Source organism: Streptomyces sp. NPDC015127 (assembly GCF_043080095.1).
Lineage (GTDB): Bacteria > Actinomycetota > Actinomycetes > Streptomycetales > Streptomycetaceae > Streptomyces.
Map to the genome: position 1 here is coordinate 108,595 of NZ_JBIBVE010000006.1, position 223,125 is coordinate 331,719.

Consider the following 223,125-nt stretch of genomic DNA (forward strand, 5'->3'; position numbering starts at 1 on the left):
GTACGTGCCCGCACACCGACCCCACGCCGGCGAGGCCGGAGTTGCCCGGACGCCGAACGAGGCCGGAGTGGGCCCCCACGGCGACCAGCTGAAGTTGCCCGCACACCGACCCCACGCCGGCGAGGCCGGAGTTGCCCGGACGCCGAACGAGGCCGGAGTGGGCCCCCACGGCGACCAGCTGAAGTTGCCCGCGCGCCGGCCGCGCGCCGGCCAGGGTGCGTATGCAGCCCGTCCGGCGATTGAGGACGCCGTGCGGAGCGCGGTGCCGGGGACAGGGGAAGGGCGGGGTGGGGAAACGGTACTGTTCGGCGAATGAGCAGGCTGAATCTCGACGACTTCTCCGATCTGATCGAGCGCCCCGACAGCGGCATCCGCCGCGACGCCGAGGAACGGCGTGAGCGGCTGATCGTGCCGCCCGGTTCGCTCGGGCGGCTCGACGAGCTGGGTGAGTGGCTCGCGGCCGCGCAGGCCGCCGTCCCGGTCAGGGCCATCGAGCAGCCGCGTGTCGTGCTGTTCGCCGGTGACCACGGCGTCGCCGAACTCGGCGTGTCCGGGCGGGAGTCCGGGACCGCGCACGAGCTGGTACGGGCCGTGCTGGACGGCGCGAGCCCCGTCGCCGTGCTGGCCCGCCGGTCCGGGGTGCGGGTGCGGATCGTGGACGCCGGTCTGGACTGCGATCCGGGGCTGCTTCCCGAGGACGTCGTGAAGCACCGGGTGCGGCGCGGCAGCGGACGTATCGACATCGAGGACGCGCTGACCGTCGAGGAGGCCGAGCAGGCCGTACGCCTCGGCATGGCGATCGCCGACGAGGAGGCCGACTCCGGCACCGATCTGATCGTCCTCGGCGACCTCAGCGTCGGCGGCACCACCGCCGCCGCCACTTTGATCGCCGCCCTGTGCGGCACGGACGCGTCCGTGGTCACCGGTCGCGGCGGGGCCGGGATCGACGACCTGGCCTGGATGCGCAAGTGCGCGGCGATCCGCGACGCGCTGCGCCGCGCGCGGCCGGTGCTGGGTGACCAGTTGGAGCTGCTCGCGACCGTCGGCGGCGCCGACCTGGCCGCGATGACCGGGTTCCTGCTGCAGTGCGCGGTGCGCCGGATGCCGGTCGTCCTCGACGGTGTCGTGGCGGCGGCGTGCGGTCTGGTGGGCCAGCGCGCGGCGTTCCGTGCGCCGGACTGGTGGCTCGCGGGTCAGCTCAGCGGTGAGCCGGCGCAGGCGAAGGCGCTGGACCGCCTGGCGCTCAACCCGCTGCTCGACCACGGCGTCACCGTCGGCGAGGGAACGGGGGCACTGCTCGCGCTCCCCTTCGTCCAGGCGGCCGCCGCGCTCGCGGCGGAGCTGCCCGAGCGGGGGCCGCAGCCGGGCAGCACCGACACGGGGACAGACACAGCGATAACCGACTGACGGACCGACGGGCGCGGCCGCCGCCGACCGGACGGCGGCCGCAGCGCAGCACCACATGATCCGCTATGCCCCATATGATCCTGTTTCATGGGAGAAGTCCGTTCGTCCGGTGAAGAGTCCCGCCGCAGTACCCCGCGTACGCGGCGCAGCGCGGCTTTCGCCGTCTGGTACCTGCGGGTCGTGACGTTCATCAATTTCCTGAGTGCCGTCTGGGTCTCTTTCGGCCAGGACCTGCGGCGCCACAACACCGACAACTACTTCACGCCCTATCTGCTCACCGCGGGCTTCGCCTCCGGCGTCTTCACGCTCTTCCTCGCCATCACGATGCGCCGCCGCAAACGGGCCGCCTGGATCCTCAACATGGTTCTGTGCGGCCTGTTCCTGCTGCTGTTCGCCTTCGCGATGGTCTTCCCCGAGATCCGTCAGCACGCCCAGAACTGGATCTCCTTCGTGCTCAGCGCGGCCTTCATGGCCGCCCTGCTGCTCGGCCGCCGCGAGTTCTACGCGAAGGGCGACCGCTCCAACCCCCGACTCGCCACGGCCGTCGCCGTCGGCGGACTGCTGGTCACCTCCCTGCTCGCCACCGGGCTCGTCACCGTCACCAACACCTCGTCCGCCGGCTCGACCTTCCTGGAACGCTGGCGCTACGGCGCGATGCGGCTCGTGTCCGTCGCCGTCGACGACTCCCGCTTCCCGGAGATCACCACGCCGGACTGGGTGGACGTCGTCATCAACATCATGTCCACGCTGCTGCTGCTCGCCGTGCTGTACGCGGCCTTCCGTTCGCGCCGTGCCGTCGACCCCCTCACGCCGGACGACGAGGCGAGGCTGCGCACGCTGTTGGAGCGGCACGGCGAGCGGGACTCGCTGGGCTACTTCGCGCTGCGCCGCGAGAAGAGCGTGGTGTGGTCGCCGACCGGCAAGGCGGCCGTGACGTACCGGGTGGTGAGCGGGGTCTCGCTCGCGTCGGGCGATCCGATCGGCGATCCCGAGGCGTGGCCGGGCGCGATCGAGCCCTGGCTGGCCGAGGCCCGCGAGCACGGCTGGATCCCGGCGGTGATGGGGGCCGGCGAGGAGGCGGGCACGGTGTACGCCCGGCACGGCATGGACGCGCTCGAACTCGGCGACGAGGCGATCGTCGACACGGGCGAGTTCACGCTGGAGGGCCGGGCGATGCGGACGGTGCGTCAGGCGTACAACCGGATCAGGCGGGCCGGGTACCGGGTGCGGATCCGCCGCCACGAGGAGATCCCGGCCGAGGAGATGCACGAGCTGCTGCGGCGCGCCGACGACTGGCGCGACGGCGCCACCGAGCGCGGCTTCTCGATGGCGCTGGGGCGGCTCGGCGATCCGGCGGACGGGCGCTGCGTGATGCTCGAGTGCACCGACGGCGAGGGCGAGCTCAAGGCGGTGCTGAGCTTCGTGCCGTGGGGGCCGAAGGGGCTGTCGCTCGATCTCATGCGGCGCGACCGCGAGGCGGAGAACGGACTGATGGAGTTCATGGTCATCGAACTCCTCCAGCGCGCCGAAGAGATCGGGATCACCCAGGTCTCACTCAACTTCGCGATGTTCAGGTCGGTCTTCGAACGTGGCTCGAGGCTCGGCGCGGGACCGGTGCTGAGGCTGTGGCGCTCACTGCTCGGCTTCCTCTCCCGCTGGTGGCAGATCGAGTCCCTCTACCGGGCCAACGCCAAGTACCGACCGATCTGGGAGCCGCGATTCATGCTCTTCGAGAAGAGCGCCGACCTGCTGCGCATCGGCGTCGCGGCCGCCCGCGCCGAGGGGTTCCTGGAGGCCCCGGGGCTCCCCAAGTGGCTGCACCGCCGGCATCTGGAGAGCGGCCGGTGAGCGCAGCGGCGGTGTCCGCGTTCGCGCGTCGCGAGTGGGGTGCCCTGTACGGGGCGGTCCGCTCGGCGCTCACCGCGAACCGGTGGCGGGCACTCCCGCTCACCCTCCTCTCCGTGGCGCTCACCGCCTTCTTCTACGTGCTCCAGCACCACCCCCGGGGCCTGCGGGTTGTCCACGACATCGGCTTCGTCAGGGCGGAGGACCCGCTGTGGCTCGCCCTGCTGCGTACGCCCCTGTCGCTGTTCGTACCGGCTCTGGACCTGCCGGTGTGGGGTGCGCTGGCGCAGATCCTGCTCGTGTTCGGCATCGCGGAGCTCGCGCTGGGGCGCGGGCGCACGCTGGCGATCGCGTACGCGTCGACGCTGGCCGGGACGACGTACGCGCGGGTCGGTGTCGCGGTGGGTCCGGACGGGCCGTTCGGGCTGCCCGCGTCGGACGCGCGGATCGTGGACACGGGGCCGTCGGCGGCGGTGGTCGGGCTCGCGGTGTACGTCTGCTACCGCTACCGGGCGTGGGTCACGGCGGGTCTGGTGCTCGTGGCGATGATCGTCGAGGTGGTGGTCAAGCCGAACCTGGCGGGCAAGGAGCACCTGGCGGCGATCGGGGCGGTGCTGGTGGTGTGCGGGGCGGACGCGCTGCTGCGGCGCCGCGGTCACTCCTTGCGGGACGGCAGCCGGTCGGGCGCGCCGCCGATCAGGTCCTGAAACTTCCGGCGCAGCCCGCCCCAGCGCCGGTCGTGCCGGGCGGCGCGCAGGAGGGACCTGGCGCGGGCGCGGGGTCTCGCGCGGTAGAAGCGGCGGGCCCACGGTGATCCGGGCCGGGCGAGCCGTACGGCGCCGACCAGGGCGATGAGGGGCACGAGGGTGCCGATGAGGGCCATGCGGAGCTTGCCCTTGACCAGGGCGAGGACCACGAAGAGGAAGTTGCCGACCAGGGTGAGGATCAGCGCGGCGCGGTCCTGCCGTTCGTCGGGCGTGAGTTCGTCGACGCCGAGGGGGGACGAGCCGCCGAGTACGAGGAGGGCGAGGGCCGCGGCGAGCACGACGACCTCGACGCTCTGGCGGCCCTGTTCGGTCCAGTAGACGTCGTCGAGGTGGAGGATCAGCGCGAACTCGTCGAGGACGAGACCCACGCCCATCCCGAAGACGACGGCGCCGACGCAGGCGGTGACGCTGCGGCGGTCACCGCCGAGGGACGCGAACCCGCCGACCACGGCGAGGACGACACCCGGCACCACGTGGTGGATGTGCAGGCCTCCCGGAGTGACGTTCCGGAAGGGGCCGCGGCCCGCGCGGATCATCCGGGTCACGGTGCGCGTGACGAGGAACGTGAGGACGAAGGAGGCCAGTGCGAGCAGCATCGGGAGCTTTCCCGGCTCGACGATGTTGCGATACAACCAGTGACCCATGCCACCTGCTCCCGGTTCGCACGCTATGCGCCATTCACCTTCGCAGGCGGCGGGCTACTCTCGCGCGGTGACTGCTCTGCATGGCGTGCGTTTCGCCTTCGGCACGCTGACCGTGCTCCCGGTGCGGGTGACCCGCTGGGACCGGGCCGCCGCCCGCGCCGGAATGCTGTGCGCGCCGCTCGCCGGCCTGGTCGTCGGCCTGTCCGCCGCCGCGCTCGGCGGTGTGCTGCTCCTGCTGGGCGCGGGCCCGCTGCTCGCCGCTGTCGCCACCGCCGCGGTACCGGCCGTGCTCACGCGCGGGCTGCACCTGGACGGGCTGGCCGACACGGCGGACGGCCTGGGCAGTGGAAAGCCCGCCGAGGACGCGCTGCGGATCATGAAGCAGTCGGACGTCGGCCCGTTCGGTGTCATCATGCTGCTGTTCGTGCTGCTGGCGCAGGTCGCGGCACTGAGTGCGCTGTACGAGCGGGGCTGGGCGCTCGGGGCGTCGGCGGCGGCCCTGTCGGCGGTCGCGGCCCGCCTGGCCCTGACCCTCGCATCCCGCCCCGGCGTCCCGGCCGCGCGGCCGGAGGGCCTCGGAGCGGCGGTCGCGGAGTGCGTCCCCGTACCGCTCGCGCTCACGGCGGCGGCGCTGGTGACGGGGTGCGCGGCGGGCGCGGGCGCACTGACCGGCCCGTACGGTGCCCTGCACGCGGCACTCGCGGTCTTCGCGGCCGTCACCGTGGCGGAGCTGCTGCTGCGTCACTGCGTGCGCCGCTTCGGCGGGGTGACGGGCGACGTGTTCGGCGCACTGGCGGAGACCGCGGGGACGGCGGCGCTCGTCGTGCTGGCGCTCGGTCAGTAGCCGGACCGCGCCAGCGCATGCGGCAGGGTGCCCCACGGGTGCGCTCCCGTGCCCGGGACCACGCAGTGGACCGCGGCGCCCGCGTGGGCGTCGGGCGGGGCCGCGTAGACCAGGTGGCAGAACCTCTCCGGCGGGTGCGCGGACGTCCAGGACGGAACGCCCGCCCTGCGGTAGGCGTCCCAGGGTCCCTCGAAGGTGACGAGCAGGTCGGCCAGTTCGGCGTAGGCGGGGTCGGGGTGGACGCCGTGGTTGAGCACGACGGTCGTGGCCCCCGCCGCGCGTGCGGCCACGGCGAGGCGCGCGTAGTTGGGCAGGGCGTCCGGGCCGGAGGAGACCTGGTCGAGGAAGACGCCGTCCGTGGCGTACCAGTCGCGGTGGCGCAGCAGGTCGCCGAGGACGGCGGCGTGCGGGCGGCGGCCGTAGTCGGTGTCCACGTACCCGACGACCCGCACCCCGGCGTCCCGCAACCGGGCCGCGACCACGGCGAACTCCGGGTCGGGCGCGGCACCCGGCCCGCTGGCCGGGTTGAGGACGACCCCGTAGAGGCGTGGCGCGGCCGCGACGACGGCGTCCCAGGCGGCGGGGCGGTCGGCGGGGTGCTCGTAGTACGGCACCAGGAGTCTGCTCATACGCGGTGTGCCGTGGCGCGGCCCAGGAGGGCGCAGACGATCCCGGCGAGGACGGCCGCCGCCGTCGCCGCGACGGCGAGCCCCGCCGTCCGGGGGGTCCCGGCGCCGGTGACGAGCGCCGCGGTCTGGACGAGCGCCGCCGCGCAGCAGACGCCGGCCGCGACGGTGACGGCCCCGAACGACTGGAGCAGGAGCCCGGTCCACAGCACCGTGCCGATGAGGAGCAGCGTGGCCAGCCGTACGCCGCCGAGCGCGGGCGCGCCGGGCCACAGCAACGTCCCCGTGAGCGCCAGCGCGAACAGGACGGCGAGGTAGCCGGCGAGGCACTCGGCGAGCACGGCGGCTGCTGTGCGCCAGAAGGCGCGGGCCGTGGTGCTGGCCCGCAGACCGGCGAGGGTCTCGCTGCGGAAGCGGTGCAGCAGCCACTCGGCGGGCCCCATGCTGAGCGTGAGCGCGACGGCGGACGGCGCGGCGACGACGGCGCCGGTCGTCCCGCCGAGCACGTCACCGAGGGCGGTGTACAGCACGAGCACCCCGACGCCGAGCCCGAACAGCCCGTGCGGCACGGACGCGACGAGCCGCGGCGCGGCCCGGCGTCGCGGATCCCCGCCGAGGACTCCGCGCAGCCGGGAGCGATCTGCGCCCGCCCCGTCGCGGGTCGAGACTGCGCCGAGCACCACGACCGGGCGCCGCCGCCCGGGGCCACGTTCGGACCGGCCTGCCGGTCCGGTGCGCCCGGAGACGGACACCGCCCCCAGGACCGGCCCGGGCCGGCCCCGGCGGCCCCGGAGCACGCCGCGCAGGCGGAGACGGCCGGTGCGCCGAGGCCGCGGGGCCGGGCGGGCAGCCGCATGCGCGTCCAGGACGGCGCCCGCCCCGGTACGGACTCGGCCGACGGGCCGGCCGCTCCCCGAAGGCGGTGGCTCCGCGCCTCGAAGCCGCGCCGCCACCTCGCGGTCATCGGCGGACGCCCGTCGCAGCCGACCGCCCGCGTCGGCGACCGGCACACCGGCCCGACGCGCGGGACCGCCTCGCACAAGAAGGCGCAGCCCGCGGAAGCCACTTCGAAGCCCCGCACTCCCCGCCTCGCTCTCATCGGCCGACGCACCGGCCGTCGGCCGCAGCCGACCGCCCGCCTCGGCGACCCGGACACGCCGTAGCCCGCCGTGCGCCGGCCGCCCGGCCGAGGCGGTCGGGCGCAGCGACGCCGCCGATGTCGTCAGGCTCGCCGTCAGGGACGCCAGCAGCAGGCCCGTGCGTGCCCACTGCGGCAGGTCCTCGTGGAGCAGGACCAGGAGCGTGCCCGCAGGGAGCGGCAACAGGCAGTACAGCAGGGGCCGTTCGCGGCCCAGGACCAGTAGCGGTGTCGCCGCCGCAAGGTAGACCGACTGGGCCGCCGCGAAGACCGCCGACGGCCACTGGCCCGCTCCCGTGCACAGCAGCGCCGCCGCCGTGCCGAGCGCGGCCCCCGCCGGGGCGCCGGCGCGCAGGCAGCGGACGGCGGCGGCCCGGTCGCCGAGACCCAGCCACGCGTAGGCCCGGTGGGACAGCGCCTGGTTCCACATCCAGCCCGTCAGCGCGCCCGCGAGCAGCGGTGCCAGGGCCGCTCCCGCGAGCAGCGGCGCGGCCAGGACGTAGGCGAGGCCGGGCAGGGCGAACACGAGGCCGCGCAGCAGGCAGCCGAGCAGGCCCACCCGCCACGGGTCGGCGGGCGGGCCGGGCGGTTCGGGGTGGGCGCGGGGAACCCTGGCGTACAGCTCCTCGGCCAGCGTGAAGGAGTCCGGGCGGCCGTAGACGAGCCGGATGTGGTCGTCCGTCATGCCGTCGGACTCCAGCACCGCCGCGATCTCGTCGGGGTGCACGGCCGCGGCGATCACGTCGTGCAGCCGGTCGGCGAGCGCGTCCTCCGGTGCAAGCACCGGCTCCACTGGAGCGGCTGGCGCCGCGCCCCCTGCTGCGGCCGCCGTGCCGGAGCCGAAGGCGCGCTGCCGCGGCAGGACGGGCAGGGTGTCGACCCATGGCCCCGGCCCCTGCCACAGGGGACCGCTCACCCGGCCACCGCCTCGGCGTACCGCGGCTGCGCCACCGTCTCCGGGAAGCCGGCCAGTTCGCGGTAGATGCGGCGGAAGCCCTCGACGGAACGGGTCAGCGTGAACCGGTCGACGACCCGCTGCCGGGCCCGCCGTCCCAGCTCCGCCCGCCGCCCGGCGTCCCGCAGAAGGCCGACGGTCGCCTCGGCCATCAGTGCCGGTTCGCGCGGCGGTACGACGAGGCCGGTGTCGCCGACCGCCTCCCGCACGCCGCCGACGTCCGTGGACACGGTGGCCCGCCCGCACGACATCGCCTCGATGAGTGAGAAGGGGAACCCCTCGCTGATCGAGGAGAGCAGCACCACGCTGCCCGCGGCGTACGCGCGGGCCACGTCGCTGACGCGTCCCTCCCACGCGATGCCGTCCACGACGCCGAGTTCGGCGGCGAGCTTCTCCAGCCGGACGCGGTACGCCTCGCCGCCCGCGGGGACACCGCCGAACAACCGCAGCCGTACGGCGGGCAGTTCGGCTCGGACCATCGCGTACGCGCGGATCAGCGTCTCCAGGTCCTTGATCGGGTCGATCCGCCCCGCCCAGGAGAGGGTGGGCACGTCGGGTTCGGGTCCGGCGGCGGGGAAGGCGTGCGGGTCGACGCCGTTGTAGACGGTGCGGATGCGTTCCGCGGGTGCGCCGCCCCGCTCCTCCCACCGCCGGTTGTAGCGGTTGCAGGGGGTGATCAGGTCGGCCCGCCGGTAGCCCAGCGTGTTCAGCTCCCGGTAGAAGCTCAGCATCAGTGTCTTCACGGGCGCGCGCTGTGCCTGGGCGCGGTAGCCGAGGTAGCGCTCGCGCAGGTAGATGCCGTGTTCGGTGAGCAGGAAGGGCACGCCGTCGACGTGCTGGGCGGCGAGCGCGGGCAGGGTGGCGAGCCCGGCGCTGACGGCGTGCGCGATCGCGTCGTCGGGGATCCGCGCCGCCAGCGGACGCAGCGCGTGCTCCAGCAGGTCGTTGGCGGTCAGCGCGTCGTGCACGGTGGGCCGGGCGGCGGATATCTCCAGATGCGGCATGGTCCAGATCCACATCAGGGACCGCAGCACGGACTCGGAGCGCAGCGCCGCCGTCAGCCGGCCCTCGCGTGCGTAGCCGGTGAGTTCGTCCAGCGCCGCGCCGAAGTCGCAGTCGGCGGCGGGGTCGAGCAGCGACAGCAGGAAGCGCTCGTAGAGGTCGAGGAAGCGGCGGCGTTCTCGCCGTGGGAGCCGCCGGCGGGCGGGCTCGGGGCCCCACAGCGGGAAGGAGGTGTGCCGGTAGACGTTCGGCGGCAGTTCCCAGGTGACCGGCTCGCGCCCGCTGCCGGTGAGGGCGACGACCTGGAAGTCGACCTCCGGCATTCCGCGTACGAGCTGGTCGCACCAGGTGGACACGCCCCCGTGGACGTGCGGATAGGTGCCTTCGGTGAGCATGGTGACATGGCGGCCACAGCTCGGCATGGTTCTTCCCCCCCAGGACAGCGGTCGGCGAGCGGTCGATACGTCGAGGCTCGGCGGGCTCAGGACGGGAGCCTCAGCGTGATCGCCGACTGGAGCATTTCGGGCGTGGTCCAGGCGGACCGCGTCCCGGCGTAGGCGGTGCCGAACGCCGTGGTGGTCAGCAGATGTTGTTTTCGGGTGCCCTCCGGCGCAGTGACCGGAGCGGCCACACCCGACGGCGCCTTGACGGTGACGGTGTCGCCGATGCGGTACGCGGTGACCCTGCCCGCGGCGAGGGCCCCGCTCCAGGCGGCGCGCCGCGCGAGCTCGGTTCCGGTGTCCCGCTGGCGCGGGTTGACGAGCGGGGTGTTGTCCGCGAACAGGGCGCGGTAGTCGGCGAGCACTCTGTCGAGCACCGGGTAGAGGAGGCGTTCCTCTGCGAGGTTGGACTGGTGGACGTAGTGCGGGCGGGGGTCGCCCGCGACGACGTGGCCGAGGGCGGTGCGGGCCTCCTGCGGCACGATGTACGAGGCGTAGCCGGTGGCGGTGTCGAGCGGCTCGGGCAGGCAGGTGGAGGCCGGGTTGGTCTCGCAGACCCCGCTGCCGCCGTCGGCCGCCGAGGTGTAGATCCAGTTGTACTCGTCCGTCATCTCGGCCGCGGTGCCCACGTTGTAGTACACGTTCATCGGGTGGCGGGGCACGGTGCGGGCGGTGCCCACGGGGCGCTGCTGCGGTTCACGGGAGTTGTCGCTCGCGATCCACTTGACGCCGTTGTCGGCGAGGGCGCCCGCGAGGTTCGGGTTGTCCACTGGCTGCTGCGGAAGGGTCTTCAGACCGGAGTGCTCGCCGGTGACGAGTTCGGCGCGGTCGACGGAGAGTCCCTTGCGGACGGCCCAGTCGTGGTTGTCGCGGATCTGCGCCGAGATCTCGGCGCGGCTGGTCCAGCGCGTCGCGCCCGCGGCGTCCTCGGCGCACTGCCAGGGCACGACCGACACGTCCTGGACGCAGCCGAGGAAGGGGTGCGTGTAGGTGTGGTTGATCCAGCGGTACTGCGCCTTGTCGGCGAGGAGCCGGTCGGTGAGCGGGTCGCTGCCGCCGTGCTCGGCCTTCCACTCCTCACCCGCGCCCGCGTTGTGCACCATGTCGAGGGTGAAGCCGGCGGTGCGCTGCCAGGCCGCGGCGTACGCGGCGTCGGCCGCGGTCATGCGGATGGGGGCGGTCTCCTCGCCGGCGCCGGTGCAGTCGAAGTCGCCGGGCGTGCAGTTGCGTGCGGTGTCCCAGCGGGCGTCGGGGGCGAAGACGTCGTCGACGTGCACGGAGAAGTACTGACGGCTCTGCCCGAGGTGGACGCCCTGGGTGAGCCATTCGACGATGCCGCGGGCCAGGACCCGGAACTGCCGCTGGTGCCGGTTGTAGGCGAAGGTCACCACCAGCTCGCGGCGCCCGTCGTGGGCGTACTCGCCGATCAGGCTGCCGCGCGCGGTGCCGTCGCCGACGGGCGTGTCGAGGTAGCTGGTGAAGCCCTCCCGGGGCCGGCCCGCGAAGCCGTAGCTCTCCGTCACGAGCGGCGAGTTGTCCTCGAAGGCGACAGGCCCGTCGAGGTAGCCGAACGGACCGGAGCGGCCGGCCGCGGTGAGCGCGCTCGGGGCGCCGTCGAGGGCGCCCGCGTATCCCCCGTTGTCGACGTACTCCAGCCCGACCCCCGGATGTGACCAGGTATAGGCGTCGACCTGACGAATCCCGAACGTCTTCTCGTACGCGAAAAGGGCCGCGTTCTCGGCCGCGCCCCGGGCGGTGTCCGCGCCGAACGGGTCCTCGTCCGGGACGACCACGCCCTGGTACCTGGCCCGCGGCCGGCCGTCGACGGTGTCGCTGAGGAACGCGGCGTCGACGACGGGCCGGCCGGGGTCGGTCAGGTCGACCTTCCGGTACGGCACCCCGGTGCTCCGCAGTTCCGAGACGATCGCGTCGACCGCTCCGCCGCCGTCGTCGACGACGAGGACGGTCAGATCGATGCGCGGCAGCGGTGCCGCGGCGGCCGAGGCCGCCGGGACCGCCGTCGCCAGTGCGGCCGCGGCGACCACCGAGGCGGCGGCTCTGCGCATGCGTGGTCCGTGCAGCTCCATGATTTCCCCCCTTGCACGCCCTCCCGGGCACGGTCGGCCGCGCGGAGGATCTGTGGAGATGATGCAAAGGAGCGCGGTGCCCCCTTGCCTGAACGGGGTGAGTGTGGCCGACCTCTCACCACCTTTGGCTCAAACATGAAAGAGACACCACGGACGAGTGAACCGCCGCCGCCGTGAGCGGGACAGACCAGCGCGCGTAGGCTCTTCCCCGGCGTGGGGATGCCGATCCATCCCCCGGTACGGCCCGCTGCGGCCTCGGAACTCAACGGAAGCGAGATTTCACCACCGTGACTGCTCTCACTCTCAGCACTGCCGGCGCGGCGACGCTGCGCGCCGACGCCGTCGTCGTCGGTGTCGCCAAGGGGGCCAAGGGCCCGGTGGTCGCACCGGGCGCGGAGGCCGTGGACAAGGCGTTCGCCGGAAAGCTCGCCACGGTCCTCCAGACCCTCGGCGCGAGTGGTGCCGAGGGCGAGGTGACCAAGCTCCCCGCCCCCGACGGCATCAAGTCGCCGGTCGTCCTGGCGGTCGGCCTCGGCGCCGCGCCGGAGCAGGACGAGGCGTACGACACCGAGGCCCTGCGCCGTGCGGCCGGCAGCGCGGCCCGCGCGCTGACCGGTTCGAAGAAGGCGGCCTTCGCGCTGCCCATAGAGGCCGTCGAGGACGCGGAGGCCATCGCGGAGGGCGCGCTGCTGGGCGCCTACGCGTTCACCGCGTACCAGGGGAAGGCCGACGAGAACGGCGGGAAGAAGCCGCTGGCCGAGGTGGCGCTGCTCGGTGCCAAGCCGCGCGACAAGGCGTTCAAGGCCGCCGCCGAGCGCGCGATCGCCCTCACCGAGGAGATCAACCGCGCCCGGGACCTGATCAACACCCCGCCGAACGACCTCACCCCCGAGTCCTTCGCCGCGATCACCGCCGCCGCCGGCAAGGAGCACGGCATCAAGGTGCAGGTGCTGGACGAGAAAGCGCTGGCCAAGGGCGGCTTCGGCGGCATCCTCGGCGTCGGCCAGGGCTCGCAGAACCCGCCGCGCCTGGTGAAGCTGGCCTACACGCACTCCAAGGGCGCCAAGCACCTGGCCCTGGTCGGCAAGGGCATCACCTACGACTCGGGCGGCATCTCCCTGAAGCCGGCCGGCCACAACGAGACGATGAAGTGCGACATGAGCGGCGCCGCCGCCGTGTTCGCCGCCGTCGTCGCCGCCGCCCGCCTGGGCATCGCGGTCAACGTCACCGGCTGGCTGGCGCTCGCCGAGAACATGCCGTCCGGTTCGGCCACCCGCCCCGGTGACGTGCTGCGCATGTACAGCGGCAAGACGGTCGAGGTGCTGAACACCGACGCCGAGGGCCGCCTGGTGCTCGCCGACGCGCTGACGAAGGCGTCGGAGGAGAACCCGGACGCGATCGTCGACGTGGCGACCCTGACCGGCGCGATGGTCCTCGCGCTCGGCAACCGCACGTTCGGGATCATGTCGAACGACGACGCGTTCCGTACCTCGATCCACGAGATCGCCGAGGAGGTCGGCGAGGCGTCCTGGCCGATGCCGCTCCCCGCCGACCTGCGCAAGGGCATGGACTCGCCGACCGCCGACATCGCCAACATGGGCGAGCGGATGGGCGGAGGCCTGGTGGCGGGCCTGTTCCTGAAGGAGTTCGTCGGCGAGGGCATCACCTGGGCCCACCTGGACATCGCGGGCCCGGCGTTCCACGAGGGCGCGCCGTACGGCTACACGCCCAAGGGCGGCACGGGCTCGGCGGTGCGCACGCTGGTCAGGCTGGCGGAGCGCACGGCCTCCGGCGACCTGGGCTGACGCGGCGGGTACGGGGGCGGTCATCGGGGGCTCCGCCCCCAGGCCCCCGTACCCCCCGGTAACCGCAGAACGCGTTCAAGCTCACCATCTCAAGCTCCGGCCCCGCGTCCCGCCGTCCGTCGACAAGTGCAAAGATGGGTTCTCGGCAGGACAGGGCCCCCACCACAGGGCCGAAGACTAAGCGGCCGAACACCAGCCGCCGCCCGTCATCGACGACGGCGAACGGCGCACATGCATGGAGGACGTGACGTGGCGAACGACGCCAGCACCGTTTTCGACCTAGTGATCCTCGGCGGCGGTAGCGGCGGTTACGCTGCGGCGCTGCGCGGAGCTCAGCTGGGCCTGGACGTCGCACTGATCGAAAAGAACAAGCTCGGCGGCACCTGCCTGCACAACGGATGCATTCCCACCAAGGCTCTGCTGCACGCCGGCGAGATCGCCGACCAGGCTCGCGAGGCCGAGCAGTTCGGTGTCAAGACCTCGTTCGAGGGCATCGACATCGCCGGTGTCCACAAGTACAAGGACGACGTGATCTCCGGCCTGTACAAGGGCCTGCAGGGTCTCGTCGCCTCCCGCAAGGTGACCTACATCGAGGGTGAGGGCCGCCTGTCCTCCCCCACCTCCGTCGACGTGAACGGCCAGCGCATCCAGGGCCGCCACGTCCTGCTGGCGACCGGCTCCGTGCCGAAGTCGCTGCCGGGTCTGGACATCGACGGCAACCGCATCATCTCCTCGGACCACGCCCTCAAGCTGGACCGCGTCCCGCAGTCGGCGATCATCCTGGGCGGCGGCGTCATCGGCGTCGAGTTCGCCTCGGCGTGGAAGTCCTTCGGCACCGACGTCACCGTCATCGAGGGCCTCAAGCACCTGGTGCCGGTCGAGGACGAGAACTCTTCGAAGCTTCTTGAGCGCGCGTTCCGCAAGCGCGGCATCAAGTTCAACCTGGGCACCTTCTTCGAGAAGGCCGAGTACACCGAGACCGGTGTGCGCGTCACCCTCGCGGACGGCAAGACCTTCGAGGCGGAGGTGCTGCTGGTCGCCATCGGCCGCGGCCCGGTCTCGGCCGGTCTCGGCTACGAGGAGCAGGGCGTCGCGATGGACCGCGGCTACGTCCTGGTCGACGAGTACATGCAGACCAACGTGCCCACCGTCTCCGCGGTAGGCGACCTGGTCCCGACCCTCCAGCTCGCGCACGTCGGCTTCGCCGAGGGCATCCTGGTGGCGGAGCGGCTGGCCGGTCTCAAGACTGTCCCGATCGACTACGACGGCGTGCCGCGGGTGACGTACTGCCACCCCGAGGTCGCCTCCGTCGGCATCACCGAGGCGAAGGCCAAGGAGATCTACGGTGCGGACAAGGTCGTCGCCCTGAAGTACAACCTCGCGGGCAACGGCAAGAGCAAGATCCTCAAGACCGCGGGCGAGATCAAGCTCGTCCAGGTCAAGGACGGTGCCGTGGTCGGCGTCCACATGGTCGGTGACCGTATGGGCGAGCAGGTCGGCGAAGCGCAGCTGATCTACAACTGGGAGGCACTGCCGGCCGAGGTCGCGCAGCTCATCCACGCGCACCCGACGCAGAACGAGGCTCTCGGCGAGGCCCACCTGGCCCTGGCCGGCAAGCCGCTGCACTCCCACGACTGATCAGTCCGGGCGCGACGACCACTTCCGCACCCTCCCCTCGCTGGTGCTTCGCACGAGCCGGGGAGACACCACCGTAAGGAGCAACTGAAACCATGGCGGTTTCCGTAACCCTTCCGGCGCTCGGCGAGAGCGTCACCGAGGGCACTGTCACCCGCTGGCTGAAGGCCGAGGGCGAGCGTGTCGAGGCCGACGAGCCGCTGCTCGAGGTCTCCACCGACAAGGTCGACACCGAGATCCCGGCCCCGGCCGCCGGTGTCCTGGCCTCCATCAAGGTCGCCGAGGACGAGACCGTCGAGGTCGGCGCCGAGCTGGCCGTCATCGACGACGGCACGGGCGCGCCCGCTGCCGCCCCGGCCCCCGCCGCTGCCGAGGCTCCTGCCCCGGCGCCGGCCCCCGCCCAGGAGGCCCCGCAGGCCGCCCCGTCCACCGAGGCCGCCGCTCCGGCTCCGGCCCCGACGGCCGAGGCCGCGTCCGGCGGCGGTTCCGCCGCCGGCACCGACGTCGTCCTCCCCGCGCTCGGCGAGAGCGTCACCGAGGGCACCGTCACCCGCTGGCTGAAGGAGGTCGGCGAGGAGGTCTCGGAGGACGAGCCCCTGCTCGAGGTCTCCACCGACAAGGTCGACACCGAGATCCCGGCCCCGGCTTCCGGTGTGCTGCTGGAGATCGTGGTCGGCGAGGACGAGACCGCCGAGGTCGGCGCCAAGCTGGCCGTCATCGGCGCTCCGGGTGCGGCTCCGGCCGCTGCCCCGGCTCCCGCCGCCCCGGCCCCGGCGCCTGCCGCCGAGGCCCCGGCCGCCCCCGCGGCTCCGGCTCCGGCTCCCGCGCCGGCCCCGGCTCCGGCTCCCGCCGCTCCGGCTCCGGCTCCGGCCGCCGCTGCCCCGGCCGCCCCTGCGGCTCCGGCTCCGGCTCCCGCGCCCGCTGCCCCGGTCGCGCCCGCCGCGCCCGTCTCCATCGAGGCGAGCGACGCGTACGTCACGCCGCTGGTCCGCAAGCTCGCCGCCGAGAACGGCGTCGACCTCGGCACCGTCAAGGGCACCGGCGTCGGCGGCCGTATCCGCAAGCAGGACGTCATCGCAGCCGCGGAGGCCGCCAAGGCCGCCGTCCCGGCGCCCGCCGCCGCTGCCGCTCCGGCCGCGCCGCAGGCTCCGAAGCTGGAGGCGTCCCCGCTGCGCGGTCAGACCGTCAAGATGACCCGCATGCGCAAGGTCATCGGCGACAACATGATGAAGGCGCTGCACAGCCAGGCCCAGCTGACCTCGGTCGTCGAGGTCGACATCACCAAGCTGATGAAGCTGCGCGCCCGTGCCAAGGACGCGTTCGCGGCTCGTGAGGGCGTCAAGCTCTCCCCGATGCCGTTCTTCGTCAAGGCCGCGGCCCAGGCGCTGAAGGCCCACCCGGTCATCAACGCCCGGATCAACGAGGACGAGGGCACCATCACGTACTTCGACTCGGAGAACATCGGCATCGCCGTCGACTCCGAGAAGGGTCTGATGACGCCGGTCATCAAGGGTGCGGGCGACCTGAACATCGCCGGCATCGCGAAGAAGACCGCCGAGCTCGCCGGCGCCGTGCGCGCCAGCAAGATCACGCCGGACGACCTCGCCGGCGCGACCTTCACCATCAGCAACACCGGCTCGCGCGGTGCGCTGTTCGACACGATCATCGTGCCGCCGAACCAGGTCGCCATCCTGGGCATCGGTGCCACGGTCCGCCGTCCGGTGGTCGTGAACCACCCGGACCTGGGCGAGACGATCGCCGTCCGCGACATGACGTACGTCGCGCTCTCCTACGACCACCGTCTGGTGGACGGCGCCGACGCGGCCCGCTACCTGACGGCCGTCAAGGCGATCCTGGAGGCCGGCGAGTTCGAGGTCGAACTCGGTCTGTAACCAGCCTCACGAACGGCGCCCCCGCTGGGAGTACATTCCGGCGGGGGCGCCGCCGTATTGTCTAGGGGTCACAGGTCGACGCGGCTTTGAAGGAGCGCTCCATGACCGTCCCCGTCGTCCACTCGCTGCGCGATCAGATCCGCGAGCACATCGTGGAGGGGATCGTCAGCGGCCGCTGGAAGCCCGGGGAACGCATCGTCGAGCGCCGTATCGCGACCGAACTGGAGGTCTCCCAGACCCCGGTGCGCGAGGCGCTGCGCGAGCTGGAGTCGCTGCGGCTGATCGAGTCGGCGCCCAACAAGGGTGTGCGCGTAAGGAATCTGACGGCCGCAGACCTGGAGGAGAGCTACCCGGTCCGGGCCGGCCTGGAGCAGATCGCGGCCGAACTGGCCGCGCAGCGGCTGGCGGACGACTGCTCGGCGCTGGAGCCGCATGTCGCGGCGCTGTACGAGGCGGACCGGACGGGCGACTCGGCGGCGCAGGTGCGCCACACGGTGGCGTTCCACCGTGAGCTGGTGCGCGCCGCGTCCAACAAGGTCCTGCTGCACACCTGGGAAGGGCTCGGGATCGAGGTCTTCACGGCGCTGTCGATCCGGTGGCTGGGGACGGTGCAGAAGTCGTACGCGGAGGAGCACCAGGAGCTGGTGGAGGCGTTCCGCAGGCGGGACCCGTCGATCGGCACGCTGGTCAAGTCCCACGTCCTCGGCTGCGCGCCCCGCGCGTAGCCCTCGGTCTCGGACTTGGCCCGGTCCATGACCGCGGCGTTCCTCGGGGCGCGGCCCGGCCCGGGCGGGTGACGGCCACACCCTCGAGACAGGAACGCGTGCCCGGAAACGACCCATTCGTCGCGGCACAGCGTGCCCACTTTTGCGGCACCGGATGCCAATTTCTCCCCAGGCTTTGATCGATCATCGATCAGAGACTTACAGTCGACGACGGGTTCACCAACCCATCGCCCTGTCCTGCCAGGCACGGCACCCCCTTATCTCCACCCCCCTCCTGTCCGGAAGGCGGCGATCATGACCGACCCCGTAGGCAAGCTTCCGAGCGAGCTCGACCAGCTCCCGGACCGTGACGCCGAGGAAACCGCCGAATGGGCGGCCTCCCTCGCCGCCGTCGCGGAGCATGCCGGCCCGCACCGCGCCGCGTACCTGATGCGCCGCACCCTCCAGCACGCCGAGAAGGCGGGCGTCGCCCTGCCCCGGCTCCTGGAGACGGACTACGTCAACACCATCCCCACCTCCGCCGAGCCGGCGTTCGACGGCGACGAGGAGATGGAGGCGCGCATCACCGCCTGGAACCGCTGGAACGCGGCCGCCATGGTGACGCGCGGCAGCAAGCACGGCGTCGGAGGGCACATCGCCACCTTCGCCTCCGCGGCCTGGCTCTACGAGACCGGCTTCAACCACTTCTTCCGCGGCAAGGAGGGGGACGGCTCCGGCGACCAGCTCTACATCCAGGGCCACGCCTCCCCCGGCATCTACGCCCGCGCATTCCTCGACGGACGGCTGAGCGAGCAGCAGCTCGACCACTTCCGCCAGGAGGCCGGCGGCAACGGCCTGCCGTCCTATCCGCACCCGCGCCGCCTCCCCTGGCTGTGGGAGTTCCCGACCGTCTCCATGGGCCTCGGCCCGCTCTCCGCGATCTACCAGGCGCGCTTCAACCGCTACCTGCACAACCGCGGGATCAAGGACACGGCCAACTCCCACGTCTGGGCGTTCCTGGGCGACGGCGAGATGGACGAGCCCGAGTCGACCGCGGCGCTCGCCCTCGCCTCCCGCGAGCGGCTCGACAACCTGACCTTCGTCATCAACTGCAACCTGCAGCGTCTCGACGGTCCGGTCCGCGCCAACTTCAAGATCGTGCAGGAGCTGGAGGCCCAGTTCCGCGGCGCCGGCTGGAACGTCGTCAAATCGCTGTGGGGCTCGGCCTGGGACGAGCTGCTCCAGCTCGACACCACGGGCGCGCTCGTCCGCCGCCTCCGCGAGGTGCCGGACGCGCAGTTCCAGACGTACGCCACCCGCGATGTCGCGTACATCCGTGAGCACTTCTTCGGCGCCGAGCCCGCGCTCGTCGAGCTGGCCAAGCTGCTCACCGACGCGAAGATCGCCGAGTGTTTCTACACCTCCCGCGGCGGCCACGAGGCCCGCAAGGTGTACGCGGCGTACAAGGCGGCCGTCGAGCACAAGGGCGCGCCGACCGTGATCCTCGCGCAGACGGTGAAGGGCTACACGCTCGGCAAGGGCTTCGAGTCCAAGAACGCCAACCACCAGATGAAGAAGCTGACGATCGACGAGTTCAAGGGCATGCGTGACCTGCTCGGGCTCCCGATCGCCGACAGCGCCTTCGCCGACGGCGTCGTGCCGTACGGCCACCCGGGCGCCGACTCCGCCGAGGTCCGCTACCTGCAGGAGCGCCGCGCCGCCCTCGGCGGCCCCGCCCCGGCCCGCCGGGTGCACGCGGTGGCGCTGCCGCAGCCGGAGGAGCGCGCCTTCAAGGCCCTGTACAAGGGGTCCGGCAAGCAGGAGATGGCCACGACCATGGCCTTCGTCCGGCTGATGAAGGACCTGATGCGGGACAAGGAGACCGGCAGGCGCTGGGTGCCGATCGTCCCGGACGAGGCCCGCACCTTCGGCATGGAGTCGCTGTTCCCGTCCGCGGGCATCTACTCGCCGCTGGGCCAGACGTACGAGCCGGTCGACCGCGACCAGCTGATGTACTACAAGGAGGCCAAGGACGGCCAGATCCTCAACGAGGGGATCACCGAGGCCGGCGCCATGGCCGACTTCATCGCCGCCGCGACGTCGTACGCGACGCACGGCGAGACGATGATCCCGTTCTACATCTTCTACTCGATGTTCGGCTGGCAGCGGACCGGCGACCAGATGTGGCAGCTCGCCGACCAGCTCGGCAAGGGCTTCATCGTGGGCGCGACGGCGGGCCGTACGACCCTGACCGGTGAGGGTCTCCAGCACGCCGACGGCCACTCGCACCTCATCGCCGCCACGAACCCGGCGTCGCTGAACTACGACCCGGCCTTCGCGTACGAGGTGGCGGTGATCGTCAAGGACGGTCTGCGCCGGATGTACGGCCCGGACGCGGAAGACGTCTTCTACTACCTGACGGTCTACAACGAGCCCAAGCCGCAGCCCGCCATGCCGGAGGGCGTCGAGGAGGGCATCGTCAAGGGCCTGTACCGGTTCAAGGAGGGCTCGGCGGGCGCCGACGCGCCGCGGCTCCAGCTGCTCGCCTCCGGTACGGCCATCCACTGGGCGCTGGAGGCCCAGGAGCTGCTGGCCGCCGACTGGAACGTGGCCGCCGACGTGTGGTCCGCGACCTCGTGGGGCGAGCTGCGCCGTGACGCGCTGGAGGCCGACGAGGCCCTGCTCCGCGGCGAGCAGCGCACGCCGTACGTCACCCAGGCGCTGGAGGGCGCGCCGGGTCCGGTGCTGGCCGTCTCCGACTGGATGCGGCAGGTGCCCGACCAGATCAGCCAGTGGGTCGAGCAGGACTACTCGTCCCTCGGCACGGACGGCTTCGGCCTGTCGGACACCCGTGAGGCGGCCCGCCGCCACTTCGGTGTCGACGCGCAGTCGATCACGGTCGCGGCGCTGGCCCAGCTGGCCCGGCGCGGCGAGGTCCCGGCCTCGGCCGTGAAGGAGGCGCGCGAGCGCTACGGCCTGTAGGGACCCGTTCCGTTCACGAGGCCCCCAGAGGCAACCGCCTCCGGGGGCCTCGTGTGTTCCGGGGGGCCGTTCGTCCGTGATGCTTGACCTTGACACCGTGTGAAGCCGTGCAGTGGGAGACGTCATGTTCACCATCGGAGACTTCGCCCGCCACGGCCGGGTGTCGGCCCGCATGCTGCGTCACTACGACGCCATCGGACTGCTGCGGCCGGACCACACCGACCCTTTCACCGGCTACCGCCACTACTCCGCGGCCCAGCTCGCCCGGCTCAACCGGATCATCGCCCTGAAGGATCTCGGCTTCACGCTGGAACAGGTGCGCCGCATCCTGGAGGAGCGGGTGACCACGGACGAGCTGCGCGGAATGCTCAAGCTGCGGCAGGCGGAGCTGGAAGAGGCGAGGGCCACGGCGGCCGCCCGGCTGGCGCAGGTCGAGGCGAGGCTCCGGTCGATCGAGAGCGAGGGCCGCATGCCCACCCAGGACGTCATGATCAAGAGCACCCCGGCGGTGCGGGTCGCCGAACTGACCGCCGTCGCCGCCGGTTACGGCCCCGAGCACATCGGGCCGGTGATCAGCCCGCTGTACGAGGAGCTCTTCCGCCGCCTGACGGCGGCGGGAGTCACGCCGACAGGGCCCGGCATCGCCTACTACGAGGACGCGCCGGAGGGCGACGGCGCGATCCTGGTGCACGCCGGGTGCACTGTCTCGACCGGCCCGGCGCCCGGCCAGGACTTCGCGATCGTCGATCTGCCGGCGGTCGACCGGGCGGCGACGATCGTGCACCGCGGTCCCATGGACACGATCGTGTCCACCGCGCAGAACCTGGCCCGGTGGATCGAGGCGGGCGGGCACCGCTCGGCGGGCTACGCCCGTGAGGTCTACCTGGAGTGCCCGCCGGACAAGGAGCAGTGGGTCACCGAGGTCCAGGAGCCGCTGCGCTGATCCGCGCTCCGGAAGCCGCTGGGCGGGTCCGCACCCCGGAAGCCGCTGGGCGGGTCCGCACCCCGGGAGCCGCCGGCCTGAGCTGCGCGACAATGCCTCCATGCGCGCTGCCCGGCTGATCAAGATGGTGCTGCTGCTCCAGGCGAGGTCCGCCATGACCGGGGCCGAGCTGGCACGGGAGCTGGAGGTGTCCGAGCGGACCGTGACCCGGGACGCGCTCGCGCTCTCCGAGGCCGGGGTGCCGGTCTACGCGGACCGGGGGCGGAGCGGCGGGTACCGGCTGATCGGCGGGTACCGCACCGGGCTGACCGGACTCGGGCGCGACGAGGCCGAGGCCCTGTTCCTGTCCGGACTGCCGGGCGCGCTGCGGGACATGGGCCTGGAGGACGTGGCGTCCGCGGCGCGCCTGAAGGTGTCCGCGGCGCTGCTCCCGGCGCTGCGGGACGCCCCGCGGTCGGCGGCGCAGCGGTTCCATCTGGACGCGCCCGGGTGGTACCAGGAGCCCGTGACGCCGGAGCTGCTGCCGCTGGTCGCGGAGGCGGTGTGGGGGGACCGCCGGATCCGGGCGTCCTACCGCCGCCGGGACGCCGAGGTGGAGCGGGAGCTGGAGCCGTACGGCCTCGTGCTCAAGGCGGGCATCTGGTACCTGTGCGCCCGCGCGGAGGGCACGTTCCGGGTGTACCGGATCGACCGGTTCTCGGCGGCGGAGGTGTGCGAGGAGGTCTTTGATCGGGACGAGGACTTCGACCTGCCGGGCTTCTGGGCGGAGCGCGCGGCCCAGTTCGCGCGCTCCATCCTCCGCGCGGAGGTGGTGGTGCGGGTGACGGAGGCGGGCGCGCGCCGCCTGCCCCACGTGACGGACCGCGCGGCGGCGGAGGAGGCGCTCGCCTCCGCGACCCCGCCGGACCCCACGGGCCGCGTGACGCTCACGCTCCCGGTGGAGTCGCTGGACGTGGCGTACTCCCAACTGCTCGCCCTGGGCGCGGACGCGGAAGTGCTGCAACCGGCCGCGCTGCGGGACCGCTTCGCGACGACGACGGCACGGATGCGGGACCTGTACGCCTGACGGCCCCGCCCCGCCGCCGCGGAAACGCCTCAGCGGTAGGCCTCCACCCGTGGGGTCTCGCCCGCCTTCTCCGCGAGCATGTACCCCCACACGTCCGGGCGGCTGCCGTCCGTGTCCGTGACGCCGTACTCGCGGGCCAGCCGGCCGCTGTCCAGCGACTGGCCGTTCCAGCGGGCGCGGTCCGGGTCGGCGGCCAGGGCCGCCACGCCGCGGGCCAGGTACGCCGGGGATTCGGACAGCGCCCAGTGGCGCTGCTTGGCGATGCCGTCGCGCCACGTCTCCTCGGTGAGCCCGAAGATGTCCAGCATCTCCTCCGAGCGGAGGAACCCGGGCGTGACCGCCACCGCTGTGGCGCCGACGCCCTTGAGCTCCTCGCCCAGGGTGTACGCCATCCGGATCGGCATGTTCTTGGCCAGGTCGTAGTAGAAGTTCTCGCGGAAGTCCTTGTTCGTCTCGGCGGTGCCGTCCGTGACCTCGAGGACCAGGCCGCCCGGCTCCCGTACCAGCAGGGGCAGCGCGATGCTGCTCGTGATGATGTGTGTCCGTACCCCCAGGTCGATCATGCGCAGGCCGCGCTCCAGGTCGACGTCCCACATCCTGGTGTCGAAGTCGAGCAGGAAGTTCCCGCCCCAGACGTCGTTGACCAGGATGTCCAGGCGGCCGTGGTCGCGGTCGATGCGGTCGACCAGCGACCGGACCTGGTCCGCCTCCAAGTGGTCTGTGGGGACGGCGATGCCCGTCCCGCCCGCGGCGGTGACCAGTTCGGCGGTCTCCTCGATCGTCTCCCCCGCACGGCCCACCTCGCTGACGTGCTCCCGGGTGGTGCGGCCGGTCACGTAGACGGTCGCGCCCGCGGCGCCGAGTTCCACGGCGATGGCGCGGCCCGCGCCCCGGGTGGCGCCCGCGACCAGGGCGATCCGGCCGTGCAGCGGCGGCTCGTACGGGGACGTGTCCACGGATCCGTTCAACGGCTCGTTCGTCGTCATGGACCGACCGTCGCACGGAATCCCGACATCCTCTGTCCGACTTCTTTCTCCGGCTTCTCTGTCCGACATCGGAGCCCATCGCCGGTCATCACCGCCATGGGCCGCTGATCTCGATACGGCCGCTTTTTCCGGCTCCGCGTGCGCCGCCCTCCCCCAGCCACGATGCTTGTCCCGTGATGGACGAGACGGAGTTCTGGGAGATCGTCGACAGCACTCGTGAGGCCGCCGAGGGCGACCCCGAGGATCATGCCGAGCTGCTCGTCGAGCGGCTGCTGCAGCTCGATCCGGACTCCGTACTGGACTTCGCCCGGCACTTCGAGGCCCGCTACAACCGCGCCTACACGTGGGACCTGTGGGGCGCGGCGGCCGTGCTGCTCGGCGGCGCGAGCGACGACGCGTTCGACTACTTCCGCTGCTGGCTCATCGGCCAGGGCCGGGAGGTCTTCGAGGGTGCGGTGCACGACCCGGACTCGCTGGCGGAACTGCTGGACGACTTCGACGAGGACATCGACGGGGACGGCGAGGAGCTGGGGTACGCGGCGGACGAGGCGTACGAGCAGCTGACCGGCGTGGACGCGCCGGACCTCGGCATCCCGGTGCAGTCGACCGAGCCGGCGGGCGTCCCGTTCGCCTTCGACGACGACGCGGCGCTGGCGCGGCGCTTCCCGCGCCTGTGGGAACGTTTCGGCCGCTGACCGCACACAGGGGGCTCCCGCGCGTCATTCCGTGAGGGAACGCCCCATCAGGACGTCGTCCACGTAACGCCCCTCCAGCAGGAACTCGCCCGGCAGCACGCCCTCGACCGCGAAGCCCTCCGCCTCGTACAGCGCCCGCGCGGGTGCGTTGTGGCCGAGGACGCGCAGCGTGATGCGGATCGCGCCCTGGCGGAGGGCCTCGTCGAACGCCGCGCGCAGCAGCGCCCGGCCGATGCCGCGGCCTCGTGCCCGGCCGGACACGGCGAGCCCCTGGATCTGGCGCACATGCCGGTTGCAGGCGAGGGGCGTCGGCGGCACGAGGCGTATGTAGCCGAGGAGCGTGCCGTCCGTTTCCTCGGCGACGAGGAAGTCCTCGGGCCGGTGGGTGGGGTCGAAGAACGGCCCGTACGGCGGCTCGGGCCGCGGTTGCACGGCGTGCAGGGGCGACCAGGTCGCCCGGTCGAGTTCGCCGAGGGCCGTGCCGTCGGCGGCTCGTGCGGGACGTATCGCCGGGGGTACCGCGGGACGGGGATGCGACTCGGGCATGAGCCCCACTGTGCCATGCGGTGCGGCCGGGGCAGGATGGGCGCATGCACCGATCGCGTATCGCCGTCACCGGCGCATCCGGGCTCATCGGCAAGGCCCTCGTGCGCTCCCTGCGCGCGGACGGGCACGACGTGGTGCGTCTGGTGCGGCACCCGTCCCGCGCGGGGGACGAGGTCGAGTGGGACCCGCGGCGGCAGTACGTCGACGCCGCCGGTCTCGTGGGCTGCGACGCGGTCGTGCACCTCGCCGGGGCAGGGGTGGGCGACCGCCGCTGGACGCCGTCGTACCGCAGGGAGATCCGTGACAGCCGGGTGCTCGGCACGGCGGCGATCGCGGAGGCGCTGGCCTCGCTGGACACCCCGCCGAAGGTACTGATCAGCGGCAGCGCGGTCGGTTTCTACGGGGACACCGGGGACCGCCCGGTGGACGAGGACGCGCCGCCCGGGGACGGCTTCCTGCCGCGCGTGTGCGTGGAGTGGGAGGAGGCAGCGGCCCCGGCGCAGGAGGCGGGAGTCCGCACGGCGTTCGCCCGCACCGGCCTGGTGGTGGCGCGGCACGGCGGCGCGTGGGGCCGGATGTTCCCGTTGTTCAGGGCGGGACTCGGGGGGCGGCTGGGCAGCGGGCGCCAGTACTGGAGCTTCATCGCGCTGCACGACGAGGTGGCGGCGCTGCGGCACATCCTGGACACGGAGACGCTGTCGGGCCCGGTGAACCTGACGGCGCCTGAGCCGGTGACCAACCGTGAGGTGACGGAGGCGATGAGCCGGGTCCTGCGCCGCCCTGCGCTCTTCGCGGTACCGACGCCGGCACTGCGGCTGGCGCTGGGCGAGATGGCGTCGGACGTCCTGAGCAGCCAACGGGCGCTGCCGGTACGCCTGTTGGAGTCGGGCTTCTCGTTCGCGTTCCCCAGCATCGACGACGCGATCCGCGCGGCGCTCCGCTAACCCCCCGGAATGCGCCCAGGTGGCGGCGGGGGCGTGCGCCCCCGCGCTACGGTGCTCCGCCCTGTGCGCGACGCCAGGTCGCGGTCACGGTTCCTAGTCTCGGTGCGAACTCGGGTATTCCCCGGGCCTGATGGGGGCATGAGCTCCCCACCAGCCGCGCCGACCTCGGGGAGGGGCACGTGCTCAGCACCGCTCAGCATGCGGATCACGCGGACGTCGTCATCGTCGGGGCCGGGATCGCCGGGCTCTCGGCGGCTCATCGGCTGACCAGTGCGGGGGTGACGGTCAGGGTCCTGGAGGCCGGCCCGGTGGTGGGCGGGCGGATGGCCACCGAGTGGGTCGACGGTTTCCGGCTCGACCGCGCAGGTCAGTTGCTCAGTACCGCGTTCCCGGAGCTGCGGCGCATCGCCGCGTTGCGCGACGCCGAACTGCGGTTGTTCTCGCCCGGTGTGCTCGTGCACGCCGAGGGGCGGCTCCAGCGGACCGGTGAGGTCGGGGCGTCGCCGCACGCCACCCGGGGCGTAGGGGTCGCATTCACCGTCGCGCGCGCCCTCGCGAGCGCCCCCCGGCCGCGGCACCTCGACCAGGCCAGGCTGGGGGCGTCACTGGCACGGCTCGCGGGCACCCCGGTACGGCGGGTGCTGGCCCGGCCCGAGCGGGCCGCGGCCGACGCGCTCCACGGTCGCGGGCTGCCCGCCCGCACGGTGCACGGCTTTCTGCGCCCCCTGTTGTCCGCGCTGCTGTGCGACCCGGAGCTGACCACCTCCAGCCGGTGCGCCGACCTGGTGCTGCGGGGTTACGCGCGCGGCCGGCTGTGCGTCCCGGCCGGCGGGGCGGCCGCGCTGCCCGAGCTGCTGGCGGCCGCGCTGCCGGAGGGCACCGTCCGGACGGGCACACGGGTCACCGACATCGCGATCAACCGGGTCACGACCGAGGAGCACGGCGAGTTCCGCTGCCGTTCCGTCGTGGTCGCCACGGACGCGCGGACGGCGGCGGAGCTGCTGCCGGGGCTGCGGGTGCCCTCGTTCCGGCCCGTGACGGTGGTGCACCACACCGCGCCGGAGCCTCCTCTGCCCGATCCGTCACTGGTGCTGGACGCGGACCGCGGCGGCCCCGTCTCGCACACGGCGGTGATGAGCGAGGTCGACCCGTCCCGGGCGCCCGAGGGCAGGGCGCTGATCTCCTCCACGGTGGTGGGGGGCCTGCCGGACGACGTGGACCGGCGGGTGCGGCGGCACCTGGCGACGCTGTACGGCACTCCGACGGACGACTGGGAGCTCCTGGCGGTTCACCACGACGCGTCGGCCGTCCCGGCGATGACGCCCCCGCACGATCTGCGCCGCCCCGTGCGCATGCTCGCGGGCCTGTACGTCTGCGGCGACCACCGGGACACGGCGACGGTCCAGGGTGCCCTGTTCTCGGGCCGCCGGGCCGCACACGCGCTCCTGTCGGACCTCGGCATCCGCCCGGGCTGCGGCACGGCCGCGCTGAAGGCCGCGGCGTGAGTTCCGCGGGGGCGGCCGCCACCGCCCCCGCGGCCGGCCTCCCGGTCCGTGCGCGTACGCCCCACCGCCCGCACCGCCGACCAAGTGCTCCTCAGTTCCGGGGCAGGGGCGCTCAAGCTCATGCAGTACGGCACCGGGCGGGTCGGCATCACCCGGTACGGCAGCGCCGACCGCTCCTTCCCGTACACGCTCCCGCTCGACCGCTGGACCACGGTGACGTGGGTGGCCGAGCCGGGCCGCACCACGCTGTACGCCGACGGCGAGCACGTCGGCACCGTCGAGGCGTCGGTGCCGCTACCGCTGCGGTCCATCGGCACCGAGAAGGCGGGCCTGCGCGACGATCTCGACGAACTCCTCACCTGGGACGAGGCCCTGAGCGCCGATCAGGTCCGCGACCTCTTCCGAAGGGACGCACAGTGAGACGCACCGCGACAGCGGCGGGCACTTGCCGCCTGCGCTGCCCTGCTCCTGGCGGCCGGAATGTTCTTCGCCGCGTTCACGCCCCGGTCATGGGTCATGCCGCAGCCATCTCATCTGTGAGCAGTCAACTCACCGTCAGAACAAGGCAGAAGGGAGATCGGCCGCTCGGTGACGCACACCGCGGAGCCGTCGAACCAGGCGTGGTGGCAGGTGGACCTGGGCACGAACGCGTGCGTGGACCAGGTGCAGGTCTGGGACCGCACGGACTGCTGCGCGGACCGGTTGACGGACTTCTGGGTGCTGACCTCGGCGCACCCGATCACGGCGGACGGCCTGGACGCGGCCGCTCCGCCTCCGGCGTCACGGCGGTCCACGTCACGACCCGGGCGGGCCGCCCGACCACGGTGACGCTGCCACCGGGCACGGACGCGCGCCATGTGCGGGTACAGCTGACGTCACCCACGAACCCGCTGCCGCTGGCCGGAGGTCCAGGTGCGGGGCGCGCGTCCGTAAACGGGGGTGCGCGGCGCGCTCGCTGGGGCTCCGCCCCAGACCCCGCGCCTCAATCGCCGGCAGGGCTGCAATGCAGCCCGTCCGGGGTACTCCCCCTACGCCTGGCGGCGTGGAGGTACCCCACCCACGGCCGCCAGGCCGTAGCGGCCCCGCGCAGCGGCCCCGCCCCCCTCACCCCAGCGCCGCCACCCGGTCGCGGTACGTGCGGACCGGGCTCGCGTCCCGGTACGGCTCCAGGCGGCGCTCGAACTCCCGCACGTACTCCGACGCCCTCGCCGACCGCATCTCCGATGCCTGCAGCGCCGCCTCCGCTCCCAGCACGCACGCCTGCTCCAACTCGCCGAGGCCGAGGCGCGCCGTCGCGAGGACCACGCGGCAGAACAGCCGGCTGCGGGCGAAGGCCGGCGCTCGCAGCTGGAGCGAGCGCTCCGCGTACTGGACCGCCGAGCGGTACTGCTGAAGGTCCCGGTGGCAGTGCCCGATCTCGTCCGCGAGCTGCGCCTCGTCGAAGAAGCGCGCCCAGTGCGGCACCTCGTCACCCGGCCGGGCCGACTCCAGCGCGCGCTCCGCGCGGGCGAGCGCCGCGTTGCACGCCCGCGCCTCGCCGAGCACCCCGTGGCCGCGCGCCTCGGCGGCGTGCAGCAGGGCCTGCACCAGCGGCGGCGCCGAGGAGCCCACGCCCTGCTGGGCGACCCTGGTCAGCTGGACCGCCTCCCGGCCGTGCCCGAGGTAGACGGCCTGGCGGCTCATGGTGACCAGGACGTACGAGCCGTACCCCCGGTCCCCCGCCGCCTGCGAGAGCCGCAGCGCCTGGACGAAGTACCGCTGGGCGAGCCCGTGGGCCGCTATGTCGTACGAGGTCCAGCCCGCCAGCCGGGTCAGGTCGGCGGCCGCGGCGAAGAGGCGGCGGCCCAGTGCCTCGCCGTACGTGCCGCGCAGCATCGGCTCGGCCTCGTGCTCCAGGTAGCGCACGAGGGCCTGTCGCGCGTGGCCGCCGCCGTAGGCGTGGTCGAGGGCGCGGAACAGTTCGCCGACGGAGCGCAGGGCGGAGATGTCGCCGCCGGAGACCTTCTGGCCCGGCCCGCGGTCGGTGCCCCGCTGCCGGGGCACGGTGACTCGGGCGCCCTGGTGCGGGACCCGGCCCGAGCCGCTGTGCGCCGCCTCGCCCCGGCCGACGCGCTCGTCGGCGCGGCCGATCAGCCAGTCCCGGCTCGGCACGACCAGACCGGCCGGGGTGAACGCGATCTTCCGCAGTTCGGCGTGGCTGCCGGAGTCCTTGCGCCACAGGCCGCTGACGATGTCGACGGCCTCCTCGGGCGTGGCCGCGAACTCCAGGCCCGCGTAGACCGGTGCGCAGGCGTCCAGGCCGAGGTCCTGGGCGGACAGCCGTCTCCCGAGCCGCCGGGTGAACACCTCCGCGATCAGCGCGGGGGTCGTGCCGCGTGGCTGCTGCCCGCGCAGCCAGCGCGTGACGGAGGTCTTGTCGTACCGCAGGTCGAGGCCGTGCTCGAGGCCGAGCTGGTCGACTCTGCGGGCGAGCCCGGCATGGGAGAAGCCCGCCTCCGCGATGAGCGCGGCGAGCTGCCGGTTGGGGGTGCGCTGTGGGGCTCGTTCCGTCATCTGCTGTCGGGTCTCCTGCCTTCCGGGCCGGGAGCAGCCCATGGGGGTACCTCCTGGGGGTCCCAGGCGTAGCTCTGGGGGAGAAGCCCTGGGGGAGGAACGGCGCGAATTTAGCGGCCCTCCCGGTGCATTCCGCCACCTTCGCCCCACATTCATCCGATCGTGTGAGGATTGGCGGCGGCACTGACGGCTGTGCTGACGAAAGCCGGGCCGGAGCCACCTGCCCGGTGACCGGTTCGCGGGCCGCCGTACAGTGGCATGGGCCTGGATTACTGCTGGGCGAAGGTTCGAGGGAGGCACAGCCGTGAGTGAGCTGCGGTTCGTCCGTCTGGGGTTCGGCGAGGACGCCGTCGAGTACCAGGAGGCATGGCAGAAGCAGCGCGAGGTCCACGCCGCCCGCTTCGCGGACGAGATCCCGGACACCTGTCTGCTCCTGGAACACCCGCCGGTCTACACGGCCGGCCGGCGCACGGCGGACAGCGAGCGCCCCCTGGACGGTACGCCGGTCATCGACGTGGACCGCGGCGGGAAGATCACCTGGCACGGGCCGGGCCAGCTGGTGGGCTACCCGATCCTGAAGCTGCCGCGCCCGGTGGACGTCGTCGCACACGTCCGCCGCCTGGAGGACGCGCTGATCCGCACCTGTGCGGAGTTCGGCGTCGAGACGAGCCGGGTGGAGGGCCGCAGCGGGGTGTGGGTGCTGGGCGATCCCGTCGAGGAGCGTCCCTCGCTGGGCGGACTCTCGCTCGACTTCGACCCGCGGCTGCAGGACGAGGAGTTCGACCCGCGCCTGAACGGGCCGGAGTACGCCCCCTCCAACGCCGGCCAGCGCCGCGAGGACCGCAAGCTCGCCGCCATCGGCATCCGGATCGCGAAGGGCGTGTCGATGCACGGCTTCGCCCTGAACGTGAACCCGGACAACACCTGGTTCGACCGGATCGTGCCGTGCGGCATCCGCGACGCGGGCGTGGCCTCGCTCGCGAACGAGCTGGGCCGTGACATCACGATCGAGGAGGTGCTCCCGGTGGTGGAGAAGCATCTGCACGACGTCCTGGAGAACGCGGAGCTCGCGCCCCGCGTGATCGAGAAGGCATCCGCCTGACGGCTGCCGGCGGCCCTGGGGAATGCGTCCCTCTGGCCACGGGTTGGCCACACGTAAGGCCGCACTTTTAACGGGCGTACCCTGGTGTTCGCCGAAGAATCGAAGCTGTAGGGAGCCGGTCGTGTCCGCAGTCGCACCCGACGGACGCAAGATGCTGCGCCTGGAGGTCCGGAACAGCCAGACCCCCATCGAGCGCAAGCCCGAGTGGATCAAGACCCGGGCGAAGATGGGTCCCGAGTACAACCAGCTGCAGAAACTGGTCAAGAGCGAGGGTCTGCACACGGTCTGCCAGGAGGCGGGCTGTCCCAACATCTTCGAGTGCTGGGAGGACCGCGAGGCCACCTTCCTCATCGGTGGCGACCAGTGCACCCGCCGCTGCGACTTCTGCCAGATCGACACCGGCAAGCCGCAGGCCCTCGACCGCGACGAGCCCCGCCGCGTCGGCGAGTCCGTCGTCACCATGGACCTGAACTACGCCACCATCACCGGCGTCGCCCGCGACGACCTGGAGGACGGCGGCGCCTGGCTGTACGCCGAGACCGTCCGCCAGATCCACGCGCAGACCGCGGACCGCGAGGCGGGCCGCACCAAGGTCGAGCTGCTGATCCCCGACTTCAACGCGGACCCCGACCAGCTGGCCGAGGTCTTCTCCTCCCGCCCCGAGGTGCTCGCCCACAACGTCGAGACGGTCCCGCGGATCTTCAAGCGCATCCGCCCCGGCTTCCGTTACGAGCGCTCGCTGAAGGTGATCACCGAGGCCCGTGCGGCCGGCCTGGTCACCAAGTCGAACCTGATCCTCGGCATGGGCGAGACCCGCGAGGAGGTCAGCGAGGCGCTGCAGCACCTGCACGACGCCGGCTGCGAGCTCATCACGATCACCCAGTACCTGCGCCCCTCCGTGCGCCACCACCCGGTCGAGCGCTGGGTCAAGCCGCAGGAGTTCGTCGAGCTGAAGGAGGAGGCCGACGAGATCGGCTTCTCCGGCGTGATGTCCGGTCCGCTGGTCCGTTCGTCGTACCGGGCCGGCCGCCTGTTCCAGCAGGCGATGGAGGCCCGGGGGACGGCGACGGCCACCGGGTCCTCGCAGGCCGCGCAGGCCGTGTGAATTCGGGCACAAGCAACTACCGGCCGGTAACGGCCCGTTGGGCGCGGCCCGCACCCTCCCCGCAGGTCGGGGACATGGTGCGGGCCGCGTCCGCGTTCACGGCGGCTTCGCAGGGCGCCCATCGGTGTTTCATCGTCGTTTGACCGGCCGGTCATGCCCTGGTAACACCGAACAGTGACGCTGAATGCACGCACAGCTCCCACTCATCGACGCCCGCCCCGAGGGGGAACTTCCACCATGCCGACCTCCAGCCTGCAGGCCGCTCCGGTTCGTCCCGTGATCGCCACGGCCATCCCTTCCGTCACCGACGCCCTGCGCGCCATGGAGTCCCTGCTGCTCGGCGGCGGTCAGCGCACCGCCCGGCGCAACGCCTGGACCGCGGTGCTCGAGGACCGGCGCCGGGCCAAGGACCGTGTCGAGGCGCAGCACGTTCTGGAGGCCGTGGCTGCCCGCACTTCTTAGGCCACGTAAACTTCAGATATGGCGAGGAAGGCAAACTCAGACAGCGCTGACGCTGCTGCGAACCCCGGGCGACTGAAGCAGATCGCCCTGACGTACAAGATGACCCGTAAGGCCGACCCCAAGGTCGGTCTTGTCGTCGCGGCTGTGGGAATCGTCACCTTCGGTGTCTTCCTCGCGATCGGTTTCTTGATCGACCACCCCATCTATCTGGGCATCCTGGGCTTCCTGCTGGCCTTCCTGGCGATGGCGATCATCTTCGGGCGCCGGGCCGAGCGGGCGGCCTTCGGGCAGATGGAGGGCCAGCCGGGCGCTGCCGCGGCGGTCCTACAGAACGTGGGACGCGGCTGGACCACGACTCCCGCGGTGGCGATGAACCGCAACCAGGACGTGGTGCACCGTGCGGTCGGCAAGGCCGGCATCGTGCTGGTCGCCGAGGGCAACCCGAACCGGCTCAAGACGCTGATCGCGGCCGAGAAGAAGAAGATGAACCGGATCGTCGTGGACGTCCCCGTGCACGACATCCTGGTGGGCAACGGCGAGGGCCAGGTGCCGCTGAAGAAGGTGCGCACCACGATGCTCAAGCTCCCGCGCGTGCTCAGCGGCCCGCAGGTCACCTCAACCAACGACCGGCTGCGCGCGATGGGCGACCTGATGAGCAACATGCCGCTGCCGAAGGGCCCGATGCCGAAGGGCATGCGGATGCCGCGCGGCGGAAAGATGCGCTGACGCACACAGGACATGAGAGAGGCGGGGGGGGGCCCCCCCCCCCCCCCCCCCCCCCCCCGGGGGGGGGGGGCGGGCGCCCCCCCCCCCCCCCCGCCTCTCTCATGTCGTGTTTCCCGTGGGCTCAGATCCTGATCTGGACCGCGCGGCCGAGACGGTCGTGCAGGCCGCGGCCGTCGCGGTCCCAGACGAGCGCGGGGATCGCGAGGCAGAGCAGCACGCTGCGGACGACGACCCAGCCGAAGCCGAGGCGGCCGCCCCGCTCGGAGACGACCCGCAGGCCGAGGAGCCGCTTGCCGGGGGTGAACCCGACGGTGCCGACCGTGAGCACGCTCATGACGAGGAAGACGATCAGGGCGCGGTTGGACGTCGCCTGCTGGTTACTGCCCGCGAACAGTCCGTATGCGATCAGGAAACACAGTCCCCAGTCGATGAACAGTGCTCCGAAGCGCCGTCCGAGGGGCGCCACGGACCCTGGTCCGCTCTCGGGCAGCCCGAGCCGCTGGCCCCGGTACCCGAAGTCGACACCCATGTCCTCGGCCGCCGCGCGGGGCCCGGAAAGCCACGATCCGATTGCTTGCCTGTTGTCCACCCGACCACGGTACTGCGCCCGCTTTGGATCACTTCGGCCCGGGTCCCCGGCCCGCCCCGGGGTGCCTCCGGCCCCCGCGCCGGTTAACTTCGTCGAAACAAATGGGTCATGCTTGAGAAATCCGGTCTGCCTAAGGTCGGGACCAGCGTGTGCCACCGCACTGGCCGCACGGACGAGCTGCAACCCCGCCCCTCCCCGGGTGGGAGTAGGAGGAGTTGGATGTTCCAGAACGCCGACGAGGCCAAGAAGTACATCGCTGACAACGACGTAAAGATGGTTGACGTCCGGTTCTGCGACCTTCCTGGCGTCATGCAGCACTTCACCATCCCGGCGACGGCCTTCGACCCCTCGGAAGAGCTGGCGTTCGACGGTTCGTCGATCCGTGGCTTCCAGGCGATCCACGAGTCCGACATGGCGCTGCGTGCGGACCTGTCGACGGCCCGCCTGGACCCGTTCCGCCGCGACAAGACGCTGAACATCAACTTCTTCATCCACGACCCGATCACGGGCGAGCAGTACAGCCGTGACCCGCGCAACATCGCCAAGAAGGCGGAGGCGTACCTGGCCTCCACCGGCATCGCGGACACCGCGTACTTCGGCCCGGAGGCCGAGTTCTACGTCTTCGACTCGGTGCGCTTCAACACCGCCGCGAACGAGGGCTTCTACCACATCGACTCCGAGGCCGGCGCCTGGAACACGGGCGCGGTCGAGGACAACCGCGGCTACAAGGTCCGCTACAAGGGCGGTTACTTCCCGGCCCCGCCGGTCGACCACTTCGCCGACCTGCGCGCGGAGATCTCCCTGGAGCTGGAGAACGTGGGCCTCCAGGTCGAGCGCCAGCACCACGAGGTCGGCACCGCCGGCCAGGCGGAGATCAACTACAAGTTCAACACGCTGCTCGCCGCGGCCGACGACCTGATGCTCTTCAAGTACATCGTGAAGAACGTCGCCTGGCGCAACGGCAAGACCGCGACCTTCATGCCGAAGCCGATCTTCGGCGACAACGGCTCGGGCATGCACGTCCACCAGTCGCTGTGGCAGGGCGGCTCCCCGCTCTTCTACGACGAGGCCGGTTACGCGGGCCTGTCGGACACCGCCCGCTACTACATCGGCGGCATCCTCAAGCACGCCCCGTCGCTGCTGGCCTTCACCAACCCGACGGTGAACTCGTACCACCGCCTGGTCCCCGGCTTCGAGGCCCCGGTCAACCTGGTGTACTCGCAGCGCAACCGCTCGGCGGCGATGCGTATCCCGATCACCGGCTCGAACCCGAAGGCCAAGCGCGTCGAGTTCCGTGCCCCGGACCCGTCGTCGAACCCGTACCTGGCGTTCTCGGCGCTCCTCCTGGCGGGCCTGGACGGCGTGAAGAACAAGATCGAGCCGGCCGAGCCGATCGACAAGGACCTCTACGAGCTCGCCCCCGACGAGCACGCGAACGTCCCCCAGGTCCCGACCTCCCTCCCGGCGGTCCTCGACGCCCTGGAGCAGGACAACGAGTACCTGCAGGCGGGCGGCGTGTTCACGTCGGACCTGATCGAGACGTGGATCGACTACAAGCGGACGAACGAGATCGCCCCGATCCAGCTGCGTCCGCACCCGCACGAGTTCGAGCTGTACTTCGACATTTAAGAACGTCGCAGGTCAGAGCGGGTTTTCGCTCGCCTGGGCCGTCTGTGGGCCGTCGGCCGTGCTTTTCCGCTCTCGGAAGGCACGGCCGGCGGCCCTTTATGCGAACCCGCTTCGCTCTCTGTGTCGGGCCAGTAGCCTCGCTGCATGACGAACGTGGGGGCGTGGGGAGCACCAATACCGCCGATGCTGAGCGACTGTCCATCCTGCGATAAGCCCGTGCTCGCTCACGTGCAGGGGACGTACGTCGAGCCAGACGAAGACGGCCCGCAGATTCTCCACTCCCTCGCCTGCTGCGGCGATTGTGGCTCAGCCCTGCTCCTGGGGCAGCAGGAAGAGGAGGCTGGGTGGTCGACTCCCGTACGCCTGTACCCGCAGGGCAACGAGCGGCCTCTGAGTATCTCCGTCCCCACGGAGCTGCGGAGAGAGCATGAGGAAGCATGGGCTTGCTTCAAGGCCCGTGCATACACCGCCACAGCGGTGATGGTCCGGCGCACTCTCGAAGGGGTCTGCCAAGACCAGGGCATCGCCAAGAAGCAGCCCCTAGCGGCTTCGCTCAAGCAGCTCGCGAGTGACGGCAGGATTGAAGGTCGCCTCCTTGAATGGGCTGAGGCCCTGCGGTTCCTCGGCAACCAGGGAGCCCACTACACGGGCACCCCCGTCAGTCGCGAAGACGCTGCAGACGCATTGGCTCTGGCGGAAGCGCTCTTGGACTACATGTATGTGCTCACCGCTCAATACGAGAAGTTCCAGCAGCGTCGGGCGGTCGGGCGGACAGAGACGTCCAATGAAGCGCGGGGAGCCACCACCGTGCAGCCTCAGGCATAAATGCTCATCTACCGCTGCGGTCGTGCTGTCCTGGACACAGCACGACCCGCGGCGGGTGTACGGCGAGTCAAGCGACTGCCGCGTCCTCGTCGTTTCCTCGATCTGACCGGAACGCCGTATCGATGGCCTTTCGGGCCCGATCCTGGCTGTTCGGCATCAGGTGGGTGTACGTCCGAAGCGTGAAGCCGGGGTCCGAGTGACCGAGGTATTCGGCGAGGGCCTTGATGTTCTCGCCTGCGTCCAGCAGCACCGAGGCGTAGTAGTGCCGGAGGGCATGCATGCCGTGCTCACGCGACTCCTTGAACCGCTCCCCCGGCAGACGCTCAGGGATGACGCCGGCGGACACCAGGGCGGGCTTCCACAGGTACATGTTGAAGTAGTTCCGGTTCAGCGCCTTCCGCTCTCGCGAGTAGAACAGGAGCGTGGCCGTGACCGGCGGGCCGTCCGGCGTCTTCCACGGCAGAGTGACCTCCCTGGGCGGTCGCTGGGTGATGTGCGCGGCCAGCGCGTACGACACGACGTCTGGCAAGGGCACGTCTCGAAGCTTGCCGCCCTTGGGCGGGGCGAAGACCAGGTGCGAGCCGACCATCTTGACCTGCCGGACGACGTGGACGACGCCCCCGAGGAAGTCCACCTCGTCAATGGCAAGCCCGAAGATCTCACCCTGCCGGAGCCCGCATCCGGCACCCACGTCCACGCTTGTGGCGTATTGCTCGGGCAGGCCATCGCGGACCGCGAGCACCCGCTCATGGGTCCAAGGCTTGAGCTTCCTGGGGTCCAGCTTGGGCGCCTTCACCGAGCCCGCGCGGCAGGGATTGCGGGCAAGGATGCCGTCGTCGACAGCGGCCGCGAAAACAGCGGAGACGTTGGCGAAGATGACTCGCTGGTACGAGGACGCGATGCCGGAGTCTTTCAGCGCACGAGCCCAAGTTCGGATGTGGCCCGGCTGGAAGGCACTGAGGGAGCGTGACCCGATGTGCGGGAAGGCGTGCAGCCGGAACCGCAGCTCCATGGCCACGATGGTGGCGGCGTCCGTCGTCTGCGACGCGAGCCACTGCGTGGCGAACTGCTGGAATGTGACTTTCCCCGCCGATGGGTCGACGTACTGCCCTCGCGTCATGTCGGCTGCGATCTGTGTCAGCCACGACTCTGCCAAGCGCTTCTGCTTGTCGGGGAAAGACCGGCTGCGCTCGGTCCCATCGGGCGCCACGTAGCGAGCGCGGTAGCGCATGCCAGTGCCGTAGCGGTCTGTCTTGACGCGGTGCGACTTGCCGTCGGAGCTGGTCTCGGTCTTGTACCAGCGGTCTTGGATGTGGCCAGCCATGAGGTTCCGGATTCCTTCCGAACAAAGCAGCAGGGAGGGCCGGTGAAGGCCCTCCCTGCTGGGACTTTCGTTTGATTGGTGATCAGGCAGCCAGGTCGGCGGACATCCGCTCGGCGGTCCATGCCTTCACAGCAGCGGGGTCGTAGCGGAGGTGCTTTCCCACCCGGAATCCAGGCGGTCCAGTCCGCTTCTTGCGCCACTGGTACACGGTCTCCAGTGGGACGCCGAACAGGTCAGCAATGTCGTCAGGGGTGAGGTAGCGGTCCGGGAGTCCGGCCCGCAGCGTGGTCGTCGCGGATGGCATACAGGGTCCCTCCTCGGTGAGCGGCGCGGCTGGGTGAGGACTACCGCCCTCTCCTCTCAGATCCGCTACATCCGCTACATCCGCTACACCGCAGGTCAGGGACCTGTTTTGTGTAGCGGATGCGCGAGATGTAGCGGATAGGTGCCGCTACAGGGCGACTGCGGACGGCTCGGGTGTAGCGGTTTCGAGGGTGGTGTAGCGGATGCCGGGAAGCTCATCCGCTACAGACTCACCACCGTTGACCTGGGATGTAGCGGATGTAGCGGATGTAGCGGACCTGGGAAGAGGCGGAGGGCAGTAGCGGGCCCACGCGTCGGCCAAGTCTTCGGCGTAGTAGCCGCGCGGCACGGCCCCTCCTGGCGTACGGATGGGCCGGGGCTTGATGGGCTTGTTCGCCGCGGTGACGTAGCCACTCAGCATTCGAGCCAGTCCCCGGGAGGTGAGGGGCTTGCCACCGATGTCCACCCAGGGGGCATCGTCCATGGCGAGCAGGCATTCGAGGATGGCCACGGTAGGCATGCGGTCGATGCCGCAGAACACAGTGTCGCGCAGGTCGGTCAACAGCCGGATTCCGAGGGAGGCTTCGTCGTCCTCGGTGGCGGCCGTGACCAGTTCCACGCACGCGGCGCGCGCCCGCTCGGGCCATTGGCCCCCGGCAGCGTCCGCGACGGCGAGCAGCGGCTCCCACACGTCGGCCGGCCGGTCCGTGATGCCTTCGGGCATGGCGGGCCATGAGCCTTCCACGCTGCTACGGACGCCGTCGGCCCATCGGACGAGCCGGTCACGCAGCTTGTGGCCTTCCTTCTCGTGGATCCGCTGCCGGAACGGCTCCACCCGCTCGTTCCTGGCCCGGCGCCGCATGCGGATGATGACGGAGCGGGTCAGGATCGTGTCCGGCAGGGAGCCGAGTCCGGCCATGGCCACGGCGCAGTAGGACGGGAAGGGCTGCACCGTCTGGTTGGAGCCGTCCCCGACGCACCGGTAGGTGACACCCGACCTGCGGTGCCCTGCGTTCAGGAAGCCGCGCAGCTCTTCGTTGTCCCCGGCCTTCGGGCCAAACACGGTGTCGATCTCGTCGAAGAGGATCGTCGGCCGTCCGTCGGTCCCGGATACGGCCCGGAACAGGGCGGCGGCGGACGCGTTGACCGCGACCATCGGGTGCGGCACGAGGGTTTCCACGATCTCCAGCGCGCGGGACTTTCCGGACCCCGGTTCCGGGGAGAGAAAGGCGAGCCGGGGGGTGGAGTCGAAGCAGTCGAGCAGGTGCGCGTGAGCGTCCCACAGGGCGACGGCGACGTACGCGGCCTGGGTGGGGAAGACGTTGAAGCGCCGGTGGAAGGCTTCCACCTCGTCGAGCAGGGCGGCCCCGTCGATGGACGGCGCGGGCGGGTTGGTGCTGGTCATGCGGCGGTCCTCCCTTCCTGGGAAGCGGTGCGGAGCGGGCAAAGGTCGCGGTGGGCGGTGTGGTCGGCGATCAGGGCGTGAACCTGGCGGTGGCCGACCGCGCTGCGGTCCCGGCCGCAGGTGCACCGGGAGGTGGCGGTGGGGATTGCGCCGCGGCCGGGTGCGCTGATGTGGAGCCAGGCGACGGGGTACCGGCCGTCTCCCGGCTGCTGGTCAGGGCGAACAGCAGATAGGACGCCCTGACGGGCGACGACCTTCGGCGCACCACCACCGGACGCGGGGGCGGCCGGTTCGGCGGCTGCCGTGCCGGTGGGCTGACCGGTCGGGCTTTTCAGGGGGGCGTTGGCCGGGGTGGTCATGCCGTCTCCCGCGGTCGGGCGGTGCGGATGGACCAGTTCAGGGCGCTGCGGATGGTGGCGCGGCACTCGGCCGGCGGGAGTCCCGCAGACTCGCCCGCCCCCTGAAAAGCCTCCTCGACCACGTGCCGGGGAAGGTCACCCCATGCGACAAAGCGGCCCACGGCGCGCGTGCTCACGAGCAGTTGCTTGTTCCGCCCGCCCTCGGCAGTTCCCGCGACGGCGGCGGTCTCGCGCTCGAGCACAGCGTCCGCGAGCCGGTTCCCGCAGCGCGGCGCGGCCAGCCGCACCGGCCGGGCCGGTGCGGGCGTGAGCGCGGCGAGCAGCCATGCGGGCAGCGAGGCGACGGGTGCGTCGGTGGTGAGTTCGTACGTTCCTTCCGGGGTGATGCTGCCGGGGGCGACGACGTAGCCGCCCCACGCGCGCGTGTCGATGTTCGGCCCGAGCGCATTCTGCGTGTTGTGCAGCCGGACACCCTCGGGGGCGAGGAAGTACAGGTGCAGCCCGCCGCGCGCGGTCCGGATCGTGCGGGTGGTGGGGACGGACTGTCCGGCGCGCTCGCAGAGCGCCTCAAAGGTCGTCACGCCGCTAGGCGTGTCCGAACTGCCCTTGTCCTTCTGCTTGGGCATGTCGAGGTCGACGACGACCAGCCCCGCCGGGCCGGTGGCGATGCCGACGTTGAAGGCTGCCACGGCCCAACAGCGCTCGATGCGCTCGCGGTCGGTGGTGGCGCGCTGCTCCCACTTCACGTGCCCACTCGCGCAGGGGCCGCGGCCGGTGCAGGCAGTTTCGCCGTGCAGGGCGGGGCGCTTGCCGTGCGGTCGGAGGGGGTGGACGGGCCAGCCGCGTGCGGCGGCATCCAGCGCTGCGGGCAGCAGCGCGGATCGGGGGTCATGGGTCATGCTGGATGTCTCCAGTTCTCGTGAGTGCTGGGAGACGAGAGCGGCCCCGGTTCTTGGCGGAATGGGGGGCCGCTCTCGGCGTTGTCAGCGCTTGGCGCCGTGCCGGGTGTGGTCGGTGGCCAGCTCGGTGAGCCGGGCGGCTTCGTCGGATGTGACGGCGCGGAAGCGGATGCGCACGCCGCAGCCGAGGACCGGGCAGCGCACGGTGCGTGTTCCGGTGAGCAGGGCGACGGCGTCGCTGACGCGGTCGCTCAGGGAGTCGTTCATACGTCTCCTCAGTGGTGGTTGATGGTGCCGGTGGCCTTGCCGAAGAGGCCGGTGGCGGTGATGTTCTGGGTGATCTGTGTGGGGGCGGCCTGGCCAGCGCTGCGGCGGCCGATGCCGAGCAGCAGGGGCAGGGCGATGGCTCCGGCGGCAATGAGGGCGACGGTGGCCCACAGGGCTTGGCTCATGGCGATCAGTCCCGGTGCGGCGTAGGAGAGGCCGATGCCGGCGGCGGCGACGCCCCCGCCGATCGTCGGCGTGAGGAGTGCGGTGGTCTTGGCCCAGGTCGGAATCGGGGCCGCGACGGGCACCGAGTGCGGCGCGGGCGCGGCGGGCGGCTGGGTGTAGGCGAGGGTGCGCACGCCGCCGGGCAGAGTGACGATCTGGACGCCGGGCGGGATCTCGTGCGGCAGCATCTCCCCGTGCGTCCCGGTCTCCTGGAGGGGCAGGGTGGTGATCTCGTACGCGGTCTGGGAGTGCACAACGGGGTCCCTTCAACGACGGCGGGCAGCACCCGTGATGCGGGGTGCTGCCCGGTGCCTTGCTTGTCGTGTCGCTTGTCGTCTGGCTTGTCGTGCGGCTTGTCGCTTGTCTTGTCTTGTCGCTTGTCGTCTTGCAGGTCACAAGCCGTTTCCGGCCCTCACAGAGCCGCCCAGGGCCCTTCTCGCGGGCGGCGCGACAAGCGACAAGGCTCAGCCCTCGGCGGGGCTTTCGGGGGCGTGGCGGTGGTGGACGTAGCGGGCTTTGGTGCCGGTCCCGACCCGCACCGCCGTGCCGTCGTCGGTCCATGTCTTGAGCCAGCCGACGACGGTCTGCCGGGTGGTGCCGTGCTCGTCCGCGAGAGCGCGGGCGATCGCGGACGCCCCGGTTCCCTCCGGTCCGGCGGCGAGCAGCAGCGCGAGCGCGGCGTCGCGTGCGGCGTTCTCCTCGCCCCGGAGCGCGGACAGGTTCAACCCGCCAGCCGCGGGCGGCTGCTCGCCCTCGCCCGGTTCGGGGGCGGTGGCGAACTGGGCGTCGATCTGCTCCCGGAACTTCCGTGCGAGCGCGTCCGCGTCCGACTCTGCGGCGGGCGGCTGCTCGCGCAGGGCGGACAGGTTCAGCCCGGTGCCTGCGGTGCCGGTCTCCCGCTGCTGGGTGCCGGGCTGGTCGTCGCGCATCCATGCAGTGCGGGCGCTGTCCCAGCGCCGCGCGTAGTCCGGTCCGGCGGCCTTGGCCGACGTGGCATCGAGCTGCGGGTGCCGGTCGCTGGTGGCGGCGACGATGTCGCGGATCTGGTTGGGCAGGATCCGCCACGACTTGAACAGTGCCGCCGGGGATTCGGGGGTGCCCATGAAACCGGCACCCTTGTACGGGGCCTGGTCAACCCGCAGGCCGCGGGAGCCGGGGAACTGCTTGCCCAGGTCCATGCCCTCCGTTTCCCCGCCGGTCAGCGCGACACGCACCTTGGCCTCGCGGCGGATCATCAGGTTCCCGAGCACCGCGCCGGTGGCTCCGAGGGCGGTCAGGACGGTGCGGATGCCCATGGCGCGGGCGATCCGGATCACTTCGAGGATCTTCTCCGCCAGCTTGCGGGCCTGCTTGTCGCTGCTGGCCAGGATCTCCGCACCCTCGTCGATCACGATCATGATCTGGGGAATGCGGTCGCTGATCGGCAGCAGGTCCGTGTTCGCCTTGGACATGAGGTCCTGGTAGGCCATCTTCCGGTGCTTCGCGATCCGTACTGCGGCGTCGAGCATGAGCATCGCCTCGTCGTGCGAGGCGGCGAGCCAGTCCACGCCCGGCCGCATGCCCTCGGTGCTCTGCCCGTCGCCGTCGAGGGTGGGGCGTACCCAGGGCAGGCCGGCCGATCCGGCGTTGAGGTCGATCACCCAGGTGAGGACGTCGGTGGCGCGGGCGAACCCGGCGAGGATCGTGTGGACCATGTTCGTCTTGCCCGACCCGGTCGGCCCCACCACAAGCGCGCATTGCTCGCGCAGGTAGGCGCGGATCTCGTCCGCGTTTGTCCTCAGCCCCCAGGGGATCCCGGTGTGCAGGGACAGCGGGCCGTAGTCGGTGGGGTAAGTGACCTCAGCGGCGAGCACGTTGACGGTGGTCACGTCGATGAGGACACGGCCTTGGTCGATGCCCTGCGAGGCGACCGCGGTGCAGCCGTGCGGCAGTCGCGCATCCGCGGAGAGCTGCGCGGCGTACTGGGCGATCTTGTCGTAGGTGGTGCCGCCGGGCGGGAGTTCGGCATCGATGGTGAAGCCGGTGCCGGTGGGCCACATCTCGACCGCGAGCACGCGCACGGTGATGTTGCAGACGCGCTGGATCCGGTCGACCCATTCCGCGGCGATCGCCCGCCGCTCCGCGGACAGTTCGCGGGCGATCTGCCGCTCATGGGCGGCGATGGCCTCCAGCTCCCGCGCCTCCTCGTAGAGGAGGGTGGAGCGGGCGGCGGCGCCCATGCCCACGCCGATGGTGGCGAGGGAGCCGAGCGCGGCCCAGGTGAGGGGGCCGGTGGTCATGGCCCACGTGGTCCACCCCGCGCCCACGAGCCAGGAGGCGGCGCGCATGCCGATGGTGCGTGCGGCGAGCCGCTCGCGCAGGGAGGTCACGGTGTGGCCGATCGCGCCGGCCGCGCCCACGGCGAGTGCCCAGCCGGGGGGCATGCCGGTGGCGGCTCCGGTGGTGGCGACGGCGAGGCATCCGGTGGTGGCGGACAGAGCACCGGTCACGGGTCCGTGACCGGCCGCCCAGTCCCACACCGGCCCCGACTTGGCCTGTGTGGTGGCACTCATGTCAGACGTTCCATCCCTTCTCGGCCTCGGGCCCGTTGCGCGGGTCCTCGTGGCGGGCGATGTCCTGCTCGTGGGCCTGGCGGAACAGCGGACCCATGTCCTCCGCCACCGCGACCGCGGACATGACGGCGCCGAAGATGTCGTTGAAGCCGTCCGCGACTTCCTTCTCCAGCGGGAACTCGGAGTCCGCGCGCTCCGCCAGGATCCGCATCACGTTCGCCACGCTGGTCAGCGCGGCCGGGAGCCCTTCGACCATGGCCAGGATCTCCATGGCGCTCTCGGGGTCGTACTGCTGAGCGGCGGATTCCATCTCCGCCGCGTAGTCCTCGAACCGGAAACCGGACACGATCTCTCCCTCACTCGTCGTCGTGCTGGGTGTGGCGGGGACGACACCGGCCGGGCGCTCGACCATGTCCCCGATCTCCTCGGTGCCGTCGCTGTTCGCCTCGGCGTCGGCAGCGGCCTCTTCCACCTGCTGCGCCGCGCGGATCTCCTCATCCCGCGCCGCCCGCTGCTCCGCCGCGGTCCGCATCAGCCGCGCGTACAGGCGGCGGCCGGGCTGCTGCAGAAACCCGATGCGGAGCTTCCGGCCGATCGGCGTGGTGACCATGCCGACGATGCCGAGGGCCCCGGCGAGCAGCGCCGCCAGGAGTCGGCGGCCCTGGAACCGGGCAGCGGACCGCCACAGGGCCTTACGCGCCCGCTTGCGGGCCGGTGCCTTGCGCACGGATGCGCGCTGCTGGTCGACCTTCCCGGCCACCTTCCGGTCCCGCGCGGTGCGGGCCCGGTCAACCGCCTTGCTGCGGACCGTGCTCGCCTTGCCCAGACCCCCGGCGGCCGCACGCCCCATCGGGCCCTTGCGGGCCAGGGACGCGTTCCGGGCCTGGGACTTGGCAGCGCGGCGAGCATCGGCGGCGGAACGCCGGGCGCCGGTCGTCTCCGCGCGCCGCGCGGCCCGCGACTGCGCCGACTGACGGGCCGACTCCCGCAGCGCCCTGACCTGCCCGACCCGTCCCCGCCCCTTGGCTCCTGCACCCGGCAGGGATGCCCCGGTGGGACGGGAGGCAGCGCCGCGCCCTCGGTGGGCGGCACCGGCGCCGCTGGGTGAACTGGCGGCCGTGCGAGCCGACTTGCTGCGGCTGCGACCAGCGGCCTTAGTGGTGCCGGCGTTCCCGTTACGGGACTGCTTCGGCACCCCTCCAGCCGTGATGGTGCGGGCGCTCCTCGCGCCGTTCGCTGCCTTGGCAGCCCGCTGGTTGCTGGCGGTTCGCCGCTGGTCGCGGCGGTTGCGGGTGGCAGCGGTGGCACCGAGGACGACCGCGCCGGTGGCGGCGACTGCGAGCGCGGCCGGGCCGCCGACCAGCGCAGCGGCCGCGAGGAGCGATGTGGTGGCGTTGGTACCGGTCACCGCAAGCGGGACGACCGGCCACCCGCCCGGCGTGTGGTCCACCTCGGCGGCCGGAGCGGGCTTGGCGTCGGGCGGCTGCTGCGGCGGGGTCTCAGTCGCGGCCTCAGGGGCCGCTACCGGAGTGATGGTGGTGTCGGTCATGCTGAGAGCACTCCTTGCTGGAGTAGGGGCCCGGCCGGATCTGTGGTGGAGAAGGGCCGGGCCCTGCGGGTTTCAGGCGGCGCGCTGTTCCTCGGGGTAGGCGCAGGTCACGCACATGCCGAGCGATGTCGGGATGACGTATCCGGCGTCGAGACGGCAGGTGGGGCAGGTGCGGCGGGCGAGCATCGCCAGCGCGAGGGCACCCCACTTGCGTGACGTCATCGGCCGCACGGGCTTGGCCAGGTCGAGCCGGTACAGGTAGGCGACCTGGACGCCGCCGCGGCGCCGGTTGCGGCGCATGAGCTGAGCGGCGATCGGCTGCCCGCCGGGCCGTAGCCCGCGGGCCCGTAACTGCCGGCGGGTCGCATGGCCGTCGGGGGCGAGGCGCCAGGGGTAGGTCGGTATCCCGTAGCGGGCGCCGGTCGGGTCGTAGCACTTGCCGAAGGCGGGAGACATTTGGCCTCACCCCATCAAGGTGGCCAGCTCGGGCTCACCCTGCGGAGGGTTGGCGAGGCGGCCGTAGACCTTGTGGACGTAGGAGGTGGACCGGGTGGATTTCACCGCAGCCTCCGCGATCGTGTCGCCCTCCACGTAGCACCTGCGGATGACCTCGGCGGCCTCTTCGGTGCTCAGTCGGTGCCCGTTCTGCTGCTCGTCGTCTCCATGGGTGGACGCCGGGGGGACAGCGAGGGGATACACCCGCCGTGCACCGCAGATGACCAGCCGCTTCACGGCCGGGGCGGGCACGGGGGCCGGTCGCGGCTGCTCGATCGGTGCCGGGGTGGAGACCGGGGTGGACGGACGGTGGACAGGACGGGCGTTCACCTCGTCCACCTCGGCCCGCAGTTCGGCGATCCGAGCGAGGATCGAGCGCCGGTAGTGCGTGATCGCCTCGGCGAGAACGATCAGCAGCACCGGGGGAATCGAGTGGAGGACCAGCCCGGCCGGGTCCACCTCGCGCGGCACGCCGAACGGTGAACCGGCCGGCCACAGGGACGACCAGCAGTTCATCAACCAGGTGCCGAGACCGGCGAACCAGCGCAGCGCGCTCGCCCAGCCGGAGGGGTTGATGCCGTGCTCGGACAGGCGCCCGTCGACGATCAGCACCGTGCCGAGCGCGACCGCGACCATCGGGTCCAGCAGCCACGCGATCCATCCGGACACGTGATGGTTGATCGCGAACAGCGTCACGTTCGTCGCCGTGAACGCGAGGGCGACCAGCCCCACACAGACCAGCACCTTGGTCAGCGTTGACTGGAGCCCTTGCAGCGCGGCGATCTGCTCCGCCGGGGGCGTCGGCCTCTTCATGCCATGCCCCCGATCGGGCGGACGTCGACCGCCGCCAGAAGCCGCACCCGTTCCGCGTGGCCGCTGGGCAGCTCCTGCCACTCCCACAGGGCCCCGTCCGCGATCAGATAGCCGAGGGAGGCCAGGGCCTCAACGCGTTCGAGCAGCGTCGGGACCGGAACACTGCGACCGAAGTCGTGATCGGGCCAGTCACGCGAGTTAAGGCTGTCCGTGACGACGTACAGCTCCCACTCGCCCTCGTAGCTGTTGGACAGGCGCGCACTGTGCGTCATGCCGCACCGCCCGCCAGCGCCGCACCGGCGCGGTTGGTCAGGTCCCGCCGCGCGGCCAGCACCCGGTTCCGGGCCCGACGCATGCGCCGCTCGTCCAGCTCGTTGGCCGGCCGGTCCAGCAACGTGATCTGCGCGTCCAGCAGCTCGACCTCCGCCACGATGACGGGCATCTCGCGCTCGATCGCGTCCAGCTCCGCGGCCGTAGGCTCGCGGTCGTACGAGGCGGCCGTAACAACCGCCTGAACAGCACCGATGTGCTTCATGAGTCGTGTTCCTCCCAGGGTAGGAACGGCTCAAACAGCGGCCCCGGTGTTCCCGCACCGGGGCCGCACGCCGTTGAAGTCGGAAAATCCGGCTCCCCACGCCCCGCCCATACGGCACAGGCCGGACGGGCGGGGGAGGCAACCGGCCGCAGCACCGAAGCGCTGCGGAGCCGTGAAGTCGTGCAGATGTCTCCTCCGGGTGCGAACCCAAGGCGTATGGAGACATGACCTTTCGGTCTAAGCCCTCCGGTTAATGACAAGGCGCCGGGTCGCCTCCCCCCGTCCGCTGCGGGGCTCCTGACCCCTCGCGGGGCCTTTTCGTGCAGGTCAAGCAGGTTGCAAGCGATGAGCGGGCCCGAGTTTCCGGGTCGCCCAACCCCTGACTTCAGATTGACCTATGTCAATCTGGGAGTCAAGCGGATCCAGTTGGCAGATTGGGATTGACCTAGGTCCGGTTACCCTCGAACCCATGGACTCCAGCCCTGACGCACCCAAGCCAACGGCCAAGGAGATCGCTGCCAAGTTCCGCGCAGAGATCGCGGCACCGGAGGGCGGATACAGCCCCGGGGACCGACTGCCCCCCGCACGCCAGCTCGCCAAGCAGCTCGGCGTACAGCTGATGACCGTCCAAAGCGCCTACGGGCAGCTCCGCAACGAAGGGTTGGTCCTGACCCAGCAGGGGCGAGGAACCTTCGTCCGCGACCCCTCGACCCCCCTGGGGACGGAGCCGGGCAGTAGCCCCGCGTTCACTGCCCTGTCCGAGGAACTCAGCTCGATCCACGACGCTCTTCGGCGACTCGGAGAGCGTCTTGATCGCCTTGAGCAGATCGTTGGGAACGAGACTCCACACGCAAAGTGACCTCCAACTCGACGCGGGCGTCAGCCCGCCCGGTTCGTTCGGTCGCACATCGATCTCTGGCATGGGCAAGAGCATGTGGCCGGAACCAACAGAGGACCCGGACAAAGTGTCCGGGTCCTCTTTCCTTGCAGGTCAGGTCTGTTGACCCAGCGTCATTTCGTCGCAGCGTCCACGGCGTCCATCACCGCGCGCCACGGCAGCCCACGCCCCGACGGAGCCTCGCGCGGCTCGAACAGAGGCCACACGTCGGCGCCGTAGACCAACCGAACACCTCCGGCGCGCAGAGCCTCGATGTGCCCATCCCAGGCGGGATGTCGAGCGTGCGCAGCGTTCACCCGAGGGAAGACCACAACCGGCATATCGGAGGTCCCGATAGCCTCACCAACCTGCGTCAATGCTTGGTTGTCCATCAGTCCAATCGCCAGCTTGGCGACCATATTTGCCGAGGCGGGAGCCACGACGTAGCAGTCGACCGGAGGATGCGGACGCTCATCGCCAGGCAGACGTGGTTCATCGCGTACTGGCAAGCCGGTCAACTCCTCCAGACGCTTGACCTCACCGCTCATTCGGAGCCAACGGCCGGCGTTCGGCGTTAGGGTCACAGCGACTCGCCACCCGCGCTCCATCGCGGGCTCAACCAGCCCGGTACGCAGCGCCTCCACTCCCCCGGCTGCCGAGCCGACGACTCCGAGCACCCCGCGCTTCTCTGCCACTCACTGCACCGCCCTGCATCGTTGAGCCATTGCGAACACGTCGGACGAGCGAGAGCCGCCAGTGACCGGAGACTGCTTGATGAGGTCCCGGAGCGTCTCCCGCACCCTGGGATTGTTTCGTACGAGCTGGGGCGACGTTCGCTCGGCTGTACGCAACTCCGCAAACGCGTCATCACCCTGCCCAGCCAGTGAGAGGGCGCGGGCGAAGTCGATGCGGTGCGAGACGCTGCGCTCCTGCGGCATGTGGTCAACGTTGATTCGCCCGTGCTCCACCACGAACGACACGTTATCCAGGTCCAGTTCGATGGACAGGCGGTGCAGCAGCACGTTTGTCGGGCCGAATCCGGTCTGCCAGTAGTTCTCATCGGACCCGAGGTCGTCTGCCAGTTCTTCAGCGCGACTGAGTAGCCCCGCGGCCGTGGGACGGTCCTGATGTCGAGCCGCCGCGACCGCTGCTCGTAGGTGAATCATGCCAAGCAGGCTGATCGCCTCTGGGTCGCTCTCCTCCACACGCGCTGAGAGCCACCGGGCCGTCGTGTTGCCCAGTTCGAGAGCGTCGTCGTAGCGCCCGTTGGCCAGCAAGGCGTGAGTACCCGACCGAGCGGCTGAAGCCAGAACGAGCGGGTCGTCGGATTCGTCGGCAGCCCGCATGGCACGTTCGGCCGCGAGCCACGAGATATCCGACTCACCGATCTTGGCGAGCGTGGTCGCCGCGAGGTGATGCGTGCGGGCCGATACCGCCCAGCAGTCGCGGCGGTCTTCCTCACGACGTGCGGCGCGGTCCTCCAGCTCTTGAGCGGTCTGGAGTAGCGCTGGCAGTGCGGCGACGACGCTCCCGAGACGTCCACCTTGGTAGTCGTTCCACGCGTGCTCCACCCGCACAGCCACCGGGGCCGGCGTAGGGAGCTGGGCATCCGCCTCCGCGCCGAAGAGAAGCCTGGAGAGCCGTCGGGGGCTCATGAGCGCATCGCGGACCGCCGGGACATCGTCCTGCTGCTTGTCGTCCTCCACGAGCAACGTCTGGCCGAGCAGGTCACCGAGCGGCACGCGCATGATGCGTGACAGCTCCGAGAGCATGTCGATGCGCGGCGGCTTCCGTCGACCGGTCTCGATCTTTGCGAGCCAGTCCGTACTACGGCCGACGAGGCCCGCCAACACTTCCTGGGTGTAGCCACGGCGCTTCCGGTAGAACGCGATCCGTTCTCCGATGCTGAGGTGATCTCCGAGACCACGCATTGCGTGCTGCCTCCTTCTGCTTAGGGGGCCTGCCTCACGGTACAGAGCTGCCCGCGGGGCGGGTAGCGCGCCCGACGCGCACTCATGCGAGAACAAGGTTGGATGTCGAACGACGGGGCACCCCGGACAGAATGTCCCGGTCTGCCGCTCGGTCCGGGAGCAGTCGTCTGGGCCGTCCCCGGGCCGTCAAAAGGGGCCCTGGGGTGACCAACGACGACCAACAACGGCCGCTCGATCGCTGGTCAGGGCCGTGCCGAAAACTTGAGGCCCAGGCTGTCGCGACGGGGCATAAGTTCTTCGACATCTAAGAAGTCCGGGCTCCTGCCCCCTTCGCCGACGGCCGTGCCCTTCCCTTCGGGGAAGGGCACGGCCGACGGCCGTTCCGGGGGCGTGCCCGGTCGCGGGCCGGCGGGCGTGGGGTGAGGCTGGAGGCATGAGTGAACCGAGCAACCCGCCGCAGCGGGGTGCGCCCGTGCCTCCGCAGCCGCCCGCGCGGGGGCGCCGGAAGTGGCCCTGGGTCGTGCTCGTCGTCCTGCTGCTGGTGGTCGGAGGATGCATGGCCGCCATCGGTCTCGTCGTGAGCGAGGTGTCCGACGAGGTCGACAGGACCGTCACCGTCGAGTACGAGGTCACCGGGGACGCCCGTGACGTCACCGTCGCCTACTCCGTCTGGCGCACCGGGGACCTGACCACCGAGCAGCAGCGGGTGACGTCCTTGCCCTGGCGCAAGGAGATCGAGGTGTCCGGGCCGGGCAGGAGCGGCACGCTCGTCGTCACCGTCGGAGCGGACGGCGGCAAGGCGACCTGCAAGGTGAGGGTCGACGACGGGCCGGTGCGGACCGCCACCGCGTCCGGGGCGCACGCGACCGCCACCTGCAACGCGTCCTGACCGTCGTCAGGGCGTGCGGACCGTGACCACCGGGACGTCGCGTCCGACCGGCTCGGGACCGATGGCGTGGGCGTGGGCGGCGGAGGACCTGTGGCGGATGTGACACCTCGGCCTTGTCGCCGAATCGCCGTTTCGCCGTTTCCGCCGTACATGTGGCCCCTCTACGATCCATGCCCATGGGGATCACTGTGCAGAAGCTGACGTACTACCCGGTCAAGGGCTGCGCCGGGACCGATGTGCCGTCCGCCGTGGTCGGGGAGACGGGGCTGGAGCACGATCGGACCTTCATGGTCGTCGATGCCGTCGACGGCTCGTTCCACAGTCAGCGGACGCAGCCCGCCATGGCTGCCGTACGGCCCCGGCTCGGCGAGGGCGGCGGCACGATGCGCCTGCGGGCCGACGGGATCGAGGATGTCGTGGTGGACCTGGATCCCGAGGGCGAGCCGCGGCCCGTGAGTCTGTTCGGCAAGCCGGTCGGGCACGCGATCGACCAGGGGGACGCCGTCGCCGACTGGCTCTCCGAGGTGCTGGGCGTGAAGTCGCGCCTGGTGCGGGTGCGCGACGGGTTCGACCGGGACGGGTGGGGCGACACTCCCGGCAAGGTCGCCTTCGCCGACGCGCATGCCGTGGCCGTCCTCTCTCAGGCATCGCTCGACGGGCTCAACGCACGGATCGAGGCCGCGGGCGGGAAGCCGGTGCCCATGGACCGCTTCCGGCCCAACATCGTCCTCGACGGGTGCGCCGAGCCGCACGACGAGGACCTGATGCGGCGGCTGGAGATCGGGACCGCGCACCTCGCCCATTCCGTACGGGCGATGCGCTGCTCCGTGCCGCTGGTGGACCAGGTCACCGGGCGGCGCGCGGGCCCCGAGCCGGTGCGCACCCTCGCCACGTACCGGCGGGAGCCCGTGTACGACAACAAGGTCAGCTTCGGCGCGAAGACGGCGGTACTGCGCGGCGGCACGCTGGCCGTCGGCGACACCGTGCGCGTCGAGTGGTACGAGAACGGGGCGCCCGATCCCAGGCGCCCCGTCTCCTGAAGCCGGCGGGATCAGCGGCCGTAACGGATCAGGGCCCGGACCATCCGGCACGTCGTGTCGGACGGGACATGCACGCCGATGCGCTCGGCGGTGGCCCTTATGCGGCGGTTGTCGGCGGTCGCCGGGTGGTAGACGCCGGAGTCGAGCAGGGCGATCGCGAGGCGCATCGCCTTCAGGCGGCGGTTGTGCGACACGTACCACTCGCGCGGCTGTCCGGCCGGGAGCGGCTTCTTCTGAAGGGGGATCAGGGGCTTCGTCGTGAGTGTGGCAACGGCCATCGGCAACCTCCTGGCGCGGTGGCGGGACCATCCCGAACTACTGTTCATTCTACTGGTGGCCACTGACAATCGCCGCTGGCCAGACGGCATTTGACGGACTCGAGCGGTACGGTGTGCGACATGGAGATCTGGATCAATCCCGCCTGTTCCAAGTGCCGCAGCGCCCTCACGCTCCTCGACGCCGAGGGTGCCGACTACACCGTGCGGCGCTATCTGGAGGACGTGCCGACCGAGGACGAGATCCGGGAAGTGCTGGGCCGGCTCGGCCTGGAGCCCTGGGACATCACCCGCACGCAGGAGGCCGCGGCGAAGGAGCTGGGGCTCAAGGAGTGGGCGCGGGACGACAGTTCGCGGGAGCAGTGGATCACGGCGCTGGCCCAGCACCCGAAGCTGATCCAGCGGCCGATCATCACGGCGGACGACGGCACGGCGGTGGTGGGGCGTTCGGAGGAGGCGGTGCGGGACGCGATCGGACGGACCTGATGCCCCCGGCCGGGGGCATCGCCGGACGCCGCCGCGGAGGCCCAGGGGCTCAACGACCGTTTCCTTAAGGAACGTTAAGGAAGCGGCGGGCGTAAACGGTGAGCAGACGCCGACGGCTCCTCGTACGTAAGGACACAAGGAACCAAACCGGCCGCCCCCGCGGCCGGGGACAGGAGCCCTTTCGTGTCACGCAAGAAGACCCTCAGCGGCAAGAAGAAGCTCGCCCTCCTCATCGGCGCTGCGGCACTGGTCGGCGGCACTGCGATTGTCATGACCGGCACAAGTCAGGCGTCCGTCGCCTGTGACGGACTCGCCCAGGCGATCCGCAACAACGAGAACTTCATCGCCGGTCAACGCGCCAATCCGGACGCCCAGTCGGCGGCTCGCATCGCCAATCGGGAGGCGGTGATCGCGCAGATCAGGGTCCAGCAGGAGGCGGCCGGCTGCGACGCCGGGGCGGGCGGCGGCGACCAGGCGGCGCCACCGGCGCAGCCCCCCGCCCAGGAGGCGCCCCCGGCCGAAGCGCCACCGGCCGAAGCGCCTCCGGCCGAGGCACCGCCCGCCGGGGACGCGCCCCCCGCGGACGACGGCGGCCAGGACGCCGGCGGCGGGAACGCGGGCGGCGGCGCCGCGGGTGAGGTCGTGTGCGCCGGTTCGACCGTGACGCTCTCCGGCGAGGGCGGCGCACCGGCCGCCTCCAGCAACCAGTTTCCCGTCGGCACCCAGCTGAAGGTGACCAACCTGGACAACAACAAGTCCACGACCGTCGAGGTCACGTCGGTGTCCGGCAGCTGCGCCCTGCTGAACAATGCGGCCTTCGAGCAGGTACGCGAGGCCGGCAAGTTCCTGATCCGCAACGCGCGGATCGAGCGCGTCGGCTGACGCCGGCACGGCCGGGCCCGCGATCCCCCACTCCCCCACTGCCGCGGGCCCGGCCCGCAGGACGGTGCCGCCCGCTCCCCTCCCCGCTGTCCCGGGGCGGAGCGCGCCCGCGCCCCGAGCTGCACACTCGCGGCGCGGACCGGCACCGTCCTGCCTCCCTGCACCGGCCGACCCACATTCAGCCGGCCCGCGCCCGTCCGGCCTGCGCCCACGCCGTGCGCGCCCGCACACCGCCCGGCCTACGCCACGCACCGCCCGCGACCACCCGGCGCGCACCATCCGCGCGCCCGTGTCCGACACGGTCCTGCCTGCGCCCGCGCCGTGCGCGCCCGCGCACACCGCCCGGCCCGCGCCGTGCGCGCCCGCGCGGCACCGCCGACGGCCCCAGCCGCCCCCGCCGCGTCAGTGGGCCGCCGCGTCAGCCGCCCGTCGCGGACGCCTTCTGTTCCGCTTCCGCCAGGATCTCCGTCATCCGCAGGCCGAACCGCACGTCGCACGGGTGCGGCCGGCCCGTCCGGACCACGCCGATCAGTTCGTTGACCGCCGTGCGGAACGAGTCCACCGGATTGCCCCAGCCGTCCGGCAGTTCGGCCCTGCCCTGCTCGCCCAGCAGCACCAGGCTCACGCCCGCCGCGTTGAGGGGCGCGCCGAGGCCGAGCGTCGCCGTGCTCGACGCTCCCGACGCGTGCCGGAGCACCAGGTGGGTCGTGTCCGAGGGGCCGCGGGCGGCCGTCAGTTCGACCACGTCGCCCAGTACCGGCAGCAGCGCGGACAGCGCGTGGGGGCCGACGTCCCACAGGCCGCCCTTCTCGCGCCGCCACGGCGACGCCGCGAACGGGCTCTCCGCGCCCGGCGAGAACAGCGCGCCGAGCCACTGCGCATGGGCCGTGAACCAGCCGCCGACCGCCGCCTGCTCCGCGATCCACCGCGCGGTGTCGGTGGCGAACCGCAGGGTGCAGAACACGACGGACGCGACCTGCGCCTCCTCCGCGGCGTGCGCGGCGTCGCGCGCGGCGGCGACCGTCGTCGCCACCGGCTTGTCCAGGAGGAGATGGCAGCCGGCCGCCGCCGCGCGGACCGCGAGCGGCGCCTGTACGTCCGGCGGCACGGCGAAGGCGATGGCGTCGTTCGAGGCGAACAGCGCATCGATGCCGTCCTCTCCGGTGAACGCGGTCGTGCCGTGGGCGTCCGCGAGCGCGGCGACCGCCTCGGGCCGCCGCCCCCACACCCCGCCGAGGACGACGTCCGGATGGCCGGAGAGGGCCGGGGCCTGGGTCATCGCGGCCCAGGGGCCGGCGCCGAGAAGTCCGATACGCAGGTGCTTGGTCATGGGCACCAGTGTGCCCGCGCGGCGGCGGCGTGACCCGGCCCGCGTGCGGCGCGTCCGCAGACACGGGGGGACGGAGGCCGGGAAATCCCGGTGAGGGCCCGCGACCGGCAGTGCTACGTTCGCCTGGCCGGCCGCGGGACTTCGGGGTGACTTCCGGGACTTGCCTATGAAGCAGTGATTTCGCTGATCACTCCCTCATTCCCCGGCCGGCACCGGCACCGGCGCGCACCGCTGCGGCGCCGGACCGACGGAGACGACCGGGGGACACGGGGGGGTGACGGCCCATGGCGGAGAGGCCCATGGCGGAGAGCTTCGCCGACCTGATCGCGGCCGAGGACGTGCTGCTGTTCGTGAACGCCGCCGTGACGGCGACCGGGCAGCGCGAGTTCCGCTCGCGGGCCGAGGAGCAGCGGCTGTCGCTGGCGTTCCTGCACGAGTACGTACGGGTCAACTACCGTCCCGTGTACGCGGCGGCGCTCGCGCTCGACATCAACGACCACAACGCCGCCCTCGTCGTGGTGCAGCTGCTGATCAATGCCGGCGACGCGAGCGCGGCGGAGAGGCGGACCGAGGGCGCGCTGATCGGCGCGCGCCTGGCTCTCATGCCGCCGCAGCGGGTGTACCGGGTCTTCCGCGCCCTGCGGGCCGCCAGGGTCAACAACCGCCGGACCCGCGCGATCATGCGCGACTGGCTGGCCGCGCGGCCGGACGTCGGCCACGACGCGGTGAAGTACCGCAGCGGCCTGAAGAACGCCCTGCGTCACGCCCATCTGCCGCCGCGCTCGGTCGAGTTGGGGGACTTCCTGTTCCGGCCCGGCGCGAGGGTGCGCTACGAGCACGGCTTCCTGGACGCGCACCGCCGCGCCCACTTCGAGCAGAGTGCCGTCTACGAGCTGCCGTACACCGTCGCGGAGGGCTTCGCCGCCCGGCACGGCATCCCCCGGGCGCTGTTCCTGGAGCGGATCGCGCCGCGCATGACCCGGCTGGAGCGGCTGCGTACCCAGCGCACCGGCCCCACGGCCGATCTCGCCGTGATGCCGCTGACCCGGCTCGCCCTGTACGTGCTGTCGCTGCCCGCCGGGGAGCGGGTCGCGCGCCGGGCCGAGCTGACCGGCGCGCTGCGCGCGTCCGCCGCGCGGGCCGCCGGGGCCCGCGCCGGGACCTGGGGGCAGGTCGCGGCGGTGCTGGACGACAGCTACTCGGCGTCCGGGTCGTCCGAGAAGCGGCGGCGTCCGCTGGCCGTGGCGCTCGGCTGCCACTACCTGCTGGAGGCGCTGGCCGCTCCGGGCGCGTACCGCGCGCACTGGACGTCCGGGGCGCGCGATCCCCTGCTCGTACGGCCCTGGGGGCCGACACCGCTCGGCAGCCGGATCCTCGACGCGCTGGAGGACGCGCCGCAGCGGCTGGTGATCGTCTCGGACGGCTGGGACAACGCGCCGCCGGGACTGGCGGGCGAGGTCCTGCGGGTCTGGCGCACGCGGCTCGACCCGGAGCGGCGTACCAGCGCGGTGCATGTGAACCCCGTATACGACGCGGACGGTTTCGACGTCCGCCGGCTGGCGCCGAGCGTCCCGACCGCCGGCATCCGCGACGCCGAGGACCTGCCGGCGCTCGTGGAGATCGCGCAGTTCGCCGAGGGACGCACGGGGCTCGCGGAGCTGCTGGCACATCTGCGGGAGCGGACGGACCGCTTCCTCGGCACGGGGCGGGAGCGGACGGACCGCTTCCTCGGCGCCGGGAGGGACCGCCTCGCCGGCGCCCGGGGAGGAGCACCGTGAACACGCTGGACATGACCGGCCTGCGCACCCTGCCCTCGCAGGTGTGGGGCGGCATCCGGCTGGTGCCGCTGGTGCGCGACGATCCGGTGCCCGGGCTGCGGCTGCACCGCCGGGTCCTCGGCGGTCACGGCGTCGTCGACACGGGCCCGCGCACGCGGTACTGCTCGTACATCCCGCACGCCTTCGTCGCCGACTGGTCGGGCGGGGACGGCCACGTGGCCGCGTACGGGACCCGGCTGAGCGCGGGCGAGGACGAGGCGGTGCCCGAGAGGGCGACGGTGCGCGTCCACCACCGGATGGCCAAGCGCGTCCGCACCAAGGGGACCGTGGAGAAGCGGCTGCGTTTCCTCCCGCTCCACCTGGCGCTGGAGGGCTATCTGTCGCTGCACTTCGGCGGTCCGTCCGTGGTGTGGGACGAGTGGTCCCGGCAGGCGGTACGGCAGGGTCTGTCGCCGCGGGCCGAGGCGGCGTACACGGGCCGGTCCGTGCCGGGACTGGCGGAGGCGCTGCGGATCTTCGAGATCCATCCGGGCCAGTGCGGTGTGCTGGTGTACGCCGCCGACACGCTCGCCGCCGCCTTCGTCGTACCGCATCCGGACGACTACCGCGCCCTGCATCCGACGCTGGTCGAGGACCTGTACGGGGAGCTGGTGCATCAGTACGCGTACTACGGCGCCGCCGTGCCCGACGTCACCGCGGAGATCCGCGACAGCCCGTACCTGAGGACGCTCGCGGATCTGCGGGCGGCCGCGCGGGCGCAGGAGCGGTTGTGGGCCGAGGGGCACGGCACGCTGTTCGCGGGGCGGCTGCTGGATCCGTCGTACGCCTTCGAGCGGGTGTACCGGATGGACGGGTTCGCGCTGTGGCGTTTCCTGCCCTCGTTCCGGCGGGGGGTGGCGGAGCAGCACATCGGCGAAGTGATCACGGACCACAAGGGATGTGTCGCCTATCTCAAGACCTTCCGGCTGTCGGAGGCGCAGATCCGCCGCGGGCACCTGCTCCAGGTGCTCCACGACCACGACTGGGACCTGGAAAGCGCCGCGGAAACGCTGGGTACGGCCTACGAGGCGCTGGTCGGGCGCATCCGGGACGCGGGCTTCGGGACGCTGCTCGACGCACACGAGACGGCCCGCCGCGCACGCGCGACACGCCGGGCATAACGGTGAAATATTCCGCGTAACACGGGGTTCACAAACGGGCAACGGCCGGGAAATCGCGTATTGCCAAGCTGCGCGGCATACCGCTGCACCCGCAAAGGATGAGGTCCGTGAGCATCAAGGCTGAGTACATCTGGATCGACGGCACCGAGCCGACCGCCAAGCTTCGCTCGAAGACGAAGATCCTGGCCGCCGGTTCCTCGACGGCCCTCGCCGACCTGCCCATCTGGGGCTTCGACGGGTCCAGCACCAACCAGGCCGAGGGCCACGCGTCGGACCGCGTGCTCAAGCCCGTCTTCGTCTGCCCGGACCCGATCCGCGGCGGCGACAACGTCCTCGTGCTGAACGAGGTCCTCAACATCGACATGACGCCGCACGAGTCCAACACCCGTGCCGCGCTCGTCGAGGTCGCGGAGAGGTTCGCCGCGCAGGAGCCGATCTTCGGCATCGAGCAGGAGTACACCTTCTTCGAGGGCGACCGTCCGCTCGGCTTCCCGCAGGGCGGCTTCCCGGCCCCGCAGGGCGGCTACTACTGCGGCGTCGGCGTGGACGAGATCCACGGCCGCGACGTCGTCGAGGCGCACCTGGACCACTGCCTCGCGGCGGGCCTGGGCATCTCCGGCATCAACGCCGAGGTCATGCCGGGCCAGTGGGAGTTCCAGGTCGGCCCGCTCTCGCCGCTGGTCGTCGCCGACCAGCTGTGGGTGGCCCGCTGGCTGCTCTACCGCACCGCCGAGGACTTCGACGTGGCCGCCACCCTCGACCCGAAGCCGGTCAAGGGCGACTGGAACGGCGCCGGCGCGCACACCAACTTCTCCACCAAGGCGATGCGCGAGGGCTACGACGCGATCATCACCGCGTGCGAGTCGCTCGGTGAGGGCTCCAAGCCGATGGACCACGTCAAGAACTACGGCGCCGGCATCGACGACCGCCTGACCGGCCTGCACGAGACCGCCCCGTGGAACGAGTACAGCTACGGCGTCTCCGACCGCGGCGCCTCGGTCCGCATCCCGTGGCAGGTCGAGAAGGACGGCAAGGGCTACATCGAGGACCGCCGCCCGAACGCCAACGTCGACCCCTACGTGGTGACCCGCCTGCTGGTGGACACCTGCTGCTCGGCGCTGGAGAAGGCCGGCCAGGTCTGAACCGCCGCGTGAACCAAGGGGCGTCCGCCGACAAGGCGGGCGCCCCTCTCGCGCACGCTCGCGCGCATGGCGGTCGGCGGATCCGGCCTGGCGACGCGGGCGGAACCGGTGCGCGGTGCGGGCGGATCCGGTGCGCGGTGCGGGCGGAACCGGGTCGTGTGGCCGAAACAACGCGGACGTCGGGAAGATCACGTACCGACGGGCGGACGAGGTCTGCTGCGGTCCGGGGAGGTCTGCTTCAATAGGCGCATGGCCGACTTCCAGAGCACCGCGACGGGTCGCAGCGACCTCGAGCCGTTCTGGCCGTCCCGTCAGCACCACGACTTCGACCGGGTGTGTTGCCCCGCGGTGAACGCGCGGGCCCTCTAAAGCCGTTCTTCCCGGCCTTCGGCCAGCGCGCGACGTACGTCCGTCCTCATGACGCATCGACGACTTCCTCCGCGCGAAAGAGCTGACCTGCCATGGCGAACAGCCGTTCCTTCTCGACCGTTTCCGCCGCTTCCGCCGTTTCCGCCGCTTCCTCCCCCGTCCCCCACGGCCGCGTCACGACCGACCGGACAGCGCCCTCGGGCCGGCACCGGCTGCGTGCCGTCGACCGGGACGAGGTCGTGGATGTCGCGGACCTCCTGCCGCCGGGTGCCACGTGGCTGCCCGCGCCGCCGCACACCCTGCCCACGCTGCCGGGCCGGCCCCCGATGGTCGGCTATCTCGTCCTCGTACCGGCCGACCAGCAGCCGCCCGTCGAGGCCGCCGCCGCGCAGGAGCGGCCCGCCGGCAAGGGCCCGGTGACGATCGACGCGGTCCGGCGCACCGCCCAGGTGGACGGGCGCGAAATGGACCTGACCTACCTGGAGTTCGAACTCCTGGCACATCTCGTGGCGCACCCGCACCGGGTGCACACGCGCGACCAGCTGGTGACCACCGTGTGGGGCTACGGTCACGTCGGCGACGGCCGGACGGTGGACGTCCATGTCGCCCGGCTGCGCCGCAAGCTGGGTGCCGAGCACCGCCGCACGATCCAGACCGTGCGGCGGGTCGGCTACAAGTACGCGCCGTGAGGCACGGGTCCGGTCCCGGTCAGGCCCGGGACCGGACCCTCGCCACCGCGCCGAGCGCGACGTCGACCGCGAGGAACACCAGCAGGCTGATGCCCAGCATCGGCACGAACCAGCCGACGAGCGCCGTCGCGGCGGCCAGTGGCAGCAGTGCCGTCACCGGTGCCTTGCGCCAGGCGCCGCGCGGCATCGGGCGGCCCGCCGACAGGGTGCGTTCCTTCGTGGGCCTGCGCTGCCACCACATGCGGTAGCCCCACACGGTCAGCAGGATCAGGGCGACCATGAGCGCGGCGAGCGCGAGCTGGTTGACCAGGCCGAACAGGACGCCCATGTGGCCGTCGATGCCGTACCGGGTCAGCTTGGCGAGCAACGGGTAGTCGTCGAAGCGGAGTTGGTCGACGACCCGGCCGTCCGCCGGGTCGACGGCGACGGAGTCGAGGTGGACCGGGTACTGGGTGTCGGTCTCCTTGACGACGTATCCGTTGCCGTCGGCCGGCAGGGTCACGGAGATCTTGCCGTCGACGCCGTAACCGCGGGCCGCCGCCACGGCGTTGTCGATGCCGACGTCCGCGACCGCGTTGTCGGAGCCGACATCCGCGCCCTCGTGGCCGCCGTGGCCCTCGTGGCCTTCGTGGCCGCCGCCGCTGCCGGCGCCCGGTGCGAGTGCGGCCGAGACGACGGGGGTGGACCCGCCGAGCTGGGACTGGACCGCGTCGATGTTCTCGCCCGCGTAGCGGGACCAGGTCAGTCCCGTGGCCGACAGCAGGACGAGGCCGGTGACGGCCCAGAGGCCGACGGAGCCGTGCCACGACAGTGTCCTGCGGCGGCCGTTCGCGCCGCGTTCGGGGAGCACGAGGTCGCGCCGGGTACGGCGTCGGCGTCCGCACCACAGCACCAGCCCGCCGAGCGCGACGACCCACAGCCAGCTGGCGGCCAGCTCGCTGTAGTGGCGGCCGAGTTCGCCCAGGCGCAGGTCGGCGTGGAACTCGGAGATCCAGGCGCGGAGCGGGAGTGCGCCGGAGCTGCCGTACGAGGGGAGCGCGCCGCGTATGTCCGCGGTGTAGGGGTCGACGAAGACGGCGAGGGACCTGCCCTCCTCCACGTCGGGGGAGGTCATCAGGACGCGGGTGGTCGCGCCGTCCTCGTACGACGGCCACACCGCGGTCACCGTGCCCTCGGGGTGGGCGGCGCGGGCGGCGTCGACCTGGGCCGACAGCGGGACGGAGCGGTCGCCGACGGGGACGCGCAGTTCGTGGCGGTAGACGACCTTCTCCGCCTGGAAGGACAGCGCGTAGAGGAGGCCGCTGACGGCGGCGACGAGGAGGAGCGGGGCGATCAGCAGCCCCGCGTAGAAGTGGAGACGGAGCAGGAGCGGGCGCAGCGCGCCGCGCGCCTCGGGAGCGGTTCTCGTGCCGGATTCGGGTGTGGTGGTGCCCTGGTCGGGGGCGTCGATGGACATACGGGTCCCAAGGGTCGGTGCTGACGTGGGGTTGTCGGCCCCCGGGTCAGACAGCGGCTCCAGGGGCCGTGGCGCGGGGAAGGGAGGGCGCGGGCGGGCCGCGCCGGACCACGGTGTGGACGAGGACGGCGCCGGGACGGCGCTCACCGGCGGTGTCGGCGGCGGGACGGGGCGCCGGGTCGGATACCGGCAGCCGTACGGCGGAGAGCAGCAGGCGCAGCGGGGCGAACGCGAAGGAGAGCGCGGCGTGCGCGAGCCGGCAGAACGCGGCCTCCCCGTGGGCCAGCCACAGGGCGCAGCCGGCGGCGGCGAGGAGGTGGACGGCGAGCATGCCGGTGCCGGACGTCTCGGCGGCGGCCGGCGCGGTGTCGTAGTGCGCGTGCTGCCCGTGGTGGTGGGGTGCCATGGGCCCGGCGCCGGAGAACAGCAGATGCAGTGCGCCCTGGACGGCGAGCAGTCCTGCCCCCAGGGAGGCCGCGCCCCGGCGGCGGCCGGCCGCACACCAGCCCGCGGCGGCGGTCACGCCGAACGCGGCGAGCAGTCCGGAAGCGGGGATGTCGTGGGCAGACTGGGACGAATGCCCCACGGCTGCCAACGTGACGGCCACCGCCGCGAACAGTGCGGCCCGCAGGGCGCGCATCGGCGACCGGGCATCCGTCATCGTCCGCCCATGGTGCCATCCGCGCGCCGCGACCGGGAGAGTGACTGCCGGTACAGCCCTTTCCCCTGGTTCTCCTGGCAGCGGAATCGCTGGGCCGGGCAGGCCGGGTGGAGGCAGAGTCGTGGTCATGAGACTTCTGGTGCTGGGCGGAACGGAGTTCGCGGGGCGTCCCGTTGTGGAGGGCGCACTCGCGCGCGGTTGGCAGGTCACGGTCTTCCACCGGGGGAGGCACGCGGCGCCGGACGGGGTGACCGATCTGATCGGCGACCGCCTGGCACCCGGCGGACTCGCCGCCCTCGCCGACGGCACGTGGGACGTGGTGGTCGACACCTGGTCGGCCGCGCCGTCGGCCGTGCGGGACACGGCGCGACTGCTGGCGGACCGGGTGGGCCGCTACGTGTACGTGTCGAGCTGTTCGGTGTACGCGTGGCCGCCGGCGGCCGGGTACGACGAGAGCGCGCCGCTGGTGGAGGGGTCGCCGGAAGCGGGTGACGTGCCGTACGCGGAGGCCAAGCGGGGCGGCGAGCTGGCCGTGCTCGACGCGTTCGGCGCCTCCCGTTCGCTGCTGGTGCGCTCGGGGCTGATCCTCGGCCCGTGGGAGAACGTGGGACGTCTGCCGTGGTGGCTGGAGCGGATCGCGCGCGGCGGCGACGTCGTCGCGCCGGGGCCGCGCGAGACACCGCTGCAATACGTCGATGTCCGCGACCTTGCCGAGTGGACGCTGGACGCGGCGGAAGCGGGTCTGGAGGGCCCGTACAACCTGGCGAGCGAGCCGGGCCACACGACGATCGGCGAACTGCTGGAGGAATGCGTGGCGGCGACCGGGTCGTCGGCCCGGCTGCGGTGGACGCCGGCGGACGTGGTGCTGTCGGCGGGCGCCGAGCCGTGGTCCCAGCTCCCGATCTGGATCCCGGCGGACGAACTGCCCGATATGCACGGGGCGTTGCACGGCATCGGGGTGTCCCGGGCTCTCGCCGCGGGCCTGCGGTGCCGACCGGTGCGGGAGACCGTGCGGGACACGTGGGCGTGGCTGCGGTCGGTGGGCGGCTCGGCACCGCTGCGGCCGGACCGGCCGCAGGTCGGCCTGCCGCCCGCGCTGGAGTCTGCGCTGCTGGAAGGGCGGCCGGGGGTGTAGCCGGGTACACGGGCGCCGACCGGAAGCAGTTCGTCGACGCGGTTCGCCGGGTGACGGCCGGCGGCACGGCGATGCTGCTGACCCGCCGCTCGCGGGACGAGCCGCTGGGCGGCCTGACCCCGCGGGAGCTGGAGGTCATGGAGCTGATGGCGCAGGGCCGCTCGAACACGGCGATCGCGTCACAGCTCGTGGTGACGGAACGGGCGGTGGCCAAGCACACGTCGAACATCTTCGCCGAGCTGGGGCTTCAGGTCTCGGACGACGACAACCGCCGGGTGCCGGCGCTGGCGTAGGTCGACCGCGGCTGACCGGCGGGCGGGCGCGACGCGGACGCGTGCCGGGCGGCCGTCCGGCCGGTCGGGTGCCCGGTGCGCGGGTGGTCAGCCCTGGTACTCGGTGAGGTCGATCGCGTAGACCCGCAGCGGATACCCGTACACCGGGTGGACCGTCTCGCGCTCGGGCGTCATGCCCAGCTTGCGCATCACGTTCTCGGAGGCGGTGTTGCCGATGTGGCAGATGCTGATGACCCGGTCGAGGCCCCGGTCCTGGAGGGCGAACTCCAGGACGGCCTGAGCGGCCTCGGAGGCGTAGCCCTGGCCCCAGAAGGGGCGGCCGAGGCGCCAGCCGATCTCGACGGCGGGAAGCACCTCGGGCAGGAAGTCCGGAACGGACAGGCCGGCGAATCCGGCCAGTTCACCGGAGGCGAGGAGCTCGACGGCGAACAGCCCGAAGCCCTCCTCGTCCCATTCCTCCTCGCAGCGCTCGATGCCCTCCGCCGTCTGCTCCAGGTCGCGGACCGAGCCGTCGTCGATCCAGCGCATCACCTCGGGGTCGGCGTTGATCTCGGCCATGGGCACGAGGTCGTCGTCCGTCCAGCGGCGCAGGCGGAGGCGGGGCGTGAGGATCTCGGTCATGGGTCCATTGTGCCGAAGCGGGCCACCGGTGCCGACCGCGTCCTGCTGTTCCGGCGTCCGGCTTCGGCGCAAAGCGCCAGTTTGCGGCTGGAGATTGCTACGAATCGGCCGCCGCGATGAACACCCCGTACGTCACTCCCGTATGGAACGACGCGCTTCTCCCTCTGCCGGGACCCCCCTTAACCCACACGCCCCGGCAACGAAGCAGAGGAGTTCCATTGGGACGCACATCAAGAAAACGCTCGACGCTGGCCAACCGGGCGATCGCCGCCTCGGCCGCATTGATCCTGGGCGGGGGCGGGCTGGTCGCGGCCAATACGTATGCCTCCGCCGGAGAGGGCTGGTGGCCGGGCGGAAGGAACGACGGACAGCAGAGCAGTACCCGGGCAGCGGACGGCCGGCAGGTGTCCACCATCGACTGTCCCGACGTCGGCAACTCGCTCCAGGAGGTTCCCGACCAGCAGCGCTTCGCGGTCGACCGGGAGCTGGCCACGCTGGACAGCCAGATCACCACCGCCTACCAGCGGTTCGCCGACAACCGGGAGCGGGTGCAGGCGGACCGGTCCTTCGCCGAGAACCAGATCCTCGCCCCGCTGCGCAACGAACGCCTGGTGATCATCCAGCGGATCGTGGCGCTGATCGACCGCTCGGCCGAGCGCCCACAGGGACTGGAGCAGATGGCTCCGTGCGCCCTGCGCGACGACGGCGCCGACGACAACGGCGACGGCCAGGACAACGGCGGTGACCAGAACGGAGGCGACCAGAACGGAGGCCAGGACCAGAACGACGGCCAGAACGGCGACGGCCAGGACGACGGCCAGAACAACGGGGACAACGGGGACGGCAACGGCGACAACGGAAACCAGGGCGGCATCGGCGGCCAGGCCGGCAACGGTCCCGAGGCGGGCGACTTCGTCGACATCCAGAACGTCCAGCCGAACGTCCAGCAGCCGCGCAACCGCGGGGGCTCCTCCCGCGGCACGTTCACCACGGACTGCGGGGTGAACGCGAACGGCAAGTTCAACCCGGACAACGTCATCGTCGCACCGGGCGTGAGCAACGGCGCCCACCACATGCACGACTACGTCGGCAACCAGGCCAACGACGCCTTCGCCAGCGACGACGACCTGGCCGCCGGGGACACCACCTGCCGCAACCAGGGCGACAGGTCGACCTACTACTGGCCGGTCCTGCGGCTCCAGAACGGGCAGCAGGAGAACGACGCCAACGCGGACGGCGGCGGCAACGACCAGAACGTCGGCGAGATCCAGACGCCTTCGCAGGTCACTCTGACCTTCGTCGGCAGTCCGGTGAGCAAGGTGACGGCGATGCCGAGGTTCCTGCGCATCATCACCGGGGACGCGAAGGCGTTCGTCAACGGCGACGCCAATGCCAATGCCTCGTGGAGCTGCACCGGGTTCGAGGACCGCCAGCTGAGGGACAAGTACCCGATCTGCCCCGAGGGCAGCCAGGTGGTGCGCAGCTTCAAGTTCCAGAGCTGCTGGGACGGCCAGAACACGGACAGCGCCAACCACCGCACCCATGTGGCCTTCGCGGACCAGAACGGGAATTGCCCGAACGGCTTCCGGGCCATTCCGCAGCTGGTGCAGCGCATCGTCTACGACGTGCCGCCGCCGGTGTTCGACGGGGAGAACACCTCGGTGTTCGCCGTCGACTCGTTCCCCGAGCAGCTGCACAAGCCGGTCACCGACCACGGCGACTTCATCAACGTCTTCGACGAGAACCTCATGAACAAGGTGGTGAACTGCATCAACGGCGGGCGCAGGTGCCAGTGACCCCCTGAACGGACAGGGCCGGGTCCGTCTGGAGTGCTCCAGACGGACCCGGCCTCGCCGTGTCTGCGGACGTGCTCATGGGCGGTCCTTCCCGGGCCGGTCCGGGGTGTCCCGGACCGGCCCGTACGGACCGGCGGTGCGGGGCTCAGCCCCCGTGCCGGCCCTCGTGCCCCTCGTGCTGCTCGTGCCCCTCCTCGCCGTCCCCGCTTCCGCTTCCGTCTCCGCCGCCGGTGTGCGAGCCGTGTTGGGTGCCGGTCTCCACCGTGCCGCCGAGCCGGCCGCGCAGCGCCGCCACCACCTTCTCGTCGCCGACCGCGACCCACTTGCGCCCGACCAGATAGGTGCCGCCGTAGTCGTTGGCCTCGTTGATCCATTCGCGCTGGCCCCGGTCGGTGGCGAAGGTCGCGAGGACGTACGTGCCGTCCGCCGTCGTGCAGTTGGCCTGCCGCAGCTCGGCCGCGTCCGTCTGGATGTTCGGTTCGCATTCGGCCTGGCGTGCGATCTCCTCCAGGCTGCCGGTCGCCGTCCTGGGCGCCTCGGCGCCCCCGCCGGCCCCGACACGCCCGTCGTCGTCACTTCCCGATGAGCAGGCGGCGGCCAGGGCGAGGACCACAACTGCCAGTCCCGTTCGGGCCGCCCGCCGCGTGCTGGTGTGCTTACTCGTCCGCATCCGGCCATGGTGCCCTCCCGCCCCCTCTTCAGGCGGCGGAACCGCGAGTAACGTGCGCTGCGCACGCACCTGTTGTCGCCGGAGCAACATGGAGGAGCGCTGATGAACGAGCTGTCGAGACGTACGCTGCTGGGCACGGCAGGGGCGGTCGGGGCAGGCGCGGTACTCGCCGCGCACACCCCGGCCGCCGCGCTTGCCGGCCCCTCGGCGGTCCCCGCCGCCCGCGCGGAGCAGCCCGCCGCGGCGGCTGTCGACGCCGCGCTCGCGGCGCTGCGGCGGCTGCTGCCCGAGCACGCCGAGCAGTTCCGGCTGCGGGTGCTGAGCGGCGCCGAACGGTTCCGTGTCACCGGTTCGACGGGGCGCATCGAGGTCGCCGGAACCAGTGCGGCCGTGCTGCTGACCGGAGTCCACTGGTACCTCAAGTACGTCTGCCGGGCCCACATCTCGTGGTCCGGTTCCCAGCTCGACCTGCCCCGCCGGCTGCCCGCGCCGCACGCGCCGCTGGAACGGGCCTCGACCGTCGCGCACCGGTTCGCGTACAACGACACCCACGACGGCTACACCGCCCCCTACGCCGACTGGCCACGCTGGGAGCGGCTGCTGGACGTGCTCGCCCTGCACGGCTGCAACGAGGTGCTGGTGACGCCGGGTCAGGAGGCCGTGTACCACCGGCTGCTGATGGACTTCGGCTACTCGGACACCGAGGCCCGTACGTGGCTGCCCGCGCCCTCGCACCAGCCGTGGTGGCTGCTGCAGAACATCAGCGAGTACGGTGGCCCGATGTCCCCGGCCCTCGTCGAGCGCCGCACCGAGCTGGGCCGCAGGATCACCGACCGGCTGCGGGAGCTGGGCATGCATCCGGTGCTGCCCGGGTATTTCGGCACCGTCCCGGACGGTTTCCCGGCCCGCAATCCGGGGAGCGACGCGCGGGTGATCCCCCAGGGCACGTGGGGCGGGATGCGCCGCCCGGACTGGCTCGATCCGCGTACGCAGTCCTTCGCCGACGTCGCCGCCGCCTTCTACCGGCACCAGGCGGAACTGTTCGGCGACGTCTCGCACTTCAAGATGGACCTGCTGCACGAGGGCGGCACGGCGGGCGACGTACCGGTGCCCGACGCGGCCCGCGCGGTGGAGACCTCGCTGCAGACGGCGCGGCCGGGGGCCACCTGGGTGATCCTCGGCTGGCAGGCGAACCCGCGCCCGGCGCTGCTGGAGTCGATCGACACCTCCCGCGTCCTCGTCGTCGACGGGCTGTCCGATCTCGACACGGTCACCGACCGGGACGCGGACTGGGGCGGCGCGCCGTACGCCTTCGGCACCATCCCCAACTTCGGGGGGCGTACGACGATCGGCGCGAACACGGACCGGTGGACGGCGAAGTTCACCGCGTGGCGCGACAAGCCCGGCAGCGCGCTGGTCGGCACCGCGTACATGCCGGAGGCGGCGGAGCGGGACCCGGCGGCGCTGGAGCTGTTCAGCGAACTGGCCTGGCGCGAGGAGAAGATCGACCGGGATGCGTGGTTCGCGGAGTACGCGCACATCCGCTACGGCGGGGACGACCGCTCGGCCAGGGCCGCGTTCGCCGCGCTGGCAGCGACCGCGTACAAGCTCACCAGCACCGACGGCCGGCCCTACGACTCGCTGTTCTCGCGCAGGCCGTCGCTGACCACGGCGATCGGAACGGCCTTCGACCCGGCGGGCTTCGACCGGGCGTTCGCCGCGCTGCTGGACGTACGGCCGCCGCTGCGGGAGTCGGACGCGTACCTGCACGATCTGACCGATGTGGCCCGGCAGGCACTCGCGAATCGTTCCCGCACGCTCCAGATCGCGCTGCGGGCCGCGTACCGGAACAAGGACGTGGCCACCTTCCGCGACGTCACCACGGTGTGGCTGAAGCTCATGCGCCTGAGCGACACGATGGCCGGGTGCCACCGCTCGTTCCTGCTCGGGCCGTGGCTGGAGGACGCCAAGCGGCTGGCGACCAGCCCCGAGGAGGCGGTGCAGCTGGAGCGCACCGCCCGCACGCTGATCACCACCTGGGGGGACCGGCCGACCGCGAACAGCCTCAGCAACTACGCCAACCGGGACTGGCAGGGCCTGATGGCGGACGTCCATGTGCCGCAGTGGGAGGCGTATCTGCACGAGGTGGCCGACGCCATGGCCGAGGGCAGGGCGCCGAGGTCCTTCGACTGGTATCCGCAGGAGGAGGCGTGGACCAGGGACCGGCGGACGTATCCGGTGCGGCCGACCGGGGAGGCGTACCGCACGGCCCGCCGCGTGTTCGACACGCTGGCCCGCGCTCCCTACCAGGGCGACGTGACGGTGAAGGCGGAACCGGCGGCGTTCACCCCGGGCAGCACGGGCACCGTGACGGCGGTGTTCCGCAACATCAACGGGCTGCGCGCCACCGGCCGGGTCGACCTCGCGCTCACCGGGCTCGACGCCGAGCCTCAGGGCGCAAGTTCCCTGGACGGCGTTCCGGCGGGCGACAGCGGTGAGGTGTCCTGGAGCGTGACGGCTCCGGGCGAGCCGCCGACCGAGCCGCTGGTGCCGATGCCGTACACGCTGACGACGCAGTACGGGCCGCTGGGCGAGGAGCGGGTGACGGCCACCCAGACGGGCAACGTGTACGTGGCGTCGCCGCTGGATCCCGTCTGGAGCGTGTTCACCTCGAACGCGGCCGTGTTCGGCCAGCTCGGCGACCGGTTCGCGATCAACGGGGCGGGGAACGACGTGTGGCGGGGCACCACCCAGTTCGGCACCGCCTACCGTCCCGGTGCGCTCAGCGAGGGCGGCTCCGTCGTGCTGCGGGTGGACGCGCAGGACAACACCGGCACGTGGGCGCGCGCTGGGATCGTGGTCCGCAACTCCCTGGCGACGGCGGGGGACGTGGGCTTCCTCAACCTCGCCGTGACACCGGGGCAGGGTGTGGCGTTGTCGTACGACTCGAGCGGCGACGGCACGATCGACAACTACGGCCGTATCACCGGCATCAGGGCCCCGGTGCTGCTGCGGCTGACGAAGAACGCGGCGACGTCGTTCACCGGCGCCTGCTCCACGGACGGCGGGGCCACCTGGCGGACGGTCGCCACGGTGACGGTGCCGGGGGCGGCGAGGAGGCAGGACGCCGGGTTCTTCATGAGCGCGACGAACGGCGGCAGCGGGGCGCGCGGCACGGTGCGGTTCAGCGGCTGGTCGGTCACCGGAGGTGTCGCGTCGGGCAGCTGACGTACCGCGAGCCCGGCAAGATCGGCCGGACAGGGCCTACATTCCCTCCATGAACGCGATCCCGTCCACCACCGTCGCCAACCTGCGTGATCTGGGCGGCATCCCGCTGGCCGGCGGCGGCACGGTGCGCAGCGGTGTGCTGCTGCGTTCCGGGCAGTTGCACCGGCTCGACCTGGCGGCGGATCCTGCGGTCGCCGCGCTCGGTGTCCGTACGGTGGTCGACTTCCGTACGCGGGACGAGCGCGACGCCCGCCCGGACCGGGTGCCGCCGGGCGGGCGGCTCCTGCTCGCGGACGTGCTCGCGGACCAGGTCGCCGCGGGCCGGATGCCGGCGGCGGCCCGGCTGCGCCAGCTGCTTGCGGACCCGGCCGTCGCCGAGCAGGAGCTCGGCGGCGGTCGGGGGCGGGAGATGTTCCAGTCGATCTACCGGGCGTTCGTGACGACGGAGTCGGCGCGGACGTCGTACCGGGCGTTCCTGAACGAGCTGGCGGAGCCGGGCGCGACGCCGCTGCTGTTCCACTGCACGGCGGGCAAGGACCGTACGGGCTGGGCGGCGACGATCGTGCTCACGGTGCTGGGGGCGTCGCCGGAGTCGGTGCGGGCGGAGTACCTGTCGGTCAACGCGGCGGTGCGGGAGGCGTTCGCGCCGCTGGTGGAGGGCTTCACGCTCCAGGGCGGACGCCCGGAGACGGCCCTGGCGATGATCGGGGTGGCGCCGGAGTACCTGGCGGCGGCTCTGGACGAGGTCGAGACGCGGTACGGCTCGATGGAGGCGTACGTGACGGACGGCCTCGGCGTGACACCGGCGACGCTGGAGCTCCTGCGCGAGCACCTCACCACGACGACGTGACCGGGCGGTGGCGCTCCGCCCCATGCGGGTGTCCGGCCACGGGGCACTCAGGGGCGGGCGACGGGCGCCCGTCGCGACGCGACCGGCGTGGCGGCGCCCGGACACCGCGCGCCCCTTGGTGACCATAGGACGATTCGCTCGTTCTGCTGAACGTGCGACCACAGGATGCCGTCACCGCAGCAGACACCTCCGCCCTCCCCGCGCCGCCCGTCCCCGCCGGCGGCCGGGTCGAGGTCGAGGAGGCGGAGGCCGCGCTCGTCGAGCACTACCCGCGGCTGGTGCGGATCGCCTATCTCGTGCTGCCGCCGACGCTCGGCCGCAACCGCCGCGTGCTGACGGCGCACGCGCTCGCGCAGCGCTCGCTGCCGCGCGGCCGCGGGACCGTTTCCGACGGTGGCGACGCCGTCGTGCCGCGCGCCCGCCGCCCGGAGGGCAGCCCCGATCCCGGCTACGCGTTCGTACGGGAACGGGTGCTGCGCCAGGCGCTGGAGGCCGGGCTTCCACTGCGGCGGGCGGCGTGGCCGCGGCGCGCCCAGCTGCCGCCGCTGCTGCCGCACATCTGGGGCCTGCGGGTCTTCCCCCGCTCCGGCGGCGCGGACGAACTCGCCCTGGACCAGCGGCTGTCCGCACTCAGCGGCCCCGCCCGCGCGGCCTATGTGCTGCGCGGCCTCGAACGGCTCCCGGACGCCCGGGTGCGCGACGTCCTCGCCGCCGCGGGCGCGGCGGACCCGGGCGCGGCGCTCGCGGAGGCGGACGCGGTGCCGGGCGGGAGGAAGGCGGCGGCGCTGCTGGATTCGCCGGAGTTCGACCCGTGCTGCCTCCAGGTACGGCCCACGGACCTGATGCGGCGCCGCCGGCACGCCAGGGCGGGCCTCGTGGCCGGTGCCGCGCTCGCGGTGTGCGGGGCGCTGCTGGGGCAGCCGGGCGGCGGGTGGGGGGCGGACGGCGCGGCGGCGCCGCTCTACGCCCGCCATCCGGCGGCCGAGGCCGCTCTCGACCCCGGCAGGCTGACGCGGGTCGCGCCCGGCGCCTGGCGGCAGTCCGCGCGGCGGGACTTCTCGGTGTGGCCCGCGCGCGGCCCGCTCGTGGACGACAGCGGCCTGCTGCGGCGGGCGCTGGCGGTGTGGGCGCGGCCGGGTGCGACGGTCCGGGTCTCGGCGACGCCGGCCACGCCGTCCGGCCCTCCGGCGGGCCCGCCGCAGCTCCTGTTCGCGGGCGAGGTGGACGGGGCGAGGGTGGTGCTGCTGCACGACGGGCTGCGGGTGGCGCGGTACGCCGAGCCGCGCGACGGCTCCCCGGGCGCGGCGCTGGACTTCGCACGGACGGACGGCGCGGACGCCGCCTCCGCGGCGGCGCTCGTCGCGGGCCGCGCGGGTGGCACCGTCCGCTATCTGACGGCGCCGTGGGTGCGGGAGGTGTCCGTGCGGGACCTGCTCTCGCCGGCGGCCGGGCCGCGCCCGCTGCGGCGGGACGCCGACGGGCTCACCGCCCCGCTGCCCAGCCCGGCCCAGGCGCGCACCTGCCGTGCCTGGCAGGCGCTGGAGGCCGGTGAGGAGGGCGGCGGGGCCCGGGTGCTGACCGATCTGGGTGAACTGACGCCTGCGCGGCTCACCTTCGGCCCGCCCGCCGCTGCGAAGGACGCCACCGGCCCGGCGGCCCGCGCCTCCTGGGCGCGTACGGCCTGTTCGCTGTCCGGGGTGCGCTCGCACGGCGTGCGCGGCGTCAACGCGTGGGAGTACGCCCGGCAGAAGCTGCCGGAGGCCAACGGCACGGCCGCCTGGCTGTGCACGCGGGCCGAGACCTGGCGGGGCACGGGCGGGCGGGTGATGGCCCAGTTCCACGCCCCCGCCGACCGCCCCGCGGCACCGGGCACCGTGGTGGCGCGGGCGGAGGACGCGCCGTCGTGCGGGGTGCGCGAGCCGCGGGTGCTGGCGGGTGTGCTGTGGAAGTCGCAGGCGGGCCAGTGGTACGTACTGGCCGCGGGCAGCGGGCAGTTCGCCTCGCTCACCGTCTCGGGCGGCGTGGCGGGCGAGAGTGCGGGCCCTGTGCTGGCGGTACGGGCGCGGGCAGGCGCGCGGGCAGAGCTGAACGGCACGCTCGCGGACGGCACGCGGGTCCGGGCCCTGCACTGAACCCGGGTCCGGCCCTGCACTGAACTGGCGTCCGCGCGACGGGAAATGAACGTGTCGCACCTCTGTCCCCCGCGCATACCCGTCAGTACATTGACAGTATGTCTAACACGCAGCCTCGTCCGGTGACGTCCGAGCGCGTACCGCTCACGGCACGCAAGGTCGCCTTCGAGTGGTCGGACACACCGTTGCACTGGATCCCCGGCGACCCGTTCGCCACGCACACCATCAATGTGCTGCACCTCCTGCTCCCGGCGGGCGAGCGGTGGTTCGTGCACGTCTACAAGCAGGTCCTGCCGTACATCCGCGACGAGCGGCTGCGCGAGGACGTCATCGGCTTCATCGGCCAGGAGGCCGTGCACTCCCAGGCCCACGACGAGGTGCTGCCCCACCTGCGGTCGCTCGGCCTCGATCCGGAGCCGTACACCGCGCAGGTGGACTGGCTCTTCGAGAAGCTGCTCGGCGACAGGACGCTGCCGCCCGGCACGGCGCGCCGGTGGTGGCTGATGGAACGGGTCGCGCTGATCGCGGCCATCGAGCACTACACCGCCTTCCTCGGCGACTGGGTGCTGAACGCCGACGAGCTCGACCGGCGCGGCGCGGACCCGGTGATGCTCGACCTGCTGCGCTGGCACGGCGCAGAGGAGGTCGAGCACCGCTCGGTCGCCTTCGACCTCTTCCTGCACGTGGACGGCAGCTACCGGCGCCGGGCCCGCACCTGGGCCGTCGCCTTCGGAGCACTGGTGTTCCTGTGGCAGCGCGGGGCCCGCTTCTTCATGGAGAACGACCCGACGCTGCTCGACGGGAAGGCGAGCATCGGTCAGTTCTACCGCGCGGGCAGGGCCGGGGTGCTGCCCCGGACGGGCGCCATGCTGCGCACCGTCCCCCGCTACCTCAGCCGCGCCTACCATCCCTCCCAGGAGGGCAGCACGGAACAGGCCGTGGCCTACCTCGCGTCCTCGCCGGGCGCGAACGGGGGCCGCTGACATGGCCCGGCTGCCTGCCGCCGTCCTCGTCGCCGGCGCGGCGCTGCTCGCCAGGCGGGCGATGCGCCGCCGCATCGCGCGCTCCCCGCTCTGGCCGCTTCCCGCGCTTCGGACGCCCGTCTCGGGACGGCCGCGCCCCCGGCCCGCCTCCTTCCGGGCCCTGATCACCGAGCGCACGCACCCGGCCGACGGCGTCGTCCGGCTGCGTCTGGAGGCGGCGGGGCTGCCCGCCTGGCAGCCCGGCGCGCACATCGACCTCGTCCTGCCCTCGGGCCTGGTGCGCCAGTACTCGCTGTGCGGCGACCCTGCCGCGCCCGGGACGTACACGATCGCCGCCCGGCTGGTCGAGAACGGCCGGGGCGGCTCCCGTGAGGTCCACGAACAGCTCCGCGTTGGCCAGGAGGTGGAGATCCGCGGCCCGCGCAACCGCTTTCCGCTGACCGCCGCGAGTTCGTACGTCTTCGTCGTGGGCGGCATCGGGATCACGCCGGTCCTGCCCATGCTGCGCTCACTGGCCGCGTCGGGCGCCGACTGGCGGCTGCTGTACGGCGGGCGCTCGCGCGCGACCATGCCGTTCCTGGACGAGCTGGCCGAACTCGGCGGCGCCGAGGGGCGGCTGACCGTGGTCGCCGAGGACACCTCGGGGCTGCCGGACGTGGCCGCCTTCCTGGACGGCACGCCGGACGGCAGCGCGGTGTACTGCTGCGGCCCCGACCCGCTGATGAGGACGGTCGAGCGGCTGCTGCCGGCGTCGTGCACGCTGCATCTGGAACGGTTCGCGCCGGGCCCGGCCGCCGCGTCCGCGGGCGGCCCCTTCGACGTCGAACTGCGCCGCACGGGCCGCACGGTGCGCGTCGCCGCAGGACGGTCGGTGCTCGCCGCGGTGCGCGAGGAGCTTCCCGACGTCCCGTACTCCTGCGAGCAGGGCTTCTGCGGCACCTGCCGCCAGCGCGTCCTGGAAGGCGAGGTCGACCACCGCGACGAGTTGCTGACCGAGGCGGAACGGGAGAGGTCGATGCTCCTGTGCGTCTCCCGCTGCCACGGAGGACGGCTGATCCTGGACCTGTGAGGGGGCGGCCGGTACCGGACCTGAAAGGGGGCGCGCCCGGGGCCGGTCTGTAGGGTGGCTGCATGACGACCGGGGTTCGGCGCAGGATGGGCGTCGAGGAGCGCAGGCAGCAGCTGATCGGTGTGGCGCTGGAGCTGTTCAGCCACCGCTCCCCCGACGACGTCTCCATCGACGAGATCGCGGCGGCCGCGGGTATCTCGCGACCGCTCGTCTACCACTACTTCCCCGGCAAACAGAGCCTGTACGAGGCGGCGTTGCGCCGGGCGGCCGACGAACTGGCCGGACGGTTCGAGGAACCGCACGACGGCCCGCTGGGGGCGCGGCTGCTGCGAGTGATGGGCCGCTTCTTCGACTTCGTCGACGAACACGGCCCCGGTTTCTCGGCGTTGATGCGCGGCGGCCCGGCCGTCGGTTCGTCCACGACCAACGCGATGATCGACGAGGTGCGGCAGGCCGCGTTCGAGCAGATCCTCGCGCACCTGGGGATCGAGACGCCGTCTGCGCGACTGGAACTGGTCGTACGCTCCTGGGTCTCGCTCGCCGAGTCGACGGCGCTGCTGTGGCTGGACGGCCGCAGCATCCCGCGCGCCGAGCTGGAGCTCCAGCTCGTACACGACTTCGCTGCGCTGGCGGCGGTGAGCGCGGCGTACGACGAGGAGATGGCCGGGGTGCTGGTGGCCATGCTCGCGGACGAGCCGGCCGAGGGCCCGTTCGGCGACCTCGTCACCCGCCTGCTGGCCCTCGCGCCGGCGCTCACGCAGGTACCGGTCCCACGCACCCCTGCGCCGGGCCGCGACTGACCGCGGGCGGGGACCGCTGACGGCCGGCCCTGGGCGCGGGCCCCGGCCCCGGGTAGTGGGTTTCGCGGGAGCAGGAACCGCCGCTGGCTGCCCGGGGCGGCGCCGGGCGCGGGCCCCCGATGCCGGCCCGGGGCAAGTGCTTTCCCTGAAGGCAGGAACCGCCGTTGGCTGCCCTGGGCAGCCCGGCGCCGGGGCCGCCGACGGCCGCCCCGGGTAGTGGGTCTCCCCAGGGCACGGCCGGCGGCCGAGCCCGGCTGCCCAGCGGCGCGGCCCACCACCCCCGGTGGCCCCGGTGCGGCCGACCGCCTGGGCGCCGGTCAAGATGGCGTCGTGATCATCGAATCAGTCTTCTCCCCCGCGACCCCGACCCCGTCGGACATCGACGCCCTGGTCGGGCTCTACGACGGAGCCGCGCAGTGGATGCTGCGCCACGGCATCGACCAGTGGAAGCCGGGCGGCAAGGACTCCGCGCACTTCCGCCGCAGGATCGCCGATGGCGAGGTGTGGCTGCTGCGGGCCGCGGACGTCCCGGTCGGGGCGTACGAACTGTGGTGGGACGACGAGGAGGCGTGGGGCCCGCAGCCCCCGACGGCCGGTTACGTGCACCGCCTGATGACCGACCGGTCGGCTCCGCGCGGCACGGGCCGGGCGCTGCTCGCCCACGCGGAGGCGCGCATCGCGCACGCGGGGCGCGCCACCGCCCGGCTGGACTGCCTGAGCAGCAACCCGCGACTGCGGACGTACTACGAGGGCGCGGGATACACCGTGGTCGGCGAGGAGCCGGCGAAGACGGCGGCGGACGGCAGCCGGTACGGGGTGCTGCTGCTCGAAAAGCGCCTGCGGGCCGCCTCGACCGCGCACTCCGGGACACCCCGAAAGCGCCCCCGAGGGGCCGCTCGTCCGTAAGGTGTACCGCGTGCGGCCAGAACCCGTCCGAGGGATGATCAGTGTGGGCCGTGTATCTGGCAGACTCTCGTCCCATGGGTGAAGCGACCGTGAAGACTCTGGACAGCCGGACGGCGACCCCGTCACCCATGATGGAGGACGAGGTCGCGGCCGAATCTGTTCATTCCGGACCAGTCCGGCGCACTCCCCGGTCGCCCCGCCGCCCCCGCATCTGGTTCGAAATCCTGCTGATCGCGGTGAGTTACTGGACGTACTCGCTCATCCGCAACGCGGTACCGGAACAGCGGACCGAGGCCCTGCGCAACGCGGACTGGATCTGGGAAGCCGAGAAGACCCTCGGCATAGCAGTGGAGCAGTCGGTCAACCACGCCATGAACTCGGTGACATGGCTGATCGTCTCCATGAATTACTACTACGCGACCCTGCACTTCGTCGTCACCATCGGTGTGCTGGTGTGGCTGTACCGGGGACATCCCGGCCGTTACGCCGCCGCCCGGCTCATCCTCTTCTCCACCACCGGTGTGGCCCTGGTCGGTTACTACCTGTATCCGCTCGCGCCGCCCCGGTTGATGAACGGCCGGCACTTCATCGACACCGTTCTCGTCCACGAGACCTGGGGCTCGATGGCTTCCGGCAACTTCAAGAACATGTCGAACCAGTACGCGGCCATGCCCTCGATGCACATCGGCTGGTCGCTGTGGTGCGGCCTGATCATCTGCGCGCTGGCGACGGCCCCGTGGGCGAGGATCCTCGGCGTGCTCTACCCGACCCTGACGCTCGTCGTCATCGTGGCGACGGCGAACCACTTCTGGCTGGACGCGGTGGGCGGCATGCTCTGCCTGACGTTCGGCCTCGGGGTCTCGTACGTGTGGTTCCGGGCGCTGCCGCACCAGATGCCGCGGCTGGTGCTGGAGGACCCGAACCGGCCCCAGCGTTTCCGCCGCCTGCTGCCGACCCGCGCCTAGGGGGTGTCTGCGAGCGCTTCCACGACTCCGCGCCTGCGCGCTAGGACCCGTAGAACAGCTCCTCCACCACGGCCCGCGCCCGCCGCGTCACCCTGCGGTAGCCGTCGAGCATGTCGCCCACGTGGCCCGGCCCGTAGCCGAGGTAGCGGCCCACCGCCGCCAGCTCGCGGCCGTCCGACGGGAACGTGTCGCCCGCCCGGCCCCGCACGACCATCACGCCGTTGCGCACCCGTGCGGCCAGCACCCACGCCTCGTCCAGCGTCGCGGCGTCCTCGGCGGAGATCAGGCCGGCCTCCCGCGCCGCCGCCAGGGCCTCGCGGGTGCGGGTGGTGCGCAGGCCCGGCACCGCCCGGCCGTGCCGCATCTGGAGCAGCTGGACCGTCCACTCGACGTCGCTCAGACCGCCGCGGCCCAGCTTGGCGTGGAGCGTGGGGTCGGCGCCGCGCGGCAGGCGTTCGGACTCCATGCGGGCCTTGAGCCGGCGGATCTCCCGTACGGCGTCCTCGCCGAGGCCGTTCTCCGGGTAGCGCAGGGGGTCGGCGAGTTCGACGAACCGGGCGCCCAGTTCGGCGTCGCCGGCCATGGGGCGGGCGCGCAGCAGGGCCTGGCTCTCCCACACCAGCGCCCAGCGGCGGTAGTAAGCCTCGTAGGAGGCGAGCGTGCGCACCATGGGGCCGCTCTTGCCCTCGGGCCGCAGATCGGCGTCGATCAGCAGGGGCGGGTCGGCGGTCGGCAGTTGCAGCAGCCGCCGCATCTCCGCGACGACCACGTTCGCGGCGCGCGCGGCCTCGTGCTCGTCCACGCCGTCGCGCGGCTCGTGCACGAACAGGACGTCGGCGTCGGAGCCGTAGCCCAGCTCGCCGCCGCCGAAGCGGCCCATGCCGATGACCGCGAACCGGGTGGGCAGCTCGTCCCCCCACTGCTCGCGCACGGCCGCCCTGAGCGCGCCCGCGATCGTCGCCGCGGTGAGGTCGGTGACCGCCGTGCCGACCCGGTCGACGAGGGCTCCGTGGTCGGCCTCGGCAGGAGTGTCCTCCGTGCCGTACGAGGCGATGAGGTCGGCGGCGACCGTACGGAACAGCTCGCGCCGGCGCACCCCGCGGGCCGCCACCACGGCGGCCTCGGCGCTGTCCGCGCGGCCGACGGCGGCGAGCACCTCCTGTTCGAGGTGGTCGCGGCCGCGCGGCCCGAGCCCCTCGGGGTCGCCGAGGATGGCGACGGCCTCGGGGGCGCGCAGCAGCAGGTCGGGCGCGAGGCGGCCGGCGGACAGGACCCGGGCCAGGTTCTCGGCGGCCGCGCCCTCGTCGCGCAGCAGCCGCAGGTACCAGGGCGTCTTGCCGAGCGCGTCGGAGACCTTGCGGAAGCCGAGCAGGCCCGCGTCGGGGTCCGCGGAGTCGGCGAACCAGCCGAGCAGGACCGGCAGGAGCGTGCGCTGGATGGCGGCCTTGCGGGACACCCCCGACGACAGCGCCTCCAGGTGGCGCAGGGCCGCGACGGGGTCGGCGTAGCCGAGCGCCTCGAGGCGCTGTCCGGCGGCCTTGGGGCTGAGCCGGATCTCGCCGGGCGCCAGCTGGGCGACGGCGTCGAGCAGCGGCCGGTAGAACAGCTTCTCGTGGAGCCGGCGCACCACCGATGCGTGCCGCTTCCACTCCCGGTTGAGGTCGGCGACCGGGTCGGTGCGCAGCCCCAGGGAGCGCCCGAGGCGGCGCAGGTCGGCCTCCTGCTCGGGCACGAGGTGGGTGCGGCGCAGCCGGTACAGCTGGATGCGGTGCTCCATGGCGCGCAGGAAGCGGTACGCGTCGTCGAGCTGGGCGGCGTCCGCCCGGCCGACGTACCCGCCGGCGGCGAGTGCCTGGAGTGCCTCCAGGGTCTTGCCGCTGTGCAGGGAGGCGTCGCTGCGGCCGTGGACGAGCTGGAGGAGCTGGACGGCGAACTCGACGTCGCGCAGCCCGCCGGGGCCGAGCTTGAGTTCGCGGTCGATCTCGGCGACGGGGATGTTGTCGACGACCCGGCGGCGCATCTTCTGCACGTCGGCGACGAAGTTCTCGCGTTCGGCGGCCTGCCAGACGAGCGGGGAGACGGCGTCGATGTACTCCTCGCCCAGCGACAGGTCCCCGGCGACCGGCCGGGCCTTGAGGAGCGCCTGGAACTCCCAGGTCTTGGCCCAGCGCTGGTAGTAGGCGAGGTGGCTCGCCAGGGTGCGCACCAGCGGGCCGTTGCGTCCCTCGGGGCGCAGGTTGGCGTCGACGGGCCAGATGGTGCCCTCGACGGTGGTCTCGGAGCAGATGCGCATCAGGTGCGAGGCGAGGCGGGTGGCGGCCTGGAGGGCCTTGCCCTCGTCGGTGCCGTTCGCCGGTTCGCCGACGAAGATCACGTCGACATCGGACACGTAGTTCAGCTCGTGGCCGCCGCACTTGCCCATGGCGATGACGGCGAGGCGGCAGGCCGCGGCGTCGTCGGGCGCCGCGGCGCGGGCGATGGCGAGGGCGGCGCGCAGGGTGGCGGTGGCGAGGTCGGCGAGTTCGGCGGCGGTCTCGGCGACGTCGGTGGTGCCGCACACGTCGCGGGCCGCTATGGCGAGCAGGCAGCGGCGGTAGGCGACGCGCAGCGACACAGGGTCGTCCGCATCGGCGAGGCCGGCCTCGAACTCGGCCACGCCCGGGTGCAGATCGGCGGACTCGTACGTGAACAGCGCCTGCCAGTCGTGGGGGTGGCGGGCCAGGTGGTCGCCGAGCGCCTCGGAGGCGCCGAGGACGCCGAGCAGCCGGTCGCGGAGGGGTTTGGCGGTGACGAGGGTGTCGAGGAAGCGGCGGCGTTCGCCGTCGTCATGGGCCTCCACCACGCGCACCAGGCTGCGCAGGGCGAGGTCCGGGTCGGCGGTGGCGCCGAGCGCGTCGAGCAGCACGGGGTCGGCGCGGACGGGGGCCATGTCGGGGAGGTCGAGCAGCCGCTCGGCGGCGGAGGGGTCGGTGAATCCGTGCCGCAGGAGTCGCGTGAAGGTGCTGCTTCTGCGCCCCGGCGCCGTCATCCCGGTCTCCCGTCCTCGCCCTGATCAGCGTGCGGCATCGAGCTTAGGCCCTGTCCGGCCGATCTTGCCGGGCTCGCGTGCCCTGGCACTCCCCCGCAGCCTCCTGCGCGGGAGGTACCCGCCACCCCACAGCCTCGGCGCGGGAGGTACCCGCCACCCCGCAGCCTCCGGCGCGGGAGGTACCCCCATGCTGCGTTGTCGTCGGTCGCCGATGTCCCCCGTAGCCCTTCGGGCACGGGGAGGTGCCCCCACCGCGGTGATGCCGGGGCCCGGCGCGTGCGGCAGGGGCGGACGTGACGTACGAGGCGCGTGAGATTCGCCATGTTCCTCACACAACGCCCGCGATGAACCGCATGCTCGGTATCTCCGTCTTCACGGCGGGCCGGTGCCGATCTTCGTGCCCGTACGCGACGGGCATGGACTGATCGCGCGCGCCGGCCAGAACCTTGTCCGCTGGAATTCCTGAACACCGAAGGCACCACCGCAATGCGCTCGTCCGGGCCTCGCCGCCGCTTCACCCTGCTCTCCCGCCGAGGCCCGACGGCGGCCCTGCTGATCGCCCCGGTCGCCATGGCCGGCTGGCTCCACGGGGCGGACGCGACCAGCTCCGGCGCGAAGCGGAAGGCGCCCGAGGTGCGGACGGCCCGGCCGGCGGCCGTCCCGGAGAGCCCGCGGCCCGCGGGATCCGCGTCCGTGGTGCAGATCGTCGCGCACCCCGACGACGACCTGTTCTTCATGAACCCCGACACCCGCCAGTCGATCGACTCCGGCTCCCGGCTCACCTCCGTCTACCTCACGGCCGGCGAGTCCGACGGCGTCAACGCGGCCCGCACCGGCCCGCTGGCCCCGTCGGTCCGGCCCGCCGCCGACAAGGCGCGGTACGCGGAGGCCCGGCAGAACGGCATACGCGCCGCGTACGCGGAGATGGCGACCGGCGACCGGAGAAGCCCGTGGCGGCGCACCGCGATCCCGACGGCGGGCGGCGGCACGGCCGAGCTGGACGTGCTGGCGGCCCGCCCGGAGATATCCCTGGTGTGGGTGCAGTTGCGCGAGGCGGGCTCCGTCTCGGGCGACCGGCCCGTCAGCCTGCACGGCCTGTGGGACGGCAGGGTGGCCGAGCTGCCCGCGCAGCTCGCGTCCGGTTCCCCGGTGAAGCGGGAGTTCGCGTACGACAAGGAGCAGGTCGTCGACACGGTCGCGGGGCTGCTGAAGCGGTTCGCGCCCACGCACGTCCGTATGCAGGACCCGACGCCGGGCCTGGTCGCCGGGACGGACCGGCCCACCGACCACCAGGACCACCTCTTCGGCGCCCGGTTCGCGCAGGCGGCGCTCGTGCGGTACGCGCAGATGCCGGACCACCCGGCGTTCAGCGTCCAGAACTATCTGGGCTACTTCACCAGCGGCCTGCCGCGCACACTCGACCCCGATACGGCGGCGGCCAAGCTGCACACCATGCACACGTACGCGTGGACGGACGAGGCGAACTACTGCGGTGCCGAGGCCGGCTGCGGTGACCGCAAGGTGGCGGCGCGGCCCGGCGGCCACGGCTGGACGCAGTCCGTCCGCTACACCCGGGGCGAGTCGACGTCCTGGGTGCAGCCGGGACGCGACGGCGAGCTGTGGGCCTTCTCGGTGCTCGACACGCGGCTCGCGGTCTGGCACCGCGGCGCGCGGGGCGAATGGACCGGCCACTACTCTCTCAGCTCGCTCTCCCAGCGCCTCGACGGCTCCTGGACGACCTGGCGGGAGCGCGGCGGCCAGAACCTGCACGGTGACCCGGCCGTGGCGTCCGACGCGAGCGGCCGCCAGCATGTCTTCGTCGGCTCGCCGCTGACGGTCTGGTCCTGGACGCAGTCGGAGCCGGGCGCCCCGCTGAGCGGCCCCACCGCGACGGGCCTGCCGCCGACGACGCTGACACTGAGCGCGGCCCCGGAGGGCGACGGTGTACGGCTCTGGTTCCGCAAGCCCGCGTCCGGCGCGGTCCGCACGGCGCATGTCTCGGGCCCGCTGGTGTCGCCCGTGACCGAGCTCGGCGGCGTCGCGGGCTTCGGCCCGGTCAGCGCGTCCGGTCCGGACCACGCGCTGCTGGCGGTCCGCTCCGGCACCGGCGTACCGGGCACGTACCTGCCGGCGCCGGGCGGCACGGGCACGGCCGGCCGGGCGGCCGGGACGCCGCGGTGGCACGCGGGCGGGCCGCTGTTCGTCGGCGCCCCGGCGGGCGCGGAGGCGGGCGTGGGCGCGCTCGGCCAGGACGGGCGGCTGTACTGGTCCCGGCCCGAGGCACCGCAGAAGTGGCAGCCGGTGGACTGAGCGGGACCGATGAGTACGGGCGGCGGCGCCGGTCTGCACTGGTACATCCGTTACATCCGTTGCGCGATGCGAGAGGATCGGAGCGATGCCCGCGAGCGAACCCCGTACGGACCTCGATGCCCGCTTCAGCGACCCGAAGGCGTCGCCCGCCGACTGGTCCGAGGCGGTCGCGCTGATCAGCGCGGCCGAGGTCTTCTGGCTGACGACCGTGCGGCCGGAGGGCCGGCCGCACGTCACCCCGCTCGTCGCCGTCTGGCACGACGGCGCCCTGCACTTCTGCACCGGCCCCGACGAGCGGAAGGCGAAGAACCTGCGTGCCAACCGGGAGGTCGTCCTCACCACCGGCCACAACGCGCTGGAGGAGGGCCACGACGTGGTGGTGGAGGGCGAGGCGGTCCGGGTCACGGACGAGGCCGCGCTGCGCACGCTGGCCGGGCTGTGGGTCGAGAAGTACGGCAAGGTCTGGACATTCCAGGTCCGCGACGGCGTGTTTGTCGGCGAAGGGGGCGAGGCCCTGGTATTCCGGGTGGCGCCGCGAACGGCTTTCGGTTTCCGCAAGGGCGAGTCGTTCGGCCAGACCCGCTGGCGCTTCACCGGCTGACCGTACGTCGAAAGGTATCCGTCGTGGACATGACCCTGGAAGTCGTCACGATCCCGGTCTCCGATCTGGACCGCGCCAAGACCTTCTACGGGGAGGCCCTGGGATTCAAGGTGGACCTCGACTCGGAGGTCGCTCCCGGAATGCGCATCATCCAGCTGACGCCGCCCGGTTCACGCTGTTCCATCGCGCTGATGAGCGGCATGCCCCACCACCCGGAGCAGCCCGAGATGCCGCCGGGCTCCCTGCACGCCCTCCAGCTGTGCGTCACGGACATCGCAAAGGCGCACTCGGAGTTCATGTCGCGCGGGGTGCCGGTGACGCCGATCCAGCACGTGGGCGCGACGGGCTGGGAGGACGGCCCGGGCGAGGAGTGGAACTCCTTCCTGTTCTTCAAGGACCCGGACGGCAACACCTGGTGCGTGCAGGAGGCGCCGTCACCGCTGTCGGAGCGCTGACGGCGCGGCCGCGGGATCCCCTGCGAAACCTGCCCGGCGGCGGTCCGGAACGCCGTCGTGGCGGGCTTCGAAGGGGGTTCTGCGCGGCCGCACGGGCGGGGTCGGACGCCCGTGACACGGCCGGTCGCGCGCGCGGCGCACACGGGCACCCAGAGCCCTGACACATAGCCTTTGACCTGGGCTTTTACCTCTCCCGGCACTAGTGTTCCCCTGACGGGAAAGGGGATTTGATGGACCGTTACATACGCAGCGTCGACGACGTGCTGGAGCTCTTGGACGGCCTGTTCGCACCCGAGGCCGACCGCTGGACCGCCGACGGGGCCGACTGGTGGGACGGCTTCTACGCCGACCGCGACAGGCCCGTGCCGTTCTTCGTGTCGAAGCCGGACGAGAACCTGGTCTCGTACCTCGACCGCGGCCTGATCGCTCCGCGCGGCCGGGCGCTCGACCTGGGCTGCGGGCCCGGCCGCAACGCGCTCCACCTTGCCGCCTCGGGCTTCGACGTGGACGCGGTCGACCTCTCGCCCACGGCGATCGCCTGGGCCGAGGAGCGTGCCCGGGAGGCAGGAGTCGGCGTCCGCTTCCACCGCGGCGACGCCTTCACCACCGAACTGGGCGGGCCGTACGACCTGATCCACGACTCCGGCTGCTTCCATCATCTGCCGCCGCACCGCCGTGTCAGCTACCTGGCCCTGCTCCGGCGCCACCTCGCCCCGGGCGGGCATCTCGCCCTCACCTGCTTTGCAGCCGGCGGTATGGGCTCCGAACTGCCCGACGCCGACTTCTACCGCGAGAAGGGACTCCAGGGCGGGCTCGCGTACACGCCGGAGTCCCTGCGGTGGATCTTCTCCGACCTGACCGAGGTCGAGCTGCGGCGCATGCGCGACGAGCCGGCCGAGTCGGCGTCCTTCGGTGAACCCTTCCTGTGGACGGCCCTTTTCCGCCGCGACGCCCCGGCGTAGCCCCGACGCACGGCGCGGCCCGGGCCGGGGCGGGTGCCCCGGTCCGGGCCGGCCGGTTGGTCGTCAGGCCCTCGGCGGTTCGTCCGGGCCGCGGTCCGTGCCGGTCTGGCCGCCCTCTCCGCGACCGCCGCCGAACTGCTCCCTCATCTTGTCCTGGGCCGTGTCCACGTGGCGGCCGTACTTGCCCTGGGTCCTGTCGTCCACGTAGTCGCCGGCCTTCTCGATGCCCTGGTTCGTCCGCTCGGGGTGGCCTTTGAGCATGTTCTTGAGCTTGTCCATCATGGACATGGGGTTTTCCTCCTCGACGCAGGGTCCCCCGTCCCTCCAGGGTCACGGCACCCCGCGGACTTCGCATCCGCAGGAGGATCGAGCCCGTTCCCATGGCCCCTGACCTGCGCTTACGGCACGGGCCGGCTCCCACGCAGATCGCCGGCGCCGGCGACCGCGCGACCGCCGGGTGTCGCTCCTTCGGGCAGCCGGTGAAGCAATCAGCCCAATCGGACACGCGGATCCCGCGCGCGCCGGATGTCTTGGGAGGTGACCCAGCCTGCGGAGCGGAGCGGACCATGAGCCCTGATGCCGCCGGAGCGATGAGCAAGGCACACACCCGGCAGACAGCCCGCTCCGTGCAGCCGGCCACTTGCGTGCTGCCGCAGCCACCGGACGACCAGGAGAAGTACTCCTATGTCAGGCGCCGCCTCGGGGTGCTCACCGTGGCCTCACTCATCAGCATGGCCTGTTTCGTCTTCGGCCAGTTCAGGCTGATCCAGTCGTCACCGTGGCTGAGCGCCCTGCTGCCGTGCCTGGTCTTCACCGTCCTGTACTACCTCGCCTCTCTGCGAGTGAACGCGTTCACGGCCAACTTCGATCTGGAAGCGCACCGCCGCCTGGTGGCGGACTGGCATCCGCGGACATACCCGACCGTCGGCATCTTCCTGCCGGTGTGCGGCGAGCCCATCGACGTGCTGGAGAACACCTGGACGCATGTGCGCCGGCTCGCCGACCGTTATCCCGGTGGGGCCGCCGTGTATGTCCTCGACGACTCCGCCGACCCGCGGTTCGCGGTCATGGCCGCCGAGTTCGGCTTCGTCTACGGCAGCCGCCCCAACCGCGGCTGGTACAAGAAGGCGGGCAACCTCCACTACGGGCTCGGCATCTCCGACGAGGAGTACATCCTGGTCCTCGACGCCGACTTCGCGCCCCGGGCGGATCTGCTGGGCGAGCTGCTGCCGTACATGGAGCGCGACCCGAAGACCGGCATCGTCCAGTCACCGCAGTACTTCCGCGTGCTCGACCGGCAGACGTGGGTCGAGCGCGGGGCGGGCTCCGTGCAGGAGCTGTTCTACCGGGCGATCCAGGTGTCCCGGCAACAGCGCGACGGCGCCATTTGCGTCGGAAGCTGCGCCGTGTACCGCCGCGCCGCACTCGACGCCAATGGCGGCACCACGCTGATCGAGCACTCGGAAGACGTGCATACGGGCTTCGACCTGCGCCGTCTGGGCTGGGACCTGCGCTACGTGCCGATCCCCCTCGCCACCGGAAACTGCCCTGACAACGTCAGCGCGTTCTACCACCAGCAGTACCGCTGGTGCGCCGGCTCGATGAGCCTGCTCGGCAGCAGGAAGTTCTGGGACACACGGCTCAGGCAGGCCACGCGCCTCTGCTACCTTTCCGGCTTCTTCTACTACCTCCACACGGCGCTCGCCGTCTTCACCGCCCCCCTGGTCCCGATCGTCCTGCTGGTGGCCATGCCGGAAAAGATCAAGGCCGAGTACATGCTGCTGGTGCTTCCCAGCGTCGTCTACGCCACCCTGGTTCTCCCGTGGTGGCACAAGTGCCCCTACCGGCTGGACGCGTGGGCGGTGCGCGTGATGTACGGCTGGGCGCATGTCTTCGCCATCTGCGACATGGTGCGCGGCAGGCACCTGAGCTGGAAGCCCACGGGCTCGGCGACCGCGAGGCGAAACGGCCTCAGGCGCTTCTGGACCGGCCTGTGGGTCTGGAGCGGTGGTACGGCCGTGATCTGGGTGAGCGCCGCGCTGTGGCGGACGCTCACCATGGATCCACTGGACTTCGCCCTGCTCCTGTTCTCGGGGCTGTTCTACGCCGTGATCGTGGGCCGGATTCTTTTCCCGTCGTCCTGGGGCAGTGCCGGAGAACCCGGTCCTGCCGCCGCGCGGAAGGCTCTGACCAAGGTCAGGTGAGGTCGACCTCGAGCACCCTGTCCGCGTCCTTGCCTGCCTTGTCCGTGGTGATCCACAACTTGCTCTGCCCGGGCACCTTCTCGGCGAGGCGCATCCGGCCGTAGGCGTTGACGAAGTAGGGGACGGGGGTGCCGATGGTGGTGCCGGTGACCGGGACGCGCCACAGCCGCGCACCACGCAGAGCCGCGATGTACAGGGAGCCGTCGGCGTAGGTGAGGCCGCTCGGCACGGCCTCGGCGGGGCGCCACTGATGCTTGGGGTCGGTCATGCCTGCGAGGGAGCAGCCGCCCTCGCAGGTGGGCCAGCCATAGTTCTTCCCCGGCTCGATGAGGTTCAGCTCGTCGTAACCGTCCTTGCCGATCTCGGTCGCCCACAGATGACCCGCCGCGTCCCAGGCGAGGCCCTGCGGGCTGCGGTGGCCGTAGGAGTAGACGAGGGTGCCGAACGGGTTGCCGGGGGCGGGCTTGCCCTCGGTGGTCATGCGCAGGATCTTTCCGTTCAGGGAGTTCTTGTCCTGCGCGTCGCTGGACGTCCATGCCTCGCCGGTGGTGGCGTAGAGATAGCCGTCCGGGCCGAACTTGATACGGCCGCCGTTCACCCCGCCCCGCTTGATGCCGGTCACGAGTGTCGTGTAGTTGCTGAGCCTGGAGCCGTCGAAGGTCATTCGGGCGATCCTGTTGCCCTCTTCGGCCGCGTGGTAGATGTAGACGTGGTGGTCCTGGCTCCAGTTGGGCGACACGGCGATGCTGCGCAGACCGCTCTCGGGCACGCTGTTCACCGTGTGCGGCACGGTGCCGACCAGGGTCTTGACCCCGGACGGGGTGAGTCTGAAGACCTTGAACGAGTCGCGCTCGTCGATCAGCGCGGAGCCGTCGGGCAGCCAGCTCAGGCCCCAGGGAAAGTTCCACCCGGACGAGACGGTCCTGACCTGGGACGGCTCCTTCACCGTGTCCCCGCCGGAAGCGACCGGCGAGGCACTGCCGGTTCCGGCGAACGGCACCAGCAGTGCCGCCGCGACCGCCACGGCGCGAACGGTGCTGGTTCGGAGCAAACGGGGGATGGACACTGCACAACCTCCTGCGGGATGGAGTGAACGGCGGGCTCAGCTTCTGATCCGCTCGCGGACCCAGACACCCGCGGGCTTGAGGACGCCGGTGCCGGCGAAGGTGCCTGCGCTGCAGGCGCCTCGTTTGAAGACCGAAAGGTCGCGCTCGTTGTCGGAGACGGCCCAGTTCGTCCAGCTGATCTTCTTCTTCGCCATCAGGTCGACGAATTTCTGCGCCATGGGGAAGTCATTGCCGTACCCCTTCCATGACGCCGTGCCCCACTCCGTGACGAACATCGGAAGCGTGGCGGAAGCCCGGTCCAGGGCCGCAAGAGATGCCTCCCGCGCCTCCGGCGCATAGAAGTGGAACGCATACATGACGTTCTCGGTGCTCAGGGGAGCGTTGACGACGGTTTTCTCGTCGGAGAATTCGTGCAGGCCGAGTGAGGACCAGGCCGGTGTGGGGACAAGGATCACGCTGTCGGGATCGCGGGAGCGGATCACCGGAATGACGGCATCCGCGTAGCTCTTGATGCGTTCCCAGCTCACCCCGTGGGGCTCATTGGCGATCTCGTAGAGCACGTTGTTCCTGTGCTTGTGCCGTTCGGCGATCTGCTCGAAGAACGTGCGCGCCTCGGCGAGGTCCTCGTGCGGGTCCCCCGGGTTGATCATGTGCCAGTCGACGATGACGTACATGCCACGGGCACTGGCCCGGTCGATCAACCGGCTTGCCAGTTCGGTGAATTTCCGGGGATTCGTTTCGTACCCGCCCTCTCGCGCGTACGTCGCGACACGGAGGACATCCACCTTCCAGTCGTAGGCCAGGGCGTCCAATGCACCGTCGGTCAGGCAATGGGCGTACCACTGCGTGCCGTGGGTGCTCATCCCCCTCAGCTGAACGGGATTTCCCGATTCGTCGCACAGGTGCGCACCGCAGACGCGAACCGTTCCGTGATTCCTGACCGGGGTCGCGTGCTTGGCAGAGATCCCGTTCTTGACCGGGGTTCTGGAATGCGTTGCGGATCCGGTGGCGTCGCCGCACGCCGTGTTCACCGCGAGGAGGCCGAGCGCCGAGGCCATGACGAGGGCGGACCGGACGACCCAACGGCCACTGGAATTCAGCGAGCGACGCACGGCGGGCTCTCTTTCCCCGGATGGTGCTCAGGACGGTGATCACCGACCAGTGTGGAGAAATGAGCGGTTTCAGGTGCTACGGCGCCGATCCGCGTCACCCGAGCGGCAGGGCACATTCACCCTCACGGCCCGGGGATGCCACCCTCACCGGCCACCAGACGGCCCCAGGCCGCTCAGACGCCTCCGGGCCCACGGTCGGCGACCGTGGGCCCGGAGAGGCGTGCAGGGCGAAACCGCCGCTGACCTGCGTCTACAGCACAGGCAGCGACTTGCGCAGCTCGAAGGCCGTGACCTCGGAGCGGTACTCCTCCCACTCCTGCTTCTTGTTGCGCAGGAAGAAGTCGAAGACGTGCTCGCCCAGCGTCTCGGCCACGAGCTCGCTGCGCTCCATCAGGTCGATCGCCTCGCCCAGGTTCTGCGGGAGCGGGGCGATGCCCATCGCGCGGCGCTCCGCGTCCGAGAGCGCCCACACGTCGTCGTCCGCGCCGGCCGGGAGCTCGTAGCCCTCCTCGATGCCCTTGAGTCCCGCGGCGAGCAGGACCGCGTAGGCCAGGTACGGGTTGCAGCCCGAGTCCAGCGAGCGCACCTCGATACGGGCCGAGCCGGTCTTGCCCGGCTTGTACATCGGGACGCGGATCAGGGCCGAACGGTTGTTGTGGCCCCAGCAGATGTACGAGGGGGCCTCGCCGCCGGAGCCCGCCGTACGGGCCGAGCCGCCCCAGATGCGCTTGTAGGAGTTGACCCACTGGTTGGTGACGGCCGAGATCTCGGCGGCGTGCCGCAGCAGGCCCGCGATGAACGAGCGGCCGACCTTGGAGAGCTGGTACTCGGCACCGGACTCGTAGAAGGCGTTGCGGTCGCCCTCGAAGAGGGACAGGTGGGTGTGCATGCCCGACCCGGGGTACTCCGAGAACGGCTTCGGCATGAACGTCGCCTGGACACCCTGCTCCAGGGCGACCTGCTTCATGACCAGGCGGAACGTCATGATGTTGTCGGCCGTCGACAGCGCGTCCGCGTAGCGCAGGTCGATCTCCTGCTGGCCCGGCGCGCCCTCGTGGTGGCTGAACTCCACCGAGATGCCCATGGACTCCAGCATCGTGATGGCCTGCCGGCGGAAGTCCATGCCCACGTTCTGCGGGGTGTGGTCGAAGTAGCCGGAGCTGTCCGCGGGCGTCGGGCGGGTGCCGTCGACCGGCTTGTCCTTCAGCAGGAAGAACTCGATCTCCGGGTGGGTGTAGAAGGTGAAGCCCAGGTCGGAGGTCTTGGCGAGGATGCGCTTCAGTACGAAGCGCGGGTCCGCGAAGGACGGCGACCCGTCGGGCATCAGGATGTCGCAGAACATCCGGGCGGTGCCGGGGGCCTCCGCGCGCCAGGGCAGGATCTGGAAGGTGCCCGGGTCCGGCTTGGCGATCATGTCCGACTCGTAGACGCGCGCGAAGCCCTCGATCGCGGACCCGTCGAATCCAATGCCCTCGTCGAACGCCTGCTCCAGCTCCGCGGGCGCCACGGCGACGGACTTGAGGAAGCCGAGCACGTCGGTGAACCACAGGCGTACGAAGCGGATGTCGCGCTCCTCGAGCGTGCGGAGCACGAATTCCTGCTGCTTGTCCATGTCTGCGTTCCTACCCATCCTTGCCGGTCCCGCCGCCTGTCTGCCGTCTGCCTGCCGCCCCCCGAGCATGCCATTCACGCGTTTCAGGCGCGTTGCGCAGCGCAGCTGTGCCCATTGTGGGTCAGGGCACATCCCGAGACGACCCTGAGGGGTCACCCAGTCGTCCCGGACCGGGGTCGGATGCCAGGTTTCCCTCCCCATCCGGCCTCTCCCGCCCGCACGCCTACTACGATCTCGGGCCATGAGGGGTTCGCGGAGCGACCGCGTCTCGCGCACTGCGCGTCCCACGGCTCTGCTGAGCTCCGTGGCGACGCTGCTCGGCGCGCTCTTCCTCTGCCTGAGCCCGTCGGGTCCCGCGCCCCACCAGGGGGCCGTGCACGAGGCGGCCGCAGCCGCGCAGGCGCCGGGCGCCTCCCGGGGCGGGGCCGAGCCGGCGGCCGTGTTCGGCTGCCCGTACGACCGCGGCGACTGCGGTCTGCTGCCGGTGCTGAGCCCGGCGGTGCTCACGGCGCCCCCGCTCGACGCCCCTCCGGCGGCGGAGGCCCAGATCCCGTACACGGCGGCGCCGGCCGACGGCGGCGGACCGCGGTGGACAGGCGTCCTGCCCCGCGCCCCCGACCTGCACGTCCTTCAAGTGCTGCGGGCGTGATCCGCCCGCTCGCTTCCGCGCACCGACCGACAGCCCCCCGCAGACCTCACGAAGGACGACCCCACGATGGCTTCCCGCAACACGACCAACGAGCGCCGGGCCCGAATAGAGCAGATGCGCCGCGCCGAGCAGGCCCGCGAGCGCCGCAACCGCATCATCACGATCACCATCAGCACCGTCGTCGTCGCCGCACTCGTCGGCTTCGGCGGTTTCGTGCTCAACAAGAAGTCCGAGGAGAAGGACCAGGAGGCCGCGGCGGCGAAGGCCCCGGTCACCGGCGAGCAGACCTGGGACGCCAAGAAGCTGGGCCGCAACCACGTCGAGACCCAGGTGTCGTACGAGATGGCTCCGCCCGTCGGCGGCGACCACAACCAGGTGTGGATGAACTGCAACGGCGACGTCTACACCGAGCCCGTCCCGGACGTGAACGCCGTCCACTCGCTGGAGCACGGCGCGGTCTGGGTGACGTACACCGACAAGGCCGCCGAGGCCGATGTGAAGAAGCTCGGCGAGAAGGTCAAGAAGACGCCGTACTCGCTGATGAGCCCGTACAAGGACCAGAAGGGCGCGATCATGCTGAGTGCCTGGGGCAAGCAGGTCACGGTGGACTCGGCCGACGACCCGCGGGTGAACCAGTTCTTCACCAAGTACGTCCAGGGCCCGCAGACGCCCGAGCCCGGAGCGGCCTGCACGGGCGGGCTGAGCGGCAAGTGAGCGGCATGACGCGTACGCACTGGGCCGCTGTCACGGCGGTCGTGCTCGCGCTGCTGTTCGCCGGGGCCGCGACGGTGGCCTCGGCGGGCGGGGACACCTCCGCCTCGCGTACGCCCGGGGCCGGTTCGGCCGACGCCGGATTCGCCCGGGACATGTCGGTCCACCACCAGCAGGCGGTGGAGATGTCGTTCATCGTCCGGGACCGGACGAAGGACGAGGAGGTGCGCAGGCTCGCGTACGACATCGCCAACACGCAGGCCAACCAGCGCGGCATGATGCTGGGCTGGCTCGACCTGTGGGGGCTGCCCAAGGTCGTCGCCGACCGCGCGCCGATGCAGTGGATGGACCGGGCCGCGGACGGCTCGTCCGGGCACGGGTCCGCGCACGGCGGACACGGCTCCGGCGAGGCCGGGGACGGGCGGCTGATGCCGGGCATGGCGACGAAGGGCGAGCTGGAGCGGCTGGACGGGCTCAGCGGCAGGCAGGCGGAGATCCTCTACCTCCAGCTGATGATCAACCACCACAACGGCGGCGTGGCCATGGCCCAGGGCTGTGTGGAGCTGTGCACGGTCGGTACGGAACGCGATCTGGCGCAGGGCATGGTGGACGCCCAGCGCTCGGAGGTCGAGCTGATGGTCGCCCTGCTGAAGAAGCGCGGCGCCCAGCCGCTCGCCTGACGCGCACCCCGAAGGATCGCTCCCCGGCCCGTCACCGCTCCTGGTGACGGGCCGGGGCGCGTGCCGGGCCGCTCCGCGCCGGCCGGCCCGTCCTCCGGAACGACGCCGTCACCGAAGCCGCCCGGCGGTACGGCGCCGGTGTCCGCAGCGGTCGCGTACGCCGAAAGGCGCAACCACAATGGGATGGCTCGGGGCCTTTCGGCATCCAGGAGGCACGTTCGATGACCATCGCCAGTGAGATCATGCACCGGGGAGCCCAGTGGATTCCCGCGCACGAGACCCTCGACCGCGCCGCACAGATGATGCGCGACATGGACGTGGGCGCCCTGCCCATCGCGGACGCCGACGAACGTCTCTGCGGCATCCTGACCGACCGTGACATCGTCGTCGGCTGCGTGGCCATGGGGCACGACCCGTCGAAGGTGACGGCGGGCGAGATGGCCAAGGGCACGCCGCGCTGGGTCGACGCGAATGCCGACGTGGGCGAGGTGCTGCAGGAGATGCAGGGCCACCAGATCCGCCGCCTGCCGGTGATCGAGAACAAGCGCCTGGTGGGCATGATCAGCGAGGCCGATCTGGCAAAGCACCTGTCCGAGGAGCAGATCGCGGCCTGGGTGGAAAGCGTCTACGCCCGATCCTGATCCCCTCGATGCGTTCCGGGTGGACCGGTCACGGCCAAGGGCCGCGGTCCACCCGGGGCGGCGCGGGGCCGCACCGGTCGGCCGACCCCACGACATCGCGTCAGAAAGACGATTAGACTGAGCCGCGTGCCTCAACTACGCCTCGCCCTGAATCAGATCGACTCGACCGTCGGCGACATCGCCGGCAACGCCGAGGCGATCGTGCACTGGACCCGGCACGCAGCCGAGCAGGGGGCCCACCTCGTCGCGTTCCCCGAGATGATGCTGACCGGGTACCCGGTCGAGGACCTGGCCCTGCGGTCGTCCTTCGTCGAGGCGTCCCGCGCCGCGCTGCGCGCGCTCGCCGCCCGGCTCGCCGCCGAGGGGTTCGGAGACCTCCCGGTCGTCGTCGGGTATCTGGACCGCGCGGAGACGGCCCGGCCCAAGTACGGCCAGCCCGCCGGCGCCCCGCAGAACGCCGGCGCGGTGCTGCACCGCGGCGAGGTGGTACTGACCTTCGCCAAGCACCACCTGCCCAACTACGGCGTGTTCGACGAGTTCCGGTACTTCGTGCCCGGCGACACCATGCCGGTCGTCCGCGTACGCGGCATCGACGTCGCGCTCGCGATCTGCGAGGACCTGTGGCAGGACGGCGGCCGGGTGCCTGCGGCCCGCAGCGCGCGGGCCGGCCTGCTGGTCTCGATCAACGCCTCGCCGTACGAGCGGGAGAAGGACGACACCCGCCTGGAGCTGGTGCGCAAGCGCGCCCAGGAGGCCGGCTGCACCACCGCGTACCTGGCGATGATCGGCGGACAGGACGAGCTCGTCTTCGACGGCGACTCCATCGTCGTGGGCGCCGACGGCGAAGTGATCGCCCGCGCCCCGCAGTTCGCCGAGGGCTGTGTCGTCCTGGACCTGGACCTGCCGGCGGCCGCGGCAGACGCGCCCACCGGTGTCGTGGACGACGGCCTCGCCATCGACCGCGTCGTGCTGTCCGAGGAGCCGCTGCCCGCCTACGAGGCCGAGCTCGCCGGCGGGTACGCCGACCGGCTCGACGACGACGAGGAGGTGTACTCCGCGCTGGTCGTCGGCCTGCGGGCGTACGCCGCCAAGAACGGCTTCCGCTCGGTCCTCGTCGGCCTCTCCGGCGGCATCGACTCCGCGCTCGTCGCGGCCATCGCCTGCGACGCGCTCGGCGCGCAGCACGTGTACGGCGTCTCGATGCCGTCGAAGTACAGCTCCGAGCACTCCAAGGACGATGCCGCCGAGCTGGCCCGCCGGACGGGGCTGAACTTCCGGACCGTGCCGATCGAGCCGATGTTCGACGCGTACATGGGCGCGCTGGGTCTCACCGGGCTCGCCGAGGAGAACCTCCAGTCGCGGCTGCGCGGCACGATGCTGATGGCCCTCTCCAACCAGGAGGGCCACATCGTTCTCGCGCCGGGCAACAAGTCCGAGCTGGCGGTGGGCTATTCGACGCTGTACGGCGACTCGGTCGGCGCGTACGGGCCGATCAAGGACGTCTACAAGACGTCCGTCTTCCGGCTCGCGAAGTGGCGCAACCGGGCCGCCGAGGAGCGCGGCCAGACGCCGCCGATCCCGGAGGCGTCGATCACCAAGCCGCCGAGCGCCGAGCTGCGCCCGGGCCAGGTGGACACCGACTCCCTGCCGGACTACGACGTGCTGGACCGGCTCCTGGAGCTGTACGTCGACCGCGACCAGGGCAAGGACGCGATCGTGGCGGCCGGTTTCGACGAGGAGCTGGTGACGAGGACGCTGCGGCTGGTGGACACGGCGGAGTACAAGCGGCGCCAGTACCCGCCGGGCACCAAGATCTCGGCCAAGGGCTTCGGCAAGGACCGGCGGCTGCCGATCACGAACCGGTGGCGCGAGACGACGAGCTGACCGTCTCGGGCGTACGGGGGTTTCCCGCGGCGATCACGCGGGAGGCCCCCGTCGTCGTACGGTCCCGGTCCAGCAGCCCGGCCGCCGCCGCGATTCCAAGGCCCACCACGGCGAGGACCGCACCGACGAAGGCGGGGGACGTCCAGCCCCAGCCGGCCGCGATGGCGGCGCCGCCGAGCCAGGCGCCGCCCGCGTTGGCGAGGTTGAAGGCCGAGTGGTTGGAGGCCGAGGCGAGCGTCGGGGCGTCCTGCGCCTTCCGCATCACCAGCATCTGCAGCGGTGTGGTGGTCAGGAAGCCGACCGCACCGAGGACGACGACGGCCGTGAGCGCGAGCCATGGGGTGTGCACGGTGAAGGGGAACGCGACCAGGACAAGGGCGAGGGCGGCGAGGGAGCCGTACAACGTCGGGCGCAGCGCCCGGTCGGTGAGCGGTCCGGCGACGAGCGCGCCGAGCGTCATGCCGATGCCGAACAGGGCGAGCACCAGCGTGACGGACGGCTCACCGAGGCCCATGGCCTCGGTGGTCATCGAGGCGAGGTACGCGTACACGGCGAAGACGCCGGCGAACCCGAAGACGGCGGTGAGCAGCCCGAGGACCACCTGCCGGCTGCCGAGCGCGCGCAGCTCGCGGCCGACGCCCTGGTGGGCGTCGAGCGGCATCTGCGGGACGAGCCGGGCGAGGGCGGCCATCGCGACGAGGCCGATGCCGGTGACGACGAGGAACGTGGCGCGCCAGCCGAGGTGTTGACCGAGTGCGGTGGCGGCGGGGACGCCGACGATGTTGGCGACGGTCAGGCCGAGGAACATCGTGGCGACGGCGCGCGCCTGCCGGTTCTCGCTGACCAGCCGGGCGGCGACGACGGCGCCGACGCCGAAGAACGCGCCGTGCGGCAGCCCGGCGAGGACGCGGCCCGCGAGGAGGGTGCCGAAGCCGGGGGCGAGGGCGGAGGCGAGGTTGCCGACGATGAAGAGCGCCATGAGCAGCAGGAGCATCCGCTTGCGTGGCACGCGGGAGCCGAGGCCGGTCAGCAGCGGGGCGCCGATGACGACGCCGAGTGCGTAGGCGGAGACGAGGTGGCCGGCGGTGGGGACGGAGGTACCGAGATCGTCGGCGACATTGGGCAGGAGGCCCATCATGACGAATTCGGTGGTGCCGATGCCGAAGGCGGATACGGCGAGGGCGAGTAGCGCCAAGGGCATGGAGGGTGAGCCTTTCCGAGTAAGTTCGTTCTCGGAACAAATGCTCGCAGATGTTTTGTTCCCGACGGTGAACACGGGATTGCGCGCAGATTCCCCACCCCTCCCCTACGGCCTGGCGGCCGTGGGTGGTACCCCATCCCGAACCGGGGCTGCGCCTCAGACCCTGGTACCGCGCTTCGCGCAGATTCCCCACCCCTCCCCCCTACGGCCTGGCGGCCGTGGGTGGGGGTACCTCCCACGCCGCCAGGCGTAGGGGGAGTGCCCCCGGACGGGCTGGATTTCGCTCCGCGAAATCAGCCCCGCCGCCGCGGGCTTGGGGCAGAGCCCCAGCGAAGGCGCCGCGCAAAACCAGCCCCGCGGGCGATTGAGGCGCGGGGGTCCGGGGGCGGAGCCCCCGGTTCGGGGAGGGGTGGGGTGGGGTGGGGTGGGGAACGTCACAGGTCGATGCGCGCCGCGATCGGCAAATGGTCGCTCGCCGTCCTCGGCAGGGTCCAGGACGAGACCGGCTCCACACCCCGCACCATGATCTGGTCGATCCGCGCCATCGGGAACCCCGCCGGCCAGCTGAAGCCGAAGCCGTCCCCGGCCGCCCCCTGCGTCGAGCGCATCTGGGACGTGACCGCGTTCAGGGAGCGGTCGTTCATCGTGCCGTTGAGGTCGCCGAGCAGCACCACGCGGTCGAGACGCTCCCGGGCGATCGCCTCGCCCAGCGCGTCCGCGCTGTTGTCGCGCTGGTTGGCCGTGAAGCCGGCGTTCAGCTTGACGCGCACGGACGGCAGGTGTGCCACGTACACGGCGACCTCGCCGCCCGGCGCAGCGACCGTGGCGCGCATCGCGCGGGTCCAGCCGAGCCGGATGTCCACGGGGGCCGTACCGGCGAGCGGGTACTTGCTCCACAGTCCGACCGTGCCCTCGACCGCGTGGTACTTGTACGTCTCGGCCAGCGCCTTCTCGTACGCCGCCACCTGCCCGGCGGGCAGTTCCTGCAGCGCGAGCACGTCCGCGCCCGACGCCGCGACGTCCAGCGCGGTGCCGGCCGGGTCGGGGTTGCCGGCGTTCACGTTGTGCGTGGCGACCGTCAGATCGCCGCCGGTCGCCGCGGACTTGCCCGTGAGCAGACCGCCGAACAGGTTGAGCCAGACCGTCAGCGGCAGGAGCAGCGCGATCAGCGCCGTGGCCGAGCGGCGCACCAGCGCGCCGACGAGGATCAGCGGCACGAACAGGCCGAGCCACGGCAGGAACGTCTCCGTGAGGCTGCCGAGGTTGCCGATCCGGTTGGGGATCTGCGCGTGCATGATCATCAGGAACGCCACCAGCACGGCGCACAGCGCGAGCAGCACGCCCCGCCGCCAGATGCCCCGGTCTCCGCGCCAGCGCTCCAGCAGGCTCCGGAAGCGGGGACCGGATGGCCGCGTTCCCGCCGTGCCGTTCCCCGTCTCCGCCGTGTACGCCTGCGCCATAGAGCTGTCCTCACTGCCTTGCTGTCACACCGGTGGCGCGCCGCGCCGCTCCCCCGAGCCCGGGGCCCCGGTCCCAGAAGGACCCTAGGCCGTGGGTCCCGGGGGCCCCTCGGCACCCTAGGGGATGACCGGTGGTCACTCCGCCGTCCGTGGACGGCCGTACTGCCTCGATGACGACCGTTCCGCGGACCGGGTTCCTGGTATCGGCCCAGGTGGGGCGGCTGTGACAGAACGCGCACATTCGCGTTGCCGCGGCGGGGCGGGGGGCGCCGCGATCAGCTGGGCGGCCGCACTCCGTTCAGCACGCTGTCCACGATCCGCTCGGCGCTGCCCGGTCCGGGCGTGGACTCGGGCCGCAGCACGGTGCGTACGAGCATGGGCCCGACGAACAGGTCACCGAGCAGGTCGAAGTCGACGTCGGCGCGTATCTCCCCGGTCTCGACGCCGCGCCGCAGGACGGCTTCCAGGCGCTCGCGGCGGGGGGTGACGGCGATGCGGTGGTACATCTCCCACAGCGTGGGATAACTCTGCATCTGCGCGAAGACGTTGTGCAGGAGGGCGGAGGAGCGCTTGGCGAGACCGCGGCTGCGCATCGTCTCGACGAGGGCCACGAGGTCGTCGCGTACGGAGGTGCCGGGGAGAGGCGGGTCGACGGGTTCCATGGAGCGGACGACGTCGACGAGGAGCGACTCCTTGCCCTCCCAGCGGCGGTAGATGGTGGCCTTGCCCACGCCGGCGGTGCGGGCGATGCGCTCGATGGAGAGGTCGGCTATGGACACGCCCTCCTCGAGGAGGCGGACGACGGCGTCGATGATCGACCGCTCGACGGCCTCACTGCGGGGCCGCCCACGGCGCGTCGGCGGGGCGGCCCCGTGCGGCCCCGCCGCGTGCGTGTCGGGCCCTGACGCCTGTGGGCCGTGCGCGCCCCGCGTGCCGGCGCCCGCCCCGTGCGCGTCGTGATGCTGACCCCGGGGCACCGTCGCTCCGCCTCTCGCCGCCATCCGGCCATTCTCCCGCAGGCTCTTCACACCGATCACTCCCCTGGCGGCTTCGCCCCCGCCGGCGCCCGCTCGGCAGCGGGCGCCCCCTGCGCCGGACCGGTCCGGCCCGGGAGGAACACCCCCACCACCAGCGCGCCGATCAGCGCCACGCCCGCCGATCCCAGCGCCGTCAGGTGCATCGCGCTCACGAATGCCTCCTGCGACGGGGCCGTCAGCGCCTCACCCGCCGGGCCCAGGCGCTGCGCCGCGCCCAGGGTCGCCTCGATCGACTCGCCCGCCTCCTGCCGGGCCCCTGGCGGCAGGCCGGTGAGGTGGGGCTCGATCTCGCCCCGGTAGTGCGCGGACAGCACCGAGCCGAGCACCGCGACGCCCAGGGCGCCGCCCACCTGCCGGAACGTGTTGTTGATCGCCGAGCCCGAGCCGGCCTTCTCCCTCGGCAGCGTCTGCATCACGGCCACCGTCACCGGCGTCATGACGTGCGCCATGCCCGTGCCCTGGACGAAGAAGACGGTCTCCAGCACCCACAGCGGCGTCGACGCGTCCAAGAACCCGAACGAGCCGAGACCTGCCGCGACCATCAGCATGCCCACCGCGCACACGGCGCGTGCGCCGAAGCGGTCCACGACCAGACGGGCCCGCGGGGCGAACACCACCTGCGTCACCGCCAGCGGCACCATCAGCATCCCGGTCTCCAGCGCGCTGTGGCCCCGCACGCTCTGCAGATAGAACGCGGAGATGAAGGTCACGCCCATGAGCGCGAAGAAGCCCAGGGCGCCCGCGGCGATGGAGGCGGCGAACGCCGGCCTGCCGAAGTACGACATGTCGATCGCCGGGTGGTCGCTCCGCTTCTCGTGCAGCACGAAGCCGGCCAGCACCACGACGCCGGCCAGGAGAGGGAGGACCACGGAGGGGGCAGTGAAGTCGGCGAGCTCGCCGCCGTGGATGATGCCGGACACCAGCAGGACGAGGCCGACGACGGACAGGATGACGCCGATCGGGTCCGTACGGCCCGGATCCGGGTCCTTCGACTCGGGGACCAGCAGGACCATCGCCACCAGGGCGATGATCACGACCGGCACGTTGACCAGGAAGATCGAGCCCCACCAGAAGTGCTCCAGCAGCAGTCCTCCGGTGATCGGGCCGAGCGCGACGGCGACGCCGACGCTGCCGGTCCAGATGCCGATCGCCCTGGGCTGTTCGTCGCGCTCGAAGACGTTCATCAGGACGGCGAGCGTGGCCGGCATGACGAAGGCCGAGCCGAGGCCCATCATGGCCCGGTAGGCGATCAGCTCGACGGGAGAGGCGGAGAACGCGGCGAGCGCCGACCCCACGCCGAAGACGGCGACGCCGAAGAGCAGCACCTTCTTGCGGCCGATGCGGTCGCCGAGCAGTCCCGCCGTGAAGAGCAGTCCGGCGAAGACGAGCGTGTACGCGTTGATCGCCCACTCCAGCTGCCCCTGGGTGGCGCCGAGGCCGGTGGGCGGGGGTGCGGCGATCGTCCGCACCGCCACGTTCAGGATCGAGTTGTCGAGTACCACCATCAGCAGGCTGAGCATCAGGACGGCGAGGATCGCCCAGCGTCTGCGGTGGACGGCCTCGGGTACGCGGGGAGCCGTGGCGGCCCCGGAGGGGCTGGTCATGGACCCAGCCTAACCATTTCGATACGAAACCGTCTCGTAAAGAAACTCCGCGACACGAGGTCCTCTTCCGTCCGGGCGGCACGTAGTGCCACCATGGAGGCGGTCCGGGGACGCCGTCAGGGCGCCTCGAGATGACAACAGGGAGCCGATCAGCCATGACGCTTCAGGCTGCGCAGAACCAGGCCGCCGCCCGCCCCTCCGACAGCAAGGCGCTCTACGGCGGCTCGCAGCGGCGGCGCATCACCGTCCACGACATCACCGCCGCCAAGGAGCGGGGCGAGAAGTGGGCCATGCTCACCGCGTACGACGCGATGACCGCGTCCGTCTTCGACGAGGCCGGCATCCCGGTCATGCTGGTCGGGGACTCGATGGGCAACTGTCACCTCGGCTACGAGACCACCGTGCCGGTGACGATGGACGAGATGACGCTGCTCTCCGCCGCGGTCGTCCGGGGCACCAGGCGCGCCCTGATCGTCGGCGACCTGCCGTTCGGCTCGTACCAGGAGGGACCGGTCCAGGCCCTGCGCAACGCGACCCGGCTGGTCAAGGAGGCGGGCGTGGGCGCGGTCAAGCTGGAGGGCGGCGAGCGCTCGCTCGCACAGACCGAGCTGATCGTCGAGTCCGGCATCCCGGTCGTCTCCCACCTGGGCCTGACCCCCCAGTCCGTGAACACCATGGGCTACCGCGTGCAGGGCCGCGGCGACGAGGCCGCCCACCGGCTGCTCCGCGACGCCAAGGCGGCACAGGACGCGGGCGCGTTCGCGCTCGTGCTGGAGCTGGTGCCGGCCGAGGTCGCCGCCGAGGTCACCCGCTCCCTGCACATCCCCACCATCGGTATCGGCGCCGGACCCGACACGGACGCGCAGGTCCTCGTATGGACCGACATGGCGGGTCTGACGGGCGGCAAGGTGCCGCGCTTCACCAAGCAGTACGCGGACCTGCGCCGGACGCTCGGCGACGCGGCGAAGGCGTTCGCGGAGGACGTCCGGGGCGGGGCGTTCCCCGCCGAGGAGCACACCTTCCACTGACCACTGCCGGTACGGACGACAGCCCGCCGATCTTCCCCCGTCGGCGGGCTGTCGGCATGCGCCCCGGCGTAGTGTGAGAAGTGGACTCGGGGGCTGTCCCGCAACGCCGCCAGGAGGCGGATGACCATGGCCGGAATTGTGAGCAGAACGTTCGACAAGGCCGACGAGACAAGGGAGTTCACGGAAGGCAAGGGAAGGCTCGACCTCCTCAACACGGACCAGGGGCCGGTCGGCCGGGCCGTCTTCGAGCCGGGCTGGCGCTGGTCCTCCCACGTCAAGCCCATCGCCGGAACGGACAGCTGCATGGCCGCCCACACGGGCTACGTCGTCAGCGGCCGGATGAAGATCACCATGGATGACGGCGAGACGGTGGACGTGGAACCGGGCCAGTTCATCACCGTCGCCCCCGGGCACGACGCCTACGTCGTCGGCGACGAACCGTGCGTCATGCTCGACTGGGTCGGCTTCGGGGACTACGCGAAGGCCGGTTCCTGACCCTCTCCCGCCCCGTTCCCGAGGCGCCGATCTGCGCGTGACCCGCTCCTGATCTGTGCGACCAGCGGCCGTCGACGGTGCGCCGGCCTCGTGTCGGCGCTCCGTCGGCGGCCGTCGTGTGCCCGGCACCGTGGCCTGCTCGCCGGGGACGCTGCCGCCCCCGTGCGGGTGGGCAAGGAACCGGGGAGGCCCCCGGCGACGTTGTCCCCCTGTCACCGGTACGGTCTACTGCGCACCACTCCCCGCCAGCCGTACGGTCCCGCACGCCCGCGTCCCCAGGAGCCGAACCCTATGACCACCGCTGCCAGAGCCCACAGCGAGCGAAGGATCAGTCCCGTGTTCATCGGGATCGCCGCGGTGACGGCGGTGACGGGCTGGGCCGTGTGGACGGACTTCGCGGCCAGCCCCGGACTCGCGGTCTTCCTGTTCGTGGTCTCGGCATGGATCGTCTCGCTCTGTCTGCACGAGTACGCGCACGCCCGTACCGCGCTGCACGGCGGTGACATCTCGGTCGGCGCCAAGGGCTATCTGACGCTCAATCCGCTGAAGTACACGCACGCCCTGCTGAGCATCGCGCTGCCCGTCATCTTCGTGATCATGGGCGGCATCGGCCTGCCCGGCGGCGCCGTCTTCATCGAGATGCACCGCATCCGGCAGCGCTGGAAGCACAGCCTGGTCTCCGCGGCGGGCCCGCTGACGAACGTGCTGTTCGCCGCCGTGTGCACCGCGCCGTTCTGGCTGGGGGCGCTCGACGGGGTGCCGGTGCCCTTCCGGCTCGCGCTCGCGTTCCTCGCGATGCTCCAGGTCACGGCCGCGATCCTGAACTTCCTGCCGGTGCCCGGCCTCGACGGCTACGGCGTGATCGAGCCCTGGCTGTCGTACAAGGTGCGCCGTCAGGTGGAGCCGTTCGCGCCGTTCGGTCTGCTCGCCGTCTTCGTGATCCTGTGGATCCCCGAGGTCAACGGCGTGTTCTTCGACGCGATACACGGCGTGATGGACGCGCTCGGCGTGCAGCAGATCGAGATCTACTGCGGCCGGGACCTGTTCACCTTCTGGGACGGGCAGAACGAGTTCTGCGTCGCCGGCTGACCGCCTCAGGCCGGCGGGGCGTCCGCCCCGCGCTGCGCCTTCGCGCGGCGGATGTAGTACCAGGCCATGTTCGACGACAGGCCCGCGAGCAGCACCCAGACGATCCCGAGCCACATGCCCTGCGTGAAGGACACCACCGCCGCGGCGACGGAGAGCACGCAGACGACGAGGGAGTAGAGAGCGAGGCGGGGCATGGGGTACGGCTCCTGTCGGGTCCATCGGGCGGGGGCACCTCCCACGCCCGCCGGGGCGTCGGGGAGGTACGTCCCCCCAGTGTCCCCCATGCCCCGTCGCTCTCCGGACGCCGGTCAGACGTCGGTGACGCGCAGTCCCGCGTGCGCCTTGTAGCGGCGGTTCACCGAGATCAGGTTGGCGACGAGCGACTCGACCTGGTGCGCATTGCGCAGCCGGCCGGCGAACACCCCGCGCATGCCGGGGATGCGGCCGGCGAGCGCCTGGACGATGTCGGTGTCCGCCCGGGACTCGCCGAGCACCATCACATCGGTGTCGATCTCGTCGATCGACTCGTCCTGGAGCAGCACGGCGGACAGATGGTGGAAGGCCGCGGTCACCCGCGAGTCCGGCAGCAGCGCGGCGGCCTGCTCGGCGGCGCTGCCCTCCTCCGGCTTCAGCGCGTACGCCCCCTTCTTGTCGAAGCCGAGCGGGTTGACACAGTCGACGACCAGCTTGCCCGCGAGCTCCTTCTGCAGCGTCTCCAGAGTCTTGGCGTGGCCGTCCCACGGCACCGCCACGATCACGATGTCGCTGAGCCGGGCGCACTCGGCGTTGTCGGCGCCCTCGACACCGAGGCCGAGCTCCGCCGCGGCCGCCTCCGCGCGCCCGGCGGACCGCGAGCCGATGATCACGCGCTGGCCCGCCTTGGCCAGCCGGTAGGCGAGCCCGCGGCCCTGGTCGCCGGTGCCGCCGAGGACACCGACGACGAGGCCGGAGACGTCGGGGAGGTCCCAGGGATCCTTGGCCGGGGCCTTCGGCGCGGTGCCCGCGCTGTCATTCGAAGTCATGGCCCGACCTTACTTCCTGGTACGCCGCTCCCGAACGGGTGAGCCGGGGCCAATCGCGCCCGGGCGGCGGGCCCGTGGGGCAGGATGCGCCTCCATGGATGCCGTACGCGTCGCGCTGCTGCGCGAAGTCCTCGCGGGGACGGGGTGGCCGGCCGCGACCCGGCACTTCGCCGGGGTGCTGCGCACCTCCGTGGTCCAGCGGGGCGGCGGGCTGCTGCTGGTGGGCACGCGGGAGTACGAGCCGTGGCACCTGGCCGCGCATCTGGTGGACGAGGCCGCCTGGTCAGGCCTGCCGGAACTGGAGCCCACCCTCGTACGCCACCGGGTGCGCCCCGGCGACCGGGTCCATCTGTCCGTCGGGCTCGGCCGGCTGGAGGCGGCCCGCCGGGGCGAGACGCTGCTGCTCGTGGCACCCGAGCTGCCCGACGCGGGCCTGCTGGAGCGGGTGCACGACGCGCGGCGTGCAGGGGCGACGGTGCTCGCGCTGGAGGGCGGCGAGCCGGAGGTGCAGGGCCTCGCGCACGAGGCGCTGACGGTACCGGCGGCGGGGGCGAAGGGGCCGGGCGCGGAGATCGACATCGACATGGTGCAGCACCTGGTGAGCGCGGCGGCCGGGGAGAACGGCGCGCCCGCGCGGCGGGGGCGGCTGCGTCTGCGCGACCGGCTGTCGCGCCTGGCGGACCAGCTGACCGAGCCGCCACCGGCCCGCTGGTAACGCCGGGCCCGTGCGTGCGGGTCCGCGCTCCGGTCGCGGGCGGCCGCCCGATCGGCGCTCGTGCCCGGCCGGCGGCCCCGGCCGGGACGTACATCGGTTGCCGACGGCTGTCAGGGGCGTCGACCATGGTCGCCCGTGACCTCCAAGCTCTCCGCGAGGGAGTGCTCGGCGGGGTCGGTCCGGTTCGTGCTGCTCAGCCCTGACCAGCGGCTGGACGTCGCGCGTACGACGACACGGGCTCTTCGTGGTATTCGGCGCGGCGGGCTGGACGGCCTTGCCGGCGGGCTTCCTGTGGGCAGCGCTCTCGTCGGGGCTCCGCCCCGAGCCCCGCGCCTCAAACGCCGGCGAGCCTGGATCTGCCCGCCGGCACCCGGGGCGCAGGGCGGGATGTGTCCCCTACTCCCCCTCTCGGCGCGACGCCCCGTCGTGCCAGCGGGGGTCGTTCTCCCACTCGAGGTTCCGTTCGCGCGCCGTCTCCATCGCGTGCTCCGCCTCGGCGCGGGTCGTGTACGGCCCGAAGCGGTCCTTCGCCGGGCACTCCGGGCCTTCTTCGACCTTCTTGTGCTGCAGGCAGTAGTACCACTCGCCCGGTTTGCCCACCGTGCGCTTCTTGAACAGGGCCATCGTCGGCTCCTTCCTCCAGGGCCATGCTGCCCCATGGGCCTGCGCCTACGCCCGGCGGTGGGCAGGGAGACCCCGGTTAGACTCGCGGCATGTCTGGCCAGTCGCTGCTCGTTCCCGGGGTGGTCTCCCCCACCCGTTCCGTTCCCGCCTCCATCCCCCGTCCCGAGTACGTCGGCAAGCCCGCGCCGACCCCGTACACCGGACCGGAGGTCCAGGACTCCGACACCATCGAGCGGATGCGCATCGCCGGGCGCATCGCCGCGCAGGCGATGGAGGAGGCCGCCAAGCACATCTCGCCCGGCGTGACGACGGACGAACTCGACCGTGTCGCGCACGAGTTCCTGTGCGACCACGGCGCCTACCCGTCGACGCTCGGCTACCGCGGCTTCCCCAAGTCGCTGTGCTCCTCGGTCAACGAGGTCATCTGCCACGGGATTCCGGACTCCACCGTCCTGCGCGACGGCGACATCGTGAACCTGGACGTGACCGCCTACATCAATGGCGTGCACGGCGACAACAACGCCACCTACCTGTGCGGTGACGTCGACGAGGAGTCGCGGCTGCTGGTTGAGCGGACGCGGGAGTCGCTCAACCGCGCGATCAAGGCGGTCAAGCCGGGCCGGCAGATCAACGTCATCGGCCGGGTCATCGAGTCGTACGCCAAGCGCTTCGGCTACGGCGTGGTCCGTGACTTCACCGGCCACGGCATCAACTCGTCCTTCCACTCCGGCCTGATCGTCCCGCACTACGACGCGGCGCACGCGACCACGGTCATCCAGCCGGGGATGACGTTCACCATCGAGCCGATGCTGACGCTCGGGACGTACGAGTACGACATGTGGGCGGACGGCTGGACGGTCGTCACGAAGGACCGCAAGCGCACGGCGCAGTTCGAGCACACGCTGGTGGTGACCGACACGGGCGCGGAGATTCTCACGTTGCCGTGACCCGTTAGGCGGGTAGGGTTTTTACCGACAGGCCGTCGGGAACAGGTTGACTTAGGTAAGCCTAAGTAGAAAGATCGGTCGTGGCAACGGCCCTGTTCCCGTCCCTTCGGCCCTGGAGGCCCGCCTTGGACGCAACCGGCACGCCCTTCTCGACGCTCATCCGCGAAGCCTCGCACGAGCAGCACACCCGGGCCGAGACCTCCTCCTTCATGAGTGATCTGCTGGGCGGCCGGCTCGGTGTGGCGGCGTACGCGCGCTACACGGAGCAGCTCTGGTTCGTCTACCGGGCACTGGAGGACGCGGCCGGCACGCTGCGGGACGATCCGGTCGCGGGGCCCTTCGTCCGGCCCGAGCTGATGCGCACCCCGGCCCTGGAGCGCGATCTCGCGCACCTGCGGGGCCCCCGCTGGCGGTCGGGCCTCGGCGCACTGCCCGCGACCGCCGCGTACGCCGCGCGGATCGCCGCGTGCGCCCGCGACTGGCCCGCGGGGTACGTGGCGCACCACTACACCCGCTACCTGGGGGACCTGTCCGGCGGGCAGATCATCCGCGACCGGGCGGAGAAGACGTGGGGGTTCGCGCGCAAGGGCGACGGCGTGCGGTTCTACGTCTTCGAGGAGATCCACAACCCCGCGGCGTTCAAGCGGACCTACCGAGAGCTGCTGGACGCGGTGGAGGTGGACGACCTGGAGAAGAAGCGGATCGTCGACGAGTGCAGGCGGGCCTTCGACCACAACAGCGCGGTGTTCCACGAGCTGGGCGCGGAGTTCCCGCTCAGCGCCTGAGCTGCCGGGCCCGGGTCAGGGCATCGTGACCGCGTGCGGGAGGCGGGACCGCTCGGCGCGCCGCAGAGGCGCGATACGGCCCGAGCTCCCGAGCGCCGGCTCAGCCTCGGCCGACGCGGAGGCCGAGACCGCGGGCCGTGCGAGGCGTACGCGGCCCCCGATCTCGACGATGCCGTCCGGCCCCGGCGCGGTCAGGATCTGCGACCCCTGGCCCTGGGTGATGTTCAGCGCCCGGCCCAGCCGGTCGGTGAGCAACAGGGCCGCCGCGCCCGTCGCCTCGTCCTCCGCGATGCAGTCGTCGCGCCGCGGGAACGCCCGCGCCCGCACGCGTCCGGCCGCCTCGTCCTCCCAGGCCCAGGCGTAGAGCCAGCCCTCGCCGGGCGGCGGGGCGGGCAGGGCGTCGACCTCGGCGGGGGACGCGTACTGCACGAGCTGCCGCGGCGGCGCCCACTCGGCGCGCGCGGTGATCCAGGTGAACTCGCCGTCGTGGCGCGCCCACACCTCGCCCGCCGGCGGGCGGACGGCGTCGAGGTCCAGCAACCAGGCCGTGCCGACGAGGGGGTGTCCGGCGAACGGCAGCCGCAGACCGGGCGTGTAGATGTCGACGACGCCTCGCTCCTCGTCGTCGACGAACACCGTCTCGCTGTAACCGAGTTCGTCGGCGCGCGCCTGCCGGGACGCCCGGTCCGGGTAGCGGCGCGCGTCGCGCACGACGCCGAGGGTGTTGCCGAACCGGCCGTCGCCGGCACAGAAGACCTGGAGCACGTCGATGATGTCGAGCACGTCGCGTTCGTTCACGCGGGCATTCAAGCATCCCGGCCCGCGGGGCGGCGTCCGCGTTCGTCGCGTGCGCCACGGTCCGGTCACGGTGTGGGTGCGGTAACCGGTCCAGGCGCTCGGCCTGTTCCCGGCCCCGGTAGGGTTCGGACGGTCAGTGCGGGGCGAGGAGCAGAAGGCAACCGATGAGAAGGCTGGGTCGGGCGGCGACGGGGCTCGCGGCGACAGTGGTGCTGTCCCTGACGGCGAGCGCGTGCGTGACAATTCACGGAGAGCTGGAGGTCGTCCCGTCGGCGACGGAGGCAGAGGCCGCGAAGGCACTCGCCGACTTCACCGCGGCGTACAACAAGGCCGACAAGGCGTACGACCCCGCCCTCGACGCGCAGCACGTCACCGGGGCGCTCGGCGCCATAAACCAGGCCGGTCTCAAGGCCCGTCAGGTCAACTTCCCCGACGGCAACCCCCGGCACGTTCCGCTGGAACTCGGGGACGCCACGTACATCATCCCGAAGAAGGCGGGCTGGCCGCGCTGGTTCGTCGCGGACACGGACTCCAACCGCGACCGGGACAACGGCGGCGACCTGGACAACCGCTGGCTCGTCGTCTTCGTCCGGGCCGGTGTCCAGGACACGTGGAAGGCCGCGTACCTGGCGATCATGTCGCCGAAGGAGATCCCGGCGTTCAAGCGGGACGCGGAAGGCCACGTGGAGCCGGTCGCGCCGGACGACGCGGCGCTCGCGGTCGCCCCGCGCAACCTGAGCGAGGACTACGCCTCGTACCTGCAGAACGGCACGCCCGAGCACTTCAAGGCGGGGCCGCACACGTCGGGCTGGCGCGAGACGCGCAAGAAGAACGCGTCCGTGCTGGGCATGTCCACGCAGTACATCGACCAGCCCCTGGACACGGGCGCGTTCGCGCCGCTGGGGCTCGTCACCCAGGACGGCGGCGCCTTCGTGTTCTTCTCCGTGAAGAACTTCGAGCGTCAGACCGCTGCCGAGGGCGTACAACTGAAGATCATCCCGGATGTGAAGGCGCTGCTCACCGGCGAGGTGAAGTCCACGATCACCAAGGAGCGGGTCTCCAGCCAGGTGGTCACGGTGCCGGTGGGCAGCGGCGGCGGACAGCCGGACATACTGGCGAGGTTGACGGGCCTGACGGCAGCCAAGGGCTCGTAGCGGTACGGGCGGGGCCCGCGACGCGGGCGCCCCCGCGGGTGCGGCGCGGTGCAAGTGCCGGGCGCCCTCGCGGGCGCGGGGCGCCGCGGGCGGGCACCGATGCGGCTCGCCTGCCGCATGCCCTCGCGAGTGCGGGCGCCGCCCCGCGGGTGATGCCGGGTGACCTCGCGAGTGCGGACGCCACGATGTGAGCGCGGGCTCCGACCGCGTCAAGGGAACGTGGCCGCACGGGAGTCGGATGCATCGCACAGGGCGGGCCGATGCAACAGGGCGGGGCCGCACGGGAGTCGGGCGCCTCGGGCAGGCGCTCGGCGCGGCGCAAGAGACGGGCGCCCGCAGGGGCAGCCGGCGCAACGGCTCGTGGCCGCACGGGAGTCGGGCGCCTCACGCAAGGGCGGGTGGCGCAAGAGCGCGGGGCCGCACGGGAGTGAGACGCCTCGCCCAGGGCCGGGCCGGCGCAACGGCGCGGGACCGTGCGAGAGACGGGCGCCTCCCGCAGGGGCAGCCGGCGCAACGGCGCGGGGCCGCAGGGGTGTCGGGCGCCTCGGGCAGGCGCTCGGTGCGGCGCAAGAGACGGGCGGCTCGTGCGGTGCGGGTCAGCGGCCGAGGGGCCAGGCGGCCTCGTGGTGGGCGGCGTGGTCGTCCTCGCCCGCCATGTGCCGCGCGCACGCGTCCGTCAGCGTCTCCAGCAGGGTCAGCGGGTCGGGCAGCGGATGCTCCACCCCGCGCACCCAGACGACCTCGGCCTCGCCGGGCAGGCGGGCCGGCGGCACCAGCACGTAGCTGCCGCGGCAGTGCCAGCGCAGCCCGGGGTGCTCGTCCCTCGTCTCGGGGTGGCAGTCCAGCTCGCAGGGCCACCACTCGTCCTCGTCCTCCGGCGTGCCCCGCGTAGCCGTGAAGAACAGCATCCGGCCCCGCTCCCCGGCGCCACCGGACTCGGCCACGGGACCGACGTCGATGCCTTGTGCCAGCAGTCGCTCCAGAGCACTGCGACCGGCCTCCAACGGAACGTCCAGGACGTCGTGGACCATGCCGGTCGCGGTGATGAAGTTGGCCTCGGGCTGGTTGCGGGCCCAGCGCTCGATCTGTGCCCGGTCGGTCGTGGACTGCGTCTGCCAGGCGAAGGACACGGGATGCGTGGCCGGGATGGGACAGCCGATGCGCTCACAGGAACAGCTGGGGCCGACGGGATACGCGGCGGGTGCGAGCGGCAGTCCGGCAGCGGCGGTGGCCAGGAGCAGGACCTCGCGCTGCGAGTCCTCCGTCTCGGTGTTCCCGGTGCGGCGGCGCAGCCACTGGGCCAGCCTGCTCTCCCGGGACGTCCTGCCCTCCGTGCCGCGGAAGCGGCCGATACCGTCGCCCATCTATCCCCTCACAGCTCGCACTCGCCCCATGCGGACAATGCCATCGTCCCACCATCCTGCGCTGCCGGTGGCCACAGTCCCCAACCGGGGTACCGGCTCATGTGTTCCCGGCGCGCGCCGGGCGCGCCGCAGGAGAGCCCGGCGCACGGCGGCTCAGGGGCGCGGCGCGAGGCCGTTGACCGCGTAGTCGACGACCGCGTCGGCGTAGTCGTGGGTGAGCGGCAGGGTGCGCAGCAGCCAGCGGTGCGCGAGGGGGCCGGTGAACAGTTCCAGCGCGATGCGCAGGTCGATGCCCTCGCGCACCTGGCCCGCGTCCTGGGCGGTGCGCAGCCGGGTGACGTACAGCTGGAGCTGCGGTTCGAGGAGCTTCTCCACGAACTGGGCGCCGACGTCGGGGTTCACCACGCCCTCGGCGGCGAGGGCGCGGGCGGGGGCGTCGTACGCCGGGCTGTTCATCTCGTCCACGGTGGCGCGCAGCACCTGGCGCAGATCGGCCTTGATGTCGCCGGTGTCGGGGATCTCGTACTCGCCTTCTCCCGCCTCCTCGGCGGCCTGCTCGGCCAGGTCGAGGAACGCCTCCAGCAGGACGGCCGCCTTGGAGGGCCACCAGCGGTAGATGGTCTGCTTGCCCACGCCCGCGCGGGCGGCGATGCCCTCGATGGTCGTCTTCCCGTATCCCACTTCGCCGACGAGGGCGAGCGCGGCCTGGTAGATCGCGCGGCGGGAGCGCTCGCTGCGGCGTGTGGAGTCGGGTGCCTTGGCCTCGGTCATACGAGCCAACCTACCAACGGGAAGACGAGACGTCTCGGCTAGGGTCTTTCGTTTGGATCAGGCCGGATCAGTGAGCGGGGTCTGGTGCGTGCGATCGCAAGGCGGAGGAGAGAGACAATGGCGGAGCCATGGCGACCGACGACAACGCGGCGAGCGTGCGTGCCAGGGCCCGCAAGCCCGGCGTGATCCAAACGAGAGGCCCTAGGGGGTGTCTTGTCGATCAGGCCGGATCAGCGAGCGGCGTCTGGTGCCGTGCATCGCAAGGCGGAGGAGGGAGGCGACGCGGAGCGTCGGCGACCGACGACAACGCGGCGAGGCGCGGTGCCAGACGCCGGGAGCCCGGCAAGATCGGCGAGACACCCCCTAGGGGCGAGGGGCCGGGGCGGGCGGCGGCCAGGTGTCGCCCCAGGCCGCGTCCCGGGCCGCCCGGTACCGGTCCCCGTGCCGCTTGGTGACCGTCTCGCGCTGCAGCCCCTCCTCCTCGGTGCACAGGTCGAGCAGGACCAGGCCCTTGCGGATCTGCGGCTTGCGGATCACCCGGGCGTCCGCCGGGCCGGCGGGGAAGCGCACGGCCGCGACGTAGCTGAACTTCTCGTCCTCGTACGCCAGCGAGCCGCCCTTGACCTGCCGGTGCAGTGAGGACCGGGAGACGCGGGCCGAGAAGTGGCACCAGTCGGAGCCGGGCTCTATGGGGCAGGCTGCGCTGTGGGGACAGGGGGCGGCGACGCTCAGGCCGGCCTCGATCAGCGCGTCACGGGCCGTGATGATCCGCTCGTAGCCGTCGGGGGTGCCGGGCTCGACGATCACGACGGCCTGCGCGGCGCGGGCCGCCTCGGCGACGACGGCTGCGCGGTCGGCCTCGGACAGCTCCTTGAGCACGTACGACACAGTCACAAGATCAGTGCTCTCGATGCGGAGCGCCGAGCTGATCCGAGAGCGCTGCCAGCGCGCGGCGCGCAGCGACGGGAATGGCGAGGCGAGCGCCAGTTCGCGACCCAGCTCCAGCGCGGGCTCCGCCCAGTCGAGCACCGTCGTCTCCGGCGCCGACTCCTGCCACGCGTCGGCCACCGCCCAGCTCGCCGCGCCCGTGCCGCCGCCGATGTCGGTGTGCGCGGCCGGGGTCCAGGAGGGTGCCGCCCGGCGCAGCGCCGCGAGCGCGGACCGTACGGCCTCGAAGGTCGCGGGCATCCGGTACGCGGCGTAGGCGGCGACGTCGGAGCGGTCGCGGAGCACGGGGGCGTCGGTCGGGGTGGTGCCGCGGTAGTTGGCGATCAGCCGCTCGACGGCCTGCGCGGCCTGCTTGGGAGGCAGACCGTCCAGCAGCCCGGCGAGGGCGCCGCGCAGGGTCTCGGCGGTGGGGGCGGAGGCGTTCACCGGGAGATTCTACGCACGTCGGGCCGGGCGGAACCGGGCCGCGCGACCGGCCCCGGCCGGCCGCCCCGCGCGCCCCGCGACGAACTGCCCCGCGCCGTCGGCCTGTTGCTACGCTGACGCCCCATGCCGCACACGCACCGTGGTGCAGCACGGCTCACGGGGGGAACCATGAGACAGCGCGTGGTGCGCCTCGCCCTGGTCGCCGGCGTGGCCGTGCTCGCCCTGCTGCTCCTGCTGTCCATGTGCGGCGGCGGCACGGACAAGGGCGGGGACGAGGACGGCGGCCGGGACGACGGGTCCGCCGGCGGCAGGCCCTCGGCCTCGGCCCGCACCGAGACGCCGAACCGGCCGACGCTCCCGGCGGCGTACGACACGGGCCGCGGCTGGGAGGTGTCCAGCCTCTCGCGCGAGTACGCGGTCGCCCGTGATCTGGGCGTCGTGGCCTATCTGGAGGAGCTGGGCAACGGCCGTTACCGGCTGCGGACCCTGGACGCGGCGACCGGCGAGCGGGGGTGGGCGGGCCCGGCCTGGAGCCCGCGCGGCTCCGTCGGCGGCCCGCCGCGCCTGCTGGCCGTCACCAAGGACGGCCTGGACTACTTCGTCGCCTGGTCGTTCGGGAAGCCGGATCCGGAGCCGGGCACCGGTGCCGCGGTGGACACGGGCGCTGCCGGGCGGACCACCGGGCCGGCGGCACCGGAGACCGCCGTCGTGCTCGACATGTACGCGGCAAGGGACGGATCGCGCCGGCGGGCCGAGGTGCCCTGGCCCGCCGCGCCGTCCGTCTCGGGCACCGGTCCCGGTGTCCTCATCACCGACGGCGGCACCGCGAACGCCGTCGTCGACCCGGTCACCGGCGCGGTCTCCGCGGTCGAGCAGGACGACCTGCGTCCTCCCAAGGGATGCGCGGGCTGCCGGCGGCTCACCGAGGTCCGCGGGGTGACCGACAAGGGCCTGCTGATCAGCGGCGACCCGGGTTTCTGGGTGCGGGGCGGCTGGGCGAGCAGGAACGTCGCCCCGGCCGGTGCCGAGCGCGACTCCGGCGTTCCGACGTCGGTCGTCGACGGCTATGTGCTGGCCCGCTGGCGGGTGGCGAGGGGCGGCAAGGACGCGGCCACGCACGACATCTGGGCGGTGCACGAGTCGAGGACCGGCCGGGCGCTGGTCTCGGTGCGCTGCCACAAGCCGGAGATCGAACCGGGCACGTACCCGAAGGCGGTGCGCTCGCCCGCGGGCGGGCATCTCGTCGCCGGGAACCTGGCGTTCGACCTGACGCTCGGCAAGGGCCGCTGCCACGAGCGGGCGGACGGCACGATCGCCCTGACGCTGACGACGGTGACGGACGCGGGCGTCGCCTACGGCACCACCGGGGCGGTGGCGGGGACCGGGACGCCGCTGGCGCTCGACCTGGCCGCCGCCGGACCGGAGCCGCTGCCGCCGCACGTACACGTGCCGGACACGGAGATCTCGGACGTCGGCCTCTTCACGTGGACCGACGCCCGGGACCGGCACCATCTGCTGGGCAGTCCCCGCCGCAGGGCATAGCTCTCACAGTCCGGCGGCGGCCCCGGCCGGCCCCGGCCGGTCGCGCCGCCAGGGACGGCACAGGCCCGCGAAGCACGCCAGCGCCGCCAGCCCGCAGCACAGCTGGACCACGGCCATCGGGACGGCCGTCGCCTCGCCCGCGATGCCCACCAGGGGGGAGGCGACCGCGCCGACGAGGAACGACGAGGTGCCGATGAGCGCCGAGGCCGAGCCGGCCGCGTCCGGAGTGCGCAGCAGGGCCAGCGCGTTGGTGTTCGGCGCGGCGAAACCCATGGCCGCCGAGAGCACGAACAGGCCCGCCGCGACGGGGACCAGACCCACCTCGCCGAGGGCACCGGTCGTCATCAGGAGCAGCGCCACCGCGGCGAGCGTGAGCACGGTGAGGCCCGCCGCGATCACCTTGTCGAGGCCGACCCGGCCGACCAGCACCTTGCCGTTGATCTGGCCGGCGGTGATCAGGCCGACCGCGTTGAGGCCGAAGAGCAGGCTGAACAGCTGCGGCGACGCCCCGTAGATCTCCTGCATCACGAACGGGGAGGCCGAGATGTACGCGAACAGGGCGGCGAAGGCGAGCCCGCCGGCCAGCATGTAGCCGGTGAACACACGGTCGGCGAGCAGCCCGCGCATCGTGCGCAGCGCCTCGCCGACCCCTCCCCCGTGGCGCCGTTCGACGGGCAGTGTCTCGTCCAGCCACTTCAGCACGACGAGGGTGAGCACGAGGCCGACGGCGGCGAGGACCACGAAGATGCCGCGCCAGTCGGTCAGCCGCAGCACCTGGCCGCCGATCAGCGGCGCGATGATCGGCGCCGCCCCGGAGATCAGCATCAGGGTGGAGAAGAACCGGGCCATCTCGATGCCGTCGTAGAGGTCCCGGACCACGGCGCGGGCGATGACGATGCCGGCGGCGCCGGCGAGTCCCTGCACCAGCCGGAAGCCGATGAGGAGTCCGGCGGTGGGGGCGAGCGCGCAGATGACGGTGGCGACGACGTACGCGGCCATGCCGATGAGCAGCGGGCGCCTGCGTCCCCATTTGTCGCTCATCGGGCCGACGACGAGCTGTCCCAGTGCCATGCCCGCGAGGCACGAGGTCAGGGTGAGCTGCACGGTCGCCGCGGGTGCGCGCAGGGAGTCGGTTACCTCGGGGAGCGCCGGGAGGTACATGTCCATGGACAGCGGCGGCAGCGCGGTGAGCCCGCCCAGCACGAGCGTGACCAGCAGACCGGTGCGGCGGGTCGCCGCGGTTGCCGCGCGGGGCGCGCCGACGGGGGAGGAAGGTGCCGGATCGGCTTCGGGGACGGGTCCTTGATTGCTCTGGCCGCTCTCCGGCATCGACAGCTCCGTTCCTTGATTCAACGAACTATGCTCTCAGCTCGTCCGTTCGAAGCGAGTCCGCAAGCAGTGGACTTCGTCACTCGGACACTCCGGTGCCGGGCCCTGCCCGCCGGGCAGGCTCTGCGGCACGCCGTCATGACCAGGGGTGGGGCGTCGATGAACGAGACGGTGCGGTGGGGTGTGCTGGCGACGGGCGGGATCGCCGCCCGGTTCACCGAGGACCTGCTGCGGATGCCGGACGCCGAGGTCGTGGCGGTCGCCTCCCGCAGCGAGGCGTCCGCGAAGGCGTTCGCCGACCGGTTCGGCATCCCCCGCGCGTACGGCGACTGGGCCGCGCTCGCCGCCGACGAGGACGTGGACGTGGTCTATGTGGCGACGCCGCACTCGGCGCACCGGGCCGCCGCCGGTCTGTGCGTCGAGGCGGGGAAGGCCGTGCTGTGCGAGAAGGCGTTCACGCTCAACGCGGTGGAGGCGGCCGAACTCGTCGGCCTCGCCCGGTCCCGGGGCACGTTCCTGATGGAGGCCATGTGGATGTACTGCCACCCGGCCGTCCGGCGCGTCGCGGCCCTGGTCGCGGACGGCGCGATCGGTGAGGTGCGCACCGTGCAGGCGGACTTCGGGCTGGCGGGCCCCTTCGCCCCGGACCACCGGCTGCGCGATCCCGCGCTGGGCGGCGGCGCGCTGCTCGATCTCGGCGTGTACCCGGTGTCGTTCGCCCATCTGCTGCTCGGCGAGCCCTCCCGTGTCCAGGCCGACGCGCTGCTCTCGCCGGAGGGGGTCGACCTCAACACCGGCATGCTGCTGGGCTGGCCGGACCGGGGCGCGACGGCGCTGCTGTCGTGCTCGGTCACGGCGGGCACGGGGGTGACGGCGTCCGTGACCGGCACGGCGGGCCGGATCGACATACCGTTCGGCTTCTTCTATCCCGAGCGTTTTGTGCTGCACCAGGCGGGCGCCGAGCCGGAGGAGTTCGTCTTCGACGGCGCCCGCGACTCGATGGAGCACGAGGCGGCCGAGGTGATGCGGGCGCTGCGGGCCGGTGAGAGCGAGTCGCCGCTGGTCCCGCTGGACGGCACGCTCGCCGTGATGCGGACGCTCGACGCGGTGCGTGACCGCATCGGCGTCCGCTTTCCGGGTGAGTGAGCGTCAGACCTGCTGCAGGCCGGGGTCGCCGGCGTCGGTCACGAACGACGCGGACGTGGCGATCGACCCGCCCGGCCTGGTGACGACGTCCATCGAGCGGAAGTCGGCGCGGGCCCGGCTCTCGCCCAGGGTGACGGTCACATAGCCGCGCCGCCCGTTGTAGAACCTCATGTGCGGGTTGGCCCTGGTGTACGTATCCCAGGTGGCCGGCCGGTCGGCGCCGTCCTTGCCGCTGGAGATGGACGTGGCGACGATCTCGGTGCCGACGGTCTTCGCGCCGGGCGTCTCGTAGTCGCGCTTGATGTCATAGGCGTACGCGACATGGACGTCGCCGGTGAGCACCATCAGGTTCTCGATGCCGGCGGCCTCGGCGCCGTCCAGGACGCGGTCGCGGGAGGCCGGGTAGCCGTCCCAGGCGTCCATGCTGACCCTGGCCGGCTCGGTCAGGTCCAGCTTGCGCTGCGAGAAGTTGACCTGCTGCGGCACGACGTTCCACACGGCGTCGGAGGCGCGCCAGCCGTCGAGGAGCCAGCGCTCCTGCGTCGCGCCGAGCATCGTGCGCGAGGGGTCCTCGGACTCGGGGCCGGGGACGTGCGCCTTGTCGCCGTACGCCTGGTCGGAGCGGTACTGGCGGGTGTCCAGGACGTCGAACTGCGCGAGCTGCCCGAAGTGCAGCCTGCGGTAGAGCGCCATGTCCGGTCCGGTGGGCCGCTGGGGTGCGCGCAGCGGCTGGTTCTCCCAGTACGCGCGGTAGGCGGCGGCCCGGCGCAGCAGAAACTCCTCCGGGGGCACGTCGTTCTCGGGCGTCTCGTCGGCGTAGTTGTTCTCGGTCTCGTGGTCGTCCCACGTGACGACGAAGGGGTGGGCCGCGTGAGCGGCCATGAGGTCGGGGTCGGACTTGTAGAGGCCGTAGCGCAGCCGGTAGTCCTCCAGCGTGACCGTCTCGCGGTTGACGTGGGCGGGCAGCCGGCGGTCGGTGTAGGCGCGGGCGCCGCCGACGGCGTTGACGGCGTACTCGTAGAGGTAGTCGCCGAGGTGGAAGACGACGTCGAGGTCCTCGTCGGCGAGGTGCCGGTACGCGGTGAAGTAGCCGTCGTGGTACGCCTGGCAGGACACGGCGGCCAGCTTCAGCTCGCCGATCCGGGCGTCGCGGGCGGGCGCGGTGCGGGTGCGGCCGGCCGGGCTGATCCAGCGCCCGGCGCGGAAGCGGTAGTAGTAGACGCGGTCCGGGTCGAGACCGGTCGCCTCCACGTGGACGCTGTGGTGGAACTCCGGGTGGGCGGTGGCGCTGCCGCGCTTGGCGATCCGGGTGAAGCGCGCGTCGTGCGCGAGTTCCCACAGGACGGGGAAGCGGACCTGCGGCAGACCGCTGCCCGGCTCCAGCGGGCTGGGCGCGAGCCGCGTCCACAGCACGACGGAGGAGGGCTGGGGGTCGCCGGAGGCGACGCCGAGCGTGAACGGGTCCGCGGTGATCTTCCGGGCATCGCCCTCGGCGGCGTGCGCGGTGCCGGGCAGGCCGACGCTGAACGCGAGTGCGGCCGCCGCGGAAGTGACGGTGAGGAAGGTGCGGCGGCCCAGGTGCCGTGCGGCCGCCGCTCTGAGCTCCGGTGCGTGGGTCTGCTGCGAAGCGCTTGTCATGTGGCCCTCCCCTTACGGCTGTTGTCAGTCGCATTGGAGTGGCCGGTGACGAATCAACGTTGTCGCGGACACAACATCCGCATGGCGGTCGGATGAGTTCCGTGTACGGCGCAGGCGCGTACGCTGCGCCCATGAACGCTGTACGGAGGATCGCGGTGGTGACGGGCGCGGGCTCGGGCATCGGCCGCAGCGTGGCGCTGGAGCTGGCGGCGACCGCGAAGGACACGGGCGCGCATCCGGGATGGGCGCTCGCGCTGGCGGGCCGGCGCGCCGAGGCGCTGGAGGAGACGGCGGCCCTGGCGGGCCCGGGCGTTGACGTCCTGTGCGTACCGACGGACGTGACCGACCCGTCCGCGGTGGACGCGCTGTTCGCGGCGGTCCGCGAGCACTACGGACGGGTCGACCTGCTGTTCAACAACGCGGGCACGTTCGGGCCCGGCGGCATCCCCTTCGAGGACCTGCCCTACTCCGCCTGGCGCAAAGTGGTGGACGTCAATCTGACGGGTGCGTTCCTGTGCGCGCAGGGCGCGTTCCGCCAGATGAAGGCACAGGACCCGCAGGGCGGCCGGATCATCAACAACGGCTCGATCTCGGCACACGTGCCGCGCCCGCACTCCGCGCCGTACACGGCGACGAAGCACGCGCTGACCGGGCTGACGAAGTCGATCTCACTGGACGGGCGCCCGTATTCGATCGCCTGCGGCCAGATCGACATCGGCAACGCGGCGACGGAGATGACCCGGGCCATGCAGTCGGGCGTCCTGCAGGCGAACGGTGAACTGGCGGCGGAGCCGGTGATGGACGCGGCCGATGTGGCGCGGACCGTACGGCACATGGCGGAGCTGCCGCTGGAGGCGAACGTGCAGTTCGCGACGGTGCTGGCGACGAACATGCCGTTCATCGGCCGCGGTTGAGGGGCGCGGGCCCGCTCAGGCCCGGCCGGCCGGGTGGGCCCGCTCAGGGCCGGCCGGCCGCTGTGTGCCGACTCGCCGGGTACGGACTCCGGCCCGGCCGGGCTCAGGCCGGCCAGGCGGCCCAGTGACGACTTGGCTTATACGGAACCCCGGCCTGACCGGCGGCCCGATGCCGGCTCGGACCGGGCCTGGCCGGCGGCTCAGGCCTGCCCGGTCTCGAAACGCCGCACCTTCCCGTCCTCGACGGTGAAACGCCACGCGGTGCGCATCTCGCCCCAGGTGTCGTTGCGGTAGCTGACGACCAGGCGCAGTCCGTCGGCGGCCTGCGTCTCGACGTCCATGTGGCCGTTCGACGAGAAGATCTCGCGCTCGGTCCATTCGTCGATGTCCCGCTCGCTGCCGTCGTCGGACATGGTGGCGCCGGGAGCGAGCGCGGCGCGGAAGCCCTCGCGGTCCTGCGCGTTGACGGAGGCGACGAAGGCGCGGACGGCGGGGTCGGTGAGTTTGCTGACGGCGATGGGCACGGCGGTGGTCCTTCCGCTCACGGGTGGGTCGCCTCCATCGGTACACCGCCCCGCCGCGCGGCACCTTCCGGAGACGGCCACCCGGGGTGGCGACGGGGTGTGCGAGGCCGGTCAGGAGGGCACCCCGGGCGTCGCCTCCGCCGCGGCACCGCACGCGTCCCGGACCCCATAGCAAACGGAGGTGAACGCCACACGACTCGCAAGTGAATTGCCCAGACTGTGAGTTACTGGTCGGTTTAAGATCATTCCGCGCCTCCGTTCGGGTAGGTTCCCCTGATGGCGCCGCCACACCAGGGCACAGGGCCCATCGGGACTAGCGGCGCGTAGGGATCAACGTCCTTGACGACAGCGACCGACACTTTCCACGTCCGGCCGTACACGCCCCATTGCCACGTCATCCACGACGAAGGCGCTCACGCCGTCATCGGCATCTCGCCGGGCAACAGCTACTTCAGCCACCAGCGCGTCATCGAACTCGCCGCCTGGGGACTCGCTTACTTCGAACAAGTCGATCTCGTCTACACCGACCTGCACGTGGCCGACATGTACGAGGCCCTGGGCTACCCGCCCGACGACGCCCGCCGCAAGGCGGTCAAGAACCTCCGCGGCGTACGGGCCAAGGTCAACAACGCCGTCGCCGGGCTGGACCCGGGCGGCGACCGCCTCCGCGGCAGGCCCATGTCGGCACTCCTGGGCATCCCCGCCTATCAGGCCATACGCAAGAACCTCGACGACCTCCTGGCCGTCGACCCCGCGTTCCGCGCCGTGTGCGACGAGCTCGTACACGCCTTCCTGTCCTCCAAGGTCCTCGGCGGCCGGGAGCCCACCGCACAGCAGCGCGACGTCTGCCTCCAGTACGTCTGTGCCGAGGCGCCGCTCTTCCTGGACACCCCCGCCGTCCTCGACGTCCCGTCGTCGCTCAACTGCTACCACCAGCTCCTGCCGATGGCGGAGCTCCTGTACGCGCGGGGCTCCGGCCTGCGCGCCTCCCGCAACCAGGGCCACGCCGTCGTCACGCCCGCCGACGCCGCCGAAGGAGACCGCCATGAGCACTGACACGCTGATCGACTTCCCGTTCTCCCCCCGTGGCGACCGCCTGCCTCCGGAGATCGACGCCCTGCGCGCCGAGCCGGTCACCCGCGTCCGCACCATCGCCGGTGACCCGGCCTGGCTCGTCTCGTCGTACGAGCTGTGCAAGCAGGTACTGGAAGACCCCCGGTTCAGCCTCAAGGACACCTCCGCCCCCGGCGTGCCGAGACAGTACGCGCTGACCATCCCCCCGGAAGTGGTCAACAACATGGGCAACATCACCGGGGCCGGACTGCGCAAGGCCGTCCTCAAGGCGATCAACCCCAAGTCGCCCGGCCTCACGGAATGGATGCGCGACCATGCCGCCGCCCTGGTCGACGAGCTCGTCGACTACGGCCCGCCGGTCGACCTCCGCGGCCGGTTCACCAGCCCCTACGCCGAGGCGCTCCACTGCCGCATCCTGGGCATCCCCCAGGCCGACGCGCCCCGCCTGGCCGCCAGCCTCGACATCGCGTTCATGAACTCCGCATGCCCCGTCACCGGAGCCCGGCTGAACTGGGAACGCGACATCGCGTACATGGCCGCGCGCCTCGACGACCCCGCGACCACTGGCCTCATGGCCGAACTCGCCGCCCTGCGCGACGACCCCGACTACGCGCACCTCACCGACGAGATGCTCGCGACGGTCGGCGTCACCATGTTCGGCGCCGGGGTCATCTCCACCATGGGCGCCCTCACCATGGCCGTCTTCACCCTCCTGCAGAACCCGGACGTATGGGCCCGCCTGTGCGCGGAACCCGACAAGATCCCGGGAGCTGTGGACGAGCTGCTGCGCGTCAACCTGTCCATCGCCGACGGACTGCCCCGCCTCGCGCTCGAAGACATCCGACTCGGCGACACCCTGGTACGGAAGGGGGAGCTCGTCCTCGTCCTGGTCGAGGCCGCCAACACCGACCCGGCCGTCTTCACCGACCCGCACACCATCGACATCGAGAGGCCCAACGCCGCCGCTCATTTGTCGTTCGGTGGCGGCGGCCACTACTGCCCCGCCACGGCCCTCGGGAAGAAGCACATCGAGACCGCCCTCGAATGCCTCACCGCCCGCATGCCCGCTCTGCAGCTCGCCGTGCCGGTCGACCAACTCGTCTGGCGGACCCGGTTCATGAAGCGCATCCCCGAGCGCCTGCCGGTCGCCTGGTAGGAGACGTGTGCCGGCGTCCGGCACACCGATGACCCGACCCAGGAGGCTGTCGGTCGATTCCGCCCCGCCGGATCCCATCCGGCGGGGCGGAGCGCCTCATGCGCGGCTGACTTGGCGGCAGACGAGTCGGGCTGTACGCCGGGTTCTGTCCCCCGGGACCTCGCGGTCGTCGGGGTGACGGCCATCCATCTAGGACCGGCGTTGCCGCCGGCCTCGTGCGGTCTACCCGCGGACTCGGGCGGGCAGCCCTGATGCGTCCGCGCAGGGCCACCGAAGTGGCCCCTCTTGACCTTGCTCCGGGTGGGGTTTACCTAGCTGCCCAGGTCACCCTGGGCACTGGTGGTCTCTTACACCACCGTTTCACCCTTACCGAGGACCAGAGGTCCCCGGCGGTCTGCTTTCTGTGGCACTGTCCCGCGGGTCACCCCGGGTGGCCGTTAGCCACCACCCTGCCCTGTGGAGCCCGGACGTTCCTCGGGGAGCCCCCGAAGGGTCTCCACGCGGCCGTCCGCCCGGCTCGTCTGCCGTGCTGGCCATGCTACCTGCCGTTTCACAGGAAGTCGGCCGTCTCCAGCTCGAAGCCGAAGGGCTCGGGGAGGAGGAGCGGCTTGCCGAACGCGGCCAGGTCCCGGCGGATGTACTCGCCGTCCTCCGGGTCGCTGAAGAGCGTCACGGTGGACGTGTCCCGGTCGACAAGCAGGTAGAGCGGGATACCGCCGCGGGCGTAGCAGCGGCGTTTGACCTCCCGATCGACGTTCGGCCGGCGGGAGGTCACTTCGAGCACCATTGCCACGCCGTCGCACGGCATCCAGGAGTCGGCGCCCCGGTACAGGCGCAGCACCTCCGGTGCGAAGGTCCCATCCGGGATGACGTGATCTCTGGGGGCGCCGGGGGCCTCCTTCAGCGTCAGGCCCTTGTTGCCGGAGAACTGCATATCAGTCCGTGATCGTCGGTAGACCTGCCCGACGATCAATCCGATGTAGTCCTCGTGGTCCCCGTCCGGCGGCGGTGTCACAACAATTTCCCCCTCGATCAGCTCCGCGCGGAAGCCCTCCGGCGTGTCCAGCGCCAGGAAGCCCTCCAGCAGGAACTCCGCCTGCGTGAGAGGTTCATGCGGCATGGCAGTCATGTCGTCAGCGTCGGACATCGAGGCACCCGCCGTCCGTGTGATCGGGTCGTTCCCTCGATCGTGGCACACGATCACGCTCCTGCGGGCGGCCGGCGCTTGACCATGCCGCAGCGTCAACGTTTCTACTGGCCGCATGCGTATCGGAGAGATCGCCGCCCTCGTCGGGGTGACCCCGCGGGCCGTGCGGCACTACCACCATCTCGGGCTGCTGCCCGAGCCCGTACGGCGGGCCAACGGCTACCGGGACTACACCGTCCGCGACGCCGTGCTCCTCGCCCGGATCCGGCGGCTCACCGAGCTGGGGCTCGGGCTCGACGAGGTGCGTGACGTGCTCGCCGACGACGCCGGGCGCGATCTCGTCGAGGTGCTGGAGGAGCTCGACGCCGACCTCGGCCGGCAGGAGGCGCTGATCCACGAGCGGCGCGCGCGGCTCGCCGTGCTCCTCGGCCAGGCGCGGGACGGGAGTCTGACGGCCGAGGGCCCGGTGTCGCCGGGGCTGGCGGAGTTGTTCGGGGACATGGCCCGCGCGGCCGCCGGGCTGCCCGGGCCCGAGCCCGCGATCGCCGCCAAGGACCGGGAGCTGCTGGCGCTCCTGGACACCGTGGCGCCCGGCGCGGAGCAGGAGCGGCTGATCGGGGCGGTGCGCCGGATGACCGGGGCACCGGGCGCAATGGAGCGGGCGTACGCCGTCTACGACCAGCTCGACGCCCTCGTGGACGCGGACCCGGCCGACGCGCGGGTCGAGGAGGCGGCGCGGGCGCTGGCCGCCCTCCTCCCCGACGAGGTCGCCGAGCAGCTCGGCGGCCGGACGCCGGAGAGCGGATTCATGGACGCCTTCCTCGCCGACTTCTCGCCCGCGCAGGCCGCGGTCGTGATCCGGGCGCTGCGCCTGGTCGTGGAGCGTGCCCGGTGAGGCGGCCGGTGACCCTGGTCCGCCGGCTCGCGGGGCACGAGCTGCGACTGATGCTCGCCCTGGTGCTGTGGGCCGCGCGGCGGCGCGGCGGCGTCGGGCCGGGCGACCGTCCGTTCGGGCACGCGAGGGACCAGGCGGCGGTGATGTACGGCTTCGCGTTCGTGTGCGTCGTGGAGACGGTGGCCGTGTCGTACCTGCTGAAGGGCTGGCCGGCGGTGCACGCGGTGGCGCTCTTCCTGGACGTGTACACCGTCGTGTTCGTGTTCGGGCTGCATGCCGCCTCCGTGACGCGGCCCCACGTGCTGTCCGGCGACGCGGTGCGGCTGCGCCAGGCCGGCCATGTGGACCTGCGGATACCGCTCGACCGGATCGCCGCGGTACGGCACGAGCTGCGGTTCACGCACGAGAAGGCGGACGGCGTCCTCGATCTGAAGGTGGCCGCGCAGACGTCGGTGACGCTGGAGCTGTCCGAGCCGGTGACGTTCACGGGGCTGCTGGGGCGCGAGCGGCCGGTCCGCGTCGTGCGCTGTCACGCCGACGACGCCCGTGCTTTCGCCACCGCCCTGCGCGACGCCGTCACGCGGGAGCGAACAGCACCGTCGCCCGGGCCGGGTCGGCCTGCGTGAGCCGTACCCGCAGCCGCTCCCCCAGGGGCAGGCCGGCGCCGTCGCTCTCCACCCGGGCGACCACCGCCGGGTCCTCCAGGTGGACGGTGCCGACGGCCGGCTCGTTCTCCTTGACGTCGACCACCACGGCGTCGAAGACCTCGCCGACGCGGTCGCGCAGCACGGCGGCCTCCACGATGTCGACGTAACCGCGCTCCGCCGTGCCCGCCCGCCGGGAGCCTTCGGCCATCCGCTTCGGCAGCTCCTCCAGCGCCTCGTCCACCCACGGCGGCGGCTCCTGCCCGGCCACCGCCGCCAGGCACAGTTCGCCGGCGTAGCGGTCCACGAGACGGCGCAGCGGCGCGGTGCAGTGCGTGTACTCGTCCGCGACGGCCGCGTGCACGGCGGGGACGGGCAGCGCGCCGTTGGTGAACACCGTGTACCCCGCCCCGCGCAGCAGCGTCGTGCACTCCTGGAGGAACGCTGCGTGCCGGCCTTTGCGCGGGTCGAGGGAGCGTACGAGCTGCGCGTACGAGACGTGGTGCGGCCAGTCGATGTGCAGCGCGGTCGCCGAGCGGCGCAGCCGGGCGACCGCGCCGTCGGGGGCGGTGGGCAGCGTGCGCAGGATGCCGGTGCCGTACGCGATCATCAGATCGGCCGCGGTCATGCCGGTCAGCAGCGAGATCTGCGCGTTCCACGCCTCCGCGGGCAGCGGGGCCCGGTATTCGAGCGCGTATGTGCCGTCCTGCTGGACGACCTCCTGCTCGGGGACGTTGAGGGAGATCCCGCCGCGGTCGACCTCCCGTGCCTCGCGCAGGGTGCCGATCTCCTTGAGGAGGGCGAGCGGCTCCTCGGCGGTGCCCGCGTCGATCCGCTGCTGGGCGCCCGCGTAGTCGAGCCTGGCCCGGCTGCGGACGAGGGCCCGGCGCACGTCAGCCGCGACGATGCGGCCGTCGGCGTCGAGGTCGATGCGCCACAGCAGGGCGGGCGCTGTCTGGCCGGGGAGCAGGCTGGCGGCGCCCTCGGAGAGCAGCGGCGGGTGCAGCGGGACCTTGCCGTCGGGGAAGTACAGGGTCTGCACGCGGCGGTGCGCCTCGGCGTCCAGCGCCCCGCCGGGCCTGACGAACGCGGCGACATCGGCGATCGCGTAGTGGACGCGGAAGCCGCCGCCCTCGCGCCGGGTCAGGTGCATGGCCTGGTCGAGGTCGGCCGAGCCCGGCGGGTCGATGGTGAAGAACGGGATGCCGGTCTCGTCCGCTTCGGGCAGCCGGGGCGCGCGGGCGGCCTGCTCCGCCTCGGCGAGCGCCGCGGCCGGGAAGTTCTCGGAGACGCCGATCGTCGCGCGCAGGTCGCGCAGGGCGGCGCGCAGCGGCGGGGCCTCGGCTGCGCCGGTCAGTCGGATGGGGCGGCGGGGCATGGACCGAGCGTATGGCGGGGCGGGGGCCGTGGCATTTCGGCGGCCTGCGCGCTTTGTAGGCTGGCGCGGGGGCCGCACCCCCTCCCCCGTACGTCATGAAGGAGATCTGCCGTGCTCGTGCTGTTGCCGCCGTCGGAGGGGAAGGCCGCCTCCGGCCGCGGGGCGCCCCTGAAGCCCGAGTCGCTGTCCCTGCCGGGGCTCGCCGAGGCCCGGGCCGCCGTCCTGGACGAGCTCGTCGAACTGTGCATCGGGGACGAGACGAAGGCGCGGGAGGTCCTCGGTCTGAGCGAGGGGCTGCGTGGCGAGGTCGCGAAGAACGCCGGGCTGCGGACGGCCGGGACGCGTCCGGCCGGCGAGATCTACACCGGCGTGCTGTACGACGCGCTGGGCCTGGCCACGCTGGACGCGGCCGCCCGCAGGCGGGCCCGGCAGTCGCTGCTGGTGTTCTCCGGGCTGTGGGGCGCGGTGGGCCTCGGTGACCGCATCCCGTCCTACCGCTGCTCGATGGGCGTGAAGCTGCCGGGGCTGGGCGCGCTCGGTGCGTACTGGCGCGGCCCGATGGCGTCCGTCCTGCCGGAGGCGGCCGGGCGGGGACTCGTCCTGGACCTGCGGTCCTCGGCGTACGCGGCGGCGTGGAAGCCGAAGGGGGAGGTCGCGGAGCGCACGGCGACGGTGCGGGTGCTGCACGCGCCGACCCGGAAGGTGGTGAGCCACTTCAACAAGGCGACGAAGGGGCGGATCGTACGGAGCCTGCTGGAGGCGGGCGCTGCGCCCGCGTCGCCGGGCGAACTGGTGGAGGCGCTGCGGGATCTGGGGTACGTGGTGGAGACGCCGGCGGCGGGGAAGCTCGACGTGCTGGTGTCGGAGATCCACTGACTCGTTGCATGTACTGCAACGCTCGTTGCGGATGCTGTGCGGCCTGGGCAGGATGGGCGCATGACTTCCGCCCCGTCCGTGCTGGACCTCGCCCCCGTCCTGCCCGTCGTCGTGATCGACGACGCGGCCGACGCCGTGCCGCTCGCGCGCGCCCTCGTCGCGGGCGGCCTGCCCGCGATCGAGGTGACCCTGCGGACGCCCGCCGCGCTCGACGCGGTGCGGGCCATCGCGGCGGAGGTGCCCGACGCGGTCGTCGGCGCGGGCACCGTGGTCTCGCCGGACGGCGTGGACGCGGCGGTGGCGGCCGGGGCGCGCTTCCTGGTCAGCCCGGGGTGGACCGACACGCTGCTGGCGGCGATGCGCGGCTCGGGCGTGCCGTTCCTGCCGGGCGTCTCGACGGCCTCGGAGGTCGTGGCGCTGCTGGAGCGCGGCGTGCGCGAGATGAAGTTCTTCCCCGCGGAGGCGGCGGGCGGCACGGCCTACCTGCGGTCCCTCGCCGGTCCGCTGCCCCAGGCCCGCTTCTGCCCGACGGGCGGCGTCTCGCTCGCGTCGGCGCCGTCCTATCTGGCGCTGCCGAACGTGGGCTGCGTCGGCGGCACGTGGATGCTGCCGGCCGACGCGCTGCGGGCCCGGGACTGGGACCGGGTGGAGACACTGGCGCGCGAGGCGGCGACGCTGCGGGGGCAGGACGCCGGCCGCGGGCGGCCGGCCTGACCGCCGGCCTGCCGCTCCCGCAGCCATCGCCGGCCTGAGGCTTCCGTCGGGCCGGCGCTCGCCCGAGGCGATCACCACGACAGGCCGCTGACGTCTCGGTGGCCGCGCTCCGCCCTACGGCCCCCTTCGAACCGCACTCCGTGGCCCGCTCGCGTGAACCAATCTCTCATGACCGGCGATCAGGCCAGCTCCTGACGAACTCCCGCAGCGGCGGGCCAAGATGACTGTTCGTCAGTGATCTGAAGGTGGCTCGGCGGTGCCGCCCGAGGTCGTCGCGGTTTTCGTGTGGAGGACGTCGCGGGCCTGCTCCGCGGCGCGGATCATGCTCTCGCCGACGAAGTCGACGAAGCGGGCGATGTTCTCGAGGCGGGTGGCGGCCGGGGTGTCGGGGCCCAGGAGGCTCACGCCATGCCGTGCGGTCTCGGCGAGCTGGGCGTGGGACCGGGCGGCGGCGATCATCCCCTGGTACCAGACGTCGTCGTCGGCGACGTACCGCTCGCGGCGGCCTTCGTCCCGTTCCCGGCGGATGAGTCCCTGGCCTTCGAGGAACGTGACCGCTTTGGAGATGGACGCCGGGCTGACCTGGAGGTGCTGGACGAGTTCGGACGCGGTGAGGCTGCCCGCGTCGGTGGTGTAGAGGGACACCAGCACCCGGGACGTCATCTTGGGCAGGCCCTGTTGCATGAGGAGGGTGGTGAACGTCTCCTCGTACTCGCGTACGGCCTCGGCGTCGCGTCCGTGGGTCTGCCCGGGCACCCCCGGCCCTCGGGGCGCCGCCTGCCTGCGCCGGTGGGCGCGGCGTTCGGTGGCGCGGTGGGCCAGGTCGGCGCGGTAGGCGGTGGGGCCGCCGTTCCGCAGCACCTCACGCGTGATCGTCGAGGTGGGGCGGTCGAGTCGCCTGGCGATCTCCGCGTAGGCGAGGCCGTCGGCCAGCCCCAGCGCGATCTGCTGGCGTTCCTGCTGAGTGAGCCTGCCTCCCGGCACCGCGATCTCCCTTCACGCTTCCTCGATACCCCCACCATAGCGTTCACTCCCCATCCAATGCAACGAACAGCGCGGCTCTCGTTGCGTTAAAACCAAGACCGTTGCAACGATAATGCTGCTTCTACCTGCATGAATGCTGATTGTGTGCAACGAGCTTGTTGCCTGATTCTTGAACGCAACGTAGCGTTTCCGGTGTCAGAAACAAACAGCGCAGGAGGAGAGCACGATGCAGACGTTCGACACCCCCACCCCGATCTCCGCCGTCCTCGACATCCCCGCCGGGCGCGTCCAGTTCATCGCCGCCGACCGGACCGACACCACGGTCGAGGTCCTGCCCGCCAACGTTTCCAAGGGCCGCGACGCCAAGGCGGCGGAGCAGACCACGGTCGAATACGCCGACGGCGTCCTGCGGATCAAGGCCCCGGCGGCGAAGAACCAGTACTTCGGCCCCTCCGGATCGCTCCAGGTGACGGTCCAGCTGCCCGCCGGCTCCCGCATCGTGGCGAAGGCTGCCGGCGCCGAATTCCGGGCCGTCGGACGGCTCGGCGACGTCGTCTTCGACGGTGCGTACGGCGCGACCAAGATCGACGAGGCCGCGAGCATTCGCCTCACCGCCCTCGCCGCGGACATCTCGGTCGGCCGCCTGGGCGGGTCCGCGGAGATCAGCACCCAACAGGGCGACATCCGGATCGCCGAGGCCGTGCGCGGCACGGTCGTACTGCGCACCCAGGCCGGCGACCTGTCGGTCGATGCCGCCCGCGGAGTCTCCGCCTCCCTGGACGCCGGCACCAGCTACGGCCGGATCCACAACTCGCTCAAGAACACCGACGGCGCCGCCGAGCTGAACATCCGCGCGACCACCACCCAGGGCGACATCACCGCCCGCAGCCTCTGACCCGCAGCCTCCGAGGAGCACCCACCATGACGAACCTGGCCATCGCGGCGAACGGGCTGCGCAAGTCCTACGGCGACAGGGTCGTGCTCGACGGCATCGACCTGGCCGTCCCCGAAGGAACGATCTTCTCCCTGCTCGGCCCGAACGGCGCCGGCAAGACCACCGCCGTCAAGATCCTCTCCACCCTGATCGGCGCCGACGACGGCGTGATCCGCGTCGGCGGCCACGACCTCGCCGCCGACCCGCAGGCGGTCCGCGCAGCGATCGGCGTCACCGGGCAGTTCTCCGCCGTCGACGGCCTGATCACCGGCGAGGAGAACATGCTCCTCATGGCGGACCTGCACCACCTGTCCAAGCGCGAGGGACGGCGCACCGCCGCCGAGCTGCTGGAGCGCTTCGACCTGGTCGAGGCCGCGAACAAGCCCGCCTCCACCTACTCCGGCGGCATGAAGCGTCGCCTGGACATCGCGATGACCCTGGTCGGAGGCCCGAGGATCATCTTCCTCGACGAGCCGACCACCGGCCTCGACCCCCGCAGCCGCCACAGCATGTGGCAGATCATCCGCGAGCTGGTCACGGGCGGCGTCACCGTCTTCCTCACCACGCAGTACCTGGAGGAGGCCGACGAACTCGCCGACCGCATCGCCGTGCTCAACGACGGGAAGATCGCCGCCCAGGGCACCGCCGAGGAGCTGAAGCGGCTCGTCCCCGGCGGACACGTACAGCTGCGCTTCACCGACCCGGCCGCGTATCAGAGCGCCGCCGTCGCGCTGCGCGAGGTCACCCTCCCCCATAGCGCCTCGCACGGGGGAGGTGCCCCCATCGACGAATCGCTGTCACTGCAGATACCCAGCGGCGGCAGCCAGCGCGAGCTGCGCTCGATCCTCGACTGGCTGGACGCGGCCGGCATCGAGGCGGACGAGCTGACCGTGCACACCCCCGACCTCGACGACGTGTTCTTCGCCCTGACCGGCGGCGCCGACATCCCCGACCAGCCCAAGGAGAACGCCCGATGAGCACCCCTCTGGCTCCCGCCCGCCCGACCCGGATCTCCCTCGCCGTACGCGACTCGTCCACGATGCTGCGCCGCAACCTCCTGCACGCCCGGCGCTACCCGTCCCTCACCCTGAACCTGCTGCTCACCCCGATCATGCTGCTGCTGCTCTTCGTCTACATCTTCGGCGACACGATGAGCGCGGGCATCGGCGGCGGTGCGGACCGCTCCGAGTACATCGCCTATCTCGTGCCGGGCCTGCTGCTGATGACCATCGGTTCCACCACGATCGGGACCGCGGTGTCCGTCTCCAACGACATGACCGAGGGCATCATCGCCCGCTTCCGCACCATGGCGATCCACCGCCCTTCGGTGCTCGTCGGGCACGTCGTCGGCAGCGTGCTGCAGTCGATCATGAGCGTGGTCCTCGTCGGCGCCGTCGCCGCGGCCATCGGCTTCCGCTCGACCGACGCCACGGCCCTGGAATGGCTGGCGGCATTCGCACTGGTCACGCTGTTCGCCCTGGCACTCACCTGGATCGCCGTCGGCATGGGCCTGATCAGCCCGAACGCCGAGGCTGCCGGCAACAACGCGATGCCGCTGATCTTCCTGCCGCTCATCTCCAGCACGTTCGTCCCGGTCGACGCGATGCCGGGCTGGTTCCAGCCCGTCGCCGAGTACCAGCCGTTCACCCCCGCCGTCGAAACCCTGCGCGGGCTGCTGCTCGGCACCGAGATCGGCCACAACGGATGGCTCGCCATCGCCTGGTGCCTGGGCCTCGTGGTCCTCGGCTGCTTCTGGTCGACCTCGACCTTCAACCGCGACCCGAAGTAACCGCGATGACAGCGCGGGCCGCCTCCCGCAACTCGTCCCGCCCCGGGGCGGCGTAGTCCGACACCGCGTCGGCGTACGCCGCCCCGTCAGGCGTTCTCGGCCGGCCGCCGGGCTCGCTCCGAGCGCCGACCGCGCCCCCGCGCCGGGCCCGTAGGACTCAGCGGAGGTGGGACGTGTCGTTCAGGAGGCGCAGCGACGCGTTGCCGTCCGCGTAGTACGCCAGCGCCGACAGCGACGCCGCCGAGAGTTCCATGCGGAACAAGGACTCCGGCGGGGCGCCCAGGGCCAGGCGGGCCAGCGTCTTGATCGGGGTCACGTGTGTGACCACCAGTACCGTGCGGCCCCGGTAGCGGGCCAGCAGCCTGTCGCGCGCCGACGCCACACGCCGTGCCACCGTCGCGAAGCTCTCGCCGCCGCCCGTCGGGGGCACCTTGGGCGACGCCAGCCAGGCGTCCAGGTCCTCGGGGTAGCGCTCGCGGACCTCCGCGAACGTCAGCCCCTCCCACGCACCGAAGTCCGTCTCCCGCAGCCCCTCGTCGTAGGTCACGTCGAGGTTCAGCCGGGACGCGACCGTCTCTGCCGTCTCGCGGCAGCGGCGCAGTGGGGAGCTGACGACCGCCTGGATCGTGCCGCGCGCGGCGAGTGCCGCGGCGGCGGCCTCCGCCTGGCGGCGGCCGGCCTCCGACAGGACGGGGTCGCTGCCCCCGCTGCCGGAGAAGCGCTTCTCGGGGGTCAGCGCCGTCTCCCCGTGGCGCAGCAGTACGAACGTGGACGGCGTGCCGAGGTCCGCCGACGTCCCCCAGCCCGTGGTGGGGGCCGGGGCGGCCGCCTGCGTCACCGCCGCCTCGACGGGCTCCGGCATCACGGGCTCCGCGACCGGCGCGGTGATCGTGCCGGTCGCGGCACCTGCCGCGCCCGCCAGCGCCGCCCGCGCCTTGGCCGCGCCCGCCGCAGCGTCCCCGACGACTCGCGCCGCCTGCGTGTCCAGCTCGGCCGTGGAGCGCGACGGCTCCCACTGCCGGCCCTTGCGTCCCGCGTCCATCGCCTCGTTGGCGAGCCGGTCCGCGTGCTTGTTCCGCTCGCGCGGGATCCACTCGTACGTGACCTGCGACGACGGGAACACGGACGCGGCCTCGGCGGCCAGCGGCCGCATGTCCGGGTGCTTGATCTTCCAGCGGCCGGACATCTGCTCGACGACCAGCTTGGAGTCCATCCGGACGCGGACGACCGCCTCCGGGTCCAGCTCCCGGGCGGCCCTGAGCCCGGCGACCAGGCCCTTGTACTCGGCGACGTTGTTGGTGGCCACGCCGATGTACGCGGCAGCCTCGGCCAGCGTCTGACCGGTGACCGGGTCGAGGACGACCGCGCCGTAGCCGGCCGGACCCGGGTTGCCCCGGGATCCGCCGTCGGCCTCGACGACGAACTCGCGCACTGCGGGCACTACAGCCCCGACTCGGACGTACGGACGAGGATGCGGCGGCAGTTCTCGCAGCGCAGCACCGTGTCGGGCGCGGCCGCGCGGACCTCGTTGATCTCGGTGATGTTCAGCTCCAGCTGGCAGCCCTCGCAGCGGCGCTGGAACAGGCGCGCCGCGCCGACACCGCCCTGCTGGACGCGCAGCTTCTCGTACAGCTTGAGCAGGTCGGCGGGCACCGAACCGGCCACCAGCTCGCGCTCCTTGGTCACCGAGGCGGCCTCCGCGTCCAGCTCCGCCTGCGCGGCGTCGCGCCGGGCCGTCGCCGCGTCGACCTTGCCCTGCACGGACGAGACGCGCTCGGTCAGCTCGGCGACCCGCTCCTGCGCGGACTCGCGGCGCTCCATGACCTCCAGGACGACGTCCTCGAGGTCGCCCTGGCGCTTGGCGAGCGAGACGATCTCGCGCTGGAGGTTCTCCAGGTCCTTGGGCGAGGTGACCGCGCCGGAGTCGAGGCGCTGCTGGTCGCGGGTGGCGCGCTGGCGCACCTGGTCGACGTCCTGCTCCGCCTTGGTCTGCTCGCGGGCGGTGTCGCTCTCCTCCGTCTGCGCGGCGACGAGCAGGTCGCGCAGCTGCGTGAGGTCCTTGGTCAGCGACTCGATCTCGGCGTGCTCGGGCAGCGACTTGCGCTTGTGGGCCAGCTGCGACAGGCGCATGTCGAGGGCCTGTACGTCGAGAAGTCGGATCTGGTCGGCGGGCGCGGCGTTCAGTTGGGGGCTCCAGTGGAATCGTGGTGGGAGGACCAGGGGTCGGTGACCGTCGTCGAGACGTGGACCCGCAGGTCCCAGCCGTGCCGGTCGGAGATCTCGTCGAGCTGCGCCGCCGCCTGCTCGCACCAGGGCCACTCGGTGGCCCAGTGGGCGGCGTCGACGAGCCCGAGCGGGGAGTGCTGCGTGGCCTCCGACGCGGGGTGGTGGCGCAGGTCGGCGGTGAGGAAGGCGTCCACTCCGGCGGCCCGCACCTGGTCGAAGAGGCTGTCACCGGAGCCGCCGCTCACCGCGACGGTCCGCACGACGGCGTCCAAGTCCCCCGCGACCCGGATGCCCTGCGCGGTGGCGGGCAGCCGCTTCGCGGCGCGCGCGGCGAAGTCGCGCAGCGTCTCGGGGTGGTCGAGTTCGCAGATGCGCCCGAGGCCGCGACGCCCGTCGGCGTCGGACGCGTCGGGCACCAGAGGCCGTACGACCCGCAGGTCGAGCGCGCCCGCGAGTGCGTCGGAGACGCCGGGGTCGGCGGTGTCGGCGTTGGTGTGGGCGACGTGCAGCGCGATGTCGTTCTTGATCAGCGTGTGCACGACACGGCCCTTGAAGTGGCCCGCGGCGACGGTCGTCGTACCGCGCAGGTAGAGGGGGTGGTGGGTGACCACGAGGTCCGCGCCCAGCCGGACCGCCTCCTCGACGACGTCCTGGACGGGGTCGACGGCGAACAGCACGCGCGTGACCTCGGCGTCGGGGTCACCGCACACCGTGCCGACCGCGTCCCACTGTTCGGCCCGCTCGGGCGGCCAGAGGGCGTCGAGGGCGGTGATGACTTCAGACAGACGGGGCACGGGGGAAAGGCTACCTGCCCCGGCCCCGGCCGCGGCCTGCGCCCGCGACGTCCGGCCGGCGCGGGCGCGACCACTGGGGCGCGGCACCCCTGGGGGTGCCGCGCCGGAGGGCTACTTGACGAGGAAGCCGCGCAGGTCGTCCAGGACCTCGTTCGCGGCCGTCACGCCGAGGCCGAGGTACCAGGTCTCGTCCGGGACGTCCTTCGCCTGGCCGGCCTTGACCGCCTTGAGGTTCTTCCACAGCGGGTTGGAGCGGGCGGTGTCGCGCTGGGTCTTGGCCGGGTCGCCGTAGACACCGGTGAAGATCCAGTCGGCGTCGGCCTGGTCCATCTTCTCCGGGCTGATCTCGACGGCCAGGTCGTCGATCTGCTGGTTCGCGGGGCGCGGGACGCCGGCGTCGCGCAGGATCGTGCCGATGAAGGACGCCTGCGCGTACAGGCGGATCTTGCCGGGCATGTAGCGCAGCATCGTGACGGTCGGCTTCTTGTCGCCGATGTCCGTGCCGAGCTGCTTCGCCTTCTTCTCGTACGCGGCGAGCTGCGTCTTCGCCTCGGCCGTCTTGTCGAGCGCGGCGGCGTTGAGGAGGTAGTTCTCCTTCCACGTGAAGCCGGGGCGGATGGAGAAGACCGTCGGGGCGATCTTGGAGAGCTCGTCGTACTTGTCGGCCGCGCGCAGCTGGCTGCCGAGGATCAGGTCCGGCTTGAGCGCGGCGACGGCCTCGAGGTTGAGGCTGTTGATCGTGCCGACGCTCTTGGGGCTGCCGGCCGCCTTCTTCAGGTAGCCGGGGATGCCGTCGTCGCCCTCGGTGGGGGCGTAGCCGACCGGCTTGACGCCGAGGGAGGCGACGTTGTCGAGCTCGCCGACGTCGAGCACGACGACCCGCTTCGGCGCGGACTTCAGTTCCGTGGTGCCGAGGGCGTGGGTGATGGTGCGCGGGAACTGGCCGGGCTTCGCGTCCGTGCCCATGGCCGCCGTCTTCTGCGCGGCGTCGGAGAAGTCGTCGCCGCCCTGGGCGACGGACTTCTTGCCGCCCTTGTCGCCCTGGCTTCCGGTGTCCTTCGCCTTCCCGGAGTCGTCCGCGCCCCCTTCGGCACCGCAGGCGGCGAGGGACAGGACGGCGGTGAGAGCGACGGCTGCGGCGGCGCCGCGGCGGCGTAGCGACATGAGGACTCCTGGGGACGAACTTAGGGGTGCCTTACCTTAAAGGCACCCCCGGTACCGAGCACAACCACCCCCTCCGCCTCAGGCAAATCCGGGCATGGCCACCCTTATGTGTGAAGTGACGTGTCTCGTGTTGTTCGGCAGGAAGTGCGATACCTAGCTTCGGTGGCCGGAGGTGACGTATCGATGACTGCCTGTGCCATCGAGACCGCCGCGCAGGACGAGGCGGTGGCGCGTACGCGGCTCACGATCACTGCGGACGGTACGTACGCGGCCCGGCTCGCCGGATCCGGCGAGGCGCTGTTCCCGGAGCGCTGGACGCTCGACGGCCCCGAGCCGTACGCCGTCCCGCTGCCGCTCGACCAGCCCGAGGAACGCGACGCGGAGGTGCTGCCACTGACCGACGGACGGGTGCTGATCAGCCGCCGGACCGGCGAGCGGCGCGCCTTTTCGCTGCTGTACCCGACCGGCCCGGGGACCGGCGAACTGACCCTCGGCGCCCTCTCCGCCGAGGAGTCCACCCTGCTGCCGCCCTCACCCGACGGAGTGTGCGCCTATGCCCTGACGCCGGGCGAGACGTCGACGGGCGTCTGGCTCGTGGCCGGCGGGGCGTTCGGCCCCGAGCACATCGCGGACGTGCCCGGCCGCTGCTCGGGCGGCGCATGGCTCGACCGTACGGGCCGGCTGCTGGCCCTCGACCGGCAGCAGTCCGGCGGGCCGGTCAAGACGGTGGCGGTGGATCTCGCGCGCGGCGGCGAGGTGACGCCGCTGCTGGAGATCACGGACGACAGCGACGACCGGCTGCTGCTCGCGGACGCCGACAGCGGCCTGCTGCTGATCCGCTCGAACGCGCCGGGCGAAGGGCAGGACCGGCTCGGCTGGGGCGTGCTCGGCAGCCTGCGGCCGGTGCGGTTCCCCGAGAGCCTGCGGCTTCCGGACGCGCTGGTGACGCCGTTCGCCGTGCAGCCGGGGCAGGTCCTGACGCCGGAGAGCTGCGCGGTGGCGCTGCGGATCGACGGGGCGGCCGGCAGCCGGCTGGGCGTCTGGCGCCCCGCGGGCCGCCGCCTCCACCAACTGGCGGCACCCCAGGGATGGCTGGCGGGGGCGGGGACGTGGAGCAGGGACGGGGTGCTGCGACTGCCGTACGAGACAGGGGAGGTGCCGTGCGGCGTGATGCGGATGGAGGCACCGGCGGACGGGGCGGCGACCGGGTGTGCAGAAACCTTCGTCCTGCCGGATGCGAAGGGCGTGCGGAGCCGCGGCGGAGGCCCGGTCACCGGACCGGCACAAGCGGAATCCGCAGGTGGGCAACCGTGCGGGGCACCGGAGAGTCCTGTGATGTGCAAGCCGGTTCCCTTGCAGCAGGCACCCCTCACCGACCGTGCGACCCGTGGTTAGACTCTGCGGCCGGGGCTACTCAGCCGCACCGCCCGTGCGCCGACGGTGACGGGGTAAGGAGCATGCTGCCGGGGCCCTGTGACAGTGCATCAGCGATCGCAACGGGGTGAAGTTCTCACATGTCTGAAGTCCGAACCGACACGGCCCACGAGCGCCCGCAGCCGGCGGACGCGGTGCGGGGCGGCGCCGGCGGCGGCGCGGGGAGGCACCGTGGTGGGGCGGCCACGGCGGAGGACGGGGCGGCGCCGGCGCACGGCCGGCACCGGCGCCCGAGGCCGCCGGAGGGCGGGGGCGCCTGATGGCGTGGGCGGGGTGGGGTTTCCCCACCCCGCCCTTTCCCGTAACTGGGGCAGAGCCCCAACGAGCGCGCCGCGCGCAGGGCGCTCCCCTACCCCCTCCTCAGCGCAAGCACCTCGCGTGCCGCGAAGGACTCCTCGCCGAAGTGGGGGGTCAGCAGCGACTCCAGTTCCTCGTACGTGAACACGTCCTTCGACGTGTCGAACTTCGCCGCCACCCTCGGGCGTTCCATCACCGCCACCATCCCCCCGTGCACCACCAGCACCTGGCCGGTGACCACCGACGCCGGTGGGGACGCGAGGTAGCCCACCAGGGGGGCCACGTGTTCCGGGGAGAGGGGGTCGGACGTGCCCGGCGGCGGGGCGCCGAAGACGTCCGCCGTCATGCGGGTCCTCGCCCGCGGGCAGATAGCGTTCACCGTGACCCCGTACTTCGCCAGCGCCTGCGCCGACGACGTCGTCAGGCCGACGATCCCGCCCTTGGCCGCCGCGTAGTTGGGCTGGCCCGCCGAGCCCGCCAGGAACGCCTCCGACGAGGTGTTGACGATCCGGCCGTACACCGGCACGCCCGTCGCCTTGGCGCGTGCGCGCCAGTGTTCCGAGGCGAAGCGGGTCGTGGCGAAGTGGCCCTTCAGGTGGACGCGGACGACCGAGTCCCATTCGCTCTCGCTCATCGAGAAGATCATGCGGTCGCGCAGGATGCCCGCGTTGTTCACGAGGATGTCGAGCCTGCCGAACTCCGCCACGGCCAGGTCGATCAGCCCGCGGGCCGTGTCGAAGTCGGCTACGTCGCCGAGGTGGCCGACCGCCCGGCCGCCCGCCGCGCGGATCTCGGCGGCGACCGACTCCGCGGGTGCGGCCGACGCGTCGCCGCTGCCGTCGCGCCCCGGCTGCCCGTAGTCGTTGACGACGACGGCCGCGCCGAGCCGCGCCAGTTCGTGCGCCTCCGCGCGGCCGAGGCCACGGCCCGCGCCGGTGACGACGGCCGTGAGGCCGGCCAGAGGGAGAGTCATCGCGGCCCCCTCAGATCTCGATGCAGGTGCGCAGGGCCTCGCCGCTGCGCATCTGCGCCAGGGCGTCGTTGATCCCGGCGAGCGGCACCCGGTGGGTGATCAGCGACTCCAGGTCGATCCGGCCGGCCCGCCACAGCGCGATGGCGCGCTCGTAGGAGCGCAGTACGTCGCCGCCCCCGTACAGGGACGGCAGGATCCGCTTCTCGTCGAAGAACAGCTCGAACATGTTGAGCTGGAGGACGTCGTCCATGGCACCCGCGCCGACGACGCAGAGCGTGCCGCCGCGCCGGGTCGTCTCGTACGCGGTGCGGGCGGTGGCGGACTTGCCGACGACCTCGAAGACGTAGTCGAAGCCCTCCCCCGCGGTGATCCGCTGCTTGGCGTCGGCGAGTCCGTCGGGGGGTACGGCGTCGGTCGCGCCGAACCGCAGGGCCGCCTCGCGCCGGGAGGCCACCGGGTCGACCGCGACGATCTCGGCCGCGCCCTGGAGCCGGGCGCCCTGGATCGCGGAGATGCCGACGCCGCCGCAGCCGATGACGGCCACGGACGAACCGGCCTGTACCTGGGCGGTGTTGACCGCGGCGCCGAGCCCGGTCGTGACGCCGCAGCCGATGAGCGCGGCGATGTCGAAGGGCACGTCGTCGGGTATGGGCACGGCGCAGCCCGCGCCGACGACGACCTCCTCGGCGAACGTGCCGGTGCCGGCGAAACCGAAGACGTCGCCGCCGGGGCGGGTGAAGTTGGGCGTGCCCGCGTTCATGAATCCCGCCAGGCACAGGTGCGGCTGCCCGCGCCGGCAGGACGGGCAGGTTCCGCACGCGGGCAGCCAGCACAGCAGGACGCGGTCGCCCGCCGCCAGGCCGGTCACCCCCTCCCCCGTCTCGACGATTTCGCCCGCGCCCTCGTGGCCGGGGATGAAGGGAGCGGGCTGCGGCAGGACGCCGCTCATCGCGGAGACGTCCGAGTGGCACAGCCCGGTCGCCCGGACGCGGATCCTCACCTTGCCGGGGCCGAAGCCCACCGCCTCGACGTCGTCGAGGACTTCGAGTTTGTCCTGACTGATCTCGTGCAGTACGGCTGCGCGCATGGCGGATCCCTTCGGAAGATCACGAGTGTTCGACGACGGTGTCCGCGAGTACCGGGGCGTCGTCCCGCTCCACCGCCGTCACCGACGCCTGAATGCCACCGTCGCGCCGCCACATCCGGATTCGGAGGGTCTCGCCGGGGAATACGACTCCGGCGAAGCGGGTGCCGTACGCGCGGACGCGGGTGACATCGCCGCCCAGGAGCGTGTCGACGACGGCCTTGAGTGTCATGCCGTACGTGCACAGCCCGTGCAGGATGGGCCGCTCGAAGCCGGCGAGCTTGGCGAACTCGGGGTCGGCGTGCAGCGGGTTCCAGTCGCCGGAGAGCCGGTAGAGAAGCGCCTGGTCCTCGCGGATCACGCGTTCGACGGTCCGGTCGGGTGCGCGGTCGGGGACGTCGAGGCGCCCGGAGGGGCCGCGTTCGCCGCCGAAGCCGCCCTCGCCGCGCACGAAGAGCTGGGCGTCGCTGGTCCACAGCGGCCCGTCGTCGTCGGCCGCCGCGGTGCGCAGGACGAGGACCGCCGCCTTGCCCTTGTCGTACACGGCGGCGACGCGCGAGGTGGAGGTCGCCGTGCCGCGTACGGGGACGGGGCGGTGCAGGGCGATGCGCTGGCCGCCGTGCAGGACGGCGGCGAGGTCGACGTCGATGCCGGGCGCGGACAGCCCGCCGACGACGCCCATGCCCGCGACGGTGGCGAAGCTCGGCAGGACGTGGAGCCGGGATTCGAGGGTGTAGCGCAGTTCGTCGGGGTCGGTGGCCGGGATGCCCGCCCCGATGCCGAGGTGGTAGAGCTGGATGTCCTTGTGGTCCCAGTGGATCGTGGCCGAGCGGGGTTCGGCGGCGAGGGCCCTGGCGGGGTCAATGGGCATGGGGCTGCTGCTCCTCGGGGGATTCGAAGACCTCGGCACGGCCGTCCGCACCGTCGGCCGCACCGAGGTCGCCCGGACAGGGCCCAGACCGTTCTAGAACGCGTTCTAGGCCGATGGCCCTATGTATAACGCAGCCCCTGGGCATTGGGAAGACGCCTGACGACATGTCAGATAGCTGGCTCGCCGGACCCGGCCCGTCGTGGCCCCCGGGGGCGCGGGGGGGCCACGACAGGCGGGCCGGGACGGCCGGTCATACCCTTGACACCGTGGACGAGATGCCGCGGGACCACAGACCCGCCAAGTCCGTACGGGTGCTCATCGCCGAGGACCGGGGCACGACGCGCGGCGCGCTCGCCCTGCTCCTCGGCATGGAGGACGACATCGAGGTGGTGGCCCAGGTGGGCCGCGGTGACGAGATCGTGGACGCGGCGCTGACCCGGCGGCCCGACGTGGCGCTGCTCGACAGCGAACTGCCCGGCCTCAGCGGTCTCGACGCGGCGGCGGCGCTGCGCAAGGAGGTGCCGGACTGCCGGGTGCTGATCCTCACGACGTTCGGCCGGCCCGGGCTCCTGCGCGGGGTCCTGGAGGCCGGGGCGGCCGGACTCCTGGTGAAGGACGGGCCGGTGGAGGACCTGGCACAGGCGATCCGCCGGGCGCTGACCGGCGAGACGGTGATCGACCCGGCCCTGGCCGCGGGCGCGGAGCTGTCCGCCCTCCGCGACGACGGCGGGCAGCCCGATCCATGAGCCAGGGGCTCTCGCGTAAGCGATCGGACAAGACCAGGTCGTCGATGATCGGGGGGCGCGGGCCGGGGCGGCTCACGGAGTTGACCGACCCGGCGCTCCGGGTGGGACTGGCGCCCTACAACACCACCGACGACGTGGACCGGCTCCTGGACGGGCTCGCCTCGTGCCTGAAGTCGACCGGTTCCTGACGTCGGTCAGCGGTGCTTCCCTGCGGGAAGGAACCGGATGCGGGACAGCCCTCAGGAGTCCCGCTCCGGACGCGGCAGCCACAGCAGCATCAGGACCGCGGCGCCCAGCAGCACCCCGGTGCCCGTGTGGAAGGCCAGCGCGTAGCCGGACGTCAGCGCCTCGGGCGTGGTCGCGCCGCCGGTGCGGGAGGCCGCGGCGGTGGAGAGGATCGCGAGGCCGAGCGCGCCGCCCATGGTGCGTGAGGTGTTGACGAGGCCGGAGACCAGACCGGCGTCGCCTGGCGCCGCGCCCGAGGTGGCGAGGGAGGCGAGCGGCGTCGCGACGAGACCGATGCCGGTCATCATCAGCACGCCCGGCAGCGCGATGGCCGTCAGGTACGTGCCGTCCGTCCCCATCGTCGACTGCCAGCCGAAGCCGGTGGCCGCGATCAGCGCACCGAGGACCGCGACGTTGCGCGCACCGGCGCGGACCATCAGGCGCGGGGCGAGCTTGGAGCCGATGACAACGCTCAACGAGCTGGGGATCAGAGCGAGTCCGGCCTTCAGCGGCGAATAGCCGAGGACGTTCTGCGCGTAGACAGTCATGAAGAACCACATGGCGAACGACACCGAACCGGTGACCGTCATCGCCACGTTCGCCGCCGACACGGCCCGCGAGCGGAAGACCTTCAGCGGCATCAGGGGTGCGGCCGTGCGCGCCTCCACGGCCACGAACAGGCCCAGCAGAGCGAGTCCGCCGAGCAGGGGCAGCAGCGTCCCGCTCGCGGCCCAGCCCGTCTCCTCGGTCTGCACGATGCCGTACGCGACGGCCGCGAGTCCGCCCGTGACCAGGACGGCGCCCGGCAGGTCGAGGCGGCGGCCCTCGCCGACGCGGCTCTCGCTCAGCCACGCCAGCGCGCAGGCCAGGACCAGCACACCGACGGGCACGTTGATCAGAAGGACCCAGCGCCAGGAGAGCAGGTCGGTGAGGACGCCGCCGACGAGGCCGCCGGCCGCGCCGCCCGCCGCCCCGACGGCCGACCAGGTGCCGATGGCCCGCGTACGGGCGGGGCCGGGCGGGACGGCCGCCGTGACGAGCGTGAGCGTCGCCGGGGCGAGGACGGCCGCGCCGAGACCCTGCACGGCGCGCGCGGCGAGCAGCTGCCAGCCCTCCTGCGCGAGCCCGCCCGCCAGCGACGCGGCCGTGAACAGCCCGAGCCCGACGAGGAACATCCGCTTGCGGCCGAAGATGTCGGCCGCGCGGCCGCCGAGGAGCATGAACCCGGCGAAGGCGATCGAGTACGCGTTGAGCACCCACTGCAGCCCGGTGGCGCTCAGCCCCAGGTCGGCCCGCATCGACGGCAGCGCGACGTTGACCACGGAGACGTCGAGCACGACCAGGAACTGCCCGGCGCACGCGGCGAGGATCACCGCCCAGGTGCGTGCCGACCGGGCGGCGGCGGACGACTGGACGGACGTCTGTGTGTGCGAACGGGCTTGGACCATGCATGTCATGGTCGCAGGCACACTACGGTCCGTTCATCCGGACAGCGGCGTACGTGTCACCTCGCCCTTGGTCCTAGGTCTCCGGGCGGAGCCCCGCGCGGAGACGCAGGCTCAGACACGTCAGAGCCGGCTGCCGCCCGCCGCGGCGACGAACGCCGCGAAGGCGGCGGGGGTGAGGGTGAGGACGGGACCGTCGGGGTTCTTGGAGTCGCGTACGGCGATGTGGGGGGCGAGGTCGGCGACCTCGACGCACTCCCCGCCGGTGTCGCCGCTGTACGAGGACTTGCGCCAGGCGGCGGTGCCGAGGGGGGCGCACTCGATGCACTGCCCGCCGGTGTCGCCGCTGTACGAGGACTTACGCCACCGCGCGTCCGTCAGGCCCTGGATGGTGTCCATACCGTTCCTCCATTACGCGGGCGATCAGTGCCGCCGAATCGTCCACGGAGAGCGCGGCGGCCTGCAAGTGATCGTAACGGAGCGAACCCTCCCTGATAGCTGCCGGATTGGCCGTCATATGGCCCTGGACGAAGTCCTCGGTGTAGACGAGGTCCGGGTCGCCCTCGAAACGCAGGAGAGTGAACGATCCCATCAGCCCCGAATGCGCGCCGGCCTCGAAGGGCAGCACCTGCACCTTCACCCATTCCCGCCCGCGCAGCTCCAACAGGTGGGCGAGTTGGTTGCGCATGACCTCGCGGCCGCCGATCTCCTGGTGCAGCACGGATTCGCTCAACACCACCCACATCAGCGGGGGCGTCTCCCGGTCCAGGATGCGCTGCCGCTCCATCCGGGCCGCCACCCTGGCGTCGAGGTTCTCCTCCGACCTGACGCCCAGTACCGCCCGCGCGTACGCCTCCGTCTGCAGCAGCCCGTACACCAACTGCGCCTGATACGTCGAGATGTACGCCGCCTTCGCCTCCATCTCGGCGTACGCCTGGAACCAGCTCGGCAGTTGGCTGCGCAGCACCAGGCCCACCAGCCGGGAGAACATCCCGTCCGTGCCCAGCGCCGCGTCCACCCGTTCGCTGAAGTCCCGGGTGGGGACCTTCTTCGCCGTCTCGATCTGGCCGACCAGCGAGCCCGTGACGAAGATGCACGAGCCCAACTGCGCCTGGTTCATGCCCGACGCCTCTCGCCGACGGCGTAGTTCGGCGCCGTAGTAGTCCAATGGCGACGCACTCGGGTCGAGGTTGCGCATGGAGAACATGTAGCCCAGCGTAGTTGTGCGGCGACGCGCAGGTGACGTGAATCACGTGATCCGCCCGCCCTGCGGGCGTTACCCGCCCGTAAGGCACGATGGCCTCCGATCTGCACACCCTCCCGGAGGACCGCATGCCGCCCGCCATCCCCAAGCCGGAGATCCTCGCCGCCTTCGAGGCCGCCAAGGGCTTCATGCCCGTGGACGAGGGTCTCGCCCTGTACGCGGCCGCCGTGGAGGCGGGGGCGCTCGGGCTGCCGCTGCTGGAAGTGGGGACGTACTGCGGGCGTTCGACGATCCTGCTGGCGGATGCGGCCCGCGAGGCCGGGACGGTGGCGGTGACCGTGGACCACCACCGGGGCAGCGAGGAGCAGCAGCCGGGCTGGGACTACCACGACCCGGAGGTGGTGGACCCGGAGGTCGGGCTGATGGACACGCTGCCCACCTTTCGCCGCACGCTGCACCGGGCGGGCCTGGAGGACCACGTGGTCGCGATCGTCGGCCGGTCGCCGCAGGTGGCGAGGGTGTGGGGCGGCAAGGTCGGCCTGGTCTTCGTCGACGGCGGGCACACGGACGAGCACGCGACGAACGACTACGAGGGCTGGGCGCCGCACGTCGCGGACGGGGGCCTGCTGGTGATTCACGACGTGTTCCCGGACCCGGTGGACGAATTCACCGGGCAGGCGCCGTACCGCGTGTACCTGCGGGCGCTGGAGTCGGGCGCGTTCACCGAGGTGGCGGTGACGAAGTCGCTGCGGGTGCTGCGCCGCACGGGCGCGGGGATCTGATTCCGGCGGGCGGCCCGGCTAGCATCGCGGGCGTGTCGTACGACGAGAACCAGCATCCCCCCACCGGACCGCGCCGCTCCCGGCGCGGTCTCGTCGCTGTCGCCGCTCTCGTGCCCGTGGGCCTCGCCGGGTGGCTGATCTGGCAGGGAACGGGCGGGAGCGCCGCCCCCGGACCCGCTGCCGCCTCGGCGCCGGCGTCCGCCGGGGAGGCCGCGGGCAAGCCCGGTGACGAGGGCCCGGTCTCCTCTCCCTCCCCCTCCCTCTCCCCCACCACGTCGGCCACGCGCTCCCCGGCTCCCGAGCGGCCCGGGGGCAAGGGGCCGCTGGCCGGGAAGGTGGTCGTCGTCGACCCCGGGCACAACCCCGGCAACTTCCGGCACGCGAGCGAGATCAACCAGCTCGTGAACATCGGAACGAACCGCAAGGAATGCGACACCACGGGCACGGCGACCGTCGGTGGATACCGCGAGGCCGATTTCACCCTCGATGTTTCACGACGTCTTCGCACGTTGCTCGAAAAGCAGGGCGCACGGGTCGAATTCACCCACGAGAACGACCGCCCGTTCGGTCCGTGCATCGACGAACGGGCACGATTCGGCAACGAAGCGAAGGCCGACGCCGTGATCTCCGTGCACGCGGACGGATCGGCGACCGGTAACCGCGGATTCCATGTAATCCTGCCCGCGCTCGTCAAGGGCGGTGCCGCGGACACGTCGGAGATCGTCGGCCCCTCCCGTGACCTGGGCGAACGCATCGCGGGACACTTCCTGCGGGCGACCGGAAGCGCGCCTTCCAACTATGTGGGAGGCGGCACGGGACTGGATGTGCGCAAGGATCTCGGCGGGCTCAACCTGTCCACCGTTCCCAAGGTGTTCATCGAATGCGGCAATATGCGTGATCCCGAGGACGCCGCTCTGCTGACCAGCCCGACCTGGCGCCAGAAGGCGGCCCGGGGAATGGCGGAGGGGATCGGCAGTTACCTCGGGCAGTGACCCGGACAACTGCGATACCGGGAGGACGGCCGGAACCGGTGGACGATAGATTCGCCTCTACGATGGGGAGTCACCCCCGAGCTCCGCGTCCGTGTACCCGCCCGACCAGGCGGCAGCGACGACCGCCCCGATGAGACGACCTACGAAGGACTTTTACGTGAACATCCGCTCTCTGACCCGAGGCGATGGCGTGGTGATCGGAGCAGCGGTCTTGCTGTTCATCGCCTCGTTCCTCAACACGAGCGACTGCTCCGGCTCCGTCTGCGACGCTGTCCCGAACACCTGGGAGTTCTCGCCGATGGGCTGGGGCGGCTACTTCCCCGGCGTGGTCGGCGCAGCACTGATCGTGGTCAATCGCGCGCTGCCCCAGCCCCGGAAGGTCGCGGGCCTGGACCTCGGACAGCTCGGTCTCACCCTCACCGCCGCTTCGGCCTGGGTCATCCTCATGTGGATGTTCGAGGCCGAAGAGGCGGGCAGCGCACTCATCCTCGGCCTGATCGCGGCCCTGCTGCTGGTCGCCGCCGCGTTCGCCACTCCGCTCGTCCCGGCCCTCCAGGCCGCTCTCATCAGCGCTCCGAGGCCCCAGGCCCCGCAGCCGTACGGCGCGCAGCCCGGCGTCCCCGGGGGCTACGGCTACCCGGGCGCCCAGCAGCAGCCCTACGGTGCGCAGCCCGGTCAGCCGCAGCCGTACGGCGGCCAGCCGCAGGCCGGTCAGCCGCAGCCGGCTCCGGCCGGGCCGCAGACTGGCGGCGCGCCCGCCGACTTCACGCCGTTCTGGTTCGCCGTGCCGGTGGCCCGTCCGCTGTACGGCGAGGACGGTTCGCCGACCCCGATCGCCGAGCTCGCGCCCGGCACCTGGTACCTCGCGGTCGAACAGCGCGGTCAGGGCCTGGTGGCCCAGACGCAGGACGGCCGTCGCGGCGTCCTGCAGGACACCTCCGGCATCCAGCGCGGCTGAGTCGCGCACGCCTTCAACGGCCCCTCGCCCTTCCGGGCGGGGGGCCGCTGCCGTACTCTGACGCACCGTCAATGACATGACGCTCCGTCAGCAAGCAGTGGGAGGCGGCGCACATGCGACTCGGACTCGCCCTCGGCTACTGGGGCCGCGGCCCCGACCCCGCCCATCTCGACCTGGCCCGTGAGGCCGAGCGGCTCGGCTACGACTCGGTGTGGACGGCCGAGGCGTGGGGGTCGGACGCGTTCACGGCGCTGACCTGGATCGCCGCGCACACCTCCCGTATCCGGCTGGGAACGGCCGTCGCGCAGATGGCCGCGCGCACCCCGACGGCGACGGCGATGCACGCGCTGACCCTCGACCACCTGTCCGGCGGGCGGATGATGCTGGGGCTCGGCCTGTCGGGGCCGCAGGTGGTGGAGGGCTGGTACGGGCGCCCGTTCCCGGCGAGCCCGCTGACCGCGACGCGTGAGTACGTGGACGTCGTGCGCCAAGTCCTCGCCCGCGAAGGGCCCGTGGAGCTCGCGGGGCGGTTCCACTCCCATCCGTACGCGGGCGCGGACGGCACCGGCACCGGCAAGGCCCTGAAGCCGATCACGCATCCGCTGCGGGCGGACCTGCCGGTGCTGCTGGGCGCGGAGGGGCCGAAGAACATCGCGCAGACGACCCGTATCGCCGACGGGTGGCTGCCGCTGTACTGGTCGCCGCTGCGGACGGACGTCTACGCGGCCTCGCTGGCCGCTCTGCCCGAAGGCTTCGTCGTCGCGCCGATGGCCCGGGCCCGCGTCTGCGACGACGTCGCCGAGGGGCTGCTGCCCGTGAAGGCGATGCTCGGCTTCTACATCGGCGGCATGGGGCACGCGGCCCGCAACTTCCACGCGGACCTGATGGGCCGGATGGGCTTCGAGGAGGAGGCGCGCCGAGTACAGGAGTTGTTCCTGGCGGGGCGACGCGAGGAGGCGGTGCTGGCGGTGCCGGACGCCTTCGCGGACGAGATCTCGCTCATCGGGCCACGCGAACGGATCGCGGAGCGACTGGAGTTGTGGCGCAAGGGGCCGGTGACGGACCTGCTGGTGACGGCGCCCGACCCGCACACGCTACGGGTGCTCGCGGAGCTGAACGCGTAACTAGCCGCCCAGTTGGGAGACCGACGGGACCTTGTCGGTGACCGGTGCGCCCGCGCTCCTGCCCGCCTCCTTGACGTCCTTGATGACGGACTCGAACGACGCGATGTCGCCCTCGCCGGCCTCGCCCTTGCGGAGCTTGGTGCCGAGGTCCTTGAGCTTGTCGATGCCGGCGGTGAGCGGTGCGACGGCCTTGGAGAGGAGGGGGTCCCCCTTGGCGTTCTCGCCGGCGGCCTTGAGCCGGTTGTACGCGAAGGTGCCGGCGAGACCGGCCTTGACGAGGGCGAACGTGCGGCCGTCCGCGCCCTTCTTGAACTTGCCCTCGCGGTAGGGCTTCACGATCCACTGGTACGTCGCGCCGGCGGCGAGGCCGGCGTTGGCGACGAACCGGGTCTTGGCGAACTTCTGCTTCTCGGCCGACGCCGAGTTCGTGTGCGTCGCCGCGGCGCCCGTCGTGTCGTCGTCGCCACCGCAGGCGACGGCGCCGGTGAGCAGCGCGCAGGACAGGAGCACGCTGACGAGCAGGCGGCGTATCGGGGTGGTCGGGGTGGTCTGTACGGGCACGGCTGACCTCCAGGCGGACTGGCTACGACCGTCTCCCGCGGGAGGGCCCGATGCCATCGGGGTTGGCCCGAACGGGTTTCACGCACGCACAAGCGGCAACATGCTGGTCATGACAACACACGCGAGAAACACCGCGGTGGCGGCGCGGATCGTTGTCGTCGTCGCTGACGTCATGGCCTTCGTGATCGGCCTGTGGATCCTGATGTACCTGCTGGAGGCCAACCGCGCGAACGACCTCGTGGAGTTCGTCCGCGGGGCGGCACGGTGGCTGGCCGGCTGGTCGCACGACCTGTTCACCTTCGACAAGGAGTGGGCGAGGGTGGTGGCGGGCTATGGGCTGGCGGCGGTGGTGTACCTGTTCGTGGGGCACGGGGTGGCGGGGCAGTTGCGCAAGCGGTAGGGAGACGCTGCGCGCGCTGTTCCCACCCGCCCCTTCCCGTAACCGGGCTCCGCCCGGACCCGGTACCGCGCTCCGCCCGGTGTCCTCAAACGCCGGACGGGCTGAAAAACCAGCCCCGCCGGCGTTTGAGGCGCGGGGGCGCGGGGGCGGAGCCCCCGGTCACAGCAAACCGCAGCACTCCCCCGCCAACCCCCTCGGCAACCGCTCCCCCCCGAACACCGCCGTCGTCGCCTCGTCGCCCCCCAGCGCCGCGACCGCCAGCAGCAGGGAGCCCGCCGTCCAGGTGGTCCGTTCTTCCGGCCACACCGCGCGGTCGCCCTCGAAGACGTAGCCCGTCCAGTACATGCCGTCGTCGGCGCGCAGGTGCTGGATGGACTGGAGGATCTCCAGGGCGCGGTCGGACTCGCCCATCACCCAGAGCGCCAGGGCCAGTTCGCAGCTCTCGCCGCCCGTGACCCACGGGTTCGGCAGCACGCAGCGCACGCCCATGTCCGGGACCACGAAGTCGTCCCAGCGGGACTCGATGCGGGACTTGGCCTCCGGGCCCGTGACCGCGCCGCCGAGGACGGGGTAGTACCAGTCCATCGAGTAGCGGTCCTTGTCGAGGAAGCGCTCGGGGTGGTGACGGATCGCGTGGGCCAGCGCGCCCGCCGCGAGTTCCCAGTCCGGCTGGGGGTCCTCCCGTTCCTCCGCGATCGCGAGCGCGCACCGCAGCGCGTGGTGGATCGACGAACTGCCGGTCAGCAGCGCGTCGTTCACCGCCGTGCCGTCGGGCTCCCGCTTCCAGCCGATCTGGCCGCCGGGCTGCTGGAGCCCGAGCACGAACTCGACCGCCGCGAACACGACCGGCCACATCCGGTCGAGGAACGCCTCGTCGCCCGTGGCCAGGTAGTGGTGCCAGACGCCGACCGCGATGTACGCGCAGAAGTTGGACTCGCGGCCGTGGTCGGTCACGGCGTCCGCGTCGCCGTCGTGGTAGGCGGCGTACCAGGAACCGTCGTCGTTCTGGTGGCGGGCCAGCCACGCGTAGGCGCGGGCCGCCGCCTCGTGCTCGCCCGCCGCGTCCAGTGCCATCGCGGCCTCGGTGTGGTCCCACGGGTCGAGGTGGTGGCCCCGGAACCAGGGGATCGCGCCGTCCTCGCGCTGCGCGGCGAGGATGCCCGCGACCGTCTCGGCCGCCTGCTCGGCGGTCAGGACCCCGGGCAGGACGAGGTGGTCGGTGCGTCCGGGAATCGTCACGCGTCGGCCCTGGGCTGGGTGTACCCGCCGCGAAGCGAGGGGGAGTGCGGCTTGGTCGCGTACGCCACGAAGCTCTTGCCGACGACCGGGTTGAGGAGCTGCTCCGCGAGCCGGGTCGCGAGCGGCTTCTTCATGATGTCCCAGACCAGCAGCTTGTGGTACGCCCGCACCGGCAGCGCTGCGTCCTCACCGTCCCTGCCCACTCCGAAGGCGCACTTGAGCCACCAGTACGGCGAGTGCAGCGCGTGCGCGTGGTGCGTGCCGTACGGCTTGAGGCCGGCTTCGCGGATCTTCGCGAGCAGTTCGTCCGCCTTGTAGATGCGGATGTGGCCGCCCTCGACCTCGTGGTACGCGTCGCTGAGCGCCCAGCAGACCTTCTCCGGGCCGTAGCGCGGCACGGTGACGGCGATGCGGCCGCCGGGGCGCAGCACGCGGACCATCTCGGCGAGCACGCCCTTGTCGTCGGGGATGTGCTCCATCACCTCGGAGATGATCACGACGTCGAAGGACTCGTCGGGGAACGGCAGATTGAGCGCGTCGCCCTCCATTGCGGTGGCGGTGGCGCCCTCCGGTGCCTCGCCCGCCTCCTTCATCGCGGCGAACCACTTGGCGACCTCGCGGATCTCCTCGGCGTTCTGGTCCAGTGCCACGACCTGCGCACCGCGCCGGTAGCACTCGAACGCGTGCCGGCCTGCGCCGCAGCCCAGGTCGAGCACGCGGTCGCCCGGGGCGAGCGGAAAGCGGGAGAAGTCGACGGTCAGCACGGGGGTCTGCCTTCCTGGGGGCGGTGCGTGAGGGGGTTTCTCAGGGGGTACGGACAGGGGTCCGGGAGGCGGCGATGGCCTCCCGGTAGCGCTCGGCCGTGCCGATCGCGGCCTGCTTCCAGGTGAAGCGGGCGAGCACCCGGGCCCGGCCCGCCGCGCCGAGCCCGGCCCGCAGGTCCGCGTCGCCGAGGAGGCGGCGCAGGGCGGCGGCCAGGGCCTCGGCGTCGCCGGGCGGCACGGCCAGGCACGTCTCGCCGTCGCGGCCGGCGACCTCGGGGATCGCGCCGCCCGTCGTGGCGACGAGCGGGGTGCCGGTGGCCATGGCCTCGGCCGCGGGCAGTGAGAACCCCTCGTACAGGGACGGCACGCAGGCGATCTGGGCACTGCGCACCAGGTCGACGAGTTCGGCGTCCGTGATGCCCTTGACGAACCGGACGGCGTCCGCGAGGCCGTAGCGCTCGATGAGCTGGGCGACCGGGCCGTCCTCGGCGCGCTTGCCGACGACGACGAGGTGGGCGTCCGCGTTCTCGGTGCGCACCTTCGCCAGGGCCTCGACGAGGTGAACGAGCCCCTTGAGGGGCACGTCCGCGCTGGAGGTGGTGACGATCCGGCCGGGGACCTCGGGGACCGAGGGGTCCGGCGAGAAGAGGTCGGTGTCGGCGCCGATGTGGACGACGTGGATCCGGTCGCCGCGTACGCCGAGGTGGTCGGTGATCTCCTGCCGGGAGGAGCCGGAGACGGTGAGCACGGACGGCAGGCGGCGGGCGACGCGCTTCTGCATGCGGGTGAAGGCGTACCAGCGGCGTACGGAGGCGCGGCGCTTCCAGTCGGCGGCGGCGTCCAGTTCCAACTGCCGGTCGACGGTGATCGGGTGGTGGATCGTGGTGACGAGGGGGGCGCCGAGGTCGCCGAGGAGCCCGTAGCCGAGGGTCTGGTTGTCGTGGACGACGTCGAAGTCGCCGCGGCGGGCGCGCAGATGGCGCCGGGCCCGCAGGGAGAAGGTGAGGGGCTCGGGGAAGCCGCCCGTCCACATGGTGGCGACCTCGAGGGCGTCGATCCAGTCGCGGTACTCGCCGCGGCCCGGGGTGCGGAACGGGTCGGGCTGGCGGTACAGGTCGAGGCTGGGCAGCTCGGTGAGCGGCACGCCGCCGTCGAGGACCGGGTAGGGCTGGGCGCCGATGACCTCGACGTGGTGGCCGAGGCGGGCGAGTTCACGCGACAGATGGCGGACGTAGACGCCCTGGCCGCCGCAGAACGGGTTCCCCTTGTAGGTCAGCAGCGCTATGCGCAGCGGGGAGTCGCCGTCGCCGGACGCGCCCGCACGGGGGCCGATCTCTATGGCCTCTGCGGTCACCCACGGCCCCCTTCTCACTGCGTTTCGCCGGAGCGTAATCGGTCGCGCTAATCTAGAACAAGTTTCAGACTTGATCGTTCGAGGAGCTTCGAATCTACCGGCAGGTAGCGCAACTGTGACCGGCGGATCAGGTGATTCGCGCCACGGCGGACGCCCTGCCGTGCCGGTCGATCCGGACGCGTGCGGGGACGGGACCTATGACAGCGGAAGCCAAGCCGGCGGTGCCTGTGTCACCGCCCCTGACCGAGCGCCAGGAGGCGCGCCGCCGTCGCATCCTGCACGCCAGCGCACAGCTGGCCTGCAGAGGCGGCTTCGACGCCGTGCAGATGCGGGAGGTCGCGGAGGCGGCCGGGGTCGCGCTCGGCACGCTCTACCGCTACTTCCCCTCCAAGATCCATCTGCTGGTCGCGACGATGCAGGACCAGCTGGAGCGCCTGCACACGACCTTGCGCAAGCGCCCGCCGGGCGGTGAGGGCGCGGCCGAGCGGGTGGCCGAGACGCTGATGCGGGCGTTCCGGGCGCTGCAGCGCGAGCCGCATCTCGCGGACGCGATGGTGCGGGCGCTGACGTTCGCCGACCGCAGCGTGAGCCCGGAGGTGGACACGGTCTCACGGCAGACGACCGCGATCATCCTGGACGCGATGGGGCTGGAGAACCCGACACCGGAGCAGCTGTCCGCGGTACGGGTGATCGAGCACACCTGGCACTCGGCGCTGATCACGTGGCTGTCGGGGCGGGCGTCGATCGCCCAGGTGAAGATCGACATCGAGACGGTGTGCCGCCTGATCGACCTGACGGCACCGACCGCGGGGGCCGCGCCGGCCGCGGGGGCCGCGGCGGGCACCGGAGGCGCGGCCCCGAAGGGCCGCGGCCGGACGGCGCGCTAGCCGCCGGTCCGGCGGGAGGCGGTCCGTCCCCCCGGGAAGCGGTCTCCGCAACGCCCGCAGGGGCCCCGCAGGGGCAATGGGCAGCCGGCGCGTGTGATCGGTGAGCCGGTAGCGGCAGGCGCCGCGGCCCCGAGGGGACGCAGCCGCACGGCGCGTCAGCCGCCGGTCCGCGGGAGGGGCTCCGCCGGGAAGCGGTCCCCCGGTCCGCTGGGAGGCACTCCGGTCCGCCGGGAGGGGGTCCGGCCACGGGAAGCCGTCGTCGCAAACGCCCTCAGGAGGCCGCAGCCCGCGTCGCTCGTGGTCGGTGAGCCGGTAGCGGCAAGCGCCACGGCCCGAGGGGACGCAGCCGCGCGGCGCGTCAGCCGCCGGTCCGCCGGGAGGCCGTACGCCGGAAAGCGGTCCCCCGGTCCGCCGGGAGGGCGGCCCCCCGGGGAAGCCGTGGGCGCAACACCCTCAGGGGGCGAGGGGCAGGCGGCGCTTGTGGTCCGTGAGGCGGTAGCGGTGGACGATCGTCTCGAAGGCCCGCTCGTCCACCGGCTTGCCCTCCAGGAAGTCGTCGATGTCGTCGTAGGTGACGCCGAGCGCGTCCTCGTCGGCCTTGCCCGGGGCGAGGGTCTCCAGGTCGGCCGTCGGTGTCTTCCACACCAGCTCGGCGGGCGCGCCCAGCGCGTCCGCGACGGCGCGCACCCGGCGCTTGGTCAGACCGGTCAGCGGGACCAGGTCGGCGGCGCCGTCGCCGAACTTGGTGAAGAAGCCGGAGACCGCCTCGGCGGCGTGGTCGGTGCCGACGACCAGGCCGTCGTGCGCGCCGGCCACCGCGTACTGGGCGATCATGCGCTGGCGGGCCTTGATGTTGCCGTGCACGAAGTCCTGGTGGTGGGCGTCGCGGAAGCGCACGCCGGCCGCCAGCGCGGCCTCGAGCGCGGCGTCACTCGCGGGCTTGATGTCCACGGTCAGCACGTGGTCGGCCCGGATGAAGGAGAGCGCGAGCTGGGCGTCGTGCTCGTCGGCCTGGACGCCGTAGGGCAGCCGCATCGCGTGGAACCGGGCCTCGTGGCCGGCCGCCCGGGCCCGCTCGACGGCGAGCTGGCACAGCCGGCCGGTGGTGGTGGAGTCGACGCCGCCGCTGATGCCGAGCACGAGGGAGCGCAGACCGGTGGAGGTCAGCCGCTCGGCGAGGAAGGCCACCCGGCGTTCGATCTCCCGCTCGGCCTCGAAGGTCTCGGCGACCTCGAGTTCCCGGGCGATCTCCTGCTGCAGGGCGATGGACGCCGGCTCGCTCACGTCTGCTCCTCGTTCCGGTGCACGGTGGTGTCGCGCCCACCCTACCCAGGGAGGTTTCCTGCGGGGCCGGGCCGGGCAGCCCGGTGGCCCCGGCCGTGAACCCCGGGACGCGGTGGTCAGTCCTCCGGGGGGAAGACCGGCTCGCCGCCCGTCAGCAGCGTGAGCGTGATCGCCTCGACAGGGCAGTTCTCCGCCGCGGCGAGGATCTCCTCGCTCGCGTCCGCCGCCTCGGCACGCGGATGCGACTGCCGTGCCGCGTCCAGCCGGAAGCCGTCCGGGGCGTGGCCCACGCACATGCCCGAGCCGATGCACACGCCCCGGTCCACCTCGACGCGCCAGCGGTCACCCATCGGCCCGTGCCTCCCAGCTCGCGGGCAGGTGGATCATCTTGTGCTCCAGGTACGCGCCGTACCCCTCGGGCCCGAACTCCCGCCCGAGACCGGAGTTCTTGTAGCCGCCGAACGGTCCGAGCATGTCGAGGCTGAAGGTGTTGACGTTGTACGTGCCCGTCCGCACCCGGCGCGCGAAGTCGATACCGTGCTCGACGTCGGAGGTCCACACGCTGCCGCTGAGCCCGTAGTCGGAGTCGTTCGCGATCGCGGCGGCCTCGTCCTCGTCCCCGTACGGCAACAGGCAGATCACCGGGCCGAAGATCTCCTCGCGGGCGATGCGCATGGAATTGTCGACGCCGCCGAAGAGGGTCGGCTCGACGTACCAGCCGCGGTCCAGGTGGGCGGGGCGGCCGCCGCCGCTGAGGATCTTGGCGCCCTCGTCCTGGCCGATGCGGATGTAGTCGAGCGAGCGCCGCTGCTGGCGTGCGGCGACCAAGGGCCCGACCTGGGTGGCGGCGTCCAGCGGGTCGCCGACGACCAGGCCGGAGGCCGCCGCGGCGAACGCCTCGGCGATCTCGTCGTACCGGCTGCGCGGGGCGAGGATACGGGTCTGGGCCACGCACGCCTGCCCGTTGTTCATCCATGCGGCCGGGACGATCCCGGCGACGGCGCCCGCGAGATCCGCGTCGGGCAGGATCACGGCCGCCGACTTGCCGCCGAGTTCCAGCGTGACGCGGGTGAGGTTGCGGGAGGCGACCTCCATCACGCGCTTGCCGGCCGCGACCGAGCCGGTGAACGACACCTTGTCGACGCCGGGGTGGCCGACCAGGTACTCGCTCACCTCCCGGTCCGCCGGCAGGATCGACAGCACGCCCTCCGGCAGGCCGGCCTCCTGCGCGATCTCGCCGAGGAGGTACGCGTCGAGCGGTGACTCGGGCGACGGCTTGAGGACCGCGGTGCAGCCCGCGAGCAGCGCCGGGCCGAGCTTGGCGGCGGCGGTGAACTGCGGGACGTTCCACGGGACGACGGCCGCCACGACACCGACGGGCTCGCGGCGCACGAGCACCGGGCCGAGTACGCCGTCGCGGTGCTCCTCGTGGGCGAAGCCGCGGGCGACGGAGATCGCCGCGTCCCACACCATCATCGCGCCGAGGGCCTGGGCGAGGACGCTCCAGGAGTACGGGGAGCCGTTCTGCGCGCTGATGCAGCGGGCGATCTCCTCGTGGCGCACGGCGATCGCGTCCTTGATCCGGCCGACGACCTCGATGCGTTCGTCGAGGGTCGCCCGGGGCCAGGGTCCTTCGTCGAAGGCGCGGCGCGCGGCGGCGACGGCCCGGTCCACGTCGGCACGCGAGGCGTGCGGGACGCGGCCGATGACCTCTTCGGTGTGCGGAGAGACGACGTCGATCGTGCCGTCCCCGAGCGGATCGGCCAACCGGCCGCCGATGAACAGTTGTCGGTGCTCCTGGAACTCGGTCATGACCGCTGCCTCCCGCGGGGCCCGCACATCTGACGGTGTTTCAGAACTGATACCAGTTCTCGTTGCAGGAGTCCACGGGTCCGGTCCGGCCATCGGCCGCGACGACTGACCGGCGAATTGCCCCTCCCGGCCCCCGAGGGGCCACGCGCCCACGGCCGGTGACTGTCCGCAAGCGGGAGACTCGGGCAACCACGAGAACCTGTTCTCGTTATAGTCGGAGACGGGCAACCGCCCCTCGGCGGACGGGAGATGAGCACTCCATGACGCAAGTGACCGACCACGGAGGGGGCGTACGGTCCCTCCGCGTCCCGATTCCCGACAACCCCCTCGGCCACACCGTGGTCCATCTCCTCGACACCGACCGGGGGCCGGTCCTCGTCGACACGGGCTGGGACGATCCCGACTCCTGGCAGACGCTCGCCGCCGGACTCGACGCCTGCGGCACCTCGGCCGCCGAGATCCACGGCGTGATCGTCACCCATCACCACCCCGACCACCACGGCCTGTCCGGGCGCATCCGCGAGGCGTCCGGGGCGTGGATCGCGATGCACGCCGCCGACGCCACCGTCGTACGCCGCACCCGCGAGGCCGAACCGGGCCTGTGGCTCACCTACCTGACCGACAAGCTGGAGCGGGCCGGAGCCCCCGAGGAACACCTCGCTCCGCTGCGTGCGGCGCGCGCCGCGGGCGGCGGCCGGCTGCCCGGTGTGCGCGCCGCCGTGCCGGACCGCGAGATCGTCCCGGGCGAACTGCTCGACCTCGCGGGCCGCCGCCTGCGCGCCGTGTGGACGCCCGGCCACACCCCCGGCCACGTCTGCCTGCACCTGGAGGAGGACCACCCGGCCCAGCGCCCCGGTCACGGCCGGCTTTTCTCCGGGGACCACCTGCTGCCGGGCATCACCCCGCACATCGGGCTGTACGAGGACCCGGACGACGACACGGTCACCGACCCCCTCGGGGACTACCTCGACTCCCTCGAACGCGTCGGCCGCCTCGGGGTCGCCGAGGTGCTCCCCGCCCACCAGCACGCCTTCACCGACGCGACGGGCCGCGTCCGCGAACTGCTCGCGCACCACGAGGAGCGGCTCGCCGGGCTGCTGCGCCTGCTGTCCCGGCCGCTCACGCCCTGGCAGGTCGCGGAGCGGATGGAGTGGAACAGGCCCTGGGCCGAGATCCCGTACGGCTCGCGCACCATCGCGCTCTCCGAGGCCGAGTCGCATCTGCGGCGGCTGGTGAAGCTGGGCCGCGCGGAGGAGGTGCCCGGCAGCACGCCCGCGCTCTACGTGGCGGTGTGACCCGCGCCCCGCCGCGCCCAGGTGACCCGCCGGTAGAGTGGCCGCGTCGTCATCATTGCCCGTACGGGGGGAAGCCGGTGCGAATCCGGCACTGACCCGCAACCGTGAGCCGCCCATCCCGGCGGCAAGTCGGAATGCCCCGCACGCGGTCGTGACCGGCTCGCGTCACCGGCAGCCCGCCGGTGACCGGCACCGTCGAGGCATACGGAGCCGGAGCCCTGGTGCGTCTGCCCGTGCCCGGACCCGGAGTCCGGACCCGCAGGAGAGGCAGCACGCCATGACCACCGTCCGCCGCGGCGCGATCGCGCTCGTCGTATCCGCCGTGCTCGGCACGCTCGCCGTCCCCGCGGCCGTCGCCGCCCCCTCCCCGACGCCGTCGGCCGCGCTGCCGTCCGGCCTGTACGGCACGGGCGACCCGACCTACGACGGCGTGTGGCGGCAGTCGCTGGCCCTGCTCGCCCAGGACACGGTCGGCGTCAGGCCCGCGGACGAGGCCGTCGGCTTTCTGACCGGACAGCAGTGCGCCGACGGCGGCTTCCCCTCCTACCGCGCGGACGCCGCGAAGCCGTGCGACGGGAAGCTCCCGCGCGACACCAACGCGAGCGCGGCGGCCGTGCAGGCGCTTGTCGCCCTGGGCGGCCACACCCACGTCGTGCAGAAGACCACCGCGTGGCTGCGGTCCGTCCAGAACGAGGACGGCGGCTGGGGCTACAACCCGGGCGGGGCCAGCGACGCGAACTCCACCGCGGTCGTCATCGGCGCCCTGCGCGCGGCCGGCGACCACCCGGTGCGCGTGACCTCCCACGGCGGCAAGACCCCCTACGACACGCTGCTGACCTTCGCGAAGCCGTGCGGCGGCAAGGACGGCGGCGCGTTCGTCCACCAGGCCGAAACCCCCGGCGTGCTCGCCGACTCGACGGCCGCCGCGGTGCTCGCCGCGAACAACAGCGGCATGGTCGCGAAGGCCGGCGCGAAGGACCCCAGGGGTCCGGTGTGCGAGAAGGCCGAGAACGTCGCGGACGCCGGACACAACGGCGCGGCCTACCTCGCCAAGGGCCTCGCGGGGACGGGCCACTTCGACACCCCGCCCATGCCGGGCGCCGAGGACAGCGCGCCGAAGCCCGACTTCGGCAACACGGCGGACGCCGTCGTGGCCCTCGCCGCCCAGGGCCTGACCGAGGAGACGAAGAAGCCGCTGGAGTGGCTGCGGAAGAACGCGGCGGCGTGGGCGAAGGAGAACGGCCCGGCCGCCTACGCCCAGCTGATCTTCGCGGCACACGCGACCGGCACCGACCCGAGGGCGTTCGGCGCCACGGACCTGGTGGCGGGCCTGAACGCGACGGGCCCGGCGCCCGCGTCGGGTGACGTCTCCACCGGCGCGAAGCCGAAGGACGAGGCGTCGGACGACTCGTCCCCTTCCCTGTCCACGTGGTGGATCGTGGGCGTGTTCTTCGTGGCGGCGGTCGGCTTCGGCTTCCTGCTCAGCGGCCGCAGGAAGAACCGGCTCTGATGCGCGCCCGCTCCCTCGTCGTCCTCCTCGGGCTCGCCGCCCTCCTGGCGGTCACCGGCACGGCACCCGCGCAGGCGGCCGGATACCGCTACTGGTCGTTCTGGCAGAGCAGCGGCGAGAGGTGGACGTACGCCACCGAGGGCCCGGCCACCGCGCGCCCCGCGGACGGGTCCGTGACCGGCTTCCGCTTTGCGGTGAGCGAGGACAGCGGGGACGCGGCACAGCCGCGCACCGCGCCCGATTTCGCGGCGATCTGCGCGCGGACGCCTGCGCAGGACGGCACCAAGCGGGTCGCCCTCGTCGTCGACTTCGGCACGCCCGAGGACGCCCCGCAGGGCGAGCGGCCGCCCACGCGGCGCACGGCGTGCGCGCGGGTGGCACCCGACGCGACGGCGGCGGAGGCGCTGGCGGGGGTGGCGAAGCCGCTGCGGTACAACGGCGACGCGCTGCTCTGCGCGATCTCCGGCTACCCGAGGTCGGGCTGCGGCGAACAGGTCTCGACGCGCGAACCCGCCCCGGCGCGGCAGGACAAGGGCTCCGACGGCAGCGGCCCGTCGGTGGGCGTGTACGCGGGCATCGCGGCGGTCCTGACCCTGGGCGCGGCAGCGCTGTGGCAGTCCCGCCGCCGCGGCCGATGACGACTCCAGCGGGCGCGCCCGACCGGGCAACTCCAGCCCCGCCGGCGATTGAGGCGCGGGGGCCCGGGGGCAGAGCCCCCGGCGAGGGCGCCGCGCGGCCGAGCGCGCCCGGCGAGGGCAACGCGCTCCCCCGCAGAGCCGCCGCGCTCCGCGCGGCCCACGCGGCCCGCGCGCCCCTCGCCGACCGTGGCAACTCCCTGCACGCCGGGGCCTGGTGGCTGTGGGCCCTCGGGCTCGCCACCGCCGCCTCGCGCACCACCAACCCCCTCCTCCTCGGCCTGCTCGTCGGCGTCGCCGGCTACGTCGTCGCCGCCCGGCGCACGGACGCGCCCTGGGCCCGGTCCTACGGCGCGTTCGTCAAGCTCGGGCTCTTCGTCGTGGCCGTACGCGTCGTCTTCTCCGTCGCCCTCGGCTCCCCCGTCCCCGGCACGCACGTCCTGTTCACGCTGCCCGAAGTCCCCCTCCCCGGCTGGGCCGACGGGGTGCGGATCGGCGGGCGCGTGACCGGCGAGCAGATGCTGTTCGCGCTGTACGACGGGGCCAAGCTGGCCGCCCTCCTCATCTGCCTCGGCGCGGCCAACTCCCTCGCGAACCCCGCCCGGCTGCTCAAGTCCCTGCCCGGCGCGCTGTACGAGGCCGGTGTCGCCGTCGTCGTCGCCATGACGTTCGCGCCGAACATGGTCGCGGACGTCCTGCGGCTGCGCACCGCGCGGCGTCTGCGCGGGCGGCCGACCGGGGACGTCAGGGCGCTCGCCCAGATCGGACTGCCGGTGCTGGAGGGCGCGTTGGAGCGTTCGGTCGCCGTCGCCGCCTCGATGGACGCCCGCGGCTACGGGCGCACGGCGCAGGTCCCGCCCGCGGTGCGCCGCACCACGACCGCCCTCACCCTCGGCGGCCTCCTGGGCGTGTGCGGGGGTACGTACGGGCTGCTCTCGGCCGAGGGCGCCGGATACGCCGTTCCGCTGCTGGCCGCGGGGCTCCTCGCGGCGGCCGGGGGCCTGTGGCTCGGCGGCCGCCGCTCGGTGCGCAGCCGCTACCGGCCCGACCGGTGGGGTGTGCGGTCCTGGCTGGTGGCCGGGTCGGGCCTGGCCGTCGCGGTGCTGATGATCTGCGCAGCCGCCGTCGACCCCGAGGCGCTGATGCCCGGTGTCGTACCCCCCACCGCGCCGTCGCTGCCGCTGTGGCCGGCGCTGTCGGTGCTGGTCGGACTGATTCCGGCGTTCGTCGCGCCCGTACCCGCAGGAACCAAGGAGACGACCCCGTGATCCGCTTCGAGGACGTGTCGGTGACGTACGGCGATGCCGGCGCGCCGACGCTGGAGCATCTGGACCTGACCGTCCCCGAGGGCGAACTGGTGCTGCTGGTCGGCCCGTCCGGCGTCGGCAAGTCCACGCTCCTGAACGCGGTGTCCGGCCTCGTCCCGCACTTCACCGGCGGCACGCTGCGGGGCCGCGTGACGGTCGACGGGCGGGACACGCGGACGCACAAGCCACGTGAACTCGCCGATGTCGTCGGCACGGTGGGCCAGGACCCGCTCGCGCACTTCGTCACCGACACGGTGGAGGACGAGCTGGCGTACGGGATGGAGTCGCTGGGCCTCGCACCGGCCGTGATGCGCCGCCGGGTCGAGGAGACGCTCGACCTGCTGGGGCTTGCGGAGCTGCGCGACCGGCCGATCGCGACGTTGTCCGGGGGCCAGCAGCAGCGGGTGGCGATCGGCTCGGTGCTGACCACGCACCCGAAGGTGCTGGTCCTCGACGAACCGACGTCCGCGCTGGACCCGGCGGCGGCGGAGGAGGTGCTGGCGGTGCTCCAGCGCCTGGTGCACGACCTGGGCGCGACGGTGCTGATGGCGGAGCACCGCCTGGAGCGGGTGGTCCAGTACGCGGACCGGGTGGTGCTCCTGCCGGGCCGCGGCCTCCCGCCCGTGGTGGGCGATCCGTCCTCGGTGATGACGGTGTCGCCGGTCCACCCCCCGGTGGTGGCGCTGGGCCGGGTGGCGGGCTGGTCCCCGTTGCCTCTGTCGGTCCGGGACGCACGCCGCGCGTCGGGCGGCTTGCGGTCCCGCCTGGCGGGAGCCTTTCCCCACCCCGCCCCTTCCCGAACTGGGGCTCCGCCCCAGAATCCAGCCTCGTCGGCGTTTGAGGCGCGGGGGTCCGGGGGCGGAGCCCCCGGTTACGGGAAGGGGCGGGGTGGGGAAAGCGCCCCGCGCAGCGGCCCCCGCCCCCGCCTCCTCGCCCGCCTGCGCCGCACCCCCGGAGCCCACGGGGCCGACGCGGTCGCCCCCGCCACCCCCCACACCGCCACCACCCACGCCCTCGCCGTCCGCCGCGCCCGCGTCGACGCGCTCCGACGCGTCGACCTCACCGTCGGCCACGGCGAGACCATCGCGCTCATGGGCCGCAACGGCGCCGGCAAGTCCACCCTCCTGGGCGCCCTCGTCGGCATGGTGGAGCCGACCTCCGGCACCGTCACCGTCGGCGGGCGCACCCCGCACCGCACACATCCCCGCGAGCTGATCCGGCACGTCGGGCTCGTGCCGCAGGAGCCGCGGGACCTGCTGTACGCGGACACCGTGGCCGCCGAGTGCGCCGCTGCCGACGCGGACGCGCGGGTGGCGCGCGGGTCGTGCCGTGCCCTGGTGAGCGCGTTGCTGCCGGACGTACCGGACGACGTCCATCCGCGTGATCTCTCCGAGGGGCAGCGGCTCGCCCTCGCGCTGGCGGTCGTGCTGACCGCCCGCCCGCCGCTGATCCTGCTCGACGAGCCGACGCGCGGTCTGGACTACGCCGCGAAGGCCCGGCTCGTCGGCGTTCTGCGGGGCCTGGCCGCCGAGGGCCACTCGATCGTGCTCGCGACGCACGACGTGGAGCTGGCGGCGGAGCTCGCGCACCGGGTCGTGATACTCGCGGGCGGCGAGGTCGTCGCGGACGGGCCGACCGCGGAGGTGGTCGTGTCGTCGCCCGCCTTCGCACCGCAGGTCGCCAAGGTGCTCGCGCCGGAGCCCTGGCTGACCGTCTCGCAGGTCGAGGCGGCCCTGTCCGAGGCCGACCAGGACACCGAGGACCACCAGGACACCCACCGGAACACCGAGGAGCCGGGAGCATGAGCGCCCGCCCCCTCCGCCTCGGCCCCCGTTCCGTCGCCGCGCTCGTCCTGGTCAGCGCGATCGGTGTCGTCGCCTTCGGCTGGCCGCTGCTCGCGGACGACGGCTCCGGCGTCACGGCGCACGCCCAGGACGCGCCCTGGCTGTTCGCCGCCCTGCTGCCCCTCCTCGTCGCCGTCGTCGTGGCGACGATCGCCGACACCGGTATGGACGCCAAGGCCGTGGCCATGCTCGGTGTGCTCGCCGCGGTCGGGGCGGCGCTGCGGCCGCTGGGCGCGGGGACGGCCGGTCTGGAGCCCATGTTCTTCCTCATGGTGCTGAGCGGCCGCGTGCTCGGACCGGGCTTCGGTTTCGTGCTCGGTGCGGTGACGATGTTCGCGTCCGCGCTGCTCACGGGCGGTGTCGGGCCGTGGATGCCGTTCCAGATGCTGTCGATGGGCTGGTTCACCATGGGGGCCGGTCTGCTGCCCGGTGCGGAGCGGCTGCGGGGGCGGGCCGAGTGGCTGATGCTCGCGGTCTACGGGGCGGTGGCGGCCTTCGCGTACGGCACGATCATGAACCTCCAGGGGTGGACGTACATCGGCGGGCTGTCCTCGGGCATCTCGTTCCATCCCGGCGACCCGGTCCACGAGAACCTGGTGCGCTTCCTCGCGTACTGCGCGGCGACGTCGCTCGGCTGGGACCTGGGGCGGGCGGTCGTCACGGTGGTGCTGACGCTCACACTCGGGCCGGCGCTCCTCAAGGCGCTGCGGCGCGCGACGCGGCGGGCCGCGTTCGAGGCGCAGGTCACATTCGAGGGGGCGACGGGGTCCCGCACGGGTGAGGCGCCCCACAGGACCTTGGTCCCCTACGACGCCGATTAGTAGTCCGGCGGGGTGACCGCAGGGGTCCCCATCGGCGAGCCCGCCTGCGACGACGCGCCCTGTCAAGACCCGGTCCGTTTCACCCCGCATGCGAACTCCGCTCGTACACGGGGGTCATTGCCACGCTTCCGGGCGGCCGCTAACACTGTTCCGGTCGCAAGGCGTTTGCCGCGTTCCTGACGGGGCGGCGGCGCCCGCGGGCGGCCGGATCCTCCTCGTACGACCTCGTACACGGGTGGCTCCGGCACGCCCCGCGACGCTCCCTGTCCCCGACGTGAGGTCGCTCTGTGTCCCGCTCTGTCATCCGCCGCATCGCCAACCGCCCGAAGGCCGCTCTCGCCGGTTCCGCCCTGGTCCTGGGCGTCGCGGGCACCGTCCTCGGCATGAACCCGGCCACCGCCGCCGCGGCCCCCGCCGCGCCGTCCGGGTCTCCCAAGGCGATCGCCCAGAAGATGATCAAGGACGACGCGCAGTTCGCCTGCTTCGACCGCATCGTGACCCACGAGTCGAACTGGGACGTGAGCGCCACCAACGCCTCCAGCGGCGCGTACGGCCTGGTACAGGCGCTGCCGGGCGGCAAGATGGCCGCCGCGGGCTCCGACTGGCGGACCAACCCGGCCACCCAGATCGAGTGGGGCCTGGACTACATGAAGGACCGCTACGGCAGCCCGTGCGGCGCCTGGTCCGCATGGCAGGCCCAGGGCTGGTACTGAGACACCCCCTCCAGGCCCTACGCGGTGACGACAGGCGGCTCGCCCGTGGTCCACACGGCCCGCACGTCCATCCGGCTGATCCGCCAGCCGCCGGGCGTGCGCAGCAGCTCCGCGTCGTAGACACCGCCCACGGTGAACAGGGGATCCGCCCCTTCGCCGCGCTCCCTCAGGGTCGAGTCGTGGTGGACGTGCACCATCAGCGCGTTCCACGAGGCGGTCGCCGTCTCCTCGTCGCCTCCGACGTCCACGAGGACGTCGGAGGCCATGTGCTGGGTGCGGGCGAACCGGCCGATGGCAACCTCGGTGTGGCGTACGGCGTCGGCGCCTTCGGCGTCGCCGACCGGGGTCGTGGTCCGCACGTCGTCCGTGAAGAAGCCGCCGCCCCATCCGTCCGCGAACTCCCGGGCGTCCAGGGCCCGAAAGAAGCGGCTGACGAGCGTGCTGATGTCGTGGTGATCCTTCTGCGTGGTCATGTCGGCAAGCCTGCTGCCTCAAGCACGCTTGAGGTCAAGGCGCGCCGACCGGCGCTGCGATCGCGTGCCGGCCGAGGGTCGCTCAGAGCCGCTGGATGATCGTCCCGGTCGCCTGCGCGCCGCCGGCGCACATCGTGATCAGGGCGAACTCCTTGTCCCTGCGCTCCAGTTCGTGGAGGGCCGTGGTGATCAGCCGCGCGCCCGTCGCGCCGACGGGATGGCCGAGCGCGATGCCTCCACCGTTGACGTTCACCTTCTCCAGGTCCTGGTCGAAGACCTGGGTCCAGCTCAGCACCACGGCCGCGAACGCCTCGTTGACCTCGACCAGGTCGATGTCCTTGAGCGACATGCCCGCCTTGCCGAGCACCGCGCGTGTGGCGTCGATGGGACCGTCGAGGTGGAAGTGCGGGTCGGCCCCGACGAGGGCCTGCGCGACGATCCGCGCGCGCGGCCTGAGCTTGAGCGCGCGCGCCATCCGCTTGGACGCCCACAGGACGGCGGCGGCCCCGTCGGAGATCTGCGAGGAGTTCCCGGCCGTGTGCACGGCGTTCGGCATGACCGGTTTCAGCCCTGCCAGCGCGTCCATCGATGTGTCCCGCAGCCCTTCGTCGCGGTCGACGAGCCGCCACATGCCCTGGCCGGCGGCCTGCTCCTCCTCGGTCGTGGGCACCTGCACGGCGAACGTCTCGCGTTTGAACCGTTCCTCGCTCCAGGCGATCGCGGCCCGCTCCTGCGAGACGAGCCCGAGGGAGTCCACGTGCTCGCGGGTCAGCCCGCGGCGCTGCGCGATCCGCTCGGCGGCGTGGAACTGGTTGGGCAGGTCCACGTTCCACTCGTCCGGGAAGGGTTTGCCGGGTCCGTGCTTGGACCCGCTGCCGAGCGGCACGCGCGACATGGCCTCCACACCGCAGCCGATCCCGATGTCGATGACGCCGGACGCGATCATGTTGGCGACCATGTGGTTCGCCTGCTGCGAGGAGCCGCACTGGCAGTCGACGGTCGTCGCGGCCGTCTCGTACGGAAGGCCCATGGCGAGCCAGGCGGTGCGCGCGGGGTTCATGGACTGCTCGCCGGCGTGGGTGACGGTGCCGCCGACGATCTGCTCGACGCAGTCGGCGGGGATGCCGGTGCGGCCGAGGAGTTCGCGGTAGGTCTCGCCGAGCAGGTAGGCGGGGTGGAGATTGGCGAGGAGTCCTCCCCGCTTGCCGATGGGGGTGCGTACGGCTTCGACGATGACGGGTTCCGCGGCCATGAGCTCGTCCTCTCCTCGCGCGGCCCCCGGGCGTCCCGGCGCCCTTCGGGCCGAACTCACGAACTGATACGCGTTCTAGTTCCCCCTGAAGTGTCATGAGTGCTACCGCCGGTACGCAAGAGTCTTGCACGCCCCCAGTGCACCCTTTCCGGGCAACTGTTGCAGCCGCGGCTCTTGCCACTTGTAGAACTCGTTACTACCTTTCGGACACTCTCTGATGGCTCGTCAGACCTTCCGATCCGAACGCGGAGCTGCCGATGTCCTGCCCCCATCTGCCCGACGGGTTCGACTTCACCGACCCCGACCTCCTCCAGGCCCGCGTCCCCCACCCGGAGTTCGCCGAGATGCGGCGCACGGCCCCGGTCTGGTGGTGCCCGCAGCCGGCCGGCGTCTCCGGCTTCGACGACGAGGGCTACTGGGTCGTCACCCGGCACGCGGACGTCAAGCACGTCTCCACGCACCCGGAGCTGTTCTCGTCGAACACCAACACGGCGGTCATCCGCTTCAACGAGTCGATCAGCCGTGACCAGATCGAGGTCCAGAAGCTGATCATGCTGAACATGGACCCGCCCGAGCACACGCGCGTCCGCCAGATCGTCCAGCGCGGCTTCACCCCGCGCGCGGTGCGCTCACTGGAGGACGCCCTGCGCCGCCGGGCGCGTGCGATCGTCGAGACCGCGCTCGCCTCCGCCGCGGCGGGTGACGGCAGCTTCGACTTCGTGACGAACATCGCCGTCGAGCTCCCGCTCCAGGCGATCGCCGAACTCATCGGCGTCCCCCAGGAGGACCGCTCCAAGATCTTCGACTGGTCCAACAAGATGGCCGCCTACGACGACCCCGAGTACGCGATCACGGAGGAGGTCGGCACCGAGGCGGCGATGGAGATCGTCTCGTACGCGATGAACCTGGCGGCCGCCCGCAAGGAGTGCCCGGCGAAGGACATCGTCAGCCAACTGGTCGCGGCCGAGGGCGAAGGGAACCTGTCCTCCGACGAGTTCGGCTTCTTCGTGATCCTGCTGGCGGTGGCCGGAAACGAGACGACGCGCAACGCGATCAGCCACGGCATGCACGCGTTCCTGACCCACCCGGACCAGTGGGAGCTGTACAAGCGCGAGCGCCCCGCGACGGCCGCCGAGGAGATCGTCCGCTGGGCGACCCCGGTGGTCTCCTTCCAGCGCACGGCCACCCAGGACGTGGACCTCGGCGGCGCCCGCATCAGAAAGGGCGACCGGGTCGGCCTGTTCTACTCCTCGGCCAACAACGACCCCGAGGTCTTCGACGCCCCGGAACGCTTCGACATCACCCGCGACCCGAATCCGCACCTGGGCTTCGGCGGCGGCGGCCCGCACTTCTGCCTGGGCAAGTCGCTGGCGGTGCAGGAGATCGACCTGATCTTCCACGCGATAGCCGACGCCCTCCCGAACCTCCGCCTCACGGGCGAACCGCGTCGACTGCGCTCGGCATGGCTGAACGGGATCAAGGAACTGCGGGTGACGACGGGCTGACCGGAAACCGGTGACGCCGCCCCGGAGGAAGCAGTACCAAGAGCGGCTCACCCGCTTGTGTGCTCCGATGGGATCACGGGCTCGACCTGGGCGAATACGGGACAAGAGCCGCAGTGAACTCGCACAGGCGTCGCGGGCCGTTCACGCGTTCCGGCGCGTCCTGACCGACGACGGCCTGCTGTTCGTCCTGGCCCGCGCCGGGGCATCCTCCGGTGAGTGGTGGACCGCGCCCGGCGGAAGCCGGCGATGGTTCCGCCTGTACGAGAGAGCCGAGTTGGAGAGCCTGCTCCGGTCCGCGGGCTTCGCCGTTCTCCACGCCGCCGAGACGTCTCGGCCGGAAGCGGGCCGGTGGATCAGCCTCCTGGCGGGAGTCGCGTGACGATGCGGTCCGGCCGAGCGCGGCGTGGAGGAGAGGTGGAGCCCGCGGGCGTTGGGCATACTCGCGTATGACCCAACCTGCCGAGGGGGGAAGCGCGTTGCGTCTCTACATCGATGTCCGCGAGGGCGACTGGGTCGTGGTCCGCCACGGGTACCACGGCGAAGCCGTGGCCAGGTCGCTGGGCGAGATGATCCGCAGCAGCGGCTTCGCTCCCGCCGGGTCGGCCGATGACGGACTCGGCCGATGGCGGGATCTCGACCGGCGCACCCTCGCTGCGACCGTCGAGATCTCGGTGCCCGACACCCTGCGGCTGGGGGAGATCAGGCAGTTGTGCCGACCGGATGCGACCGGCTTTCTGGAAACGTGGATCGCCGACCCGGCCACCGACGTGCGCCTCTCGCCCGAACTCACTGTCTGCGAGGCGGGCCTGGAGGACGGCGACGTCCTCGTCCTGTGCATCGAGCACCCGGCCGAAGGCGCATACAGCGTGGCCCCCGGGCCCAATCCGGCCGAACTGCTCCGCAGGCTCCAGCTCACCGAGACCTCCAGCGCCCCCGACGGCGGCCCCCGCCTGTGGGGCGTCCTGCTCTACACCGACGCCGACCCCGAACTCGCCGCCTACGTCCGCACCCACTTCGACGACCTCAACGCCCTCTCCGGCCCCGCCACCCGCGTCTTCGTCATCGAGAAGCACGCCCCGGGTGCCGCGGCCAGGGCGTACTGGCGCAGGCACCTCGAACCCGAGCTGTACCGGGTCCTGTCCAGGATGCGGTGGCTCCAGTGGCAGCCGTACGACCCCCAGGGCGCCTACGAGATCGCCGCCATGCTCGACCTCAACCCGGCGCTGCTGCCCTGTCTTGTCCTGTTCCGCGTGGCCGAGGGCCGACCGCTGAACGAGGGCGAGAAGATCGTCTTCCGTATCGAGGACGCCTCGACGCACACCTTCCGCTCGCTGTTCGGCGGCATCGCCAGGGCGCTCGGGTCGCCGCCGCGGGACACGGCGGAGGTGTCGAGGCTGTCGGCGTACCACGACGGCCACCAGTCGCCGGGCGTCGGCCTGTGGGGGCTGCTCTCGGCATACGGCCCCGACGCGGACGCCGCCGCCTTCGCCCGGGTCCGCGAGGCCGCCGACGCCATCCGGGCCTCACTGCTGCCTGCCCCGCAGCCGGGCCCCGGCCACACCCACACCTTCAACAACTGCCGCGTCGTCGTCACCTCGGGAGCCACCGTGTCGGAGAACTTCTACTTCCAGGGCACCAACACCACGTTCATCAACCGGCCGGTGGACACCGTCGTCAGCGACTTCCAGAACACGTACGAATCCGGCATCGGCGGTTTCGAGCTGACCTTCCTGCTGCAAACGGTCCTCAGCAGCCGCGATCTGTCCGACGCGGACCGCGAGGAGGCGGCGGGCGTGGTGCACGACCTGGCCCGCATCACCACCGACCCGGAACCGGACGTCCCCGCCGTCCGCTCGCGGCTGGAACGCCTGCGCGAACTGGTGGCCGGCGGCGCGGACATCGCCCAGCCGGCACTGGGCCTCATCGCGTCGGTGGCGGGACTCTTCGGAGCCTAGGGCCCGATGACCGGATCCGCACCGGGATCACGTGGCGTGACCTGCCCGGACGCTCGCTGACGCCTGGATCCAGGGCCCGGGCGGGATCCGGGCCCTGGAGCTGTCTTGCTGCACGGAGTCGATGAGACGTTCGACGCCCGCGGCGAGGCCACAGCCGGCATCTGACGACGGTGGCTCCGGCGTGACCGAGGACGGCGATGCGCCGTCGGCGCGGCACTCGAATTCACCCCTGCGCGGGGCCCTTCGACACTCACCCGGACGGTCTAACCAGCAGGGCAGGGCGCCTCTCCCGCCTGGGCCGTGCACCCATTTGAGTTGCGTCGCCACGGAGCCCATGAGTCCTTGGAGAGCGTGTCCTGCCAGATCTCACCATCAGGAGGAGACATGGGCACTGTGCAGAACGGCCAAACGGCCGAAAGGCTGTCCGTGGTTTTCGCGGTCCGTGTGATCGAGGGCGGCGAGCAAGGATTCCTGGAGATGTACGAGCAGATGCGGAAATCCGTTGCTCGTACCCCCGGGCACATCGTCGAACGACTGGGACAACCGGTCGACGACTCCCGCCAGTGGGTGATCACCAGCGAGTGGGAGACGCCCGAACACTTCTTCGCCTGGCAGCAGAGTGAGGAGCATCGCGCACTCGTGGCTCCGCTTCGCAGGTGGGTCGAGGCGACCCAGTCGCTGCGATTCCAGGTCGTCAAGGAGACCGTGGAGGAGAAGTCATGACGCACACCACCAACAGCTCCCGCCATGGCCCCGTCGCCGTACTCGGCCTCGGCACGATGGGCTCGGGCCTGGCCTCGCGCCTCCTCGCGCAAGGCATGCAGGTGCGGGTCTGGAACCGCACTCCGGAGCGGACCGAGCCGCTCGCCCGGGCCGGCGCCGTAGCCGCCGGCCGTCCCAGCGAAGCCGTCGAGGGGACGACTGCCGCCATCTGCACGGTTGCCGACGGCGACGCCCTCGCAGCCGTGCTGCACGGCCCCGAGGGCATCCTGGCCGGCGGCACCTACCCCGGCTCCCTGATCTGCGCCAGCACCGTCGCCCCGGAGGAGATCGTCCGTCTCGCCGGGGACGTGCCCTCCGTCATGGACGTCGGCATGCTCGGCAATCGCGACCATGCCCGCGACGGCGAACTGCGGCTGTTCGTCGGCGGCGAGGAGCGTGTCTTCACCGCCGGCCGGCCGCTGCTGGACATGCTGGGCAAGGAGGTCGTCCATCTGGGCGCACTCGGTTCCGGCATGCGGATGAAGCTGCTCCTCAATCTCCTCATGGGAATAGAGGTGCAGGCCATGGCCGAGGCCGCCGAACTGGCGGCCGCCACCGGCCTCGACAAGCAGCTCGTTCTCAGGACGATCGCGGGCAGCGGCTTCGCCTCCCCGGTCATGTCGTTCAAGTCGCGGCGCCTGGCCGCCGGGCGCTTCGACGAGCCGGACTTCAGGCTGCGCCTCATGGCGAAGGACCTCATGCTCGCTACCGAGCAGGCGGCAGCGGCAGGCCTGCGCCTTCCGCTCACCACCGCCGCCGCGGAGACCCACGTCCGCGCCACCGAGCAAGGGCTCGGCGACGAGGACTGTGCCGCGGTCACCCGCGCAGTCACACCGGAAACGGGAACCCACAAATGATCATCGACATCCACGGACATCTGTCCCCACCGGAGGCGGCCAGACGCTTCCCCATGCCCCCGAGTCTGACCGACGTCGACGGCATGCTCGCCGCCCGGGCCCAGGCCGGGATCGACCTCACCATCATCGGCAGCCCGGTGGGCGCCGGAGCGATGGCGCGGGTCCCGGGCGTCGACAACTACAAGCAGCCGCGCGACCGCCTGCGTGGGTTCCACTCGTGGATGTCGGAGTTGATCCGCTCGTTCCCGGACCAGTTGCGCGGGTACGTGTACGCCAACCCGTTCGGTGACGACGATCATCTGGAAGGGGTGCGGGAGACCCTGGCGGACCCGGCCTTCGTCGGCCTGATCACCACTTCCAGCGTCCGCGGCGAGCTGCTCGGCTCGCCGCGGGCGGACTCCTTCTTCTCGCTGGCCGCGGAAGCCGGAGTCCCCGTCCTCGTACACGCTCCGGCCGAACCCATCGGCACGGAGCGGGTGGACAACATCGGCTTCGTCGAGCAGATCGGCCGGTTCGGCGACGTCACCCTGGGCATGGCCATGATCGCGTTCGCGGGATGGCTGGACAAATACCCGGACCTGCGGCTGATCGGCGCGACCGGCGGCGGCGCGATGGCGCTGCTGCCGGAGCGCCTGGAGACGGCGGCGCGCCCCCGGCACTGGGGCGGGGGCGCGCCGCCCTCCGCCCCCACGGGGGCGGGCCGGCAGCCCTCGGACCAGTCGGCTGCCGGCCGGCCGCCCTCCGCTCCGCCGGGGGGCGACCGGCCGGCCTCGGACCGCGAGGCGCTCGACGCGCCGTCGCCCAAGCCTGCCGCGGCCCTCCAGCGCATGTACGTCGACACCAGCCCGTTCAGCCCCGCACACCTGAGCCTCAACGCGGAGGTGCTCGGGCCCGAGCGGATGCTCTTCGGCAGCGACTCGCCGCCGATGTCGGCGCCGCTGGAGGACCTCATCCGCATGATCGAGAAGCTGCCCCTGGACAAGGCGTCCCAGCAGCTCATCCTCGGCGGCAACGCCGAGGCACTCTTCGACCTCAGGAGCCGTCCGTGACCACCACGCAGGACCCCGTCACCAGCGCCGAGAAGTGCACCGCCGACTTCCGGCGGAACCCGCACCCGGTCTACGCCGCCCTCCGGGACACGGCGCCCGTCTGTCCAATGAAGCCGCCGCACGGCATCGAGACGTACCTGATCACCCGGTACGAGGACGCCCGGGCCGCCCTGTCCGACGCCCGGCTGAGCAAGGACATGTACGGGGCGATGGACTCCTACCGGAGGATCTTCGGCGACTCGTCGGTCTCACTGGACGACAACATGCTCAACTCCGACGCGCCCAAGCACACCCGGCTGCGCAAACTCGTCAACTCCGAGTTCACCCCGCGCCGTGTGGAGGCGCTGCGGCCGAAGATCCAGGACATCGTCGACAACCTGCTCGACGCGTGCCCCACCCGGGAACCGGTGGATCTGCTGCCCGCATTCGCGTTCCCGCTGCCGATCATCGTGATCTCCGAACTGCTCGGCGTGCCGCCCGAGGAGCGGTCCCTGATGCACCGCCTGTCCACCACGGTGGCGCAGACGGGATTCAGCAAGGAGTCCAAGCAGGCCCAGCAGAAGGCGGAGGAGGAGCTGCACGCCTACTTCTCGGAGCTCGTCGCGCGCAAGCGTGAGCGCCCAGGCGAAGACCTGCTCAGCGCGCTCACCAAGGACCATGACAAGAACGACGGCGGCCTCACGCAGAACGAGCTGGTCTCGACGGCGTTCCTGCTGATGTTCGCGGGCCACAAGACGACCGCCTACCAAATCGGCAATGCCGTCCACCACTTCCTGGCGAACCCCGCCCAGCTACGCGCAGTGCAGGAGAATCCGGAGCTGGTCGGCCCCGCGGTGGAAGAGCTGATCCGCTACGACGGCTCCGTGGAGAGCGCGACGTTCCGCTTCGCGACGGAGGACGTGGAGATCGGTGGCATGCGGATCCCGAAGGGCGCGCTGGTGCAGATCTCGCTTCTTTCGGCGAACCGCGATCCGCTGAAGTTCGACTCCCCGGACGAATTCGACGTGAAGCGGCCGGGGAACCCGCAGCACCTGGGATTCGGCCACGGCAGTCACTACTGCCTGGGCGCACCGCTGGCACGGCTGGAGATGCAGCTGGCCCTCACCAGTCTGTTCGGCCGGTTCCCGGCGATCGCTCTGGCCGGCCCCGCGAGCGAGGCGAAATGGCTGGAGATCCCCTTCCCCGCCTTCCGCGGCCTCGCGGAACTGCCGGTCGTGCTCGACCCCGAGCCGTGACCGGCCGCGGAGTCCCGCGGTATGCCTCTCACGGCGGGGAGCCGCCCGCTGGGAATCCCGGGTCAGGGGCGGCCCGCGTCAGGCCCCATGGGGACCGGTGAGGGCGAGGGCCAGGGCCTGTGCGCCCTGGCCCTTCCGGATCTGATGTCTTGTGACCAACGCATGTGCCGCCACCGGGATCAGCTGCGGGACCGACCGCGGTGCGAGAGCAGGACGACCATCGTGGCCGGGCCCGCCGTCAGTGCCCAGATGGTCACCGTCGCCACCACTGCCGTCCAGGCGTCCCAGACACGGCCGGCGAAGAACGCCGCGGCGAGCGGTGCGGCCACCACGCCCAGGCACTTCCCCGGGCCGAACGGGACCCGGGGTGCGACGGCACGGCCCGTGGCGAGGCAGCGGGCCCGCCGGGCGCTGCCGAACGCGGCGATGAACGCCAGGACCGCCGGCCAGACACCGGCCAGCGTGAGCCCGACGAGCATGGCGGCCTTCTCGTCCGGCAGCCCCGGGAGCGTCTCGCCGACCCCGTCATGGCGGACGGCGACCTGGACGTTCCGCCAGGCGGTGACCTCCACCTCGTCCCCCGGCTCGATGAGCCCCGACAACTCGCCGTGCGGATCGAGGTGCACCGGCCGATCGGCGGGGGCCGGTGCGCAGGCAGTCCGCCGCGCCCGCGCCCCTTGACGCCTCCTCGCTGCCGCACGGCTGCGCGTCCAGGAAGGACTTCTCATCAGCGATCCGCTCCGGGACGGACATGCTCGGGACCGCGGAGACCACCAGCAGGACCAGCCCGAGCAGCACCCAGGCCACCGCACGCAGCCACATCCCTCGGGGCCGGGCCGACCCCGACTCCCCCACTCTCTGCACAGCCATGTCCGTTGCCCCCTTCGCTCCAGGGGCATTGAGTCACACGCGCCTGATCAGGCAACAGGCCGAGACGCGGCAGCGTCGCACCTGCGCCTGATTGCCGGGCTCCGGCAATCTCGGGTGGTCGTCCCAACCCTCAGAGCGCGCCCCGCGCCGCCGCGCGCACGAAGGCGGCGAAGGCGTCCCGCGAGACGTGGAGCATGGGGCGCGTAACGTCCTTGGAGTCGCGGACGGCGACGGCGTGGGTGAGCGCGGCGCACTCGACGCAGGAGCCGTTCTGGTCGCCGCTGTGGCTGGACTTGCGCCAGGTCGCGCCGCCGAGCGGGGCACACTCCACGCACGAGCCGCCCTGGTCGCTGCTGTAACTCGACTTACGCCACTGCGTCGTGCTCCCCATGGTGTTCCTCCATGACGTCTCGGATCAGCTGCGCCGAGTCCTTGATGGAGAGGGCTGCGGCCTGCAGGTGATCGTAACGGAGCGAACAGTCCTTGACCGTGTCCGGGTTGGCCGTCGGATGGCCCATTCCGTAGCCCTCTGTGTAGACGATGGTCGGGTCGCTCGCGAAGCGGAACAGGTCGAACGGGCCCGTCAGGCCGGCGTGTGCACCCGCCTTGAACGGCAGCACCTGGATGTTCACGCGCGGGTCGTCCTCGTACGACAACAGGCGCTCCAGTTGACCGCGCATCACGGCCGGGCTGCCGATCTCCTGGCGCAGCGCCGCCTCACCAAGGATCGCCCAGAACACCGGCGGCTCCTCCTTCTCGAAGATGCGCTGGCGCGCGAGCCGGACCGCCGTGCGGTCGTCCAGATTGGTCGGGTCCATCGTCCCGAGCACCGCTCGGGCGTAGCCCTCCGTCTGGAGCAGGCCGTGCACCATGTGCGTGTGAAACGTGGAGATTTCCGTCGCCCGCGCCTCCAGCTCCGCCACCTGCTGGAACCACGCCGGGAGCTGGCTGCGCAGCACCAGACCCAGCAGTCGCGACAGCAGCCCGCCCGTCCCCAGCGCTGCGTCCACGCGTTCGCTGAATTCTGCCGTCGGCAGCTTCCGCGCCGTCTCCACCTGGCCCACCAGCGAGCCCGTGTAGTTGATGATCTCACCGAGCTGCTTCTGCGTCAGGCGTGCCGTCTCGCGGTAGCGGCGCAGCTCGTAGCCGTAGTAGTCGAGCGGCGACGCGCTCGGGTCGAGGGCGTTGATGTGTCGGATGTCGGGCATGCCAGGGACCCCCTTGCTCAACTGCCGCAACCCAAAAGCGCGTTGCGTACGTTCGGTAGCCCAGCGTAGTCACCGCAGGCCACGCTCGTACCGTGAACGAAGACATTCCCCAGTACGGTATGCGCCTCAGCGCAGGCGCCCATTCCGCGCGGCACGTCCGGCGGATCGTCCGCTGCTACCTGACGCTGTGGAAACTGCGCGAGCTCACCGACGCCGTCGAGCTCGCGGTCACCGAGCTGCTGGCCAATGTCGTGCGTCATGTGCCGGGAGGACGCTGTGCGTTGGTGATCCTGCGGCTTCCGGAGGGCGTACGCGTCGAGGTGTCGGACGGCGTCGGCCGGCTGCCCGTTCTGCGGCACGTCGGTGCGGACGACGAGGACGGCCGCGGGCTGGCGCTGCTCGACGCCGTCGTCGACAAATGGGGCGTGGACAGCCGGTCACAGGGCGGCAAGACGGTGTGGTTCGAGGTCGCCCCGGCCGTCGCTCAAGTGGCGGAACCGGCCGATCTGTCGGACGATGGCTGAACGCGACGATCCACCCCGGAGGGTGCGGGACGCACGTGCCGCACCTCCCGGGGATCACGCGCGTGTGGTGACGGTTTCCTTGGTCTCCGCCGACCTCGCGGTCGGCACGGAATGTGCCGGGACCTGGAGTTGGCGGCGGCCGGCCAGGACGTACGTGAGGCCGAAGCCCGCGCCGACCACGGCCGCTCCGCCCACCGCGTCGAGCACCCAGTGGTTCGCGGTGGCGACGATCGCGCACACCGTGAACAGCGGGTGCAGCAGCGCGACGAGCTTCATCCACAGCTTGGGCGCGAGCACGAGCACGACCAGAGCGCACCACAGCGACCAGCCGAAGTGCAGCGACGGCATGGCCGCGTACTGGTTGGTGACGGCGGTCATCGCACCGTAGTCGGGGTTGGCAAGGTCCTGCGGTCCGTGCACCGTGTCGATGAAGCCCATGCCGGGCATCAGGCGCGGCGGCGCGAGCGGGTACAGCCAGAACCCGAGCAGGGCGAGCAGTGTCGCGAAGGCCAGCGAGGAGCGGGCCCAGCGGTAGTCGGAGGGGCGGCGGACGTACAGGATGCCGAGGATGGCCAGCGGGATCACGAAGTGGAAGGACGTGTAGTAGAAGTCGAAGAACGCTTCCGCCCAGTCCGTCCGCACCACCGCCTGGTTGGCCCAGTGCTCGATGTCGATGCCGAGCGCGCCCTCGGCGGAGAGGATCTGCCGGGCGTGGGACTCCGCCGCGTCCACGCTGCCGGTCGCGGCGGCGCGGATGTGCGAGTACACCGAGTAGCCGACCCGTGTCACCAGCAGTTCGAGGAGCAGGTTGGGGCGGCTGAGCACGCGCCGCCAGAACGGCAGCAGCGGCACGCGGCTCCAGCGCGCAGGCAAAGGCCGGGCGTACTGGGTGGGGACGGGGCGCCGGAAGTACGGCGAGTCGAGCGACAGGAACGGCACCGCGCAGGCCGCGGCGAGCGCGGCGACGAGCAGGACGTTGTCGCGGACCGGGTGCAGCACCGTCATGTTCGGCAACAGCATCGTGCCCGGGAGGGTCGTCACCAGGACGACGAGGACCGGCCACAGCATGCGGTCGCAGGCGCGCCTGCCGACCCGGCCGACGACGGCGAGGAGCACCCACAGCAGCTGGTGCTGCCAGGCCGTCGGGGAGACGGCGACGGCGACACAGCCGGTGAGCGCGACGGCGAGGAGGAGCTGGCCGTCGCGGGCGTAGTGGACGGCGCGGCGCAGGCCGAGGAACGCGACGGCGGCGGCGAGGGTCAGGTAGAGGGCGATCTCCAGCGGGCCCTGGAGGCCGAGGCGGAGCAGCGCGCCGTGCAGGGACTGGTTGGCAAGGCTGTCCGGGCGGGCGCCGAGCCCGGCTCCGGCGACGTGGTGGATCCAGTACGTCCACGAGTCGCTGGGCAGCACGGCCCAGGCGAGGGCGGAGAGGGCCGCGAACGTACCCGTGGCGGTCGCCGCGGCCTGCCTGCGGCCGGTGAACCACAGGAGCGGCGCGAAGAGCAGGACGGTGGGCTGGAGGGCCGCGCCGAGGCCGACGAGCAGGCCGGAGGATCTCTCGCCGCGTGCGGCGAAGCAGCCGAGGAGGACGAGCAGGACGGGGATGATGCTGGTCTGGCCGAGGTGGAAGCTGTTGCGCACGGGCAGGGACAGCATCAGCAGACTGATGGCGACCGGGGCGGCCAGCAGGGTGCTGCGGCGCGACACCGGCACCGGCAGGGCGCGGGATACGATGAGGCCGAGGGCGACCACGAGCAGCAGCGTGCCGAACGTCCAGGCGACGCCGAGGCTCTGCTCGGCGGAGCGGGCGAACGGTTTGAGCACGAGCCCGGCGAACGGGGTGCCGGTGAAGCGGTCGGCGTCGTAGAGCCCGCCCGTCACGTGCAGCACACCGTCGGGGCCGATCCAGGTCTCCAGGTCGGTGAGCCGTTCACCGGGCGGCTGCCGCAGCACCACTGCCGTCTGCCGTACGGCGAGGACGGCGGCGACGAGCCACAGTGCCGCCCTGGCCGCGCCGATCCTCGAACCCGCCGTCGCTGTGCTCCCGCGCACGCTGCCCTCCGCGTTCGCCACGTCGCGCCGCGCCTCCCCACCGTTGTGTCGTCCGGGTCCTGCGGTCCTGCGGTCCTGCCGTCCTGCGGTCCTGCGGTCCGTTCGGGACTTCAGAGGGCGTCGGCAGAGCGCCGCCCTGCCCTGTCGGAAAGACTCAGGCAACCCCTTCTTCGCCTGCCTGTCACCCCGTTACTGTCCGATTTTCACCGCCCGGTTCCGCCAGGAAGGCCCTGACCAGCCGGAACCGCCGAGGCGTCCGGCACCGTCACAGCAGGTATGCGGGGGAACATACAAGAACGCGGGCCGCGCCCGCGCACGCTCGTCGTCCTGTTGATGCTGCTCGGGCTCCAGCTCGGCGCGCTGATCGCGCCGGCCCATGCCTGCGGCTGCGGCGCGATGGTGCCCGATCCGAACGCGCGGATCGCGGTGGGCCGGGAGACCTCGGTGGTCGACTGGGACGGCCGCACCGAGCAGATCGTCATGCGGTTCACGGTCACGTCCGACACGCCGAGGGCGGCGTGGATCATGCCGGTGCCGGGGCGGGCCACGGTGGACCTCGCGGACGGCGCTCTCTTCGACGAACTGGTGCGCATCGCCGCGCCCGAGCACCGCGAGCGGTACTACTTCTGGCCGCGGGGCGGCGACTGGCCGTTCGCCGACGTGGACGGGGCGGGTGCCGCGGCACCGGGTGCGGGCGACGCCGGCGACGGGGTGGGCGTGGTCGGCCGCGAACGGCTGGGGGACTTCGACGTCGCCCGGCTCACCGCGACCGACCCGGACGCGCTGGGCGACTGGCTGGACGAGAACGGCTTCGAGATGCCCGCCGGGCTCACCGGCGACCTGGAGCCGTACGTCGAGCGGGGCTGGGAGTACGTGGCCGTGCGGCTCGCGCCGCGCGAGAAGGGCGCGGTGCTGACGGGCACGCTCGACCCGCTGCGGCTGCGGTTCGCGAGCGACGAACTCGTCTATCCGATGCGGCTGTCGCGGCGCGCGGACACCGCCCAGTCCCTCGGACTGTTCGTGCTCGCCGGCCACCGGATGGAGCCGCGCTCGGCGATCGGCGGCAGCGAGCCGGAGGTGACGTACGCGGGGCGGGTGACGTCCCCGGGTGGGGAGCTGGGCCGCCTCACCGGCGGGCAGGAACGCTTCCTCACCGTCCTCGACCAGGAGTTTCCCGACCCCTCCCGGATCAACGGCGACCACGAGCTGCGGGCGGCCGCCGAAGACACACCCTTTCGGCGGGTGGTGTGGGAGGACGAGTTGCTGACGGTCGGGGGCGTACCGGCGTGGCTGCTCACGCTCGGCGCGCTCGCGGTCGGGACGTCGGCGGCTGTGCTGCGGCGCGTACGGGTCCGGCGGCGCAGGCCGGTCGCGCCGCCCGCGCCGATTCGCGTGCCGCCGCCGGTCTCCTGAAATAGCGTGACCCGTATGACTGAGGACGCTGCGCAGGACCGACTGCAGGACCGGTGGAACGCCGTCGACCGCTACATCGGCGAGCAGCTCGTGCCCGAGGACGACACGCTGAAGGCGGCGCTCACGGCGAGCGAGGCGGCGGGGCTCCCGGCGATCAACGTCGCCCCGAACCAGGGCAAGCTGCTGCATCTGCTGGCGCGCATCCAGGGGGCGCGCACGGCGCTGGAGATCGGCACGCTGGGCGGCTACAGCACGATCTGGCTGGCCCGCGCGCTGCCCGAGGACGGCCGCCTGATCTCGCTCGAGTACGACCCCGCCCACGCGGACGTGGCCCGCGCGAACCTGGCCCGCGCGGGCTGCGACAAGGTCGCGGAGGTCCGGACGGGCGCGGCCCTGGACCTGCTCCCCCGGCTGGCGGCGGAACCGGGAGCGGGCCCGTTCGACCTGGTCTTCATCGACGCGGACAAGGCGAACAACGCGCACTACGTGGAATGGGCGCTGCGCCTGACGCGCCCGGGAAGCGTGATCGTGGTGGACAACGTGGTGCGCGGGGGCGGTGTGACGGACGCGTCGAGCGAGGACCCGGCGCTGGTCGGCACGCGGGACATGTACCGGCTGGTGGCGGAGGAGCCGCGGCTGGACGCGACGGTGGTGCAGACGGTGGGCGTGAAGGGCTGGGACGGGTTGCTGGTGGCGCGCGTGGTGGGGTGACGTTTCCCCCGCCCCGCCCTTTCCCGTAACCGTGGGCTCCGCCCCCCGGGCCCCGCGGCCGGGCGTCGGGGCGCCGCCGGGGCGGCGTGCCGCCGTGCGGCCTCCGGCCCGGGGCGAAGGCCGGGGCCGTTCGGGGCTTCGCCCCAGCCCCGTGCGCCGTGCGCCGGGGCTCCGCCCCAGCCGCAGTTCGGTGCTTCGCCCCGGTTCCGCGTTTCGCGAGCGCGGTGGCGGCCATGAGCCTGCATGCCGCTATGCGGCAATGCCGGCCGCGGCGCAGAGTTCCGGCTTCGCCGTGGCCCGCGCCCCGGCGGGCACGTCGCGCACAAGCGCCGGGGTCGCCGAGCGGCAGTGCCCCGGCGGGCACGTCAGGCACAGAAGCCCCGCCGGCGATTGAGGCGCGGGGCCTCGGGGCAGAGCCCCGACGAGGGCGCCGCGCACAAGCACCGAGGGCGCCGGGCGGCAGAGCCCCGACAAGCACGTCACGCACACGCAGCCCCGCCGGCGATCGAGGCGCGGGGCCCGGGGCAGAGCCCCGACGAGGGCGCCGCGCACAAGCCGGGCACCCGCAAGAGCCGCCGGCCCGTGCGGCAGGATGGGTGTATGAGCATCGTGAAGATCAACGTCCTCACCGTCCCCGCCGAGCAGCGCGAGACCCTGGAGAAGCGCTTCGCCTCCCGCGCCGGCGCCGTCGAGTCGTCCGACGGGTTCGAGTGGTTCGAGCTGCTGCGGCCCGTCGAGGGCACCGACCAGTACCTCGTGTACACCCGCTGGCGCGACGAGGCGTCGTTCCAGGCGTGGATGGAGGGCCCGATGAAGGCCGCGCACCAGGGCGGCGGCGAGGGCGGCGGCGAGCGGCCGAGGCCCGCCGCGAGCGGATCCACCGTGTGGTCCTTCGAGGTGGTCCAGCAGGCCGCGCCCAAGGTCTGACGTCCGTTGCCGGGTAATGCTGCTGGGTAATTCGGTGGCCGGAGGGACCCGTCCGGGGATACAGAGGTCCCTATGACCGAGTGGAACCTCGCCCCCGAGGCCGTTGAATCCGGCGACGCGTACGCCCTGCGCCGCGCCTACTACGGTGACGTCGCCGGCAGCTACTGGCAGCGGCCGGCGACCGACGCCGAGATCGACGAGGGCCTGGCGGGGGACGGCGCCGAGCGACTCGTCCCGCCCACGGGCCAGTTCGTCGTCGGGCGGTACGGGGGCGAGCCCGCCGCCTGCGGCGGGGTGCTGATGCTGGACGCGGAACGGGCCGAGCTCACCCGCGTGTTCGTACGTCCCGCCTTCCGCGGTCGCAAGGGCGCCGGGCTTCTCATGGAGCTGCTGGAGCACGAGGCCCGTGTGCTCGGCGCGCGCCGTATGGTGCTCAACACGCGGCTGGATCTCCTCGCGGCCCGGGCCCTGTACGTACGGCACGGGTACGAGGAGATCCCGGCGTACTGCTCGGGCCCGTACATGGACATCTGGTACGGCAAGGAGCTGTAGCGCTCAGTGCCGGTGGGGGTACTCCGCCGCCGGACGCTCGTGGTCGCCGCGGGGCTCGGGGCTGTGGGGGCGTTCCTCGTCCGATCCGCAGAGCTCGCTGTTGAGTTCCTTCACCAGCTGGATCAGGTCGGTGGGCCGGTCCGGCCCCCACCAGTCGCCCAGCAGCTCCGCGAGCGACTCCTCGCGGGCCTGCGACAGCCGGGCCGCGACCTCCGCGCCCCGGTCGGTGAGCAGGAGGTCCAGACCCTCGCGGCGGGCCAGTCCGCGTCCTTCGATCTCGCGGGCCGCCTCGGTGACGGCGCGCAGCGGCACGGGCGTGGCCTCGGCGAGACGGGCCGGTTCGACCATGCCGTGCCGTTTGAGGCGCAGCAGGAGCCAGCTGGAGGCGGGCAGCAGGTCGTACCCGGCGCGTGCGGTGATCTTCTCGTAGATGTGCCGGCGGCCCTCGCGGGAGCCCAGGACGGACAGGGCGCGGGCGACCTCGTCGTGGGAGGAGCGTTCGACCGGGTTGGAGGCGAGGGTCTGGCTGGGCTCGGGCGCGGTGACCGAGCCGCGCAGCTTGTCCTCCCTCAGGAACCAGGCGACGACGAAGGCGAGGAGGACGACGGGCACCGCGTAGAGGAAGACGTCGGTGATGGACGTGGCGTACGCGTGGAGCACGGACGGGCGCAACTCGGGTGGGAGTTCGGCGATGGCGCGCGGGTCGGCGGCCAGTTCGGACGGGCCCGCGCCCGGCGGCACCTGCTGTCCGGCGAGCGCGTCGGTGAGCTTGTCCTCCAGCAGGTTGGTGAAGACCGTGCCGAAGACGGCGACGCCGAACGACGCCCCGATGGACCGGAAGAACGTCGCACCTGACGTGGCGACTCCGAGGTCCTCGTAGCCGACCGAGTTCTGCACGACGAGCACCAGCACCTGCATGACCAGGCCCAGTCCGGCGCCGAAGACGAAGAAGATCGCGCTCATCTGCCAGGTGGAGCTGGACTCCTCGAGCTGGTGCAGCAGGCCGAGCCCGAGCGCGGTGACCGCCGTGCCGGCGATCGGGAACACCTTCCAGCGGCCGGTGCGGCTGACGATCTGCCCCGACCCCGTCGAGGTGATCAGCATGCCGAGCACCATCGGCAGCATGTGCACACCGGACATGGTCGGCGACACGCCCTGCACGACCTGGAGGAACGTCGGCAGGTACGTCATCGCCCCGAACATCGCGAAGCCGATGACGAAGCTGATGACGGCGACGAGGCTGAACGTCCTGACGCGGAACAGCTTCAGCGGCAGCACCGGTTCGGCGGCGCGCCGCTCGACGGCGACGAACGCCACGAGCAGGACGGCCCCGAGCACGGCGAGCGCGACGATCTGCGCCGATCCCCACGCCCAGGTGGTGCCGCCGAGGGAGGCGACGAGGACGAGGCAGGTGGCGACGGAGGCGATGAGGAAGGTGCCGAGGTAGTCGATGGTGTGCCGGGTCGCCCGGACCGGGATGTGCAGGACGGCGGCGATGACGAGCAGCGCGACGACGCCGATGGGCAGATTGATGTAGAACACCCAGCGCCAGCTGAGGTGTTCGGTGAAGAATCCGCCGAGGAGCGGCCCGAGGACGCTGGTCGCGCCGAAGACGGCGCCGAACAGGCCCTGGTAGCGGCCGCGTTCGCGGGGCGCGACGATGTCGCCGACGATCGCCATGGACAGCACCATGAGTCCGCCGCCGCCGAGACCCTGGAGTCCGCGGAAGGCGATGAGCTGCGGCATGTTCTGCGCGACGCCGCACAGGGCCGAACCGATGAGGAAGATGACGATGGCGGCCTGGAAGAGCTTCTTTCGTCCGTACTGGTCGCCGAGTTTGCCCCACAGGGGTGTGGCGGCGGTGGAGGCGAGCATGTAGGCGGTGACCACCCAGGAGAGGTGGTCCATGCCGCCCAGTTCGCTGACGATGGTCGGCAGCGCGGTCGCGACGATGGTCTGGTCGAGTGCGGCGAGCAGCATGCCCAGCAGCAGGGCTCCGATGGCGACGAGTACGGTCCGCCGGTTTCGGCCCTCTTCGGGGGCCGGCGGTGCGTGCGCGGTGCTCACTTCCTGGGCCATACGGATCTCCTTTGCACTCCCCTCCATCGTGGTGGGTGTGTCCGGTTATGGCCTGCCGAGCGGCGGACGGGGCCGAACAGGCGGGGTGGTGGCGTGCGGTGGAGCACCGGGCGTCTGGATAATCGGCGGCATTCCTAGGGGAGGGGACCGGCCATGACCGGAAACAGCTGTCCCGAATGCGGCAGACCGCGGAGCGCGGACGGCGGCGCGGCGCCCGGATGCGACTGCGCGCGGAGGGCGGTGGAGGCGCTGCGCCGGGAGCGTCAGGCACATGTCGCGGCGGCGGAGGACTTCGATCCGCTGCGCATACGCCCCTACGTGACGCTTCCTGACCCGGATTTCCCGGACACGGGCCCGCCGGCCCCCATTCCCCCGGAGCCTTCCGCGCGGGAAAACGTCGCGCCCGGCGGCCCGGTTTCGCACGACGTGATTGCGCCCGGTCCTGTACCGCCCGGCCTGATGGCGCCCGGCGCGGTCGTGCCTGACCCGGTTGCGCTCCGCCCGGTACCGCCCGGCCTGGCCCCGCCCGGTGCCGGGGTGGGCCATCCGGGGGCGGGGCTCCCGGGCCCGCTGCCGGGCGTGGCCGCGCCGGGCGGAGTGGGCTCCGAGGCCCCGGCGGCCGGGGGGCCGACTGTGCCTGACGCGGGTGCGGACGGATCCGCTGTAGTGGGGCAGGTCGCCGGAGGGCTGGGGCTCGCGGCGGCCGGGCCCGTACCGCAGGCGCCCGCTCCGACGGCGGGGCCCGGCCCGATGCCCGACCTCACCGGGGTCGTACGCGTCCCCGGCGACAGCGGGCCCGGGCCCGGGGACGTCACCGCGTTCGCGGCCGGGGGCGCGGCGTGGGACGACGACACGCACGAGCTGCCTCCGCTCGACGGTCGCGCCCCGGGCGCCGTGCCGCCCGCCCGGCGGCCGCGGCGGCGTGGGGCCGCAGTGGTACTCGTCGGTGCGGCCGTGCTCGCCGTGGCGGGAACCGTCGCGTTCGCGGGCGGCCTGTTCTCCGGGGAACGCGACCGCGACCGCGTGTCGATGCCCGACCGGGACACGACCGGCCCCAGCCTCAACGTCGGCCCGGACGCACCGTCCGCTCCCCCGTCCGTGACCGGCTCGCCCTCCGCCTCCGCCTCCGCGTCGGCTTCCGCCGCGGCGTCGCCGTCCGCGTCGGCGCGCCCCTCCGCCACGGGCTCGGCGACGGGCACGGCACCGGCCGACCCGGTGCCGGCGGCCCCGACGGGACCGAGTACGCCGCCGTCGACCGCCGTGGCCACCGGCAGCGTGTCGGAGGACCAGCCGGGGCGGTCCTCGACGAAGACACTGCGGCGGGGTGACAGCGGCCCCGCGGTGACCGAGCTCCAGCTGCGGCTGGCGGAGATCCGGCTGTACGAGGGCCCGGCGGACGGGGAGTACAGCGAGAGCGTCGAGGACGCCGTGGCGCGCTACCAGTGGGCGCGCGGCATCAAGAGCGACCCCCTGGGCGTCTACGGGCCGAAGACGCGCCGGGCTCTGGAGGCGGAGACGAGCGAGCCGTGACGAGGCCGACGCGGCGGCGGGGTGGCGCACACCGCCCCCGTTTTGTATCGTGAAGGAACAAAGTGGTTCCGCCCGTATTCCCTGACCGGCGGGCGGGACCGCTCTGTCTCCTTCCCCCCGCCCTGGAGCCATGCCGATGCCGGCCACCCCCGCGTCCGTCCTGACCACTCGTGCCCTCCTCCTCGACATGGACGGCACCCTCGTGAACTCGGACGCCGTGGTGGAACGCTGCTGGCGCGCCTGGGCGATCGAGCACGGGCTCGACCCCGACGAGGCGCTCAAGGTCGTCCACGGACGCCAGGGCTACGCGACCATGGCCGTGCTCCTCCCCGACCGGCCCATGGAGGAGAACTACGCGGACAACCGCGTCCTCCTCGCCCGGGAGACCGCGGACACGGACGGCGTCCTGCCCGTCGGGGGCGCGCCCGCGTTCCTCGCCGCCGTCGCCGCCCTCCCCCACGCCCTGGTGACCTCGGCCGACGAGGCGCTGGCCACGGCCCGGATGAACGCGGCCGGACTGCCGATGCCCGAGGTGCGGGTGACCGCCGAGTGCGTGGGCGCGAGCAAGCCCGACCCGGAGGGCTTCCTCAAGGGCGCGGCCGAACTCGGCTACGACCCCGCAGACTGCGTGGCGTTCGAGGACTCCGAGGCCGGGATCACGGCGGCCCGCGCGGCGGGCATGCGCGTGGTCGGCGTCGGCCCGCGGGCGGCGGCCCTCGCCCCCGACCTGTACGTGCCGGACCTGACGCACCTCACCGTGACCGCCCACGCCGACGGCACGATCGGTCTCAGCGCCTGACGGGCACTTCCGAGTCCACCCCGCGCCCCTGACGGGCGCCCGCGGATTCCGCGGGACCGGCAGTCGACCTTGCCCGACCGTGCCCCCGGTCGCACTGCCCGGCACGGCGGGCGGCACGGTCCGCATCGACGCCCTCGGCGCGGGCCGCACCGTGCTCTACGTCTGTCCGCTCACCGGCCGCCCCGGCATCGACCTGCCCGAGGGCCGGGACGCCATCCCCGGGGCGCGCGGCTGCACGACCGAGGCCCGCGACTTCCACGACCACCGCCAGGAGCTGCGCGGGCGGGCGCCGAGCGGGTCTTCGGCGTGTCCGGCCAGGACACCGCGTACCAGCGCGAGGTCGTCGAACGGCTCCGGCTGCCGTTCGAGATGCTGTCCGACCCCGCGCTTCCGCAACGGCACGGTCGCGCAAGCCTTCTGTCCCGTCTTCCCGCCGAACGAGCACGCCCGGCAGGTCCTCGCCTGGCTGCGCGACAACCCGGTCCGGCGCACGGCCGGTCAGGAGGCGAGGGCCTCGTAGAGGCTGAACGCCGAGAGGACGAGCATCAGCGCGGCGGCGATCCTGGTGATCAGCCGCAGCGGCACGTACCGCATCAGCGTCCGGCCGCCGAGGATCCCGATCGCGGCGACGGCCCACAACGCCAGTACGGCACCGAGGCCGACGGACAGGGGATTGTCGTAGCGGGCCGCGAGGTTGGCGGTCATGATCTGCGTCAGGTCACCGAACTCGGCGACCAGAATGAGCATGAAGCCGGCCCCCGAGACCTTCCAGAAGGACTGGTCGGCCGGGGCCTTGATGCTCTCCTCGTCGTCGTTGTCCTTTTTCAGGAGCAGCATCAGCGCGCCGGCGAGGAACAGGAGACCGACGACGGCCTGCACCAGCCGGTGCGGCAGCAGGCTCAGAACGCTGCCGGCCGCGATGGCGAGCGCGACGTGGACGGCGAAGGCGGCGGCGACACCGGCGAAGACGTAGGAGGCGCGGTACCGGGTGCCGAGCATCAGACCGGCCAGCGCGGTCTTGTCGGGCAGCTCCGCGAGGAAGACGACACCGAACGTGATCGCCATGACGGTGAAGCTGATCATGGATGGGAATCCTCAATCGGTCGGGCGCGGCCCTGCCGAGAGTCCTGAGCGTTTCAGGGGTCGCTTCGGCACGGCAGCACCATGAAATGCGTACATGGACACTGCGGCCGAAGGTCTCGCTGGCGGGCTCGCACGAGTCCGCCTCCGGGCGCCGGCCGGGCACGAGGCCCGGCAGTATGTCGACGTTCCGGCGAAGAGCTACTCCCCTTCTGCTCCGTACAGCCTACGCGACGACCCGGCCGGCCCGTCAGGGACCTTCGTCCCCGGCGCCGGGGTCCTTCGTCACGCCGAGCTGGTGAAGAGGAACGGCGTCACGACGCAGGCCGTCGAGATCATCGGGCGCTGGGACACGTTCAACCAGGTGCGCACGCCGGCGGCGGTGCTCGCCTTCGGCTTGCCGATCGCCCTCGCGCTGCGCAGCCGCGGCTAGGGGCTGTCCGGCCCCTAGGGAGCGTCCCGGTGCAGCCGTCCCCGCGCGACGAGTTCCAGTACGACCGCGACCGCGACGGCCTGCACCGCCATCAGGGCGACGAGCACGAACAGTTGCACCGCGCCCGCCTCCACCGGTGACGCGCCGCCGAGCAGCATGCCGACGAATGCCCCCGGCAGCGTGACCAGTCCCACGGTCCTGGTCTGGTCGAGACCGGGCAGCAGGGCGTCGGACGCGGGCTCGCGGGCCACTTCCATGCGGGCGTCCCGGTCCAGGAGGCCGAGGGCGAGACCCGCCTCCACCTCGCCCCGGCGCTGGGCGAGTTCGTCCAGGGCGCGGCGGCCGCCGAGGACGGTCGCGGTGAGCGCACCGCCGATGAGGATGCCGGTCACGGGGACGAGCGCGATGCCCTTGACCGGCACGAGTCCCGTCAGCAGCAGGGCCGTGACGACCGGGACCACGCCGGCGGCGATGGGGAGAGCGGCCCACCACCAGGTGGAGTTGGCGGTGATGCGCCGCCCGGCGGTGCGCACGGCGACGGCGTACATCAGCAGCAGGAAGGCGAGGAGCAGCGGTACCGCTTCGACGACCCACCCGATGGCGAGGGAGACGACCGCGAGTTGGGCCGCGGCGCGCACGCCGGCGACGGCGATCGCGCGGGAACGGCCCAGGTGGGCGACGGCGGCGACGGTCGCCGCGACGACGAGCAGGACGGCCAGTACGGCCCCGAGGGTGAGGTTGACCGGCAGCAGCACGCGGCAACCCTAGCCCGTGCGGGGTCCGGTGTCGGATCGTCAGAACCCTTGATGTGACGTGCCCATGTCGTCACTCTGTTACCTGGCGCCCATCCCCGAGCAACCTGGCGCCGCCAGCATGGCCACGCCTGGGCCCCTCCCGCACCGAAGGCCGCAGGGGTGGCCACGTTTCCCCCCACCCAGAAGGAGTTCGCATGTTTGGTGTCTACGCGCGTCACGCCCGCCGCATAGCGGTTCTCGCCGCCACCTCCGCCCTCGCGGCCACCGGCCTGCTGGCGACCGCTCCCGCCGCGCAGGCCGCCCCGCCCACTCCCGTCAGCGCCTCCACCGCCCGCAGCTACCTCAGCCAGCTGACCGTCTCCCCCGAGGGCTCCTCCACCGGCTACAGCCGTGACCTGTTCCCGCACTGGATCACCCAGTCGGGCGCCTGCAACACCCGCGAGGTCGTCCTCAAGCGCGACGGCTCGAACGTCGCCCAGGACTCCAGCTGCGCGGCCGTCAGCGGCAGTTGGTACTCCCCGTACGACGGCGCCACCTGGTACGCGGCCTCCGACGTCGACATCGACCACATCGTCCCGCTGGCCGAGGCCTGGCGCTCCGGCGCGAACAGCTGGACCACCTCCAAGCGCCAGCAGTTCGCCAACGACCTCACCCGCCCGCAGCTGATCGCGGTCACCGACAACGTCAACCAGTCCAAGGGCGACCAGGACCCGGCGGAGTGGCTGCCCTCGGTCACCTCGTACCGCTGCATGTACGCCCGGATGTGGGTGCACACGAAGTACTACTGGAACCTGAAGGTCGACTCCGCCGAGAAGAGCGCGCTCCAGTCGATCCTCAACGGCTGCTGACCCGCTCCCGGGCCCGCGCACGCCGCATGGAACCAGGCCGCCCCTCCCGTCGTTCCGTACCGTACGGGTGACGGAAGGGGCACACATGGCAGGGCTGCGCCTGGGGCCGCTGCTGCGGTACGTGGACTGGGACACGGGCACGAGCGCGACCGTCTGGGTCGAGGCGGACCGCCCGTGCACCGCCGAGGTGCGCTGCGAGGGCGGCGGCCACGGCTCGGCACGCACGTTCGGCATCGGGGGCCACCACTACGCGCTCGTCCCGGTGACGGGTCTCGCGCCCGGCACGACCGCGGCCTACGAGGTGCTGCTCGACGGCGAGCGGGTGTGGCCGCTGCCGGACTCGCCGTTCCCTCCCAGCACGATCCGTACGCCCGGCGGGGCCGCCGAGGACGAGCACGTCACCGTGGCCTTCGGGTCCTGCCGCTGGGCCGCGCCGCCTGTCGGCGGGCACGACCCGGTGGGCCCCGACGCCCTCGACACCCTGGCGGCCGCCCTCGCCGCCGACCCCGCAGCCCGGCGCCCGGACGTGCTGCTCCTGCTCGGCGACCAGGTGTACGCGGACGAGACCTCGGACACGACCCGCCGGTGGATCGCCTCCCGGCGGGCCGCGTCGGGCGCGGGCGGCACGGCACCGGCGGACCAGGTCGCCGACTACGAGGAGTACACACGGCTGTACGACGAGTCCTGGCTCGACCCCGAGCTGCGCTGGCTGCTGTCGACGGTCCCCAGCTGCATGATCTTCGACGACCACGATCTTGTCGACGACTGGAACACCAGCGCGTCCTGGCTCGCGGACATGCGGACGAAGCCGTGGTGGCAGGAGCGGGTGACCGGCGGCCTCATGTCGTACTGGGTGTACCAGCACCTGGGCAACCTCTCCCCCGCCGAACTGGCCGCAGACGAGCTGTACGGGCAGGTGAGGGCGGCCGAGGACGGGACCGACGCGCTGCGGAAGTTCGCGCTGCGGGCCGATGCCGACCCTGCCTCGGTCCGCTGGAGCTACCGCCGCGACTTCGGCCGCACCCGGGTGCTGATGGTCGACACGCGGGCCGGGCGGGTGCTGGAGGAGCAGGGCCGGGCGATGCTCGACCCGCAGGAGGCCGCGTGGCTGCGGGAGCAGGCGCTCGCCGGGCGCGGATCGCTGGACCATCTCCTCGTGGGCAGCTCGCTGCCGTGGCTGCTGCCGCCCCTGGTCCACGACGCGGAGGTGTGGAACGCGGCGCTGTGCGGCGGCGAGCGCGGCGCGCGCTGGGCGCGGTTCGCCGAGAGGATCCGCAGGGGCGCGGACCTGGAGCACTGGGCGGCGTTCCCGGCCTCGTTCGAGAAGCTGACGCGCGTGATCGCGGAGGCGGGCGCCGGTGCGGACGCCCCCGCGACGGTGTGCGTGCTCTCCGGCGACGTGCACCACGCCTACGTGGCGGAGCCGGTGTGGCCGGCGGCCGGGCGGCCCGCGGCGCGGGTGCTCCAGCTGACGTGCTCGCCTCTGCACAATTCGGTGCCCATGGCGATCCGGGTCGGGTTCCGTTTCGGCTGGAGCCGGTTCGGGAAGCGGCTGGGCCGTGCGCTGGCGCGCCACGGCCGCACAAGCACCGCGTCCGTGAGCTGGCGGCGTACAGGCGGACCGTGGTTCGGCAACCAGCTGATGACGCTGACGCTGCGGGGCCGCTCCGCCGCGCTGCGCCTGCAGAGGGCGGAGGGCCGTGAAGAGGCGGACGGGGGAGCGGCACGGCGGCTGACGACCGTGCTGGAGCGGAGCCTGACGGACGGCCCGTGACCCGGCGGCCCGGTCACGGGCGCGATGAGGCCGCACGGCGACCGGCCCGCGGCGGCCCGTCGCGGCCGGTCCGGTTCCGGCCGTGCGCGGCGGGTGGGGCGGACCCGGCCCGGCGGCCCGGGGCGTCGCAACGGCATGATGAGGCGGACGATCCGCTTCCAGCGCCCGTCACGCACCCCACATGCCCCGGGAGTCAGTGTTGTCCGCAGGTACCGCGCAGTCCGCCCTTCCCTCCGCGATAGCCCTCGTCGGCGCAGGCCCCCGCGGCACCTGTGTGCTCGAACGGCTCTGCGCCTCCGTCCCCGACCTCGCCCCGGACACACCCCTCACCGTCCATGTCGTCGACCCCGCGCCCCCGGGCGCGGGCCGCGTGTGGCGCACCGACCAGAGCGCCGAGCTGCTGATGAACACGGTGGCCTCGCAGGTGACCGTGTTCACCGACGACAGCGTCGGCTGCGAGGGGCCGGTGCGCCCGGGGCCGAGCCTGTACGAGTGGGCCGCCGCCCGGTCCGGCGAGCGGATCGGCCCCGACGACTACCCCACCCGCGCCTGCTACGGCCGCTACCTGGAGTGGGCGTTCGCCCGCGCCGTGGGCTCGGCCCCCGGGACGGTGCAGGTGCGGGTGCACCGGGCCCTCGCCGTACGGCTGGAGGACGACCGGGACGCCCCGGCGGGCGTACGGGACCCGCTGCAGTCCCTCCACCTCGACGACGGCACGCTGCTGTCCGGGCTGAGCGCCGTGGTGCTCGTGCAGGGTCATCTGCCTGTCGTTTCCGGCCAGTCCACGGCGCAGCTCGCCGACTACGCGGCCCGGCGTCCGGGACTGCGCCACTTCCCGCCCGCCAACCCGGCCGACCTCGACCTGTCGGGCATCGCCGCCGGGGAGCGGGTGCTGCTGCGCGGCCTCGGCCTCAACTTCTTCGACCACATGGCCCTGTTGACGACGGGCCGCGGCGGCACGTTCGTGCCGGACGGGGAACGGGGGCTCGTCTATCGCCCGTCCGGCCGAGAGCCGAGGCTGTACGCGGGCTCGCGGCGGGGCGTGCCGTACCAGGCGCGCGGCGACAACGCGAAGGGGCCGTCGGGGCGGCACGAACCGCTGGTCCTGACACCACGGGTGATCGCCGGCTTCCGCGAGCGGGCCGACGCCGGGGACCCCGCCGACTTCCTCACGGACATCTGGCCGCTGGTCGCCAAGGAGGTCGAGACCGTCTATTACGGGTCCCTGCCGGGGGTCCGGGAGCGGGAGGCCGCGGGCGGTGATCCCTTCCGTGAGCACTTCCTGGCGGCGGGGCACGGCAGCGCGGAGGAGGCCGCGGTGCTGGAGGCGTTCGGCGTCGCGGAGGCGGACCGCTGGTCGTGGGACCGTATCGCGCGGCCTCAGCGCGACGAGGTCTTCACCTCCCGCGCCCACCACCGGGCGTGGCTGCTCGCGTATCTGCGCGACGACGCCGCGCACGCCGCGCTCGGCAATGCCGAGGGCCCGGTGAAGGCGGCGCTGGACGTGCTGCGCGACGTGCGCAACGAGCTGCGCCTGATCGTCGACCACGGGGGACTGACCGGTACGTCCCGCCGCGACCACCTCGACCGCTGGTACACGCCGTTGAACGCGTTCCTGTCCATCGGCCCGCCGCGGCGCAGGATCGAGGAGATGACGGCGCTGATCGCGGCGGGCGTGCTGGAGGTGGTCGGCCCGCGGATGTCGGTGGGCACCGAGGACGGGCTGTTCACGGCGCACTCGCCCGACGTGCCGGGCTCGGCCGTGACGTGCACCACGCTGATCGAGGCACGGCTGCCGGAACCGGACCTGCGCCGGACGGACGACGAACTGCTGGGCCGGCTGCTGAAGACCGGCCAGTGCCGCCCCCACGCCATCGACGGTTACGAAACCGGAGGTCTGGACGTAACACCGCGCCCCTACCGTCTGGTCAACCGTCGAGGGCGGGCGCATCCGCGGCGGTTCGCGTTCGGTGTGCCGACGGAGGGCGTGCACTGGGTGACCGCGGCGGGTGCCCGGCCGGGCGTGGACTCGGTGACGCTGTCGGACGCGGACGCGGTCGCGCGCGCCGCCCTGCGCTCGCTCGCCCCGCCGCCCGGCGGCGGCACGGGGCGCGGCCCGGGCACGGGAGCGGAATCCGGTGCGGAGACCGGGTCGGCTGTGGGGGCCGAAAGGGACCGCCGAAAGAATGTTGAACTTGCAAGTATGAATTAGGTCCGCCTAACCTGGTCTCCTCATCGGTTCTCCGTCCCCATGACCGAAGGAGTCCCCCCATGGCCACCCCCACACTTACCGGCCGACTGCATCAGGCGCAGCCGTACGCCCTCGGACTGTTCCGGATCGTCGTCGGCCTGCTGTTCCTCTGCCACGGCGCCGCGTCGCTCTTCGGCGTGCTCGGCGGCATGAACGGCACCACCGTCCAGACGGGCGCCTGGCCCGGCTGGTACGCCGCCGTCATCCAGCTCGTCGCCGGCGCCCTGGTGCTGCTCGGCGTCGGCACCCGCAGCGCCGCGTTCCTCGCCTCCGGCTCGATGGCGTACGCCTACTTCTCGGTGCACCAGCCGGAGGCGCTCTTCCCGCTCCAGAACGGCGGTGAGGCGTCAGCCATGTTCTGCTGGGCGCTCCTGCTGCTCGTCTTCACCGGCCCGGGCGCGCTCGCACTCGACGGCCTGTTCGGCGCGCGCGGCGCCGAGCGGGCGGGCGAGGCCACCCGCGAGGAGAAGGCGACCGTGGCAGCCTGACCCGGCAACCACCGTGCGCCGGGCACCGGTTGCAGCCCGCTCGGCCACAACCGGCCGCCCCGCGCGCGACGTCCGCGGCGCCCGGCCCCTCGGTACGAGGGGCCGGGCGCCGTGCGTTGCGATGCTGTCGGGGCCGCTTCACGGAGGTGACGACATCTCGTCGCCCTCCCGCCCCCCTGCCGATCTCCGCGCGTCACCCGGGCGTACGCTGTACAGCTGTCAAGGCGCCCCTGGCGTCCCTCGCGACACAGCGGCCTTGTCACCGAACCGGGGAGAGTACAAGGTGCTGGAGAGTGTGGGGTCGCTGACCGGCAGCCCATGGATCTACGCCGTCGTGGCCCTGTCCGTTCTCCTCGACGTCTTCCTGCCCGTACTGCCCAGCGGTGTCCTGGTGATCACGGCCGCGACCGCTGCCGCCGCGGGGTCCACCGCGACCGTCGCCGACGCGGCGGGACAAGTCCCGCGCGAAGTCCCCTCCCTGATCGTCCTCGTGCTCTGCGCGGCGACCGCTTCCGTGCTGGGCGACCTCGTCGCCTACCGGCTCGCCTGGCGCGGCGGCGACCGCTTCGACCGGGCCATCGCCCGCTCCCGCCGCCTGACCAGGGCGCAGGAACGTCTCGGTGCCGCGCTGACCCGCGGCGGCGGAGCCCTTGTCGTCATCGCCCGCTTCGCGCCCGCCGGACGGTCCGTGGTCTCCCTGGGCGCGGGCGCCGCGCACCGCAAGGTGATGGAGTTCCTGCCGTGGTCGGCCCTGGCGGGGGTGGCATGGGCCGGCTACAGCGTCGGCCTCGGCTACTTCGGCGGCCAATGGCTCGGCGCGACCTGGGTCGGCGCGGCGGTGTCGGTGCTGGCGCTGTTCGCCGCCGGGTCGCTGGCCGCCTACGTCATGCGGCGTCCGGCGCCGACCGCCTGACGGCCCCGCCGCGCACCTCGAGCCCTTCGAGGAGCCTGCGGGTGGCCTCGGTGATCTCGTCGACGGCCTGCTCGAACACCTCCCGGTTGTGCGCGGCGGGCGCCCGGAAGCCGGACACCTTGCGCACGTACTGCAGGGCGGCGGCGCGCATGTCCTCCTCGGTGGCCTCTTCGGGGAGCACGGGCGGACGAAGGGTCTTGATGCTGCGGCACATGCGTCCAGTGTGCCGCGCACCACTGACACCGGGCGAACGCCCGCCCCCGCGGGGCCCGGGCCCCGGGCTCCAATGGGCGGGGGCCCTCCAGGGGCCCGGTGGGCGGACAGTAGAGTGCGGCTCCGTCCCCTCCCCCGCTTCCCGAGGTACCCGACTCCGTGACCCCCGCACCGCGCCCACCTGCAGTGACCGTCGTCGGGATCGGCGCGGACGGCTGGCCGGGGCTCGCCCCCGCCTCCCAGGACGCCCTGCGCGGGGCCGAAGTGATCATCGGCGGGACGCGCCAGCTGGCGCTGCTGCCCGACGCGTGCGCCGGCGAACGCGTGCCGTGGCCCAGCCCCCTGCGCCCCGCGGTCCCCGGGCTCATCGCCGCGCATGCCGGGCGCCGTGTCGCCGTCCTCGCCAGCGGTGACCCGATGTTCTACGGCATCGGGCGCGCCCTCGCCGACGAGCTCGGACCGGACGCGCTGCGCGTACTGCCGCACCCGTCCTCCCTCTCGTACGCCTGCGCCCGCCTCGGCTGGCCCGTCGAGGACACCGGCGTCGTCACGCTCGTCGGCCGCCCAGCGGCCCGTCTCGCCGCCGCGCTGCACGACGGGCGCCGCGTGCTGGTGCTCAGCGCGGGCGCGGACACGCCCGCCGAGGTGGCCGCGCTCCTGCGGGACCGCGGCTACGGCCCGACCCGGATGCGCGTGCTGGAACAGCTCGGCGCGGACGGCGAACGGCACGTCGACGGCACCGCCGACACCTGGGACACCGACGCCCCCCGTGCCGTCGACGCGCTGAACGTCATCGCCCTCGACTGCCGCCGCGCTCCCGGCGCCCTGCGGCTGTCCGCCGCGCCCGGCCTGCCGGACGCGGCGTACGAGCACGACGGCCAGCTCACCAAGCGCCATGTCCGCGCCGCCACCCTCGCGGCGCTCGCGCCCGCCCCCGGCGAACTCCTGTGGGACATCGGCGGCGGCTCCGGTTCGATCGCGATCGAGTGGATGCGCACGCACCCCTCCTGCCGCGCGGTCACCGTCGAACGCGACGCCGCGCGCGCCGCACGCATCACCCGCAACGCCGACACCCTCGGCGTACCCGCCCTGCGCGTCGTGCGCGGCGCGGCGCCCGAGGCCCTGGCCGGGCTGCCCACGCCCGACGCCGTGTTCATCGGCGGCGGGCTGACCGTTCCCGGCCTGCTCGACGCCTGCTGGGACGCGTTGCCCCCCGGCGGCCGGCTGGTCGCCAACACCGTGACCCTGGAGTCCGAGGCGCTGCTCGCCGAGCGGTACCGCGCGCTGGGCGGCGACCTCGTGCGGCTCGCGGTCGCGCACGCCGTGCCCGTCGGCGGTTTCACCGGCTGGCGCCAGGCGATGCCGGTCACCCAATGGTCCGTCACCAAGACTGGAGAGCTGTCATGACCGTGTACTTCATCGGCGCGGGCCCGGGAGCCGCGGACCTGATCACCGTGCGCGGCGCGCGCACGCTGGCGTCGTGCGGGGTGTGCCTGTACGCGGGCTCCCTCGTCCCCACCGAGCTGCTGGCCGAATGCCCGCCGGACGCACGCCTGGTGGACACGGCGCGGATGGACCTGGACGCGATCACGGCCGAACTCGTCCGGGCCCACGAGGAGGGCCACGACGTGGCCCGGCTGCACTCGGGCGACCCGTCGGTCTTCAGCGCGGTCGCCGAGCAGATGCGGCGGCTGGACGCGGCGGGTGTGCCGTACGAAGTGGTCCCGGGCGTACCGGCGTTCGCGGCGGCGGCCGCGGCGCTGAAGCGGGAGCTCACGGTCCCGACCGTGGGCCAGACGGTCATCCTTACGCGCATCGCGCAGCAGGCGACCCCGATGCCGGAGGGCGAGGACCTCGCGACGCTGGGCAGAAGCGGGGCGCTGCTGGTGCTGCACCTCGCGGCGCGCTACGTGGACCGCGTGGTCGACGAACTGGTCCCGCACTACGGCAAGGACTGCCCGGCGGCGGTCGTCGCGATGGCGAGCCGCCCGGACGAACTGGTCCTTCGCGGCACGCTGGAGGACATCGCGGACCAGGTGAAGGCGGCGGGAGTGACGCGGACGGCGGTGATCCTGGTGGGCCGCACGCTGGGGGCGACGCAGTTCCGCGACAGCCACCTGTACTCACCGGAGCGCGACCGCCACGTCTGCTGACGGGTCTTGGCCGCGTTCGGGCGTCGCGCGGCCGGGCGCGGCGCAGGCCCCCGGGGTGCGGCCCTCTACCGCATGGCACGTCCCGGCGCGGCGCAGGGTCCTTGGGTGACGACCTCCGAGGGGCGCGACGCCCCCGTGGTGTTGTGCCCACCCTCCCCCCAGACTCCGTCCGGGGGGACCCCCATCGCCCTGCGGAACAGTTGCCCCCAACAAGTCGTCCAGACGCCCGCGCGGCGCAGCCCGCGCACACGGGGGCCGGGGTGGAGCCCCTTGTCTCGTCTTGTCTCGTCAGGGTTTCGGGGAGGGGCAGGGTGGGGGAAGGACCCCCGCCTCACGGACCCGCCGGGGCCGACCGGCCCACCACCGCTCCCGCGCGGTCGATGCACACCACGTCCACCGTCACCGGCGCACCCCGCAGGACCGACAGTGCCTCGTCGCGGGCCCTCGCCGCGACCAGGTCGCCGAGCGGGACGCCCGCCGCCTCGCAGAGGCGCAGCGCCGCCAGGCCCGTGTTGGCCGTCGTGATCTCCGCGGCAAGGGACTCGGACGCGCCGCCCGCGCGGGCCAGCTCGGCGAGGAAGACCTTGTCGACCTGGGAGCGGGCCGAGTGGAGGTCCAGGTGGCCCGCCGCCAGCTTGGAGAGCTTGGCGAAGCCGCCGCAGATCGTGAGGCGGCCGACCGGGTGGCGGCGGACGTACTTGAGGACCGCGCCCGCGAAGTCGCCCATGTCGAGCAGGGCGATCTCCGGCAGGTCGTAGAGCGTCGTCACGGTCTTCTCGGAGGTCGAGCCGGTGCAGCCCGCCACGTGGGTGAGGCCCGCCGCGCGGGCGACGTCCACACCGCGGCGGATGGAGTCGATCCAGGCGGAGCAGGAGTACGGGACGACGATGCCGGTCGTCCCCAGGACGGACAGCCCGCCGAGGATGCCGATCCGCGGGTTCCACGTGGAGCGGGCGATCTCCTCGCCGTCGTCGACGGAGACTGTGATCTCGACGTCCCCCGTGCCGCCGTGCAGGCCCGCCACGAGGGCGACGTGCTCGCGCATCATCTGGCGCGGTACCGGGTTGATCGCCGGTTCGCCGACGTCCAGGGGCAGGCCGGGCAGCGTGACCGTACCGACGCCGGGCCCGGCCCGGAAGACGACGCCGGAGCCGGCCGGGAGGATCCGTACCGTCGAGCGGACCAGCGCGCCGTGCGTGACGTCCGGGTCGTCGCCCGCGTCCTTGACGACTCCGGCCATGGCCGAGCCGCCGGACAGGGACTCGGCCGCCAGCGCGAACGCCGGCGTCTGCCCCTTCGGCAGCGTGATCGTCACCGGGTCCGGGAACTCTCCGGTCAGCAGAGCCGTGTACGCGGCCGTCGCGGCCGCCGTCGCACAGGCACCCGTGGTCCAGCCCGGGCGCAACCCCGTGTGCTTGAGTTGGGCGTCACGCCCGCCGCCTGAACTCATCCTGCCTCCTTCGTGCATACCCCCACCTTTAGGTGAGGCTGTGGGTACCTCCCGCTTGCGGGGGAGAAGCGAAGCCCCTGCATGGCAGGGCAGGGAAGGGCGAATCGCCGCTGGGCGATTCGTCGTTCACCAGCAACGCCCCGCAGGTCACTAGTTGTGGTGTTAGCGTGTGAGCTGTGACCACTCACGTGAGGCGGGCTTTGAAGTACCGCTTCTATCCGACCGATGCGCAGGCAGCGGAGCTGTCGCGCACTTTCGGATGCGTGAGGAAGGTCTACAACATGGCGCTCGCAGCCCGTACCGAGGCGTGGACGCTGCGCCAGGAGCGGGTCAACTACAACGCCACATCGGCGATGCTGACCGCGTGGAAGAAGACCGAGGAACTGGCATTCCTCAACGAGGTCTCCTCCGTTCCGCTTCAGCAGTGCCTTCGGCACCTGCAAGTCGCGTACACCAACTTCTTTGCCAAGCGGGCCCGGTACCCGCGCTTCAAGTCGAAGAAGGAGGCCCGCGCCTCGGCCGAGTACACATCCAGCGCGTTCCGGTTCCGGGACGGACAGCTCACGCTTGCCAAGATGGTGGAGCCGCTGGCGATCGTGTGGTCTCGTCCGCTCCCGGAGGGTGCGAAGCCGTCCACGGTGACCGTGTCCCGTGACGGTGCCGGACGCTGGTTCGTCTCGATCCTGTGCGACGACCCCAGCGTGAAGCCGCTCCCCGCAACCGATACGGCTATCGGGATTGACGCGGGTCTGGACAGTCTCCTGACCCTCTCGAACGGCGAGAAGATCACCAACCCCCGGCACGAGCGCAAGCACCGCGCCCGGCTCGCGAAGGCACAACGCGCCCTCGCGAAGAAGACCAAGGGATCGAACAACCGGGCCAAAGCCCGGCTCAAGGTCGCGAGGATCCACGCCCGCATCTCCGGAGCCCGCCGCGACCGGCTCCACAAGCTCACCACCCGACTCGTTCGTGAGAACCAAACGATCGTGATCGAGGACCTGACCGTACGCAACATGGTCAAGAACCACACGCTCGCACGCACCATCTCCGATGCCGCATGGTCGGAGTTCCGGAGCCTGCTGGAGTACAAGGCCCATTGGTACGGCCGCCAAGTGATCGCGGTCGACCGCTGGTTTCCCTCCTCCAAACTGTGCTCCGCCTGCGGCACCATCGCATCGAAGATGCCCCTCAACGTCCGCATCTGGACGTGCGGCTGCGGCACCACCCACGATCGGGACGTGAACGCAGCACGCAACATTCTGGCCGAAGGACTTTCGGTGTCTGTCTGTGGAGCTGGTGTAAGACCTCAACGGAGAACTCCGGGCGGGCAGTCGGCGACGAAGCAGAAACTCTCACAGCGCGAGCCGTGAGAATCCCCACCCTTCAGGGAGGGGAGAGTCAAGAAAGGACTCCCGTGCACGTACTCGTTCTCGGCGGGACCGCCGAGGCCCGCGCCCTCGCCGCGGCCCTGCACCCCGAGGTCCGCGTCACCAGCTCCCTCGCCGGACGGGTCGCCGCCCCCCGGCTGCCGGCCGGGGACGTACGGATCGGCGGGTTCGGCGGCGTGGAGGGGCTCGTGGACTGGGTGCGCGCGCACCACGTGGACGCGGTCATCGACGCCACCCATCCCTTCGCCGAGCGGATCAGCTTCAACGCGGCCCGGGCGGCCGCCACCGCCCATGTTCCCCTGCTGGCGCTGCGCCGCCCCGGCTGGGTCCCGGTCGAGGGCGACGACTGGCACCCGGTCGGCTCCCTGGCAGAGGCGGCCCGCGCGCTGGACGGCCTCGGGTGGGGGCACCTCCCAGGACGAAGTCCTAGGGGGAGGGTGTTCCTGACGACCGGGCGGATGGGGCTCGCCGCCTTCGCGCACTGCCCGCAGTGGTTCCTCGTACGGTCGGTGGACGCGCCCGAGGCGCCCATGCCGGCCCGCACCGAAGTCCTGCTGGACCGGGGCCCCTTCACCCTCGACGGCGAACGCGGGCTGCTGCGCGCCCACCGCGTCGACGTCCTGGTGACGAAGGACAGCGGTGGCGCGGCAACCGCCCCGAAGCTCCGCGCGGCCCGCGAGGCGGGCATTCCGGTGGTGGTCGTGCGCAGGCCGCCGGTGCCGGAGGGCGTGCGGGTGGCGGCGACGGTCGAGGCAGCGGCGGCCTGGGTGCACGGCTGAGGCCGCCGCCCCCTCGTCGAGGGTGCGGCGGCCCCAGTGGCGTGCAGCCCTTTCCGGACCACGCGGCGCAAGGCCGGGGCTGTTCATACGAGATGAAGGAGCGATGCGCCGGGGGCAGGGCGGTGCGGGTGGGGCCGGACTTCCGCCGGAAGGGCGCTGTACAGCCTGTGCGTTCGGCACGACGGACGGCCGGTCCGGGCGTCGACGATCCGCGGGAGCGCGGTCCTCGGGGGGAGGCCGTCCGCGTCGCGTGACCGGACGCGGACGGCCTCGGTACCGTCACTCGTAGCGGCGCGGCGTCCAGGTGATCGTCCGGCCGTCGCCGCGCTCGACCGCCCGTGTCCGGGACGAGCCGATCAGCAGCAGCGTGCGCATGTCGACCTCGGAGGGCTCCAGCGTCTTCAGGGTCACCACCCGCACCGACTGCTCCGGGCCGCCCACGTCCCGCGCCACGACCACCGGGGTCTCGGGCGAGCGGAGTTCGAGCAGCAGGTCGCGCGCCGCCGCCACCTGATGCGTACGGGAGCGGGAGCCCGGGTTGTAGATCGCCAGGACCAGGTCGGCCTCCGCGGCAGCCCGCAGCCTGGTCTCGATGACCTCCCAGGGCTTGAGCCGGTCGGACAGGGAGATCGTGGCGTAGTCGTGGCCGAGCGGGGCGCCCGCCGCGGCCGCCGCCGCGTTCGCCGCGGTCACGCCGGGCAGGACGCGCACGGGCACATGCGCGTACTGCGGCTCGGAGGCCACTTCCAGGACCGCCGTCGCCATGGCGAAGACGCCCGGGTCGCCGCCGGAGACGACGGCCACCCGCCGGCCGCGCCGTGCCAGGTCGAGGGCGAACTCGGCGCGTTCGGACTCCACCTTGTTGTCGGAGCCGTGCCGGATCTGTCCGGGGCGGTTCGGGACGCGGTCCACGTACGTCGTGTAGCCGACGATCTCGTCGGCGTCGGCGAGCGCGCGGCGCGTCTCGGGCGTCAGCCACAGCGGGCCGGCCGGCCCGGTGCCGACGACCACGACCTCGCCGCTCTCCGGCTCGGGCCGCGGGTTGGCGATACGACTCGGCACGACGGCGACGGAGAAGTACGGCACGGACTGCGGGTCGATGTCCGCCAGTTGCCCGGTCCGCTCGCCGTCCATGGTGGCCCGCTCGACGTACCGGGCCTCGTCCAGCCGGCCCGATGCCTCCATCGCGCGGCGTACGGCGGGGAAGGTGCGGCCGAGCTTCATCACGACGGCCGAGTCGGTCGCGGCGAGCCGGGCGGTCAGCTCCTCCTCCGGCAGCGTGCCGGGGATGACCGTGAGGACCTCCTCCGCCTCGCACAGCGGCGTTCCGAGCCGGGCCGCCGCGGCGCTGATCGAGGTGACGCCCGGGACGACCTCGGTCGGATAGCGGTGCGCGAGCCGCTTGTGCATGTGCTGGTAGGAGCCGTAGAAGAACGGGTCGCCCTCGGCGAGGACGGCCACCGTCCGCCCGGCGTCCAGGTGGGCGGCGAGGCGGGCCGCCGCCTCCTCGTAGAAGTCGTCGAGCGCGCCGCGGTACCCGCCGGGGTGGTCGGTCGTCTCGACCGTGATCGGGTACATCAGACGCTCCTCGATGTGGTCGGGGCGCAGATGCGGGGCGGCGATGGAACGGGCGATGGAACGGCCGTGGCGGGCGCAGTGATACGCGATCACGTCCGCCTCGGCAATGATGCGCGCGGCGCGCAGGGTCATCAGCTCCGGGTCGCCGGGGCCGAGTCCGACGCCGTACAGCCGCCCTGTCGTCTTCTCGTCGCTCATTACTCCGCCTCGCTGGCGATCGCGTTGACGGCGGCGGCGGCCATGGCACTGCCGCCGCGCCGGCCGCGCACCACGAGGTGTTCGAGGCCCGACGGGTGGGCGGCCAGGGCGTCCTTGGACTCGGCGGCGCCGATGAAGCCGACGGGCACCCCGATGACGGCGGCGGGGCGGGGCGCGCCCTGCTCGATCATCTCCAGGAGCCGGAAGAGCGCGGTGGGGGCGTTGCCGACGGCGACGACGGAGCCCTCCAGCCGGTCGCGCCACAGTTCGAGGGCGGCGGCACTGCGGGTGGTGCCCAACTCGGCGGCGAGCGCGGGCACGGACGGGTCGGAGAGGGTGCAGATCACCTCGTTGTCGGCGGGCAGCCGCTTGCGGGTGACGCCGCTCGCCACCATCTGCGCGTCGCACAGGATGGGCGCGCCGGCGCGCAGGGCGGCGCGGGCGTTGACGACGACGTCCGGGGAGTGGGCGAGGTCGCGGACGAGGTCGACCATTCCGCAGGCGTGAATCATGCGGACCGCGACCTGGGAGACCTCGGCGGGCAGCCCGGCGAGGTCCGCCTCGGCGCGGATCGTGGCAAAGGACTGGCGGTAGATCTCCGCGCCGTCCTTCTCGTACTCGAACACTGTGCTCTCGCTCACTTCGTCGGTCGTCGGTCGATGGGATGGGTGCGCGCCACCGCGAGGGCGTCGGCGAGCTCGGTCAGGGGGACGGTGTGCCCCGGGGCTCCGGGGGCGGTCACGTCGTAGCGGCCGTCGCCGGTGGCGACGACGTCCACCCAGGTGCCCCGGGGGTGACCGCACCGGCGTGCGCAGCCGGACCAGTACACGGGCAGCCCGCCCGCGCCGGCGGCGATGCCGGCGGTGGCGTCGGCCCGTACGTCGGCGAGCGACTTGGCGCATCCGGGCCGCCCGGTGCAGGCGCCGACGCCGAGCCAGGGCGAGTCGGGCGCGGTGACGAGTCCGGCGTCGGCGAGGGCGGGCAGGAGCGCGCCGGGCACGCCGGGCAGCACGACTCCGCGCCAGGGCGTGACGCGCAACTCCCCGGTGCCATACGCCTCGGCGGTGCGGGCCAGCAGCCGCCACTGCGCGCCCCGGACCCGCCCGAGCACGACGCCGACGTACACCCCGGCACCGTCGCCACCGGGCAGCGGGCCGGGCACGGGCGGGCCGACCGGGCCGACCGGGCCGGCCGCCGGTGCGCCAGGGGTGAGGCCGGTGGCCGCCCCTGTGCCACCGTTACCGTCGCCCCGGCCGTCACCGTCGCCCCGGCCGTCACCGTCGCCCCGGCCGTCACCGTCGCCCCGGCCGTCGCCGTCAGCCGCCGGGTCGGTGCCGGGCTCCGGCTCCACCGAGCCCGTGGCGCCGTGCGCCGGGCCCGGGGCCTCGCCCACCTCGCCCGCCTCGGCCTGGCCCACCGGGCCCACCTCGGCATCCGGGTCCGCCGGGTCCGCCACCACAGCCGGGCCCACCGCCGCCGCCGCCGGCACCCCCGCCCGCGTCAGCCGACTCGCCAGGTCCGTCGCCGACACCGCGTACTCCCGCGGGAGTTCTCCCACCCGCCACGCCTTCGTGCCGCTCGCGTCCGCCGCGTCCAGGAACGTCTCCGCGGCGAGCAGCAGCGCACGCGCGCCGTCCGGCGTGGCGACCGTCACCGCCTGCTCGCCGAGCAGGATCCGCACCCGCGCGCCGACCGGCTCTGCGAGCAACATCACATCCGCGCCGAGGCCCGCCATGTCCCCGCGGCCGTCGTCCAGCGCGAAGAGGAACCGTCCCGACAACGCCGTCGCCCGCTCGCTCGCGCACAGCAGCGCGTCCAGTTCGCGCACGAGCGGCTGCACGTCCAGGTGCCCGCGGCCGTCCAGCCCGGACAGCGGCGAGGCGACGACGTTGCGGACGCGCTCGTGGGCGGGCGCGGGCAGCAGGCCCGCGGCGTCCAGCAGGGACGCCAACTCCCCGCCGCAGCCGACGCGGAGACCACGGAGCTGAAGGTTGCCGCGGGACGTGATGTCGAGCGCGCCGTCGCCGAGCCGCTCGGCCGCGTCGGCCAGCGCGTACGCCTGCCGCGCGCTCAGCACTCCCGCGGGCACGCGGACGCGCGCCAGCGCACCGTCGTCCGCGGTGTGCAGCCGCAGCGCGCCGGGGCAGGCATCACCGCGGTCCCGTACGGGAGTTTCATCCCGGTCCGGGCGGTTCGAGGGGGCCGATGGCATGGCGGCGAGCATACCGACCATCACACAAGCCACCTGCTGCCGGAGACGTGACGGCCCTTACTATGCTGAGCGGCGGGCCACACGGTCCGTCACCGCCGAAGACGGCGTCAGGGGAGGAAGCCCGGTGAGATCCCGGCGCGGTCCCGCCACTGTGAGCCCGGCAGCAGCGCAGCACGCGCACGCGGCCGGGTGAGCCAGGAACTCCCGCCGTCCTCCACCGCCCGGGGCGCGGAAACCCCGAGGAAGGCCAGACGCCGCATGCAGCGAACATCCGGGGAGCACTCCCCGCAGGCCCGCATCCTGCTCCTGTCGACGTCCGACACCGACCTGCTCAGCGCACGCGCGGCGGGCGGCCCGGTCACGTACCGCTTCGCGAACCCCTCGCGCCTGCCGATCGACGACCTCCCCGCTCTCCTGGAGGGCACCGACCTCGTCGTCGTACGCCTCCTCGGCGGGCTGCGCGCCTGGCAGGAGGGCATCGACGTGCTCCTCGCCACCGGCCGCCCGGTCGTCGTCCTCACCGGCGAACAGGCCCCCGACGCCCAGCTGATGGAGACGTCCACGGTCCCGATCGGCATCGCGGCCGAGTCCCACGCCTACCTCGCGCACGGCGGCCCGGCCAACCTGGAGCAGCTCGCCCGCTTCCTGTCCGACACCGTGCTGCTCACCGGCCACGGTTTCGAGCCGCCGTCGGCGGCGCCCACCTGGGGCCGCCTGGCGCGCACCCCGCGCCGGGAGACCGACGGCCCGCTGATCGCCGTGCTCTACTACCGCGCCCACCACATGAGCGGCAACACCGCCTTCGTGGACACCCTGTGCGGCGCGATCGAGGACGCCGGCGGCCGCGCCCTCCCGCTGTACGTGGCGTCCCTGCGCGCCCCCGAACCGGAGCTGCTGGAGCAACTGCGCAGCGCCGACGCCCTGGTGACGACGGTGCTCGCGGCTGGCGGCACGCGCCCCGCCGACGCGTCGGCGGGCGGCGACGACGAGTCGTGGGACGCCGGCGCCCTCGCGGCGCTGGACGTGCCCATCCTCCAGGCGCTGTGCCTGACGGGATCGCGCTCGGCGTGGGAGGAGAACGACGAGGGCCTGTCCCCGCTGGACGCGGCGAGCCAGGTGGCGGTGCCCGAGTTCGACGGCCGGCTGATCACGGTGCCGTTCTCGTTCAAGGAGATCGACGAGGACGGGCTCCCGGCCTACGTCGCCGACCCCGAGCGCGCCGCCCGCGTCGCCGGGACGGCCTTGCGCCACGCCCGTCTGCGCCACATCCCGAACGCGTCGAAGCGGATCGCGCTGGTCCTGTCCGCGTACCCGACCAAGCACTCCCGTATCGGCAACGCCGTCGGCCTGGACACCCCCGCGTCCGCCGTCGCCCTGCTGCGCCGGCTGCGCGCGGAGGGCTACGACTTCGGGCCCGAGGAGGAGATTCCGGGCCTTGTCTCCGGCGACGGCGACGAGCTGATCCACGCGCTGATCGAGGCCGGCGGCCACGACCGGGAGTGGCTGACCGACGAGCAGCTCGCCCGCAACCCGGTCCGTATCCCCGCGGCCGACTACCGGCGCTGGTACGCGCAGCTCCCGGCCGAACTGCGCGAGGCGGTGGAGGAGCACTGGGGCCCGGCGCCGGGCGAGATGTTCCTGGACCGCTCCCGCAACCCCGAGGGCGACATCGTGCTGGCCGCCCTGCGGCGCGGCAACCTGCTGATCCTCATCCAGCCGCCGCGCGGCTTCGGCGAGAACCCGATCGCGATCTACCACGACCCCGATCTGCCGCCCTCGCACCACTACTTGGCCGCCTACCGCTGGATCGCCGCCTCGGCGGACGACGGCGGTTTCGGCGCGGACGCGATGATCCACCTGGGCAAGCACGGCAACCTGGAGTGGCTGCCGGGCAAGAACGCGGGCCTGTCCGCGGCCTGCGGCCCGGACGCGGCGCTCGGCGACCTGCCCCTCGTCTACCCGTTCCTCGTCAACGACCCGGGCGAGGGCACCCAGGCCAAGCGCCGGGCGCACGCCACGCTGGTCGACCACCTGGTGCCGCCGATGGCGCGTGCGGAGTCGTACGGCGACATCGCGCGCCTGGAACAACTCCTGGACGAGTACGCCCAGATCTCCTCCATGGACCCGTCCAAGCTGCCCGCGATCCGCGCCCAGATCTGGACGCTGATCCAGGCGGCGAAGCTGGACCACGACCTGGGTCTTGACGACCGGCCGGACGACGACGGCTTCGACGACTTCCTGCTGCACGTCGACGGCTGGCTGTGCGAGGTGAAGGACGCGCAGATCCGCGACGGCCTGCACGTCCTGGGCGGCGCCCCGACCGGCCCCGAGCGGGTCAACCTGGTCCTGTCGATCCTGCGTGCCCGCCAGATCTGGGGCGGTACGACGTCGCTGCCGGGCCTGCGGGAGGCGCTGGGCCTGGACGAGTCGGCGGCGACCCGGACGACGGCCGACGAGGCGGAGGCCACGGCCCGCGAACTGGTCGAGGCGATGGAGGCCGCGGACTGGGACCCGGACGCGGTCCCCTCCTCCCACGGCGAGCACGTCGCGGCGATCCTGCGCTTCGCCGCCCTCGAGGTGGTTCCCCGCCTGTCGCGTACGACGGACGAGATCACCCACGCGGTGCACGCCCTGAACGGCGGCTTCGTCCCGGCCGGCCCCTCGGGGTCGCCGCTGCGCGGCCTGGTCAACGTGCTGCCGACGGGCCGCAACTTCTACAGCGTCGACCCGAAGGCCGTCCCCTCGCGCCTGGCGTGGGAGACGGGCCAGGCGCTCGCCGACTCCCTCCTGGAGCGCTACCGCGCGGACAACGGCACATGGCCCACGTCCGTCGGCCTGTCCCTGTGGGGGACGAGCGCGATGCGCACGGCCGGCGACGACATCGCGGAGGCCCTCGCCCTGCTGGGCATCCGCCCTGTGTGGGACGACGCGTCGCGCCGCGTGACGGGCCTGGAGCCGATCCCGCTCGCCGAGCTGGGCCGCCCCCGCGTGGACGTCACCCTGCGCATCTCGGGCTTCTTCCGGGACGCGTTCCCGCACACGATCGGCCTGCTGGACGACGCGGTCCGCCTGGCGGCGTCCCTGGACGAGCCGGCCGCCGACAACCACGTCCGCGCCCACACCCAGGCCGACCTGGCCGAGCACGGCGACGAACGCCGTGCCACGACCCGTATCTTCGGCTCCCGTCCCGGCACGTACGGCGCGGGCATCCTCCAGCTGATCGACTCCCGCGACTGGCGCACGGACGCCGACCTGGCGGAGGTCTACACGGTGTGGGGCGGCTACGCGTACGGCCGCGGCCTGGAGGGCCGCCCGGCGCGCGCCGAGATGGAGACGGCGTACCAGCGGATCGCGGTCGCGGCGAAGAACACGGACACGCGCGAGCACGACATCGCGGACTCCGACGACTACTTCCAGTACCACGGCGGAATGGTGGCCACGGTCCGCGCCCTGCGCGGCACGGCCCCCGAGGCGTACATCGGCGACTCCACCCGCCCGGAGACCGTCCGCACCCGCACCCTGGTGGAGGAGACGTCCCGTGTCTTCCGCGCCCGCGTGGTCAACCCCCGCTGGATCGAGGCGATGCGCCGCCACGGCTACAAGGGCGCCTTCGAACTGGCGGCGACGGTCGACTACCTCTTCGGCTACGACGCCACGACGGGCGTGGTCGCGGACTGGATGTACGACAAGCTGACGCAGACGTACGTCCTGGACCCGGCGAACCGCGCCTTCCTCCAGGAGGCCAATCCCTGGGCCCTGCACGGCATCGCGGAACGCCTCCTGGAGGCGGAGTCCCGCGGCATGTGGGAGAAGCCGGACCCGGCGGTGCTGGAGGGCCTGCGCCAGGTGTTCCTGGAGACGGAGGGAAACCTCGAGGAGGACGAGGCGTAGACCGTGGGACGGACCGGGTGCATGAGCGACGGACGCGGGCGGGACCCTCTGGGCTTCCGGTAGATCCGCCGGGAGATCCTTCCCGGCGGGCGCTACCCATGGAGTCCCCGTGGCACGCACCGCTCATCACCCACGCCCCACCGCCACCCGTGACCGCCGCCCCTGGCGGCGGCTCGTCCTGCACGATCTGCGCTACAGCCGCCGCGTCCTCGACGAGGCGGCCCTGCGGCGCGGCCGCCCGCGGCCGCAGGCCGTACGGCGCCGGGTCGAGGTCCACTGCTTCCTGCGCGGCGGACTCGACCGCGGCATCACCGTCGAGTCCGCGATCGAGGAACGCCGCGCCCGCCGGCGCCTGCGCGCGCAGGTGGGCGTCCTGCTCCGCACCGTCAACTCCCCCGGCGGGCCTCTGCGGACCGAGGCTGCGGACCTCGTCGACGTGCCGCCCGTACGGCACCGGCACAGCTCCCTGTGGTGAGGCTTCGGTCAGTGGCCGCCGGTACGGTCCTGCCATGGCAGCCAGAATCGACCTGACCCTCGACTGCGCGGACGCGCGGCTCCTCGCCCAGTTCTGGAAGACGGCACTGGGATACATCGACGAGCCGCCGCCAGCGCCCTTCACCACCCGTGCGGAGTGGCTCGCGCAGTTCGACCTGCCGGAGGACGACTCCGAGGACGACGGCGCCTGGCTCTGCGACCCGGAGGGCATCGGCCCGCGGCTGTCCATCCTCGAGGTCCCCGAGCCCAAGACGGCGAAGAACCGGCTCCACATGGACGTCCGCGTCCCGGGCCACGGCACGCCCGACGAGAGGTGGGCGCGGATCCGGGCGGAGTCCGAGCGGCTGGTGGCGGCGGGCGGCAGCGTCCTGGACGTCTTCGACGGGCACCACATCGTTATGGCAGACCCTGAGGGCAACGAATTCTGTGTCGCGGCGGCGTCGGCGACGGCCTGATGTCCGCGTGAATCCCTTACGCTGGCGCCCAGTTGCTCATCGCAGGGCCCAACGCACCGTTTCCAGGAGGGTTTCCCGTGTCGGAACTCAGCCCCAAGCCTGCCGCCGCCGCGGACATACGCGCCCGCATCGACACCAGCAGGCCGCACTCGGCCCGCTTCTGGAACTACTTCGTCGGCGGCAAGGACAACTACGAGATCGACCGCCAGACCGGCGACCACATCAAGCAGATCTTCCCCGGCCTGGTCGACGTCGCGCGCACGAGCCGCCACTTCCTCGGGCGCGCGGTCCGGCACCTGGCGGGCGAGCAGGGCGTCCGCCAGTTCCTGGACATCGGCACCGGCCTGCCGACCGCCGACAACACCCACGAGGTGGCCCAGCGGGTGGCACCGGACTCCCGCATCGTCTACGTCGACAACGACCCGATGGTGCTCGCCCACGCCCGCGCCCTCCTCACGAGCACCCCCGAGGGCCGGACGTCGTACCTGGACGCCAACCTGTACGCGCCCGACGACATCCTGAAGGCCGCGGAGGCCACGCTCGACTTCTCGCAGCCCGTCGCGCTGATGATCCTCAACACCCTGGGCCATGTCGCCGACTACGCCGAGGCGCGTGACCTGGTCGCGCGGCTGATGGCGGGCCTGCCGTCGGGCAGCTACCTGGTGATCAGCGACAGCACGTCGACGAGCGAGGGCATGATCGCGGCGTCGAACGCGTACAACCAGAGCGGGGCGATCCCGTACTACGTGCGCAGCGTGGAGGAGATCGCCGGATTCTTCGACGGCCTGGAGCTGGCGGACCCGGGCGTGGTCCAGGTCACCGAGTGGCGCCCCGACGGGGACGACGCGACGGCGGTGGACGCGTACTGCGGGGTGGCCCGCAAGCCGTAGCACGCCGGGGCGGCGGGCCTCCGGGCCCGCCACCGGCGCGTGAGGGCGTTGTCTCCATTTGACGAGGGCCTGCTACGGGGCTGGACTGGAGGCACGGGCACTGCGGCCACAGTCCGTTCTAGGGACATCAGCGATGACCACCATCGAGACATTCAATCTGCTGGAGCCCTACCAGATCGCCGAGGAGACGTTCGTCATCCCCTGGGCGCTGGAGGCACCGCCGGTCGGCCACTTCCCGATGAATTCGATGGTGATCCGCGGCACCGAACCGGTGCTCGTGGACACCGGGGCACCGGCGGTGCGGGCACAGTGGCTGGAGGCCGCGTGGTCCGTGGTGGACCCCTTGGACGTGCGGTGGATCTTCCTCACACACGACGACCGCGACCACTCCGGCAACCTCTTGGCGGCCCTCGCCGCCTGCCCGAACGCGACGCTGCTCACGACGTGGTTCTCGATCGGGCGCATGGCCGAGGAGTGGGAGACACCCGTCAACCGGTGCCGCTTCATGATCGACGGTGACACGGTGGATGCGGGCGACCGCACTCTGGTGGCCAAGCGGCCGCCGCTCTACGACAACCCGACGACGCGCGCGCTCTTCGACACGAAGACCGATGTCCTGTGGGCGGTGGACACCTTCGCGACGAACGTGCCGGCTCCCGTGCCCGACATCGAGGACCTCTCCGCCGACGAATTCCGCGACGGCCAGTTCTTCGGCGGGCGTCTGGTTTCGCCCTGGGTCGCTCTGCTGGACAGCCAGAAGTTCGGGGCGGTGGTGGACGACGTCCAGAGGCTCGACCCCCGGGTCATCGCCGGCTGCCACACGCCGGTGCTTCGCGGACCACGGATCGCGGAGGCGTTCGACCTGCTCCGGAGGCTTCCCGAGCTTCCGGCGTGGCCGGAGTTCACGCAGGCCGACCTCGACCAGTGGATGGCGGTCGCCGAAAGCTCGGTCCCACCGGAACAGCCACGACCGTCGGCCACGTGACGGGCGTTCTTGCACGCGTCGTGCGCCTCGTGGGCGTCGTGTGCCTCGCGTGCCTCGTGCCGAACGGACCGACCTCCGGCGCGGTGTCGTGACGGGGCGCCCAGGGCTCCCGGGCCCCCCGTCTGCGTTCACTGGGCATCGGCTGGGCGCACTCGGGCCACCGGGGGTGAGGAGCTGGACGCCATCTCCCGCTCTTCCAGTACGGGAACGCCGAGTGTTACGCGGCGGGCCTCGCTGATACCGCGCTCACTGCGGAACCGCAGACGAGGACTGCCGACAGCGCGATCACGTTGGTCAGAACGTCTTGGATCTGTGCGGCGGAGACGTAGACGACCACGATGACGACGAGAACGGCGGCCCAGTCTCGCGGGCGGCGGACCGACTGTGGCCGGGAGCTGCTGTGGGTGGATGCCAAAGGCCCCCAGCCGTGAACGGCTGGGGGCCGATGCCGTGGTGGGCGCGGACGGTTTCGAACCGCCGACATCTGCTGGTGAGCCTGGTGACCGTGATGCCACGCGGCTCACGTCCCTGAGGGGATCAAGTTCGTCTCAGCGTGGCGGGACGCCGGCCGTTCACGGCTGAGGCGTGTCTCCGGGCGTCGGCTCGTCGCGCTCCTCCCACGTGCCGCAGCTGGTGATCTCCGCACCCGTGCGATCGCAGGTGATGGTGTGCACGGTCCCGAATGTGGTGATCACGTCGATGACGATGTCACTGCCCTGACCGGTGGGGCCGACGTCGATGGATACCCCGCAGGCCCCCTCGGGTACGTCTCCGCCCTCATCGGAAAGGTCATCCCAGTCGATGGTTCCGAGGGGGGTGAGCTCGTCACCGACATAGGCGACTCCGCCACTTGTCGCCGCGTAGAACGCGCCGCCGCCGGCTGCTTCCTGGCGCACGGTGTCGATTTCGAAGCAACCGTTACCGGGGCCCGGCCGGTCCTTGTCCTTGTCCTTGTCTTTGTCCTTGTCCTTGCCGGGTTCGGGGTCCATCGTGCGGAGGGATTCCAACTCGGTGGACACGAAGGTCGCGGCAGGTTCGGCGCTCAGGCCCTGAGCTGCCGCCGGTACGGCACCCAGCGTCCCGACCAGCGCCGTTGCGGCCAGCGATGTGCCCGCGACCATTCCCAGCCGCGTCACCCACCGCGAACGGCGCAGAGGCGATACGGCTCTGTCTTGAACATGCATGAAACGCTCCCAAGTGGATTGGGTCCGGACTTTTCCGAGGTACCGTTCCATTCTTTGCGGCCGCCCGATCCCCACCACTTCTGTTGAGCCGACCGAATGACTTCTGTGGAAGTCCGCATGGTCAAGGAGGAGAACGGCCAGGCCCTGCTCCGGAGAGCACTGGGTGTCAACTCCCCATGCGCTAAGGGCTTCCATGGGGCGAGAGTTATGCGGCGGCGCCGATGCACGCACGAACTCGACGTCGCCGGCCACAGGCAAGCACGCCCGACCGGCGTACGCCTCCGAAAGGGAAGTAGCCGGCGGCACCGTTACCTTGCGGCATCAAGTGCCAGTTCTCGGACGGCTTCGATCCGATCGTCACCCGGCCCAGGCCGGGGCGACTGTTTCGTCATCCCGCCGAGGTCTTGACGCTCGCTTCAGCCGGCCCGGTCGGCGACATACCGGTCGCACTCGACTCGACCGGTTCCGGCTGGGATTCGCTTCGCGGTCCCGGCAGATGCACCGACGCGGGCTTCCGGTCCCACCGCTTGGCCGTCCGTACGTAGCCGTAGACCACCGAGGTCATCGCCAGGACGAGCAGCGGCCCGAACACCCATGGATGTTCGGCCATCTCCACCGACAGATAGCGATACGACACCAAGAGCGCGGTGAAGACCGCGGTGCCGTAGACGACCAACTGGAGACCCGACCGGTCCCAGCCGCGGTCGAGCGCGCGCAGCGCCGTCTCGATCGTGACCGTGAAGACCACACCGGCGATGATGTCCGCGCCGTAGTGGTAGCCGAAGCCCAGCGTTGCGCCGAGCGTGGCGATCAGCCAGAACCCGCCCAGGAAGCGCAGAGCCCACGGACCCTTGAGGGAGTGGATGAAGATCGCGGTGGCCCACGCCGTGTGCAGACTGGGCATGCAATTGCGCGGGGTGATCGCGTCGAAGGGCATCGGGAGCGGGGTGCCGACCGGCGGCGGCGTGTCCGGCCACAGGTTGGCCACCGCCCAGGGGCCCCCGTCGGCACCGTAGGCGAAGATCGGTCCGACCACCGGGTAGATCATGTAGATGCCTGGCCCGAGCAGGCCGATGACCAGAAACGTACGCACCAGATGATGGCCCGGGAAGCGGCGCTCGGCCGCCACGTTGCGCAGCTGGTACAGCGCGATGACGACCGCGCCCACCGCGAGCTGGACGTAGACCCAGTCGAGGACGTGCGCGCCGACGGAGCCGGTGGCCGCGACAATCCGGCCTACCACCCACGACGGGTCGCCCAACGCGTGATCGGCGGTTGCCACGTACTGGTCGAGCACAGTCGGGCGCGTCTTCGACGTGATCAGCAGCCACGTGTAGCCGGTCTTGCGGCCGGCCACCAGCAGCAGGGCCAGTCCGACGCCTTTCAGCAGCAGGACGCGGTCACGGCCGGTGCGCCGCGTGACGGCGATGACGGCACAGGCCAAAGTCACCCACAACGCGCCGTTGCCCATCATCATCTTGGCGTCGACGGCCCACCGCACCAGCCAGAAGACGAGGTCGATGCCGATCGCGGCGCCGAGCGCGATGAAGCGCTGCCGCCAGGTGAGCACCACCATCATCAACGCCATGCTGACGTACAGCACGACCCCCGATTTGGGGGCGAAGATCACCTCTCGCGCCTGGTCGGTGATCGGCCCCCGCTCGCCGTACCGGCGCGCGGCGATCTCCAGCGCAATGAGGAATCCGAGGCCCACGGCACTCACCGCGACCCACAGCATGACGCGTGGTTGACGCCATGCAGCCAACCGAGGGCTGGCGCCTTGCCGCGAAGACCCTCGCGTCAGTGTGGATGTCATTTATTTCAGCCGATTTGTGATATTTATACATGATCGCTTATTAGCTCGAACATGCTAGCGGACAAGTGGGTTGCGCGATCACGAGTACGCCAAATAGAGCGGTGCCCCTTTGCCCGCGGCCCGGGACTGGGCCGTGCGGGCGGCTGTGCGGACGGGAGGGCGGGTGCCGGGGCTGTCAGGCTGGGCGAGAGCCCTCCCGGGCGGCCTTCAGCACGGCTTGCTCCATCTCGAACCTGTCCGCGCCCGTCGCCGCCGCATACTCGCTGATCGCGTTCTGCACCACAGCCGCCGCCTCCACCCACGGCCGCCAGGCTTCGGGGCTGTAGCCGGCCGCCGCCGCCGCATCGCGCGCTCGATTCACCTCGCGCTGCAGTTCGATCAGGGATTCGGGGAGTTCGTCAGCCACGCTTGGATCGTACGACCGCCTCCGCGTCCACTTCCCCGCCGTCGACCCACGACGGCAACAGGGCAGGCCACCGGGCTGCGCAGCGCAGTCCAGGGGCAGCTGTGCCGGGGGGCCGACGGCTGGACGGTGCCTGTGGCGAGCGCTGTTTACCCGTACGAAGGTATGTCGCTACGAGCGCCAGTGCGCCGTCGATGCACCGGCGTGCGCCGTCAGGCCCACCAGCGACTCGCCGCCCAGGCGAGCGCGTAGCCCAGACTGTTGAGGGCGCAGTGCAGCGCCACGGGTGGGATGAGGCTGCCGGAGCGGCGGCGGAGCTCGCAGAAGAGCACACCGGCGAGGGCGGTGCCGGCGACCGCCGCTGTCACGGACAGGGCGACGCCGACCTGGCCGGCTCCGAAGACCGCTTGCGCCGCCTCGTTCGCGCGCGTGAGCCCGCGTGCCGGCTGTACGTGCCAGAACCCGAAGAGCACCGAGGAAGCGACGGTCGCCCATACAGGCCCCCACCGTCGCCGAACCATGGCCCACAACACGCCGCGAAATGCGATCTCCTCAAGCAGCACCGTGCCGAGCGGTACGCGGACCAGCACGCGGTACACCAGCTCTCCGGGAGACAGGCCCGCGGCCCGCTCGTCCTGAAATGCCTCCCGGGTGAACGGCAGGGCCAGGCCCACCAGATAGACCACGAGAACGGCTCCGGCCAGGACCAGGCCCCAGCGCAGACCGCGGCGGGCCACGCCTCTGCCGAGCCCCAGATCGTCCCAAGTGAGGCCGGACCGGCGGGCCATCAGGACAAGCAGCACGGCCGTGACTACACAGACCGGCACGTACCAACCGGGTGCGAGCAGGGCGTTGAGTACGTTCGCGGCCGCGAGCACCGCGACGGCCAAGAGCAGCATCCACATGGCCGCACAAGGATCGCCGACGTTCGCGACGCGCGACCAGCAACGCGCCGTTCCACGGAGCGCCGTCTCAGGCGCGTGCTTGTCCTTGGACCGGTCTGCCTCTCGCCTGCTGTGATGGTCCGACAGGCGTCTGGGCTCGTCCGCCGCTGTGCGTCGCCGTTGTCACGCAGTTGGACACACAATGCTGCCGCTCGCGACAGAGCCAGATGTGCCACCGTCAGAAGTCTCGCCGATTCAGACGGCAGTGACTTTTCCCTGAAGTGATCCGCCAGTGGTGCACACAACTTCGTACTCGGTGGTGCACCCATGCGAGTGCACGGACGAAGCTGCAGCGGATCAGCCACGCCACAGGCGCTGTCCAGGTGGCAGGACTGACCCGAATGAGTGATGGTGGTGGAGGTGTGCTCGTCCAGGCGTCGCGGCAGACCATCCACGACCCCGGGGACGGACGCCCAGTTGGTACTTCTCTCGGCCTGACGCAAGCCGGCTTCGCATATGGCGAGCCGCCGACACCGAGGAAGGAAGACTCATGCAATCGTTCAAAGATGCCGTGCGGGCAGCTCTGGCGGCCGCAGTACTGGGAGTCTCGGCCCTCACCGCACTGTCCGTCGCCGGAAGCGCAGAAGCGGTGCCGGGCAAGTACTGCGGATCGGACAGTGTCTACGGGCTTGCCGTGTTCGGCAGCGGCAGCACGTCGTGTTCCACCGCTCTGGAAGTCGCCAATGCCTATCAAGCGCGCAGTTCAGGCGGCTCCCAGGTGACCGTCCGCGTCGACGGGACCGCTTGGACCTGCCAGGAGCAGCAGGGCGACCCCAATCCGTTCTACAGGTGCGTGGCCACCGCCGATTCGAACCGGTGGGTCGAGCTTACGTCGTAGTCGTCAGCGCCCTTCCGTTCGGAGGTCTCCCATGGACTCTCTACGCCTGCTCGCCGGCGCGGCCGCGGCCGCCCTGGCCTTCGCTCTCCCTTCAGCAGCTCACGCGGCGCCGGCCGTCACGCCGGGCGATTGCCACAAGGCGAGAGCGGTCGCCGAGATGGCGGAGAAGGACTACCAGGACATGGTGAAGTGGTACAAGGGCCTCATCGCCCAAGGCGGGCACCCGGGCACCATCGGAGAGCAAGCGGTGGCCGATGCCGAGGCCGATCGCGACAGGACGGCGTCCCAGGCACAGCGCATCTGCGGCCCGTGAACGCCTGGTGTTTCCTTGTGAGCCGCGGAAGGCCCGCAAGCCTTCCGCGGCCACTGCGTCGTGACCGCGAGCCACACCGCCGAGGTGGTGCGGTGCTCGACGTGGCGGACGAGGTTGCCGTGGGGCGTTGCTCCACCGGGGTGGCGGTCAGGCCGTGAGGAAGGGCGTGCGGTGCTCGTTCCAATGGGTGATCCGGGCCCGGATGTCGCGTTCGAGGGCCTGGGCCACGTGCCGGCCGTTTCACCTCGTAGAAGCAGACGGGCCTTGCCGGAGATCCGTGGTGTCTCGTCATGAGAATGGACCTGTCGTCCCATTTTCGGAGAACACGGGCGCACCCAAAACCCGGTTAACTTGCTGGAAGTCTTCGACCTGAAAGCCAGGAAGAAGGGAAGGCTGGAGCATGGCTACGTTTCAACTGCTGGGGCTAAAGTGCTATGAGACCACGGACGGAGCTGGGGCCGATCAGGTGCAGATATACTTCAACGACGAGGTGATGTTTTACGATGGCGATATGGGAGAGGGGGATGAGTGGGAGCTAAATGATTCAAGGGAATTCACAGGCTCTGAAAAAGTATGGGTAAGGGAAATCGATTCGCTAAGCGATCATGAGCTCATCGGATCCTTCTTCGTCAACGCCGCCAACCCGGGCGAGCAGACCGTGACGCTGACGGGCGACGATTCCCATTACGACCTCCGCTACAGGGTTGATGCCTGACGGCGACCGTTAGTCGTCGATAGTGTGCAGACCGGGTTCCGGCTCGGGTGTGGGTTGTGCGGCGGACTGCGCCGTGGAGAGATCCTTGGCTTGCGCTGGTCGGACATCGATCTGGAGCGCCGCACGCTCACCGTGCGGAATCAGCCAGCGGGTGCAGAAGGAGCTGTACGAGGACACGACGAGAACCGCCGGCCCCGCGTCATCCCGATCCCGCTGATGTGTGTGGCTCCGCTTCGCTGGCAGCGCCCGCGGCAGTCTGCGCAGCGTCTCGCGGCCGGGCACGGCTGGCACGACAGCGAGTACGTGTTCACCACTCGCACGGGGCGTCCGGTGGAGCCGAGGAATCTCAGCCGGTCCTGCGAGCGCATCGCAGACGACACGAGGCTGCCCCGCATCCGGCTGCACGACGCCCGGCATGGATGCGCCACGCTGCTGTTCGCCGCGGGGGTGCCATCGCGAGTGGTGATGGACATCCTTGGGCATTCACAGATCGCCGTGACGATGAACATCTACACCCATGTGTCGGACGACGGACGACAACCGGCGTGAGGCGATGGGCCATATGGACGGGCTCTTGCGACGTCCCCGCCGGACAATCTGAGGGACTGCCGTCAATTCCTACGTCAACGCCCCCGCAGCGGATCGCTGCGGGGGCGTTTCGGCTGGTGGGCGCGGACGGTTTCGAACCGCCGACATCTGCTTGGTAAGTTCGATCGCGGAGCTGATCTTGCCTGCGGAGCGTGCTCGGACTGCCGTCGTTGAGTCAGCGGCGGATGTCAGTGCGCGAAAAGCGTGACCCTGGGGACAAACGCCACGCTCGGGCGGGCCGTGCTCCCGGAGCTGTGCGGTGATCCACTTGTCACGAATTCTCGGTGAAGCGGACGGACCAGGCGTAACCGCTCAAACCGTCGTGCGGGACCCGCCGGACTTCTCTGACCTGGCAACCGTCGTGGGCATACTTGCGGGCGAACCGGTCGAGGCGTTGCGCGTCGTTGAGATCCTCCATGGACAGCGGTGCTCCGAGGACGAGGTCTTCGTGAAGGACTATGCCCGTCGCGGCACCGTCCGAGCAGGCCGAGCAATGATGCGTTTTGGGTAGGGCCATACGATCAGTGTCCTTCATGCCCCGCGTTCACAGCGCAAATGACGGCGCTGCGGCTCGCCACCGCTCCGAGGGTAATGCCGGCGCCCGAGGCGATCACCATCAGGTGAGTTGGTCACCCTGGCCTTGTACTTCACTGCCGGGGGCATGTGAACGCCGGGCAGCTGTCACGCTCGCATCGCATCTGATGTGGGGCGACCTTTGATAGCAACTCCTAGCGGCCGAGGAACCTCTCGACCACTGTCGCCAGGGCCTCCGGGCTCTCATCCGGGGCGAAGTGGCCGGCGTCGTCGAAGACCTCGAGTTCGGCGTTCGGATACCACTGCAGCCAGGTGGACCGCATGGTGTCTGGGCCCATCGCCGGGTCGTTCGCACCGGCCACGACAAGAACCGGGGTCGGATTTCCCTCGACCCGCTCGTGGATGTCGGAGCCGCGGGTCCAGGATTCGAGGTACGAGCGCAGGGCCGCCGACGAGGAGCGTTCCGAGCCACTCACTCTGGCGTCCAGCCACGCATCGTCGTGCTGACTGCCGGTGGTGACGTCGAAGATCGTCCTGCGGTTGCCGGAATCCTCCACGGCCCCGACGAACAGCTCCCACATCTCCCCTTCGAGCGGGAACCCGGACGCGGGCACTGGCGAGATGCCGACGATCGAGCGGACCCGCGAGGGGGCGTCCAGCAACATCAGCTGGGACGCTTTGCCACCCATGGAGTGACCGATGACTGAGAAGGTGTCCCAGCCCAGGTCGTCGGCCACGGCGAGGGCGTCCGCCGCGACCTCCTCCATCGTGTACGTGCCGGGGGTGTCCATCGCCTCGCCGTACCCACGGCAGTCCACGAATGCGTAACTGAACGCGCTCTCGTCCAGGTACCGCCGCAGATGGCCGAAACTCGACCTGTCGCTGAGCCAGTGGTGGAGTGCGAGGACCCGCTCCGGACCGCTGCCCTGTACTTCGTACGGAATTACGCGTCCTGCTGCATCACGTGTCACAACGTTGCGTCTCCCCCTCCGGGCCGGGCTCGGAATCCCGTCGGCTTGAGACTTCGCCACAACGGCGGAGCAGCGCGAGCGGGCGACCGAAGGCGTCGCAGGCCAGACGAATCCAAATCGAGACGTGATAGCCGTCGCCGTGGCCCCCTCGACGAAACGCTCGACTTCCTGACCGCCGCCGCAAGGACCCGCTGTACGCGGCCTTTCGTGCTCGCGATCGCTCTCGGGTTCCGCCGTGGGGAGGTCGTCGGCCTGCGTTGGGAGAACAGCGACCTCGACAGGCGCGAGATCAGGGTGCGGACTCAGCGGCAGTGGGTCCGCGGCGAGGTCTACGAGGACGATCCCAAGGGGCGGCGCCGGAAGCAGACTCTGTCTCTCCCCGCGATCTGCGTTGCGCCCCTGCGTTGGCAGCGTCTGCGGCAGGCAGCTCAACGGGAGCGCGCTGGTGTCGACTGGCAGGGGCTACGTCTTCACGACGCGCACGGGCAGCCCATCGAGCCGCGGAACCCTGCTGACCGCGGCCGGAGTCGCTCCTCGCGTCGTGATGGAGATCCTCGGGCATATCAGATCGCGATGACGATGAACGTCTATACGCACGTCGTCCAGGACACGCAGCGCGAGGCCGTCAGCCACATGGACCGGCTGCTCGGGAGGCGTCCCCGGTCGTGACCAGAAGTAGATGTCAAAGGCCCCCAGCCATGATCGGCTGGGGGCCTTTGTACTGGTGGGCGCGGACGGTTTCGAACCGCCGACATCTGCTTTGTAAGAGCAGCGCTCTACCCCTGAGCTACGCACCCGTGGATGAGGCCACAGCCTACATTGCGCACACCCCCCACCTCCAAACCCGCCAGGCCTGGGGCTAGCCCCACCCCGAGGCGGTGGGCCGCCGCATCGAAAGCCGCGGGCCGCGCTCGTAGCGTGGCCTGCATCAGCCGGAGACCTCCTGGGGGAACGATCGCCATGCCCGTCATCCGTCATCGCCGTACCCGTCTCGTGCCCGCCGCGGCCGGGGTCCTCGTCGCCGTTCTCGGGGTCAGCGGGTGCGGGAGCGCCGATGCCGGGGAGGCTCCGGTGGAGCGGAAGGCGTTCGTGTTCGGCGGGAAGGCGCTGACCATCGACGCCGACGACTCCGTGCTCGAGATCGTGCCCGCCGACATCGACGACGTGCAGGTCACCCGGCAGGTCGACGGGTGGGTGGTGTTCGGCTCAGGGCCCGAGGCCTCGTGGGGGATGCGGGACGGGACGCTGACGCTGAAGGTGACCTGTGAGGCCGTCGCCGGCGACTGCGAGGCGCGGCACACCGTCAAGGTGCCCCGCGGCGTCGCCGTCACCGTCGACGACGACAACGGGAGCGTCACCGCCGAGGGCTTCACGACCGCCCTGAAGATCACCTCCGACAACGGCAGCGTGACCGTGCGCGACTCCAGCGGGCCGCTCGCGTTGTCCAGCGACAACGGCAGCATCGTCACGGAGCGTGTCACCTCCAGGACCGTCACCGCCACGTCCGACAACGGCTCCGTACGGCTCGGGCTCGCCGCCGCGCCCGAGCGGGTCGACACCGTGAGCGACAACGGGCGGATCGACATCGAGCTGCCGGCCTCCGGCGCGCCGTACGCCGTCACGGCCAGGAGCAGCAACGGCGAGGTGGACGTCGCCGTGCCCACGGACGACGACAGCGGTCACGTCGTCACGGCACGCAGCGACAACGGGAAAGTGGTGGTGCGCAGCGCGAACTAACAGGCCCGTGTGTTCGTCCTTCTGGTGGGAGTATTGACCGGAACGGGCACGGTGGACACGGCACGGGAGAGGCATGTGACGGCGAGACACGCGCGGCCGCACCGCAGGGACCGAGCGAGCGCCGTCCGGGACGTGCGGGATGCCCTCGCGCTGGTGCTCCTTCCCCTGCCGCTCCTCGCCGCCGTACTGCCCGCGGCCTTCGCCGGGGGCGGGACGCGGCGCTGGTTCGGCGGGCGCGGCGGCGAGAGCCAGCGGGCCGGTGCGCAGGCCGCGAAGGACGCGGCCGCCGCCGCGTTCTACGAGCTGGACACCGCCCAGCGCGATCTGCGGATCTCGATCGAGACGATCAGCGCCGTGGACAGTTCGCCGGGCGCCCGCCGCGCGGTCGACGACTTCGCCGCGCTGGGGCGCCGAATCGACGAGGTGAGCCACGCGTACATCACCGCCGTCGACGCGCACGACCTCGACCGGGACGATCTGGAGGCGTCGGTCGCCGCCCAGGCGCGTGGGGAGCTCCACCGGGCCAAGGACGAGCTCGTACGGGTCAAGGGTGAGCTCGACCGGTTCGCGCAGGGGCTCGGGCCGCTGCTCGACAAGGCCGAGACGCAGCTCGCCCGGCTCGCGCCCGCCGTGGAGCGTGCGCGACAGGCGCTCCTTTCCGCGAGCAATGCTCTCGATTCGGTGCGCGGCTCCGGACTGAGAGCGGACGATCTCGCCGGCCGGCTCGCCGCCCTCGGCCCCGAGCTGACCAAGCTGAACGAGGGCGCCGGCCGGCACGGCGTCACCGACACCCTCCAGCGCGCCGACCGGGTGCTGCGCGACGCCGAGGACGTACGGGCCGAGGCCGAGCGGCTGCCCGAGCGCGCCGCCGAGATCGACCGGCGTCTGGTGTCGCTGCGCACCCGCGCCGAGGCCCTGAGGAACCGCGCCGAATCCGTCGGGCCCGTCCTCAGCGAGCTGCGTCGCCGCTTCTCGGCGGCGTGCTGGCAGGACCTCCAGCCCGTTCCGGAACAGGCCGCTGTGACCATCCGCCAGGCGGAGGAGAAGCTGAAGGAGGCCGGCAAGGCGCGCGAGGAGCAGCGCTGGCCCGACGCCACCGCCCTGCTCAGCACGGTCCGCGCCCTGCTCAACGCCACGGACGAGGCCGTGTCGGCGGCCGGGGGACGTCTCCAGCGGCTCAATGCCGTCGCCAAGGATCCGCAGCAGGAGATCGAGCGGACCCGGTTCGCCATCCGTGACGCCCAGCGGCTGGCCATGACCGGCCGCAGCACCCCCGACCCGGGCCATGCCCGTCCCCTGGACGATTCGGTCGCGCGTCTGGAGCGGGCGATCTCCGGGCTGGAGGGCCGCCACCCCGACTACTGGCACTTCCTCCAGGAGACGGAGGCGGTGCGGCGTACGGTCGCGCACGTGGTCGAGCAGATCCGCGAGGAGCGCGGCGGCGGGGGCCGGCCGACCTGACGGCCGGACCGGCCCCCCAAGCGCCCGCTCCCCGGCCCGGGCCCGCCCCCGCCCCCGGCCCCGGGCTTGTAGCGCCCGCGCCCCGGGCGGATCCTGAAAGCCGGAGTACGCGTACGTACGAAGGAGGCCGGACGATGGCCGCAGGACACGTACCGCATCCGAGAACCGGAGCCCCGGCCCGCCACCGCACCCGCATCAAGCTCGACGAGCATCTGCCCGTCGACCACCGTCTGAGCCG

211 protein-coding genes, 1 tRNA gene, 1 other RNA gene, 3 pseudogenes and 2 riboswitches (1 of these 218 only partly in view) are annotated in these 223,125 nt (G+C 72.3%); of the genes and pseudogenes, 125 read left to right on the plus strand and 91 right to left on the minus strand.

Features of this window, described 5'->3' with window-relative positions; all coding sequences use genetic code 11:
• Positions 1 to 312: 312 nt before the first annotated feature.
• From cobT to ACF08N_RS13755, 3 genes are all read left to right on the plus strand, one after another.
• Positions 313 to 1,407, plus strand: coding sequence for a nicotinate-nucleotide--dimethylbenzimidazole phosphoribosyltransferase (cobT, locus tag ACF08N_RS13745; protein WP_392324786.1), 1,095 nt, complete (start codon positions 313 to 315; stop codon positions 1,405 to 1,407).
• Positions 1,408 to 1,494: 87 nt separating this feature from the next.
• Positions 1,495 to 3,255 carry a phosphatidylglycerol lysyltransferase domain-containing protein gene (locus ACF08N_RS13750; RefSeq protein ID WP_392324787.1) on the plus strand — a complete coding sequence of 587 codons (1,761 nt, stop codon included), beginning with the start codon at positions 1,495 to 1,497 and terminating at the stop codon, positions 3,253 to 3,255.
• On the plus strand, positions 3,252 to 3,959 hold the full coding sequence (locus tag ACF08N_RS13755) for a hypothetical protein (protein ID WP_392324788.1): 708 nt from the start codon (positions 3,252 to 3,254) through the stop codon (positions 3,957 to 3,959). The genes ACF08N_RS13750 and ACF08N_RS13755 overlap by 4 nt, the downstream gene beginning before the upstream one ends.
• Here the strand turns inward: ACF08N_RS13755 and ACF08N_RS13760 are convergent.
• Complete coding sequence (locus tag ACF08N_RS13760) at positions 3,908 to 4,663, minus strand: hypothetical protein (RefSeq protein WP_392324789.1); 756 nt, start codon at positions 4,661 to 4,663, stop codon at positions 3,908 to 3,910. The genes ACF08N_RS13755 and ACF08N_RS13760 overlap by 52 nt on opposite strands.
• Before the next feature lie 67 nt (positions 4,664 to 4,730).
• Between ACF08N_RS13760 and ACF08N_RS13765 the strand changes: the two genes are divergently transcribed.
• Positions 4,731 to 5,507: an adenosylcobinamide-GDP ribazoletransferase gene (locus ACF08N_RS13765; RefSeq protein WP_392324790.1), complete on the plus strand. Its 777-nt coding sequence runs from the start codon at positions 4,731 to 4,733 to the stop codon at positions 5,505 to 5,507.
• Here the strand turns inward: ACF08N_RS13765 and ACF08N_RS13770 are convergent.
• The 4 genes from ACF08N_RS13770 to ACF08N_RS13785 are packed head-to-tail and all read right to left on the minus strand — an operon-like array spanning position 5,501 to position 11,755.
• Complete coding sequence (locus ACF08N_RS13770; protein ID WP_392324791.1) at positions 5,501 to 6,136, minus strand: spherulation-specific family 4 protein; 636 nt, start codon at positions 6,134 to 6,136, stop codon at positions 5,501 to 5,503. The genes ACF08N_RS13765 and ACF08N_RS13770 overlap by 7 nt on opposite strands.
• Positions 6,133 to 8,187 (minus strand): hypothetical protein, encoded by a 2,055-nt coding sequence (locus ACF08N_RS13775; RefSeq protein WP_392324792.1) that lies wholly within the window; start codon positions 8,185 to 8,187, stop codon positions 6,133 to 6,135. Before ACF08N_RS13775 ends, ACF08N_RS13770 begins: the two co-directional genes overlap by 4 nt.
• Complete coding sequence (gene pelF, locus ACF08N_RS13780) at positions 8,184 to 9,650, minus strand: GT4 family glycosyltransferase PelF (protein WP_392324793.1); 1,467 nt, start codon at positions 9,648 to 9,650, stop codon at positions 8,184 to 8,186. Before pelF ends, ACF08N_RS13775 begins: the two co-directional genes overlap by 4 nt.
• Positions 9,651 to 9,709: 59 nt before the next feature.
• Positions 9,710 to 11,755: a hypothetical protein gene (locus ACF08N_RS13785; protein WP_392324794.1), complete on the minus strand. Its 2,046-nt coding sequence runs from the start codon at positions 11,753 to 11,755 to the stop codon at positions 9,710 to 9,712.
• A gap of 287 nt (positions 11,756 to 12,042) precedes the next feature.
• Between ACF08N_RS13785 and ACF08N_RS13790 the strand changes: the two genes are divergently transcribed.
• The 7 genes from ACF08N_RS13790 to ACF08N_RS13820 all read left to right on the plus strand — a co-directional run bounded on the left by ACF08N_RS13790 (position 12,043) and on the right by ACF08N_RS13820 (position 22,782).
• Positions 12,043 to 13,560: a leucyl aminopeptidase gene (locus ACF08N_RS13790; RefSeq protein ID WP_392324795.1), complete on the plus strand. Its 1,518-nt coding sequence runs from the start codon at positions 12,043 to 12,045 to the stop codon at positions 13,558 to 13,560.
• A 249-nt stretch (positions 13,561 to 13,809) separates the two neighbouring features.
• Positions 13,810 to 15,198 carry a dihydrolipoyl dehydrogenase gene (gene lpdA, locus ACF08N_RS13795; RefSeq protein WP_307715876.1) on the plus strand — a complete coding sequence of 463 codons (1,389 nt, stop codon included), beginning with the start codon at positions 13,810 to 13,812 and terminating at the stop codon, positions 15,196 to 15,198.
• Between the two features lie 92 nt (positions 15,199 to 15,290).
• Positions 15,291 to 17,087 (plus strand): 2-oxoglutarate dehydrogenase, E2 component, dihydrolipoamide succinyltransferase, encoded by a 1,797-nt coding sequence (gene sucB, locus ACF08N_RS13800; protein WP_392324796.1) that lies wholly within the window; start codon positions 15,291 to 15,293, stop codon positions 17,085 to 17,087.
• Positions 17,088 to 17,188: 101 nt separating this feature from the next.
• Complete coding sequence (locus tag ACF08N_RS13805) at positions 17,189 to 17,812, plus strand: GntR family transcriptional regulator (RefSeq protein WP_365990126.1); 624 nt, start codon at positions 17,189 to 17,191, stop codon at positions 17,810 to 17,812.
• A 294-nt stretch (positions 17,813 to 18,106) separates the two neighbouring features.
• Positions 18,107 to 20,773, plus strand: coding sequence for a pyruvate dehydrogenase (acetyl-transferring), homodimeric type (aceE, locus tag ACF08N_RS13810; RefSeq protein ID WP_392324797.1), 2,667 nt, complete (start codon positions 18,107 to 18,109; stop codon positions 20,771 to 20,773).
• 124 nt (positions 20,774 to 20,897) lie between these two features.
• The gene (locus ACF08N_RS13815; RefSeq protein ID WP_392324798.1) at positions 20,898 to 21,716 is read left to right on the plus strand and encodes a MerR family transcriptional regulator; all 819 of its coding nucleotides are present in this window, start codon (positions 20,898 to 20,900) and stop codon (positions 21,714 to 21,716) included.
• 100 nt (positions 21,717 to 21,816) lie between these two features.
• Positions 21,817 to 22,782, plus strand: coding sequence for a helix-turn-helix transcriptional regulator (locus ACF08N_RS13820; RefSeq protein ID WP_392324799.1), 966 nt, complete (start codon positions 21,817 to 21,819; stop codon positions 22,780 to 22,782).
• A gap of 29 nt (positions 22,783 to 22,811) precedes the next feature.
• Here ACF08N_RS13820 and ACF08N_RS13825 read toward each other — a convergent pair whose 3' ends face one another.
• A complete protein-coding gene (locus ACF08N_RS13825; protein WP_392324800.1) occupies positions 22,812 to 23,768 on the minus strand; it encodes an SDR family oxidoreductase in 957 nt (318 codons plus the stop codon).
• A gap of 176 nt (positions 23,769 to 23,944) precedes the next feature.
• On the opposite strand from ACF08N_RS13825, the gene ACF08N_RS13830 reads away from it, so the two are divergent.
• Positions 23,945 to 24,463, plus strand: a complete 519-nt coding sequence (locus ACF08N_RS13830) for a DUF4240 domain-containing protein (RefSeq protein WP_392325053.1) — start codon at positions 23,945 to 23,947, stop codon at positions 24,461 to 24,463.
• 24 nt (positions 24,464 to 24,487) lie between these two features.
• Here the strand turns inward: ACF08N_RS13830 and ACF08N_RS13835 are convergent, their stop codons facing one another.
• A complete protein-coding gene (locus ACF08N_RS13835) occupies positions 24,488 to 25,009 on the minus strand; it encodes a GNAT family N-acetyltransferase (RefSeq protein ID WP_392324801.1) in 522 nt (173 codons plus the stop codon).
• Positions 25,010 to 25,053: 44 nt separating this feature from the next.
• On the opposite strand from ACF08N_RS13835, the gene ACF08N_RS13840 reads away from it, so the two are divergent.
• From ACF08N_RS13840 to ACF08N_RS13855, 4 genes are all read left to right on the plus strand, one after another.
• Positions 25,054 to 25,953: a TIGR01777 family oxidoreductase gene (locus ACF08N_RS13840; RefSeq protein WP_392324802.1), complete on the plus strand. Its 900-nt coding sequence runs from the start codon at positions 25,054 to 25,056 to the stop codon at positions 25,951 to 25,953.
• Between the two features lie 179 nt (positions 25,954 to 26,132).
• Entirely contained in the window at positions 26,133 to 27,458 is a 1,326-nt protein-coding gene (locus ACF08N_RS13845) for an NAD(P)/FAD-dependent oxidoreductase (protein WP_392324803.1), read from the plus strand.
• Between the two features lie 48 nt (positions 27,459 to 27,506).
• The gene (locus tag ACF08N_RS13850; protein ID WP_392324804.1) at positions 27,507 to 27,878 is read left to right on the plus strand and encodes a LamG-like jellyroll fold domain-containing protein; all 372 of its coding nucleotides are present in this window, start codon (positions 27,507 to 27,509) and stop codon (positions 27,876 to 27,878) included.
• Between the two features lie 168 nt (positions 27,879 to 28,046).
• Positions 28,047 to 28,286, plus strand: coding sequence for a hypothetical protein (locus tag ACF08N_RS13855; RefSeq protein ID WP_392324805.1), 240 nt, complete (start codon positions 28,047 to 28,049; stop codon positions 28,284 to 28,286).
• A gap of 276 nt (positions 28,287 to 28,562) precedes the next feature.
• Here ACF08N_RS13855 and ACF08N_RS13860 read toward each other — a convergent pair whose 3' ends face one another.
• Positions 28,563 to 30,011: a regulator gene (locus tag ACF08N_RS13860; protein WP_392324806.1), complete on the minus strand. Its 1,449-nt coding sequence runs from the start codon at positions 30,009 to 30,011 to the stop codon at positions 28,563 to 28,565.
• A 304-nt stretch (positions 30,012 to 30,315) separates the two neighbouring features.
• Between ACF08N_RS13860 and lipB the strand changes: the two genes are divergently transcribed.
• The 4 genes from lipB (at position 30,316) to ACF08N_RS13880 (ending at position 33,406) form a co-directional block, all read left to right on the plus strand.
• Positions 30,316 to 31,113: a lipoyl(octanoyl) transferase LipB gene (gene lipB / locus ACF08N_RS13865; protein ID WP_392324807.1), complete on the plus strand. Its 798-nt coding sequence runs from the start codon at positions 30,316 to 30,318 to the stop codon at positions 31,111 to 31,113.
• A gap of 121 nt (positions 31,114 to 31,234) precedes the next feature.
• A complete protein-coding gene (gene lipA, locus ACF08N_RS13870; RefSeq protein WP_392324808.1) occupies positions 31,235 to 32,218 on the plus strand; it encodes a lipoyl synthase in 984 nt (327 codons plus the stop codon).
• 252 nt (positions 32,219 to 32,470) lie between these two features.
• Positions 32,471 to 32,680, plus strand: a complete 210-nt coding sequence (locus ACF08N_RS13875; RefSeq protein ID WP_392325054.1) for a hypothetical protein — start codon at positions 32,471 to 32,473, stop codon at positions 32,678 to 32,680.
• Between the two features lie 18 nt (positions 32,681 to 32,698).
• Entirely contained in the window at positions 32,699 to 33,406 is a 708-nt protein-coding gene (locus ACF08N_RS13880) for a DUF4191 domain-containing protein (RefSeq protein ID WP_392324809.1), read from the plus strand.
• A gap of 121 nt (positions 33,407 to 33,527) precedes the next feature.
• Here ACF08N_RS13880 and ACF08N_RS13885 read toward each other — a convergent pair whose 3' ends face one another.
• Positions 33,528 to 33,995: an RDD family protein gene (locus tag ACF08N_RS13885; RefSeq protein ID WP_392324810.1), complete on the minus strand. Its 468-nt coding sequence runs from the start codon at positions 33,993 to 33,995 to the stop codon at positions 33,528 to 33,530.
• Between the two features lie 219 nt (positions 33,996 to 34,214).
• On the opposite strand from ACF08N_RS13885, the gene glnA reads away from it, so the two are divergent.
• The gene (glnA, locus tag ACF08N_RS13890; RefSeq protein WP_392324811.1) at positions 34,215 to 35,624 is read left to right on the plus strand and encodes a type I glutamate--ammonia ligase; all 1,410 of its coding nucleotides are present in this window, start codon (positions 34,215 to 34,217) and stop codon (positions 35,622 to 35,624) included.
• 144 nt (positions 35,625 to 35,768) lie between these two features.
• Complete coding sequence (locus tag ACF08N_RS13895) at positions 35,769 to 36,449, plus strand: DUF4145 domain-containing protein (RefSeq protein ID WP_392324812.1); 681 nt, start codon at positions 35,769 to 35,771, stop codon at positions 36,447 to 36,449.
• A gap of 67 nt (positions 36,450 to 36,516) precedes the next feature.
• Here ACF08N_RS13895 and ACF08N_RS13900 read toward each other — a convergent pair whose 3' ends face one another.
• The 13 genes from ACF08N_RS13900 to ACF08N_RS13960 form a co-directional block, all read right to left on the minus strand.
• Positions 36,517 to 37,773: a tyrosine-type recombinase/integrase gene (locus ACF08N_RS13900; RefSeq protein WP_392324813.1), complete on the minus strand. Its 1,257-nt coding sequence runs from the start codon at positions 37,771 to 37,773 to the stop codon at positions 36,517 to 36,519.
• Positions 37,774 to 37,855: 82 nt separating this feature from the next.
• Positions 37,856 to 38,077: a helix-turn-helix domain-containing protein gene (locus tag ACF08N_RS13905; protein WP_392324814.1), complete on the minus strand. Its 222-nt coding sequence runs from the start codon at positions 38,075 to 38,077 to the stop codon at positions 37,856 to 37,858.
• A gap of 147 nt (positions 38,078 to 38,224) precedes the next feature.
• The gene (locus ACF08N_RS13910; RefSeq protein ID WP_392324815.1) at positions 38,225 to 39,481 is read right to left on the minus strand and encodes a DUF3631 domain-containing protein; all 1,257 of its coding nucleotides are present in this window, start codon (positions 39,479 to 39,481) and stop codon (positions 38,225 to 38,227) included.
• On the minus strand, positions 39,478 to 39,840 hold the full coding sequence (locus ACF08N_RS13915; RefSeq protein WP_392324816.1) for a hypothetical protein: 363 nt from the start codon (positions 39,838 to 39,840) through the stop codon (positions 39,478 to 39,480). The genes ACF08N_RS13910 and ACF08N_RS13915 overlap by 4 nt, the downstream gene beginning before the upstream one ends.
• Positions 39,837 to 40,739: a bifunctional DNA primase/polymerase gene (locus tag ACF08N_RS13920; RefSeq protein WP_392324817.1), complete on the minus strand. Its 903-nt coding sequence runs from the start codon at positions 40,737 to 40,739 to the stop codon at positions 39,837 to 39,839. Before ACF08N_RS13920 ends, ACF08N_RS13915 begins: the two co-directional genes overlap by 4 nt.
• A gap of 84 nt (positions 40,740 to 40,823) precedes the next feature.
• Positions 40,824 to 41,006, minus strand: coding sequence for a hypothetical protein (locus ACF08N_RS13925; RefSeq protein ID WP_392324818.1), 183 nt, complete (start codon positions 41,004 to 41,006; stop codon positions 40,824 to 40,826).
• Between the two features lie 8 nt (positions 41,007 to 41,014).
• Positions 41,015 to 41,485 carry a hypothetical protein gene (locus ACF08N_RS13930; protein WP_392324819.1) on the minus strand — a complete coding sequence of 157 codons (471 nt, stop codon included), beginning with the start codon at positions 41,483 to 41,485 and terminating at the stop codon, positions 41,015 to 41,017.
• Between the two features lie 210 nt (positions 41,486 to 41,695).
• A complete protein-coding gene (locus tag ACF08N_RS13935; RefSeq protein WP_392324820.1) occupies positions 41,696 to 43,783 on the minus strand; it encodes a hypothetical protein in 2,088 nt (695 codons plus the stop codon).
• Between the two features lies 1 nt (position 43,784).
• Positions 43,785 to 45,332: a hypothetical protein gene (locus tag ACF08N_RS13940; RefSeq protein WP_392324821.1), complete on the minus strand. Its 1,548-nt coding sequence runs from the start codon at positions 45,330 to 45,332 to the stop codon at positions 43,785 to 43,787.
• A gap of 72 nt (positions 45,333 to 45,404) precedes the next feature.
• Positions 45,405 to 45,788, minus strand: coding sequence for an RRQRL motif-containing zinc-binding protein (locus tag ACF08N_RS13945; RefSeq protein ID WP_392324822.1), 384 nt, complete (start codon positions 45,786 to 45,788; stop codon positions 45,405 to 45,407).
• 6 nt (positions 45,789 to 45,794) lie between these two features.
• Positions 45,795 to 46,640 (minus strand): hypothetical protein, encoded by an 846-nt coding sequence (locus ACF08N_RS13950; RefSeq protein WP_392324823.1) that lies wholly within the window; start codon positions 46,638 to 46,640, stop codon positions 45,795 to 45,797.
• Entirely contained in the window at positions 46,637 to 46,912 is a 276-nt protein-coding gene (locus tag ACF08N_RS13955; RefSeq protein ID WP_392324824.1) for a DUF6303 family protein, read from the minus strand. Before ACF08N_RS13955 ends, ACF08N_RS13950 begins: the two co-directional genes overlap by 4 nt.
• Positions 46,909 to 47,175: a DUF6284 family protein gene (locus ACF08N_RS13960; RefSeq protein ID WP_392324825.1), complete on the minus strand. Its 267-nt coding sequence runs from the start codon at positions 47,173 to 47,175 to the stop codon at positions 46,909 to 46,911. Before ACF08N_RS13960 ends, ACF08N_RS13955 begins: the two co-directional genes overlap by 4 nt.
• A gap of 469 nt (positions 47,176 to 47,644) precedes the next feature.
• Here ACF08N_RS13960 and ACF08N_RS13965 point away from each other — a divergent pair, with 469 nt between their 5' ends.
• Positions 47,645 to 48,034, plus strand: a complete 390-nt coding sequence (locus tag ACF08N_RS13965) for a GntR family transcriptional regulator (RefSeq protein ID WP_392324826.1) — start codon at positions 47,645 to 47,647, stop codon at positions 48,032 to 48,034.
• A gap of 152 nt (positions 48,035 to 48,186) precedes the next feature.
• Here the strand turns inward: ACF08N_RS13965 and ACF08N_RS13970 are convergent, their stop codons facing one another.
• Both ACF08N_RS13970 and ACF08N_RS13975 read right to left on the minus strand, forming a co-directional pair.
• Positions 48,187 to 48,747, minus strand: a complete 561-nt coding sequence (locus ACF08N_RS13970; RefSeq protein ID WP_392324827.1) for a flavoprotein — start codon at positions 48,745 to 48,747, stop codon at positions 48,187 to 48,189.
• Positions 48,748 to 49,983: a helix-turn-helix domain-containing protein gene (locus tag ACF08N_RS13975; protein WP_392324828.1), complete on the minus strand. Its 1,236-nt coding sequence runs from the start codon at positions 49,981 to 49,983 to the stop codon at positions 48,748 to 48,750.
• Between the two features lie 433 nt (positions 49,984 to 50,416).
• Between ACF08N_RS13975 and ACF08N_RS13980 the strand changes: the two genes are divergently transcribed.
• Together ACF08N_RS13980 and ACF08N_RS13985 are read left to right on the plus strand one after the other, a co-directional pair.
• A complete protein-coding gene (locus tag ACF08N_RS13980; RefSeq protein WP_392324829.1) occupies positions 50,417 to 50,872 on the plus strand; it encodes a hypothetical protein in 456 nt (151 codons plus the stop codon).
• A gap of 176 nt (positions 50,873 to 51,048) precedes the next feature.
• Positions 51,049 to 51,912, plus strand: coding sequence for an MOSC domain-containing protein (locus tag ACF08N_RS13985; protein WP_392324830.1), 864 nt, complete (start codon positions 51,049 to 51,051; stop codon positions 51,910 to 51,912).
• Between the two features lie 11 nt (positions 51,913 to 51,923).
• Here the strand turns inward: ACF08N_RS13985 and ACF08N_RS13990 are convergent, their stop codons facing one another.
• Complete coding sequence (locus ACF08N_RS13990; RefSeq protein WP_392324831.1) at positions 51,924 to 52,190, minus strand: hypothetical protein; 267 nt, start codon at positions 52,188 to 52,190, stop codon at positions 51,924 to 51,926.
• 120 nt (positions 52,191 to 52,310) lie between these two features.
• Between ACF08N_RS13990 and ACF08N_RS13995 the strand changes: the two genes are divergently transcribed.
• Together ACF08N_RS13995 and ACF08N_RS14000 are read left to right on the plus strand one after the other, a co-directional pair.
• Complete coding sequence (locus tag ACF08N_RS13995) at positions 52,311 to 52,673, plus strand: arsenate reductase family protein (RefSeq protein WP_392324832.1); 363 nt, start codon at positions 52,311 to 52,313, stop codon at positions 52,671 to 52,673.
• A 183-nt stretch (positions 52,674 to 52,856) separates the two neighbouring features.
• Positions 52,857 to 53,555 (plus strand): hypothetical protein, encoded by a 699-nt coding sequence (locus ACF08N_RS14000; RefSeq protein WP_392324833.1) that lies wholly within the window; start codon positions 52,857 to 52,859, stop codon positions 53,553 to 53,555.
• A gap of 418 nt (positions 53,556 to 53,973) precedes the next feature.
• On the opposite strand, the gene ACF08N_RS14005 is transcribed toward ACF08N_RS14000, so the two are convergent.
• Entirely contained in the window at positions 53,974 to 54,885 is a 912-nt protein-coding gene (locus ACF08N_RS14005) for a Gfo/Idh/MocA family protein (RefSeq protein ID WP_392324834.1), read from the minus strand.
• A gap of 284 nt (positions 54,886 to 55,169) precedes the next feature.
• Between ACF08N_RS14005 and ACF08N_RS14010 the strand changes: the two genes are divergently transcribed.
• The 4 genes from ACF08N_RS14010 to ACF08N_RS14025 all read left to right on the plus strand — a co-directional run bounded on the left by ACF08N_RS14010 (position 55,170) and on the right by ACF08N_RS14025 (position 60,023).
• A complete protein-coding gene (locus ACF08N_RS14010; protein ID WP_392324835.1) occupies positions 55,170 to 56,663 on the plus strand; it encodes a hypothetical protein in 1,494 nt (497 codons plus the stop codon).
• A complete protein-coding gene (locus ACF08N_RS14015; protein WP_392324836.1) occupies positions 56,660 to 57,823 on the plus strand; it encodes a hypothetical protein in 1,164 nt (387 codons plus the stop codon). The genes ACF08N_RS14010 and ACF08N_RS14015 overlap by 4 nt, the downstream gene beginning before the upstream one ends.
• A 107-nt stretch (positions 57,824 to 57,930) precedes the next feature.
• The gene (gene glnII / locus ACF08N_RS14020; RefSeq protein ID WP_392324837.1) at positions 57,931 to 58,965 is read left to right on the plus strand and encodes a glutamine synthetase; all 1,035 of its coding nucleotides are present in this window, start codon (positions 57,931 to 57,933) and stop codon (positions 58,963 to 58,965) included.
• 461 nt (positions 58,966 to 59,426) lie between these two features.
• Positions 59,427 to 60,023 (plus strand): winged helix-turn-helix domain-containing protein, encoded by a 597-nt coding sequence (locus ACF08N_RS14025; RefSeq protein ID WP_392324838.1) that lies wholly within the window; start codon positions 59,427 to 59,429, stop codon positions 60,021 to 60,023.
• Positions 60,024 to 60,042: 19 nt separating this feature from the next.
• Here the strand turns inward: ACF08N_RS14025 and ACF08N_RS14030 are convergent, their stop codons facing one another.
• Positions 60,043 to 61,479 (minus strand): PepSY-associated TM helix domain-containing protein, encoded by a 1,437-nt coding sequence (locus tag ACF08N_RS14030; RefSeq protein WP_392324839.1) that lies wholly within the window; start codon positions 61,477 to 61,479, stop codon positions 60,043 to 60,045.
• 46 nt (positions 61,480 to 61,525) lie between these two features.
• On the minus strand, positions 61,526 to 62,140 hold the full coding sequence (locus tag ACF08N_RS14035; RefSeq protein WP_392324840.1) for a hypothetical protein: 615 nt from the start codon (positions 62,138 to 62,140) through the stop codon (positions 61,526 to 61,528).
• Between the two features lie 127 nt (positions 62,141 to 62,267).
• Between ACF08N_RS14035 and ACF08N_RS14040 the strand changes: the two genes are divergently transcribed.
• Together ACF08N_RS14040 and ACF08N_RS14045 are read left to right on the plus strand one after the other, a co-directional pair.
• The gene (locus ACF08N_RS14040) at positions 62,268 to 63,275 is read left to right on the plus strand and encodes an NAD-dependent epimerase/dehydratase family protein (RefSeq protein ID WP_392324841.1); all 1,008 of its coding nucleotides are present in this window, start codon (positions 62,268 to 62,270) and stop codon (positions 63,273 to 63,275) included.
• Positions 63,266 to 63,568, plus strand: a pseudogene (locus ACF08N_RS14045) (LuxR C-terminal-related transcriptional regulator); the annotation flags it as partial. The gene ACF08N_RS14040 and the pseudogene ACF08N_RS14045, both read left to right, overlap by 10 nt.
• Before the next feature lie 87 nt (positions 63,569 to 63,655).
• On the opposite strand, the gene ACF08N_RS14050 reads toward ACF08N_RS14045, so the two are convergent.
• On the minus strand, positions 63,656 to 64,189 hold the full coding sequence (locus ACF08N_RS14050) for a GNAT family N-acetyltransferase (RefSeq protein WP_392324842.1): 534 nt from the start codon (positions 64,187 to 64,189) through the stop codon (positions 63,656 to 63,658).
• A 218-nt stretch (positions 64,190 to 64,407) separates the two neighbouring features.
• On the opposite strand from ACF08N_RS14050, the gene ACF08N_RS14055 reads away from it, so the two are divergent.
• Positions 64,408 to 65,985: a DUF1996 domain-containing protein gene (locus ACF08N_RS14055; RefSeq protein ID WP_392324843.1), complete on the plus strand. Its 1,578-nt coding sequence runs from the start codon at positions 64,408 to 64,410 to the stop codon at positions 65,983 to 65,985.
• Positions 65,986 to 66,130: 145 nt separating this feature from the next.
• Here ACF08N_RS14055 and ACF08N_RS14060 read toward each other — a convergent pair whose 3' ends face one another.
• Positions 66,131 to 66,655, minus strand: a complete 525-nt coding sequence (locus ACF08N_RS14060) for a hypothetical protein (protein ID WP_392324844.1) — start codon at positions 66,653 to 66,655, stop codon at positions 66,131 to 66,133.
• Between the two features lie 102 nt (positions 66,656 to 66,757).
• On the opposite strand from ACF08N_RS14060, the gene ACF08N_RS14065 reads away from it, so the two are divergent.
• The 8 genes from ACF08N_RS14065 (at position 66,758) to ACF08N_RS14100 (ending at position 77,588) form a co-directional block, all read left to right on the plus strand.
• Entirely contained in the window at positions 66,758 to 69,883 is a 3,126-nt protein-coding gene (locus ACF08N_RS14065; RefSeq protein ID WP_392324845.1) for an alpha-N-acetylglucosaminidase TIM-barrel domain-containing protein, read from the plus strand.
• A 49-nt stretch (positions 69,884 to 69,932) separates the two neighbouring features.
• Complete coding sequence (locus ACF08N_RS14070; RefSeq protein WP_392324846.1) at positions 69,933 to 70,733, plus strand: tyrosine-protein phosphatase; 801 nt, start codon at positions 69,933 to 69,935, stop codon at positions 70,731 to 70,733.
• Between the two features lie 143 nt (positions 70,734 to 70,876).
• The gene (locus tag ACF08N_RS14075; protein WP_392325055.1) at positions 70,877 to 72,865 is read left to right on the plus strand and encodes a hypothetical protein; all 1,989 of its coding nucleotides are present in this window, start codon (positions 70,877 to 70,879) and stop codon (positions 72,863 to 72,865) included.
• A 98-nt stretch (positions 72,866 to 72,963) separates the two neighbouring features.
• On the plus strand, positions 72,964 to 73,848 hold the full coding sequence (locus ACF08N_RS14080; protein ID WP_392324847.1) for a metal-dependent hydrolase: 885 nt from the start codon (positions 72,964 to 72,966) through the stop codon (positions 73,846 to 73,848).
• A gap of 1 nt (position 73,849) precedes the next feature.
• Positions 73,850 to 74,917 carry a PDR/VanB family oxidoreductase gene (locus ACF08N_RS14085; RefSeq protein ID WP_392324848.1) on the plus strand — a complete coding sequence of 356 codons (1,068 nt, stop codon included), beginning with the start codon at positions 73,850 to 73,852 and terminating at the stop codon, positions 74,915 to 74,917.
• A gap of 62 nt (positions 74,918 to 74,979) precedes the next feature.
• Positions 74,980 to 75,717 (plus strand): TetR/AcrR family transcriptional regulator, encoded by a 738-nt coding sequence (locus tag ACF08N_RS14090; protein ID WP_392324849.1) that lies wholly within the window; start codon positions 74,980 to 74,982, stop codon positions 75,715 to 75,717.
• A gap of 330 nt (positions 75,718 to 76,047) precedes the next feature.
• Positions 76,048 to 76,623 carry a GNAT family N-acetyltransferase gene (locus ACF08N_RS14095; RefSeq protein WP_392324850.1) on the plus strand — a complete coding sequence of 192 codons (576 nt, stop codon included), beginning with the start codon at positions 76,048 to 76,050 and terminating at the stop codon, positions 76,621 to 76,623.
• Positions 76,624 to 76,697: 74 nt separating this feature from the next.
• Positions 76,698 to 77,588 (plus strand): phosphatase PAP2 family protein, encoded by an 891-nt coding sequence (locus tag ACF08N_RS14100; RefSeq protein ID WP_392324851.1) that lies wholly within the window; start codon positions 76,698 to 76,700, stop codon positions 77,586 to 77,588.
• A 40-nt stretch (positions 77,589 to 77,628) separates the two neighbouring features.
• Here ACF08N_RS14100 and ACF08N_RS14105 read toward each other — a convergent pair whose 3' ends face one another.
• On the minus strand, positions 77,629 to 80,616 hold the full coding sequence (locus ACF08N_RS14105; RefSeq protein ID WP_392324852.1) for a bifunctional [glutamine synthetase] adenylyltransferase/[glutamine synthetase]-adenylyl-L-tyrosine phosphorylase: 2,988 nt from the start codon (positions 80,614 to 80,616) through the stop codon (positions 77,629 to 77,631).
• A gap of 486 nt (positions 80,617 to 81,102) precedes the next feature.
• On the opposite strand from ACF08N_RS14105, the gene ACF08N_RS14110 reads away from it, so the two are divergent.
• The 4 genes from ACF08N_RS14110 (at position 81,103) to ACF08N_RS14125 (ending at position 84,944) form a co-directional block, all read left to right on the plus strand.
• A complete protein-coding gene (locus tag ACF08N_RS14110) occupies positions 81,103 to 82,926 on the plus strand; it encodes a PIG-L family deacetylase (RefSeq protein ID WP_392324853.1) in 1,824 nt (607 codons plus the stop codon).
• A gap of 85 nt (positions 82,927 to 83,011) precedes the next feature.
• Positions 83,012 to 83,527 (plus strand): pyridoxamine 5'-phosphate oxidase family protein, encoded by a 516-nt coding sequence (locus tag ACF08N_RS14115; RefSeq protein ID WP_392324854.1) that lies wholly within the window; start codon positions 83,012 to 83,014, stop codon positions 83,525 to 83,527.
• Between the two features lie 23 nt (positions 83,528 to 83,550).
• Complete coding sequence (locus ACF08N_RS14120) at positions 83,551 to 83,982, plus strand: VOC family protein (RefSeq protein ID WP_392324855.1); 432 nt, start codon at positions 83,551 to 83,553, stop codon at positions 83,980 to 83,982.
• 230 nt (positions 83,983 to 84,212) lie between these two features.
• Entirely contained in the window at positions 84,213 to 84,944 is a 732-nt protein-coding gene (locus tag ACF08N_RS14125; RefSeq protein WP_392324856.1) for a class I SAM-dependent methyltransferase, read from the plus strand.
• 63 nt (positions 84,945 to 85,007) lie between these two features.
• Here the strand turns inward: ACF08N_RS14125 and ACF08N_RS14130 are convergent, their stop codons facing one another.
• A complete protein-coding gene (locus ACF08N_RS14130) occupies positions 85,008 to 85,232 on the minus strand; it encodes an antitoxin (RefSeq protein ID WP_392324857.1) in 225 nt (74 codons plus the stop codon).
• Between the two features lie 278 nt (positions 85,233 to 85,510).
• On the opposite strand from ACF08N_RS14130, the gene ACF08N_RS14135 reads away from it, so the two are divergent.
• Positions 85,511 to 87,148, plus strand: coding sequence for a glycosyltransferase family 2 protein (locus tag ACF08N_RS14135; RefSeq protein WP_392324858.1), 1,638 nt, complete (start codon positions 85,511 to 85,513; stop codon positions 87,146 to 87,148).
• On the opposite strand, the gene ACF08N_RS14140 is transcribed toward ACF08N_RS14135, so the two are convergent.
• From ACF08N_RS14140 to ACF08N_RS14150, 3 genes are all read right to left on the minus strand, one after another.
• Positions 87,141 to 88,214 (minus strand): PQQ-dependent sugar dehydrogenase, encoded by a 1,074-nt coding sequence (locus ACF08N_RS14140; protein ID WP_392324859.1) that lies wholly within the window; start codon positions 88,212 to 88,214, stop codon positions 87,141 to 87,143. The two genes, ACF08N_RS14135 and ACF08N_RS14140, sit on opposite strands and share 8 nt — an antisense overlap.
• Before the next feature lie 36 nt (positions 88,215 to 88,250).
• A complete protein-coding gene (locus ACF08N_RS14145; RefSeq protein ID WP_392324860.1) occupies positions 88,251 to 89,327 on the minus strand; it encodes a glycoside hydrolase family 5 protein in 1,077 nt (358 codons plus the stop codon).
• Positions 89,328 to 89,577: 250 nt separating this feature from the next.
• Positions 89,578 to 90,939, minus strand: a complete 1,362-nt coding sequence (locus ACF08N_RS14150; protein WP_392324861.1) for a glutamine synthetase family protein — start codon at positions 90,937 to 90,939, stop codon at positions 89,578 to 89,580.
• Positions 90,940 to 91,180: 241 nt separating this feature from the next.
• On the opposite strand from ACF08N_RS14150, the gene ACF08N_RS14155 reads away from it, so the two are divergent.
• The 5 genes from ACF08N_RS14155 (at position 91,181) to ACF08N_RS14175 (ending at position 95,504) form a co-directional block, all read left to right on the plus strand.
• Entirely contained in the window at positions 91,181 to 91,588 is a 408-nt protein-coding gene (locus ACF08N_RS14155; protein WP_392324862.1) for a hypothetical protein, read from the plus strand.
• Between the two features lie 66 nt (positions 91,589 to 91,654).
• A complete protein-coding gene (locus ACF08N_RS14160; protein ID WP_392324863.1) occupies positions 91,655 to 92,302 on the plus strand; it encodes a DUF3105 domain-containing protein in 648 nt (215 codons plus the stop codon).
• Positions 92,303 to 92,307: 5 nt separating this feature from the next.
• On the plus strand, positions 92,308 to 92,979 hold the full coding sequence (locus tag ACF08N_RS14165) for a DUF305 domain-containing protein (protein WP_392324864.1): 672 nt from the start codon (positions 92,308 to 92,310) through the stop codon (positions 92,977 to 92,979).
• A gap of 221 nt (positions 92,980 to 93,200) precedes the next feature.
• Complete coding sequence (locus ACF08N_RS14170) at positions 93,201 to 93,620, plus strand: CBS domain-containing protein (protein WP_392324865.1); 420 nt, start codon at positions 93,201 to 93,203, stop codon at positions 93,618 to 93,620.
• A 126-nt stretch (positions 93,621 to 93,746) separates the two neighbouring features.
• Positions 93,747 to 95,504 carry an NAD+ synthase gene (locus ACF08N_RS14175; protein WP_392324866.1) on the plus strand — a complete coding sequence of 586 codons (1,758 nt, stop codon included), beginning with the start codon at positions 93,747 to 93,749 and terminating at the stop codon, positions 95,502 to 95,504.
• Here the strand turns inward: ACF08N_RS14175 and ACF08N_RS14180 are convergent.
• From ACF08N_RS14180 to ACF08N_RS14195, 4 genes are all read right to left on the minus strand, one after another.
• Complete coding sequence (locus ACF08N_RS14180; protein ID WP_392324867.1) at positions 95,473 to 96,705, minus strand: MFS transporter; 1,233 nt, start codon at positions 96,703 to 96,705, stop codon at positions 95,473 to 95,475. The two genes, ACF08N_RS14175 and ACF08N_RS14180, sit on opposite strands and share 32 nt — an antisense overlap.
• Positions 96,706 to 97,139: 434 nt before the next feature.
• On the minus strand, positions 97,140 to 98,165 hold the full coding sequence (locus tag ACF08N_RS14185; protein ID WP_392324868.1) for an endonuclease/exonuclease/phosphatase family protein: 1,026 nt from the start codon (positions 98,163 to 98,165) through the stop codon (positions 97,140 to 97,142).
• Between the two features lie 275 nt (positions 98,166 to 98,440).
• The gene (locus ACF08N_RS14190; protein WP_392324869.1) at positions 98,441 to 99,166 is read right to left on the minus strand and encodes a TetR/AcrR family transcriptional regulator; all 726 of its coding nucleotides are present in this window, start codon (positions 99,164 to 99,166) and stop codon (positions 98,441 to 98,443) included.
• Positions 99,167 to 99,198: 32 nt separating this feature from the next.
• Complete coding sequence (locus ACF08N_RS14195; RefSeq protein ID WP_392324870.1) at positions 99,199 to 100,806, minus strand: MFS transporter; 1,608 nt, start codon at positions 100,804 to 100,806, stop codon at positions 99,199 to 99,201.
• Between the two features lie 155 nt (positions 100,807 to 100,961).
• Between ACF08N_RS14195 and panB the strand changes: the two genes are divergently transcribed.
• The 3 genes from panB (at position 100,962) to ACF08N_RS14210 (ending at position 103,418) form a co-directional block, all read left to right on the plus strand.
• Positions 100,962 to 101,834: a 3-methyl-2-oxobutanoate hydroxymethyltransferase gene (panB, locus tag ACF08N_RS14200; RefSeq protein ID WP_392324871.1), complete on the plus strand. Its 873-nt coding sequence runs from the start codon at positions 100,962 to 100,964 to the stop codon at positions 101,832 to 101,834.
• A gap of 126 nt (positions 101,835 to 101,960) precedes the next feature.
• Positions 101,961 to 102,329, plus strand: coding sequence for a cupin domain-containing protein (locus tag ACF08N_RS14205; RefSeq protein WP_392324872.1), 369 nt, complete (start codon positions 101,961 to 101,963; stop codon positions 102,327 to 102,329).
• A 291-nt stretch (positions 102,330 to 102,620) separates the two neighbouring features.
• Positions 102,621 to 103,418 (plus strand): site-2 protease family protein, encoded by a 798-nt coding sequence (locus ACF08N_RS14210; protein WP_392324873.1) that lies wholly within the window; start codon positions 102,621 to 102,623, stop codon positions 103,416 to 103,418.
• A 5-nt stretch (positions 103,419 to 103,423) separates the two neighbouring features.
• Here the strand turns inward: ACF08N_RS14210 and ACF08N_RS14215 are convergent, their stop codons facing one another.
• A complete protein-coding gene (locus ACF08N_RS14215) occupies positions 103,424 to 103,612 on the minus strand; it encodes a hypothetical protein (RefSeq protein WP_392324874.1) in 189 nt (62 codons plus the stop codon).
• 114 nt (positions 103,613 to 103,726) lie between these two features.
• Positions 103,727 to 104,440: an NADPH-dependent F420 reductase gene (gene npdG, locus ACF08N_RS14220; protein ID WP_392324875.1), complete on the minus strand. Its 714-nt coding sequence runs from the start codon at positions 104,438 to 104,440 to the stop codon at positions 103,727 to 103,729.
• A 94-nt stretch (positions 104,441 to 104,534) separates the two neighbouring features.
• Between npdG and ACF08N_RS14225 the strand changes: the two genes are divergently transcribed.
• Positions 104,535 to 105,155: a hypothetical protein gene (locus ACF08N_RS14225; protein ID WP_392324876.1), complete on the plus strand. Its 621-nt coding sequence runs from the start codon at positions 104,535 to 104,537 to the stop codon at positions 105,153 to 105,155.
• Between the two features lie 396 nt (positions 105,156 to 105,551).
• Here ACF08N_RS14225 and ACF08N_RS14230 read toward each other — a convergent pair whose 3' ends face one another.
• Positions 105,552 to 105,779 carry a hypothetical protein gene (locus tag ACF08N_RS14230; RefSeq protein ID WP_392324877.1) on the minus strand — a complete coding sequence of 76 codons (228 nt, stop codon included), beginning with the start codon at positions 105,777 to 105,779 and terminating at the stop codon, positions 105,552 to 105,554.
• A gap of 89 nt (positions 105,780 to 105,868) precedes the next feature.
• Between ACF08N_RS14230 and map the strand changes: the two genes are divergently transcribed.
• The gene (map, locus tag ACF08N_RS14235) at positions 105,869 to 106,726 is read left to right on the plus strand and encodes a type I methionyl aminopeptidase (protein ID WP_392324878.1); all 858 of its coding nucleotides are present in this window, start codon (positions 105,869 to 105,871) and stop codon (positions 106,724 to 106,726) included.
• A gap of 125 nt (positions 106,727 to 106,851) precedes the next feature.
• Positions 106,852 to 107,511, plus strand: coding sequence for a heme oxygenase (biliverdin-producing) (locus tag ACF08N_RS14240; RefSeq protein WP_392324879.1), 660 nt, complete (start codon positions 106,852 to 106,854; stop codon positions 107,509 to 107,511).
• 15 nt (positions 107,512 to 107,526) lie between these two features.
• On the opposite strand, the gene ACF08N_RS14245 is transcribed toward ACF08N_RS14240, so the two are convergent.
• Complete coding sequence (locus ACF08N_RS14245; protein ID WP_392324880.1) at positions 107,527 to 108,309, minus strand: PhzF family phenazine biosynthesis protein; 783 nt, start codon at positions 108,307 to 108,309, stop codon at positions 107,527 to 107,529.
• Positions 108,310 to 108,473: 164 nt separating this feature from the next.
• Here ACF08N_RS14245 and ACF08N_RS14250 point away from each other — a divergent pair, with 164 nt between their 5' ends.
• Positions 108,474 to 109,463 (plus strand): hypothetical protein, encoded by a 990-nt coding sequence (locus tag ACF08N_RS14250; RefSeq protein ID WP_392324881.1) that lies wholly within the window; start codon positions 108,474 to 108,476, stop codon positions 109,461 to 109,463.
• A 596-nt stretch (positions 109,464 to 110,059) separates the two neighbouring features.
• Here ACF08N_RS14250 and ACF08N_RS14255 read toward each other — a convergent pair.
• The 3 genes from ACF08N_RS14255 to ACF08N_RS14265 form a co-directional block, all read right to left on the minus strand.
• Positions 110,060 to 110,827, minus strand: a complete 768-nt coding sequence (locus ACF08N_RS14255; RefSeq protein WP_392324882.1) for a bifunctional DNA primase/polymerase — start codon at positions 110,825 to 110,827, stop codon at positions 110,060 to 110,062.
• Positions 110,828 to 110,980: 153 nt separating this feature from the next.
• Positions 110,981 to 111,598 (minus strand): TetR/AcrR family transcriptional regulator, encoded by a 618-nt coding sequence (locus tag ACF08N_RS14260; protein ID WP_392324883.1) that lies wholly within the window; start codon positions 111,596 to 111,598, stop codon positions 110,981 to 110,983.
• A 363-nt stretch (positions 111,599 to 111,961) separates the two neighbouring features.
• Positions 111,962 to 112,972 carry a small ribosomal subunit Rsm22 family protein gene (locus tag ACF08N_RS14265; protein WP_392324884.1) on the minus strand — a complete coding sequence of 337 codons (1,011 nt, stop codon included), beginning with the start codon at positions 112,970 to 112,972 and terminating at the stop codon, positions 111,962 to 111,964.
• 168 nt (positions 112,973 to 113,140) lie between these two features.
• Here ACF08N_RS14265 and ACF08N_RS14270 point away from each other — a divergent pair, with 168 nt between their 5' ends.
• Entirely contained in the window at positions 113,141 to 114,514 is a 1,374-nt protein-coding gene (locus ACF08N_RS14270; protein ID WP_392324885.1) for a hypothetical protein, read from the plus strand.
• Between the two features lie 3 nt (positions 114,515 to 114,517).
• Here the strand turns inward: ACF08N_RS14270 and ACF08N_RS14275 are convergent, their stop codons facing one another.
• Complete coding sequence (locus ACF08N_RS14275) at positions 114,518 to 115,843, minus strand: multidrug effflux MFS transporter (RefSeq protein ID WP_392325056.1); 1,326 nt, start codon at positions 115,841 to 115,843, stop codon at positions 114,518 to 114,520.
• A 159-nt stretch (positions 115,844 to 116,002) separates the two neighbouring features.
• Between ACF08N_RS14275 and ACF08N_RS14280 the strand changes: the two genes are divergently transcribed.
• Entirely contained in the window at positions 116,003 to 116,989 is a 987-nt protein-coding gene (locus tag ACF08N_RS14280; RefSeq protein ID WP_392324886.1) for a Gfo/Idh/MocA family protein, read from the plus strand.
• A gap of 3 nt (positions 116,990 to 116,992) precedes the next feature.
• On the opposite strand, the gene ACF08N_RS14285 is transcribed toward ACF08N_RS14280, so the two are convergent.
• Positions 116,993 to 118,627: an alkaline phosphatase D family protein gene (locus ACF08N_RS14285; RefSeq protein ID WP_392324887.1), complete on the minus strand. Its 1,635-nt coding sequence runs from the start codon at positions 118,625 to 118,627 to the stop codon at positions 116,993 to 116,995.
• A gap of 131 nt (positions 118,628 to 118,758) precedes the next feature.
• Here ACF08N_RS14285 and ACF08N_RS14290 point away from each other — a divergent pair, with 131 nt between their 5' ends.
• A complete protein-coding gene (locus ACF08N_RS14290) occupies positions 118,759 to 119,541 on the plus strand; it encodes an SDR family oxidoreductase (RefSeq protein ID WP_392324888.1) in 783 nt (260 codons plus the stop codon).
• 200 nt (positions 119,542 to 119,741) lie between these two features.
• Here ACF08N_RS14290 and ACF08N_RS14295 read toward each other — a convergent pair whose 3' ends face one another.
• Entirely contained in the window at positions 119,742 to 120,086 is a 345-nt protein-coding gene (locus tag ACF08N_RS14295) for a nuclear transport factor 2 family protein (protein WP_392324889.1), read from the minus strand.
• 318 nt (positions 120,087 to 120,404) lie between these two features.
• Here ACF08N_RS14295 and ACF08N_RS14300 point away from each other — a divergent pair, with 318 nt between their 5' ends.
• Together ACF08N_RS14300 and ACF08N_RS14305 are read left to right on the plus strand one after the other, a co-directional pair.
• A complete protein-coding gene (locus tag ACF08N_RS14300; protein ID WP_392324890.1) occupies positions 120,405 to 121,121 on the plus strand; it encodes a tRNA-dependent cyclodipeptide synthase in 717 nt (238 codons plus the stop codon).
• Complete coding sequence (locus tag ACF08N_RS14305) at positions 121,111 to 122,295, plus strand: cytochrome P450 (protein WP_392324891.1); 1,185 nt, start codon at positions 121,111 to 121,113, stop codon at positions 122,293 to 122,295. Before ACF08N_RS14300 ends, ACF08N_RS14305 begins: the two co-directional genes overlap by 11 nt.
• Positions 122,296 to 122,413: 118 nt before the next feature.
• Here the strand turns inward: ACF08N_RS14305 and rnpB are convergent.
• Together rnpB and ACF08N_RS14315 are read right to left on the minus strand one after the other, a co-directional pair.
• An RNA gene (gene rnpB / locus ACF08N_RS14310) (RNase P RNA component class A) lies at positions 122,414 to 122,815 on the minus strand.
• A 30-nt stretch (positions 122,816 to 122,845) separates the two neighbouring features.
• Positions 122,846 to 123,424, minus strand: coding sequence for a Uma2 family endonuclease (locus ACF08N_RS14315; protein WP_392324892.1), 579 nt, complete (start codon positions 123,422 to 123,424; stop codon positions 122,846 to 122,848).
• A 133-nt stretch (positions 123,425 to 123,557) separates the two neighbouring features.
• Between ACF08N_RS14315 and ACF08N_RS14320 the strand changes: the two genes are divergently transcribed.
• The gene (locus ACF08N_RS14320) at positions 123,558 to 124,337 is read left to right on the plus strand and encodes a MerR family transcriptional regulator (protein WP_392324893.1); all 780 of its coding nucleotides are present in this window, start codon (positions 123,558 to 123,560) and stop codon (positions 124,335 to 124,337) included.
• Positions 124,334 to 124,963 (plus strand): hypothetical protein, encoded by a 630-nt coding sequence (locus tag ACF08N_RS14325; RefSeq protein ID WP_392324894.1) that lies wholly within the window; start codon positions 124,334 to 124,336, stop codon positions 124,961 to 124,963. Before ACF08N_RS14320 ends, ACF08N_RS14325 begins: the two co-directional genes overlap by 4 nt.
• Here the strand turns inward: ACF08N_RS14325 and ACF08N_RS14330 are convergent.
• Positions 124,914 to 126,359 carry an RNB domain-containing ribonuclease gene (locus ACF08N_RS14330; RefSeq protein ID WP_392324895.1) on the minus strand — a complete coding sequence of 482 codons (1,446 nt, stop codon included), beginning with the start codon at positions 126,357 to 126,359 and terminating at the stop codon, positions 124,914 to 124,916. The two genes, ACF08N_RS14325 and ACF08N_RS14330, sit on opposite strands and share 50 nt — an antisense overlap.
• Positions 126,360 to 126,470: 111 nt before the next feature.
• On the opposite strand from ACF08N_RS14330, the gene yaaA reads away from it, so the two are divergent.
• On the plus strand, positions 126,471 to 127,235 hold the full coding sequence (gene yaaA / locus ACF08N_RS14335; protein ID WP_392324896.1) for a peroxide stress protein YaaA: 765 nt from the start codon (positions 126,471 to 126,473) through the stop codon (positions 127,233 to 127,235).
• 60 nt (positions 127,236 to 127,295) lie between these two features.
• Positions 127,296 to 127,949, plus strand: coding sequence for a bifunctional 4-hydroxy-2-oxoglutarate aldolase/2-dehydro-3-deoxy-phosphogluconate aldolase (gene eda / locus ACF08N_RS14340; RefSeq protein WP_392324897.1), 654 nt, complete (start codon positions 127,296 to 127,298; stop codon positions 127,947 to 127,949).
• A 231-nt stretch (positions 127,950 to 128,180) separates the two neighbouring features.
• Here the strand turns inward: eda and ACF08N_RS14345 are convergent, their stop codons facing one another.
• Positions 128,181 to 128,933, minus strand: coding sequence for a helix-turn-helix domain-containing protein (locus ACF08N_RS14345; protein WP_392324898.1), 753 nt, complete (start codon positions 128,931 to 128,933; stop codon positions 128,181 to 128,183).
• A 226-nt stretch (positions 128,934 to 129,159) separates the two neighbouring features.
• On the opposite strand from ACF08N_RS14345, the gene ACF08N_RS14350 reads away from it, so the two are divergent.
• The 3 genes from ACF08N_RS14350 to ACF08N_RS14360 are packed head-to-tail and all read left to right on the plus strand — an operon-like array spanning position 129,160 to position 131,656.
• The gene (locus ACF08N_RS14350; protein ID WP_392324899.1) at positions 129,160 to 129,828 is read left to right on the plus strand and encodes a DUF4097 family beta strand repeat-containing protein; all 669 of its coding nucleotides are present in this window, start codon (positions 129,160 to 129,162) and stop codon (positions 129,826 to 129,828) included.
• Positions 129,829 to 129,854: 26 nt separating this feature from the next.
• Positions 129,855 to 130,844 carry an ATP-binding cassette domain-containing protein gene (locus tag ACF08N_RS14355; protein ID WP_392324900.1) on the plus strand — a complete coding sequence of 330 codons (990 nt, stop codon included), beginning with the start codon at positions 129,855 to 129,857 and terminating at the stop codon, positions 130,842 to 130,844.
• Complete coding sequence (locus ACF08N_RS14360) at positions 130,841 to 131,656, plus strand: ABC transporter permease (protein ID WP_392324901.1); 816 nt, start codon at positions 130,841 to 130,843, stop codon at positions 131,654 to 131,656. The genes ACF08N_RS14355 and ACF08N_RS14360 overlap by 4 nt, the downstream gene beginning before the upstream one ends.
• Positions 131,657 to 131,813: 157 nt before the next feature.
• Here ACF08N_RS14360 and ACF08N_RS14365 read toward each other — a convergent pair whose 3' ends face one another.
• The 4 genes from ACF08N_RS14365 to ACF08N_RS14380 form a co-directional block, all read right to left on the minus strand.
• Positions 131,814 to 133,088: a bifunctional RNase H/acid phosphatase gene (locus ACF08N_RS14365; RefSeq protein WP_392324902.1), complete on the minus strand. Its 1,275-nt coding sequence runs from the start codon at positions 133,086 to 133,088 to the stop codon at positions 131,814 to 131,816.
• Positions 133,089 to 133,096: 8 nt separating this feature from the next.
• The gene (locus ACF08N_RS14370; protein ID WP_392325057.1) at positions 133,097 to 133,840 is read right to left on the minus strand and encodes a zinc ribbon domain-containing protein; all 744 of its coding nucleotides are present in this window, start codon (positions 133,838 to 133,840) and stop codon (positions 133,097 to 133,099) included.
• Positions 133,837 to 134,676, minus strand: coding sequence for a Nif3-like dinuclear metal center hexameric protein (locus ACF08N_RS14375; protein ID WP_392324903.1), 840 nt, complete (start codon positions 134,674 to 134,676; stop codon positions 133,837 to 133,839). The genes ACF08N_RS14370 and ACF08N_RS14375 overlap by 4 nt, the downstream gene beginning before the upstream one ends.
• Before the next feature lie 111 nt (positions 134,677 to 134,787).
• On the minus strand, positions 134,788 to 135,840 hold the full coding sequence (locus tag ACF08N_RS14380) for an ABC transporter substrate-binding protein (RefSeq protein WP_392324904.1): 1,053 nt from the start codon (positions 135,838 to 135,840) through the stop codon (positions 134,788 to 134,790).
• 183 nt (positions 135,841 to 136,023) lie between these two features.
• Here ACF08N_RS14380 and ACF08N_RS14385 point away from each other — a divergent pair, with 183 nt between their 5' ends.
• A complete protein-coding gene (locus ACF08N_RS14385; protein WP_392324905.1) occupies positions 136,024 to 137,235 on the plus strand; it encodes a hypothetical protein in 1,212 nt (403 codons plus the stop codon).
• A gap of 388 nt (positions 137,236 to 137,623) precedes the next feature.
• Here the strand turns inward: ACF08N_RS14385 and ACF08N_RS14390 are convergent, their stop codons facing one another.
• The 3 genes from ACF08N_RS14390 to ACF08N_RS14400 are packed head-to-tail and all read right to left on the minus strand — an operon-like array spanning position 137,624 to position 140,499.
• Positions 137,624 to 138,544, minus strand: coding sequence for a 3-oxoacyl-ACP reductase (locus tag ACF08N_RS14390; RefSeq protein WP_392324906.1), 921 nt, complete (start codon positions 138,542 to 138,544; stop codon positions 137,624 to 137,626).
• A gap of 10 nt (positions 138,545 to 138,554) precedes the next feature.
• On the minus strand, positions 138,555 to 139,631 hold the full coding sequence (locus tag ACF08N_RS14395; protein WP_392324907.1) for a Zn-dependent alcohol dehydrogenase: 1,077 nt from the start codon (positions 139,629 to 139,631) through the stop codon (positions 138,555 to 138,557).
• A 19-nt stretch (positions 139,632 to 139,650) separates the two neighbouring features.
• On the minus strand, positions 139,651 to 140,499 hold the full coding sequence (locus ACF08N_RS14400) for a MaoC/PaaZ C-terminal domain-containing protein (protein ID WP_392324908.1): 849 nt from the start codon (positions 140,497 to 140,499) through the stop codon (positions 139,651 to 139,653).
• Between the two features lie 275 nt (positions 140,500 to 140,774).
• Here ACF08N_RS14400 and ACF08N_RS14405 point away from each other — a divergent pair.
• Positions 140,775 to 141,200: pseudogene (locus ACF08N_RS14405) on the plus strand (response regulator); the annotation flags it as partial.
• 89 nt (positions 141,201 to 141,289) lie between these two features.
• Positions 141,290 to 141,433, plus strand: coding sequence for a hypothetical protein (locus ACF08N_RS14410; protein WP_392324909.1), 144 nt, complete (start codon positions 141,290 to 141,292; stop codon positions 141,431 to 141,433).
• A gap of 51 nt (positions 141,434 to 141,484) precedes the next feature.
• Here ACF08N_RS14410 and ACF08N_RS14415 read toward each other — a convergent pair whose 3' ends face one another.
• The 3 genes from ACF08N_RS14415 to ACF08N_RS14425 form a co-directional block, all read right to left on the minus strand.
• Positions 141,485 to 142,918 carry an MFS transporter gene (locus ACF08N_RS14415; RefSeq protein ID WP_392324910.1) on the minus strand — a complete coding sequence of 478 codons (1,434 nt, stop codon included), beginning with the start codon at positions 142,916 to 142,918 and terminating at the stop codon, positions 141,485 to 141,487.
• A gap of 120 nt (positions 142,919 to 143,038) precedes the next feature.
• Positions 143,039 to 143,314: a DUF397 domain-containing protein gene (locus ACF08N_RS14420; RefSeq protein ID WP_392324911.1), complete on the minus strand. Its 276-nt coding sequence runs from the start codon at positions 143,312 to 143,314 to the stop codon at positions 143,039 to 143,041.
• A complete protein-coding gene (locus ACF08N_RS14425) occupies positions 143,274 to 144,122 on the minus strand; it encodes a helix-turn-helix domain-containing protein (RefSeq protein WP_392324912.1) in 849 nt (282 codons plus the stop codon). Before ACF08N_RS14425 ends, ACF08N_RS14420 begins: the two co-directional genes overlap by 41 nt.
• Before the next feature lie 125 nt (positions 144,123 to 144,247).
• Between ACF08N_RS14425 and ACF08N_RS14430 the strand changes: the two genes are divergently transcribed.
• The 4 genes from ACF08N_RS14430 (at position 144,248) to ACF08N_RS14445 (ending at position 147,975) form a co-directional block, all read left to right on the plus strand.
• Positions 144,248 to 144,901: a class I SAM-dependent methyltransferase gene (locus ACF08N_RS14430; RefSeq protein ID WP_392325058.1), complete on the plus strand. Its 654-nt coding sequence runs from the start codon at positions 144,248 to 144,250 to the stop codon at positions 144,899 to 144,901.
• 32 nt (positions 144,902 to 144,933) lie between these two features.
• On the plus strand, positions 144,934 to 145,893 hold the full coding sequence (locus ACF08N_RS14435; protein WP_392324913.1) for an N-acetylmuramoyl-L-alanine amidase: 960 nt from the start codon (positions 144,934 to 144,936) through the stop codon (positions 145,891 to 145,893).
• A 157-nt stretch (positions 145,894 to 146,050) separates the two neighbouring features.
• A complete protein-coding gene (locus ACF08N_RS14440) occupies positions 146,051 to 146,851 on the plus strand; it encodes a hypothetical protein (protein ID WP_392324914.1) in 801 nt (266 codons plus the stop codon).
• A gap of 113 nt (positions 146,852 to 146,964) precedes the next feature.
• Positions 146,965 to 147,975: an LLM class F420-dependent oxidoreductase gene (locus tag ACF08N_RS14445; RefSeq protein ID WP_392324915.1), complete on the plus strand. Its 1,011-nt coding sequence runs from the start codon at positions 146,965 to 146,967 to the stop codon at positions 147,973 to 147,975.
• On the opposite strand, the gene ACF08N_RS14450 is transcribed toward ACF08N_RS14445, so the two are convergent.
• Positions 147,976 to 148,536 carry a hypothetical protein gene (locus ACF08N_RS14450; RefSeq protein ID WP_392324916.1) on the minus strand — a complete coding sequence of 187 codons (561 nt, stop codon included), beginning with the start codon at positions 148,534 to 148,536 and terminating at the stop codon, positions 147,976 to 147,978.
• Positions 148,537 to 148,645: 109 nt separating this feature from the next.
• Between ACF08N_RS14450 and ACF08N_RS14455 the strand changes: the two genes are divergently transcribed.
• Positions 148,646 to 148,936 carry a hypothetical protein gene (locus tag ACF08N_RS14455; RefSeq protein ID WP_392324917.1) on the plus strand — a complete coding sequence of 97 codons (291 nt, stop codon included), beginning with the start codon at positions 148,646 to 148,648 and terminating at the stop codon, positions 148,934 to 148,936.
• Positions 148,937 to 149,095: 159 nt separating this feature from the next.
• Here ACF08N_RS14455 and ACF08N_RS14460 read toward each other — a convergent pair whose 3' ends face one another.
• Genes ACF08N_RS14460 through ACF08N_RS14470 form a run of 3 tightly spaced genes read right to left on the minus strand, consistent with a single transcriptional unit; the run spans position 149,096 to position 152,293 of the window.
• Positions 149,096 to 150,175: a prenyltransferase gene (locus ACF08N_RS14460; RefSeq protein ID WP_392324918.1), complete on the minus strand. Its 1,080-nt coding sequence runs from the start codon at positions 150,173 to 150,175 to the stop codon at positions 149,096 to 149,098.
• Positions 150,172 to 150,939: a class I SAM-dependent methyltransferase gene (locus ACF08N_RS14465; RefSeq protein WP_392324919.1), complete on the minus strand. Its 768-nt coding sequence runs from the start codon at positions 150,937 to 150,939 to the stop codon at positions 150,172 to 150,174. Before ACF08N_RS14465 ends, ACF08N_RS14460 begins: the two co-directional genes overlap by 4 nt.
• Before the next feature lie 40 nt (positions 150,940 to 150,979).
• A complete protein-coding gene (locus ACF08N_RS14470) occupies positions 150,980 to 152,293 on the minus strand; it encodes a glycosyltransferase family 4 protein (protein WP_392324920.1) in 1,314 nt (437 codons plus the stop codon).
• Positions 152,294 to 152,490: 197 nt separating this feature from the next.
• Here ACF08N_RS14470 and ACF08N_RS14475 point away from each other — a divergent pair, with 197 nt between their 5' ends.
• Positions 152,491 to 153,180, plus strand: coding sequence for a TetR family transcriptional regulator (locus ACF08N_RS14475; protein ID WP_392324921.1), 690 nt, complete (start codon positions 152,491 to 152,493; stop codon positions 153,178 to 153,180).
• Positions 153,181 to 153,633: 453 nt separating this feature from the next.
• Here the strand turns inward: ACF08N_RS14475 and nadE are convergent, their stop codons facing one another.
• From nadE to ACF08N_RS14490, 3 genes are all read right to left on the minus strand, one after another.
• Positions 153,634 to 154,464: an ammonia-dependent NAD(+) synthetase gene (nadE, locus tag ACF08N_RS14480; RefSeq protein ID WP_392324922.1), complete on the minus strand. Its 831-nt coding sequence runs from the start codon at positions 154,462 to 154,464 to the stop codon at positions 153,634 to 153,636.
• A gap of 116 nt (positions 154,465 to 154,580) precedes the next feature.
• Positions 154,581 to 154,814, minus strand: a complete 234-nt coding sequence (locus ACF08N_RS14485; RefSeq protein ID WP_392324923.1) for a ferredoxin — start codon at positions 154,812 to 154,814, stop codon at positions 154,581 to 154,583.
• The gene (locus tag ACF08N_RS14490) at positions 154,807 to 156,276 is read right to left on the minus strand and encodes an aldehyde dehydrogenase (protein WP_392324924.1); all 1,470 of its coding nucleotides are present in this window, start codon (positions 156,274 to 156,276) and stop codon (positions 154,807 to 154,809) included. Before ACF08N_RS14490 ends, ACF08N_RS14485 begins: the two co-directional genes overlap by 8 nt.
• 260 nt (positions 156,277 to 156,536) lie before the next feature.
• Between ACF08N_RS14490 and ACF08N_RS14495 the strand changes: the two genes are divergently transcribed.
• The 7 genes from ACF08N_RS14495 to ACF08N_RS14525 all read left to right on the plus strand — a co-directional run bounded on the left by ACF08N_RS14495 (position 156,537) and on the right by ACF08N_RS14525 (position 164,401).
• On the plus strand, positions 156,537 to 157,571 hold the full coding sequence (locus ACF08N_RS14495; protein WP_392324925.1) for an MBL fold metallo-hydrolase: 1,035 nt from the start codon (positions 156,537 to 156,539) through the stop codon (positions 157,569 to 157,571).
• Positions 157,572 to 157,638: 67 nt separating this feature from the next.
• Positions 157,639 to 157,711: riboswitch (cobalamin riboswitch) on the plus strand.
• A 137-nt stretch (positions 157,712 to 157,848) separates the two neighbouring features.
• Positions 157,849 to 159,081: a prenyltransferase/squalene oxidase repeat-containing protein gene (locus ACF08N_RS14500; RefSeq protein ID WP_392324926.1), complete on the plus strand. Its 1,233-nt coding sequence runs from the start codon at positions 157,849 to 157,851 to the stop codon at positions 159,079 to 159,081.
• Positions 159,081 to 159,719, plus strand: a complete 639-nt coding sequence (locus tag ACF08N_RS14505; protein ID WP_392324927.1) for an SCO2322 family protein — start codon at positions 159,081 to 159,083, stop codon at positions 159,717 to 159,719. The genes ACF08N_RS14500 and ACF08N_RS14505 overlap by 1 nt, the downstream gene beginning before the upstream one ends.
• Positions 159,716 to 160,984 (plus strand): energy-coupling factor transporter transmembrane protein EcfT, encoded by a 1,269-nt coding sequence (locus ACF08N_RS14510; protein WP_392324928.1) that lies wholly within the window; start codon positions 159,716 to 159,718, stop codon positions 160,982 to 160,984. The genes ACF08N_RS14505 and ACF08N_RS14510 overlap by 4 nt, the downstream gene beginning before the upstream one ends.
• The gene (locus ACF08N_RS14515; protein ID WP_392324929.1) at positions 160,981 to 162,828 is read left to right on the plus strand and encodes an ABC transporter ATP-binding protein; all 1,848 of its coding nucleotides are present in this window, start codon (positions 160,981 to 160,983) and stop codon (positions 162,826 to 162,828) included. Before ACF08N_RS14510 ends, ACF08N_RS14515 begins: the two co-directional genes overlap by 4 nt.
• Positions 162,825 to 163,688 carry an ECF transporter S component gene (locus ACF08N_RS14520; RefSeq protein ID WP_392324930.1) on the plus strand — a complete coding sequence of 288 codons (864 nt, stop codon included), beginning with the start codon at positions 162,825 to 162,827 and terminating at the stop codon, positions 163,686 to 163,688. The genes ACF08N_RS14515 and ACF08N_RS14520 overlap by 4 nt, the downstream gene beginning before the upstream one ends.
• 287 nt (positions 163,689 to 163,975) lie before the next feature.
• Positions 163,976 to 164,401, plus strand: a complete 426-nt coding sequence (locus ACF08N_RS14525) for a transglycosylase SLT domain-containing protein (RefSeq protein WP_392324931.1) — start codon at positions 163,976 to 163,978, stop codon at positions 164,399 to 164,401.
• A 17-nt stretch (positions 164,402 to 164,418) separates the two neighbouring features.
• Here the strand turns inward: ACF08N_RS14525 and ACF08N_RS14530 are convergent, their stop codons facing one another.
• The gene (locus ACF08N_RS14530; protein ID WP_392324932.1) at positions 164,419 to 164,874 is read right to left on the minus strand and encodes a nuclear transport factor 2 family protein; all 456 of its coding nucleotides are present in this window, start codon (positions 164,872 to 164,874) and stop codon (positions 164,419 to 164,421) included.
• Between the two features lie 82 nt (positions 164,875 to 164,956).
• A complete protein-coding gene (locus tag ACF08N_RS14535) occupies positions 164,957 to 166,126 on the minus strand; it encodes a steroid 3-ketoacyl-CoA thiolase (RefSeq protein WP_392324933.1) in 1,170 nt (389 codons plus the stop codon).
• 257 nt (positions 166,127 to 166,383) lie between these two features.
• On the opposite strand from ACF08N_RS14535, the gene ACF08N_RS14540 reads away from it, so the two are divergent.
• The 7 genes from ACF08N_RS14540 (at position 166,384) to ACF08N_RS14570 (ending at position 173,489) form a co-directional block, all read left to right on the plus strand.
• On the plus strand, positions 166,384 to 167,631 hold the full coding sequence (locus tag ACF08N_RS14540; protein WP_392324934.1) for a cytochrome P450: 1,248 nt from the start codon (positions 166,384 to 166,386) through the stop codon (positions 167,629 to 167,631).
• A gap of 67 nt (positions 167,632 to 167,698) precedes the next feature.
• Positions 167,699 to 168,010 (plus strand): hypothetical protein, encoded by a 312-nt coding sequence (locus tag ACF08N_RS14545; protein ID WP_392324935.1) that lies wholly within the window; start codon positions 167,699 to 167,701, stop codon positions 168,008 to 168,010.
• Between the two features lie 97 nt (positions 168,011 to 168,107).
• Positions 168,108 to 169,586 carry a hypothetical protein gene (locus ACF08N_RS14550; RefSeq protein ID WP_392324936.1) on the plus strand — a complete coding sequence of 493 codons (1,479 nt, stop codon included), beginning with the start codon at positions 168,108 to 168,110 and terminating at the stop codon, positions 169,584 to 169,586.
• Positions 169,587 to 169,970: 384 nt separating this feature from the next.
• Positions 169,971 to 170,309, plus strand: coding sequence for an antibiotic biosynthesis monooxygenase family protein (locus ACF08N_RS14555; protein WP_392324937.1), 339 nt, complete (start codon positions 169,971 to 169,973; stop codon positions 170,307 to 170,309).
• On the plus strand, positions 170,306 to 171,205 hold the full coding sequence (locus ACF08N_RS14560; RefSeq protein ID WP_392324938.1) for an NAD(P)-dependent oxidoreductase: 900 nt from the start codon (positions 170,306 to 170,308) through the stop codon (positions 171,203 to 171,205). The genes ACF08N_RS14555 and ACF08N_RS14560 overlap by 4 nt, the downstream gene beginning before the upstream one ends.
• Positions 171,202 to 172,254, plus strand: coding sequence for an amidohydrolase family protein (locus ACF08N_RS14565; RefSeq protein ID WP_392324939.1), 1,053 nt, complete (start codon positions 171,202 to 171,204; stop codon positions 172,252 to 172,254). The genes ACF08N_RS14560 and ACF08N_RS14565 overlap by 4 nt, the downstream gene beginning before the upstream one ends.
• Positions 172,251 to 173,489 (plus strand): cytochrome P450, encoded by a 1,239-nt coding sequence (locus tag ACF08N_RS14570; RefSeq protein ID WP_392324940.1) that lies wholly within the window; start codon positions 172,251 to 172,253, stop codon positions 173,487 to 173,489. Before ACF08N_RS14565 ends, ACF08N_RS14570 begins: the two co-directional genes overlap by 4 nt.
• A 179-nt stretch (positions 173,490 to 173,668) precedes the next feature.
• Here the strand turns inward: ACF08N_RS14570 and ACF08N_RS14575 are convergent, their stop codons facing one another.
• The 3 genes from ACF08N_RS14575 to ACF08N_RS14585 form a co-directional block, all read right to left on the minus strand.
• The gene (locus tag ACF08N_RS14575; RefSeq protein ID WP_392324941.1) at positions 173,669 to 174,115 is read right to left on the minus strand and encodes a hypothetical protein; all 447 of its coding nucleotides are present in this window, start codon (positions 174,113 to 174,115) and stop codon (positions 173,669 to 173,671) included.
• Between the two features lie 374 nt (positions 174,116 to 174,489).
• Entirely contained in the window at positions 174,490 to 174,750 is a 261-nt protein-coding gene (locus ACF08N_RS14580; RefSeq protein WP_392324942.1) for a DUF397 domain-containing protein, read from the minus strand.
• A complete protein-coding gene (locus tag ACF08N_RS14585) occupies positions 174,725 to 175,558 on the minus strand; it encodes a Scr1 family TA system antitoxin-like transcriptional regulator (protein WP_392325059.1) in 834 nt (277 codons plus the stop codon). The genes ACF08N_RS14580 and ACF08N_RS14585 overlap by 26 nt, the downstream gene beginning before the upstream one ends.
• Before the next feature lie 101 nt (positions 175,559 to 175,659).
• Here ACF08N_RS14585 and ACF08N_RS14590 point away from each other — a divergent pair, with 101 nt between their 5' ends.
• Positions 175,660 to 176,091 (plus strand): ATP-binding protein, encoded by a 432-nt coding sequence (locus ACF08N_RS14590; protein ID WP_392324943.1) that lies wholly within the window; start codon positions 175,660 to 175,662, stop codon positions 176,089 to 176,091.
• 54 nt (positions 176,092 to 176,145) lie between these two features.
• Here the strand turns inward: ACF08N_RS14590 and ACF08N_RS14595 are convergent, their stop codons facing one another.
• Entirely contained in the window at positions 176,146 to 178,143 is a 1,998-nt protein-coding gene (locus tag ACF08N_RS14595) for a bifunctional glycosyltransferase 87/phosphatase PAP2 family protein (protein ID WP_392324944.1), read from the minus strand.
• A 276-nt stretch (positions 178,144 to 178,419) separates the two neighbouring features.
• Between ACF08N_RS14595 and ACF08N_RS14600 the strand changes: the two genes are divergently transcribed.
• From ACF08N_RS14600 to ACF08N_RS14615, 4 genes are all read left to right on the plus strand, one after another.
• Positions 178,420 to 179,556 (plus strand): DUF2330 domain-containing protein, encoded by a 1,137-nt coding sequence (locus ACF08N_RS14600; RefSeq protein ID WP_392324945.1) that lies wholly within the window; start codon positions 178,420 to 178,422, stop codon positions 179,554 to 179,556.
• 15 nt (positions 179,557 to 179,571) lie between these two features.
• Entirely contained in the window at positions 179,572 to 180,267 is a 696-nt protein-coding gene (locus tag ACF08N_RS14605) for an O-methyltransferase (protein ID WP_392324946.1), read from the plus strand.
• 600 nt (positions 180,268 to 180,867) lie between these two features.
• A complete protein-coding gene (locus tag ACF08N_RS14610) occupies positions 180,868 to 181,194 on the plus strand; it encodes an antibiotic biosynthesis monooxygenase family protein (RefSeq protein WP_392324947.1) in 327 nt (108 codons plus the stop codon).
• 72 nt (positions 181,195 to 181,266) lie between these two features.
• The gene (locus ACF08N_RS14615) at positions 181,267 to 181,746 is read left to right on the plus strand and encodes a GNAT family N-acetyltransferase (RefSeq protein ID WP_392324948.1); all 480 of its coding nucleotides are present in this window, start codon (positions 181,267 to 181,269) and stop codon (positions 181,744 to 181,746) included.
• 3 nt (positions 181,747 to 181,749) lie between these two features.
• Here the strand turns inward: ACF08N_RS14615 and ACF08N_RS14620 are convergent, their stop codons facing one another.
• Complete coding sequence (locus ACF08N_RS14620) at positions 181,750 to 183,825, minus strand: DHA2 family efflux MFS transporter permease subunit (RefSeq protein ID WP_392324949.1); 2,076 nt, start codon at positions 183,823 to 183,825, stop codon at positions 181,750 to 181,752.
• A 666-nt stretch (positions 183,826 to 184,491) separates the two neighbouring features.
• Here ACF08N_RS14620 and ACF08N_RS14625 point away from each other — a divergent pair.
• The 3 genes from ACF08N_RS14625 to ACF08N_RS14635 all read left to right on the plus strand — a co-directional run bounded on the left by ACF08N_RS14625 (position 184,492) and on the right by ACF08N_RS14635 (position 186,674).
• Complete coding sequence (locus ACF08N_RS14625; protein ID WP_392324950.1) at positions 184,492 to 185,355, plus strand: peptidoglycan-binding protein; 864 nt, start codon at positions 184,492 to 184,494, stop codon at positions 185,353 to 185,355.
• A gap of 136 nt (positions 185,356 to 185,491) precedes the next feature.
• A complete protein-coding gene (locus tag ACF08N_RS14630) occupies positions 185,492 to 186,154 on the plus strand; it encodes an HAD-IA family hydrolase (RefSeq protein WP_392324951.1) in 663 nt (220 codons plus the stop codon).
• Between the two features lie 79 nt (positions 186,155 to 186,233).
• Positions 186,234 to 186,674 (plus strand): hypothetical protein, encoded by a 441-nt coding sequence (locus tag ACF08N_RS14635; protein ID WP_392324952.1) that lies wholly within the window; start codon positions 186,234 to 186,236, stop codon positions 186,672 to 186,674.
• On the opposite strand, the gene ACF08N_RS14640 is transcribed toward ACF08N_RS14635, so the two are convergent.
• Positions 186,653 to 187,237 carry a TMEM165/GDT1 family protein gene (locus ACF08N_RS14640; protein WP_392324953.1) on the minus strand — a complete coding sequence of 195 codons (585 nt, stop codon included), beginning with the start codon at positions 187,235 to 187,237 and terminating at the stop codon, positions 186,653 to 186,655. The two genes, ACF08N_RS14635 and ACF08N_RS14640, sit on opposite strands and share 22 nt — an antisense overlap.
• 94 nt (positions 187,238 to 187,331) lie before the next feature.
• Here ACF08N_RS14640 and ACF08N_RS14645 point away from each other — a divergent pair, with 94 nt between their 5' ends.
• Positions 187,332 to 187,667 (plus strand): hypothetical protein, encoded by a 336-nt coding sequence (locus tag ACF08N_RS14645; protein WP_392324954.1) that lies wholly within the window; start codon positions 187,332 to 187,334, stop codon positions 187,665 to 187,667.
• Positions 187,668 to 187,681: 14 nt separating this feature from the next.
• Here the strand turns inward: ACF08N_RS14645 and ACF08N_RS14650 are convergent, their stop codons facing one another.
• Positions 187,682 to 188,422, minus strand: a complete 741-nt coding sequence (locus tag ACF08N_RS14650) for an ABC transporter permease (protein ID WP_392324955.1) — start codon at positions 188,420 to 188,422, stop codon at positions 187,682 to 187,684.
• Between the two features lie 194 nt (positions 188,423 to 188,616).
• On the opposite strand from ACF08N_RS14650, the gene ACF08N_RS14655 reads away from it, so the two are divergent.
• The 5 genes from ACF08N_RS14655 to ACF08N_RS14675 all read left to right on the plus strand — a co-directional run bounded on the left by ACF08N_RS14655 (position 188,617) and on the right by ACF08N_RS14675 (position 194,696).
• On the plus strand, positions 188,617 to 189,270 hold the full coding sequence (locus ACF08N_RS14655; protein ID WP_392324956.1) for an HNH endonuclease family protein: 654 nt from the start codon (positions 188,617 to 188,619) through the stop codon (positions 189,268 to 189,270).
• An 85-nt stretch (positions 189,271 to 189,355) separates the two neighbouring features.
• Positions 189,356 to 191,044 carry an alkaline phosphatase D family protein gene (locus tag ACF08N_RS14660; RefSeq protein ID WP_392324957.1) on the plus strand — a complete coding sequence of 563 codons (1,689 nt, stop codon included), beginning with the start codon at positions 189,356 to 189,358 and terminating at the stop codon, positions 191,042 to 191,044.
• Between the two features lie 181 nt (positions 191,045 to 191,225).
• Positions 191,226 to 193,256, plus strand: a complete 2,031-nt coding sequence (locus tag ACF08N_RS14665) for an FAD/NAD(P)-binding protein (RefSeq protein WP_392324958.1) — start codon at positions 191,226 to 191,228, stop codon at positions 193,254 to 193,256.
• A 59-nt stretch (positions 193,257 to 193,315) separates the two neighbouring features.
• Positions 193,316 to 193,783, plus strand: coding sequence for a DoxX family protein (locus ACF08N_RS14670; RefSeq protein ID WP_392324959.1), 468 nt, complete (start codon positions 193,316 to 193,318; stop codon positions 193,781 to 193,783).
• A 283-nt stretch (positions 193,784 to 194,066) separates the two neighbouring features.
• Positions 194,067 to 194,696, plus strand: a complete 630-nt coding sequence (locus ACF08N_RS14675) for a DedA family protein (protein WP_392324960.1) — start codon at positions 194,067 to 194,069, stop codon at positions 194,694 to 194,696.
• On the opposite strand, the gene ACF08N_RS14680 is transcribed toward ACF08N_RS14675, so the two are convergent.
• The gene (locus tag ACF08N_RS14680; protein WP_392324961.1) at positions 194,668 to 194,910 is read right to left on the minus strand and encodes a DUF2277 domain-containing protein; all 243 of its coding nucleotides are present in this window, start codon (positions 194,908 to 194,910) and stop codon (positions 194,668 to 194,670) included. The two genes, ACF08N_RS14675 and ACF08N_RS14680, sit on opposite strands and share 29 nt — an antisense overlap.
• A gap of 158 nt (positions 194,911 to 195,068) precedes the next feature.
• Here ACF08N_RS14680 and cbiE point away from each other — a divergent pair, with 158 nt between their 5' ends.
• Complete coding sequence (gene cbiE / locus ACF08N_RS14685) at positions 195,069 to 196,316, plus strand: precorrin-6y C5,15-methyltransferase (decarboxylating) subunit CbiE (protein ID WP_392324962.1); 1,248 nt, start codon at positions 195,069 to 195,071, stop codon at positions 196,314 to 196,316.
• Complete coding sequence (gene cobM, locus ACF08N_RS14690) at positions 196,313 to 197,062, plus strand: precorrin-4 C(11)-methyltransferase (protein ID WP_392324963.1); 750 nt, start codon at positions 196,313 to 196,315, stop codon at positions 197,060 to 197,062. The genes cbiE and cobM overlap by 4 nt, the downstream gene beginning before the upstream one ends.
• A 331-nt stretch (positions 197,063 to 197,393) precedes the next feature.
• On the opposite strand, the gene ACF08N_RS14695 is transcribed toward cobM, so the two are convergent.
• Positions 197,394 to 198,512, minus strand: coding sequence for a cobalt-precorrin-5B (C(1))-methyltransferase (locus ACF08N_RS14695; protein ID WP_392324964.1), 1,119 nt, complete (start codon positions 198,510 to 198,512; stop codon positions 197,394 to 197,396).
• 176 nt (positions 198,513 to 198,688) lie between these two features.
• Here ACF08N_RS14695 and ACF08N_RS14700 point away from each other — a divergent pair, with 176 nt between their 5' ends.
• Together ACF08N_RS14700 and ACF08N_RS14705 are read left to right on the plus strand one after the other, a co-directional pair.
• Positions 198,689 to 199,882, plus strand: a complete 1,194-nt coding sequence (locus ACF08N_RS14700; protein ID WP_392324965.1) for an RNA-guided endonuclease InsQ/TnpB family protein — start codon at positions 198,689 to 198,691, stop codon at positions 199,880 to 199,882.
• 44 nt (positions 199,883 to 199,926) lie between these two features.
• A complete protein-coding gene (locus ACF08N_RS14705) occupies positions 199,927 to 200,679 on the plus strand; it encodes a cobalt-precorrin-6A reductase (protein WP_392324966.1) in 753 nt (250 codons plus the stop codon).
• Positions 200,680 to 200,958: 279 nt separating this feature from the next.
• Here the strand turns inward: ACF08N_RS14705 and ACF08N_RS14710 are convergent, their stop codons facing one another.
• Genes ACF08N_RS14710 through ACF08N_RS14720 form a run of 3 tightly spaced genes read right to left on the minus strand, consistent with a single transcriptional unit; the run spans position 200,959 to position 204,667 of the window.
• Entirely contained in the window at positions 200,959 to 202,455 is a 1,497-nt protein-coding gene (locus tag ACF08N_RS14710; protein WP_392324967.1) for a precorrin-2 C(20)-methyltransferase, read from the minus strand.
• Positions 202,455 to 203,081 (minus strand): precorrin-8X methylmutase, encoded by a 627-nt coding sequence (locus ACF08N_RS14715; RefSeq protein WP_392325060.1) that lies wholly within the window; start codon positions 203,079 to 203,081, stop codon positions 202,455 to 202,457. Before ACF08N_RS14715 ends, ACF08N_RS14710 begins: the two co-directional genes overlap by 1 nt.
• 11 nt (positions 203,082 to 203,092) lie before the next feature.
• Positions 203,093 to 204,667: a cobalamin biosynthesis protein CobG gene (locus ACF08N_RS14720; protein ID WP_392324968.1), complete on the minus strand. Its 1,575-nt coding sequence runs from the start codon at positions 204,665 to 204,667 to the stop codon at positions 203,093 to 203,095.
• A gap of 113 nt (positions 204,668 to 204,780) precedes the next feature.
• A riboswitch (cobalamin riboswitch) is annotated at positions 204,781 to 204,871 on the plus strand.
• A gap of 54 nt (positions 204,872 to 204,925) precedes the next feature.
• Here ACF08N_RS14720 and cobN point away from each other — a divergent pair.
• The 5 genes from cobN to ACF08N_RS14745 all read left to right on the plus strand — a co-directional run bounded on the left by cobN (position 204,926) and on the right by ACF08N_RS14745 (position 211,383).
• The gene (gene cobN, locus ACF08N_RS14725; RefSeq protein WP_392324969.1) at positions 204,926 to 208,558 is read left to right on the plus strand and encodes a cobaltochelatase subunit CobN; all 3,633 of its coding nucleotides are present in this window, start codon (positions 204,926 to 204,928) and stop codon (positions 208,556 to 208,558) included.
• A 109-nt stretch (positions 208,559 to 208,667) separates the two neighbouring features.
• On the plus strand, positions 208,668 to 209,033 hold the full coding sequence (locus ACF08N_RS14730; protein WP_392324970.1) for a hypothetical protein: 366 nt from the start codon (positions 208,668 to 208,670) through the stop codon (positions 209,031 to 209,033).
• Between the two features lie 34 nt (positions 209,034 to 209,067).
• Positions 209,068 to 209,508, plus strand: coding sequence for a VOC family protein (locus ACF08N_RS14735; protein WP_392324971.1), 441 nt, complete (start codon positions 209,068 to 209,070; stop codon positions 209,506 to 209,508).
• A gap of 77 nt (positions 209,509 to 209,585) precedes the next feature.
• Positions 209,586 to 210,398: an SAM-dependent methyltransferase gene (locus ACF08N_RS14740; protein ID WP_392324972.1), complete on the plus strand. Its 813-nt coding sequence runs from the start codon at positions 209,586 to 209,588 to the stop codon at positions 210,396 to 210,398.
• Between the two features lie 133 nt (positions 210,399 to 210,531).
• Entirely contained in the window at positions 210,532 to 211,383 is an 852-nt protein-coding gene (locus ACF08N_RS14745) for an MBL fold metallo-hydrolase (RefSeq protein ID WP_392324973.1), read from the plus strand.
• Between the two features lie 572 nt (positions 211,384 to 211,955).
• Here the strand turns inward: ACF08N_RS14745 and ACF08N_RS14750 are convergent.
• The 4 genes from ACF08N_RS14750 to ACF08N_RS14765 all read right to left on the minus strand — a co-directional run bounded on the left by ACF08N_RS14750 (position 211,956) and on the right by ACF08N_RS14765 (position 215,691).
• Complete coding sequence (locus tag ACF08N_RS14750; protein WP_392324974.1) at positions 211,956 to 212,567, minus strand: hypothetical protein; 612 nt, start codon at positions 212,565 to 212,567, stop codon at positions 211,956 to 211,958.
• Between the two features lie 388 nt (positions 212,568 to 212,955).
• Entirely contained in the window at positions 212,956 to 214,305 is a 1,350-nt protein-coding gene (locus ACF08N_RS14755; RefSeq protein ID WP_392325061.1) for a phosphatase PAP2 family protein, read from the minus strand.
• Positions 214,306 to 214,558: 253 nt separating this feature from the next.
• Positions 214,559 to 214,789 carry a hypothetical protein gene (locus ACF08N_RS14760; protein ID WP_392324975.1) on the minus strand — a complete coding sequence of 77 codons (231 nt, stop codon included), beginning with the start codon at positions 214,787 to 214,789 and terminating at the stop codon, positions 214,559 to 214,561.
• 209 nt (positions 214,790 to 214,998) lie between these two features.
• Positions 214,999 to 215,691, minus strand: coding sequence for a CPBP family intramembrane glutamic endopeptidase (locus tag ACF08N_RS14765; RefSeq protein ID WP_392324976.1), 693 nt, complete (start codon positions 215,689 to 215,691; stop codon positions 214,999 to 215,001).
• 529 nt (positions 215,692 to 216,220) lie between these two features.
• On the opposite strand from ACF08N_RS14765, the gene ACF08N_RS14770 reads away from it, so the two are divergent.
• The 4 genes from ACF08N_RS14770 (at position 216,221) to ACF08N_RS14785 (ending at position 218,145) form a co-directional block, all read left to right on the plus strand.
• The gene (locus ACF08N_RS14770) at positions 216,221 to 216,568 is read left to right on the plus strand and encodes a hypothetical protein (RefSeq protein ID WP_392324977.1); all 348 of its coding nucleotides are present in this window, start codon (positions 216,221 to 216,223) and stop codon (positions 216,566 to 216,568) included.
• 31 nt (positions 216,569 to 216,599) lie between these two features.
• On the plus strand, positions 216,600 to 216,881 hold the full coding sequence (locus ACF08N_RS14775) for a hypothetical protein (RefSeq protein ID WP_392324978.1): 282 nt from the start codon (positions 216,600 to 216,602) through the stop codon (positions 216,879 to 216,881).
• 400 nt (positions 216,882 to 217,281) lie between these two features.
• A complete protein-coding gene (locus ACF08N_RS14780) occupies positions 217,282 to 217,596 on the plus strand; it encodes a hypothetical protein (RefSeq protein WP_392324979.1) in 315 nt (104 codons plus the stop codon).
• A gap of 90 nt (positions 217,597 to 217,686) precedes the next feature.
• Positions 217,687 to 218,145, plus strand: a complete 459-nt coding sequence (locus ACF08N_RS14785; protein WP_392324980.1) for a tyrosine-type recombinase/integrase — start codon at positions 217,687 to 217,689, stop codon at positions 218,143 to 218,145.
• A gap of 310 nt (positions 218,146 to 218,455) precedes the next feature.
• On the opposite strand, the gene ACF08N_RS14790 is transcribed toward ACF08N_RS14785, so the two are convergent.
• Positions 218,456 to 218,602: a hypothetical protein gene (locus ACF08N_RS14790; protein WP_392324981.1), complete on the minus strand. Its 147-nt coding sequence runs from the start codon at positions 218,600 to 218,602 to the stop codon at positions 218,456 to 218,458.
• Between the two features lie 310 nt (positions 218,603 to 218,912).
• Positions 218,913 to 219,689, minus strand: coding sequence for an alpha/beta fold hydrolase (locus ACF08N_RS14795; RefSeq protein WP_392324982.1), 777 nt, complete (start codon positions 219,687 to 219,689; stop codon positions 218,913 to 218,915).
• A gap of 147 nt (positions 219,690 to 219,836) precedes the next feature.
• Here ACF08N_RS14795 and ACF08N_RS14800 point away from each other — a divergent pair.
• Positions 219,837 to 220,358 (plus strand): annotated as a pseudogene (locus tag ACF08N_RS14800) (site-specific integrase); the annotation flags it as partial.
• Positions 220,359 to 220,411: 53 nt separating this feature from the next.
• Here the strand turns inward: ACF08N_RS14800 and ACF08N_RS14805 are convergent.
• Positions 220,412 to 220,486: transfer RNA gene (locus ACF08N_RS14805), tRNA-Val, on the minus strand.
• A gap of 163 nt (positions 220,487 to 220,649) precedes the next feature.
• On the opposite strand from ACF08N_RS14805, the gene ACF08N_RS14810 reads away from it, so the two are divergent.
• The 3 genes from ACF08N_RS14810 to ACF08N_RS14820 form a co-directional block, all read left to right on the plus strand.
• Complete coding sequence (locus ACF08N_RS14810; protein WP_392324983.1) at positions 220,650 to 221,426, plus strand: DUF4097 family beta strand repeat-containing protein; 777 nt, start codon at positions 220,650 to 220,652, stop codon at positions 221,424 to 221,426.
• A gap of 75 nt (positions 221,427 to 221,501) precedes the next feature.
• Positions 221,502 to 222,887 (plus strand): hypothetical protein, encoded by a 1,386-nt coding sequence (locus tag ACF08N_RS14815; RefSeq protein ID WP_392324984.1) that lies wholly within the window; start codon positions 221,502 to 221,504, stop codon positions 222,885 to 222,887.
• Positions 222,888 to 223,021: 134 nt separating this feature from the next.
• Positions 223,022 to 223,125 carry the 5' end (the start) of a DUF4383 domain-containing protein gene (locus ACF08N_RS14820; RefSeq protein ID WP_392324985.1) on the plus strand. It continues 499 nt past the right edge of the window, so the window shows 104 of its 603 coding nt (coding positions 1-104); the start codon lies at positions 223,022 to 223,024; the stop codon falls past the right edge of the window.

Excerpts from the sequence above, each read along its gene's own strand:
- cobT (WP_392324786.1), top strand. The coding sequence starts at position 313 with ATGAGCAGGCTGAATCTCGACGACTTCTCCGATCTGATCGAGCGCCCC.
- ACF08N_RS14500 (WP_392324926.1), top strand. The coding sequence starts at position 157,849 with ATGACCACCGTCCGCCGCGGCGCGATCGCGCTCGTCGTATCCGCCGTG.
- ACF08N_RS13920 (WP_392324817.1), bottom strand. The coding sequence starts at position 40,739 with ATGACCCATGACCCCCGATCCGCGCTGCTGCCCGCAGCGCTGGATGCC.
- ACF08N_RS13910 (WP_392324815.1), bottom strand. The coding sequence starts at position 39,481 with ATGACCAGCACCAACCCGCCCGCGCCGTCCATCGACGGGGCCGCCCTG.
- ACF08N_RS14060 (WP_392324844.1), bottom strand. The coding sequence starts at position 66,655 with ATGCGGACGAGTAAGCACACCAGCACGCGGCGGGCGGCCCGAACGGGA.
- ACF08N_RS14135 (WP_392324858.1), top strand. The coding sequence starts at position 85,511 with ATGAGCCCTGATGCCGCCGGAGCGATGAGCAAGGCACACACCCGGCAG.
- ACF08N_RS13815 (WP_392324798.1), top strand. The coding sequence starts at position 20,898 with ATGTTCACCATCGGAGACTTCGCCCGCCACGGCCGGGTGTCGGCCCGC.
- ACF08N_RS14385 (WP_392324905.1), top strand. The coding sequence starts at position 136,024 with ATGACTGCCTGTGCCATCGAGACCGCCGCGCAGGACGAGGCGGTGGCG.
- ACF08N_RS14775 (WP_392324978.1), top strand. The coding sequence starts at position 216,600 with ATGGACTCTCTACGCCTGCTCGCCGGCGCGGCCGCGGCCGCCCTGGCC.
- ACF08N_RS14225 (WP_392324876.1), top strand. The coding sequence starts at position 104,535 with ATGGATGCCGTACGCGTCGCGCTGCTGCGCGAAGTCCTCGCGGGGACG.
- ACF08N_RS13960 (WP_392324825.1), bottom strand. The coding sequence starts at position 47,175 with ATGAAGCACATCGGTGCTGTTCAGGCGGTTGTTACGGCCGCCTCGTAC.
- ACF08N_RS13915 (WP_392324816.1), bottom strand. The coding sequence starts at position 39,840 with ATGACCACCCCGGCCAACGCCCCCCTGAAAAGCCCGACCGGTCAGCCC.
- ACF08N_RS14620 (WP_392324949.1), bottom strand. The coding sequence starts at position 183,825 with ATGGCCCAGGAAGTGAGCACCGCGCACGCACCGCCGGCCCCCGAAGAG.
- ACF08N_RS14400 (WP_392324908.1), bottom strand. The coding sequence starts at position 140,499 with ATGCCCATTGACCCCGCCAGGGCCCTCGCCGCCGAACCCCGCTCGGCC.
- ACF08N_RS14210 (WP_392324873.1), top strand. The coding sequence starts at position 102,621 with ATGACCACCGCTGCCAGAGCCCACAGCGAGCGAAGGATCAGTCCCGTG.
- ACF08N_RS14495 (WP_392324925.1), top strand. The coding sequence starts at position 156,537 with ATGACGCAAGTGACCGACCACGGAGGGGGCGTACGGTCCCTCCGCGTC.
- ACF08N_RS14215 (WP_392324874.1), bottom strand. The coding sequence starts at position 103,612 with ATGCCCCGCCTCGCTCTCTACTCCCTCGTCGTCTGCGTGCTCTCCGTC.
- ACF08N_RS13965 (WP_392324826.1), top strand. The coding sequence starts at position 47,645 with ATGGACTCCAGCCCTGACGCACCCAAGCCAACGGCCAAGGAGATCGCT.
- ACF08N_RS13990 (WP_392324831.1), bottom strand. The coding sequence starts at position 52,190 with ATGGCCGTTGCCACACTCACGACGAAGCCCCTGATCCCCCTTCAGAAG.
- ACF08N_RS13895 (WP_392324812.1), top strand. The coding sequence starts at position 35,769 with ATGACGAACGTGGGGGCGTGGGGAGCACCAATACCGCCGATGCTGAGC.
- ACF08N_RS14610 (WP_392324947.1), top strand. The coding sequence starts at position 180,868 with ATGAGCATCGTGAAGATCAACGTCCTCACCGTCCCCGCCGAGCAGCGC.
- ACF08N_RS14560 (WP_392324938.1), top strand. The coding sequence starts at position 170,306 with ATGACGCACACCACCAACAGCTCCCGCCATGGCCCCGTCGCCGTACTC.
- ACF08N_RS14545 (WP_392324935.1), top strand. The coding sequence starts at position 167,699 with ATGGGATCACGGGCTCGACCTGGGCGAATACGGGACAAGAGCCGCAGT.
- ACF08N_RS14040 (WP_392324841.1), top strand. The coding sequence starts at position 62,268 with ATGAGACTTCTGGTGCTGGGCGGAACGGAGTTCGCGGGGCGTCCCGTT.
- ACF08N_RS14455 (WP_392324917.1), top strand. The coding sequence starts at position 148,646 with ATGACAACACACGCGAGAAACACCGCGGTGGCGGCGCGGATCGTTGTC.
- ACF08N_RS14290 (WP_392324888.1), top strand. The coding sequence starts at position 118,759 with ATGAACGCTGTACGGAGGATCGCGGTGGTGACGGGCGCGGGCTCGGGC.
- ACF08N_RS14520 (WP_392324930.1), top strand. The coding sequence starts at position 162,825 with ATGAGCGCCCGCCCCCTCCGCCTCGGCCCCCGTTCCGTCGCCGCGCTC.
- ACF08N_RS13940 (WP_392324821.1), bottom strand. The coding sequence starts at position 45,332 with ATGACCGACACCACCATCACTCCGGTAGCGGCCCCTGAGGCCGCGACT.
- ACF08N_RS13840 (WP_392324802.1), top strand. The coding sequence starts at position 25,054 with ATGCACCGATCGCGTATCGCCGTCACCGGCGCATCCGGGCTCATCGGC.
- ACF08N_RS14205 (WP_392324872.1), top strand. The coding sequence starts at position 101,961 with ATGGCCGGAATTGTGAGCAGAACGTTCGACAAGGCCGACGAGACAAGG.
- ACF08N_RS13830 (WP_392325053.1), top strand. The coding sequence starts at position 23,945 with ATGGACGAGACGGAGTTCTGGGAGATCGTCGACAGCACTCGTGAGGCC.
- ACF08N_RS14005 (WP_392324834.1), bottom strand. The coding sequence starts at position 54,885 with ATGACCAAGCACCTGCGTATCGGACTTCTCGGCGCCGGCCCCTGGGCC.
- ACF08N_RS14080 (WP_392324847.1), top strand. The coding sequence starts at position 72,964 with ATGTCTAACACGCAGCCTCGTCCGGTGACGTCCGAGCGCGTACCGCTC.
- ACF08N_RS13805 (WP_365990126.1), top strand. The coding sequence starts at position 17,189 with ATGACCGTCCCCGTCGTCCACTCGCTGCGCGATCAGATCCGCGAGCAC.
- ACF08N_RS13985 (WP_392324830.1), top strand. The coding sequence starts at position 51,049 with ATGGGGATCACTGTGCAGAAGCTGACGTACTACCCGGTCAAGGGCTGC.
- ACF08N_RS14780 (WP_392324979.1), top strand. The coding sequence starts at position 217,282 with ATGGCTACGTTTCAACTGCTGGGGCTAAAGTGCTATGAGACCACGGAC.
- ACF08N_RS14660 (WP_392324957.1), top strand. The coding sequence starts at position 189,356 with ATGGCAGGGCTGCGCCTGGGGCCGCTGCTGCGGTACGTGGACTGGGAC.
- glnA (WP_392324811.1), top strand. The coding sequence starts at position 34,215 with ATGTTCCAGAACGCCGACGAGGCCAAGAAGTACATCGCTGACAACGAC.
- ACF08N_RS14195 (WP_392324870.1), bottom strand. The coding sequence starts at position 100,806 with ATGACCAGCCCCTCCGGGGCCGCCACGGCTCCCCGCGTACCCGAGGCC.
- ACF08N_RS14180 (WP_392324867.1), bottom strand. The coding sequence starts at position 96,705 with ATGCCCTTGGCGCTACTCGCCCTCGCCGTATCCGCCTTCGGCATCGGC.
- ACF08N_RS14035 (WP_392324840.1), bottom strand. The coding sequence starts at position 62,140 with ATGACGGATGCCCGGTCGCCGATGCGCGCCCTGCGGGCCGCACTGTTC.
- ACF08N_RS13945 (WP_392324822.1), bottom strand. The coding sequence starts at position 45,788 with ATGTCTCCCGCCTTCGGCAAGTGCTACGACCCGACCGGCGCCCGCTAC.
- ACF08N_RS14270 (WP_392324885.1), top strand. The coding sequence starts at position 113,141 with ATGAGACAGCGCGTGGTGCGCCTCGCCCTGGTCGCCGGCGTGGCCGTG.
- ACF08N_RS14100 (WP_392324851.1), top strand. The coding sequence starts at position 76,698 with ATGGGTGAAGCGACCGTGAAGACTCTGGACAGCCGGACGGCGACCCCG.
- ACF08N_RS14645 (WP_392324954.1), top strand. The coding sequence starts at position 187,332 with ATGGACACTGCGGCCGAAGGTCTCGCTGGCGGGCTCGCACGAGTCCGC.
- ACF08N_RS13835 (WP_392324801.1), bottom strand. The coding sequence starts at position 25,009 with ATGCCCGAGTCGCATCCCCGTCCCGCGGTACCCCCGGCGATACGTCCC.
- ACF08N_RS14070 (WP_392324846.1), top strand. The coding sequence starts at position 69,933 with ATGAACGCGATCCCGTCCACCACCGTCGCCAACCTGCGTGATCTGGGC.
- ACF08N_RS13880 (WP_392324809.1), top strand. The coding sequence starts at position 32,699 with ATGGCGAGGAAGGCAAACTCAGACAGCGCTGACGCTGCTGCGAACCCC.
- ACF08N_RS14090 (WP_392324849.1), top strand. The coding sequence starts at position 74,980 with ATGACGACCGGGGTTCGGCGCAGGATGGGCGTCGAGGAGCGCAGGCAG.
- ACF08N_RS14250 (WP_392324881.1), top strand. The coding sequence starts at position 108,474 with ATGAGAAGGCTGGGTCGGGCGGCGACGGGGCTCGCGGCGACAGTGGTG.
- ACF08N_RS14130 (WP_392324857.1), bottom strand. The coding sequence starts at position 85,232 with ATGTCCATGATGGACAAGCTCAAGAACATGCTCAAAGGCCACCCCGAG.
- ACF08N_RS14165 (WP_392324864.1), top strand. The coding sequence starts at position 92,308 with ATGACGCGTACGCACTGGGCCGCTGTCACGGCGGTCGTGCTCGCGCTG.
- ACF08N_RS14320 (WP_392324893.1), top strand. The coding sequence starts at position 123,558 with ATGCGTATCGGAGAGATCGCCGCCCTCGTCGGGGTGACCCCGCGGGCC.
- ACF08N_RS14580 (WP_392324942.1), bottom strand. The coding sequence starts at position 174,750 with ATGGGGAGCACGACGCAGTGGCGTAAGTCGAGTTACAGCAGCGACCAG.
- ACF08N_RS14085 (WP_392324848.1), top strand. The coding sequence starts at position 73,850 with ATGGCCCGGCTGCCTGCCGCCGTCCTCGTCGCCGGCGCGGCGCTGCTC.
- ACF08N_RS14770 (WP_392324977.1), top strand. The coding sequence starts at position 216,221 with ATGCAATCGTTCAAAGATGCCGTGCGGGCAGCTCTGGCGGCCGCAGTA.
- ACF08N_RS14115 (WP_392324854.1), top strand. The coding sequence starts at position 83,012 with ATGCCCGCGAGCGAACCCCGTACGGACCTCGATGCCCGCTTCAGCGAC.
- ACF08N_RS14630 (WP_392324951.1), top strand. The coding sequence starts at position 185,492 with ATGCCGGCCACCCCCGCGTCCGTCCTGACCACTCGTGCCCTCCTCCTC.
- ACF08N_RS13955 (WP_392324824.1), bottom strand. The coding sequence starts at position 46,912 with ATGACGCACAGTGCGCGCCTGTCCAACAGCTACGAGGGCGAGTGGGAG.
- ACF08N_RS14445 (WP_392324915.1), top strand. The coding sequence starts at position 146,965 with ATGCGACTCGGACTCGCCCTCGGCTACTGGGGCCGCGGCCCCGACCCC.
- ACF08N_RS14230 (WP_392324877.1), bottom strand. The coding sequence starts at position 105,779 with ATGGCCCTGTTCAAGAAGCGCACGGTGGGCAAACCGGGCGAGTGGTAC.
- ACF08N_RS13995 (WP_392324832.1), top strand. The coding sequence starts at position 52,311 with ATGGAGATCTGGATCAATCCCGCCTGTTCCAAGTGCCGCAGCGCCCTC.
- ACF08N_RS14640 (WP_392324953.1), bottom strand. The coding sequence starts at position 187,237 with ATGATCAGCTTCACCGTCATGGCGATCACGTTCGGTGTCGTCTTCCTC.
- ACF08N_RS14010 (WP_392324835.1), top strand. The coding sequence starts at position 55,170 with ATGGCGGAGAGGCCCATGGCGGAGAGCTTCGCCGACCTGATCGCGGCC.
- ACF08N_RS14565 (WP_392324939.1), top strand. The coding sequence starts at position 171,202 with ATGATCATCGACATCCACGGACATCTGTCCCCACCGGAGGCGGCCAGA.
- ACF08N_RS13820 (WP_392324799.1), top strand. The coding sequence starts at position 21,817 with ATGCGCGCTGCCCGGCTGATCAAGATGGTGCTGCTGCTCCAGGCGAGG.
- ACF08N_RS14150 (WP_392324861.1), bottom strand. The coding sequence starts at position 90,939 with ATGGACAAGCAGCAGGAATTCGTGCTCCGCACGCTCGAGGAGCGCGAC.
- eda (WP_392324897.1), top strand. The coding sequence starts at position 127,296 with ATGACTTCCGCCCCGTCCGTGCTGGACCTCGCCCCCGTCCTGCCCGTC.
- ACF08N_RS13825 (WP_392324800.1), bottom strand. The coding sequence starts at position 23,768 with ATGACGACGAACGAGCCGTTGAACGGATCCGTGGACACGTCCCCGTAC.
- cobN (WP_392324969.1), top strand. The coding sequence starts at position 204,926 with ATGCAGCGAACATCCGGGGAGCACTCCCCGCAGGCCCGCATCCTGCTC.
- ACF08N_RS14185 (WP_392324868.1), bottom strand. The coding sequence starts at position 98,165 with ATGGCGCAGGCGTACACGGCGGAGACGGGGAACGGCACGGCGGGAACG.
- ACF08N_RS14420 (WP_392324911.1), bottom strand. The coding sequence starts at position 143,314 with ATGGACACCATCCAGGGCCTGACGGACGCGCGGTGGCGTAAGTCCTCG.
- ACF08N_RS14750 (WP_392324974.1), bottom strand. The coding sequence starts at position 212,567 with ATGCATGTTCAAGACAGAGCCGTATCGCCTCTGCGCCGTTCGCGGTGG.
- ACF08N_RS14755 (WP_392325061.1), bottom strand. The coding sequence starts at position 214,305 with ATGCTGTGGGTCGCGGTGAGTGCCGTGGGCCTCGGATTCCTCATTGCG.
- ACF08N_RS14355 (WP_392324900.1), top strand. The coding sequence starts at position 129,855 with ATGACGAACCTGGCCATCGCGGCGAACGGGCTGCGCAAGTCCTACGGC.
- ACF08N_RS13860 (WP_392324806.1), bottom strand. The coding sequence starts at position 30,011 with ATGACGGAACGAGCCCCACAGCGCACCCCCAACCGGCAGCTCGCCGCG.
- sucB (WP_392324796.1), top strand. The coding sequence starts at position 15,291 with ATGGCGGTTTCCGTAACCCTTCCGGCGCTCGGCGAGAGCGTCACCGAG.
- ACF08N_RS13750 (WP_392324787.1), top strand. The coding sequence starts at position 1,495 with ATGGGAGAAGTCCGTTCGTCCGGTGAAGAGTCCCGCCGCAGTACCCCG.
- ACF08N_RS14415 (WP_392324910.1), bottom strand. The coding sequence starts at position 142,918 with ATGGTCCAAGCCCGTTCGCACACACAGACGTCCGTCCAGTCGTCCGCC.
- ACF08N_RS14810 (WP_392324983.1), top strand. The coding sequence starts at position 220,650 with ATGCCCGTCATCCGTCATCGCCGTACCCGTCTCGTGCCCGCCGCGGCC.
- ACF08N_RS14350 (WP_392324899.1), top strand. The coding sequence starts at position 129,160 with ATGCAGACGTTCGACACCCCCACCCCGATCTCCGCCGTCCTCGACATC.
- ACF08N_RS14390 (WP_392324906.1), bottom strand. The coding sequence starts at position 138,544 with ATGACTCTCCCTCTGGCCGGCCTCACGGCCGTCGTCACCGGCGCGGGC.
- ACF08N_RS14765 (WP_392324976.1), bottom strand. The coding sequence starts at position 215,691 with ATGTGGATGCTGCTCTTGGCCGTCGCGGTGCTCGCGGCCGCGAACGTA.
- ACF08N_RS14490 (WP_392324924.1), bottom strand. The coding sequence starts at position 156,276 with ATGACCGAGTTCCAGGAGCACCGACAACTGTTCATCGGCGGCCGGTTG.
- ACF08N_RS14275 (WP_392325056.1), bottom strand. The coding sequence starts at position 115,843 with ATGCCGGAGAGCGGCCAGAGCAATCAAGGACCCGTCCCCGAAGCCGAT.
- ACF08N_RS14530 (WP_392324932.1), bottom strand. The coding sequence starts at position 164,874 with ATGACCACGCAGAAGGATCACCACGACATCAGCACGCTCGTCAGCCGC.
- ACF08N_RS14155 (WP_392324862.1), top strand. The coding sequence starts at position 91,181 with ATGAGGGGTTCGCGGAGCGACCGCGTCTCGCGCACTGCGCGTCCCACG.
- ACF08N_RS14315 (WP_392324892.1), bottom strand. The coding sequence starts at position 123,424 with ATGACTGCCATGCCGCATGAACCTCTCACGCAGGCGGAGTTCCTGCTG.
- ACF08N_RS14110 (WP_392324853.1), top strand. The coding sequence starts at position 81,103 with ATGCGCTCGTCCGGGCCTCGCCGCCGCTTCACCCTGCTCTCCCGCCGA.
- ACF08N_RS14330 (WP_392324895.1), bottom strand. The coding sequence starts at position 126,359 with ATGCCCCGCCGCCCCATCCGACTGACCGGCGCAGCCGAGGCCCCGCCG.
- ACF08N_RS14555 (WP_392324937.1), top strand. The coding sequence starts at position 169,971 with ATGGGCACTGTGCAGAACGGCCAAACGGCCGAAAGGCTGTCCGTGGTT.
- ACF08N_RS14125 (WP_392324856.1), top strand. The coding sequence starts at position 84,213 with ATGGACCGTTACATACGCAGCGTCGACGACGTGCTGGAGCTCTTGGAC.
- ACF08N_RS14540 (WP_392324934.1), top strand. The coding sequence starts at position 166,384 with ATGTCCTGCCCCCATCTGCCCGACGGGTTCGACTTCACCGACCCCGAC.
- ACF08N_RS14430 (WP_392325058.1), top strand. The coding sequence starts at position 144,248 with ATGCCGCCCGCCATCCCCAAGCCGGAGATCCTCGCCGCCTTCGAGGCC.
- npdG (WP_392324875.1), bottom strand. The coding sequence starts at position 104,440 with ATGACTTCGAATGACAGCGCGGGCACCGCGCCGAAGGCCCCGGCCAAG.
- ACF08N_RS14680 (WP_392324961.1), bottom strand. The coding sequence starts at position 194,910 with ATGTGCCGCAGCATCAAGACCCTTCGTCCGCCCGTGCTCCCCGAAGAG.
- ACF08N_RS14380 (WP_392324904.1), bottom strand. The coding sequence starts at position 135,840 with ATGTCGCTACGCCGCCGCGGCGCCGCCGCAGCCGTCGCTCTCACCGCC.
- ACF08N_RS13935 (WP_392324820.1), bottom strand. The coding sequence starts at position 43,783 with ATGAGTGCCACCACACAGGCCAAGTCGGGGCCGGTGTGGGACTGGGCG.
- ACF08N_RS14505 (WP_392324927.1), top strand. The coding sequence starts at position 159,081 with ATGCGCGCCCGCTCCCTCGTCGTCCTCCTCGGGCTCGCCGCCCTCCTG.
- ACF08N_RS13980 (WP_392324829.1), top strand. The coding sequence starts at position 50,417 with ATGAGTGAACCGAGCAACCCGCCGCAGCGGGGTGCGCCCGTGCCTCCG.
- ACF08N_RS14065 (WP_392324845.1), top strand. The coding sequence starts at position 66,758 with ATGAACGAGCTGTCGAGACGTACGCTGCTGGGCACGGCAGGGGCGGTC.
- ACF08N_RS14535 (WP_392324933.1), bottom strand. The coding sequence starts at position 166,126 with ATGGCCGCGGAACCCGTCATCGTCGAAGCCGTACGCACCCCCATCGGC.
- ACF08N_RS13760 (WP_392324789.1), bottom strand. The coding sequence starts at position 4,663 with ATGGGTCACTGGTTGTATCGCAACATCGTCGAGCCGGGAAAGCTCCCG.
- map (WP_392324878.1), top strand. The coding sequence starts at position 105,869 with ATGTCTGGCCAGTCGCTGCTCGTTCCCGGGGTGGTCTCCCCCACCCGT.
- ACF08N_RS14280 (WP_392324886.1), top strand. The coding sequence starts at position 116,003 with ATGAACGAGACGGTGCGGTGGGGTGTGCTGGCGACGGGCGGGATCGCC.
- ACF08N_RS14745 (WP_392324973.1), top strand. The coding sequence starts at position 210,532 with ATGACCACCATCGAGACATTCAATCTGCTGGAGCCCTACCAGATCGCC.
- ACF08N_RS14360 (WP_392324901.1), top strand. The coding sequence starts at position 130,841 with ATGAGCACCCCTCTGGCTCCCGCCCGCCCGACCCGGATCTCCCTCGCC.
- ACF08N_RS14260 (WP_392324883.1), bottom strand. The coding sequence starts at position 111,598 with ATGACCGAGGCCAAGGCACCCGACTCCACACGCCGCAGCGAGCGCTCC.
- ACF08N_RS13905 (WP_392324814.1), bottom strand. The coding sequence starts at position 38,077 with ATGCCATCCGCGACGACCACGCTGCGGGCCGGACTCCCGGACCGCTAC.
- cobM (WP_392324963.1), top strand. The coding sequence starts at position 196,313 with ATGACCGTGTACTTCATCGGCGCGGGCCCGGGAGCCGCGGACCTGATC.
- ACF08N_RS14600 (WP_392324945.1), top strand. The coding sequence starts at position 178,420 with ATGCGGGGGAACATACAAGAACGCGGGCCGCGCCCGCGCACGCTCGTC.
- aceE (WP_392324797.1), top strand. The coding sequence starts at position 18,107 with ATGACCGACCCCGTAGGCAAGCTTCCGAGCGAGCTCGACCAGCTCCCG.
- ACF08N_RS13785 (WP_392324794.1), bottom strand. The coding sequence starts at position 11,755 with ATGGAGCTGCACGGACCACGCATGCGCAGAGCCGCCGCCTCGGTGGTC.
- ACF08N_RS14255 (WP_392324882.1), bottom strand. The coding sequence starts at position 110,827 with ATGGGCGACGGTATCGGCCGCTTCCGCGGCACGGAGGGCAGGACGTCC.
- ACF08N_RS14710 (WP_392324967.1), bottom strand. The coding sequence starts at position 202,455 with ATGAGCGACGAGAAGACGACAGGGCGGCTGTACGGCGTCGGACTCGGC.
- ACF08N_RS14030 (WP_392324839.1), bottom strand. The coding sequence starts at position 61,479 with ATGTCCATCGACGCCCCCGACCAGGGCACCACCACACCCGAATCCGGC.
- pelF (WP_392324793.1), bottom strand. The coding sequence starts at position 9,650 with ATGCCGAGCTGTGGCCGCCATGTCACCATGCTCACCGAAGGCACCTAT.
- ACF08N_RS14050 (WP_392324842.1), bottom strand. The coding sequence starts at position 64,189 with ATGACCGAGATCCTCACGCCCCGCCTCCGCCTGCGCCGCTGGACGGAC.
- ACF08N_RS14735 (WP_392324971.1), top strand. The coding sequence starts at position 209,068 with ATGGCAGCCAGAATCGACCTGACCCTCGACTGCGCGGACGCGCGGCTC.
- ACF08N_RS14425 (WP_392324912.1), bottom strand. The coding sequence starts at position 144,122 with ATGTTCTCCATGCGCAACCTCGACCCGAGTGCGTCGCCATTGGACTAC.
- ACF08N_RS13950 (WP_392324823.1), bottom strand. The coding sequence starts at position 46,640 with ATGAAGAGGCCGACGCCCCCGGCGGAGCAGATCGCCGCGCTGCAAGGG.
- ACF08N_RS13975 (WP_392324828.1), bottom strand. The coding sequence starts at position 49,983 with ATGCGTGGTCTCGGAGATCACCTCAGCATCGGAGAACGGATCGCGTTC.
- ACF08N_RS14410 (WP_392324909.1), top strand. The coding sequence starts at position 141,290 with ATGATCGGGGGGCGCGGGCCGGGGCGGCTCACGGAGTTGACCGACCCG.
- ACF08N_RS14160 (WP_392324863.1), top strand. The coding sequence starts at position 91,655 with ATGGCTTCCCGCAACACGACCAACGAGCGCCGGGCCCGAATAGAGCAG.
- ACF08N_RS14670 (WP_392324959.1), top strand. The coding sequence starts at position 193,316 with ATGGCCACCCCCACACTTACCGGCCGACTGCATCAGGCGCAGCCGTAC.
- ACF08N_RS14655 (WP_392324956.1), top strand. The coding sequence starts at position 188,617 with ATGTTTGGTGTCTACGCGCGTCACGCCCGCCGCATAGCGGTTCTCGCC.
- ACF08N_RS14395 (WP_392324907.1), bottom strand. The coding sequence starts at position 139,631 with ATGCGCGCAGCCGTACTGCACGAGATCAGTCAGGACAAACTCGAAGTC.
- ACF08N_RS13770 (WP_392324791.1), bottom strand. The coding sequence starts at position 6,136 with ATGAGCAGACTCCTGGTGCCGTACTACGAGCACCCCGCCGACCGCCCC.
- ACF08N_RS14305 (WP_392324891.1), top strand. The coding sequence starts at position 121,111 with ATGAGCACTGACACGCTGATCGACTTCCCGTTCTCCCCCCGTGGCGAC.
- ACF08N_RS14485 (WP_392324923.1), bottom strand. The coding sequence starts at position 154,814 with ATGGGTGACCGCTGGCGCGTCGAGGTGGACCGGGGCGTGTGCATCGGC.
- ACF08N_RS14285 (WP_392324887.1), bottom strand. The coding sequence starts at position 118,627 with ATGACAAGCGCTTCGCAGCAGACCCACGCACCGGAGCTCAGAGCGGCG.
- ACF08N_RS14475 (WP_392324921.1), top strand. The coding sequence starts at position 152,491 with ATGACAGCGGAAGCCAAGCCGGCGGTGCCTGTGTCACCGCCCCTGACC.
- ACF08N_RS14170 (WP_392324865.1), top strand. The coding sequence starts at position 93,201 with ATGACCATCGCCAGTGAGATCATGCACCGGGGAGCCCAGTGGATTCCC.
- ACF08N_RS14105 (WP_392324852.1), bottom strand. The coding sequence starts at position 80,616 with ATGACGGCGCCGGGGCGCAGAAGCAGCACCTTCACGCGACTCCTGCGG.
- panB (WP_392324871.1), top strand. The coding sequence starts at position 100,962 with ATGACGCTTCAGGCTGCGCAGAACCAGGCCGCCGCCCGCCCCTCCGAC.
- ACF08N_RS14025 (WP_392324838.1), top strand. The coding sequence starts at position 59,427 with ATGGCGAACAGCCGTTCCTTCTCGACCGTTTCCGCCGCTTCCGCCGTT.
- ACF08N_RS13900 (WP_392324813.1), bottom strand. The coding sequence starts at position 37,773 with ATGGCTGGCCACATCCAAGACCGCTGGTACAAGACCGAGACCAGCTCC.
- ACF08N_RS14615 (WP_392324948.1), top strand. The coding sequence starts at position 181,267 with ATGACCGAGTGGAACCTCGCCCCCGAGGCCGTTGAATCCGGCGACGCG.
- ACF08N_RS14720 (WP_392324968.1), bottom strand. The coding sequence starts at position 204,667 with ATGCCATCGGCCCCCTCGAACCGCCCGGACCGGGATGAAACTCCCGTA.
- ACF08N_RS14790 (WP_392324981.1), bottom strand. The coding sequence starts at position 218,602 with ATGGAGGATCTCAACGACGCGCAACGCCTCGACCGGTTCGCCCGCAAG.
- ACF08N_RS14510 (WP_392324928.1), top strand. The coding sequence starts at position 159,716 with ATGACGACTCCAGCGGGCGCGCCCGACCGGGCAACTCCAGCCCCGCCG.
- ACF08N_RS14605 (WP_392324946.1), top strand. The coding sequence starts at position 179,572 with ATGACTGAGGACGCTGCGCAGGACCGACTGCAGGACCGGTGGAACGCC.
- ACF08N_RS13925 (WP_392324818.1), bottom strand. The coding sequence starts at position 41,006 with ATGAACGACTCCCTGAGCGACCGCGTCAGCGACGCCGTCGCCCTGCTC.
- ACF08N_RS14190 (WP_392324869.1), bottom strand. The coding sequence starts at position 99,166 with ATGGCGGCGAGAGGCGGAGCGACGGTGCCCCGGGGTCAGCATCACGAC.
- ACF08N_RS14665 (WP_392324958.1), top strand. The coding sequence starts at position 191,226 with ATGCCCCGGGAGTCAGTGTTGTCCGCAGGTACCGCGCAGTCCGCCCTT.
- ACF08N_RS14695 (WP_392324964.1), bottom strand. The coding sequence starts at position 198,512 with ATGAGTTCAGGCGGCGGGCGTGACGCCCAACTCAAGCACACGGGGTTG.